This window comes from Psychrobacter sp. GW64-MNA-CIBAN-0177 (genome assembly GCF_040309585.1).
Classification (GTDB): Bacteria; Pseudomonadota; Gammaproteobacteria; order Pseudomonadales; family Moraxellaceae; genus Psychrobacter; species Psychrobacter okhotskensis.
In genome coordinates this window covers 1-230686 of the sequence record NZ_JBEOOY010000002.1, presented here as the reverse complement: position 1 = coordinate 230686, position 230686 = coordinate 1, and the positions used below count along the sequence as shown (strand labels likewise).

At 43.8% G+C, this 230686-nt stretch carries 184 protein-coding genes, 2 tRNA genes and 3 pseudogenes; 68 read left to right on the top strand and 121 right to left on the bottom strand.

Going from position 1 to position 230686, the window contains the following annotated elements; all coding sequences use genetic code 11:
• Positions 1 to 67 precede the first annotated feature (67 nt).
• The 5 genes from AAEY79_RS02545 (at position 68) to AAEY79_RS02525 (ending at position 10158) form a co-directional block, all read left to right on the top strand.
• The gene (locus AAEY79_RS02545) at positions 68 to 934 is read left to right on the top strand and encodes a 16S rRNA (uracil(1498)-N(3))-methyltransferase (protein WP_201577523.1); all 867 of its coding nucleotides are present in this window, start codon (positions 68 to 70) and stop codon (positions 932 to 934) included.
• Positions 935 to 1125: 191 nt separating this feature from the next.
• Entirely contained in the window at positions 1126 to 2838 is a 1713-nt protein-coding gene (locus tag AAEY79_RS02540; RefSeq protein WP_244952014.1) for a bifunctional diguanylate cyclase/phosphodiesterase, read from the top strand.
• A gap of 563 nt (positions 2839 to 3401) precedes the next feature.
• A complete protein-coding gene (locus tag AAEY79_RS02535) occupies positions 3402 to 5195 on the top strand; it encodes an acyl-CoA dehydrogenase C-terminal domain-containing protein (RefSeq protein ID WP_025651196.1) in 1794 nt (597 codons plus the stop codon).
• Between the two features lie 289 nt (positions 5196 to 5484).
• Positions 5485 to 7269, top strand: a complete 1785-nt coding sequence (locus tag AAEY79_RS02530) for an acyl-CoA dehydrogenase C-terminal domain-containing protein (RefSeq protein ID WP_201566434.1) — start codon at positions 5485 to 5487, stop codon at positions 7267 to 7269.
• A gap of 399 nt (positions 7270 to 7668) precedes the next feature.
• A complete protein-coding gene (locus AAEY79_RS02525) occupies positions 7669 to 10158 on the top strand; it encodes a site-specific recombinase (protein ID WP_101212627.1) in 2490 nt (829 codons plus the stop codon).
• 114 nt (positions 10159 to 10272) lie between these two features.
• Here AAEY79_RS02525 and AAEY79_RS02520 read toward each other — a convergent pair whose 3' ends face one another.
• The 4 genes from AAEY79_RS02520 to pdxA all read right to left on the bottom strand — a co-directional run bounded on the left by AAEY79_RS02520 (position 10273) and on the right by pdxA (position 13983).
• Positions 10273 to 11109, bottom strand: coding sequence for a symmetrical bis(5'-nucleosyl)-tetraphosphatase (locus AAEY79_RS02520; RefSeq protein WP_101212628.1), 837 nt, complete (start codon positions 11107 to 11109; stop codon positions 10273 to 10275).
• 63 nt (positions 11110 to 11172) lie between these two features.
• Positions 11173 to 12036, bottom strand: coding sequence for a 16S rRNA (adenine(1518)-N(6)/adenine(1519)-N(6))-dimethyltransferase RsmA (rsmA, locus tag AAEY79_RS02515; protein ID WP_101212630.1), 864 nt, complete (start codon positions 12034 to 12036; stop codon positions 11173 to 11175).
• A gap of 323 nt (positions 12037 to 12359) precedes the next feature.
• Entirely contained in the window at positions 12360 to 12743 is a 384-nt protein-coding gene (locus AAEY79_RS02510) for a hypothetical protein (RefSeq protein ID WP_101212631.1), read from the bottom strand.
• A 145-nt stretch (positions 12744 to 12888) separates the two neighbouring features.
• Entirely contained in the window at positions 12889 to 13983 is a 1095-nt protein-coding gene (pdxA, locus tag AAEY79_RS02505; protein WP_101212632.1) for a 4-hydroxythreonine-4-phosphate dehydrogenase PdxA, read from the bottom strand.
• A gap of 337 nt (positions 13984 to 14320) precedes the next feature.
• Here pdxA and dnaB point away from each other — a divergent pair, with 337 nt between their 5' ends.
• The 3 genes from dnaB (at position 14321) to argF (ending at position 18033) form a co-directional block, all read left to right on the top strand.
• Positions 14321 to 15724, top strand: coding sequence for a replicative DNA helicase (dnaB, locus tag AAEY79_RS02500; protein ID WP_025651208.1), 1404 nt, complete (start codon positions 14321 to 14323; stop codon positions 15722 to 15724).
• A 98-nt stretch (positions 15725 to 15822) separates the two neighbouring features.
• Complete coding sequence (gene alr, locus AAEY79_RS02495) at positions 15823 to 16929, top strand: alanine racemase (protein WP_101212633.1); 1107 nt, start codon at positions 15823 to 15825, stop codon at positions 16927 to 16929.
• Positions 16930 to 17115: 186 nt separating this feature from the next.
• The gene (argF, locus tag AAEY79_RS02490; RefSeq protein ID WP_101212634.1) at positions 17116 to 18033 is read left to right on the top strand and encodes an ornithine carbamoyltransferase; all 918 of its coding nucleotides are present in this window, start codon (positions 17116 to 17118) and stop codon (positions 18031 to 18033) included.
• 256 nt (positions 18034 to 18289) lie between these two features.
• Here argF and rpiA read toward each other — a convergent pair whose 3' ends face one another.
• The 5 genes from rpiA to AAEY79_RS02465 form a co-directional block, all read right to left on the bottom strand.
• Complete coding sequence (rpiA, locus tag AAEY79_RS02485) at positions 18290 to 18949, bottom strand: ribose-5-phosphate isomerase RpiA (RefSeq protein ID WP_101212635.1); 660 nt, start codon at positions 18947 to 18949, stop codon at positions 18290 to 18292.
• 124 nt (positions 18950 to 19073) lie between these two features.
• Positions 19074 to 20384: an arsenic transporter gene (locus tag AAEY79_RS02480; RefSeq protein WP_101212637.1), complete on the bottom strand. Its 1311-nt coding sequence runs from the start codon at positions 20382 to 20384 to the stop codon at positions 19074 to 19076.
• Positions 20385 to 20614: 230 nt separating this feature from the next.
• The gene (gene arsH, locus AAEY79_RS02475) at positions 20615 to 21391 is read right to left on the bottom strand and encodes an arsenical resistance protein ArsH (RefSeq protein ID WP_101212638.1); all 777 of its coding nucleotides are present in this window, start codon (positions 21389 to 21391) and stop codon (positions 20615 to 20617) included.
• The gene (gene arsC / locus AAEY79_RS02470) at positions 21378 to 21785 is read right to left on the bottom strand and encodes an arsenate reductase (glutaredoxin) (RefSeq protein ID WP_101212639.1); all 408 of its coding nucleotides are present in this window, start codon (positions 21783 to 21785) and stop codon (positions 21378 to 21380) included. Before arsC ends, arsH begins: the two co-directional genes overlap by 14 nt.
• A 137-nt stretch (positions 21786 to 21922) precedes the next feature.
• Complete coding sequence (locus AAEY79_RS02465) at positions 21923 to 22285, bottom strand: helix-turn-helix transcriptional regulator (protein ID WP_101212640.1); 363 nt, start codon at positions 22283 to 22285, stop codon at positions 21923 to 21925.
• A 194-nt stretch (positions 22286 to 22479) separates the two neighbouring features.
• On the opposite strand from AAEY79_RS02465, the gene ilvA reads away from it, so the two are divergent.
• From ilvA to AAEY79_RS02425, 8 genes are all read left to right on the top strand, one after another.
• Positions 22480 to 24033, top strand: a complete 1554-nt coding sequence (gene ilvA / locus AAEY79_RS02460; protein WP_201566430.1) for a threonine ammonia-lyase, biosynthetic — start codon at positions 22480 to 22482, stop codon at positions 24031 to 24033.
• 92 nt (positions 24034 to 24125) lie between these two features.
• Entirely contained in the window at positions 24126 to 24776 is a 651-nt protein-coding gene (locus tag AAEY79_RS02455) for an FMN-binding negative transcriptional regulator (protein ID WP_101212642.1), read from the top strand.
• Positions 24777 to 24895: 119 nt separating this feature from the next.
• Positions 24896 to 25336, top strand: a complete 441-nt coding sequence (locus AAEY79_RS02450) for an RNA-binding S4 domain-containing protein (RefSeq protein WP_101212644.1) — start codon at positions 24896 to 24898, stop codon at positions 25334 to 25336.
• A gap of 208 nt (positions 25337 to 25544) precedes the next feature.
• Positions 25545 to 26042, top strand: a complete 498-nt coding sequence (locus AAEY79_RS02445; protein WP_101212645.1) for a low molecular weight protein-tyrosine-phosphatase — start codon at positions 25545 to 25547, stop codon at positions 26040 to 26042.
• A 256-nt stretch (positions 26043 to 26298) separates the two neighbouring features.
• Complete coding sequence (gene murB, locus AAEY79_RS02440) at positions 26299 to 27447, top strand: UDP-N-acetylmuramate dehydrogenase (protein WP_101212646.1); 1149 nt, start codon at positions 26299 to 26301, stop codon at positions 27445 to 27447.
• Positions 27413 to 28210, top strand: a complete 798-nt coding sequence (locus AAEY79_RS02435; protein ID WP_227523281.1) for a YdcF family protein — start codon at positions 27413 to 27415, stop codon at positions 28208 to 28210. The genes murB and AAEY79_RS02435 overlap by 35 nt, the downstream gene beginning before the upstream one ends.
• Positions 28211 to 28357: 147 nt before the next feature.
• On the top strand, positions 28358 to 28648 hold the full coding sequence (ccoS, locus tag AAEY79_RS02430) for a cbb3-type cytochrome oxidase assembly protein CcoS (RefSeq protein WP_101212647.1): 291 nt from the start codon (positions 28358 to 28360) through the stop codon (positions 28646 to 28648).
• Between the two features lie 133 nt (positions 28649 to 28781).
• Positions 28782 to 29729 (top strand): sulfite exporter TauE/SafE family protein, encoded by a 948-nt coding sequence (locus AAEY79_RS02425; protein ID WP_201576230.1) that lies wholly within the window; start codon positions 28782 to 28784, stop codon positions 29727 to 29729.
• Between the two features lie 105 nt (positions 29730 to 29834).
• Here AAEY79_RS02425 and AAEY79_RS02420 read toward each other — a convergent pair whose 3' ends face one another.
• Both AAEY79_RS02420 and AAEY79_RS02415 read right to left on the bottom strand, forming a co-directional pair.
• Positions 29835 to 30989, bottom strand: a complete 1155-nt coding sequence (locus AAEY79_RS02420) for a DEAD/DEAH box helicase (protein ID WP_201616112.1) — start codon at positions 30987 to 30989, stop codon at positions 29835 to 29837.
• 269 nt (positions 30990 to 31258) lie between these two features.
• On the bottom strand, positions 31259 to 31474 hold the full coding sequence (locus AAEY79_RS02415) for a cold-shock protein (RefSeq protein ID WP_011513806.1): 216 nt from the start codon (positions 31472 to 31474) through the stop codon (positions 31259 to 31261).
• 501 nt (positions 31475 to 31975) lie between these two features.
• Between AAEY79_RS02415 and aroQ the strand changes: the two genes are divergently transcribed.
• Entirely contained in the window at positions 31976 to 32512 is a 537-nt protein-coding gene (gene aroQ, locus AAEY79_RS02410) for a type II 3-dehydroquinate dehydratase (RefSeq protein ID WP_025651226.1), read from the top strand.
• A 288-nt stretch (positions 32513 to 32800) separates the two neighbouring features.
• Positions 32801 to 34102, top strand: a complete 1302-nt coding sequence (locus AAEY79_RS02405; RefSeq protein WP_025651227.1) for an AarF/ABC1/UbiB kinase family protein — start codon at positions 32801 to 32803, stop codon at positions 34100 to 34102.
• A gap of 209 nt (positions 34103 to 34311) precedes the next feature.
• Here the strand turns inward: AAEY79_RS02405 and AAEY79_RS02400 are convergent, their stop codons facing one another.
• Positions 34312 to 35142, bottom strand: a complete 831-nt coding sequence (locus tag AAEY79_RS02400) for an ion transporter (protein ID WP_025651228.1) — start codon at positions 35140 to 35142, stop codon at positions 34312 to 34314.
• A gap of 359 nt (positions 35143 to 35501) precedes the next feature.
• Here AAEY79_RS02400 and AAEY79_RS02395 point away from each other — a divergent pair, with 359 nt between their 5' ends.
• Positions 35502 to 36251, top strand: coding sequence for a YebC/PmpR family DNA-binding transcriptional regulator (locus AAEY79_RS02395; RefSeq protein WP_025651229.1), 750 nt, complete (start codon positions 35502 to 35504; stop codon positions 36249 to 36251).
• 88 nt (positions 36252 to 36339) lie between these two features.
• Here the strand turns inward: AAEY79_RS02395 and AAEY79_RS02390 are convergent, their stop codons facing one another.
• Positions 36340 to 36912, bottom strand: coding sequence for a methylated-DNA--[protein]-cysteine S-methyltransferase (locus AAEY79_RS02390; RefSeq protein WP_201567181.1), 573 nt, complete (start codon positions 36910 to 36912; stop codon positions 36340 to 36342).
• Between the two features lie 73 nt (positions 36913 to 36985).
• Complete coding sequence (gene ftsY / locus AAEY79_RS02385; protein ID WP_217271537.1) at positions 36986 to 37897, bottom strand: signal recognition particle-docking protein FtsY; 912 nt, start codon at positions 37895 to 37897, stop codon at positions 36986 to 36988.
• Between the two features lie 884 nt (positions 37898 to 38781).
• Here ftsY and AAEY79_RS02380 point away from each other — a divergent pair.
• The 3 genes from AAEY79_RS02380 (at position 38782) to AAEY79_RS02370 (ending at position 42166) form a co-directional block, all read left to right on the top strand.
• Entirely contained in the window at positions 38782 to 38934 is a 153-nt protein-coding gene (locus AAEY79_RS02380; protein WP_156915594.1) for a hypothetical protein, read from the top strand.
• A gap of 71 nt (positions 38935 to 39005) precedes the next feature.
• Positions 39006 to 40520, top strand: coding sequence for a pitrilysin family protein (locus AAEY79_RS02375; protein ID WP_350587846.1), 1515 nt, complete (start codon positions 39006 to 39008; stop codon positions 40518 to 40520).
• 68 nt (positions 40521 to 40588) lie between these two features.
• Positions 40589 to 42166 (top strand): pitrilysin family protein, encoded by a 1578-nt coding sequence (locus tag AAEY79_RS02370; RefSeq protein WP_201632858.1) that lies wholly within the window; start codon positions 40589 to 40591, stop codon positions 42164 to 42166.
• A gap of 189 nt (positions 42167 to 42355) precedes the next feature.
• On the opposite strand, the gene AAEY79_RS02365 is transcribed toward AAEY79_RS02370, so the two are convergent.
• On the bottom strand, positions 42356 to 42904 hold the full coding sequence (locus tag AAEY79_RS02365; protein ID WP_101212654.1) for a hypothetical protein: 549 nt from the start codon (positions 42902 to 42904) through the stop codon (positions 42356 to 42358).
• 135 nt (positions 42905 to 43039) lie between these two features.
• Positions 43040 to 44014, bottom strand: a complete 975-nt coding sequence (locus AAEY79_RS02360) for a D-Ala-D-Ala carboxypeptidase family metallohydrolase (protein WP_201578287.1) — start codon at positions 44012 to 44014, stop codon at positions 43040 to 43042.
• A 262-nt stretch (positions 44015 to 44276) separates the two neighbouring features.
• Between AAEY79_RS02360 and rodA the strand changes: the two genes are divergently transcribed.
• Positions 44277 to 45419, top strand: coding sequence for a rod shape-determining protein RodA (gene rodA, locus AAEY79_RS02355; RefSeq protein ID WP_025651236.1), 1143 nt, complete (start codon positions 44277 to 44279; stop codon positions 45417 to 45419).
• Between the two features lie 1265 nt (positions 45420 to 46684).
• Positions 46685 to 47026: pseudogene (locus AAEY79_RS16700) on the top strand (septal ring lytic transglycosylase RlpA family protein); the annotation flags it as partial.
• A gap of 126 nt (positions 47027 to 47152) precedes the next feature.
• On the opposite strand, the gene radA reads toward AAEY79_RS16700, so the two are convergent.
• The 11 genes from radA to AAEY79_RS02295 form a co-directional block, all read right to left on the bottom strand.
• Entirely contained in the window at positions 47153 to 48589 is a 1437-nt protein-coding gene (gene radA, locus AAEY79_RS02345; protein WP_025651238.1) for a DNA repair protein RadA, read from the bottom strand.
• A gap of 224 nt (positions 48590 to 48813) precedes the next feature.
• Positions 48814 to 49593, bottom strand: coding sequence for an LPS export ABC transporter ATP-binding protein (gene lptB, locus AAEY79_RS02340; protein ID WP_025651239.1), 780 nt, complete (start codon positions 49591 to 49593; stop codon positions 48814 to 48816).
• A gap of 56 nt (positions 49594 to 49649) precedes the next feature.
• On the bottom strand, positions 49650 to 50135 hold the full coding sequence (gene lptA, locus AAEY79_RS02335; protein ID WP_173239370.1) for a lipopolysaccharide transport periplasmic protein LptA: 486 nt from the start codon (positions 50133 to 50135) through the stop codon (positions 49650 to 49652).
• A 302-nt stretch (positions 50136 to 50437) separates the two neighbouring features.
• Positions 50438 to 51025 (bottom strand): LPS export ABC transporter periplasmic protein LptC, encoded by a 588-nt coding sequence (lptC, locus tag AAEY79_RS02330; protein ID WP_025651241.1) that lies wholly within the window; start codon positions 51023 to 51025, stop codon positions 50438 to 50440.
• Entirely contained in the window at positions 51022 to 51588 is a 567-nt protein-coding gene (locus AAEY79_RS02325) for an HAD family hydrolase (RefSeq protein WP_025651242.1), read from the bottom strand. The genes lptC and AAEY79_RS02325 overlap by 4 nt, the downstream gene beginning before the upstream one ends.
• A 68-nt stretch (positions 51589 to 51656) precedes the next feature.
• A complete protein-coding gene (locus AAEY79_RS02320) occupies positions 51657 to 52649 on the bottom strand; it encodes an SIS domain-containing protein (protein ID WP_025651243.1) in 993 nt (330 codons plus the stop codon).
• Positions 52650 to 52891: 242 nt separating this feature from the next.
• Complete coding sequence (hfq, locus tag AAEY79_RS02315) at positions 52892 to 53419, bottom strand: RNA chaperone Hfq (protein ID WP_101212658.1); 528 nt, start codon at positions 53417 to 53419, stop codon at positions 52892 to 52894.
• A 434-nt stretch (positions 53420 to 53853) separates the two neighbouring features.
• Entirely contained in the window at positions 53854 to 55044 is a 1191-nt protein-coding gene (gene miaA, locus AAEY79_RS02310) for a tRNA (adenosine(37)-N6)-dimethylallyltransferase MiaA (RefSeq protein WP_201584169.1), read from the bottom strand.
• A 44-nt stretch (positions 55045 to 55088) separates the two neighbouring features.
• A complete protein-coding gene (mutL, locus tag AAEY79_RS02305) occupies positions 55089 to 56897 on the bottom strand; it encodes a DNA mismatch repair endonuclease MutL (RefSeq protein WP_350587845.1) in 1809 nt (602 codons plus the stop codon).
• Positions 56898 to 56948: 51 nt separating this feature from the next.
• The gene (gene tsaE, locus AAEY79_RS02300) at positions 56949 to 57473 is read right to left on the bottom strand and encodes a tRNA (adenosine(37)-N6)-threonylcarbamoyltransferase complex ATPase subunit type 1 TsaE (protein ID WP_101212661.1); all 525 of its coding nucleotides are present in this window, start codon (positions 57471 to 57473) and stop codon (positions 56949 to 56951) included.
• Entirely contained in the window at positions 57466 to 58089 is a 624-nt protein-coding gene (locus tag AAEY79_RS02295) for a 6-carboxytetrahydropterin synthase (RefSeq protein ID WP_173239306.1), read from the bottom strand. Before AAEY79_RS02295 ends, tsaE begins: the two co-directional genes overlap by 8 nt.
• A 379-nt stretch (positions 58090 to 58468) precedes the next feature.
• Between AAEY79_RS02295 and AAEY79_RS02290 the strand changes: the two genes are divergently transcribed.
• On the top strand, positions 58469 to 58591 hold the full coding sequence (locus tag AAEY79_RS02290; protein WP_264673009.1) for a hypothetical protein: 123 nt from the start codon (positions 58469 to 58471) through the stop codon (positions 58589 to 58591).
• Between the two features lie 314 nt (positions 58592 to 58905).
• On the opposite strand, the gene AAEY79_RS02285 is transcribed toward AAEY79_RS02290, so the two are convergent.
• Complete coding sequence (locus AAEY79_RS02285) at positions 58906 to 59238, bottom strand: YnfA family protein (protein WP_025651249.1); 333 nt, start codon at positions 59236 to 59238, stop codon at positions 58906 to 58908.
• Positions 59239 to 59455: 217 nt separating this feature from the next.
• Between AAEY79_RS02285 and htpX the strand changes: the two genes are divergently transcribed.
• Positions 59456 to 60370, top strand: coding sequence for a protease HtpX (gene htpX, locus AAEY79_RS02280; protein WP_201578280.1), 915 nt, complete (start codon positions 59456 to 59458; stop codon positions 60368 to 60370).
• Between the two features lie 76 nt (positions 60371 to 60446).
• On the opposite strand, the gene AAEY79_RS02275 is transcribed toward htpX, so the two are convergent.
• The 6 genes from AAEY79_RS02275 to AAEY79_RS02250 all read right to left on the bottom strand — a co-directional run bounded on the left by AAEY79_RS02275 (position 60447) and on the right by AAEY79_RS02250 (position 65984).
• Complete coding sequence (locus AAEY79_RS02275; RefSeq protein ID WP_201576275.1) at positions 60447 to 61061, bottom strand: hypothetical protein; 615 nt, start codon at positions 61059 to 61061, stop codon at positions 60447 to 60449.
• Positions 61055 to 61798 (bottom strand): hypothetical protein, encoded by a 744-nt coding sequence (locus AAEY79_RS02270; RefSeq protein ID WP_201576278.1) that lies wholly within the window; start codon positions 61796 to 61798, stop codon positions 61055 to 61057. Before AAEY79_RS02270 ends, AAEY79_RS02275 begins: the two co-directional genes overlap by 7 nt.
• Before the next feature lie 31 nt (positions 61799 to 61829).
• Positions 61830 to 62207 (bottom strand): hypothetical protein, encoded by a 378-nt coding sequence (locus tag AAEY79_RS02265; RefSeq protein WP_201576281.1) that lies wholly within the window; start codon positions 62205 to 62207, stop codon positions 61830 to 61832.
• A 3-nt stretch (positions 62208 to 62210) separates the two neighbouring features.
• The gene (locus tag AAEY79_RS02260; protein ID WP_201576283.1) at positions 62211 to 62906 is read right to left on the bottom strand and encodes a hypothetical protein; all 696 of its coding nucleotides are present in this window, start codon (positions 62904 to 62906) and stop codon (positions 62211 to 62213) included.
• A 317-nt stretch (positions 62907 to 63223) separates the two neighbouring features.
• A complete protein-coding gene (locus AAEY79_RS02255) occupies positions 63224 to 64498 on the bottom strand; it encodes a saccharopine dehydrogenase family protein (protein ID WP_350587844.1) in 1275 nt (424 codons plus the stop codon).
• 271 nt (positions 64499 to 64769) lie between these two features.
• Positions 64770 to 65984, bottom strand: coding sequence for a carboxynorspermidine decarboxylase (locus tag AAEY79_RS02250; protein ID WP_025650626.1), 1215 nt, complete (start codon positions 65982 to 65984; stop codon positions 64770 to 64772).
• Between the two features lie 90 nt (positions 65985 to 66074).
• On the opposite strand from AAEY79_RS02250, the gene AAEY79_RS02245 reads away from it, so the two are divergent.
• Positions 66075 to 66740 carry a DUF924 family protein gene (locus AAEY79_RS02245; RefSeq protein WP_025650627.1) on the top strand — a complete coding sequence of 222 codons (666 nt, stop codon included), beginning with the start codon at positions 66075 to 66077 and terminating at the stop codon, positions 66738 to 66740.
• 99 nt (positions 66741 to 66839) lie between these two features.
• Here AAEY79_RS02245 and AAEY79_RS02240 read toward each other — a convergent pair whose 3' ends face one another.
• From AAEY79_RS02240 to lpxB, 3 genes are all read right to left on the bottom strand, one after another.
• Complete coding sequence (locus tag AAEY79_RS02240; protein WP_025650629.1) at positions 66840 to 68027, bottom strand: CAP domain-containing protein; 1188 nt, start codon at positions 68025 to 68027, stop codon at positions 66840 to 66842.
• 218 nt (positions 68028 to 68245) lie between these two features.
• A complete protein-coding gene (locus AAEY79_RS02235) occupies positions 68246 to 69127 on the bottom strand; it encodes a ribonuclease HII (protein WP_201567367.1) in 882 nt (293 codons plus the stop codon).
• 57 nt (positions 69128 to 69184) lie between these two features.
• Positions 69185 to 70426, bottom strand: coding sequence for a lipid-A-disaccharide synthase (gene lpxB / locus AAEY79_RS02230; protein WP_201567380.1), 1242 nt, complete (start codon positions 70424 to 70426; stop codon positions 69185 to 69187).
• Between the two features lie 495 nt (positions 70427 to 70921).
• Here lpxB and AAEY79_RS02225 point away from each other — a divergent pair, with 495 nt between their 5' ends.
• Positions 70922 to 72004, top strand: coding sequence for a 3-deoxy-7-phosphoheptulonate synthase (locus AAEY79_RS02225; protein ID WP_025650632.1), 1083 nt, complete (start codon positions 70922 to 70924; stop codon positions 72002 to 72004).
• Positions 72005 to 72132: 128 nt separating this feature from the next.
• Here AAEY79_RS02225 and pepN read toward each other — a convergent pair whose 3' ends face one another.
• A complete protein-coding gene (gene pepN / locus AAEY79_RS02220) occupies positions 72133 to 74742 on the bottom strand; it encodes an aminopeptidase N (protein WP_352287175.1) in 2610 nt (869 codons plus the stop codon).
• 304 nt (positions 74743 to 75046) lie between these two features.
• Here pepN and AAEY79_RS02215 point away from each other — a divergent pair, with 304 nt between their 5' ends.
• From AAEY79_RS02215 to AAEY79_RS02205, 3 genes are all read left to right on the top strand, one after another.
• Positions 75047 to 75664 carry a DUF6231 family protein gene (locus AAEY79_RS02215; protein WP_201576291.1) on the top strand — a complete coding sequence of 206 codons (618 nt, stop codon included), beginning with the start codon at positions 75047 to 75049 and terminating at the stop codon, positions 75662 to 75664.
• A gap of 170 nt (positions 75665 to 75834) precedes the next feature.
• On the top strand, positions 75835 to 76353 hold the full coding sequence (gene pal / locus AAEY79_RS02210; protein ID WP_025650635.1) for a peptidoglycan-associated lipoprotein Pal: 519 nt from the start codon (positions 75835 to 75837) through the stop codon (positions 76351 to 76353).
• Positions 76354 to 76485: 132 nt separating this feature from the next.
• Complete coding sequence (locus AAEY79_RS02205; RefSeq protein WP_352287073.1) at positions 76486 to 77295, top strand: 4'-phosphopantetheinyl transferase superfamily protein; 810 nt, start codon at positions 76486 to 76488, stop codon at positions 77293 to 77295.
• 127 nt (positions 77296 to 77422) lie between these two features.
• On the opposite strand, the gene AAEY79_RS02200 is transcribed toward AAEY79_RS02205, so the two are convergent.
• Positions 77423 to 78337, bottom strand: a complete 915-nt coding sequence (locus AAEY79_RS02200) for a hypothetical protein (RefSeq protein ID WP_025650649.1) — start codon at positions 78335 to 78337, stop codon at positions 77423 to 77425.
• 720 nt (positions 78338 to 79057) lie between these two features.
• Between AAEY79_RS02200 and AAEY79_RS02195 the strand changes: the two genes are divergently transcribed.
• On the top strand, positions 79058 to 79816 hold the full coding sequence (locus AAEY79_RS02195) for an IclR family transcriptional regulator (protein WP_025650650.1): 759 nt from the start codon (positions 79058 to 79060) through the stop codon (positions 79814 to 79816).
• 268 nt (positions 79817 to 80084) lie between these two features.
• Here the strand turns inward: AAEY79_RS02195 and mmsB are convergent, their stop codons facing one another.
• From mmsB to AAEY79_RS02155, 8 genes are all read right to left on the bottom strand, one after another.
• Positions 80085 to 81038, bottom strand: coding sequence for a 3-hydroxyisobutyrate dehydrogenase (gene mmsB / locus AAEY79_RS02190; RefSeq protein WP_350587842.1), 954 nt, complete (start codon positions 81036 to 81038; stop codon positions 80085 to 80087).
• Between the two features lie 96 nt (positions 81039 to 81134).
• Positions 81135 to 82403, bottom strand: a complete 1269-nt coding sequence (locus AAEY79_RS02185) for an enoyl-CoA hydratase/isomerase family protein (RefSeq protein ID WP_227692077.1) — start codon at positions 82401 to 82403, stop codon at positions 81135 to 81137.
• Between the two features lie 58 nt (positions 82404 to 82461).
• Positions 82462 to 83244: an enoyl-CoA hydratase gene (locus AAEY79_RS02180; protein ID WP_201567343.1), complete on the bottom strand. Its 783-nt coding sequence runs from the start codon at positions 83242 to 83244 to the stop codon at positions 82462 to 82464.
• Between the two features lie 132 nt (positions 83245 to 83376).
• Positions 83377 to 84537 carry an acyl-CoA dehydrogenase family protein gene (locus AAEY79_RS02175; RefSeq protein WP_201567341.1) on the bottom strand — a complete coding sequence of 387 codons (1161 nt, stop codon included), beginning with the start codon at positions 84535 to 84537 and terminating at the stop codon, positions 83377 to 83379.
• A 176-nt stretch (positions 84538 to 84713) separates the two neighbouring features.
• Entirely contained in the window at positions 84714 to 86198 is a 1485-nt protein-coding gene (locus AAEY79_RS02170; protein WP_201567332.1) for a CoA-acylating methylmalonate-semialdehyde dehydrogenase, read from the bottom strand.
• 272 nt (positions 86199 to 86470) lie between these two features.
• On the bottom strand, positions 86471 to 88516 hold the full coding sequence (locus tag AAEY79_RS02165) for a propionate--CoA ligase (RefSeq protein WP_201584119.1): 2046 nt from the start codon (positions 88514 to 88516) through the stop codon (positions 86471 to 86473).
• A 245-nt stretch (positions 88517 to 88761) separates the two neighbouring features.
• Positions 88762 to 90432 carry a fatty acid--CoA ligase gene (locus tag AAEY79_RS02160; protein WP_201567320.1) on the bottom strand — a complete coding sequence of 557 codons (1671 nt, stop codon included), beginning with the start codon at positions 90430 to 90432 and terminating at the stop codon, positions 88762 to 88764.
• 209 nt (positions 90433 to 90641) lie between these two features.
• Entirely contained in the window at positions 90642 to 91775 is a 1134-nt protein-coding gene (locus tag AAEY79_RS02155; protein WP_352287172.1) for an MFS transporter, read from the bottom strand.
• Positions 91776 to 92549: 774 nt separating this feature from the next.
• On the opposite strand from AAEY79_RS02155, the gene AAEY79_RS02150 reads away from it, so the two are divergent.
• The 4 genes from AAEY79_RS02150 (at position 92550) to AAEY79_RS02135 (ending at position 96147) form a co-directional block, all read left to right on the top strand.
• Positions 92550 to 93473 (top strand): hypothetical protein, encoded by a 924-nt coding sequence (locus AAEY79_RS02150; protein WP_350587840.1) that lies wholly within the window; start codon positions 92550 to 92552, stop codon positions 93471 to 93473.
• Between the two features lie 119 nt (positions 93474 to 93592).
• Complete coding sequence (locus AAEY79_RS02145; RefSeq protein ID WP_025650660.1) at positions 93593 to 94339, top strand: hypothetical protein; 747 nt, start codon at positions 93593 to 93595, stop codon at positions 94337 to 94339.
• Between the two features lie 255 nt (positions 94340 to 94594).
• Positions 94595 to 95332 (top strand): hypothetical protein, encoded by a 738-nt coding sequence (locus tag AAEY79_RS02140; RefSeq protein ID WP_352287065.1) that lies wholly within the window; start codon positions 94595 to 94597, stop codon positions 95330 to 95332.
• A gap of 71 nt (positions 95333 to 95403) precedes the next feature.
• Positions 95404 to 96147 (top strand): hypothetical protein, encoded by a 744-nt coding sequence (locus AAEY79_RS02135; protein WP_352287062.1) that lies wholly within the window; start codon positions 95404 to 95406, stop codon positions 96145 to 96147.
• Positions 96148 to 96318: 171 nt separating this feature from the next.
• On the opposite strand, the gene AAEY79_RS02130 is transcribed toward AAEY79_RS02135, so the two are convergent.
• From AAEY79_RS02130 to AAEY79_RS02115, 4 genes are all read right to left on the bottom strand, one after another.
• Positions 96319 to 96828: an Rrf2 family transcriptional regulator gene (locus tag AAEY79_RS02130; protein WP_352287059.1), complete on the bottom strand. Its 510-nt coding sequence runs from the start codon at positions 96826 to 96828 to the stop codon at positions 96319 to 96321.
• An 85-nt stretch (positions 96829 to 96913) separates the two neighbouring features.
• Complete coding sequence (locus AAEY79_RS02125; protein WP_025650664.1) at positions 96914 to 98155, bottom strand: NnrS family protein; 1242 nt, start codon at positions 98153 to 98155, stop codon at positions 96914 to 96916.
• A gap of 192 nt (positions 98156 to 98347) precedes the next feature.
• On the bottom strand, positions 98348 to 98785 hold the full coding sequence (locus tag AAEY79_RS02120) for a DUF3429 domain-containing protein (RefSeq protein ID WP_025650665.1): 438 nt from the start codon (positions 98783 to 98785) through the stop codon (positions 98348 to 98350).
• A gap of 66 nt (positions 98786 to 98851) precedes the next feature.
• Complete coding sequence (locus AAEY79_RS02115) at positions 98852 to 100195, bottom strand: DASH family cryptochrome (RefSeq protein WP_352287056.1); 1344 nt, start codon at positions 100193 to 100195, stop codon at positions 98852 to 98854.
• 167 nt (positions 100196 to 100362) lie between these two features.
• On the opposite strand from AAEY79_RS02115, the gene AAEY79_RS02110 reads away from it, so the two are divergent.
• Positions 100363 to 100593, top strand: coding sequence for a hypothetical protein (locus tag AAEY79_RS02110; protein ID WP_025650667.1), 231 nt, complete (start codon positions 100363 to 100365; stop codon positions 100591 to 100593).
• A 126-nt stretch (positions 100594 to 100719) separates the two neighbouring features.
• Here the strand turns inward: AAEY79_RS02110 and AAEY79_RS02105 are convergent, their stop codons facing one another.
• Positions 100720 to 102204 carry an aldehyde dehydrogenase family protein gene (locus tag AAEY79_RS02105; RefSeq protein ID WP_201632811.1) on the bottom strand — a complete coding sequence of 495 codons (1485 nt, stop codon included), beginning with the start codon at positions 102202 to 102204 and terminating at the stop codon, positions 100720 to 100722.
• Between the two features lie 469 nt (positions 102205 to 102673).
• Here AAEY79_RS02105 and AAEY79_RS02100 point away from each other — a divergent pair, with 469 nt between their 5' ends.
• The 7 genes from AAEY79_RS02100 to AAEY79_RS02070 all read left to right on the top strand — a co-directional run bounded on the left by AAEY79_RS02100 (position 102674) and on the right by AAEY79_RS02070 (position 111069).
• A complete protein-coding gene (locus AAEY79_RS02100) occupies positions 102674 to 103276 on the top strand; it encodes a TetR/AcrR family transcriptional regulator (protein ID WP_350587839.1) in 603 nt (200 codons plus the stop codon).
• Positions 103277 to 103601: 325 nt separating this feature from the next.
• A complete protein-coding gene (locus AAEY79_RS02095; RefSeq protein WP_201577780.1) occupies positions 103602 to 104813 on the top strand; it encodes an iron-containing alcohol dehydrogenase in 1212 nt (403 codons plus the stop codon).
• 314 nt (positions 104814 to 105127) lie between these two features.
• Positions 105128 to 106189, top strand: coding sequence for an NADP-dependent oxidoreductase (locus AAEY79_RS02090; protein WP_350587838.1), 1062 nt, complete (start codon positions 105128 to 105130; stop codon positions 106187 to 106189).
• 221 nt (positions 106190 to 106410) lie between these two features.
• A complete protein-coding gene (locus AAEY79_RS02085; RefSeq protein WP_350587837.1) occupies positions 106411 to 107088 on the top strand; it encodes a type 1 glutamine amidotransferase domain-containing protein in 678 nt (225 codons plus the stop codon).
• Between the two features lie 31 nt (positions 107089 to 107119).
• A complete protein-coding gene (locus AAEY79_RS02080; RefSeq protein WP_350587836.1) occupies positions 107120 to 107755 on the top strand; it encodes a glutathione S-transferase family protein in 636 nt (211 codons plus the stop codon).
• A 202-nt stretch (positions 107756 to 107957) separates the two neighbouring features.
• A complete protein-coding gene (locus AAEY79_RS02075; RefSeq protein WP_101212698.1) occupies positions 107958 to 109646 on the top strand; it encodes an MFS transporter in 1689 nt (562 codons plus the stop codon).
• A gap of 97 nt (positions 109647 to 109743) precedes the next feature.
• On the top strand, positions 109744 to 111069 hold the full coding sequence (locus tag AAEY79_RS02070; RefSeq protein WP_352287050.1) for an HlyD family secretion protein: 1326 nt from the start codon (positions 109744 to 109746) through the stop codon (positions 111067 to 111069).
• Positions 111070 to 111152: 83 nt separating this feature from the next.
• Here AAEY79_RS02070 and AAEY79_RS02065 read toward each other — a convergent pair whose 3' ends face one another.
• From AAEY79_RS02065 to cysS, 6 genes are all read right to left on the bottom strand, one after another.
• Positions 111153 to 112079 carry an IS30 family transposase gene (locus AAEY79_RS02065; protein ID WP_352287047.1) on the bottom strand — a complete coding sequence of 309 codons (927 nt, stop codon included), beginning with the start codon at positions 112077 to 112079 and terminating at the stop codon, positions 111153 to 111155.
• A 152-nt stretch (positions 112080 to 112231) separates the two neighbouring features.
• Positions 112232 to 112885, bottom strand: coding sequence for a pyridoxamine 5'-phosphate oxidase (pdxH, locus tag AAEY79_RS02060; protein WP_352287169.1), 654 nt, complete (start codon positions 112883 to 112885; stop codon positions 112232 to 112234).
• 239 nt (positions 112886 to 113124) lie between these two features.
• Positions 113125 to 114492, bottom strand: a complete 1368-nt coding sequence (gene glmM / locus AAEY79_RS02055) for a phosphoglucosamine mutase (protein ID WP_352287044.1) — start codon at positions 114490 to 114492, stop codon at positions 113125 to 113127.
• A gap of 196 nt (positions 114493 to 114688) precedes the next feature.
• The gene (gene guaB / locus AAEY79_RS02050; RefSeq protein ID WP_101212703.1) at positions 114689 to 116161 is read right to left on the bottom strand and encodes an IMP dehydrogenase; all 1473 of its coding nucleotides are present in this window, start codon (positions 116159 to 116161) and stop codon (positions 114689 to 114691) included.
• A gap of 403 nt (positions 116162 to 116564) precedes the next feature.
• Entirely contained in the window at positions 116565 to 118571 is a 2007-nt protein-coding gene (locus AAEY79_RS02045) for a mechanosensitive ion channel family protein (protein ID WP_352287040.1), read from the bottom strand.
• A gap of 144 nt (positions 118572 to 118715) precedes the next feature.
• Positions 118716 to 120176 carry a cysteine--tRNA ligase gene (gene cysS, locus AAEY79_RS02040; protein ID WP_352287037.1) on the bottom strand — a complete coding sequence of 487 codons (1461 nt, stop codon included), beginning with the start codon at positions 120174 to 120176 and terminating at the stop codon, positions 118716 to 118718.
• A gap of 232 nt (positions 120177 to 120408) precedes the next feature.
• Between cysS and AAEY79_RS02035 the strand changes: the two genes are divergently transcribed.
• Entirely contained in the window at positions 120409 to 121047 is a 639-nt protein-coding gene (locus tag AAEY79_RS02035; RefSeq protein WP_025650684.1) for a cob(I)yrinic acid a,c-diamide adenosyltransferase, read from the top strand.
• Positions 121048 to 121195: 148 nt separating this feature from the next.
• Here AAEY79_RS02035 and AAEY79_RS02030 read toward each other — a convergent pair whose 3' ends face one another.
• Positions 121196 to 122176 carry a hypothetical protein gene (locus AAEY79_RS02030; protein WP_350642932.1) on the bottom strand — a complete coding sequence of 327 codons (981 nt, stop codon included), beginning with the start codon at positions 122174 to 122176 and terminating at the stop codon, positions 121196 to 121198.
• Between the two features lie 427 nt (positions 122177 to 122603).
• On the opposite strand from AAEY79_RS02030, the gene AAEY79_RS02025 reads away from it, so the two are divergent.
• The 7 genes from AAEY79_RS02025 (at position 122604) to AAEY79_RS01995 (ending at position 131854) form a co-directional block, all read left to right on the top strand.
• On the top strand, positions 122604 to 123332 hold the full coding sequence (locus tag AAEY79_RS02025; protein ID WP_025650686.1) for a glycerophosphodiester phosphodiesterase: 729 nt from the start codon (positions 122604 to 122606) through the stop codon (positions 123330 to 123332).
• Between the two features lie 302 nt (positions 123333 to 123634).
• Positions 123635 to 125032 carry a fatty acid desaturase gene (locus AAEY79_RS02020; protein WP_352287034.1) on the top strand — a complete coding sequence of 466 codons (1398 nt, stop codon included), beginning with the start codon at positions 123635 to 123637 and terminating at the stop codon, positions 125030 to 125032.
• A 289-nt stretch (positions 125033 to 125321) separates the two neighbouring features.
• Positions 125322 to 126788, top strand: coding sequence for a protein adenylyltransferase SelO family protein (locus AAEY79_RS02015; RefSeq protein WP_352287031.1), 1467 nt, complete (start codon positions 125322 to 125324; stop codon positions 126786 to 126788).
• A gap of 354 nt (positions 126789 to 127142) precedes the next feature.
• Entirely contained in the window at positions 127143 to 129485 is a 2343-nt protein-coding gene (locus AAEY79_RS02010; protein WP_173239345.1) for an NADP-dependent malic enzyme, read from the top strand.
• A gap of 166 nt (positions 129486 to 129651) precedes the next feature.
• Complete coding sequence (locus tag AAEY79_RS02005; RefSeq protein ID WP_350587830.1) at positions 129652 to 130854, top strand: tRNA nucleotidyltransferase; 1203 nt, start codon at positions 129652 to 129654, stop codon at positions 130852 to 130854.
• A 33-nt stretch (positions 130855 to 130887) separates the two neighbouring features.
• Entirely contained in the window at positions 130888 to 131694 is an 807-nt protein-coding gene (locus AAEY79_RS02000) for a pteridine reductase (protein WP_350587829.1), read from the top strand.
• An 83-nt stretch (positions 131695 to 131777) separates the two neighbouring features.
• Positions 131778 to 131854: transfer RNA gene (locus tag AAEY79_RS01995), tRNA-Ile, on the top strand.
• Positions 131855 to 131908: 54 nt separating this feature from the next.
• Here the strand turns inward: AAEY79_RS01995 and AAEY79_RS01990 are convergent.
• From AAEY79_RS01990 to AAEY79_RS01970, 5 genes and pseudogenes are all read right to left on the bottom strand, one after another.
• Complete coding sequence (locus tag AAEY79_RS01990; protein ID WP_265088546.1) at positions 131909 to 132748, bottom strand: IS3 family transposase; 840 nt, start codon at positions 132746 to 132748, stop codon at positions 131909 to 131911.
• Positions 132736 to 133251 (bottom strand): helix-turn-helix domain-containing protein, encoded by a 516-nt coding sequence (locus AAEY79_RS01985; protein WP_201577444.1) that lies wholly within the window; start codon positions 133249 to 133251, stop codon positions 132736 to 132738. Before AAEY79_RS01985 ends, AAEY79_RS01990 begins: the two co-directional genes overlap by 13 nt.
• A gap of 214 nt (positions 133252 to 133465) precedes the next feature.
• Positions 133466 to 134425: pseudogene (locus AAEY79_RS01980) on the bottom strand (NAD(P)H-dependent flavin oxidoreductase).
• 63 nt (positions 134426 to 134488) lie between these two features.
• Complete coding sequence (locus AAEY79_RS01975; protein WP_201566079.1) at positions 134489 to 136129, bottom strand: long-chain-fatty-acid--CoA ligase; 1641 nt, start codon at positions 136127 to 136129, stop codon at positions 134489 to 134491.
• A gap of 97 nt (positions 136130 to 136226) precedes the next feature.
• Positions 136227 to 137378: an acyl-CoA dehydrogenase family protein gene (locus AAEY79_RS01970; protein ID WP_201566071.1), complete on the bottom strand. Its 1152-nt coding sequence runs from the start codon at positions 137376 to 137378 to the stop codon at positions 136227 to 136229.
• Between the two features lie 265 nt (positions 137379 to 137643).
• Between AAEY79_RS01970 and AAEY79_RS01965 the strand changes: the two genes are divergently transcribed.
• On the top strand, positions 137644 to 138381 hold the full coding sequence (locus AAEY79_RS01965; protein WP_201566070.1) for a TetR/AcrR family transcriptional regulator: 738 nt from the start codon (positions 137644 to 137646) through the stop codon (positions 138379 to 138381).
• 306 nt (positions 138382 to 138687) lie between these two features.
• Here AAEY79_RS01965 and AAEY79_RS01960 read toward each other — a convergent pair whose 3' ends face one another.
• A complete protein-coding gene (locus AAEY79_RS01960) occupies positions 138688 to 140370 on the bottom strand; it encodes an NAD-dependent malic enzyme (protein WP_025650720.1) in 1683 nt (560 codons plus the stop codon).
• A gap of 36 nt (positions 140371 to 140406) precedes the next feature.
• Between AAEY79_RS01960 and AAEY79_RS01955 the strand changes: the two genes are divergently transcribed.
• Entirely contained in the window at positions 140407 to 140619 is a 213-nt protein-coding gene (locus AAEY79_RS01955; protein WP_201566069.1) for a hypothetical protein, read from the top strand.
• A 270-nt stretch (positions 140620 to 140889) separates the two neighbouring features.
• Here AAEY79_RS01955 and AAEY79_RS01950 read toward each other — a convergent pair whose 3' ends face one another.
• The 15 genes from AAEY79_RS01950 to AAEY79_RS01880 all read right to left on the bottom strand — a co-directional run bounded on the left by AAEY79_RS01950 (position 140890) and on the right by AAEY79_RS01880 (position 163914).
• A complete protein-coding gene (locus AAEY79_RS01950) occupies positions 140890 to 142023 on the bottom strand; it encodes a carboxypeptidase family protein (RefSeq protein ID WP_173239890.1) in 1134 nt (377 codons plus the stop codon).
• 399 nt (positions 142024 to 142422) lie between these two features.
• Complete coding sequence (locus AAEY79_RS01945; protein WP_025650724.1) at positions 142423 to 143349, bottom strand: bestrophin family protein; 927 nt, start codon at positions 143347 to 143349, stop codon at positions 142423 to 142425.
• Between the two features lie 332 nt (positions 143350 to 143681).
• Positions 143682 to 146069 (bottom strand): TonB-dependent receptor, encoded by a 2388-nt coding sequence (locus AAEY79_RS01940; protein ID WP_201566068.1) that lies wholly within the window; start codon positions 146067 to 146069, stop codon positions 143682 to 143684.
• 184 nt (positions 146070 to 146253) lie between these two features.
• Positions 146254 to 146892, bottom strand: coding sequence for an RraA family protein (locus tag AAEY79_RS01935; protein ID WP_201566067.1), 639 nt, complete (start codon positions 146890 to 146892; stop codon positions 146254 to 146256).
• Positions 146893 to 146946: 54 nt separating this feature from the next.
• Positions 146947 to 149052 (bottom strand): IucA/IucC family protein, encoded by a 2106-nt coding sequence (locus AAEY79_RS01930; protein ID WP_201575752.1) that lies wholly within the window; start codon positions 149050 to 149052, stop codon positions 146947 to 146949.
• Between the two features lie 4 nt (positions 149053 to 149056).
• Complete coding sequence (locus tag AAEY79_RS01925) at positions 149057 to 150979, bottom strand: IucA/IucC family siderophore biosynthesis protein (RefSeq protein ID WP_201566065.1); 1923 nt, start codon at positions 150977 to 150979, stop codon at positions 149057 to 149059.
• 120 nt (positions 150980 to 151099) lie between these two features.
• Positions 151100 to 152608 (bottom strand): MFS transporter, encoded by a 1509-nt coding sequence (locus tag AAEY79_RS01920; RefSeq protein ID WP_201575750.1) that lies wholly within the window; start codon positions 152606 to 152608, stop codon positions 151100 to 151102.
• Positions 152608 to 153210 carry a GNAT family N-acetyltransferase gene (locus tag AAEY79_RS01915; RefSeq protein ID WP_201575748.1) on the bottom strand — a complete coding sequence of 201 codons (603 nt, stop codon included), beginning with the start codon at positions 153208 to 153210 and terminating at the stop codon, positions 152608 to 152610. The genes AAEY79_RS01920 and AAEY79_RS01915 overlap by 1 nt, the downstream gene beginning before the upstream one ends.
• A gap of 80 nt (positions 153211 to 153290) precedes the next feature.
• Positions 153291 to 154670: a lysine N(6)-hydroxylase/L-ornithine N(5)-oxygenase family protein gene (locus AAEY79_RS01910; RefSeq protein WP_201575747.1), complete on the bottom strand. Its 1380-nt coding sequence runs from the start codon at positions 154668 to 154670 to the stop codon at positions 153291 to 153293.
• 83 nt (positions 154671 to 154753) lie between these two features.
• Positions 154754 to 156547: an IucA/IucC family siderophore biosynthesis protein gene (locus tag AAEY79_RS01905; protein WP_201575746.1), complete on the bottom strand. Its 1794-nt coding sequence runs from the start codon at positions 156545 to 156547 to the stop codon at positions 154754 to 154756.
• Entirely contained in the window at positions 156534 to 158066 is a 1533-nt protein-coding gene (locus AAEY79_RS01900; protein WP_201575745.1) for an aspartate aminotransferase family protein, read from the bottom strand. The genes AAEY79_RS01905 and AAEY79_RS01900 overlap by 14 nt, the downstream gene beginning before the upstream one ends.
• Before the next feature lie 117 nt (positions 158067 to 158183).
• Positions 158184 to 159533 carry a diaminobutyrate--2-oxoglutarate transaminase family protein gene (locus AAEY79_RS01895; protein ID WP_201575744.1) on the bottom strand — a complete coding sequence of 450 codons (1350 nt, stop codon included), beginning with the start codon at positions 159531 to 159533 and terminating at the stop codon, positions 158184 to 158186.
• Positions 159534 to 159903: 370 nt separating this feature from the next.
• Positions 159904 to 162054 carry a Fe(3+)-hydroxamate ABC transporter permease FhuB gene (gene fhuB, locus AAEY79_RS01890; protein WP_227687548.1) on the bottom strand — a complete coding sequence of 717 codons (2151 nt, stop codon included), beginning with the start codon at positions 162052 to 162054 and terminating at the stop codon, positions 159904 to 159906.
• Complete coding sequence (locus tag AAEY79_RS01885) at positions 162054 to 163082, bottom strand: ABC transporter substrate-binding protein (protein ID WP_201575743.1); 1029 nt, start codon at positions 163080 to 163082, stop codon at positions 162054 to 162056. The genes fhuB and AAEY79_RS01885 overlap by 1 nt, the downstream gene beginning before the upstream one ends.
• A 67-nt stretch (positions 163083 to 163149) precedes the next feature.
• On the bottom strand, positions 163150 to 163914 hold the full coding sequence (locus AAEY79_RS01880; protein WP_201567902.1) for an ABC transporter ATP-binding protein: 765 nt from the start codon (positions 163912 to 163914) through the stop codon (positions 163150 to 163152).
• 165 nt (positions 163915 to 164079) lie between these two features.
• Here AAEY79_RS01880 and AAEY79_RS01875 point away from each other — a divergent pair, with 165 nt between their 5' ends.
• Positions 164080 to 165300, top strand: a complete 1221-nt coding sequence (locus tag AAEY79_RS01875) for a siderophore-interacting protein (protein WP_201575742.1) — start codon at positions 164080 to 164082, stop codon at positions 165298 to 165300.
• Positions 165301 to 165649: 349 nt separating this feature from the next.
• Here AAEY79_RS01875 and AAEY79_RS01870 read toward each other — a convergent pair whose 3' ends face one another.
• The 6 genes from AAEY79_RS01870 to AAEY79_RS01845 all read right to left on the bottom strand — a co-directional run bounded on the left by AAEY79_RS01870 (position 165650) and on the right by AAEY79_RS01845 (position 172995).
• Positions 165650 to 166681 carry a porin gene (locus AAEY79_RS01870; RefSeq protein ID WP_201575741.1) on the bottom strand — a complete coding sequence of 344 codons (1032 nt, stop codon included), beginning with the start codon at positions 166679 to 166681 and terminating at the stop codon, positions 165650 to 165652.
• A 123-nt stretch (positions 166682 to 166804) separates the two neighbouring features.
• Positions 166805 to 167275 (bottom strand): thioesterase family protein, encoded by a 471-nt coding sequence (locus tag AAEY79_RS01865; RefSeq protein ID WP_201575739.1) that lies wholly within the window; start codon positions 167273 to 167275, stop codon positions 166805 to 166807.
• A 129-nt stretch (positions 167276 to 167404) separates the two neighbouring features.
• On the bottom strand, positions 167405 to 169114 hold the full coding sequence (locus AAEY79_RS01860) for a fatty acid--CoA ligase (protein WP_352287017.1): 1710 nt from the start codon (positions 169112 to 169114) through the stop codon (positions 167405 to 167407).
• A gap of 119 nt (positions 169115 to 169233) precedes the next feature.
• Complete coding sequence (locus tag AAEY79_RS01855) at positions 169234 to 170436, bottom strand: 3-oxoadipyl-CoA thiolase (protein WP_201575735.1); 1203 nt, start codon at positions 170434 to 170436, stop codon at positions 169234 to 169236.
• A 61-nt stretch (positions 170437 to 170497) separates the two neighbouring features.
• Entirely contained in the window at positions 170498 to 172081 is a 1584-nt protein-coding gene (locus AAEY79_RS01850; protein WP_201575767.1) for a 3-hydroxyacyl-CoA dehydrogenase, read from the bottom strand.
• 137 nt (positions 172082 to 172218) lie between these two features.
• Entirely contained in the window at positions 172219 to 172995 is a 777-nt protein-coding gene (locus AAEY79_RS01845; RefSeq protein WP_201566057.1) for an enoyl-CoA hydratase, read from the bottom strand.
• Positions 172996 to 173310: 315 nt separating this feature from the next.
• Between AAEY79_RS01845 and AAEY79_RS01840 the strand changes: the two genes are divergently transcribed.
• The 3 genes from AAEY79_RS01840 (at position 173311) to AAEY79_RS01830 (ending at position 177094) form a co-directional block, all read left to right on the top strand.
• The gene (locus AAEY79_RS01840; RefSeq protein ID WP_173239897.1) at positions 173311 to 174465 is read left to right on the top strand and encodes an acyl-CoA dehydrogenase family protein; all 1155 of its coding nucleotides are present in this window, start codon (positions 173311 to 173313) and stop codon (positions 174463 to 174465) included.
• Positions 174466 to 174612: 147 nt separating this feature from the next.
• Positions 174613 to 175878, top strand: a complete 1266-nt coding sequence (locus tag AAEY79_RS01835; RefSeq protein WP_101212060.1) for an MFS transporter — start codon at positions 174613 to 174615, stop codon at positions 175876 to 175878.
• A 370-nt stretch (positions 175879 to 176248) separates the two neighbouring features.
• Positions 176249 to 177094: an IclR family transcriptional regulator gene (locus AAEY79_RS01830; protein ID WP_025650885.1), complete on the top strand. Its 846-nt coding sequence runs from the start codon at positions 176249 to 176251 to the stop codon at positions 177092 to 177094.
• 62 nt (positions 177095 to 177156) lie between these two features.
• Here the strand turns inward: AAEY79_RS01830 and AAEY79_RS01825 are convergent, their stop codons facing one another.
• The 10 genes from AAEY79_RS01825 to speB form a co-directional block, all read right to left on the bottom strand.
• Complete coding sequence (locus AAEY79_RS01825; RefSeq protein ID WP_352287012.1) at positions 177157 to 177606, bottom strand: biotin/lipoyl-containing protein; 450 nt, start codon at positions 177604 to 177606, stop codon at positions 177157 to 177159.
• Positions 177607 to 177613: 7 nt separating this feature from the next.
• A complete protein-coding gene (locus AAEY79_RS01820; RefSeq protein ID WP_201608539.1) occupies positions 177614 to 178801 on the bottom strand; it encodes an NRAMP family divalent metal transporter in 1188 nt (395 codons plus the stop codon).
• Positions 178802 to 178854: 53 nt separating this feature from the next.
• Complete coding sequence (gene pxpA / locus AAEY79_RS01815) at positions 178855 to 179589, bottom strand: 5-oxoprolinase subunit PxpA (RefSeq protein WP_025650882.1); 735 nt, start codon at positions 179587 to 179589, stop codon at positions 178855 to 178857.
• Positions 179579 to 180499, bottom strand: a complete 921-nt coding sequence (locus AAEY79_RS01810) for a biotin-dependent carboxyltransferase family protein (RefSeq protein WP_025650881.1) — start codon at positions 180497 to 180499, stop codon at positions 179579 to 179581. Before AAEY79_RS01810 ends, pxpA begins: the two co-directional genes overlap by 11 nt.
• A gap of 49 nt (positions 180500 to 180548) precedes the next feature.
• Positions 180549 to 181202 (bottom strand): 5-oxoprolinase subunit PxpB, encoded by a 654-nt coding sequence (gene pxpB, locus AAEY79_RS01805; protein ID WP_201566056.1) that lies wholly within the window; start codon positions 181200 to 181202, stop codon positions 180549 to 180551.
• Positions 181203 to 181271: 69 nt separating this feature from the next.
• Positions 181272 to 182618, bottom strand: a complete 1347-nt coding sequence (gene accC, locus AAEY79_RS01800; RefSeq protein ID WP_201566055.1) for an acetyl-CoA carboxylase biotin carboxylase subunit — start codon at positions 182616 to 182618, stop codon at positions 181272 to 181274.
• Between the two features lie 60 nt (positions 182619 to 182678).
• The gene (accB, locus tag AAEY79_RS01795) at positions 182679 to 183200 is read right to left on the bottom strand and encodes an acetyl-CoA carboxylase biotin carboxyl carrier protein (RefSeq protein ID WP_025650878.1); all 522 of its coding nucleotides are present in this window, start codon (positions 183198 to 183200) and stop codon (positions 182679 to 182681) included.
• Positions 183201 to 183587: 387 nt separating this feature from the next.
• The gene (locus tag AAEY79_RS01790) at positions 183588 to 184994 is read right to left on the bottom strand and encodes a YjiH family protein (RefSeq protein ID WP_201575721.1); all 1407 of its coding nucleotides are present in this window, start codon (positions 184992 to 184994) and stop codon (positions 183588 to 183590) included.
• A 279-nt stretch (positions 184995 to 185273) separates the two neighbouring features.
• Positions 185274 to 186995: a 5-guanidino-2-oxopentanoate decarboxylase gene (locus AAEY79_RS01785; protein ID WP_350587827.1), complete on the bottom strand. Its 1722-nt coding sequence runs from the start codon at positions 186993 to 186995 to the stop codon at positions 185274 to 185276.
• Positions 186996 to 187112: 117 nt separating this feature from the next.
• Complete coding sequence (gene speB / locus AAEY79_RS01780; RefSeq protein ID WP_201584031.1) at positions 187113 to 188081, bottom strand: agmatinase; 969 nt, start codon at positions 188079 to 188081, stop codon at positions 187113 to 187115.
• Positions 188082 to 188294: 213 nt separating this feature from the next.
• Here speB and AAEY79_RS01775 point away from each other — a divergent pair, with 213 nt between their 5' ends.
• Entirely contained in the window at positions 188295 to 189215 is a 921-nt protein-coding gene (locus tag AAEY79_RS01775; protein WP_201566051.1) for a LysR family transcriptional regulator, read from the top strand.
• Between the two features lie 155 nt (positions 189216 to 189370).
• Here the strand turns inward: AAEY79_RS01775 and AAEY79_RS01770 are convergent, their stop codons facing one another.
• From AAEY79_RS01770 to AAEY79_RS01760, 3 genes are all read right to left on the bottom strand, one after another.
• A complete protein-coding gene (locus AAEY79_RS01770) occupies positions 189371 to 191161 on the bottom strand; it encodes a potassium/proton antiporter (RefSeq protein WP_201566050.1) in 1791 nt (596 codons plus the stop codon).
• Positions 191162 to 191469: 308 nt separating this feature from the next.
• The gene (locus tag AAEY79_RS01765) at positions 191470 to 191859 is read right to left on the bottom strand and encodes a GlpM family protein (RefSeq protein WP_227687547.1); all 390 of its coding nucleotides are present in this window, start codon (positions 191857 to 191859) and stop codon (positions 191470 to 191472) included.
• Between the two features lie 143 nt (positions 191860 to 192002).
• Positions 192003 to 193673, bottom strand: a complete 1671-nt coding sequence (locus AAEY79_RS01760; RefSeq protein WP_025650871.1) for an alpha-keto acid decarboxylase family protein — start codon at positions 193671 to 193673, stop codon at positions 192003 to 192005.
• A 258-nt stretch (positions 193674 to 193931) separates the two neighbouring features.
• Here AAEY79_RS01760 and AAEY79_RS01755 point away from each other — a divergent pair.
• Positions 193932 to 194006, top strand: a tRNA-Gly gene (locus AAEY79_RS01755).
• 425 nt (positions 194007 to 194431) lie between these two features.
• Here the strand turns inward: AAEY79_RS01755 and ppiC are convergent.
• The gene (ppiC, locus tag AAEY79_RS01750; RefSeq protein WP_201566049.1) at positions 194432 to 194710 is read right to left on the bottom strand and encodes a peptidylprolyl isomerase PpiC; all 279 of its coding nucleotides are present in this window, start codon (positions 194708 to 194710) and stop codon (positions 194432 to 194434) included.
• Positions 194711 to 195015: 305 nt separating this feature from the next.
• Here ppiC and AAEY79_RS01745 point away from each other — a divergent pair, with 305 nt between their 5' ends.
• Positions 195016 to 195327, top strand: a complete 312-nt coding sequence (locus AAEY79_RS01745) for a DUF1244 domain-containing protein (RefSeq protein WP_025650869.1) — start codon at positions 195016 to 195018, stop codon at positions 195325 to 195327.
• Between the two features lie 116 nt (positions 195328 to 195443).
• Here AAEY79_RS01745 and AAEY79_RS01740 read toward each other — a convergent pair whose 3' ends face one another.
• From AAEY79_RS01740 to AAEY79_RS01715, 6 genes are all read right to left on the bottom strand, one after another.
• Entirely contained in the window at positions 195444 to 195881 is a 438-nt protein-coding gene (locus tag AAEY79_RS01740) for an SRPBCC family protein (RefSeq protein WP_101212045.1), read from the bottom strand.
• Positions 195882 to 196040: 159 nt separating this feature from the next.
• Positions 196041 to 197021, bottom strand: coding sequence for a 23S rRNA pseudouridine(2604) synthase RluF (gene rluF, locus AAEY79_RS01735; protein ID WP_201566048.1), 981 nt, complete (start codon positions 197019 to 197021; stop codon positions 196041 to 196043).
• Positions 197022 to 197192: 171 nt separating this feature from the next.
• Positions 197193 to 197906: a DUF6977 family protein gene (locus tag AAEY79_RS01730; RefSeq protein ID WP_201575760.1), complete on the bottom strand. Its 714-nt coding sequence runs from the start codon at positions 197904 to 197906 to the stop codon at positions 197193 to 197195.
• 158 nt (positions 197907 to 198064) lie between these two features.
• Positions 198065 to 198799, bottom strand: a complete 735-nt coding sequence (locus AAEY79_RS01725) for a hypothetical protein (RefSeq protein ID WP_350587826.1) — start codon at positions 198797 to 198799, stop codon at positions 198065 to 198067.
• A 365-nt stretch (positions 198800 to 199164) separates the two neighbouring features.
• Positions 199165 to 199812 (bottom strand): glutathione S-transferase, encoded by a 648-nt coding sequence (locus AAEY79_RS01720; RefSeq protein WP_201616571.1) that lies wholly within the window; start codon positions 199810 to 199812, stop codon positions 199165 to 199167.
• Positions 199813 to 199903: 91 nt separating this feature from the next.
• A complete protein-coding gene (locus AAEY79_RS01715; RefSeq protein ID WP_352287000.1) occupies positions 199904 to 201223 on the bottom strand; it encodes a short-chain fatty acid transporter in 1320 nt (439 codons plus the stop codon).
• A 710-nt stretch (positions 201224 to 201933) separates the two neighbouring features.
• On the opposite strand from AAEY79_RS01715, the pseudogene AAEY79_RS01710 reads away from it, so the two are divergent.
• Both AAEY79_RS01710 and AAEY79_RS01705 read left to right on the top strand, forming a co-directional pair.
• Positions 201934 to 202662: pseudogene (locus AAEY79_RS01710) on the top strand (class II aldolase/adducin family protein); the annotation flags it as partial.
• A 7-nt stretch (positions 202663 to 202669) separates the two neighbouring features.
• A complete protein-coding gene (locus AAEY79_RS01705) occupies positions 202670 to 203551 on the top strand; it encodes an alpha/beta fold hydrolase (RefSeq protein WP_201566043.1) in 882 nt (293 codons plus the stop codon).
• 153 nt (positions 203552 to 203704) lie between these two features.
• On the opposite strand, the gene AAEY79_RS01700 is transcribed toward AAEY79_RS01705, so the two are convergent.
• From AAEY79_RS01700 to AAEY79_RS01670, 7 genes are all read right to left on the bottom strand, one after another.
• Positions 203705 to 204340: a hypothetical protein gene (locus tag AAEY79_RS01700; protein WP_101212040.1), complete on the bottom strand. Its 636-nt coding sequence runs from the start codon at positions 204338 to 204340 to the stop codon at positions 203705 to 203707.
• Positions 204341 to 204728: 388 nt separating this feature from the next.
• On the bottom strand, positions 204729 to 206015 hold the full coding sequence (locus AAEY79_RS01695) for an FAD-binding oxidoreductase (RefSeq protein WP_201616565.1): 1287 nt from the start codon (positions 206013 to 206015) through the stop codon (positions 204729 to 204731).
• 16 nt (positions 206016 to 206031) lie between these two features.
• A complete protein-coding gene (gene nhaC / locus AAEY79_RS01690) occupies positions 206032 to 207495 on the bottom strand; it encodes a Na+/H+ antiporter NhaC (RefSeq protein ID WP_352286997.1) in 1464 nt (487 codons plus the stop codon).
• Between the two features lie 290 nt (positions 207496 to 207785).
• Positions 207786 to 209276: an aldehyde dehydrogenase family protein gene (locus tag AAEY79_RS01685; protein WP_101212038.1), complete on the bottom strand. Its 1491-nt coding sequence runs from the start codon at positions 209274 to 209276 to the stop codon at positions 207786 to 207788.
• Positions 209277 to 209446: 170 nt separating this feature from the next.
• Positions 209447 to 210847 (bottom strand): VOC family protein, encoded by a 1401-nt coding sequence (locus AAEY79_RS01680; RefSeq protein ID WP_374190020.1) that lies wholly within the window; start codon positions 210845 to 210847, stop codon positions 209447 to 209449.
• Positions 210848 to 211056: 209 nt separating this feature from the next.
• Positions 211057 to 212328, bottom strand: a complete 1272-nt coding sequence (locus AAEY79_RS01675) for an aspartate aminotransferase family protein (protein ID WP_201575704.1) — start codon at positions 212326 to 212328, stop codon at positions 211057 to 211059.
• Positions 212329 to 212595: 267 nt separating this feature from the next.
• On the bottom strand, positions 212596 to 213543 hold the full coding sequence (locus tag AAEY79_RS01670) for a LysR substrate-binding domain-containing protein (protein ID WP_201575696.1): 948 nt from the start codon (positions 213541 to 213543) through the stop codon (positions 212596 to 212598).
• A gap of 588 nt (positions 213544 to 214131) precedes the next feature.
• On the opposite strand from AAEY79_RS01670, the gene AAEY79_RS01665 reads away from it, so the two are divergent.
• Positions 214132 to 215331 carry a sugar transporter gene (locus tag AAEY79_RS01665; RefSeq protein WP_201576310.1) on the top strand — a complete coding sequence of 400 codons (1200 nt, stop codon included), beginning with the start codon at positions 214132 to 214134 and terminating at the stop codon, positions 215329 to 215331.
• Between the two features lie 97 nt (positions 215332 to 215428).
• Here the strand turns inward: AAEY79_RS01665 and arfB are convergent, their stop codons facing one another.
• The gene (arfB, locus tag AAEY79_RS01660; RefSeq protein ID WP_352286992.1) at positions 215429 to 215842 is read right to left on the bottom strand and encodes an alternative ribosome rescue aminoacyl-tRNA hydrolase ArfB; all 414 of its coding nucleotides are present in this window, start codon (positions 215840 to 215842) and stop codon (positions 215429 to 215431) included.
• 330 nt (positions 215843 to 216172) lie between these two features.
• On the opposite strand from arfB, the gene uvrA reads away from it, so the two are divergent.
• Positions 216173 to 218770, top strand: a complete 2598-nt coding sequence (gene uvrA, locus AAEY79_RS01655; protein ID WP_352286989.1) for an excinuclease ABC subunit UvrA — start codon at positions 216173 to 216175, stop codon at positions 218768 to 218770.
• A gap of 30 nt (positions 218771 to 218800) precedes the next feature.
• Here the strand turns inward: uvrA and AAEY79_RS01650 are convergent, their stop codons facing one another.
• Both AAEY79_RS01650 and AAEY79_RS01645 read right to left on the bottom strand, forming a co-directional pair.
• Entirely contained in the window at positions 218801 to 219679 is an 879-nt protein-coding gene (locus tag AAEY79_RS01650) for a CoA ester lyase (RefSeq protein ID WP_350587819.1), read from the bottom strand.
• 82 nt (positions 219680 to 219761) lie between these two features.
• The gene (locus tag AAEY79_RS01645; RefSeq protein WP_350587818.1) at positions 219762 to 220898 is read right to left on the bottom strand and encodes an AraC family transcriptional regulator; all 1137 of its coding nucleotides are present in this window, start codon (positions 220896 to 220898) and stop codon (positions 219762 to 219764) included.
• 388 nt (positions 220899 to 221286) lie between these two features.
• Between AAEY79_RS01645 and AAEY79_RS01640 the strand changes: the two genes are divergently transcribed.
• Positions 221287 to 222546: an alkane 1-monooxygenase gene (locus AAEY79_RS01640; protein WP_350587817.1), complete on the top strand. Its 1260-nt coding sequence runs from the start codon at positions 221287 to 221289 to the stop codon at positions 222544 to 222546.
• A gap of 119 nt (positions 222547 to 222665) precedes the next feature.
• Here AAEY79_RS01640 and AAEY79_RS01635 read toward each other — a convergent pair whose 3' ends face one another.
• The 4 genes from AAEY79_RS01635 to AAEY79_RS01620 form a co-directional block, all read right to left on the bottom strand.
• Positions 222666 to 223427, bottom strand: coding sequence for an SDR family oxidoreductase (locus tag AAEY79_RS01635; RefSeq protein ID WP_352286985.1), 762 nt, complete (start codon positions 223425 to 223427; stop codon positions 222666 to 222668).
• A 172-nt stretch (positions 223428 to 223599) separates the two neighbouring features.
• Entirely contained in the window at positions 223600 to 224394 is a 795-nt protein-coding gene (locus AAEY79_RS01630; RefSeq protein WP_201584000.1) for an SDR family NAD(P)-dependent oxidoreductase, read from the bottom strand.
• A gap of 3 nt (positions 224395 to 224397) precedes the next feature.
• Positions 224398 to 225405: an NADP-dependent oxidoreductase gene (locus AAEY79_RS01625; protein WP_010198539.1), complete on the bottom strand. Its 1008-nt coding sequence runs from the start codon at positions 225403 to 225405 to the stop codon at positions 224398 to 224400.
• A 221-nt stretch (positions 225406 to 225626) separates the two neighbouring features.
• A complete protein-coding gene (locus tag AAEY79_RS01620; protein WP_201583996.1) occupies positions 225627 to 227432 on the bottom strand; it encodes an acyl-CoA dehydrogenase in 1806 nt (601 codons plus the stop codon).
• Between the two features lie 199 nt (positions 227433 to 227631).
• Here AAEY79_RS01620 and AAEY79_RS01615 point away from each other — a divergent pair, with 199 nt between their 5' ends.
• A complete protein-coding gene (locus AAEY79_RS01615) occupies positions 227632 to 228642 on the top strand; it encodes a GlxA family transcriptional regulator (protein ID WP_201583994.1) in 1011 nt (336 codons plus the stop codon).
• Between the two features lie 207 nt (positions 228643 to 228849).
• Here AAEY79_RS01615 and AAEY79_RS01610 read toward each other — a convergent pair whose 3' ends face one another.
• Positions 228850 to 230106: an LD-carboxypeptidase gene (locus AAEY79_RS01610; protein ID WP_201566034.1), complete on the bottom strand. Its 1257-nt coding sequence runs from the start codon at positions 230104 to 230106 to the stop codon at positions 228850 to 228852.
• A 271-nt stretch (positions 230107 to 230377) separates the two neighbouring features.
• On the opposite strand from AAEY79_RS01610, the gene AAEY79_RS01605 reads away from it, so the two are divergent.
• Positions 230378 to 230662 carry a hypothetical protein gene (locus tag AAEY79_RS01605; protein WP_352286981.1) on the top strand — a complete coding sequence of 95 codons (285 nt, stop codon included), beginning with the start codon at positions 230378 to 230380 and terminating at the stop codon, positions 230660 to 230662.
• The last annotated feature ends 24 nt before the right edge of the window (positions 230663 to 230686 follow it).

Genomic DNA, 230686 nt, shown 5'->3' with positions numbered 1-230686 from the left:
TCTTCTCAGCTCATATTCTGCTAATATATTGGGATGGATTATTGTTCAATTAAAGGATTAAGCGACTGTGCGACGTTTTTTTTATGCCTCCAGTAACGATACGAACACCCCCTTCCCCAAACTTAGCACCTTGCCTATGGGTGCTAGTGTCGAATTAACAGACAGTATTGTCCATCATTGGTGCCGGGTACTACGCGCAAATATCGGTGACCAAGGCATTTTGTTCGATGGCTTTGGCGGCGAATATCAGGTACAGCTACAAGCAATTAGTAAAAAAAATGCCACAGCGACTTTACTGACTCGTTCAGAGGATGACCGCAGCGCCTCTGTATTAACTAAAATCGCTCTGGTGATGAGTCGCGGTGAACGGATGGATTATGCCATTCAAAAATCTACCGAGCTTGGCGTTACTGCAATCCAACTCCTCAGCAGTCATCATGGCGAGGTCAACCTCAAACCCGCACAAGTTGAAAAAAAGTTGGCGCATTGGCAACAAGTCGCTATCGCCGCCTGTGAGCAATGCGGCCTCAATCGCCCACCACTTATTCTTGCGCCATTATCGATTGATGACTGGCTATTAAATATAGCCGCTAGCGAAAAATTAAACGAAAAAGAAATGGTGGTCAGCCCTATAGTAGCTGAGCTGAGCCAAGATTCTTATTATCAAGTATTACAGCAACCGGCAGATTTACGTTTGCAACTGAGCGTGCCAGCAGCAGGACAACCTTTGCGGCCAGAGACGCTATCAATTGCACTAAAAAGAGATAAACCCTACGTAGAGTTGCTCATCGGCCCCGAGGGTGGTCTGAGTAATGATGAGCGCGCACAAGCACAAGCAAGGGGCTTTGCGCCTTGGCAAATTGGCCATCGCGTATTGCGCACTGAGACTGCGCCGGTCGTTGCCTTGGCGACATTGCACGCGCTTCGTTGTTAACGACAAAATGTTATTGCCAATATCATGCTGATAGCTAGGGTAAACGAAGCGTGCTGATACGACCCTTTTCATTGCCTTGCACGCTGGGGGTATAACTTGTACCGCTAAGCTTACGATATTATTTACCAAGGTTATGTCTAGCAAAGACTGGCTAACTTTTTTGGCTTGATGTTGATTTAATGAGTCCAACTATGACTACTTTTACCACGCTTCCACTCTCGGACAAGCAGCAACTGTTGACCCAGTTATGCGAGCAATCTGAAGACGCCATCTTTATCCTAGATGCAGACTTTCGTTATCTATCAGTCAATGCCATTTATGAGATTATGATTGGTTACAGCGAATCTTTTTTGCTGGGCCGACCGCTTGGTATATATGCGGCTGAATTCTTATCAAAAGAAGAGCAAGCAATTTTACATGATCTCACCAAAGCCTTAGACAGCGAAGGATTTCATGAAATCGATTTTTCGATGGCGAATCGCTATGGACAAGTCCTAAACTGTCACATTACTTATCGCAGAATCTATGTGGGGCAAACGGCTTATTATGTCGGGGTGGTTCGTGATATGTCGTCTGTTGTCGAGGACAGAAAACAAGTGGCTCATCTGCTTAATTACGATCAACTGACCGGCTTGCCCAATCGCAAGGTGTTTTTGAGTCAGACCAGTGAGCTGTTGTTAGAGAGTTATCAAGAGGTGGTGATTGTACGTCTTAATATTGATCGTTATCGCAATCTTGCCAGCCTACTCGGCCCTGACGGTATCAATACACTCATAGAGAACTTTGTACTGCGGGTCAAAACCTTAAAGCTTGACAACTTACGCTGTTTTTCTCATTTTGGTGGTGATGATTTTGCTTTATTGTTCGAATGTAATGACGCCAATACCGTACGTAATCAGCTAGATAGCTTGATGCAAATGTGTGAGCATCCGTTCTCTATCAATGATGAGCCAGCCGAAGATGCGGACATTTATTGTCATATCTCCGTTGGCGTCAGTTACTTCCCTGAAAATGATCACGAAATGGCGGGGCTATTGACCAAAGCCGAGAAGGCCTTACATTATGTGAAGCAACAAGGTGGCGACGACATCTGTTGGTACAATAAAGCAATCAGCGAAGCGACTGCCAATAGTTTACAGCTAGAGGCCGAGCTTAGAGCAGCCAGCAATGAAGTTCAGTTTATACCCTACTATCAACCCAAGTTTGCCTTAGATACCGGAGCCATCACTGGCTTTGAGGCGCTGGTACGTTGGCAGCACCCCACTCGCGGACTGCTAAAACCTGTCCACTTTATGAACGCCATCATTACTCACAAACTGTCGTTTGAGCTATTCTCACAAATGGCAGTCCAAATTGCACAACAGCTATCAATTTGGCAAAAACTTGGCTTCGATCAGCATATCTGTATCAATGCGGATGCTGCTGAATTTAGCCATCCTGATTTTTATGAAATGGTCAGCAACTTGTTTTTACAGTACGACATCAGCGCTCAACAATTGCATATTGAAGTAACAGAATCCTCATTGATACAACGCCATGCCAATGTCAAGAAACAGCTCGATTTACTAAAAGAGTTGGGGATTTGTTTGGCGCTAGATGACTTCGGCACAGGTTATGCATCTTTAAGCTATTTACAAGAATACCCTTTTGACTTTATCAAAATCGATAAAAGTTTTATATCAAAGATTGAAACCAACCGTACTCAATACGCCATCGTCAAGGCAATTTTAGATTTGGCAGTGGCACTTGACATGCAAGTTATCGCTGAAGGTATCGAAACCGAGCAGCAGCGTGATTTACTATTAGACATGGGTTGCCAGTACGGGCAAGGCTATTGGTTCGGCAAACCAGTGACTGCTGATATCGCAACCGAACTGCTAAGGCAGCAGTACTCATCCAAATAAGACATCTTAAGATATATATTGACTTTGGTAATGATAGTAAAGGGCAAGAGAAATATCAGCAAACTAAAGTCAGTAAGACAGTTAACATAATGATATTAACAACTTATTTAATACCATTTTTCGTCGATTTTGCCCTTTCTAGCTTATTAATCCCTTTTTTGTCCAGATTGAAGACAAATTCAAATCTTTTTGTAAAAATGACTCGCTAGTTTTTTAGTCGATTATTATCATTCATTTTTTTCGCCTAACGTTGATTGCATAACGGATGCAAGGTAGGTTCATGACTTATCAGTGCTGTCACTAAACTTGTATAATCGCCTATGAAAGCCTATCTTTTATGGTGCATTTGTTAGAGCCAATTGAACATTAAACTGACTTTAACAATCACCATTCGTTTCAATACTATTTTATACAATCGACACCTTAGATGAGCCGTATCCGTCTCTACCATTCCAGTAGACACTTCGGATACAGTCAGTTCTGTCTCATGCGCGAAACTTTAGCGCATGAGACAGGATAACCAGCTATTGGTCTCGATTGCATTCCAAAAAGGACAGGAAGTTATGCAATACAAAGCGCCCTTACGTGACATTCAATTCGTGATGCATGAGTTACTCGACAGCGAAAGTCACTACAAAACTTTGCCTGCGTTCCAAGAAGCAGATCGCGAGTTGATGGACAGCCTGTTTGAGATGGCAGCGAGCTTTGCTGAAAATGAGCTATCACCACTGAATCAAAGCGGTGATGCTGAAGGTTGTCAGTTTAACAATGGCGCTGTTACCACGCCAAAAGGTTTTAAAGAAGCATACAAAGCGTATTGTGAGCTTGGCTTCCCAGCGTTGTCTGCTGAAGAAGCATTCGGTGGTCAAAACATGCCGTTTTCATTATCGACGGTCATTAATGAGATGGTTGGTACAGCTAACTGGTCATTCTCTATGTACCCTGGCCTATCACACGGTGCCATCCAGACCATTGAACATCATGGTACTGATGCACAAAAACAAACTTACTTAGAAAAAATGGTCACTGGCGAATGGTCAGGTACTATGTGCTTGACTGAAGCGCATGCAGGTTCTGACTTGGGTATCATTCGTACCAAAGCTGAGCCAAAAGAAGATGGTAGCTATAGCATCACTGGTCAAAAAATCTTTATCTCAGCTGGTGAGCATGACTTAACCGATAACATTATTCACATCGTTTTGGCTCGTCTACCAGGCGCTCCTGCTGGCACCAAAGGCATCTCGTTGTTTATCGTTCCTAAAGTCATGGTCAACGAAGACAGCAGCTTGGGTGAAAATAATAAAGTCGTTTGTGGTTCTATCGAGCACAAAATGGGTATCAAAGCCTCAGCGACTTGTGTCATGAACTTTGATGGCGCAACTGGTTACTTGATTGGCCCTGAGAACCGTGGTTTACAGTGCATGTTTACCTTTATGAACGTCGCTCGTATCGGTACGGCAGTTCAAGGTTTAACGGCAGCAGAGTATGCGTTCCAAGGCTCACTGACTTATGCCAAAGACCGCTTAGCGATGCGTTCACTATCAGGTGCTAAAGCGCCAGAAAAAGTGGCCGACCCTATCATCGTCCATCCAGCGGTTCGTAACATGTTGTTGACCGAAAAAGCCTTTGCAGAAGGCGGTCGTGCCCTAGTTTATTACCTCTCGCATTTTGCGGATACCGTTGCCAAAGGCGAAGGCGACAACCTGAAATTTGCTGACCAAATGCTGTCATTATTGACACCAATTGCTAAAGCATTCTTGACTGAGACTGGTCTAGAAGCGGCTAACCATGGCGTACAAGTCTATGGCGGTCATGGTTTTATCAGCGAATGGGGCATGGAACAAAACGTCCGTGATACACGTATTGCTTGTCTTTATGAAGGTACTACTGAAATACAAGCGCTTGACCTCTTAGGTCGTAAAGTGTTGGGTTCACAAGGTAAACTGCTTGCTAACTTCGTACAAATCATCCAAACGTTCTGTGAAGAAAACAGTGACAATGATGAGATGGGTCAGTTTATCCGTCCACTTGCCAAGCATCTAAAAGAATGGGGCGATTTGACGTCACGTATCGGTATGCAAGCGACTGAAAACGCAGATGCAGTCGGCGGCGCGGCAGTTGATTACTTATACTTCAGTGGTTACGTCACTCTAGCCTACTTATGGGCTCGTATGGCATTGGTCGCGCAAACTGAAATCGCTAACGGTAGCAGCGAGCAAGCATTCTATGATGCCAAGATTAAAACCGCACAATTCTACTTTGCAAAACTATTACCACGTACCACTACTCACGTACAGCGTATCGCTACTGGCGTTGAACCGTACATGACGATGGATGTTGATCAATTTGCTTTTTAATAAGCCCTAAGTAGATCCAATATTTGCTTAATGAACATCACTATTGTAATTAAAATCGGCAACATACCAAGGTGTGTTGCCGATTTGCTTATTGCGATATAGTTGAGCTTATAAAAACGATTATTTGCCAAAAAAACATTTTTGGTGTACGCGCAATTCACGAAGAAATACACAAGCTAAGCCTCTAATTTGCTAAACTTTAGCTATTGACCATTAAGGTTAACTCAAAAAGAACAACCGATAACCTTAACGTATTTAATTTTTATTCAATTGAACCAAAGGAATGTTTATGGCTGTTTATAATGCCCCTCTTAATGACATGCGCTTCATCTTAAATGATGTTTTTAAAGCGAATGAATTTTGGCAAAACAACGACAATCTGGCTCATGTTGACATGGACACTGTCGATATGATTTTAGAAGAAATGGCAAAACTGACCAAAAACGTTCTGCTACCTATTAACCGTAGTGGCGATGAAGAAGGTGCTACTTTTCAGGGTGATGGCGTTGTCACTACGCCAACAGGTTTCAAAGACGCTTATAAACAATATGCCGAATCTGGCTGGGTTGGTTTAAGCGGTAACGCTGAATACGGTGGTCAAGGCTTCCCAAAAATGGTCACTATGCTGACCGAAGAGATGGTTTTCACTGCCAACCAATCGTTTGCCCTCTACCCTAACTTGACTGTTGGCGCCACATTGTGTCTTAATGCTGCCGGTTCAGAAGAACAGAAACAAACCTATCTAGAAAAAATGTATAACGGCGAATGGGCTGGTACCATGTGCCTAACAGAGCCACATGCCGGTACTGACTTAGGTATTATCAAGACCAAAGCGGTGCCAAATGATGATGGTAGCTATCAGATTTCTGGTACTAAGATTTTCATCACAGGTGGTGAACACGACCTAACTGATAATATTATTCACTTAGTATTGGCAAAAACGCCTAACGCCCCAGAAGGCTCAAAAGGCATTTCTTTATTCGTCGTACCAAAATTCTTGGTCAACGAAGATGGCAGCTTGGGCGAGCGTAATACCTTGGCTGTTGGTTCTATCGAACATAAGATGGGTATCAAAGCGTCGGCCACTTGCGTCATGAACTTTGACAATGCAAAAGGCTGGATGGTTGGTGCTGAAAACACGGGTCTGTCTTCTATGTTCATCATGATGAACTATGAGCGTGTCACCATGGGTCTGCAAGGACTTGGTGGTTCTGAGCTTGCTTACCAAAACGCGGCACTGTATGCCAATGACCGTGGTCAAGGCCGTAGCGACACCCAACTACAAAGCCCAGAAAAACCAGCTGACGCGATTATTCATCACGCCGATGTCCGCCGCATGCTGTTAAATGCTAAGACCAATACTGAAGCATCACGCTGTTTTGCAATGTATGTCGCCAAAAACCTTGATGAAGAAAAATTTAGTACCGATCCAGAAGCAGCTGCTGCTGCTGCCGCTCGCGTTGCCCTACTGACGCCAGTTGCCAAGGCATTTTTGACCGACAAAGCCTTAGAAGCCACGGTTGATTGTCAGCAAGTCTTCGGCGGTCATGGCTATATTCGCGAATGGGGTATGGAGCAGATCGTTCGTGATACGCGTATTGCCCAGATTTATGAAGGCACCAACGGTATTCAAGCACTTGACCTACTAGGTCGTAAAGTGGCAAAAAATAATGGCAAATACGTCACCCACTTCTTAGGTGAGATTCGTGATTTCGTCAATAATATGCAAGCGGATCATGCGATCAAACAAGCAACCCTAGAGGCTGCGGATACGATAGAAACTCTTACCCAAACGGTACTGGCTAATATTGGCGAGCGTAAAAACGAAATCAATGGCTGTGCTGTTGACTATATGCATGCCTTTGGCTATCTGTGCTATTCGTACATGTTTGCATTGATGGTGGAAGCCGCTAACGGTCAAGAGGGCGAGTTCTACACCAACAAGGCCAAACTGGCTGATTACTTTGTCGGTCGTGTCTTGCCACGTATCGATGCGCATGCGCAAATGGTAAAAGCAGGTAGCGATCCGATGATGAACTTTGATCTTGACTACTTTGATGTACCTGCTAGCTAAATAGCCGTCATCGCCATTCTATAAGATTTTAAATAAGGGGACAGTTACGCTACTGTCCCTTTTTTTGCCAAAAATATTTTCAGCATAACTGCTAACAAAATAACTCACTATCAATGCATGGTTCCGATTAGAATAACGCAAGACAAACTATAGTCAGAGCATTTCTAAACCGCTACGGTGTTACCCGCCCTAGATGTACTCAGTGTACTATCTGCGGTCGGTCGCCTTGCAGCGATTCTAAAATTCCTTGACTATAGCGTTCGAGTGACTTCATAAGATGACCAAGTTTTTAGCATAGCCTATACGGTATACCAAATAACACTGTTTGGAACCTAACAAAAAAAATATTCGAAACCTAACAATAAAAACGGCTAAAACCACCATGATAGAGGATGCGACGTGCCAGAATTAAAACGCATTTTACAGCAGATTACGGCGCTAAGTGATGTACCCGATCCTGCGGTACTAAAACGCTTAATAGATGAGCTACGGGTGAGCGATAAAGAGCCTGCGCTCGCCAATGAAAACATTCAGGATTTGATTGATATCTTACGCCATCATCCAGAATATGGAGACGGGCTGGCAAGCTTTGTACTAAAACTCATTATCCAATACCGGCAAATTGCGCTCTATACCGACACGGGCATCATGTCGGATCAAGGATTTTTTAACAGTTTGCGGCGTTTAGTCGGTCATCGCTTTTTGCCATTACTGCCGCAAGAGGACTCCGTTGTTGAGCTGGTTGGTTATTTATTTGATAAGCGCTCTGACGAGCGCTGGTTGGCCAATATCGACAAAGAAAAGTGGGATGAGCTGGTTGAATTAATCAGAGTCGAAGAAGCGCATTTAGATCTGGTCGCTACGGCGAAAAATAGTATTTTAAACGCGATTATCATTTTGTCTTATCGCATCAGTGGTATCGGTCTGCACCCTGATTTGATGGAATCTTACCCCCAAATATTAAACTACTCAGCGTCTTTTGTAGCACAAAATCAAGAAGCAGTACTGTTCGTCAATCAATATAGACAGGCGCATGAGCTTGATACCTTGACTGATATTACCCCCGAAAAAGCGGTCGATCCAGCGCCGTTGCTCGTCATGATTGAGCAGTGCGAAGACATCGTTGCCACGGTGCGTAAACGTATTTATAAGACGGGTATTTCTATTCGTCTGACCAATATGATGCTACGTCTAGACCAAAGCTTGCAGCGTATGCGTATCTTGACTGAGCTGGTGACTGATGATTATAACAAGCGTGATCTTGCCGTCATTGAACTCATCCAAACGCTGATTACCACCGCCAATCGTCGCTATAGTATCGGTTATTTGATCGATAATAATACCAAGTTACTCTCGCGAAAAGTGACAGAAAATGCAAGCCGCGTCGGTGAGCATTACATTAGTACTGATAAGGCCGGTTATCAGGAAATGTTCAAAAAAGCCTCAATTGGGGGCTTTATCATTGCTTTTATGGCGACCACCAAGATACTGGCTTATCATTTGGCCCTCGCACCGATGGGTCGGGCATTTATTAATAGTATGATTTATGGTTTGGGCTTTGTTTTTATTCATGTCATTCGCGGTACGGTCGCCACCAAGCAGCCTGCCATGACAGCGGCGGCTATTGCCTCCACCATATCAGACGGCTCTGGTAAAAAATCTCGACAGCTGACCAAGCTGTCAGAATTGGTCGTTGATATTTTGCGTACCCAATTTATCGCTATTATGGGTAATGTGATGGTGGCGATACCCGTTGCCCTTATCATCTCTTTTGCTTGGCTGCAATATACGGGCACACCGATGATTGATACCGAGAAGGCGGGCCATCTCCTCCATGATCTCGACCCTTTTCGCTCGCTCGCCCTGCCCCATGCTGCTATCGCTGGTGTGTATTTATTTTTATCGGGTTTGATCGCTGGCTATTACGATAATTTAGCGGTTTATAATCATGTTGGCGCCCGTATACAGCGCCATAAGTTGCTAAAGTTCCTGCTTCCCAAATCATGGTTACAGCGTTTAGGCGGCTTTGTAGAAGCCAATTTGGGTGCCATCATGGGCAACTTCTTATTCGGCGTATTTTTAGGTAGCACCGCCACTATTGGTTTTATCTTTGGCTTACCCATTGATATTCGCCATATTGCCTTTGCCTCAGCCAACTTGGCACATGGGTTATTCAACATGCCTGCCGATCAAATCAGCTGGAACGTCATCTTACTGTCCATTCTTGGTGTCGCCCTTATCGGTATCGTCAACTTAATGGTCAGCTTCTCCCTCGCCTTGTTCGTGGCGCTACGCTCAAAAGAAGTGCGCTTCTTTGAATGGGGTCGCCTGACCAAACTGGTGTTTGGTCACATTATCAGTCATCCATCTGACTTCTTTTGGCCACGTGATAAACCCATGAAATATGCGCGTATCGATAGCCAAGGTCGCATGATTTTTGACGATACCTCAGCGCAAAAAGGCGGCAAGCCCTTACCCAGTAATTATGTGGTACGACGTTTATCGGACGTAAAAATACTACCCAAATCAATGCAAGGCAATATGCAAAATGATCCAGCAGTGACCGACATACAATACGACAATCAGACAGCTGACAATAACTTTGATCCTACGACGGGTAATCGTGAAGCGCACAACACCGCGAATCAAACCATGGCCAAAAAAATAGTAGATCTCGATGATGGTCTGCTGGATGACGATCTCAATAGTGTGCCATACACCGATGATATTCAATATGATAAAACTACGAAAACCCTTGATAGCCTGGCGGCTAACAGCGATGAAGTGAGTAGTGATGAGACAGGGAATGCTGACTCTGATAGCAAAAACGCAGGCGATGCCAAAACCCCACTGCCAAAACCGAAAAAGCCACCTAAGTTGCCCAGTTAAATCGGCAGTTTTGGTGGCTTATATAATCGCTTCTTTTATTGTCTAGCAGATGATTTTTTTATAGAAACAGTTACAGCCAACTGTTTCTACAGCTATGGCTAGCAAATCCAGCCGTTATGGCGGATGACAATGGGCACTTGAGGTAATGACATCTTCATCGCCCAATCGATAAGCCAATAAGTAATTACCCCAGACGCAGCCACCGTCCAAGGCGCGGGCATGTGGTAAATCGACCTCACCTTTTAATGCCGCCCAATGACCAAATAATATCTTACGCGTGCGCGGTACTTGCCACTCAAACCATGGCAAAAAGTCTTTTGGCATCGAGTCATCTAAACTTGCTGTAAAGCTAAACTCGAGCAAACCATCCTGCTTGCACAAACGCATACGCGTAAAGTAATTTGCAATCGCCCGCATCTTGGTAAAGCCATCAATGTCTGAATGCCACTCATCAGCGGTCTTGCTATATAAGTTCGGCAACAATCGATCAAGCTGTTTTAAGCTGCCTCGCAGTTGCGCCTCTAACTGCTGGGCATAGTCTGCGGCTGCTTCAATAGTCCAATGCGGCGGTATACCAGCATGTACCAATACCGTCTGCTCATCAGGATAAGCCAATACTGGCTGATGGCGTAGCCAGTTTAACAACTCATCACAATCATCGGCGGCAAAAATAGGAGCTGTTTTGTCTTTTTTCTTGAGCTTTGCAGCGCCGCGCCAAACAGCGATCAAATTAATATCGTGATTACCTAGTACTGTCGCTGCTGCGCCTTGCTCACAAAGCGCCTTTACATGACGCAAGGTATTCAACGAGTCTTCGCCGCGTGCCACCAAGTCACCTGCAAACCACAACTTATCCTGCGCAGAGTCAAAATCTAATGTGTCGAGTAGATTAAGGTACGCCCCATAACAACCTTGCAGATCACCGATGACGTACTGGTGGCGAAAGCTCATAAACCCTCATATCTCTATCTAATGACTTTTTTTATTTCTAAATAAATATTTTTGAATGATGAATTAAACCTCTATTTTGCGCGCCTGATTGCTCAAATTGACAAAGTCTTTTACGCTCAAGGTCTCGGGACGCGCTTGTGGATCAATAGCGCAAGTAGCAAAGTCTTCTTCGCTCAATGTCGGCAACAAGGTAGACTTCTTAAAAATAGCACGTAGTGTCTTACGACGATGATTAAAGGTTTCGCGCACGACAACGGCGAAATACTCTTCGTCTTCTGCCACTATTGGCTTATTGATATGCGGGGTCAGGCGAAAGACTGCGCTGGTGACCTTTGGTGGTGGATTAAATGCGCCACGTGGCACAGTCAATAGATAGTCGGTATCACAGTGATATTGCATGATGACCGACAAGCGACCATAGGTTTTGCTGCCGACATCAGCGGTGATACGTTCGACCACTTCTTTTTGCAACATAAAGTGCATGTCTTGAATCACATCAGCATAACTGAGCAGATGAAAAAGTATCGGTGTAGAGATGTTATACGGTAAATTACCCACCACACGTAGTTTGCCACGCTCAGGGCTATAGAGCTCACGATAATCAACGTGCATGGCATTGTCTTTGATGATCGTAAAATTTGGATGGCTATTGGCACCGATACGGATACGAAGGCTATCGGCCAAATCACGATCCAGCTCTACCACGGTCATCGCATCGACTTCTGCCAATAATGGCTCAGTCAGCGCACCCATTCCTGGCCCAATCTCGATTAAATTATCATCACGCTCTAGACGAATGCTCTCAACAATCTCACGGATAACACTACGGTCATGTAAGAAGTTTTGACCAAAGCGTTTACGCGGTTGGTGTTTGGCAGCTTTTAAGCTGTTGGAAATAGTTTGAGCATCAAACGGAGTCTTGGACATAAAAAAGTCTTAATAGGTAAAAAAAAGGGTCGATAAGTCGATGCCAGTGATATATTGGCTTTATAATGACAAATTATAGCACAGCTCATAAATTTGCTGTATTTTTGAGAAATTTTATCGGTAAACTGCTCATACATTAGCGCAACCGACGCAGAGCCTTTTTTGTTCTTAAACCATTGATACTATTAGTCTACAGGATAAAGTTCAAGTCCTCACTAAACAACCGCCCTTATTCATATAAGAGTGATTATATTTGATGAGCGTATTAGTAAGCATTTAATCTAAATGGCTGTTACACAGAATATGGGATGATCTCATTAACCTTAGTCTGTCCAGCTCAAACATTTATCTCCGTTTCTAATGAGATAAGCTTTAATTTGAAAATTATAATATTTAGCGTATAAATCCGCTGAAGTATTGAATTGATGCTGCTTATAAGTTTCATATCCATGTGACGTTCCTCTTATTGGAACAATATTTTCATCGCTAACGCACCCTCGCTTTATTTCGGGAGTGTAGGGACCACCACTGTAAGTGGCATAAACGTGTAAATCACCCTTCGAAATAGCTTTCAGAGCATCAGCTGTAGGATCTGCACTGTATAGGTAATCCAAACTGAATGGTTGTTTTACTTCACTACTACAAGCTGATGCTAAGCAAAGAAACAAAAGTAGTATAAGTAATCTAATCACCAAAACTTTCTCCATGTTGTTTGCTTGGATGACGAGTAATAGAATTTTTGTATAATGGAACCACTTATATCAGGGTATGTTCAATGATTTATAAATAGTCATTATTTACGATAAAGCTAACCAATAAATACTGCGCGATAAATCTCGCTAAGGCACCGACTTATGCCAGAGGTCTATTAATAAGCGATTTGTCTGCCATTTCATTAGCCATATTCAACGCTTGATATAAGCTGGTCGCACTCGCACCGCCGCAGCCTGCTAAATCAAGCGCCGTACCATGATCGACAGAAGTACGGATATAAGGCAAACCCAAGGTTAGATTGACCGTATCGCCAAAGCCGTGCGATTTGAGCACCGGCAAACCTTGGTCATGATACATCGCAATCACCGCATCGCAATTTGCCAAATGTCTTGGTGTAAACAAGGTATCCGCTGGCATTGCCTCTGATATATCGACGCCCGCATCGATAAACTCATGCAATACGGGATTGATAATCTCAATCTCCTCGACGCCCAAATGCCCGCCCTCGCCTGCATGTGGGTTAAGACCGCAGACCAAAATACGCGGCTGCGTTAAGCCGAATTTCTCGCGCATATCATCAATGACAATTTGTACCGTTTGCCGCACATTCTCAGCGGTAATGGCGGCAGGAATATCCTTTAATGCTAAATGTGTGGTGACGAGCGCCACTTTCATCGCTTGATTAGCGAGCATCATCACGACTTTCTCACAGCCACTTTGCTGCATAAAAAATTCAGTATGACCACTAAACATCGTGCCATCGAGCAACTTTATACCAGCATCTATCAACGCTGATTTTTGCAATGGCCCTGTGACGATAGCAGCGACTGTTTGGTTGGTTGCCATCTGATGGGCAATTGCTAATTGCTTGGCAACCATCGCTGAATTGTTAATGTCGATTTTTCCACGAACGACTGGCGCAGCACAAGGCGTATTCAGCAGGATAAAAGCACTATCGCTATCCATAGTTTGCTGTGATAGTTGACTTAAAAAATCATCAGCTTCTATATTTACATCCAGTATTTGCCAAGCAGGACAGCTTTCGAGCACACCAGCCACCACAAGCTCGTTTGCCCGCGTTTGTATAGCGGTGCTATCTGCCGTGACCCATATTGGACGTTCAAAATCTTGCAACTTGCCCGCAGCCGCTAATAGCAGTACCACATCCATACCAATGCCTGCCGGTTCACCGGTTGTGATTAATAATGGCAGTTTTTTTTGTGTATCTTGCATAATAGCAACCCCTTTATATTCAAAATAAGTATTTGATTTAATTATTATTTTTATTGTTAGAAAAAATATTTATATTCACATTGTATAAACGATTTCTTTACGTATTACAACCCTGATTTAGGTTAGATAGTTGTTTATAGCGTCTGAAAAAAGTGCATTATGTGTTAAACTTTCGTTTCTCATTTTAACATTTTTAAGCAAACGCTGAGACCACCTTTTGGTACTACTGTCGTAGAAGTGCAGCGCGCTTGCTTTGCTGTATCATTGCTAAAATAAGCATTTATATTAAACACTTTTCACACCCTTTTTTATACGACTTTTGACATATTAGGCACTCATGGCAGATAAAGAAAAAACCGACGACTTACTCAATCAGACACCGCCGCACAATATTGATATTGAAAAGGCCTTGCTCGCGTCTTTGATGAGTATCGAAGAGGCGTATGACAAGATTGCAGATATCGTCACCAAAGACGATTTTTATGCGGGGCGGCACCAGTATATTTTTGATGCCATTGCTCATCTAGCGGCGGTCAACGAGCCTTACGATACGGTCATGGTTCATGATTGGCTAGAAGCACAGAAACTGCTAAAAAGTGCGGGCGGTGACAGTTATTTGGCCGACATCTTGAGCCAAAGCCCTGCCACCTTATTCAACCTGACCGCCTACGCCCAGCGCGTACGTGAGCTGTCTACCCTACGCCAATTGATCACGACTGGCAACGAGATGCTAACGCTGGCCTATAATCCCAAAGACCAAACCGTCAGTGATATTTTGGACAGCGTCGAGGGCAAGATATTCAGTATCAATGAGCAGCATAACAAACGCGCTGAGCAGCGTGGACCCGTCGGCATTACCGCGGTTTTGACCAACGTTATTGATAAAATTCAAGAGCTAAAGTCCAATCCAGACGGCATGATTGGTCTACAAACGCCATTTGCGGAGTTGAATAACAAAACGCAAGGCTTGCAAGCAGGTGACTTAATCATCGTAGCGGCGCGTCCTTCTATGGGTAAAACCACCTTTGCCATGAACTTGGCAGAAGGGATTTTATTTAATGAAGATTTGCCCGTGGTGGTATTTTCGATGGAAATGCCCGCAGAGTCTATCGTCATGCGTTTGCTGTCCTCATGGGGCGCGATTAATCAGACGCATCTCCGTTCTGGGCAAATGAATGAAGATGAATGGGCAAAAATGATGAATGCCATTCAACACTTGCAATCTAAGCACCTTTATATTGATGATAGTACTGCTTTGCCACCATCTGAGATGCGTTCACGCTGCCGCCGTATTGCAAAAAACCATGATGGCAAACTTGGCGCTATCGTCGTCGATTACTTACAGTTGATGAAAGTCCCTAATCTTGATGGCAACCGTGTTGGGGAAATCTCTGAGATTTCACGGAGTCTCAAGGCGCTAGCACGTGAGCTTGAATGCCCCGTCATCGCCTTATCACAGCTTAACCGCAGTCTAGAAAACCGCCCCAATAAGCGCCCTATCATGTCGGATTTGCGCGAATCGGGCGCGATTGAGCAGGATGCCGATTTGATTATGTTTATCTATCGCGATGAGGTTTATAATGAAAACTCAGATCACAAAGGCGTGGCTGAAATCATCATTGGTAAACAGCGTAACGGCCCTATCGGTACCCTACGTTTGGGCTTTGAAGGGCAATTTACCCGCTTTATTAACCTGACGCCAGAATACTATCAAAACGCGAGTTTCGAAAATGATGAATAAGTATCCATCAATAAATAACGATTAATAAAAAGGCCAGTGATTCATCAGTTGATCGATGTTTCACTGGCTTTATAACTTTGCTGATAAAGAAGCCGATTATGCGCACCATTACTATTAAACCAAAAGCCATCACTCATAATCTTAACCAAGTTAAAAAACTGGCACCCCAGTCTAAAGTCCTCGCTATGGTCAAGTCCAATGCTTATGGGCACGGAATCGCAGCGGTACTGCCCGCATTATCACAAGCTGATGGTATCGGCGTTGCAACCTTAACTGAGGCGCTGGAAGCCAGACAATTGGGCTGGGATAAAACCATTGGTTTAATCGAAGGTGCCTTTACCGCTGATGAGTGGCAACAAGCGATTGAGCATGATATTAGCTGCGTGATTCATCATAACCAGCAGTTGCAGTGGGCGTTGGACAATATGCCAGCCGCTGATAGCGCAACCAGAGTAGTTTGGATTAAATACAACACTGGTATGAACCGCTTGGGCTTCAATGCAGAAGGTGTGATTGCAGCGGCTATACAGTTACATAAAGCAGGTTATCAGCTTATTTTAACGACTCACTTTGCCAATGCCGATGACCGCACTCATCCATTAAACGTGCTACAGATTCAGCGGTTTTCGGAGGTGTTAAGTACGTTGCAAGCAACCATTAGCGCCGATATTAAAGGTTCCTTATGCAATTCAGCCGGTATCGTCAATTTCTCAGAGCACCATTACGACTGGGTACGTCCCGGCATCATCTTATATGGTAGTGCCCCCGTCATTGATAAAAATGCGCAAGAATTGGGTTTGCAGCCAGCGATGGAGTTTAGCGCCCAGATTATGGCACTGCAGACGGTCGATCTAGGAGATGCCATTGGTTATGGTAGCCGCTGGACCGCACAACAGGACACCAAAACGGCACTGGTCAGTATCGGCTACGGTGATGGCTATCCGCGTGTGGTCAGCGACGACGCTTACGTCTCTGTCATAGATAGCATAAATCATCAAAGCTACCGATGTGCGGTACTTGGAAGAGTAGCCATGGATATGATCGTCATTGATGTCAGTAGCGTACCAGAAGATACCGCGTTGAATAGTAAGGTCATACTCTGGGGCGATGCGCCACACGTTGACGAAGTCGCTGCCCACGCTGGCACCATTAGCTACGAGCTATTATGCCGTCTCAGCTTAAGGCCAAACCGTATACAAGCTTAATATCGCAAGGTAACCATAAACTTAACACTCGAATGATGGGTATATTAGGCGCAGAAAAATTGGACATTTACATTAAGACTAATTGCGCTATACTAAAAGTTTGTTGTCACCCCAGCATACGCACTGACGCAATGCTATTACAGACTGATGACGTTTCATTGACCGCGATCGACTGCTAGGATTACTATGAGTTTGCGCCATTTTTTGACCTTATCTGATTTAACCCAACAAGAACTAGAAAACCTAATCAAACGCGCCAGCGAGTTGCGCAAGATGCAACACGCCGGTGAGATATATCAACCGTTTGTGGGTCGTACGCTCGGCATGATCTTTGAGAAGTCGTCCACTCGTACGCGCATCTCATTTGAGACTGGTATGGGGCAATTTGGCGGTAGTGCTATCTTTTTGTCACCCAACGATACCCAGCTAGGACGCGGTGAGCCATTAGAAGATTCAGCTCGCGTTATCTCTAGTATGGTTGATATCATCATGATTCGTACCTTTGGTCATGAGAAAGTTGAAACCTTTGCTGAATACTCAAGCGTGCCTATTATCAATGCCCTTACCGATGACTTTCATCCTTGCCAGCTCTTGGCTGATATGCAGACCTATTATGAGCATCGCGGCAGTATCGAAAATAAAATCGTCACGTGGGTTGGTGACGGCAACAATATGTGTGCTTCTTACATGCAAGCGGCCAATCAATTTGGCTTTGAGTTACGTGTAGCGGCGCCTTATGGCTTCGAGCCTGACCCTGAACTGATGAAACGCTTCTCGCATTGCGTTAGTATTGTGGAAGACGTTCAAGAGGCAGCGAAAGACTCTCATTTGATTGTCACCGATGTCTGGGCCAGTATGGGGCAAGAGTCTGAACAAAACACTCGTGCACGCCGTTTTGCCTCTTATCAAGTGACACCTTCACTACTCGATAAAGCCGATCCTGACGTGGTATTTATGCACTGCTTGCCAGCGCACCGCGGTGAAGAGATTTCTCACGATATGCTTGATGACCCGCGTTCAGTAGTGTGGGACGAAGCAGAAAACCGCTTGCATGCCCAAAAAGCACTGATGGAATTTTTATTAAAAGATAAGATTAAACTATAGTCAAAATATCCTAAAATCGCTACGGTATTGCTGATATCAATTTTTTGTAGCCTCTGTCTGCGCAGGCACAGCAAGCAAAGAAAATTGATATCAGCAGTGCGTCATTTATTGATATTACTTTTCGCTAACTATACCTGCATAAAAAACCTCTGCCCGAAGTAATTATAAAATAAACCATATAAGAAAGGCAGATCACATCTATTGTGGTCTGCCTTTTTATTGTCGCCCAACAATTATTAGTCAGTTAACAAGCCCTTTAACGGGTAAAGGTCGTTACGCCAGTACTGCCCGCTTTTAATAATACATCGGCTTGGTTGGCAGCAAAGATACCATTACAGACGACCCCAACGATATTGTTCAACTCTTTCTCAAGCGCTATCGGATTACTAACATCCAAATCATAAGTATCTAAAATTACATTACCATAATCAGTCACAAAGTCTTCACGGTAAACAGGATCACCGCCTAGACGAGCCAATTGACGTGCCACATACGAGCGCGCTTGTGGTAGTACTTCTATCGGTACGGGGAACTCGCGACCCAATATCTCAACGCTCTTACTCTCATCAACCATACAGATGAACTTATTGGACGCTGCAGCGACGATTTTTTCACGAGTCAGTGCACCACCACCGCCTTTAATCAATTGTAAATGGGCATTAACTTCATCAGCACCATCAATATAGACATCTAGCGTGCCAGCAAAGTTCAAATCAACGATTTCAATACCAAAAGCACGAAGTTTGTCTTCCGTCACCTGCGAGCTTGCAACCGCGCCAGCAAGCTTGATGGTCGGCAACAATTCAATCAAACAGTTCACCGTACTGCCTGTGCCTACTCCAAGTATCATGTCGTCTTCGATATAGCTTAGAGCAGCTTTGGCTGCGGCTTGTTTCTGTACTTGCTGATCACTCATCATAAATCCTTGGCAGAATAAACGTATCATTGTAAAAAAGGTAAAATGCGCCGCTATTATAACCGATGACTTTGATATATGTCAGCGTAATAGCCACACTAATCGCAAGTCATTTACTCAACTTTTAAAATGAAGACAGATAAGGCAACCAAAACACCAAGGCCAACAGCGTGACTAGTAATACTGGCGGCGTAATAAGCAGACCGATTTTCATATACTGCCCCCAGCTTATTTTATAGTCTTTTTCTGCCAATACATGGAGCCACAATAAAGTCGCCAGACTACCGATAGGCGTAAATTTCGGTCCCAAATCATTACCAATCACATTAGCATAAATCATCAGCTCACGAGTGGCTGCGGGTACTTGCGCACTATCAATAGCCAGTGCGCCCACTAAGGTCGATGGCATATTATTCATGATAGAAGCCACGATAGCCGAAAGGAATCCAGTCCCTACTGTAGCGATAACATTGCCCTGCTGCCCTAACCAGTTAAGTATTTGAGCACCATAAGCCGTTAATCCTGCGTTACCCAAGCCATAAACGACTAAGTACATACCGATTGAAAACAACACGATTTGCCAAGGCGCTTTACGTACGACATCAGATACAGAAACAATAGCACCCCGACCACCTTGCCAACAGCGCCCTGCAATAGCTATTAGCAGCAGTGCAGCAGCGCCAGTGACGAGGGAAATAGGAATACCTAGTGATTCAGTCGCGAAATAAGTAACCATTAATAATGCTAATAGCGGAAAAGCTGCCCTAAACACCATCGGATCTTCAATAGCGGATGCAGGTGCACTAAGACTGGCAATAGAATAGTGTGTTGGAATTTGGCGGGCATATACCACCCATAGCACTGCTAATGTCGCGATGACAGAGACAATATTTACCGGCACCATGACTGCTGCATAACGTCCAAAGCCAATATCAAAATAATTGGCGCTAACAATATTAACCAGATTAGAAGTCACTAACGGCAGGCTGGCGGTATCAGCGATAAAGCCAGTGGCTATGATAAAAGCCAACGCAGATGGCGGTGAAAAATTAAGACGTAGCAATATAGCGATGACAATCGGTGTTAGTAGTAACGCGGCACCATCATTAGCAAAAAACGCGGAGATAAATGCGCCCAGTATCACAATCATGGGAAACAACAACCGTCCCTGCCCATTGCCAAGTCTGGCCACATGTAGCGCCGCCCAACCAAAAAATCCCGCTCTATCTAAGATAAGCGAGATGATAATTAGCGCCACAAAAGTAAAGGTTGCATCCCAGACGATGTCCCATACAATACCGACATCGGATAACTGCACCACGCCAAAAGCTAAGGCGATTAAAGCCCCACCCAGCGCGCTCCAACCAATGCCTAATCCTTTAGGCTGCCATATCACCAAAACCAAAGTCACGATAAAGATAATTAATGCGAGCATGGAGCAACCTTATTTGAGCTGGCTTTTTTAACCGTATTGGTTTAACCGATTTTGTTGAGCTATTTGGTTTAGCCGATTGAATCTATAATCAGTTCGAAATAAAATCGATACGCTGATGTTATCGTGCAGTTGGGATAAATTTTCCTTGCGTGCTGTTATCTTTCGATGCTGCACAAAATTCATCCCAACCGTACTGTATCGTTTTTAAAGTGGGTCAACTATATAAAAGACTAAATCGACTTTTGATTGACACGTTGCGACACTGCTTCAGCACTTTCCACCCGCTCAGAGTACCTATCTGTCAAATAGGCTGAACGTCCACGAGTGAGCCAAGTAAACTTTACCAGCTCTTCACAGACATCAACGAGACGCAGATATAAGGGCGACTTGTCCATGCGATTATCGTCATTAAACTCTAAAAAGGCCTTAGGGATAGACGATTGATTCGGGATAGTAATCATGCGCATCCAGCGCCCAAGAATACGCAGCTGATTGACGGTATTAAAGCTTTGGCTGCCACCGCTCACTTGCATCACCGCTAAGGTTTTGCCTTGGGTTGGACGTACGCCGCCCAGTGCGAGTGGTATCCAATCGATTTGTGCTTTCATAATGCTAGTCATACTACCGTGACGCTCTGGACTCGCCCACAGCATACCCTCTGACCACTGCGCCAGCTCGCGCAGCTCTTGTACCTTTGGATGATTGATATCAGCATCATCTGGCAGCGGTAGACCCGATGGATTAAACATCCGTACCTCGCAGCCATACCAACGTAATAGACGGCTTGCCTCTTCAGCCGCCAGCCGCGAAAACGAGCGCTCACGTAATGACCCGTATAGCACTAGTATTTTAGGCGGATGACGCGGATCATTTGGCGCAATCAATGACTCAATATCAATCGGTTGTAATTGACTGGCATCAATATTGGGCAAGTCATCTAGATTGAATAAGCCATCTAGATTGGATAAATCGTGTATGTCAGATTGCCCTGTATTAACCTTTACCATGATGTAGAACCTCTCCATCCTCTTTAGTAAAGCTGCTCACTGGGTTTTCTAACAATTCAAACACTCGCTCTGAAGGTCGGCATAACGCTGCGCCTTTATCCGTGACCACGATAGGACGGTTAATTAAGATAGGATGGGCCATCATCGCATCGATAATGTCGTCATCAGATAACTCAGGATTGTCTAAGCCCAGCTCATCATTGATGGCTTCTTTACTACGTAGCAACTCTCTTGGCGAGAGGTTCATTTTTGCCAATAGCTCAACCAAGTAATCACGGGTTGGCGGGTTTTTCAGATACTCCACTACTTTTGGCTGCTCGCCTGATGCCTTCATGATGGCTAACGTATTGCGAGAAGTACCGCAGTTAGGATTATGAAAAATTAATGGTTTCATAGCAATCTCACCTATTTTATGGGTATGGTTATTAATAATATATTTGTTCAGAAAACGTTTATTAAGAATCTATTAGTTCTACTACTTCTATTAGTTAAGAGATAGTTATTGAGTCAGCTATCGGCTTAGCGCTTACTTTACAGATTGTCTTTATTATTAAGTTTAGCAGTCTCACATCCACTCAAAATTTCCATGAGCGAGGCACACAGCTCTGGATGTCCCGCACAGCAGTCTTGCAATAAAAACTGCACGACCGCCTCCATATGCGACAACGAGGCGCGATAGATTATTTGCCGACTTTGGCGTTTTGACACTACCCACCCTGCTCGTGCCAGCACCGATAAATGCGCCGACATAGTGTTATGCGGCACAGACAGCTGACGGGCTATCTCACCCGCAGGCAAGCCCTCAGGCTCTTGACTGACAAGTAACCTAAAGGCTTTGAGACGAGTATCTTGAGACAGCGCAGCGAAGCTTGCGATAGCATTTGTTATTTCCATATGTCCAATAATACAGACATATGGAAATAATTCAATACTTTTGAATTCACTACCCTATAAGAAGGCTGTTTTTTTACTTAAAAACCATCAGTGCAGTAAAACTGCTATAAAAACTGCAATAGGGCCTTGCATGATAATCAAAATCAGCATAGGCTAATCTATTTCGTTTTTATATTCATTTTTTAGGGATCATTATGCTGTCACATTGGGTACGCGCCATCTTACAAGCCACTGTCTATGACGTTGCTATTCAAACGCCACTTGAAGCGGCACCCAAGCTGACCCAACGTTTTGCTAATGATATTCGATTTAAACGCGAAGACCTGCAACCAGTCAAATCCTTTAAATTGCGCGGTGCTTATAACCGCATCAGCCAATTGAGCGATGAACAAAAAGCGCGCGGCGTGATTTGTGCGTCGGCAGGTAACCATGCGCAAGGCGTGGCTTACTCGGCACGCAAGTTATCGCTTAATAATATCATCGTTATGCCAACCACTACCCCTGATATCAAGGTAGATGCCGTCAGAGCGCTTGGTGGCAACGTTGATCTGCATGGTGATAGCTTCGATCAAGCCAACCGCTATGCGATTGATCGTGCTGAGCGTGAAGGCTTAACCTTCATTCCTCCTTACGATGATGAATTGGTTATCGCTGGACAAGGCACTATTGGACTTGAGCTAACCCAGCAGTGGCGCAACATGGATTATGTTTTCGTTGCCGTTGGTGGTGGTGGTTTGGTCTCAGGTGTCGCAGCCTTCCTAGGTGAAGTTGCCCCGCACGTTAAAGTCATCGCTGTAGAAGCAGAACAATCGGCCTGCCTAAAAGCGGCGTTAGAGACTGGCGAACGCGTAAAACTTGAGCAAGTAGGACTGTTCGTCGATGGTGTGGCAGTCGCGCAAATTGGTGAATTGCCTTTTGATATCGTCCGTATGCAAAAAAGCGATAACTCAGGGCCTTTGGTCGAGCCTGACGTTGTCACTTGTACCAATGATGAAGTCTGTGCGGCGGTCAAAGACATCTTTGAAGAAAACCGTAGCATCGTTGAGCCTGCTGGCGCGTTACCCGTTGCGGGCATGAAAAAATATATCGAAGCTCATAATCTACAAGGCAAAAACTGCGTAAGCATCATCTGCGGTGCCAATATGAACTTTGACCGTCTGCGCTATATCGCTGAGCGTACTGAGATAGGGGAGAAAAAGGAAGCCATCTTTGGCGTGACCATCCCTGAGCAGACTGGGGCATTCTTAAACTTCTGCCGTAGCTTACATGGACGTAATATCACCGAGTTTAACTACCGTGCCGATAGCAAAAAATCACCAGACTCGATGGAGCCTGCAGCCATATTCGTCGGAATTGCCCTAAAAGAAGGTGATAAAGAGCGTCAAACTATCCGTACGCAATTGGCAGCAGATGGTTATACGGCGCATGACTTGACTGACGATGATATCGCTAAATCGCATATCCGTCATTTGATTGGTGGTCACGCCCACGTCACAAATGAGCAATTATTAAAAGTTACCTTTCCTGAGCGTCCGGGTGCGCTATTGACCTTCTTAGAAAAGCTGGGTGACGATTTTAATATTACCTTGTTCCATTATCGCAACCATGGCGCTGCTGAAGGACGCGTGTTAGTGGGTCTACAAGCCTCTGAAAGCAACTCACGTTTACTGCAAGATGCCTTACTTGATATTGGCTATGATTGTACTTCCATCACTGACAATGTCGGTTATCAATTATTTTTAAAGTAATCTCAAAAATGGTTTTTTAACCATAATGATGACAACATATTTTAAGCGGCCTACCCCACTAGGATTGGCCGCTTACTAATATTGAGAACGCGATGCATATCCCTACTGTTTTTGCCGAAGACAATTTTGACAATATTATTAAATTTATCGCCGTTAATCCGTTAGCAACTTTGATTGCCCAAACTAATGATGGTATGGAAGCCTGTCATATACCGTTATTTTGGTATAAAGATGATGCAAACATCAATTCTCAATACGGCTATCTTTACGGTCATTTTGGTCGCAAAAATCCTATTTACCAACAGGCTTTAGCAGACAGCTCATGGTTAATTATCTTTCAAGATTCTGGACACTACATTAGCCCTAACTGGTACCCTAGCAAAGCTAAAACTCATAAAGAAGTGCCGACATGGAACTATCAAAGCGTCCATATTCAATCTAAAATTGAGCTGCTTGAAGACACTGATACCCTTAAATGGATATTAGCTACCATGACGGCGCAGCAAGAAGTAATAAACAATAATCCTTGGTCGTTAGATGACGCACCAGCTACTTATATCGATGCCATGTGCCGCGGTATTATTGGCTTTAGATTGTCTATTGATTCGATACAAGCCCAATTTAAACTAAGCCAAAATAAAACTGTAGAAAACATCACAGGGGTGATAAATGGCTTAGAGCATTTACATAAAAATGACGCTAAAGAAATGGCTGTTAAAGTTACAAATCAAAATGAAGGCTAATTTTTTTTACTTATTCACCATAAAACCCCATTTTGAAAAACTTTAATCACTCATCACTCTTTTAATATCTAAAAAAAGCACCATTATTATCTTAGTTTATTGATATCTATGAGGTTTTGATGAGTAAACACAATAAAAACCACAATCAACCCAGCCATAGCCAGCCCGATGCTGTGCGTATGCGTCTCGATAAATGGTTATGGGCCGCGCGTTTTTATCGCACCCGTACCCTTGCCAAAGAAGCCATCGAAAGCGGACGGGTGCATTATGCTGGTAGCCGAGTCAAGACCAGCAAAGAGATTGCCGTCGGAGATGAATTGAGTATTCGCCAAGGCTCAGCCACTGCCATGACCGAAAAAACCATCGTCGTCGAAGCATTAACAGCACAACGTGGTAATGCGACTGCCGCGCAAGTGTTATATTCAGAGACCGAGGAAAGTGAAGAGCGCCGCGCTTATTATGCCGAGCAGCGCAAACTTGCCAACCTTGCCCGCCCTGATAACAAGCCCAATAAAAAAGAGCGCCGCGATTTACAACGCTTTAAAAGCAACCAAGACTAATGTTAACAAATCATTCTATATCTAAAAGCTGAGCAGCTGAGCAATAATCACTGGCGTGACCCTGTTGTTTAGCTTCTGCCCTTGCCATTCAAGGTATTAAGCGTTACGCTGATCCCTTATTAGTTTACTAGATAGCATGCTCATAAACCGCATTACCCATGCTGGTTTTTTATGGCATGTTTTTTTTGCTGTAAGAAAAGGTCATATTATGCTGATGAAAACTTGTACCCCATCGTCTGTATTATTGGTTTGTTTAGGAAATATTTGCCGTTCACCGACTGCCGAGGAAGTTTTTCGTCAGCAGGCGGCGATCGCAGGCTTGTCAATTAAAGTAGACTCAGCAGGCACTGGCGACTGGCATATTGGTCATGCCCCTGATGAGCGAGCGCAGCGCCATGCAAAAGCCCATGGTTATAAAATCAATAAACTGGTCGCTCGCCAAGTGAGTGCAGACGACTTTCGTAATTTTGACTTGATACTGGCGATGGACACGCAGAATTTAGCTGATCTACAAGCTATCAAGGATAGCTTAGCGGTTACAGATGACCATTTAGCGAAGTTGGCATTATTCAGTGAAGAAGATCCAACCTACGGCGGCGATGACGTGCCAGACCCTTATCAAGGCGATAGCGATGCTTTTGAAGAAGTGATTGAACGTATCGAGTCAAGTGCACAAGCTTGGATTGAAAGCTGGAAGACTTGCTAGCCAAACAATCTATATTTATGCTACTTTTGCACCCTGCATCCTTTATAATAGGGTCTGTTGAACATTCAAATGTGGAACTGGCAGTGGCTATTTTTTAGACAATACGCAGTGAAATTTTTGACGCCTAGTCATTCTAGGTTAGATAATTTCGCCATGTATTGGCAAAAAATAGCCCTGCCCTGAAAGGCTGATATTTGAATGTTCAATAGACCCTAAACATCGCATAATTTTTTATATTTGCCATATAGGCTATGTTATGACCTCAGCTGTTCGCCTTGATTCTAGCGCTCAACAGACTATGTCGACTGATTTACCGCTTAGCTTACTTAATGCTAAGTCGGTCGATTTGTCGCATGGTAATACCATGGCATTGGCATGTGTCGCTGACTCTGTCGTGACCCTAACAAATGAAGCTCAGCTAGACAGTTTTATGGCAAGCTATGCCAATAATCCTGAGCGTAAGCCATCATTGTTTGTACTGTCTGGCGGCAGCAATGTGTTGTTGCCAGCGCAGTTAGAGGCGACGGTATTACAGCCACAGATGCGTGGCATCACGATGACGGCGCAAACAGAGAATTATGTCGATATTGAAGTGATGGCGGGTGAGAACTGGCATGACTTAGTGGTTTATAGCGTTGACCAAGGCTGGTATGGACTAGAGAATCTAGCCTTGATACCGGGTCTGACCGGCGCCGCACCTGTACAAAACATCGGTGCTTACGGTGTCCAGTTAGAAGACTGTTTGCAATACGTTCGTGCTTATCATTTGCCAACTCAAACGTGGCATCGTCTATCGCTGGCAGACTGCCAGTTTGGCTATCGCGATAGTATTTTTAAGCGCGCACTCAATACATGGTTGATCAGCCGTGTGGGATTTAGATTGCATACCGATGCGAGTAAAATTCTTGCCAGTTACGGTGATGTACAGACAGTAGCGCAGCGCTATGCTGAGCAGAAAAATCGCCTACAGCCTACCCCTGCCGATGTCATGCAAGCAATTATCGATATTCGTCAGCAAAAACTCCCTGATCCTAAACAGCTACCGAATTGTGGCAGTTTTTTTCAAAACCCAATTATTCCGCAAGCACAATTCGCCACTCTTAAAGAAATCTATCCTACTATCGTTGGCTACCCAATGCCTGATGCAACGGTGAAAGTTGCCGCTGGTTGGTTGATTGAACAAGCTGGCTTAAAAGGGGGTGGTATTGCCCCTATTGTTACCCATCAGCAGCAGGCGCTGGTACTGACCAATCATAGCCCTTATCAAGCAACCCAAGATGACGTAGCAACTGCCCAATACTACATCGCTGCTCACGTCTATGAAAAATTTGCGATTCAACTATCGCGTGAGCCGGTTTGGATAAATGCAGATGGCTCTATTGGGTATGATGAGCATGTGGTCTAAGCGCCTATTATCCAAACGCTTATGGCGCTATTATTTGCAGTCAGCCGAACGTATGGTGAAGCTGTTTCGCATCATTAACATCACCTTTTTGCTCGGCTCAACGTCTGTTATTTTAGTGCTAATTAGCTTATTCACCCCGCTATTCTCGCAAGCGATCGTTTATATGTTTTCGCTTTTGCCATTACCTAACATGCCTCCGGCTGCCAAGAGTTCTCCGCCTACTGCTTATGTGGTGCTAGGTGGCGGCCTCACCAACGATCACAATAACCAAATCATCCTCAATAGCTACAGTCTTAATCGCGCCCGTACTGCTGCCACCGCTTATCACGATTTACCGTTGCCTATTGTCCTCAGCGGTGCCGAAGCGCCGTGGCTCGGTCAATGGCTCATCGAGCATGGCATTGATGGATTGATAAGCGAAAATGCTAGCATGAATACCTGCGAAAATGCCCGCTTTACCGCTAAGCGCATTCCGCTACATCACGTGTATCTTATTACCGACAGCTACCATATGGCACGGGCGCGTAGACAATTTGCTTTAAATGGTATCAATAGCACGCCTATTGATGCGCCATTGCCCGTCAGGCGTGATTGGATGAAACCAGCACAAAACTTGAGCCACTCACGGCGCGCCGTCTATGAAGTCGCCGCCTATTTGCGTGATGTGATACGTCCACAGATGGACTGTCGCAATGCCAATGATGTCACTTCACAGCAGCTATTGACCCCCAGAGGAAATGCAACAAAAACGCCTGTGCAATAACGTTGGTAATGAGTTTTCGCCACCATTAACCTCTGTACCTGCTCCTTTTCCAATCATCTACTATATTACTTTCAACTCTGCAAGTCGTCCATCACCCTGATGACAAGTGTATAATAACGTCAGAAACTGCTATAAAAGAGATTTGCCATGCTCAGTATATTTTTATTAATTCCATTAAGTCTCATGCTGTTTGTGGTTGCCATTTGGGCAGTACGTTATGCGGTTAAATCAAACCAATTTGAAGATTTAGACAACGCTTCACAGCGTATTATATTAGATGATCGTCAAGAACGTCGGCAAACCATGCAGGCTCACGAGCAATCAGCTGCAAGTACACAGATTAACCTTACCGTCGCGACGGATACTGCTAATAATGACAAATTAGCGAATGGGGAAAATCCCTTCGATAATGATATCGATGACAACCTCAAACCATAGCTTTAAATCATCTTACCTGTGCGCCCTACTGTTGATTTTTTTGTCAGTAATCAAACTATATTGCTGACCCGCTATATTAAAGACCAATTATAAAAGTAGGCGCGCCTTTTGCCATTTTTAGGAGAATTGCCCCATGACCACCGCCTTACTTGTTGCGGCATTACTAATGGGATTTTTTGGTTCACCACATTGCTTGGGTATGTGCGGGGGTCTGGTGACAGCGTTTGGTCTATCGATGAAAGACATTAGTCCCGCTAAACGCCGCGCCCTTGTGGTAACTTACCATTTAGGGCGTCTTAGCAGCTATGCGCTGTTGGGTTTAGTCGCAGGTTTGATTGGTACGACTGTTTTAGAACCCTTGATGCGAGGCAATAATATGCCGCGTATCTTATTAGGTTTGGTATTGGTGTTTGTTGGTGTGACCATGCTTGGTGCGCCATTTTTGAGCAAGCTTGAGCGCTATGGCATGCGTTTTTGGCAGTATCTCAGTCCCCTTCGTCAAAAAGTTTTTCCTTTAAACACTTTTCCACGAGCATTGTCAGCGGGTCTATTGTGGGGATTTTTGCCTTGTGGTTTGGTTTATGGCGCTCTACTGATTGCAGTGGTTGCCCACAACCCATTAAGCGGCGCGGCATTAATGTTCGTCTTTGGCCTGGGTACAGTGCCGATGCTGGTTGCCACGCACGAGACCGTTGGCTGGCTACGCGACAAAATTGGACGCTTTCGTCTGCGTCAGATGAATGGAGCACTGATGGTCGTGTCAGGTATGGCGATCATTGTCGTCCCATTAGTAATGGCAAATATGCATAGTGGGCATGATATGTCCACTATGCATAGCGATCATATGCAGATGAGTGATTCGCAAATGATGGATATGCCCATGGATGGATCGATGGATCATGGCAGCCACTCTGCGACGACTACTGATACCCATGGCCATCATGATATGAGTCAAATGAATCATGAGATGACACTTGCTACGACTGACACAATGGATCACAGTATGCATGATATGAGCAATACGAGTAGTGAAGCAAACATGGAAAACAATCAGGATACTATGATAGAAAATGCTGAATAAAAATTAAAGCGCTTGGCATTGTGATGCCCTAATCAAAAGAAGCCCTTAACATCAATCACGATGTTAAGGTCTTTTCTATACATCCGAAATTATTAAGCAGACCACTTATTCCTGCCATTGCTCAAGCGTAAACTTAGTATCTAAATGCTTCTCTAACGCAGGGATGTTAAAAGCATCATCTTCACTAACGAAGCTAATACTGATACCAGTCTGTCCAGCGCGTCCCGTACGACCAATGCGGTGTACATAATCATCTGGCTGATCAGGCAAGGTATAATTGACCACGTGGCTGATATCATCGACATGAATACCGCGCCCTGCGACATCGGTGGCAACCAAGATAGAAGCGTGACCATCTTTAAAACGCTGTAAGTATTTTTCGCGTTTTTGCTGAATGACATCGCCTGACAACATCACAATTTTATGTCCCTGACGAAGCTTATGATATAGACGCTTGACTTGATCTTTGCGATTGGCAAAGACAATCACTTTATCGACAGCGCTATCACTAATAATACGCTGCAATGCCGCTAGTTTTTGATCTTCTGTCAATAAATAAAAGTGCTGATCGACCAACTCACTGGTTTTATGCTCAGGCTCAATTTCAACAAATTGCGGCTCATGTAACCAACGATAGGCCAAGTTCATCACATCTTGGTTAAAAGTGGCTGAGAATAACAAGCTTTGGCGATCGGTGTTCGAAGGCATCCGACCAACCAAGCGCTTGATATCCGGAATAAAACCCATATCCAGCATGCGATCTGCTTCATCTAGTACCAGCACTTCTACTCGATCCAGATAGACCATGCCCCTATTGGCAAGATCAATCAGACGACCGGGCGTCGCTACTAAGATATCGACATATTGACGCTCAAGCTCATGCTGCTGGGTCTCATAATTGGTGCCACCCATAATACAAACGCTGTGCAGCGAAGTGTATTTGGTCAAAGCGATACAATCATCAAATATTTGCTGTGCAAGCTCGCGGGTTGGTGCCATGACCACGGCGCGCGGCTCACCTAGATAGCGCTCTTCGTCACTGGTAAAAGGACGCTTGAGTAATGCCTCCATAATGGTCAACAAAAACGTTGCCGTCTTGCCGGTGCCAGTTTGTGCCTGTCCGATAGCGTCTTGATTTGCCAAGGTATGCGGTAATATTTGTGCTTGGATAGGCGTCAGTTCAGTAAAACCTAAATCACTTACCGCACGCAAGGTCGGTGCAGAGAGTGGTAAATCAGTAAACGCTGTAAAATTACTCAAAAAATCATCCTTTTGTATGAATCGCTTGTATTTTTCAATTCAGTGATAGGCTTATGCCAAGACTCAGCCTAGCTGTATATCGCTACCAATATAAACACGCTTCTAAACGCTGTACATTGATAAGCATAAAAAAAGCCAAGCCTAACGCCTACCCTCACCAATAATGCTGAATGAAAATCAACATAGGTAAGATAAGACGGGCTTGACTCGGTAGTATATCAGTAGTTTATCCAGACATTATAACTAAACTGCGCTAATGGCTGTATCGACTATTCTTCTACTTTTCTGACTTCTTCAGCTTGAAGACCCTTATCGCCTTCGACCACGCTGAACTCAACCTTTTCGCCATCTTTTAGAGAGCGATAACCATCACCTTGGATCGCGCGGAAATGGACAAAAATATCTTCTCCGCTATCACGTTGAATGAAACCAAAGCCTTTTGAGTCATTAAACCACTTAACGATACCTTGCTCACGAGCTGACATAATATTACTTCCTAAAAAAGTCGCTTAGCCCCAAATTCCTTTGCAACATTGCATATAAACGGGGTCTAAGATTGAGAAATCAGAATTAAACGCTATGACGCAACATACATTCGTATAGACAGACAAGATGAATGCTTATCTTAACTATGTTGAATGTACTGTTTTGCTATACCTTTTACTCATACCAAAATAGCTTTTGTACTCATCATCGTTTATGTTAGATGCTTCATTATAAAAACTTATAATGGTAGTAGTAACAAATTCGCAATATAGATTGCTTAAAAAATATCATAGCACGGGTTTTTAGCAACATAAAGACTTTTAACACGGTTTTTAAAACTTAGCTTGATTTTTGATGTAATTTTTTTATAACCTTGCTGACAAGCTGTTATCATAATGCGATAAGAGGGGTTTTATGGCACAGCTTTTTCTGTATTAACCCTACTTATTTAGCAGTAACGCATCAATCATCCGTAGCCTTCAATAGCGATAGAGAGCATTATGACCACCCCTTCTCAATCAGCAGCGCCAGTAGCACACGTTGACCAATCAGTAAAAACAACCTTGACCCAAAGATTATTATTGATTAATGGCGTCAATCTCAATTTACTGGGCAAGCGTGAGCCGGAGATTTATGGCCATACGACGCTGGCAGATATTGAGCAGGGCCTCATTGAGCGCGCGGCAAACTACGGTGTTGAGCTGATTTGCATACAGTCAAACCATGAAGGCAAGCTGGTCGATGAGATTCAACACTATGGGCTTTTAGCAGAGTCAGCAGCGCAAGTAGATGCCATCATTATCAATCCTGCAGCGTTCACTCACACCTCGGTCGCAATCCGTGATGCGTTATCGGCCACGCAAAAGCCATTTATCGAGGTGCACTTGTCTAATGTACACGCTCGCGAAGCTTTCCGGCAGCATTCTTACTTTAGTGATATTGCAGTCGGTGTCATTTGTGGCTTAGGACATAGAGGTTATCAGATGGCTTTAGATTATTGGCTAGCTAATACCTATAAGATAAACCTAAATGATTAGGGCGTGTTGAACATTCGATCATGGCACTGACAGAGACTGTTTTTTAGGCGATTCAAAGATAAAAATAGTAAGTTTAGTCATTCTAAGCGTCTCTTTTTATCAAAGAATCAGCAAAAAATAGCCCTGTCCTTTTAGGCTGATGCTAAAATATATTGAGAAAGTCATACAGAAAGAAAAAACTCATTCGCGCAAGACAACCTTATCTTTAGCACACTAGTCAAACAGCAATTACTTGCTTAAAATAATAAAATTACGGTTTGGTAAATAAACCTCTACATGGTGATATGAATGGCAAAATCGTCCGGAAAACGCTTTATGAAACTGGCTGGCATGACAGCGAGTATTGCCGGCAAAGCCGCTAAAAACTCATTAAGGCACCTATCAAGTGACGAAGAAAAACGTCTGCAGGCACGCTCAGAATTGATGCAAGACGTGGGTATTCAAATAGCCGAAACGCTTGGTGAAATGAAGGGCGCGGTGATGAAAGTGGGACAAATTGCCTCACAATATAAGGACGTATTTCCACCTGAGGTTGCGACCGCTTTAGAAAAGTTGCAAAAAGATGCACCGCCCATGCCTTATGCGCAGATACGGGCACAAATAGAACGTGAGCTCAAAGCTCCTGTCGATCAACTGTTTACGATGTTTGAAGAAACACCCTTTGCCGCCGCTTCCATTGGACAAGTACACAGGGCTATTCTACCCTCTGGGCAAAAAGTCGTGGTCAAAGTACAGTACCCCGATGTCGATGAAAACTGTGATAGTGACCTCAAACAAGTGCGCATGGCGCTAAAAATCGCTGGCGTCTTGAATATGAGCAAACAATTGCAGGAGCAGCTCTTTAACGAGATTCGTCAAAGCCTGCATGATGAGTTGGACTATGTCAAAGAAGCTCACAACCTACAGGTATTCGGTGCTTTTCATACTGATGACCAAGGACTTATTATCCCCAAAGTCATTAACAGCCACTCTACCAGACGGGTTTTGACATTGACTGAGGAGATTGGAGAGACGCTGACCGTCGCCGCGACGTGGAATAATGAGATCAAACAGAAAATCGCCAAACGACTGTTTCACTTTACTGCAGGTCAACTGTTTGGCTTATACCGGATGCACTGTGACCCCCATCCCGGTAATTTTGCGTTTCGTCATGATGGCAGTGTCGTAGCCTATGATTTTGGCGGTATTCGCAGCTATAGTCATAGTGAGGTTCAATTGTTTCGCCGCTTCGCGCAGCATGCCGTCAAAGGTGATGTGACCGCACTAGAGCAAGACTTAATCGCTCTTGATATTCGCCGTGAGGATGATAAAAATGTGCCGGGTGAATTCTATGAAAAGTGGCTGGCTATTGGTATGAAGCCGCTATCCATTGCACCTTATCAAGAAGGGGCTTTTGATTTTGGCAGCAGTCAAGTTCATCATGAAGCCATCAGCCAAATGCGCACCTCATTAAAATACTTCGGGCAATTTCAACCTTCAGCCACGACGATGATGCTAGATCGTACCGTGTCAGGACAATATTGGAACCTAGTCAATTTGGGTGTTGAAATAGACCTGTCACCACTGGTCGCTGAGTATATAACCAACTAGGGCGTGTCCTCATTTTAAAAATGGTGATACAAATGAGGTAAATTGCCGTCAAACAAGGAAAATAGTGCAGATAATATCGATGTATTACCTAGCTATTTGACGATGTTTGGCAAGATTTAACCATTTTTAGCCCATTTAGATTGCTATCGGTTGAATTGAGGACACGCCCTAGCCTCTAGCCTACATAGAAAAATAAAGACTAGTGAACATTACACATGCAGTGCATGGCCGCAGCGGTCGCAAAAAACAGCACTCACGGCATGACCGAATTTTCCGCAGTTCGGACACGTAATGGGGTTAAGCTGTGGACGCATATTTCGAGCAAGCTCAGAAGTAAAAATACCCGTTGGTACCGCAATGATTGAATAACCCGTAATCATGACCATACTCGCAATCGCTTGACCCAACGGAGTTTTAGGTGACATATCGCCATACCCTACCGTAGTCATCGTAACAACCGCCCAATAGATAGACAGCGGAATACTCGTAAAGCCATTTTCAGGCCCCTCTACCACGTAGATAATCGAGCCGAAAATCGTAACCAATAATACCAGCGATAAGAAAAACACTGTGATTTTTTGCTGGCTGGTTTTGAGTGCCGAGGCCAAAAACCCTGCTTGTTGCATGTAAGCTTTGAGCTTGAGTACGCGAAAGATACGTAAAATACGCAAAACACGTATGACCAACAGATACTGCACGCCTACAAACAACAGGCTTAAATAGCTGGGCAATACAGATAATAAATCCACTACCCCAAAAAAGCTAAAGGCATAACGAAAGCGGTTGGGCGCTGAAAACCAGCGCAATGCATACTCAATGGTAAATAAAATCGTAAAAAACCATTCCGCATAAAAAAACAGCGTGCCATATTGCAAACGCATATATAGCACGCTGTCCAGCATTACCACCCCAACACTGGCCAAAATGGCTATCAACAATACAACATCGAAAAGCTTACCCATGCGGGTATCTGTGCCTTCGATAATAATATGAATGCGGTTACGCAGGTGAGTAATAGCTTCGTTAGTTGGTTGCTTCATAGAGTCAATAGAGTCACAAGATCAATGGTTTAAAAAAACCGAACGATTTAGGCTAGGATGGACAAGCTAAGATTGGTCAAAACGCGTAAAAGTGGTTTATAATATCCCACACCTTATGACTATCAATAGTTATTATCAAGGTTCGATAAGTGACGATATAGGCAGCCATAACGCAAAAAATAATAGTGTAGCAAAAAAGCACTGCTAACGACATACAAATCGTTAACTTGCAGGTAAGTCAATTACCTCAAAAAACAGCTCAATCATATAATAAAAACCGCTTATGAAGTATCAAATATTATCATTCATAGTCTTTTTATTCACACCATAAAAACCACGTAAAACTTTAAGGATGTCATATGGCAGGCCATTCAAAATGGGCAAATATTAAACACCGTAAAGCGCGTCAAGATGCGGTAAAAGGCAAAGTATTTACCAAGATTATTCGTGAAATTGTCTCAGCTGCCAAGCAAGGCGACCCTGACCCTGATAAAAACCCACGCTTACGTGCTGTTATCGAAAAAGCATTGTCAGTCAATATGACTAGGGACACTATCAATCGTGCAGTAGCTCGCGGTACGGGTGGCGATGACAATGACAATATGGATGAAGTGAGCTATGAAGGCTATGGCGTTGGCGGTGTGGCAGTATTAGTCGAAACCATGACTGATAACCTTAACCGAACCGTCAGCGAAGTACGCCATGCCTTTACTAAGAATGACGGTAATCTTGGCACCTCTGGCTCAGTGGCTTATCTCTTTACTAAGCGCGGTGAAATCACCTTCAATGACACAAGCTTAGAAGACGAAGTAATGTTGGTCGCTCTAGATGCTGGTGCGCTTGATATCGAAAATGATGGCGACAGCTTGCTGGTCATTACCGAATGGGAAACTTTCGGTCAAGTCAAAGATGCGCTTAATGCTGCAGGTCTGGTCTCTGACAACGCGGAAGTAACCATGTCGCCGTCAACTACTGCTGAGATAGACAATGTGGATGATGCCGAAAAAGTCATGAAGATGATTGATATGCTAGAAGACATCGATGACGTGCAAGAAGTTTATAGCAATGTGAACTTCTCAGATGAGGTAATGGCGCAACTTGAGCAATAGTTCGGGTTGAGAATATCAAATAAAAAGGCCAAACGTTTTTTAATGTTTGGCCTTTTTTTAGTGACGAGTGATAAGCACTTATTTTAGACTAAGCCTTGCAAGTGACCCCTTCAAGCGCTAACAAATATTCTTTCTTATCCAGCCCACCCGTATAACCACCAAGCTTACCATCGCTAGCAATGACGCGATGACAAGGAACGATGATGCTAAAAGGATTCCTACCATTGGCATTGGCCACCGCGCGAAAGCCTTTGGGATTATGCACATTTCGTGCCAGCGTTGCATAGCTGATAGTTGCGCCATGATCGATGTTTTGTAATGCCCGCCATACTCGTTGCTGAAATGGCGTGCCCAAAGACAGATCTAATGCTAAGTCAAACGCTTGACGCTCACCCTTAAAGTACTCATCCAACTGTTTTATAGTCTCTAATAGTAGCGCTTGAGCCGGTTCATTTTCGCTTAGCTTATCCTCATTGATAAACGTAAAGCTCTTATCAACAAGGCCATAGTGCTTTTTAAGTTTGGGAATGGATTTTGAGCTATGCCAAGCGTCACCCGTCTGCTGCCAGTTGACTTCAACCAGTTTAGGGCTGCTATGCTCATTGACGCTGGCAATTAACGTTAACTGGTTAGATCCAAAAGCTGCTTCGGTGACTATCATGGTTTTCCCCTGTTAAATCATTACGTTTTTAAGGCTCTATCATTGACCATCGACTCAAACAAACTATCGAGTACTACTCTTTATCGTCGGTTTCGAACAAGGCTGCGACAAACTGCTTTGGACTAAAAGCGCGCAAGTCATCAATTGACTCACCAACGCCAATATAACGAATCGGCACGTCTGTGGTTTCGGCAATATTAAAGACCACGCCACCTTTGGCCGTTCCATCTAACTTAGTAATCGTAATACCCGTTAATGGGACGACTTTGTTAAAGAGTTCTACTTGATTGATCGCATTTTGACCCGTGCCAGCATCGAGAACAATCATGCCTTCGTGCGGTGCGCTTGGATCAGCTTTACGCATGACGCGTACGACTTTTTCTAGCTCCGCCATGAGATGCGTTTTGTTTTGCAAGCGTCCAGCAGTATCGGCGATCAGTACATCGATATTTTTTGCTTTGGCAGATTGCATGGCATCAAAGATCACAGAGGCACTATCAGAGCCATGACCCTGCGCCACGACTGGAATATTATTGCGCTCACCCCAGATTTGTAGCTGCTCGGTTGCGGCAGCACGGAATGTATCACCAGCTGCGAGCATGACAGATTTGCCCTCGCCTTGTAAGCGCTTGGCAAGTTTACCAATCGTCGTCGTTTTACCGACCCCATTGACGCCCACTACTAAAATTACAAAGGGTTTTTTGCTGGTATCAATCACCAGTGGCGCGACTTTTGGCGTTAAGATATCAACCAGTTCCGTTTGCAACGCTTTATACAATGAATGGGCATAAATTAAGTCACCACGGTCTGTCTGCTCAGTGAGACTTTTGATGATACGGTTGGTCGCGTTGACACCGATATCGGCGACCAATAGCTGATCTTCGACTTCTTCTAACAGCTCATCATCGATCTCTTTGCCACCGATCAGGATACTGACCATCCCTTCGGCTAAGTTCTTCCGTGATTTACTCAGCCCCGTTTTCATACGGTTAAACCAGCTGCCTTTTTTCTTATTATCCTGCTGTTCTTGTGAGTCTTCTGGCAATGGCGACGGCTTTTCTGCTTGTTGTACTTTATTATTTTCTGGGCTTACGCTTGCTGTATCTCCCAATTGCTCTTGTAATGGCATGGTTGGAATGGTTGAAGCCGTATTAGTCTTGCTGTTAGCTTCTGTTTCCTTGGCACGCGAAAAACTTTCAGAGGAACTTTTAGGTACGTTATGCTCCTCTGTCGTGACAATCGGCGTGGCTAAAGCGATACTCTCAGCAGCATGGGCGCTTGAGACGTCTTTGTTTGTCGTCGTTTCTTGCTCTGTGGCCTTATCATTATTCACTGCATTGTCATTATTCACTGCATTGTCATTATTCACTGCATTGTCATTATTTGCCGCATTGTCATGATGCTTATCGGTCATCCCAGCATCATCTAACGGTTTGGTTGGTACGATATCCTCATCAACGATGGGCATAGATTGCACCGGTAGGCTGGGTAAGGTAATATCATCGTCATCTAAATCATCAAGACCACCTTCAAGGTTAATGACCACACGATTGCTATTGTTTGGGTTATTCATAAGCTTGCCCTAAAAGTTATCATTATTAGTAAGATGTTTATTTTAAAATCGGTCAGTATATCGTCCGTTTTCTATCATTCAAATGATAGATTATTTTTAGCCTAGTTTAGCATAATTCAAGTTGCTCTCAGCCTTTACCATCCTAGACCGAGGTTAAATGCTAGAATTCATTAGATGAGATGAATGGTTGAGAAAGTTTAGCTTAAGGTTTGGACACAAAAATCTGACCTTCAATATGCGTAACTTCGCCTACTCTTAGCGAGCTTTATTCAATAACTTCATATTAGGAATCACCTATGTCATCGCTATCAGATTATTATAAAAAAATTGCCAATATCAGTGCGGCTCTATTAATAACCACCATCGCGCTGTCAGCGACTGGCTGTAACACCACGCAAGAGTTTAAGCCGACGGCTAGCGTGATGGTTGGCGCGCATAAATCGCTGTAACGCCAGCACTGTCGATTACTATATTTAGCATGCATACATTCAGCCATCTTTTTATATAAGTAGAACCTACCATGTCCTCGACCTTACCCTTACCTGCTAGCTTCTTACGCCTTGCCTGCGCTTTGGCGATAGCAACTACCCTTGCCGCTTGTCAGACTAACAGCGTTGGCACTACTTCGTCAGCGGATGGAAACGCACTTGTCCAAAGCCCAGACAGCAAGGAATCCCAGCCATCGTCAGCGTTGTCTATGGATATGTCAGGTCGGCATGAGTATCAGTTAGCAAACGGTCTAAAGATCGTGGTAAAAGAAGACCACCGCGCACCCGTCGCCATGACCCAGATTTGGTATCGAGTAGGCTCGACAGATGAGCCGCTTGATAAAGGCGGCATCTCGCATTTGCTAGAGCATATGATGTTCAAAGGTACCTCTACTGTATCAAGTGACGACTATGAACGCCTAATCGCCAAATTTGGGGGCGTTAACAATGCCTTTACCAGTTATGACTATACGGGTTATTACGAGCTATTCCCAGCCAACCGTATGCCACTGGCGCTAGAGCTTGAAGCCGATCGAATGAAAAACTTAATCTTTGATGACAAAGAATTTACCAAAGAGCACCAAGTGGTCATGGAGGAGCGACGCCAACGTACTGATGACAACCCACTTGCTAAAGCTTATGAATCATTTCGATTGTTGGCGCTACCTGATAGCCCAAAAGGCGAATCTGTCATTGGCCCTATGAGTGAGCTTGAATCCATTACGCTCCCAGAGCTAAAAGCGTGGTACAAGACTTGGTACGCACCCAACAATGCAACCTTGGTGATAGTTGGCGATGTTGACCCAACAGAAGTGTTGGCGCAAGTCAAACGCTACTTCGGTGATCTCAAACCAAGCAATCTGCCCAAACGCCCTGCTGTCAGTCAAAAGGGCTTTCGTGGTTATCAGCAAGTTGAGTCTGAACAAGCGGTACAAGTACCGGTTTTGCTGATGGGTTATAACGTGCCCAGTCTCGTCACTGCCGGCACAGCCAATGAAAAACAAGCTTACGCGTTATCGTTGGCACAAGACGTATTGGATGGTGGTCTGTCTGCTCGCTTAGAGAGCCGACTGATACGCGAACAAGGCCTGCTCACCACAGTTGGCACCTCTTATGACTTGCTCGATCGCGGTGATGGACTGTTTTTAATTCAAGCGACGCCGCGTGAAGGTGTCAGCTTAGAACAAGCGCAGCAAGCCATAATTTCTGAAATAGAAAAGCTCAAAACCGATCCCATTGCCGATGATGAAATCAGTCGCGCCAAAACCAATACAGTAACTGGACTGGTCTATGCCCAAGATAGCATGGAGGGTCAGGCGCGCATGATTGGCTCGCTACAGTCTATCGGTCTCGATGACAGGCTGCTTGCCGAATTACCAGCCAAGCTCGATGGTGTCAAAATCTCTGATATTCAAGCGGCCAGTAAAAAGTACTTGGTCAAAGATAATTTGACCGTCATGCATGTGATACCGCCTACTGAGCAAGCGTCTAAAGAAAAAGCATCTACAAAGCAAATAAGTCAAAAAACGGTAAGCAAAAATCAATAATAACAACGTGCTGTCAATATTTTCACTGATAAGACAATGCTAAAGACCTTATTAATAAGAAGAAAGCCATGACTCAGACTACTTTTCTCATGAATATAAAAAGAAGCCCTTTAATGTCATTAGTAAAGCGCGAATTTAAACCTCATTTCGAACCTCGTTTCGAACCTGGGTTTAAGCAGCGTTCCTACTTGAGCCTAAGTATATTATTAGGTTTGACGATATTGACGACCACCGCTCAGGCAGATACCACTGGTAGCGAAGACTTTCGTACGCCATCATCTGCCGTTGATATAAATGCACCAATAGCCGCACTATCAACACTCACAAGTGTCGCTGATGCCAAGCCATTAAAAGTCACAGTGCCAACCATTCAACCGTTCAAAACCAAATCTGGCGTTCCTGTGCTTTTTGTACGCACCACCGCCCTGCCCATTGTTGATATTGATTTACGCTTTAATGCAGGTAGTGCCCGAGATGGCAGCATACGCAAAGCCGGTTTTGGCATTGCCAATATGACCGCTACGATGTTGGAACAAGGCTCTAAAAGCTTAGATGAAAATGAGTTCACCCGCGCTGTTGAAACCTTGGGAGTGAATTTGAGCAGTAGCGCCTATAAAGATATGTTTATCGTCTCGCTACGCAGCTTATCCGATGACAAACATCTACTGCCTGCCGTCGACTTGATGACTCAAATGCTGAATGAGCCAGCGTTTGATGCAGATATCCTAGCTCGTAACAAAGCGCGGTTATTGGTCGGTTTGCAGCAGCAAAAACAAGACCCCAATAGCCTTGCGAGTATTGCTTTTAATGAAGCTTTATATGGCGACCACCCTTACGCCCACCCTTCCGTTGGCACACTCGACAGTGTACCGACTATTGAAAGAAAAGAATTAATCGACTTCAAAAATCGCTATTTGGTTGCGGCAAATGCTTCTATCGCGATGACAGGCAATCTGACTTTAAGCCAAGCCAAAAAACTTGCTGACAATATCACTGCTGACTTGCCGGTCGGTCAAGCCGCGACAACGCTACCTGAGCCCAAACCACTGACAAAAGCGCAGCATATTCACATTCCTTTTCCCAGCACCCAAACGACCGTACTAATGGGACAACTGGGCGATAAACGCGCCACCGATGCTATCGCACAGCAGAAGCAAACTAACTTTGCCGTGGGTAACGAAGTGCTGGCAGGAAGTGACTTTAATGCGCGGCTGATGACTGAAATCAGACAAAACCTTGGCTATACCTATGGTATTTCAGGCTCAATGAGTCCGATGCTAGCGCGCGGCCCTTACCAGATTGGTTTTTCGACGCGCAATGATAAAGCGCGCGCTGCTATTGATGCCAGCTTAGACGTCATCAATGATACTTTGGATAATGGTATTACTAGCACTGAGATGCGCTTGACGACCGACAATTTAAAGAACAGTTTTCCGATGGGCTTTGCCAGCAACGCCGGTATCAATAGCTTATTGGGAATGATGAATTTTTATCAATTGCCCAATAATTATCTGACCAATTATGTGAGCCGTATTGAGCAAGTACGATTACCAGAGGTCAATGAAACCATGCGCGATACGCTCAAACCTGATAACTTTTTGATTGTCACTGTTGGACAAGAGGATCCTTGGAAGGCCGATAAATAGTGATTATTAATAATAATGAAGATCAAAAAAAGCACTTATAAAAGTGCTTTTAGACAAATTATTAAAGATAGCTATTGGCAGTAACTATTGAAAGTAACTATATGAAATACAAGAAGAATAGACAATAGAAAAATAAAGGATGACGTTACAAGTACTAACTATTATGTAAAGTCGTCAGCTTAGGTTACGTTAGCTAGTGATGGTGATGTTTACGTCATAGCTTAAGCGCGTGGGTTTGTGAGTTGCCCCGACATAATTTAAGCGAATCACATGTTTATCATAAGATTGAACTTGATAAGGACCATTGGCAAAGTTATGCATGGTTGGGACAATTAATAACGTCTCGATTTGATCGCTATTAATATTAATATCGATGCTTTGACCTGCTTCTGGGTATAAATAATAGTCACAATAATCTGATATCAAGACCTCAGCCGTACGGACGATAGTGTCATCATCGACGTTTTTTTGCAGCAGTTTTGGACATATATCAGGACGTTTAGCGGCGAGAAGCGCATAAGAATTTCTGATATTTTCTTCGATATCTTCTGCATCCGAAGCATTTGCATTGGGCAAGCTATTTTCAGAAGCAGGGTCTGGACTGCAAGCACTAACACACAGAAGAGACAGCAACACTGAGCAACATAGCCCTGTATACATTGAGGTTGAGCGCAAAGTGCTTTTTTTAGGTCTGTCTGATTGACTCAATCTTTCTACTGCTGAGTACCGCTTTTTCATAAATCCCGCTTACAGCAAACGATGGTGTATTATTTTTGACATAATACACCATCGTTTGTTGCAATAGAAAATGGTTTATATACGTATGAGTATAACTGGATAATTATATTCGTTTTTACGATAATATCGGCTTTATCAATAGCGACAGGAAGAGCTGCTGCTGGCATGATTAAAGCCCCATTTGCGGTATCCATCAGTATCCAAATGGATAGCGCCTGTGGAATACAACCCCAACCCAAAGTTATGAGACTGACCTTGATATTGCCAGAACTGACATAAACCATCTTGCATGGTGCTGAGCAGCCATAAATTATCCTCGTACTCAGGCACCCAAATATCTATAGCGCCTGCGGTCATATGTTTGCTGCTACTTGCCCCGCCAGCACAGTCATTGAGTCCAGGACTGCGATATACCGAGCGTATCTCAGTACTAGCGGGTAAAATACCTTGGTTTTTTAGCTCACTATACAGGCGCAATGTGGGCACGACATTGGCCCATAACTCTTGCGGCGGCAGCTGATAAGGCTCATAGCCACATTTATCCCAACTGCGTGCCGTCGTGAGTAATTGAGACAAGGGCGGTACATTACGAGCACCCACTCGCGCATTTAAATAGCGTTGATAGTCGGCAACTTGGCTCGCTCGGTAGCTATTGCTGTTTAGCCAGCCGTTAAAATCTATACTGGTAAAATTATTATAAGTATTATTACTGGTACTGTAAGTAGAGGGATAGGTAGTATTGTAGCTAGGCGCGTGTCTATTGATGTTGACGCGTTTGTTCTCTTCAATGGATACACTGGCATCAAAATTGAAATCGCGTTGTTTTTGCTGAATCAAGCCCTGCATGCTATCGCCAGTCACCACATTTGCGCCACTTAGCCTTGCTCCACTTAACATAGTAACACCAGAGTTATATGTCGCATTAGTAGAAGGCTTGATATAGGGATTACTGCTACTATTATCGCTACTATTGCCATGACGGACTTGAATGCGGCGCTCACTGCTGTCGCTCACGATAGCCGCATGAACGCTGATACTACTGGCACAAACCAATAAGGCAATAATAGGCTTGTGAATCTGCCCATAGACATGGTTTTTTTTATTGATCATTGCAAGAAACACCCGCTAAAAACGTTTTACCGATACTATCAAATTTTTAGCAAGCAGGCTAAACTATCGCATCTAATTCTTAGCGACCTATTCGTAATTAACACTTATCCTTATAATCTTCATAGTTACGTGACTTTATTACTAATGTGTTACTTTATTGGTTAGCATCTATTAGAATGAATACCTTATATTTATCGATTAATCATTTGTTTGTGTCAAATCAGACTTCTCTTTTACGCCAATTGCCAGCCACATTTTGCCTATGTCTTCTAATCCGCAATACCGTTTTTCCCGTCAGAGCCACCATTTAGGTCAGGGTCATGCACCGACGCTATGGCAACGTATTCATATTGACCCATGGTTGACTCTGCTTTTATTGACGGTTTGTTGTATTGGTTTAACGATTTTATATAGTGCTTCGACCCAAGATGGGAGCATGGTCATACGCCAGATGATTAGCTACGGGGTAGCGTTTGCCGTCATGTTTACCATGGCTCAGATACCGCCCAGCATTTATCGTAGCTTTACGCCTGTTTTTTACGTTCTAGGACTCGTACTATTAGTATTGGTAGATATTATTGGCGAGGTGCGCATGGGTGCACAGCGCTGGATTAACCTGCCAGGATTTGGCAGCGTGCAGCCTTCAGAATTTATGAAACTTGGCATGCCGATGATGTGCGCTTGGTTTTTGTCTAAGCGCGATCTACCTCCTTCAGCCTCAAGTATCGCCATTACATTAGCGTTGATTATCGTTCCGGTGCTATTGATTGCCAAAGAACCTGATTTGGGTACTTCGCTGCTGGTCGCGGCCAGCGGCATTTTTGTGCTTTTTTTAGCAGGTCTGTCATGGCGAATGATTTCAGGAGCGGCCATCTTAGCGATACCGCTTATCGCCATCGCTTGGAATTTTTTGTTACATGACTATCAGCGTACCCGAGTATTGACATTGCTCAACCCGGAAGCGGATGTGCAAGGTGCTGGCTGGAATATTATTCAGTCCAAAACCGCCATTGGCGCAGGGGGGCTGACGGGTAAAGGCTATTTGGAAGGCACACAGTCGCATCTACATTTCTTACCAGAAGGCCATACTGACTTTATTATTGCCGCGTTTTCTGAAGAATTCGGTCTGTTGGGCGTTATGTTATTGATGTTCGTGTATGCCTGTCTACTCACACGCGCCTTATATATTGCTTTTACCCATCCCGATGTTTATAGCAGACTATTGGCAGGCGCGGTCGCCATGTCGTTTTTTGTCTATGTGTTCGTCAACGTCGGTATGGTTGGCGGTATTTTACCTGTTGTTGGCGTTCCTCTACCTTTCGTTAGCTATGGCGGCACGGCAATCGTCACTTTGATGGCAGGCTTTGGGTTATTAATGTCCATTCATACCCATAAATCTAACTAGAGCATGGCTTTAATCTTAATATGAGATAATGAAAAAACACTATGTCGGTAACAGCTAAAAAGGCGCTATTTTATGGCGTCTTTTTTTAAAGCCTACATGAAATTTTGGACTTGGAATGTCTGTATAAACACGCCATACGTGACTCTTGAAAGTATCAAAAACGCAAACTATAGCGACTTATTAATTAAAAAATAGCAGCCTTAATATCCAAAAATTAGAATATTAAGATAGAATTTAAGCAGTTTTTAGGAGCTAATAATTCGTTTTATTTGTAATTAATGCTACATATTCTTTGATATCACCCATCATTTATCATAGCCAAATCCTACCTTAAACTACTGATATAGTTAGAAAAAATATATTTATACTACAGCTTTTTTCCTCTAAAACCCCCCCCTATTGTTACTCTACACTGATAGGTTTTAATCCTTGTTTTTTACAAATAATTGCGTTAACCTCGTTTTATTGTGTTTTGCTACATAACCCGTACAGAGCTACTAACAAACTTAGCATTTAATTATATTTTAGTTATAGCTCATCCGTATAGTTAGCAAATCCGAGATTTCAGACTTTCAAATCGACTACTTAGTTAACGCTTTAATAACAAAGTAATACGTAATACACTTTAAAACGTTTATTAATTTAGCAATACATGGAAGTTTGTTTATCGGATATGATAAATGTCGGTACTGACCATTGAAACTTTAGTTATTTAACTATGAGAGTCGGTACTTAATTAATGTTGTTAACTATCATTTGAGCACATCGTAAACGTTTCAGTCATTTACTACTGCAACGCATTTATGATAACAAAATGAAAATTATCATATGTTAGACCCTATAAAAGCCATCTTTTGCATCAATCCTGATTAGAATAACCGATTGATATATAGGCTTTAGAGCTTGCGACACGATTAGATTGGTCTAAGTCTGTCACACTCGATCTAAGATTTTTAGAGTTAGGTTTTAATGTATAAGTTATAGAGGTATTTATGAATAAGCGTTTATCTGGTTTACTTACAATGTCAGTATGTCTATTTGCTGGCTCTGCAGTCGCATCTAATGCCAATGCGGTAGAAGCAAAAACCACCCTTGCAATGATTTCGCAAGATAACGCCTCCCATATCGACCGTGTACTCGGTGAGCTTAGTCGTCAACATGATGGTGCTTCAAGCTTGGTTAAGTCTGCCCGTCAGCCTACCTCATTAGCACTTAGCAGCTCACTATTAGCGAGCGATACCGCTCAAGTAAGCAATGACGAAGACGTGCTAGAGCGTTTAACAGCAGTCGCGTCTAACTCAGTGAGCAAATTTAAGCAAACCGGTTTGGCATCTTGGTACGGCCGTAAATTTCATGGTCGCAAAACGGCCAGCGGTGATACATTTGATATGAATGCCCTGACAGCGGCTCATCGTTCACTACCATTAAATTGCTATGTCAAAGTCACCAATAAGACCAATGGCAAAAGCGTCGTGGTAAAAGTCAATGATCGCGGTCCATTCCACGGTAACCGGGTAATGGATTTGTCTTATGGTGCTGCTAAGCAATTAGGTATCACTAACAAAGGGGTTGGCAACGTCTCGATTGAGCGTGTTTCAGGACCCTAGTTCTAAACCTACAGTTTTATAACTAAAGTTATAGCTAAAACGAAAAAAGCGCCTAACCACGATGAGCTAGGCGCTTTTTTATGTCTGACATTTATCTTTTTTAATATAAAGCTATAAGCCTATCGCTTACAACTCAAACGCACTTTCGATAGCATCGTCGAGACGTTCAACGGCAATCACATTAATGCCTTTAAATTGAGGAGAATCCTTCGCAGGTGCGTTAGCTTTAGGAATAATAGCGTGCTTGAAACCATGCTTCATCGCTTCTTTCAATCGTTCTTGACCGTTAGGTACAGGGCGTATCTCTCCAGACAAGCCTACTTCACCGAACACGGCTAAGGATGAAGGCAAGGGCTTTTCTTTGATACTTGAAGCACAAGCCAATAATACAGCCAAATCAGACCCTGTCTCTATGACCTTGACGCCGCCAACCACGTTGACATACACGTCTTGTCCACTGGTATGAATACCGCCGTGACGATGCATGACGGCCAGCAGCATGGATAAGCGTTGAAAATCTAGCCCCAGCGCCATACGTCTAGGTTGACCTTGCGAATCATCAACCAACGCCTGTACCTCGACCAATAGCGGTCTCGTACCCTCACGACTGACCATAACGACCGATCCAGCCACGGGCTTATCATAACGGCTCAAAAATATCGCTGACGGATTGGCGACTTCTTTCAGTCCCATATCGGTCATACCAAAAATACCGAGCTCGTTAACCGCACCAAAACGATTTTTGACGGCGCGAATCATCCGAAAGCGGGAGTCTGACTGTCCCTCAAAATACAATACCGTATCAACCATATGCTCAAGCACGCGTGGCCCTGCGAGCGTACCTTCTTTGGTCACATGCCCCACTAAAAATAGCGCAGTGCCCGTCTGCTTGGCATACCGTGTCAAAATAGCCGCAGATTCTCGAATTTGACTGACGCCGCCCGGTGCAGAATTGATGGCATCTGTATAAATAGTCTGAATAGAGTCAATAATAGCAATGGCTGGCTGCTCTTGAGTTAAAGCCGCACAAATAGTCTCGACGTTGGTCTCGGCCAATACCCGAAGTCTGTCAGCAGGCAGATCCAAACGTTTGGCACGCATAGCAACCTGAGCCAGTGACTCCTCGCCGGTCACATAAAGCGCACTACCTGCCAGCGAATCAGCACGAGCCATATTGGTCGCTGTTTGCAATAAGATAGTCGACTTACCAATACCGGGGTCGCCGCCTATTAATACGACAGATCCGGCAACCAATCCACCGCCAAGTACACGATCAAACTCGCTAATGCCAGTGGGCAAGCGCGTATCTAGGCCGACGCTGACAGCATTAAGCGGCATGACCGCACTATGAGTGCCTGCATAGTTGCCAGCGGGTGCACCTGTACTACGAGACACCGCTCGACTAGCATTAGGCTTAGCAGTATTCTTATTATGATGCGGCATACTGACGTTTGGCGCTTCAACCAAGCTGTTCCATTCCCCGCAATCCGTGCACTGCCCTGCCCATTTGCCAAAATGCGCCCCGCAATGCTGACAGACATAACTGCTTTTATTTTTTGCCATAATGTATGAGCCTTATACAGACGATCAATAATAAAATATCAGAATACTTTTTTAAGTGTTTATATGAGAATAATTGTATGAAGAAGCCGTTAAGATGACAGGCTGTGTAGCAGGGATAATAACGAATAGGGTATGAATTATGGTCGTTGACACAAAAGATAGCTGAGACTTTATGCCAACTTATAAAAACAGAAACGAACGTGAATAGTGGTTAACTTACTGATTTATACCTGAAAATCTTTACCTAGGTACACAGATTTCACCAATTCATTATCTAAAACATCGCAAGCTGTACCTTCAGCAATAATGGCACCTTCTGAGACGATATAAGCTTTTTCGCAAATAGCGAGCGTGTCGCGGACATTATGATCCGTGATTAGTACGCCAATACCACGATTTTTTAGCGTTAATATCACATCTTTAATATCACCAACAGAGATAGGATCAACGCCCGCAAAAGGCTCATCGAGCAAGATAAACTTCGGATCAGCTGCTAGGGCACGGGCAATCTCGCAACGGCGACGCTCGCCGCCCGATACACTCATTCCCAAAGATTTGCGTACATGTCCTAGATTGAATTCACCGATTAGTTTTTCAAGCTCTTGGCGCTGCTCATTGGCCGTCAATTCTGTACGCGTTTGTAAAATAGCTAAGATATTGTCTTCAATAGACAGTTTGCGGAAGATAGAGGCTTCTTGCGGCAAATAGCCAATACCAGCACGAGCACGCTCATGCATGGCATATTTGGATAAATCCATGTTGCCTAAGCTGACGCTGCCTTTATCCATGTTAACCAGTCCGACGACCATATAAAAACTGGTGGTTTTACCGGCACCATTAGGGCCTAATAATCCAACCACTTGACCTTGATCAACAGAAAACGAGACATCTTTGACGACCCAACGTTTGCCATAGCGCTTACCTAAGTTCTTCATACACAAGCGCGCGACAGGCTCAGCGTTGATGGTTGGGGCTAAAGGGTCAAGATTTTGGTTATCACTCATAACTTACTCATAGTGTTATCGAAATTTAAGCGCTGCTACAGACTGGTTTGTACAACTTAGCGTACACCGCTCTGGCTATTACTGTTGCTGGGCGGGAAAACCAACTCCACGCGCTGATTGCCGCCAGCAGTCGCTTCTACATCACCCGCCTTTAAGCTATAACGAATGACATTACCTGCGAAACTGGCACCATTTTGTACAAGCTTTGCATTGCCAGTCAACGTGATAATACCAGTGATGGCATTATAATCAATTTTATTGGCCTGACCTTTCGCCACACCTTTTTCTTGGGTAACTACTTGTTGCATAGTGGCTGGACGACCGGTCGCTACTGCAGAGTTGATACTACGACCCTGTGATAAGTTGACCGTAATATTATCTGCGGTCATCTTAAACGTACCTTGAGTAATAACCACACCACCAGAATAACTCGTGACGCCGGTACGTTCACTATACGTGGCTTTATCTGCCAACAGCTTGATCTGCTGGTTGGCGTCTGATGGCAGCGCATGACTGTATAGTGGTAACGCTAGCAACATCATGACCGATAGCGTGCGCAGACGAGGAGAGACTTGAATCGAGCGGGTCGATAATAAGCGCAAAGTAGGCAAAAATTTAGATTTCATAAATATTACTCGTTTTATTATTAGTAGTAGGATTTGCAAACTTTATGCTAACGATAGTCAATTCTATATTAATCGGACACGGTCTCAGGTTATTAGAGTCACTCGGCGTACTATAGATAGCACTTTCGCTCATCTGTCCTGTCTCTCAATTATTCTGAACCAACTATATTGTTTTAATGCTTTTTGACGTAATCATTTACTGTAAAAGGCAACGGTGATTAAAACAAGGCTTTGTCTTGACGGTCAGCAGGAGAAAAATTCACAGCGACCTGACCGAACTCATATTCTCCAGTCTCAAGATTGGCTTTCATACTCGATGCTTCAAATCGATTCATCCCTTGTTCAATCTTGACCGCTTCATCACTATAAACTTGACCTGACTTGGTATTGCCTTTAAGAGTATTACCCGTCACTTTGATGGGTTCAATATCTGATGCGCCATCAGCTTTATCTTCACTAACTAAGGTAAAGCCACCAGACAAACTCAGCTCTCCAGTCTGTTGGCTAATAGCAGCACTACCCGCTTCGATACGATAGCGCTGCTCATCTGAGGGCTCCCAATTCATCGTAATACCGGACATCTCATCCTCATTAGTCACCGGATTGTGTGTCAACGATTCAGCGGTAAGCTCATATTCCGTTTCGCCTTGCTCATTGGTTTGCACCGCCTTGATGTCGGTCGCTTCATAATCAACATCCGTCGCTTCCATACTGACTGGCGGTGATATATCTCCTTGCTGCTGAAAAAACCAGCCAGCAATACCAGCAATAATCAACGCTAAAACTATTAAAACACGAGTATTCACGACAAGTTATCCTGAGTTTGTGCCTCATCAAGCGTATAGTGCGCGATAAAGTCTTGATAATGACCGTGACCTTTTAAGATAAGATCACATATTTCACGAACTGCCCCCGTACCGCCTGCGCGGGTGGTGACCATGTCGCTACGCTTAATCACTTCGGCATGAGCATTGGGCACCGTTGCCGCAAACCCCACGGTTTGCATTGCTTTAATATCTGGCAAATCATCGCCCATATAAGCACAATCAGCCGCCGTAATGTTGAGTGCCGGGTCAAGGGTAGATAACAATTCATTTAAGGCAATGAGCTTATCATCACGTCCTTGTACCACATAATTCACACCCATCTCGACAGCGCGCTTATCCACCATGGCGCTGCTACGACCCGTGATAATAGCAGTCAAAATGCCATACCGTGCTAACGACTTAACGCCGACACCATCGTGTACCGAAAAGGCCTTAGTCTCAATACCATTGGCGTCATAGATAATTTGACCATTGGATAAAATACCATCAACATCCAGTACCAATAGCTTCACTTGTCCGGCTTTTTTTATTAAGTCTTGCATGAGTCATCCCTTCTTAAAGACTTTTTGGCTCTTATTTATGTAGCATTATTTTTTTAAATGCATAATGCTTACTTAACACCCGCTTGTAGTAAGTCATGAACCGTAATAATCGCTTCCAAGCGATCTTCGTCATCGATAATCAATAGCTGGCTAATGCCGTTTTCGTTCATGACACTCAAAGCGTCTGATGCGCGCATGCTTTTACTGATGCGACGTGGGTCGTGTACCATCACATCGCGCATCGGGGTTTGTAGATCAATGCCTTTTTCTAAGCCACGGCGTAAGTCACCGTCTGTAAATACGCCGACAACTCTGTCATTATCATCAATGACCACTGTCATACCTAAACGCCCAGCAGACATGGTAAAAAGCGCCTCTTGCAATGGGGCTTGTTGATTGATAAGTGGCAAATCTTCTGACTTAGTATGCATCAAATCTTCGACGCGCGTGAGCAGTTGACGACCTAACGCCCCTGCTGGATGCGATAAAGCAAAATCCTCTGACGTAAAATTGCGCGCATGCACTAAAGCCACTGCCAAGGCATCGCCTAGCGCCAATGTAGCGGTGGTGCTAGAAGTGGGCGCAAGATTTAGCGGACAGGCCTCCTGCGATTTACCCAAAGTCAATACAATGTCAGCTGCGCGCGGTAACATGCCACGCTTATCACGGCTGATACTAATCAGTGGAATATTTAAATGCTTAACCACAGGCAGCAGCATTTTAATTTCGTCTGACTCGCCAGAGTTTGAGATGGCCAGCAACACATCGCCTTTCACCAGCATACCTAGGTCTCCATGCCCCGCTTCACCAGGATGCATAAAAAAAGCGGGTGTACCAGTAGAGGCAAAGGTCGCAGCGATTTTGCGCCCAATCAATCCTGACTTACCCATACCAGTCACCACTACCCGACCTTTACAGGCCAAGATAATATCGCAAGCCTGTGCAAATCTATCGTCTATCTGCTCTGTCAGTAGTGCTAACGCCGATATCTCGGTATTGATGGCTTCGATAGCGGTACTAATATATTGCTCATGGGTCAGATTGCTTTGGCTATTACTCATGCATCAGCTCTATGTTTATAATGAATCGATAAGATATTTTACTATACTCTGAGCAATATTAATAATGCCCCGCAAAACCCAATAGCAACGTCAAATCGATATCAATGTTTAGTAGTTATTATACGTCTATTTATACAAAAAAAACCCACTATAGCAGCAGGTTTTGATTAAGTATATCAAGTCGAGATAACGCATCTATAGGCAAAATACTTCCTGTCTATGATCGGTTATTTATTATCAACTTAGTTGTTATCATCAGACTCGTTATTTGGCTTACTTTCGAAGCTCGCACTGTCTGCTGGCGTCTCAAACCCACGGTCTTGACCAAAACCACCACGTTCAAAACCGCGATCTTGACCTTGTCCTAAACTACCACGCTCAAAGCCGCGATCTTGACCTTGGCTAAAGCCACCACGGTTGAAGCCACTACGATTAGCAGCAAAACCGCGCTCTTCAAAACCACTGCCGCTAGCAGGATTACTACCACGTTCAAAACCACTACCTTGATAACTGGTTGGCGCGGCACTCTGAGGCTGAGCGGTAGTGCCTGTCGCTGTGCTACTACGCGGGTTACGCGCTGGTACAACCGTCGAGATGGCATGCTTATAAACCATCTGGCTCACGGTATTTTTGAGCAACACGACATATTGGTCAAACGACTCAATCTGACCTTGCAATTTGATACCATTAACTAAAAAAATAGAGACAGGAATGCGATCTTTGCGCAGCGAGTTCAAGAACGGATCTTGTAAAGTTTGTCCTTTTGACATGAAATCTCTCCTAAATATTATATAATTATGTTTTAAGCGCCAATTATTTTAAGTGTTGATTCAATTATAATGGCTAAGAGTAGATACAATAATAAGTTTTATTTATAAAACGTATCTAAATAAACACTGGTCCTTCTTAAGCGATTCCACTTTATCGTGAATACATTATTATTGTAGATAATTAAGTAACTACTTGTTTCATAAACTGTTTTTATCAACAAACGTCAATTAATAATAGTTAATAAAGCAATGGCGATCGCGCAAAATACACCACTTTACTGAATTTAAATTATAACAGCTATTAACGTTGTATTTTGAAACTAATTGTCATTACTTTCTAGTGTGTTTATGAAGCGTTGCTGCTATGTTGTGTTTCTAATAAGATGGAGCAAAATCAAGACAGACTTTAAAGCAAATAACGCCTTTAAGAATGGCTAAAGCAGATAGTTTCTTGCCTCTGCCATTGTTGTGAATGCTTTAATCTCTAACGTATGGTTCATAGAGTCATTTGCATCATCAGCAGAGTTGGGATTTATTGCTACTGGTGTCGCAGTACTGGGCAGTTGCATTACTTTGCGAAGCCAAGTGTACTGGCGCTTTGCTAGCTGTCTTGTCGCATATAGTGCCTTATTTTGCATTTGCTGACAAGCAAGCACCTCGGTTTGGCTATCGGCCAAACTTGATTCAAGAAGAGGCTGAGACGCTTTATCTTGTTGTAATTTATTACTTAATGAACTGTCTAATTCGCCAAAAGCCTCGTAAAACAACGCCTTGTCTAAATGCGGCTGTTCAAATATTGGATGATTAGTATGCACGAGATATTCTAAGACTTGCCGATAGCCAACGCAGCGCATCGACGGCAAATTCGGTGTTAGTGGATACTGCTCAAGCAGCCTGATTACTTCAGCCACTAGACCCTCATTCCACATGATGTCTAGACGCTGCTCGATACGCTCATGTAACCATGGGCGATCAGGCATCACTGCCAATACATGCCAGTTCTGATTGGGATTATGGGCCAATGCTTGTTTGGGCTTTCGCTGCCAGTCACTAATTGGGATATCTGTTTGCAAATACACTTCAATAGCGCGGGTAATACGCTGAGTATCAGTGGCATTGAGGCGCTGGTGGCTCACCGCATCAACTTCACCTAGATAGTCATATAGCACACTTATACTTTCATCTTGTCGCCATTGCTCCACCCGCGCACGGACGCTATCATCGCTATCTGGTACTGGAGATAGCCCATCTAATAGCGCCATGTAATACATCATGGTGCCGCCAATGAGCAAGGGTATTTTGCCGTTTTCATGACAGCGATCAATCAGACGAGCAACATCATTAACGAATTCTGCAACGCTATAGCTCTGCGTCGGGTCAATAACATCAACTAAATGGTGCGGATAACGCGCCAGCTCCTCCGTCGTAGGCTTGGCTGTACCGATATTCATGTCGCGGTATATCAGCGCTGAATCTACTGAAATGAGCTCATAACGCCCTGTATCATACAGCTCATAAGCCAGTGCTGTCTTACCGCTCGCGGTTGGTGCCATCAAGCACACCACGCTATTATCTGCCAAATTGGGATTTAGGCGATAAGACGAGCTATCAGACGAATGTTGCATAAAGTTGCCTTTACCAATAATGTTTTGGGTAACAGAAATAGAATTTAGTTATTTTTTTTATTCACAGACGAGAGCATTAACGCGACTAACTGCTGACTGTCTATCGTTTTGAGTGCGTTATTAATAAGTAACGAGTCGATATCAGCTAAGAATACTATCAAATCTTGCGCTGACATTTGCGCGCTCACGGTAGCCAGTTGCTGATTAATATATGCTGCACTATCTATCGACTTGCCCTCTAATATTTCCCCTTCTTTGGAAAAATTATTGCTAAGCACTTGTGACTCAAATAATGAGCTTAACATCGACTGCCAATCTGCTGCACTGATGAGTAAACATTGCCCGTGATAGTAAAATAATAACCAAGGCAGTGATTTATTATCGATGTCTTTAGCATAAGAAGATTCGATTGCTAGGTTATTTAAGCTCGTAATGATGTCTAAGCAAACTGGTAAAGACTCGCTTGTTAGTAACGAGCTACTTAGAATATTAGCGTTATTGGTTGAAACTGGACTTAATAATTTAATACTCTTCGCTGAAGAGTCATCACTATAGAATTTTCCTGAAAGACGCTCTTCTAAATTTTGCGAAAAAGCTTTACTTACTGACAACTGATATGGCTGTCTGGGTGCTTGTACTTGCTGGCTTTTGGTTAAACGAATGGTAGATGATGTCTGTTCCCTTTCAGCAGCAAAGGCGTTATATATAGGTAGACGATTATCTAATACTTGACTATCATCATTAGCAGAATCAATGGTCTTTTTGCTAATAATCGTTTTAAGCTTTGTCCGAATATCATGACTTAGATGCGCCATGATATTGTTGAGCGGACTGATTTTGATGCGCTGTTTGGATGGATGTACATTGATATTGAGCCACTCGGTTGGCAAATCAAAATAAAGCGCGTAGCCAATACCTGCCAGCTGAGTACTTTGGGCAAGTTGGCGCAATTGATTGCTAACCAAGGCTTCTTTTACTAGCCTGCCATTTACATAGATTAGCTTTGGTAAAGTATCCTGCGAATGAGCGATAGGCCACAACCAACCATTAATGCTTGCTTGAGCGCCAAAGCTATTGCCAGCATACTCTGCAGGTGACTGCATCAAGCTGCTGAGATCTATCGCTATTTCTAACGCATTATCCATTAGTGATGACCCAGTCGCTTGTTCAAGACGCGATAATGGCAGACGATTTATATTACTATGATTGTTGTTATCGACAGACCTTGAAGACAGCGACAGCCGCTTTTTATTATCATGAAACAGCGTCAGTGCCACATCTGCTCGCGCCAGTGCGACTTCACGGACTATTGTCTCAATATGACCAAACTCGGTCGCGATAGACTTTAAATTACCGCGACGGGCTGGCACGTTAAAGTATAAATCCTTTACGGTAATGGTCGTACCACGATGATGCACAACGGGTATGAGCTTTGGCACATCGTCCAATACACCAGCAACTTGCAACTGACGACCGATGCCACTGTCATCGTGGCTACTGGTCAAGGTCAAACGAGAAACTGCTGCCGTCGCTGCCAAGGCTTCCCCGCGAAAGCCTAACGTTGTAATACCATGTAAGTTAGCGACATCCGCAACTTTACTGGTCGCATGACGGGTAATGGCCATGACCATATCATCGGGATGAATGCCCGTGCCATTGTCCATCACTTCAATCATTCCCATGCCGCCTTGGGTAATATGAATTTCAATATTACTCGCACTAGCGTCAATCGCATTTTCAAGCAGTTCTTTGACCACTGCGGCTGGACGCGTGACCACCTCACCTGCTGCTAATTGATTGATGAGCAACGGCGATAATTTTTTGATGCGGCTATTGGAGAGATTATCTGGCATTAATGGATGTCATACTTTTCTATAGTCTCAGCAGCATTAACGGGGTCTAACCTAAATTTTAAGAGAGGATAAATCTAAGCCTTGTGCTTGGCCCGCCTTCGATAGTCGCAGCTCAACTTGACGAGCCTCTTTATCTATATCAGCGCTGTTGGCTTGCGTCATATCGATAAACATAGTCGGCGGTGGTAAGTAGCTGTCCGCACGGCTGGCCCATTCGATAATGACCAGCGCATTTGGTTCATCGAGATACTCATCGAAACCGATAAAAGACAGCTCTTCTGGGTCTTGCAGACGATATAAATCAGCATGATAAACAGGCTTAATTGAGTCGTCATTTTGCTCGATGCTATAAGGTTCCACTAAGGTGTAAGTCGGGCTTTTAACGGCACCCGAATGTCCGAGCGCTTGCAACCAATAACGCGTCAGCGTGGTTTTACCTGCGCCCAAATCACCCGCTAGCCAGACACTACCGGATAGTGGTAATGCCGCCAATTGTGCCGCCAAACGCTGAGTATCGGCTTCAGAATACAGCGTCAACATTTTTACGTTTTTGTCTTCCATTGTACTATTAAGCATCAGGCTTACCTGTCTGTACTTGCGTATGTACCTGCATAGTCACGGATGGATTGACAAAGCGCTCACCGCGAATCAGCTTGGTATACAACTCGGTGTCATGCCATTCAGCACTCACTTGGTCGCTGAACTCAAATTCTTCTAAATTAAGCTCGCCCATTTGCGCGTTTGCCACATCATCAGCAAAGCACTGTGCGTAACCGGTTGCCGTCTCATGGGCAATCACCGAGTAAACGCTGACATCAGACTCACCGTTTTGCATTTGGGTTTGTTTTAGAATTTCTTGCGCCCAAAAGAATATCACGCGCGAGAACTGCTCTGCGGACGGCGAGACTGGCAAACTTATCCAGCGTGCGCTGAACTTTTTACAAGCCTCAATATACTCAGGATCGTCCTTATTCCAAAAGCAAATGGCATGATCAAAGCTGTCGATGATGTCTTTAATCGAAGACTTTAATAAGCCAAAATCATAGACCATTTGCCCGTGATCTAAACGCTTGGCTTCTAGAATCAGCTCAATCTGATAGCTATGACCATGGATAGAATGCTTGCAACGCTCAGAGCTACAGTTACGCACGATATGAGCATTTTCAAATTTAAAAAGTTTACGGATACGCATAATAATTTTGACCAAAACAGTAAGCACTATCGTGCTAAATATTAATAACTAAAGGTTTGCCACAGCGAATCATTGGCTTGTCGCTTATTATAGCAAATTGGCATGTATCCGTAAGTAAGCACTTATTAATAGCAATATTGGCTAAATAAATCTATTGCCTACAACGTCTATTTATAAAATACGAATTTAAGGCATAGCATCGACAAAGGCAGGGTTGGATCGAATCGTAGGTGAATTGTGCAGAGGCTATCTATTACCTACCCTTCAGCCTATACTCAATCCAGTACGCAGCGTTTGCGGCCATTGTAGCAATATCGCCTACTAGTCAGCTAATTTGGCTTAGAGGATGGTATAAGCTACCTAAAAAGGAAAAAAAATCATGAGTAAAGGTCAAGATAGTAAGAAGAATGTAAAAAAGAAGCCACTGTTAACGGCAAAAGAGAAAAAAGCGGCTAAACAATCAAAGAAAGAAGACAGTGGTAGTATTTTAGGTAAACATTAATATTCAATGCACCACTGTGCTAATTGAAACCCTATTAATTAAAGCTATGCCAATCGAACCTCAAGGTTTGATTGGCATTTCTTATATTTGATTGGCATTTCTTATATTAGATTGGCATTTCTTATATTAGATGATGCTTTGATACTAGGGTGTATCCTCATTTTAAAAATAGTCATAAAAATGAGATAAATCGCCGTCAAACGAGAAAATAGCGCAAATAATATCGGGATATTAGTCAGCTGTTTGACGGTGTTCGGCAAAATTTAGCCATTTTTAGACCATTTAGATACAATCGAGTGAATTGAAGATACGCCCTAAGTACTGCGCGGTGCAAACATAATAATCGCCATCCCTAACAGCGCGACCGCCGAACCCACTATATCCCACGTGGTTGGTCGAATACCATTCACCGTCCACAACCATAAAATCGCCATCACCACATATACCCCACCATAAGCTGCGTAGACTCTACCCACAGCCGTTGGATGTAATGTCAGCAACCAAACAAAAGCGGCTAAACTAAGCACGCTGGGAACAAGCAGCCAAATTGACTTACCTTCTCGCAGCCATAGATAAGGCAGGTAACAACCGACAATCTCAGCTAATGCTGTCAGCGCAAAAAGGCCAACCGTCTTTAATTCTGTCAAACTTACCTACTCCCCACCTACTACTCTTCTAATCTAACAAAACCAGTTAGGTATTGTACGGTATTTCCCAAAATAATCACTCTATCTCTATCACCTCTTATAAAAGACTATTTTGTCTGACATTACAGTCAAAATCACAGTAAAATCTATCATAGCAAACCTCTTAGATAACCGTCTATCGAGGTCATACCGATCTATTGAATAGGGATTTAACGTAATGATGCGTATTGGCTTGTTTTTATTGACCAACTTAGCCGTGATTGTGGTGTTTAGCATTGTATTTGGCATACTATCCAGATTTTTTGGGATTGGCGGTGTGCATAGTGCAGGTGGTCTTAACTATGTCAGTCTTGCTGTTATGTGTGGTATCTACGGTATGGTTGGCTCGATGGTGTCGCTATTTATATCAAAGTGGATGGCTAAAAGATCAACGGGTACGGTGGTGATAGAATCCCCTCGTAACTCGACTGAGCAATGGCTAGTCGATACAGTAGCCAAACAAGCGCGAGCAGTAAATATCGGTATGCCTGAAGTCGGTATCTTTAATAATTCGCAGCCAAATGCTTTTGCGACTGGTTGGAATAAGAATAAGGCGCTGGTAGCTGTATCGTCTGGTCTACTACAGAATATGACAGCCGATGAAGTTGAAGCGGTATTGGCACATGAGATTGGTCATGTAGCCAACGGTGATATGGTAACCCTTGCCCTTATTCAAGGCGTGGTCAATGCCTTTGTGATGTTCTTTGCACGCATTGTCGGTAGCTTCGTTGACCGTACTGTGTTCAAAAACACCAGTGATCGCCCAGGTATCGGTTACTTTATTACCAGTATTGTGATGGATATCTTACTTGGGTTTTTGGCGTCTGCTATCGTAATGTGGTTTTCACGCTTACGTGAATTCCGTGCGGATCAAATGGGGGTAAAACTTGCCAGCCGCGAAAAAATGATCAGTGCGCTTGATGCGCTTCGTCCTTCTGCACAGCGACCTGACCAGATGCCTGAGAGCATGAAAGCCTTTGCGATCTCGTCTGGGCAAACGCAAGGCTTTAGTATCGCGAATCTATTCCGCTCACACCCCACGCTTGATGACCGGATTGCGGCGTTGCGGAATTATAATCCTAGTGAGAGATAATAAGAAGATTGATGAATTAACTCCTAATTTGCTATCTCTTAGCAGATTAAGTGACATACTAAAACTTACCTATGATTTATATGTACTGCAGAGATTTTAGACATTTAGTGATTTCCTCTATTATCTCTTCATAACCATCTATTTTTTGTTCAACTTCGAGAAAATTTGTACCGGTATCTTTACAATAATTTCTTGCTGCGTTATAGATTGAATCTTGCATTTGATAGTTTTCAATCAAATTCACTGTTTCGTCGTATACACGATTTCTTTTTTTCTGTAATGTACTCCAATCATCTTCACTTACTTTTATAAATACTAATAAATCGGGAGCGGCTAATAGTTCTGCATCTAATTCAGCAGTTCTCTTAACAACTTCATAGTAGGCATTTTCTTTTGAAATCAACCAACTAAAAGACGGGTCGTTAATATAATATTTAATCAATACATCATAGAAACTGTCAACGAAGACTAACTCTTTCTCAGATATTAATGCAGCTTTCTTATACTCAGGAACTCTAGCAGATCTAAACCAATTCAAAGCACTAAACTGATCTAGGTTATCCTCTTTAATCCAACTTGGCCAAAAATCCTCCTCTGGCTCTAGAAAGTACTGGCTACTACAATTTTCAGCTATTTTTGCTGTTAACGTACTTTTGCCACAAGAAGGCAACCCACAAAAGACAACTAACATGAAGTATCCTTTTTATCGGCTATACGCCACATTTCTTCAAATTCAGATAGATACATATGAAATAGTCGACCAGGATTTTTAACTTCATAAGTAACAGTGGATGAACTTCTGGATTTTTTAATTATTGAATAATGTCCTGTAAATAATGTATCTCCTAGACGATATATCATGACTGGTAAACTTTGTTCAATAAACCTAATTTCAACATTTTCAATACCTTCAAAACTGGCTAATATATTCGTACATAATGTTTGGTAATAATCTTTAACGTGCCCTTCGTTAAGAGCTTGACTCTTTGATGCTTCAGTATCTGGATTAACTAGTAAAATTCTAACATTTATAGGATTTTTACCCTCATTTCTTCTTTTTATTATATCTAAAGCTTGATTTGAAAACCCTGATAGCGAATAACCTGTAACATCAATCTCATTAGACGTTTCTAATAATTTCTCATATATACTCACTAAGGCTCTCTGACTATGTATTTCCTTTAAGCCATAGCTCCTAATGTTAGACAAGAGTCTATCTTCAGATGTCTTAATAAACCTAACCCATAAGGTGCTAAAGCTTACAAGAGAGCTAGCTATTAATGAAGTTCCAATTGCACGTGGAATTTCATCAAAAAAAATTAATATTAACCCTAGTATCAGTATTGAAATATTTAAGACTAGTAGTGAAGTAGTAGAATTAAATAACTTACGAATTGTTTCATGTTCATCTAAGTTAAAACTAGCCATATTTAATCTTAATTTTTAATGGTTATTATAGTTAAACGTCGTGTATATTTATGATACTTTCAATTTTATCCGCACCCATAACTAAACACTTACGTATCACAAAATCTTCTAAGCCCAGATTATCAGACCATCTTTGAATATACCCTTCTCGCATTTCCTTAGGATACAAGAGTATATCGCTCGATTTATTATAAATAGTGGCTAGTAACCTTACTTTATTTTCTAAATCAAGCTCTATAAGTCCTGTCTGTTCATCGCTATCTTCTAAAATTTTTTCATCAATTTTTTCAACTATATGTTCTACTAAGCTTTTCTCTTTATCACTCATTTCATTTACGATATTAGTCATATCTGAAAATTTATCAATATAAGAGTGGGCTTCAACTAATTTGCTAACTAATATTTTCATGTACTATTCCTCTAGTATTTTTTTAATAAAAGGTATTATTTCTTTATAAATACTCTTTATAGACTTACGATTATTACCTTTATCATATGCATCAATAAACACTCTATTTTTTTTATTTTCAACATTGCTAAAGAAATTGTTCACCTTTACCTGTAGACCTTCATCTTTTTCATGAATATCTGAACTATCTAAAGAGTAACTTCTATCTTTCGAGCCATTTCTTTCTAAATGTATACCATCTATGTAATGAGAGTCTGGAGCAGTAATAATAACCTCCAAATCAGGTTTGGGAAGCTTATATATCTCATACTCTAACCACTGAATGAGTTCTACAAGCTTCTCACTTCTATCTATATCTATTAACTTAGAAGTTTGAAAAGCTATATTTGATAGTATGTAACGATCACAGAGAACAATAGCTCCACTCTCAAGACTTCCATTAATAGGATCTTTTGAGATATATCTATCAGCAGCAAAGGCTAAGCTCAAGAATTCAGGCTCAACCTGCCCATGTTTACCATTTAAGAAGTCACCTATCAAATCTGATAGTGGGTTACCTACTTTATGAGGAAAATCATAAGTTGATACTTCATAACCTTCTTTAATCAGCATGTCTTCTATGAGACTATACTGTGTACTTTTGCCTAGGCCATCCCCACCCTCTATTACAATTAATTTTCCTTTACCGCTATTATTCATATAACTACCTGTTTAAGTCTCTTGAGAAGTGATTATTTTGCATATATTTCGAACTCTGCCTTATAGAACTATATTTCTTGATACAAAAAACTTTAATTTGTTAGACGGCTGATGTTTCTATTATACAGATATTAAGATAAAAAAGACCTGAGTGATAATAGAAATAGACATAGACTATGTCAACTCTTCACTCATCTAAGTAGATAATAGATTATATCAGTACCTGATCTATTTCTTCTTCAAAGATTCCAAGTAGCTTCAACCATAAAAAAAAGCCTATCTATAAAAGATAGGCTTTTCTAAATCAAACTCGTTATTTAAACATCGAACTCTAATGCTCTGTCACCTTCGCTATCTTTGATACGCGTTGGCAAGCCAATTTTATTGAGCAGATTGATAAATGGCTTGGCATCTAGCTCTTCAACGTTGACCATCTTGCCAGCATCCCACTCGCCAGTCGCGACTAACATCGCAGCCGCGACAGGTGGTACGCCTGCGGTATAAGAGATACCTTGGCTGCCGACTTCATTATAAGCGTCTTTATGATTGGAGACGTTATAGATAAAGATTTCGCTATCAACGCCATTAATCTTACCTTTAACCTTGTCACCGATGCAAGTCTTGCCCGTATAGTTTGGTGCAAGCGAGCTTGGATCTGGTAGCACGGCTTTGACCACTTTTAGCGGAATAACCTCTTGCCCTTCCGCAGTCATCACTGGCTGCTCAGACAATAGACCTAAGTTCTGTAGCACGGTGAAGACATTGATGTAGTGCTCACCAAAGCCCATCCAAAAACGGATGTTTGGCACATCTAGGTTGGCTGACAATGAATGCACTTCATCATGACCACTCAGATAGCTGTTCTGCACACCCACAACTGGTAAATCGTCAGTACGCTTTACTTCAAACATTTTGTTAGACTGCCACTTGCTGTTCTGCCAAGAGTAGACCGTTCCGGTGAATTCGCGGAAATTAATCTCAGGGTCGAAGTTGGTGGCGAAGTATTTACCGTGGCTACCCGCATTGATATCAATAATATCAATATCAGTGACCGAGCCTGTATCCATCATGTCGTAGCCAAGGCGCGCATAGGCATTGACCATACCGGGATCAAAGCCTGCACCCAAAATCGCCGTGACATTGTTGTCCGCACAGCGCTGTTTACGCTGCCATTCATAGTTGTTATACCATGGCGGCGTCTCGCAAATCTTACGCGGATCTTCGTGGATAGCGGTATCAATATAAGCAACACCTGTCTCAATACAAGCTTCTAATACAGTCATATTGACAAATGCCGAACCGACATTGATAACAATTTGTATACCAGTATCTTGGATAAGCTGTGCCAACGCTTGGCTGTCCATGGCATCGACTTGGTGCGTGTGCAAGATAGCAGCTTGTTTAAAGCTCTCTTTGTCTTTGACACTTTGCGCGATGGCATCACATTTAGTCTTGGTACGTGAGGCAATATGAATCTCGCCGAGCACATCATTATGCATCGCACATTTATGCGCGACCACTTGAGCGACACCGCCGGCGCCGATGATGAGTACGTCTTTTTTATTGGGCTTAGCTTGTTGGTTGGTATTCAATGCAACAATCCTCCTTTGTGTCCCTGTCATCGCCTAAGAGGTGGCTATTCAAAACAGAAACGAGTGAATGATATGCGTGAATTAAAAAGGAAGACCGAGGAAAACCCACGCACCCGTCGGGCAAAATCAGCTGTTTTTGCCCGTGGCGATTATAACAATTTTTACTTACTATTCGGCAAAAATTACAACATAACTTAGAAAATCTGAGAGCAATACTCATTTCTGGATAGTTGTTTGGCAGTGTTATCGATTAATGCCAAGCATAATAGTGTTATGACAAACTCGCCTTATAATCTTGGTAATCAAACTCGCGCTGCACATCAATACTACCATCTAAACGACGAATCACAATCGCTGGCATATTGACACCATTGAACCAGTTCTTCTTTACCATGGTATAGCCTGCCGCATTACCAAACGCAATGGTATCGCCTACCTGTAATTGGTTAGGCAAGGCATACTCACCAAAAATATCGCCTGCCAAACAAGAACGACCATAAATAATAGTGTTGTCCACCACGTCAGCTGTTTTGGTCATATTAACGGGTGAAATACTCATCGCTTCTTTATTAATAGCCGCAATGGGTGCTGACTCGCGATAAATCAGTAAATCAAGCATATGCGCCTCGATAGACGCATCGACGACTGCTAGGTTTTTTTCATTATGCATAGTATCTAAAACGCTTGTAACTAGTGATCCAGCGCCATGAATGCTCGCTTCACCCGGCTCAAGGTAGACTTGTACGCCGTATTTTTCACTAAAGCCTTTCAACCGCTCAGCAAGTTTTTCTAGCGGATAATCAGGGGCGATAAAGTGAATGCCACCGCCCAAACTGACCCACTCAAGCTGCGCTAAAACGTCACCAAATCTAGCTTCGATATCAGCCAAGCTGTCGCTAAAAGCCTCAAAACTGTCATTTTCGCAATTGTTATGAATCATGACGCCAGTGATATCACTCAATACCGCCGCAATCTTATCTTTATCATGCTCACCTAAGCGGCTAAATGGACGCGCAGGATCAGCGATGATAAACGATGAATTACTGGTCTTTGGATTTAAGCGCAGACCAACTGGAATACCTTTTTCCGCGGCTTGCTCTTTAAATACATTGAGCTGCGAGATTGAGTTAAAGATAATCTTATCTGCGTAGCTTAATACTTCATCGATTTCATCCGTACTATAAGCGACGCTATAAGCATGCGTTTCTTTTTCATTATCACTGTCTTTACCTTTACCAAAAGTCTCGTAGCCAAGTCTGACTTCATTGAGTGACGACGAAGTGGTTCCGTGCAAATAGGGCTGCATCACATCAAACACGCCCCAAGTCGCAAAGCATTTGAGCGCCAATAAGGCTTTAGCGCCTGACAGCTCACACAGTCGCGCGATAATCTGCATATTGGCAACGATTGCCGCTTCGTCGAGTAGATAATAAGGCGTTGGTGGCAAGGATGATTTTGTGGTTTTCAGCGAAGTTTTTGCATTCATAAGAGGTTACCTAATAGCTGCTGTTGGTATCATGACAGATATAAATATTTGCGCTATAGTAGACTAAATCCACCGTAATTAGAATATCTTATGTCATTATCAACCGATTATTCCAGCTCTGCTAGCCAAGCCAATTTATCGCAACTCGATTCAAAGAATATTAATGTAGAGTATCTAGATGCTGAGGCGCGCGCAGTGTTGGATTTTTGGTTCGACCAAGATAATGAGCCATATTGGTTTGCCCAAAATGACAACTTTGATAAGCAAATAAAGGCTAAGTTTGGCAAAATCTGGCAAGCAGCAAAACACGGTGAATGTGCGCCGTGGCGATGGTCTGACAATCACAACGATGTGAATAGCTCAATCACTAATTTGGCAGGACGATTGGCAGAGATTATTGTCTTAGATCAGTTTTCTCGCAATCTATGTCGCGAGCAAGCATGCGCCTTTGCTCAAGACGGTATGGCGGTGGCATTAGCGCAAGAAGCCATTGCCCAGCCGCATTTTGAGACCCTACCGATGGAGTGGCGCAAGTTTACTATTATGCCGTTTATGCATTCTGAATCAGCTGTTATCCATAAACGCTATCTGCCGCTGTTTGAGCAACTAAATGACCCAACCACTTTAGACTTTGAACGCCGTCATAAAGACATTATTGATGAATTTGGACGCTATCCACACCGTAATGAAGCCTTGGGTCGTGAGTCGACTGCAGAAGAAGACGCATTTTTACAGCAGCCGAATTCTTCATTCTAAGCGTTGTTACTTATAATAACAAAAACAAGGGCTGAATCAGATAACTGGTTCAGCCCTTGTTTTGTTTTATGCTATTTATTCTAGGGTATACCCTATAGATTAGTAGTTCACTTTACCCGTGCTAAAGCTAAACGACTGCTGCTTTAGCGTTCGATTGTCCACTAACACATCAAAGCTTACACGATATTCACTCTCGCCATGCAAACCACAGTTTTGATCTTTTTTAGTGGTGATTTTGCAGCTTTTTAGATTATCCGTAATGGGTAAAATAAAAGCTTCGTTCGCTGGTAGCTCATAAACGGTATTCTTATGGGGATCTTGCCCATAATCAAGCAGTTCAGTGGGCACATCGATGTTACGCTGAACATCATGGAACTTGATATTACTGAGCTTAATGGTCTGGGCAGCTGGCATACTGACATAGATGGGCTGCCCGATAGGATCAGCTCGTAGGTCACGACCCGTTCCTTTGACAGGATTTGGCGTTTCGTTATACAGCGCAGTCACCGTACCACTGACCCCTTGGCAAGGATAAGTGAATATGCCTGCCACCGTATTGTCTTTGCTTGCCTTGGTCGCTGAGGCATGGTTGACTAAGATATAACCCTGATTGTTGGTCGTGTCTTTGCCATAAGGCTTATAAGTGACCATACCCGTACCCGTCAAACTCGAGCCTGGTAGCATCAAAGAACGCAGATGATAAGGCGCTGCCAATAATGACTTCGCCATTGCACCTGCCACTATATCAGAGCCTATAATATTGCCAGCCGAGCTATAATAGACCGACTGAGCAATATTCTCAGTCACACCATATTGGGCGTTGCCGTAGTTTGCCTGTAACAACCGATCTGTGAAGCTGACTCCGCTAAAGAATGGGTTATTATCACCCGTGACGTTGGCGATATCTGCAATCTTATTTTCATAGTGCGGACTAAAAGCAGTCGGCGTGCTATTAGCAAATACATGCTTGATGTATTTTGCATGTTGAATCGCAACATTATCCAGTGCAGTATCGGCAGACAAACCACTTAGACCACAGCTGGTGCGCGCTAGACTAAAGGTATTATTGGCAATTAATGCAGCTTTTGCCTCATTATCAGTCTGGTCATTAGGCTTATCAGTCGAGGTATCATCAGGACTAGCAACAGGCGGTGTTGGCTTGGGCGTAGTATTGTTAGTGCTGCCATCTGAGTCTCCGCCACTGCCGCCACTGCCGCCACAAGCCGTCAAAAACGCTGTTAAAAATATTACTGCCGCGAGGTTTTTTTCTCGTAATTTGAGAGTCATCTTTTATCCTGTAAGATAGTGGTGTGCCTATTATGAGCAATAAATCAGCTATGACGGATATTATCGAATAACGATTCAAATGTCATTTAATAAAACATGAAAACTTAATACGCATAATCTCAAAAAACCATTCATTTTTGACTAAGGGGTGTTTTTTTAAATTGATAAATAATTTATGCTTAGGCTATTTATATAAATAAGCAATTCTCCATCTGCCTTTAACTCTCCAACGCCTTTCGCACTGGTGCAAAGCTACGTCTATGCTCGGGCAGCACCCCATACTGTTGAATCGCTTCCATATGCGCTTTGGTTGGATAGCCTTTATGTTTGGCAATCCCATATTCAGGATGCTGAGCATCGAGTGTATACATAGTAGTATCACGGCTGACTTTTGCCAATATACTGGCTGCGGCGATACTGGTATGACGCGCATCCCCTTTTACCCATGCTTGGCAGTCAATCGCAGAGTGATCTATGCCTAATTCAGCGAGCTTGGTATTGTTTACTTGAGGACAGCGATTTCCGTCGAACAAAACCTCAAATGTCAGCATAGATGTGGCAAGATGCTCAGCGATAGCCTCTAACAATCCTTCAGTGCATAAGCGCATACCGAGCATCGTTGCTTGCAAAATATTGACCTGATCGATGACCGCTGCTGGTATTTCAGCGATGATAAAACCCACAGCATTTTGCTGCACCAATGGATAAAGAATATCGCGTTTTTTCTCACTCAACTGCTTAGAATCCGTCAGTATGGATAAAGGCGTGTCTTTTAAGGGTTGTTCTTCAATCAATCCTGACCACGTGGCAGGCAGTATCGCTGCGGCCACATTAACGCTACCTAAAAGTGGTCCGCGCCCTGCTTCATCAACACCTATTTGCAGCGTTGAGCTGTGCAGCGTTGAGCGTTCTACATGCTGTTGTGTATTTAAGTGTGGCTCTTCATTTATCCCATATTCAGTGAGCAGCTTAGTCACATTCACTTGCCCATATAAATGGATAGGTTCGGCTAAATCAATGCACTGGGATTTTATATCAATCTGTTGGATTTTTTTGTCAATCGGAATAATACTATCTGTAGGGTTGTTCTGAATGCTCATGATTTTTTGTGGTCTTATTGATTTGGGTGTTAAAGATAAATGATGCGCAATTATCCTTTAGGATTTATGCTGGTTTTGCATAAACCATTGATCAATCACGCTATTAGCAAGCTCATGATTGCTTTGCTGCTGCAATAGCTGCTTGGTAGCGACAAGCGCTTTTAATTGTTCTGCATAAGCACGCGGTTGCAACAGACGCATGACGGTGCGGCAAATATTATCACCACTCGCCTGCTCCTGTATCAGCTCAGGGACGATGGCGGTGTCGGCTAAAATATTGGGCAGTGCCACATAAGGGACTTTGACCAGACGCTTGGCAATCTGATAGGTCAGCTGATTTAATTGATACACCACCACCATTGGGCGCTCAAGCAGCATCGCCTCAAGGGTTGCCGTGCCAGATGCTAGCATCACCAGATCCGAGGCAGCCATAGCCTGCTGACTAAACGCTGGCTGGCTGTCGTCATAGACCACCACGATAGCGGCACGCAATTGCTCTGATCGTCGATCAATGACATCTTGGACGATATACTGATGGTTTTGATCGACCGTTGGAATGATAAAACACAGCTTCGGATCTAGTAATATTAACTTTTGAATACCATCCAGCATAAGAGGTAAAATAGCCGTTATCTCCCCGCGCCGAGAGCCTGGCATCACACAAATAAGCTGGCTGACATCATCGAACCGCTCGATAAAAAACTGCTGCAAACCATCGTTGTGCCAGACCAACTCACTGCGCCTCTGATTGATAGGCGTCTCTATCAAGGTCTGATCAATAGTACGTAACAAAGGATGACCCACACATATCGCTGGATGATTGTGGCGCTCATATACTGGCAGCTCAAACGGAAATAGACAGAGTACAAGGTCGGTCGCTGCTTTAATATTATGAATACGCGACTCGCGCCATGCCCAAATAGAGGGGCTAACGTACTGTACACAAAACACGCCTTTTGGCTTTAACTTTTTGGCGACTCGTAGATTAAAATCAGGCGCATCAATGCCGATAAACCAATTGATATCAGCGATTTTGAAGGCGCTCAATAACTCGCGGCGCGCTTTAAGTAAGTCAGGCAATTGCGCCATGATTTCCACCAAGCCCATCACTGCCAGACGTTCTAGTGGAAAAATACTTTGCAATCCTTGCGCTTGCATCTTAGTACCACCAACGCCTACCCAAACGATATCATCACGCAGGTTATTCATCTGCTGCATAAAATCTGCCCCCAAACTGTCACCTGACACCTCACCTGCGACAATACCAATAACCAGTGGTGCCGTCTTAAATTCAGGCATCTGCTGATTGGTATCTGTCTGATCAATAAAGTCAGTATGTTTATGGGAAGTAGCAGAATCGGTCATAACAAGCTCTCAATATGAAGAATGACAATGGGTACAATTATTATGAACAAAAATAGCATTATTATAAAATATAGCACACCGAGTGAGTAACACCGCGCTAATGGCTGCAAGCGCTTGCCTCACTACTATTGTAGCGTTATATCATTTATGTTGTCATCATACGTCACCATGGTACAAATAGCGAAATTAGCTTATAAAAGTCCAGCATAGTTGGCTGATAAACACCAAAAGAAGCTTTTATACGCAAAAAAATGCGCAGTAAGCTGATGTTTAAAAATCCCAGTTTAGGGCTGAGTGTTGTTAAGTATAACGAAGTTTTGGTTTGCACATTCCAGTTATCAGCCAATTAACTGCGCGACTGCCCTTGTCAACCAGCACTTTTGTCCTCATAATGATTATTCCTATAAATCAGCTAGACGATATATAATCATGACAACACCAGCTACCCATAATGCAGATATTGATGACGTGAATATTGAAAAATTCATTCCCTTGATCACCCCCGCTGAGCTAAAAACTGAGCTACCTTTATCAGACGAAGCCTATAAAACCGTCCTAAAAGGGCGTAATACGATCCAAGATATTTTGGATGGTAAAGATAAGCGTCTGTTTGTGGTCATCGGTCCTTGCTCTATCCACGATATCAAAGCCGCTCACGAATATGCCGATCGCTTAGCTGCATTGGCAAAAGAGATCGAAGACAGCATATTCGTTGTGATGCGCGTTTATTTTGAAAAACCGCGTACCACGGTCGGCTGGAAGGGTATGATCAACGACCCTGACATGAATGACAGCTTCGATATTGAAAAAGGTCTGCGTACCGCTCGTAAGCTATTGCTTGATTTGAATGAGAAAGGCTTACCTTGCGCGACTGAAGCGTTGGATCCAAATACCCCGCAGTACATGCAGGATTTAATCAGCTGGTCAGCAATCGGCGCACGTACCACTGAGAGCCAAACGCATCGCGAAATGAGCTCGGGCTTATCATGCCCAGTTGGTTTCAAAAACGGTACGGACGGCGGTATGACAGTCGCCGTTAACGCCATGCAAGCGGTTAAAGAAGGTCATAGCTTCTTAGGGTTATCATCAGATGGCAAAGTCTCTATCATCAAATCTAAAGGCAACCCTTACGCACACGTGGTACTACGCGGTGGTAATGGCAAGCCTAACTATGATGAAACTGCTGTTGCGCAAGTGGAAAATGAGCTAGCAAAAGGCAAAACCAACAGCAAGATTATGATTGACTCAAGCCATGCTAACTCAGGTAAAGACCCGTACTTGCAGCCGATGGTTATTAATAACGTCGCCGAGCAAATCCAAAACGGTAACAAATCCATCATCGGCATGATGGTTGAGAGTCATCTTAAAGGCGGCAGTCAAAAGCTAACTGCTGACTTGAGCCAGCTTGAGTATGGCAAGTCTATCACCGATGGTTGCTTAGATTGGGATAGCACAGTCACTGCGCTATACAATCTACGTGACATGGTAAAAGATGTATTGCCTAACCGTTAATAGCGATTGGTCATAATGAATCGTTATTAGGCCACTCAGCAAAAAGCCCGTTTGACATAATTAATGTCAAACGGGCTTTTTTTATACTTCAGCTTATAAATTTGAGGACAGGCCTTAAGCTAACCGTCCTACTCACTTGCTTCGCCTAGTACGCTCGTTAAGCTTTCGAGCACGTGTTTAGAAGACACGGCTTGCTGCAAATCTAACAGCTTATCATGCGCCATCTGACGACGTGGCTCAGCCAAGGTATTCCAGCGCGCCAGCACCTGCAACAAGCGCGATGCTAAGACAGGATTAGCATCATCCAACTTTTTAATCACAGCAATATAGATATCTAAACCCTCTGCCGTCCATAAGACGGTCGGCTGCGAGGTAAAAGTGCTAATCACTGAGCGCACACGATTGGGCGTATTCCAATCAAAATCAGTATGAGTGAGCAACGATTGGATAGCCTCAGTAGTGACCGTATCAGCTGATGCTTGCACACTAAACCATAAATCGATAACCAAGTCATTTGCTTGGAAACGTTGATAAAAGTCCGCCAAATAGGCATCCGCATCTGCCAATTGATGATTAACCATCACTTTTAATGCACCAAAACGTTCCGTCATACAGCTGGCATTGTCATACTGCTGCTGTGCCCATTCATTGGCACCATCAACGTTAGCCGTCAATGCCATGTCTAATATCACATTGCGCAAGGCACGAGTACCACGAGCGGCGGCGCTATCTTCATAAGACTGCATGGGCAGCTGCTTATAAAGTACTGCCCATTGGTCTTTTAGCATCTCTGCCACTTGCTGATATAAGCCTTCACGCTGCGCTTTGACCAACTCTGGATCATAATCTTCAGCAATAGCAGAAGCCAACTCTTGCGCTGATGGAATATCAAGCAAACGCGCCGCCAACATCGCATCGTCAGCTGCGAGCACGGGCAAGGTCTGCGCTAATGCTTGTAGGTACACTTCAGGGTTGCTCTTCTCGCCTTGGCCTTGCAGCAAGATGCGATTGACCAGCATTTGCGTCACTTGCCAGCGGTTAAAGCCGTTGGTTTCATGCTTGAGTAAGAATGCCAAATCTTCATCTTGATAGTCATAATTAAGCTGTACTGGCGCACTAAAGTCACGCAGCAATGATACTACTGGTTCGCTAGTCACATTTTCAAAGGTAAAGGTTTGCGCGGCTTGATCGAGTAGCAGCATACGCTCGGCGACGATAGCACCAGAATCTTGGTCAAATAGTGCGGTCGCTACGGGAATAGGTAAAGGTTTAGGCGCATCAAAACCACTAACATGACGGGTTTGCTGACTTAAAGTAATGGTTAACGTTTGCGTGGTGCTATCGTAATCTTGGTGACCAGACACCACTGGCGTACCAGGTTGACGATACCAATCAATAAAATCTTCAATTTTATCATCAGTAATACTAAGCGCAGACAAGAAGTCCTCAACGGTAACTGCTTGCCCATCGTAACGACGGAAATACTCATCCGTACCTTTACGGAAGTTATCTGCCCCCAAGGTATTCGCAATCATACGGACGATTTCAGCGCCTTTTTCATAGACGGTCGTCGTGTAAAAGTTATTAATCTCGACGAAACTTTCAGGGCGTACAGGATGTGCAAGCGGCCCTGCGTCCTCAGCAAACTGATGGGCACGCAAAGTCGCGACATCATCAATACGCTGTACGGCACTTGACTGTTGATCGGCTGAAAAAGATTGATCGCGGTAAACAGTAAAGCCTTCTTTTAAGCACAACTGGAACCAATCACGGCACGTGATGCGATTGCCTGTCCAGTTATGGAAGTACTCGTGCGCGATGATAGCTTTCACACTAAAGCTACGCGAGTCCGTTGTGGTCTCAGGGCTAGACAACACACAAGCGGTATTAAAGATATTCAGACCCTTGTTTTCCATTGCGCCCATATTAAACTGACTAACGGCGACAATCATATAGCGGTCTAAATCATAAGCGCGGCCATAATTAACCTCATCCCATTTCATCGAATCTTTTAGGGCTTGCATACCGACATCACACTTATCGATATCGGCAGACTTGGCGTATATTTCTAGTAAAACGTCTCGACCTTCGCTAGTGGTATAAGAATCCGTCAATACATCTAAGTCAGCGACGACACAGGCAAACAGATAGCTTGGCTTATTGGTCGGATCGTGCCAGATCGCATAGTGACGGTCTGGCGCATCTGCGACCTCGCCTGCTTCAACCAAATTACCATTGGCTAGTAACGTCGGATAGCGCTTATCGGCCTCAAGACGGGTGGTGAATATCGCGAGTACATCGGGGCGATCTGGATAAAAAGTAATCTTGCGAAAGCCTTCTGGCTCGCATTGAGTCACAAACATGGTATCGTCACCGCTACCTGCCATGTAAAGCCCTTCAAGGGCGGTATTGGTCTGCGGACAAATACGTACTTGAATCTCTAAAGTGATTTCCTCAAGCTCATCAGGTGTAGCAGTGATGGTAAGTTTACCGGCTTGTTGCTGATAATCTGCATCTGATAACTTACGACCATTCATGGTAATAGCCAGCAGTTCCAACTCTTCACCAAATAATACAATGTTCCCAGCGGTTTGGCGCACCATCTTCAGGGTACTGTCTACCTGAGCATATTCTTCAAATAGCTTAATATCTAAATCAACCGTTTCTACATCAAAGCTTGGTTTTTTATAATCTTTTAAGTTGATCTTACTCGGTGCATGCGGCGGCACATCTGGCATTTCAGGGTTGATAATTTGAGCATCAGTTTCAGCAGTAGACATAGGGATTCCTATTATTATTTATAGTAAAAATTTGGGTAAATCACATTAGGGCGGGACGTCAATTATGCACAATTTTTATGATCATTAGAATGATAGCGACATTTAGCTACATTGACCTAAACCAGCAGATTTCAAGAGCAACCCTCAAGATTATTACGCCTATCATCCGAGGCAAATATCAAAAGCGTCAATCATCCATTGGATAGTCGCCATGAAAATGATTTAATAGAGACACAGCTCACCAACAATCAATGGTTTATTAATGACAACACAATCTGCTAATCGCGCAACTATTACCCTACCACTCTTAATAGATTATATTGATGTGCTATTACCATCATTAGCAACACAAGTGAAGTCGCCAGACACGAATGAACAAACCACTGCTGATCAAATCAATGATAGCTCTGATTTGCTGTGGGTGGTGCAAGATAAAACTGAGCGTTTAGCCCTACAGCCAACACTGAAAAAATACGCTGATGAAAATGGAAAAATGCATTTATCAACGTTATCAGAACTTACGCAACAGCAATTATCAGAACGTTATGAGCTCGCCTGCTTTTGGCTACCCACTTTATCAGCAGAGCTATTACCACAATATATTCCATTGCTCATGCGCTATCGCGATCTTTATGCCGCGCATCTACTGATTGCACTTGATAGCTCCATAGACCTAAAAGCTTATGGCTTTACGCCATTTGATATTTTAGACGAACCGTCTGTGAAAGTAACTGGCAGCAGTGCTATAGATGACTCCCTACCAGACGCCTCATTACCAACATTATGGCAATTTAATTTGTACGATTATAAGCAATTACCAAACTGGCTCAATGCAGATTATTGGGCCAATCCTGAAAACTGGGGCAAACATCGTTGGTAAAAATTCGCGTGTTGTTTGAATAGTATGAAAGACCTTATGTAATTTGCAGATTATTTACAGTAATACTACTTACATAAAGTAACATTTAGTATATGATAGATAGTAATTGCCTAAGTTTTATCGTAAGCAGTTTAAAACAACAAATCTAATTAAAATTTTAGGAGCTCGTCATGTCAATCAGTTTCTCTAAGATCGCTGTCCTCGCTGTATTATCAAGCGCCGTTGCCATTACCACAGGTTGTGCAACCAAGCGTGCTACCTCTGAAGTCGTGGTTGCACCACTAGGTATCCCAGGTGGTCAAGCTGGCTACAATGGTGCTGTTATTGTAGACAATTCAAACGCCGTTATTACTGGTGCTGAAAACCTACAAGCGGTTGTTTACTTTGGCTTTGATAGCAGTGAAATCACCTCACAAGCAGCCAGTGTGTTGAACCAACACGCAGGCTTGTTAAGCTCAAACCCAGCCGCTGGTGTCGTGATCGCCGGTCATACTGATGAACGCGGTAGCCGTGAATACAATATCGCCCTTGGTGAGCGCCGTGCCCAAGCAGCACGTGACTATCTTGCTGCTCAAGGTGTTGCTGTAAATAACATTCGTGTCATCAGCTATGGCGAAGAGCGTCCTGCGGCAGCTGGCAATACTGAAGACGCCTATGCACAAAACCGCCGTGCTGAGTTGTCTTACTAAAATCAAGTAAACTGCCAATAATCCATAAAGCTTTATACGCTTTATCAAAGCCCAGTAATATCAATATTGCTGGGCTTTTTGCATTTCAGTCAGTTAAGATAGCGGATATCAAAAAGCACAAAATGAATAATAATGATGCAAAAATTGCAGTTAATAGACGTTAAATATACTCAGCTTGACCCGATGACATGGTGCGCTACCGCAGAGGTGAGCGAATCTCTTTCTTTATACCTTAGAGAAACAAAGCGTAAATCGGCATGTTTATCCGTTTTTAATATACCGGATATGAATTTTCATCAGCTACATGATGCTAACTGGCAGCATTATACCTCGCAAAGTCATTTGTCTGTGCGGGATATCGCTTACAATCAACGTCAGCAACAACGCAAAGGCGTTCGGCTACTGTTAAAAGCATTGCTCAATAAGTTAGCAATCACTGATACCTTAGATGAATCCGACTTCCCGTATCGACTGATGAACAGTAAATATTACGTATGTTTTAGCCATACGGGTGCAGGTTATAAAAACGATAGGCATACAGATAGTGATACAGACTTTCGGCATGCTAACCATAAATCTTCTAATAATAAAATTGCAGTGGCCATCAGTCGATGTCACGCTGTAGGTATCGATATAGAAACCAATGAGGTGGCACAGAACGTGGCACAGCGTTTTTATCATATTAATGAGATCGCTGCCTTACAGACCTTATCAGCAAGCGAGAACCGCACCATGACTAAGCTTTTTTGGCAAATAAAAGAAAGCTTTATCAAAATTCGTCAGTATAAATTGGCGCAAGGACTGGGAATGGATTACTCTTATTTACTGCCCAGCTTGGTTGACAAAATGAGTGAGAAATCATCTTTCGTTATCACTGGTGATGATAAGACTGACTATCACATTGCGGTTTTATCGTCGCAGCAAACTGTCGTTATTTTTTAGATAGCCCAGATTATTCACCTACTTGGATAATACTTTACTGATTACCGCTTTAATGCAAACAAAAAAAGACGACCCGAAGGCCGCCTTTTTTACTTACTCTAAATACAGTGCTTAGACTGCGATTAGATTAGAAACGGTAAGTTGCACCAAGTTTAACAATTGGGAACCACTCTAACCAATCTTTATCTTCAAGTTCTTGCTCAGCAAGATTTGCAACTTGGCCAGCATTTAAACCAGAAGGTACATTATTAACACCATTAGAAATGCCTACTAGTTTTTCTGGGTTTTTTGCATTAACAGTCGCATCAGTTTTACCCATGTATGCTGCACCGATTTCGCCGAATACACCCCAGTTGTTGCCGATGTTAGGACGGAAACCAATAGTAGCATAAGGAGCTAGCTTGTTACGGTGTTCCAACGTACCTTGTAGAGTACCTACATCATCTGCACTATACTTAACATCGTTAATTTGGTAATAGCTGTTTTCACCACCACCATTAGCATTAGCAGTTACATCGATATCGTTGTCAGGAACAATAACACCAGCACCCATAGTGAACCAGTTAGCTGCAGGACGGTATTGAACGCCAAGGTACGGGTTGCTGAAGTCTGAATCAACTTCATAATTAACATCATTTGCATCAAAATCACCGCCGAATAGGTCAGCTACATCACCGCCTGCCCAACCAGCTTGTAGTTCAGTTTTTTCGTTCATTGACCAAGCAATGTTCGCACCATAACCTAAAGTACCCACTTCAGCGCTAACAGCGGCTGGGTTAACAGCGGTTTGGAAGAAAGTTTTAGTACCACCAAAAACTGCGCCAGTCGTGTTACGAACTATGCCAGCGTCGGCATTGTATGCATAAGCAGGTTCAGCTTGATAAGCGACAGCAACAGGCTCAGCTTCATAGGCAACTGCAACAGGCTCAGCTTCGTATACAACAGCATCAGCTTCGTCAACAACGATAACAGGTTCAGCAGCTAAAGCCGCAGTTGACGCTAGAATAGCGGCAGAGATTGCAGATAGTTTAATAAATTTCATAATTACTCTCCTAAAGTGTGAAATAACTCGCCCATAAAAAATGATAATTCAGCTTTTTTTAAACCATCATTTTGTTGAGCAGATTAAAACAATTTTGGCTCAAAAAGTCACCCCTATAAACGCGCTTTTTATTTGCCATTATGTAAAGATTGCATAGAAATTGTAATAATTACTACACTAACCAGCAAAACTTCGGCTTCCAGTTACACAACGCTCTCAAAGTAACTTAAGAGCACAGACACGAATACTAAATGGCTTAATGTTCATGTAATGGTATTACAAAATATGTCATTATGATGGACGAGCCATGAAACTAATTCAATAGTAGTTATATGGCTTATTACTACAGTTTGTTGTGATTTGTGAGTTGACGTATCTTTTATTGCTTATCCTGCAGCTTTTGGCCTAAGACCATTTTGAGCAGGAATCATACGACAAGCCTATGTTTAAATAATAATTCAACTAATTATGGTTGATTCCATTTAAAAGAGAGTAAAGGCAACCGAGTGCAGAATTAGCAATCATACTTCAAGTTGGGTAAAGGCTGTCACTCTTTTATAGCGGATTGACTACATAGTGCGACTATTGCTTGTCTGAGACTGATATTATGCTAAATTAGAGAGTTATTCAGTCGTGTCTTAGCTTTACCAGTATTTGACTCATCGATTAAAACGTTTTGACGTTCTCTGCCTTATTATTTTTTATTATTGAGCCATTTTTATGCCTAAAGTATCGTCGATTACCCGTGTGTTAGAGATTATCGAAGCGGTGTCCTATGCCTCCAAACCTCTTTCTCCACTTGAACTGTCGCAAGAGCTAAATATCCCAAAACCCACCATCCATCGACTAATTCAGAACTTGGTTGATGAAGGGTTTGTGACCGTTGATATCGGTGGCGGTATTATACCCGGTAAGCGGGTCCGCAACCTAAGTGTCGAGCTCTGGCAACAGCGCCAGTTTTTTAATGAACGACAGCTGATCTTGCACAAGTTAGTTGATGAGATCAAAGAAACTTGTGGTATTGCTATTCCCTATCACATGGATATGCTCTATACCAACCGCGCTCAAACGTCGCTGCCATTACAGATTTATCTACCAGTGGGCGCAAAATCACCGATGTGGTGTACCGCTACAGGTAAGCTGTACCTGAGTCAATTGTCCACCACCAGTCGCAACAAAATCCTCCAAGGACTGCCGCTAGACAAATTCACCAAAAATACGATCACTGACGTTGATACTCTAAATGCCGAGCTTGATCGTATCGCTGAAACAGGTATTGGTATCGATAATGAAGAGTTTATTTCAGAGATGGTAGCGGTATCGGTGCCTGTGTTGGATAAAAAGTCACGCTATTTGGCTTCCTTATATATTCACGCCCCAACCATCCGCGTGTCATTAGATGAGCTAATGACACACGTGCCGCGTTTGCAGGCAGCGGCGAAGGATATTCAGACGCTGGTATACGAGCTACAAAATTGAAGGTAATAGATAGATGAACTTAGGGTCTGTTGAACATTCAAATATTAGGACTGCTGATTGCTAAAATCGTCCCAAACTAGGCGTAAACCGACGATAATGTCGAGACCTTAGCTAGGTTTACAACAACGTTTGGGGTGATTTTAGCATCAGCCTTTCAGGGCAGGGCTATTTTTATACTTTTCTTAGTCGCACTATCAAGAACAGTCTTTTAATACTTCATTAAACCACAGTATTCAAAACTGCTTAAGAGACTTAATCATTTAGAGCATTAAGATAGTACTGAGCTATCATGACGCGCCATAATACTAGAAAAGTCCTTATCGCCGTTTTCTAGCGCATGAGCTTCATAAAGCTCCGTCGCTTTGGCTCCCATTGGGGTTTCAACATCCGTATCCTTAGCCGTTTGCATCGCAAGGTTGAGATCTTTTTGCATGAGCTTACTCATAAAGCCGCCTTGATAACCATTGCTAGATGGCACGTTCTCCATTACTTGCGGATAAGGGTTATAGACCTCTAATGTCCAATTGCGACCTGAGCTTTGTAGCATAATATCTGATAGCACTTTAGGGTCAAGGCCGTTCTTAACCCCTAAGTTAATTGCTTCTGCCGTTCCCGCCATTAGAATGCCTAACAGCATGTTGTTACAGATTTTCGCGACTTGTCCAGCACCGTGCTCGCCTGCATGAAAGATGTTTTTGCCCATAACAGCTAGTATCGGCTCAGCTTTGGCAAACGCATCAGCGCTACCACCGACGATAAAGGTTAAACTACCAGCGATGGCGCCGCCCGTACCGCCGGAGACTGGCGCATCTAAAAAGTCGATACCAAGCTTACTTGCAGCCTCTGCTACCAATCTTGCATCAGCTGCCGCGATGGTACTGCTATCAATAACCAATGTACCTTTGGGCAATTCTGCTAGTAAGCCGTTATCTCCATCATTACCTAAATAGACAGAATGGACGTGCTTGCCCGCAGGCAACATGCTAATGACGACTTGTGCATTGCTCGCAGCATCTTTAGGGCTAGCAGCCACACTGGCACCTGCTTGTTGCAAGCGCTGGGTAGCGTCTTCAGACAAATCATAGACAGAGAGCATATAACCTGCCTTTAATAAGTTCTCTGCCATCGGTGCGCCCATATTGCCAAGCCCAATAAAGGCTATATTTGGCTTGGCAGTATTGTTTGACTCTTTATTGCTTAAATCTGAATCCTTTGTACCCATCTCATCGCTCCTTGATGATTGCTTATGCAGACAGTGCTACACATAGTTTTACGTTTTTTAGTTTATACCTGATTCTTATAATGAGCTTACAAGCTCTTAGCGCACAAGCTGGCTGCCTAAGGCTTCATCACCCAACCAATCGCCTAACGGATGCTCGCCTTTAGCATAAGGATTCACAAAGTGCTGATGTATATATTCCTGCCCTTCGGTGCTTAGGCAGTCTGCTAATGAACGCGACCATTGTGGATTGCGGTCTTTATCAATTAATAGCGCACGTACGCCTTCTTTAAAGTCAGGATTGGCCGCACAATGTACGGCTACGTTGGCCTCTAAATACAGAACTTGTTCTAGCGATAAGTCCGTGACTTTATGATACAGCGCATAGGTTAAAGCGGCGGTAACTGGGCAACCTTGACGATATGTGTCTGCTGCCCGCTGCGTCCAGCTGTCTGCTGCAAAGTCTGAGTTTAGCTTTGCTAGCGCTTCATCGCTCTGTAGAAGTGCATCGATATCGCCCAGTCCGCCGCTGTTCATCAACTGCTGGATAGGATGCCAATATGTCGCTAATTTGCTAGCAGGCAATTCGGCTACTGGTTGCGCTGCCAATGCACGGCTAACGATACTATGAGCGCTATTGTTGCGACATTTATCGGTGCTACCTGCTGCCACTTGCCAATCGCTCTGTTTTAAGCTTTGTATGATGGCATCATAATCACTACTGGCAACGGCATACTCTGCAAGATTAGATAATAGGGCATCATTGCCATTACACATCGCACCTGTTAGCCCTAAAAATAAACCCGTTTTTGCCGGCATACGCTGTAAAAACCAACTGCCAGAGGCGTCAGGGAACAGTCCAATAGTCACTTCTGGCATGGCAAAGCGGGTGCGCTCGGTGACCAAACGATGACTACAGCCAGCCATCAAACCCATGCCGCCACCCATAATAATACCGTCGCCCCAGAGGATTAAAGGCTTTGAATAAAAATGCATCTGCCGATAAAGACGATACTCATGACCAAAAAACTCTGTCGCATAAGGGTTCGGCAGTGGCGCACTGGTAGACATACTGTCATACAGCTTACGGATATCACCACCAGCACAAAACGCCTTGTCACCTGCCCCTTTTAATACCAATGCCACTATCTGATCGTCACTTTGCCACTGCTCTAGCTGCTGGGCTAACAACTGACACATCTCAACACTGAGCGCGTTGAGAGATTTGGGCGTATTTAGTGTCATTATCCCAATGAGGTGGCCACAATCTGTCGGCTCAGTATTGAACAATACCGGCGCTTCTTGTGTATTTTTTTCTACGGCTTTTTGATTATTAATATCGTCCGTCGCTGTCGTAGCTGCTGTCATAAAAGTAACCTAAAAATTAAAAGGAAAAATATTAGCGCTAAGTCTGATTTAATTTGGCCTATTTATTTTGCCAAGTGGGTTTACGCTTTTCTAAGAATGCTTGTACGCCTTCGCGCTGATCGTTGGTATCGAACAACTTAACAAATGCTTCGCGCTCATGGATAAGGTTTTGTGCGGGCGGAGTATTTCTTGCGGCTTGGATAAGCTGTTTAGAATAAGTGACGGCAACAGGAGATTGCTTAGCGACTTTTTGCGCTAATGCTTGCGCCGCTAGTAAACCGCCACCTTTTGCCGTGACTTCCTCGACTAAGCCAATGCGTAATGCAGTCTCGGCATCGACGCGCTCACCGCACAATATCATACGTTTCGCCCAGCCTTCACCAACCAGTAAAGGCAGATTCTGCGTACCGCCTGCACACGGCAATAAACCCACGCCGGTCTCTGGTAAGGCCATCTGTGCATGCGCTTCTGCGATACGTATATCACAGGCCAGCGCGCACTCAAGTCCACCGCCCATCGCATAGCCGTTGATAACCGCGATACTCACACCGCGATATGCTGATAGCGCTTCAAACGCTTCGCCAAAAGCGATGGCCATGCTGATTGCTTGGCCTTTATCACCGTCTGAGAAATTATTTAAGTCCGCACCTGCTGAAAAGAATTTCTCACCATCGCCATGGATAATTAAGGCGTAAACATCATCATTGGCATTGAGGTCAGTGACCAGCTGTTTGAGCGCTGGCAGACTGTCCATCGTCCACGTATGGGCTGGTGGGTTATTCAGTGTCACGGTAGCAGTATGACCGTCAATCGATAACTTGAGATTGGTATAATCCGTCATAAATAATCCTTTATTTTATCTGAATTTGGTACGATTTATTGGTGAGACGCTAGGTAAAAGAGCCATAGAAAACCATAGCGAACTTAAAATACCATGATAAAAATATTGCCATAAAATAGTTGCGTACTTCGATTAACGCAATTGACTCAATGCATCATCCTGCATAAGCTGACGCGAGACAATCACTCGCATAATCTCATTGGTGCCTTCCAAAATCTGATGGACACGCAAGTCTCGTACATGGCGCTCTAGCGGATACTCATTTAGATAACCATAGCCACCATGTAGCTGTAAGGCCTCATTGGCAACATCGAAACAAAGATCAGTGGAGAGACGCTTTGCCATCGCACAGTAGGTAGAAGCTTGCCCATCATTGTTATCGACTTTATTAGCCGCTAGATACAGCATTTGTCGCGCAGTAATGGTTTGGGTAAGCATGTCCGCAAGCTTAAACTGTACCGATTGTAAGCTGGCAATCGGGCTACCAAACTGGCTACGCTCTTGCACATAATTGGTCGCGGTCTCCAGCGCTGACTGCGCCGTACCTACCGCACAGATACCAATATTGATACGACCGCCATCTAAGCCTTTCATCGCAATGCGAAAACCTTGGCCTTCCTCGCCGATGAGATTTTCAGCGGGTACTTTGACGTCTTTAAAGCTAATAGCACGCGTCGGCTGCGCTTTCCAACCCATTTTATGCTCGTTTTTACCATACTCAATACCAGCGCTGTCAGCGTCTACCACAAATGCTGAAACCCCTTTTGGCCCTGCACCGCCTGTACGTGCCATGACCACTAAGACATCGGTCGAGCCTGCGCCCGAGATAAAAGTTTTTTCGCCATTGAGTACATAATGGTCGCCTTGCTTATCAGCTTTGGTGCGTAATGAGGCAGCATCAGAACCGGCGTTTGGCTCAGTTAAGCAATAGCTGCCAAGCCATTCACCACTGACCATATTGGGTAAATACTTTTTGCACAAGGCATCACTACCATACTCACCGATCATCCAGCCCGCCATGTTATGAATACTCATATACGCGGCGACTGCCGTATCACCCCATGCCAGCTCTTCAAACACCATGGCAGAGTCTAAGCGTGGTAGCCCTAAACCATCATATTCTGGGTTGGTATACAGCCCCAAAAAGCCAAGCTCGCCTGATTTCTTAATCACATCGACTGGGAAGTGTGAGGTACGATCCCATTCAGCCGCATTGGGCTTTAGCTCTTTTTGGGCAAACTGCCGAGCGGTTTGGCGAAAAGCAATTTGGTCTTCCGTTAATGAGAAATCCATAAGATCATCCTTGTGCTTGCAAAGCAAATATGGTGAAGAAAGTTTGGTAAGTCATCAGTTCAATATTGTTTATACAGTATAGCAGCGACATAACGACATTCTCAAAATTATGCTCTACTAGTAAAGCACATATTAAGTAAGATTGACGTTATATCGCAAACATAGTGAATGAACGATTACATTGAAATAGTGGTATTCACGCCGCGGCTTGCCTCATCATCGAACCAGCGGGCAGTGACCGTCTTAGTTTGAGTATAGAACTGTACTGCCTGCTTACCATAAGGACCGAGATCACCAAGCTTACTAGCACGTGAGCCTGAGAATGAGAACATCGGTAGTGGCACAGGAATTGGCAAGTTAATACCGATTTGCCCCACTTGTACATCTTGTTGGAATTTATGTGCAGCAGCGCCTGACTGAGTAAAGATAGCGGTACCATTACCATGTGGGTTGGCATTCAATAGCTCAATCGCTTCATCAAGGTCGGCTGCACGCATAATACATAGAACAGGGCCAAAGATTTCTTGCTGATAAATTTGCATATCAGCGGTGACGTTATCAAAGATAGTCGGTCCTACGAAGTTGCCTTTCTCATAGCCTTCGACAGTAATGCCACGACCATCAAGAATCAAGCTAGCCCCTTCTTCTACCCCTGTACCAATCAGATGCTCAACACGCGCTTTTGCTGCTGGTGAAATGAGCGGACCTAAATCCTTGTCGTTTTTACCTGCTGAGACCACTAAGCCTTCTGCTTTGGCTTTGATATCGTCAATCCATTCACCTGCTGCACCGACTAACACCACGACTGACAATGCCATACAACGTTGACCGGCGGCACCAAAGGCTGCACCCGCTAGCTGATTGAGTGTTTGCTCTTTATTGGCATCAGGTAGGATAACGCCATGGTTTTTGGCACCCATCATGCACTGGGCACGTTTGCCAGATTTACTAGCGCGCTCGTAGACATGCTTGCCGACGTTGGTAGAACCAACAAACGAAACCGCTTTGATGTCTGGATGATCACAAATGGCATCAACCGTCGCCTTGCCACCATGTACCACGTTGAGTACACCTTCAGGGACACCCGCTTCTACTGCCAGCTCAATCAAACGCATGGTGACCATTGGGTCTTGCTCAGAAGGTTTTAGAATGAATGTGTTACCCGTGGCAATCGCCATTGGGAACATCCATAGTGGAATCATCGCTGGGAAGTTAAACGGGGTGATACCAGCACAGACGCCAAGTGGCTGCCAAATGCTATAAGTGTCTACGCCTGAGGCGACGTTTTCAACGAAGTCGCCGATTTGCAGATTGGCAATACCTGCGGCATGTTCGACGACTTCTAGACCACGGAATACATCACCGCGAGCGTCAGCGATAGTCTTGCCCTGCTCTGCTGTCAGGATTTCTGCCAGCTCATCCATATGATCGCGTATGAGTGCTTGATACTTCAAGAAGATACGCGCACGAGTAGTAATTGGCGTTTTGCGCCACGTCTGAAAGGCTTTCTGAGCGGCAGCGACGGCTTGATTGATTTCATCATCAGTGGTTTGAGGGACTTTAGCGATAACTTCTTGCGTGGCGGGATCGGTGATATCAATCCATTCGCTGGTATTAGAATCAACAAATTGACCATTGATGAGCTGCTGAACGTGGTGCATAAGATATCCTTATCTTTTTTGCAAGATTACCGTTTGACGGTATCTTCATATCTATAAAGAGAATTAGAAACGATAAGTTTCTACGAATAAAGCTTTATTTTAAAGTGATTTATTTTGTATCATTATTGACTATAACAATAAATCAATTTTAGGGTCAAGTGTTTTATGTGTACTGCTTGTCTCTACATTTAGGCCAAAAAAAGCCCATGATTGTGCATGGGCTTTTTCGGTATCAAAGGTGGCTGGTTTTTTTCAATTGATACGCCATTAGATTAATAATCTTTCATAGACTGTTTAATGGCGTCAATGGCCGTTGGATTGTCAAGCGTTGACATATCTCCCGTTTCATTACCTTCCGCTAAAGCACGAATAGTACGACGTAAAATTTTGCCCGAGCGCGTTTTTGGTAGCGCCTGCGGGAAATAAATCGCTGCGGGTCTTGCGATACCACCAAGAGATTTTACCACTGCCCCAATCACTTGCTGCTCAAGACGGAAGCGGTTTTCGGTCGTCGCTACTTGGTCATGATCTTTTAGCACACAAAAAGCAATGGGCAACTCGCCTTTTAACTGATCCTGAATACCCACGACCGCACACTCAGCCATCTCTGGATGCATGCTAATTGCCTCCTCAATCTCTTGGGTGCCGATACGATGACCCGCGACATTTATCACATCATCGGTACGACCGAGAATATAAAAATAACCTTCTTCATCCGTTACCGCATAGTCTGAGGTGGAATACTGTTGACCATCAAACAGACCGAAATAACTGCTGACAAAGCGCTCATCATTACGCCATACCGTAGTAAGACAACCGGGTGGTAATGGCGCTTTAATCGCTAGCAAACCCTTTTCACCAGCCGCGCAAGGCTCGCCGGTCTCTTCATTGATGACGTGGGCATCATAACCATACATGGGATAACCGGGCGAGCCTTGTTTGTGCGGTTTATGATTAAATTTGGGCGTATTGCTTAAAATCGGCCAGCCAGACTCTGTTTGCCAATAGTGATCTAAAATCGGTACCCCTAAATGCTTGGTCAGCCAATTGGCCGTTGACTCATCAAGTGGCTCGCCTGCTAAAAAGAATGACTTGAGGCTAGAGACATCATAGCGTGTCATCCACGTCTCATCTTGCTTTTTCAGCATACGCACACCCGTCGGTGCGGTAAATAGGATATTAACCTTGTTGGCTTCAACAATCCGCCACCAGATACCAGGGTTTGGACGATGCGGCAAGCCTTCATACATCACACTGGTCATGCCAGCGAGCAATGGCGCATAAATGGTATAAGAGTGCCCCACTGCCCAACCGATATCGGATATTGCCCAAAAGGTCTCGCCGGCTTTGCCATCGTAGATATAATCTATCGACGTTGTTAGCGCCACTGCATGACCGCCGGTATCACGCTGCACGCCTTTTGGTGTACCCGTAGTACCAGAAGTATAGAGCAAATACGATGGCGTATTGGATTCTAACCACACTGGCTCGACAATCGCATTGGCTTCACAACTGATACGGCGTTGGGTTGCATAATCGACATCGATAGCTTTTGGCTCATAAGGCAAGATACCTCGATTGACGACCAGCACATGCTCAGGCTTCACAGTGGCTTGTTCAACACCTTGATCGACGAGGTTTTTATAGTTGATAACCTTGCCACCGCGCAATCCTGAATCTACCGTAATGACCATTTTTGCCTCAGCATCGTCCATACGAATCGCTAGGTTGTGCGCGGCAAAGCCACCGAAGACTACAGAATGAACTGCGCCAATACGAGCACATGCTAGCATCGCATAAGCGGCCTCCAAAATCATTGGCATATAGATAATGACACGATCGCCCTTCTCGATACCATGACGCTGTAGCACATCGGCGAAGTAATTCACTTCTTTATACAAATCGTTATAAGTCAGGCGGCGCTTGGTATAGTCGGTATAAAACTCGACGTTATTGCCTAAATCGCTAAAGGCATCGACGACTGCTGGGAATGTTGCTACTAACTCTTGGTTAATCTCAGAGGATAGCCAAATAAAGGCATCTTGCTCTGCACGCTCTGCCAGATGGCGATCGACACAGTTATAGCAAAGGTTGGTCTCACCGCCGACGTACCATTTGGCAAAAGGCAAATTGCTGTCATCGAGGATTTGCTCAGGCTCTTTATGCCAGTAGATACGCTTGGCTTGCTCTGCCCAAAACTGCTCACGGTCGTTAATAGAATCGTGATAAATATCAGCAAAGCTTGGAGTCTGAGTGACTTGAGTTTGGCCATTTTGAGAAGGTTGGGTTGTGGCTTGGTTTTTGATTGAGTCGCTCATAATAGCTGTCCTTAGCGTAAACAAGATATGATGCAATATAATTGTAAATATAGCGGTGATAAATAATATCGTAATAAGGTACTGGTCATCCGTGCCAGAACTGAAAAACCGATACATTATGTATCGGTTTAAAATGTAGCAGAGCTAACAATAAAGGTCAACTATTAAGCGTCTAATCTGTTTGATTATCATCAGCATTCAAATACCTTAACAGCCTATAGCTTTAAAAAAGTGGGCCAGTAACGTTATACCTCGGTCTGATCGGCATACATCTCACGCATGACTTTTTTGTCATGTTTGCCTACAGAAGTTTTGGGCAACTCATCAACGAACTTAAACTGACTGGGCACACCATATTTAGGAATGATACCGCGCTCTACCGCTTTCTCAGCGATGGCTTTGATGTCCTCCACCTTGGTATCTTGGCAATCAGGCTTGAGTACCACCAAGGCCAATGGACGCTCGCCCCACTGCTTATCGCGAACGCCAATAACTGACACATCAGCCACTGCTGGATGCAGAGATAAAATCGTCTCAATCTCAAGCGATGATATCCACTCGCCACCTGATTTGATCACATCTTTTAGACGATCGGTGATTCTAATGTAGCCATCAGGACGGACATAGGCGATATCTTGAGTATGCATGTAGCCGTTTTCCCACAGCTCTTTGCCTGCATCGTCATTTTTCAGATAGCTCTGGGTCAACCACGGTGCGCGCAGTACCAGCTCACCTGTATTTTCTTCACCCGTACCCACCGATTGATTGTTTTCGCCCCATACCTGTGCATCGACCATGACCACTGGCTTGCCCGTCATACAACGGCGAGCAATATCCTCTTCTTCCGTCATTTCTGGTTCGTTGAGGCTAAACTCTGTCAAGCTAATAAGCGGCGCCGTCTCTGACATACCATAGCCCGTATAGACTTCGATATCTTGCGCCAATGCAGACTTTGCTAAACCTTCGGTCAACCTTGAACCACCGATGATCATTTTTAGACCATTAAAACTGGCCCCACGATCTTGTGCTTCTTTGAGTACCATTTGCAAAATCGTCGGCACACAATGGGTGATACTGACTTTTTCGTTAATGATCAAATCCAGCAAGGTATCAGGCGCATAGCGTCCCGGATAGACCTGCTTGAGACCAACCATGGTCGCGGTAAACGGGAAACCCCATGCATGCACATGAAACATCGGCGTCATCGGCATATAAACATCGCCGTTACTCACGCCTTGTTTGTTCGGCAACATACCTAGGGTGGCGGCTTCTGCCATACTATGTAGCACTAGCTGACGATGGCTAAAAAACACGCCTTTTGGGTCGCCTGTGGTGCCCGAAGTATAAAAAGTCGTCGCAATGGTATTTTCATCAAAGTCTTGGAAGTCAAAAGTATCATCAGCGGCTTCGAGCAATGCCTCATACTCACCCGTTACGCGACTTTGGTTGTCACCAAAGACCCCTTCTACTGTCATGCCATTGTCATCTAGCCAGATGATATGCTCGATACTAGAGTTCTCAAACTGATAATCCTTCACCAGTGCGGCAAACTCAGAGTTCAGCATCAGCACTTTTGGTTTCGCATGATTAATGGTGTACAGCACTTTTTCTGGTGATAAGCGGATATTGACGGTCTGCAAAATATACTGCGACATCGGCACTGCAAAGTAGGATTCTAAATAGCGATGGCTGTCCCAATCCATGACGGCGACCACATCACCAGTAGCGAGATTCAAGTCGGCTAAAACGTTCGCTAAGCGATTGATACGATTAAACAGATCTTTATAAGTAAAGCGTTTTTTATCCGCATAAACGATTTCTTGATCTTGTGAGACGGTTTTGGCACGGTTTAACAATTGCTTGATCAGAAGTGGAAACTCATAAGCAGCTGGTGCGCTGTGGTAAATATTTGACATAAATCTGACGTCCTTGTTGAGTATTTTTGATAATTTTAATAGCTATTAAAGGGTTTGAGGCAAACTAAAATTATTGTTTTAATAAAAGATATGTTCGATAAGCCTGATACTGATAGTAAGAAAAAACCGCTTATATGTAAAGGCTGCTTGCGTAAGTATTGACATAGTAGCCGTAATTTTTCTATAGCTTTTACTGGGTTATATATCGTTTAAGTGGCTCGGTATTTTGTCTTAACCATCCCAAAGCTAGCGACCAATAACGCTAAGACTTGCACGAATAATAACAACCCTACCGTAAGCGACCATTGACCGCGCGCATAGGCTATCCCGCATAGCCAAGCACCTAAAGTACCACCTGCATAATAGGCCATATAGTATAAGCCAGAAGCCAGTGAGCGCCCTTTTTTCACATTGACCGCGATATAGCTGATGGTCGCAGCCTGCGTGACAAACACGCCCGAGGACATAATCGCCAGTCCTACGACAATACCCCAAAGTGGTGCCACAAGCGTCAATAATACTCCAAGCATTGAAACAACCACGGCCACCCGAACCGTACGTGCTGAACCAAATCGACGCAGTAAATTGGTTGATAACGGCGTAATGACTACCCCAATTAAATACACTGCAAAAATATTGGCCAGTGCGCCCGTACTAAGCTCATATGGCGTGCCTGCTAGGTGCAAATTGATAAAGGTAAAACAACCAACTAGGGAGAACAGAACGCAGGCACCAAGCAAGCAAGCAGTGACCACATAACGATTGGTCAGATGCTCGCCGAGCGTCTGTATCGCTGAGCGAAAGTTTGGATTGGCCTCAAAGTGACGCGACGAGGGCAGCATTTTACCAACCCAGAGCGCACCAATCAGCGTCATCGCTGCCATCACATAGTAGCCTGCGCGCCAGCCGATGAGCTCGTGTAAATGTCCAAGTAAGAACCGTCCCATAAAGCCGCCAAAGACCGAGCCTGAGACATAAAAAGACATCAGCTCAGTGACCGCGCGTCCCTCAAACTCCTCTCCGATGTAGGCAATCGTCACCACAGTAATACCGGGTACGGATAAGCCTTGTATAAAGCGCCATATGCCCATCCAGCCGATGCTAGGGCTTTGTGCAATCAACGCGGTCGGTATCGCTAAAAACAATAAGGCCGCCACAATAAATGACTTGCGCCCCACGGCATCAGAGAGCATACCCAAAAACGGTGACATGATAGCAATCGCTAACACAGTTGCTCCAACGATCATACCCGCTTGGACTTCAGTCGCCGCAAAATCTAGCATCAGGACGGGTAGCACCGCTTGAATAGAATACACTTGTAAAAAAGCAAACATGCCAATCAAGCCAAAGGTGAGTTTTAAAACCCATGACGTAGAATCATTTGGCGAAGTGGAAGGCGGTGGGGCGGTATATTGGGTCTGATCAGTAGAATGATTCACAAGGAGGCTGACTATATTGGTTATGCCATGACAGTGATAAATACCTGTTATTGACTTGGATGAAAGATGGTTGATACAGCTATAGTCAAAATATCCTAAAAACGCGACGGTATTGCTTGCTGATATCAATTTTTTGTAGCCTCTGTCTGCACAGGCACAGCAAGCAAGGAAAATGGATATCAGTAGTGCGTGATGGTTCGATATTACTTTTCACTGACTATAGATACTAAAAGCGTTATATGATAAATCTATAGGATAAAATGGTATTTTTAAATACTAAACACCTCTTAAATGATAAATATTTATCCTAAAGACAAGCGAGTTATGTTACCACATCAGACCTCATACTCAGTTTTAGATGTGTTATTGGCGCTACATTAGCCTTGTTATTTGACTAAAAAATATTGCCATTTTTCTTTATATCATAGCGCCGCCACTTATAGAAATACCTTTGCTTAAAATTAGCCGCGCTACTTAACATTAGCCACGCTTTACCTTCAAATTGGCATTGTAGCCTAGTCCCATTCGATACCGTGCAGGCGGTTTATGGCTTTGACAATTAAAAGATTAATGTCTACTATTATTTTGCCTTATCAGGTATAGCGTCAAAAATAGAATAAAAAACCAATAGCTAAGCCAATCAAAATTATACAACCCTCACATACAAGAATGTTTATCATGATAAAAAATGCTGGGCTTGCAAAAGCTATTATTGTCACGGGCGCGTTGTTTTTTTCTATGCCGACTGTGGCTGAACTCAGCCTATCTGAGACTACAGTTCATACAGTAAATGAAGCATTACCAGCGATGCCATCAGACTGTATTGCAGATAGCGCAATCACGGCAGATGCTCTGTCAGATACTCGTAATAATGGTCCCTTCTCTGTCCGCACCAAACGCGTTTCGCGACAGTCAGCAAAGGGTTTCGGTGGTGGTACGATTCACTACCCGACCAATGCTAGCGGCTGCGGTCTGTTAGGCGCTATCGCTGTGGTTCCGGGTTATGTGTCTTACGAGGCTGCTATTAAATGGTGGGGGCCGCGTCTGGCATCTTGGGGCTTCGTCGTTATCACTATCAATACCCACTCTATCTATGACGATCCAGATAGCAGAGCGGCTCAATTGAACGCCGCGCTCGACCACATGATCGCTGATGACACCGTCGGCAGCATGATAGATCCTACGCGGTTGGGTGCTATTGGCTGGTCGATGGGCGGCGGCGGTGCGCTTAGACTGGCAACGGAGCGCAGCACAGTACGAGCCATCATGCCACTAGCACCCTACCATAACAAAAGCTATGGCGCGGTAAAAACGCCAACCTTAGTCATTACCTGCGAGCATGATCGGATTGCGTCTAACAATAAATATAGCAACGCTTTCTATAAAAATGCCACCGGCCCCAAAATGATAGTTGAAGTAAACAATGGTAGCCACTTTTGTCCAAGTTACCGCTTTAACGAGATATTGCTGAGTAAGCCTGGCATCGCGTGGATGCAGCGCCATATTAATAATGACACACGCTTCGATAAGTTTTTATGTGCCAACGAAAACTATAGCAAAAGCCCGCGCATTTCTGCTTACAATTATAAAGACTGTCCGTAAAGCGGTGTATAGGAATGGTGACATTTGCTTTAAGTCTCCCTTTATTTGCGTATATTAGGTCTAAGAACATTCGAATTTAGCTATCGAATTCAGCTATGATTTAAAGAGGATTATCTACAATGGAAGACCAGATACATGATTTGGGTGCAGGTTTTTGGAACATTCGCGGCTCGTTCGTGAGACAAGGCATGATCGATATAGGCAATCAATCAGCCTTAGTAAAGTTACACTCTGGAAAGTTTGTGCTGCTAGATAGCTATACGCTCACGGGTGACGTCCGCGCGCAAGTGATGGCGCTGACCAACAATGGGCAGGACATAGAAGCCGTACTCAACGTACATCCTTTTCATACGGTGCACTGTGCGCGAGTGGCAAAAGACTTTCCACATGCTCTATTTTACGGGAGTGCACGTCATCATAAAGAAGTGCCAGAAGTAACCTGGAGTGAGGATTACGTTGAAAGTGCAGCGGTCGCCGAGCGTTATCCTGAGCTTGAATTTTCACTACCGCAAGGCATTCATTATATTGCCCCTGACGATACGGTACATGCAAGCTCGCTCTTGGTATTCCATCCTGCCAGCCAAAGCTTATATGTCGACGATACCATCGAGACGCCACCGTCAAAACGCTTCAATGCGGTACAAGCGGGTATAAACTTACATGCCACGACGATAAAAGCACTAAGAGATGAACCAGATGCGGGCAAAAATTATTGCGATTGGGCCATCAATTTGGCACATGACTGGCGCGATGTGCGTCACTTTTGCGGCGCGCACTCAGGTTTAGTAGTGTTTGAAGAAGGTGAATTTGAAGCAGCATTATTGTCTACTATCCACAGCGCCCGTTCTGAGCTTGAGAAGGCTTAAATGAGTTAACTTGAATGGTCTAAACAATCACAAGAAATAGCACAAATAATAAGCGTAAATTATAAGCATTAAAACCCATCAGCAGTGAAAAAAGCCAAGCGAATGCGCGTTTATTAATGACAATTTCTCTTGAATTCACTGCGCTGATGGAATATCGCCACACATAACATCTTTTTTATAACAGACTTTAAGCGTCTCCTAAGTCATTATCCATGGTGAGACTGTTTATCATTGATCAATTAAGGAGAAATAATTATGACAGACAAAATTATAGATTTAGGCTCAGGATTCTGGAACATACGCGGAACTTTTCGTATAGGCGGCGTCCTAAATATCGGTACCCAATGCTCACTGATCAAGCTGGCATCGGGACGCTTTATATTTTTGGACAGCTATGCATTGGCCGGTGATATTCGTGCCAAGGTTATGGCATTGACCAATGACGGTCAAGATGTCGAAGCGGTGCTTAATTTGCACCCCTTTCACACGATTCACTGCGCACAGATGGCAAAGGATTTCCCGCAAGCCACTATGTATGGCAGTAGCCGCCATCATAAAAAAATACCTGAGGTCCAATGGTCAGATGACTTGGTGGAGAGCGAAGCGGTGGCACAGCGCTATCCTGAACTAGAGTTTTCTTTATCCCAAGGTGTGCATTATATCTCGCCTAACGAGATGATTCACGCAGGCTCATTATTGGTATTTCATCCTGCCAGTAAAAGCTTACACGTCGATGATACTTTTATGAATCCACCATCAAAGTTACTGCGCGCGGTGCTACCCGAGATAATGTTGCACCCAACGACCAAAAAAGCGCTAAAAAGCGAGCCTGATGCTGGTAAACAGTATTGCGACTGGGCAACGAGCTTGGCTCATGAGTGGCGTGATGTGCGTCACTTTTGCGCAGCGCACTCAGAGTTAACAACCTTTGCAGAAGGTGAATTTGAAAAGGCGTTAGTCAAGGCAGTAAGCAAAGCGCGTCCTAAGCTTTAGCAGGCGTAACGTCGTAGAACCGTTATGATTAGTACCGTTATGATAAATAAAAATGAAAAGGAATAATAACTATGTCAGACGAGATTCATGATTTGGGCTCAGGCTTTTGGAACATACGCGGCTCGTTTAAAATAGGCGGTGTCGTTAATATAGGCGCGCAATGCTCTTTGGTACGCTTACAGTCAGGAAAGTTTGTATTCTTGGACAGCTATACGTTGACCGATGAGGTTCGTGCTCAGGTCATGGCATTGACCAATGACGGTCAAGATGTCGAGGCGGTGCTCAATGTCCACCCCTTCCATACGGTACACTGTGCGCAAATGGCCAAGGACTTTCCAAAGGCTATATTTTACGGTAGTAGCCGTCATGCCGAACAAGTGCCAGAGGTAGCATGGGCAGATGATTTGGTTGAAAGCGAAGCAGTAGCTCAGCGCTATCCTGAGCTGGCTTTCTCTTTACCCAAGGGCATTTATTATATTGCGCCTGATGAAAAGATTCATGCTGGTTCGCTATTGGTTTATCATCCTGCCAGCCGCAGCTTGCACGTCGATGATACCTTTGTGACGCCACCTTTAAAGCTACTAGATGCCGTATTGCCTGACGTACTGCTGCAACCTGATACCGAAAAAGCGCTAAAGAATGAGACTAATGCGGGCAAACAGTATTGTGAATGGGCAACGAGCTTGGCTCATGATTGGGATGTCCGTCACTTCTGCGCGGCACATACTCATATGATTAAGTTTGAAGCAGGCGAATTCACCGCAGCATTGTTAAAGACCATTGATAAAGCGCGTCCTAAACTAGAAAGCGCTTAAGTTTTATCAGTATCTAAAGTTTTCAATGCAAAAAGGCCGCTATTATCAGCGGCTTTTTTATGAATGTATTATTACAATAGTTGTATCTTCAAAACCTTGAACAGAATGATTTCGTAAAAAAACTATCAAAGAGAAAACTGTCGAAAACAAAGATTTTGATGATAAAGCAATTTAAGACAATAATGCGGCCAACTCCGCTTCATTATTCATCACATCAGCCAATGTATAGCGCTCAAGCACCGCAATAAAGGCAGTCAGCGCTTCAAAAAACACCCCTTTTAATTGACAAACTGGACTAATCACACAGCCTACCTTAGAGATAGGTGCGGACTCATCTATTAGCGTAATGGGTAATCCTTTTGCATGCGCTTGGCGCTCGCCATTGGGCAAATGCGTCGCAAAACATTCTACTAACGCAAAATCTGGTTCGATCTGCTTAATCAATACACCCAAGTTGATGTCTTTTGGCGCGCATGCCAGCCGAATACCGCCGTTTTTGCCACGGACGCTATCGATATAGCCAAGCTGACCGAGCTGATGAATAATCTTGGTCAAATGACTTTTAGAGATATTATAGCTGTTGGCGATATCACTGATGTTGGCCAGTGAGTACTGATCTGGTTTCACTGCTAAATAAATCAATGAGCGCAGTGCGTAGTCACTATAATTGGTTAGTCGCATTGATTCGCGCTCCTGTCTAGTTTGAGATTATTAAAAGTTAATGCTTTCATATTATACGTTTTCGAAATTTTTGCTCTAATGCATATTATCCAAATAAGCCGTCTGGTCTTGGTCGTGCTAGCATCGGTAAATAACTGATGCAGAACAGTACAAAGCAAGCAATCCACGCGCTTTGTGCCACCATAATCCATAACAAATAATGATTCATATCAACCAGCGGTAATAACACTCGGCTGACAAATACCAGTATCATCAGAATGTATACGACATTCACGCTCTTTGGTGGCTGATGAATACTGCGGCCCGTGTGTCCAAGCGATACCCGCGTCATCATCGCCACCGTCATCATCCCAACCCCTGCAATGGCCAATCCGTGCAGCGCAATACTATGCGCGTAGCCCAGCCAAGGCTGCAAAGCGTAGAGCAGGAAACTCAGACACATTCCCAAAAAGGCAATATATAATGACCACAGCAGTGGCTTTTGCCAAATACCGCGATTATACCATCCCAACAAACGAATGATATTGACCACGGCTACGCCAAGTGCCGTGATCGTCAGCAAATACTTATTAGGATAAAACAAATCGGCCAAAAAGAAAGCGAAGAAAAAAGCCAAGCTGGCAATATCCTGAATTTTACTATTTCGTAGCGTTATAGTGCCAGTGCCAGCCCCACTTAATCCGCGCTCAATAAAGAAAGGGACTACTCGCCGCCCAATAGTTAGCACTAAGCCAATGATTAAGTAAAAGCCCAAGTAGATACCTACTCTGGTCGTACTCATGTCTGCGCTTATAATACCCCAGTAGCACAGACCGTTACCCAGTGTTAGTAGCGCCAGCTTGGCCAAAATTCCCATTTGTTTGTATTGTTTGACTTGTAGCACTGCGCGAAATATAACGAAAGCCATCGAGCCGACAAACAACAAATCAAATAATGCCGCTGCATATAATAACCATGCACTACTTCCTGCAATGGTGACGCCAAGCCCAAAAGCCAACCATCCTAAACGCGCCAGCAACCAACAAGCAAAGATTGCCAGTAGCGAATAACCATGCGGCATCATCACTCCTGTCCATGTCTTTACTGCCGTCAGTAAAAAACCCGCCACCACAGCGAGTGCATAACCATAAATCATCTCGTGACCGTGCCAGTACAGCGGGTTTAAAACCTGAGCATCGATGTCGGTATGTCCGGTAAACACAAACGACCACAACACCATCATGATAATCGCAAATACTGCCGCAGCACTAAAAAATAGGCGAAAGCTGAGGTTAAGAATAGGATGTGGAGAGTATGGTGCTTTACTCGGTAGCTTGATAGAGTGCATAGCAGTCTTCTTAGAATTGATTTAAATCGCTTACTTAAAAGTTCATATTAAATGAATGTTATAAATTATACAATATGCGCAATGCACTTGATAGCTTATAAAATGATGAATGCATACAACAAAGGCGACTAGAGTGATAGCCTTTTTTAATGTCTATTTGATAAAGTAATACAGATGCTAAGCAAGCAGCCTTTAAATTTGTATAGCGGCTACAAACAAAGAAAAAACCACGATTAGGGTCACGTACTTTCTAACTTTAAAATACTTATTATCAATAATATCAGCGCGACGTAAACCATAATCAATGAGCAGCAGACAAATGAAGCCAATTATAAGCAACCAGATAAAACCCGTCGTTGATAGGCTTAAAAAGCCAAGCCATAGCAGCAGCGCAATAATATTGCTGAGTATAGGTAGCTTGACAGCCCACGGATGGTTATCAGCCAACCCCAGATGATTGCCCCAATGCGCGCCTGCCATAAATGAGGCAATGACTAACCCATAGACTGAAAGAATCTGCGTGGTTGCGCCCAGTACCCGTATAGCGTCAATGCCCATAGTGATAAAGATGGCGCAGGCAACGAACGGAATGACACCGGCAAACGTTAAATAGGGACTGGGTTTTTTCATAAGGTAAATCAATCTTTTATTAAGGTTTTGTATTTGGACATTAACTAAATTTCTATGATTATAAGATTATGTCCATTTATCGATAAACTCATTTTTAGGATCATGCTGTTGGGTTTGTTTCTTCAGATTAAACTGTCTACAGCCTCTAGGATCTGCCCCGACTCCTGCTAAGTATTGCCAGTTGCCCCAATTACTGCAGACGTCATAATCAATCAACTGCTGCTCAAAATAAGTCGCACCGTAGCGCCAATCAAGTCCCAATTCGTGAATAAAGGCGCTTGCAACCAGTTGTCGACCGCGATTTGACATATAGCCCGTACGTCTTAACTGATTCATGCAGGCATTGACGATAGGATACGGCGTCGTGCCGTTTTGCCATTGTGTCAGACGCTTATTATTAAAAGTTGTCGTTGGCGTTTGATCGCTAATTCCTTGAAACAAAAATAGTTTATGCTCATGCGTAACCGCATACCAATAAAAATACTCACGCCAGAGTAACTCAAACCAAATCCAGTACGTCGAGTCATTAGCGATCACTTCCTGCTCGTACTGACGCAAACGGTTTAATAAGACTTTGACCGATAGTGAACCGTTAGCCAGCCACGGCGAGAACTTTGTTGAGTCAGTCCAAGTATCGAGCGCATTACGAGTGGTCTTATAGCGACTTGGCGCATCCGACTTGAAATAATTGTTTAGATGTACAAGTGCCTGCCCTTCTCCGCCTTTGAAGTTTGGCTCTAACTGTACAGATTTATCAAATGTTTTGGATTCAAAAATATAATGGCTACTATCTAGCGTTTTAGGCATAGGTGGTAACTTAGTGGGGGTTTGACAAATGGCAAGATCGTCTTGAGCGCTCAATAGATTATGCTCATACTCTACTTTTTTACGAAACTGAGTAAAGCTTTTGGGTAGCTCTTGAGTTGGCATTGAGGCAAAAAGCGTTGCGGTCGATTGATAGTGCCAAATGATTTGTGGATACTTATTTCGTAGCGCTTTATAAGCCAAATTCTGAGCGTAGTCGGCGGTGTTACTAACGCAGATATCACTAACATTTTGTGATTCAATAAGCTGACACAGATGGGTAAACGCATCTTCGTCTGCTTTTTTATCTTGATTTAAGTGCAACAACCTATTGCCTAAACGCTGTATCGATGACTTCAAATCTGCCAAACTTTCCATTAAGAATTGCTGGCGCGCCAATCCCCTCTCATCAAAGTGATAAGCTTGCCCCCAGTTTGGCGTTTGACTATCGGTCAACTCCGACGCATAAACCATTATTAAAGACCCACTATCAGCCAACGCTGCAGCGTGACTCAAAGTCGCATTGTCATGCACGCGCAGATCATTATGAAACAGCATTAATACTGTTTTTTCACCTGACTCATTAGCTACTAACTGATTGCTCATGCTTATCCTTTAGAATTTAAAAGCCCCTACGCTATGACTATAATATTTTAAAAAAAGCGATACAGTATAGGACGTGTTAAATACCTGCCTTTTTGCAGCTACTGTAATCGCTAGCATTGACTCTACTTGAGTGGGCTGATTAAATGGTGGACACTTAGGAGAATACTATGACTGAAGAAAATGCACCTGCTGAAAAGCGTAAAATCGTTAATAAGTTTTTGATGACGCTGACCAAAGAACAGCCGCAAATGTATTATGCAACGACATCTGAGATCTCCCGTAGCATCCATACGATGATAAAAGAACATACCAATCGCCTATCAGTAGAAGAGCAAGCGCTCGTTAGAAAGATAACTATTGAAGAGATTGAAGCTTTGCTAGGTTTTCATTCTCGATAGCCTGTTTTTAGATAAAGCGATTCACAATGACAGCTGACACTCACAAAAAAAAGACCGCTATAAAAGCGGTCTTTTTCATTATTAACAATTCTAACTCGACTAGAACATACTATTAAAACAGCTAAATTAGAATGGATATTGACGCGGTTCGTTTTGCATTGATATCCAATGCGTTCTGGTAAACTCTTCCAGTATCCACTCACCATTGAAGCGACCAATACCTGAGTTTTTTTCGCCGCCAAATGGCATGTTGCTCTCATCATTGACTGAGATATCATTAATATGGGTCATGCCCGCTCTGATACCGCGAGCAAAGCGCAGACCTTTTTGCATATCTGCTGTAAATACCGCACTAGATAAACCATACATGGAGTCATTGGCTATCGATAACGCATCCTCCTCATCTTTGGCACGAATAATACCAACCAATGGTCCGAACACCTCATTACGTGACAAATCCATCTCGCGAGTCACTTCAGTAAAGATATGCGGCGGTACGACTTGACCTTTAATCTCACCACTCAAAATCATTTTGGCACCTTCTTCCTGTGCTTTAGCGATTTTTTCTTTCAGCGATTTGACTTGTTTTTCATTAATAATTGGACCGACTGCCGTATCTTGCTTGCTTGGATCACCAACGTTTAAGGTTTTAACGTGCGCTAAGAAGCGCTCTACAAAGTCATCATAAATCTCGTCTTCAACGATAATACGGTTGATAGCGAGACAGATTTGACCTTGATGCAGGAACTTACCAAAGGCGGCGGCTTTTACCGCTTGCTCAATATCAGCATCCTTTAATACCACAAATGGGCTATTACCACCGAGCTCAAGCGCGACTTGTTTGATGTAATCACCACCATTGGCCAGCTCGCCAATATGTTTGCCAACTGAGGTTGAACCGGTAAATGAGACAAAGCTTGGAATATCATGAGTGACGATGGCGTCCCCTATCTCACTACCAGCACCGACGACGACGTTAAGCAGTCCTTTTGGCAGACCCGCTTCTTCGAATACTTTTGCTAACAATAAACCACCCGTAATAGGTGTATCACTTGCAGGCTTGAGTACGACCGCATTACCGAGTGCTAATGCAGGCGCGATAGAGCGTTGGGTAAGATGTAGTGGAAAGTTCCATGGGCTAATGACGGCCACGACACCGATTGGCTCACGGTAGACGAAGTTTTCTTTGCCAGGTGTATTCGATGCACGAATCTCACCATGGACACGGTTAGGAAAGCTTGCGGCCTCAAGTGTAATCGCCCGCGCACTACCGAACTCTACCATTGCTTTGATACGCGTACTGCCCGATTCTTTAATGAGCCAATCGACAATCTCGTCTTGACGCTGATCTAAGACATTGACGACGTTATACATTAAACTGGCACGCTCAGCTGGCGTCTTTTGCGCCCATTCTTTTTGTGCCGCATTTGCCGCCTTATAAGCTTCATCGAGCTGATCTTTGGTCGCCTGTTTAATCTCGACCAGCGTGTCGCCATTGAAGGGATTGGTGTTGGTATTGACGCTATCGTCTTTACCCTGTTGCCATGAGCCTGCGATATATTGCAGATGAAAATCATTATAAACGCCAGTTTTATTAGTATCGGTTGACATAATTATCCTTATTTATTTTATGGTTGTGAAATAAAGTGGTTGAGCTAGCAAGTATCTAGATGACTAATGATGCAATTAATTGATGCAATTAATGAACGCTGCTACTAGGGCACGTCTTCAATTCCCTCGATAGTCATCTAGATGGGCTAAAAAAATTTCGTCAGCATCTCAAAAATGAGTGCCTACTAAAACCTCAGTTATAAGCCGTTATAAAACGCAACTTGCTAGACGACTGGTCTAATGCTACCATAGGCATCATGAAAACGAGAATAATTTATCATTAAAGATTGTTGAATAAACGTAACGCCAAATAAAATACGTTGAAAGAGAGCGTTAAAAGTAATGATCTATATCTCGCCCAAACCTACCAATGAAGCACTTTATAATCGAATATGCTATTTGCACAACTTATTTTGCACAAACTATTCCATCCCAATTATCAAAAAAATCTCAGGAGGACATTATCTTTATGTCTACTATTACAACGACCACTTCATCAGATACTAAAGCCCACCTATTAGCCACAGGCTACCAGCTTATTGCCAAAAAAGGCTTCACAGCCGTTGGTATCAAACAAATACTGGATACCGCAGGGGTGCCCAAAGGCTCCTTTTATCATTACTTTGAATCAAAAGAAGCTTTCGGTGAGGCAATCATCGGTGATTATTTTTTTAATTATAAAAATCGTTTAGAAACGATCGGCGAACAAGATGTAAGTGCCCAGCAAAAACTGTATAACTACTTTCAAAACTGGTACGACACTCAGCAAAATGGCTGTGACCATGGGAAGTGCTTGGTCGTCAAGCTTAGCGCAGAGGTGGCAGATATGTCAGAGACAATGCGTGAGGCCTTAAACGCTGGCTATCAGCAAACCGTCACTTGGCTTGCCACACAAATAAAGACTGGTTGGGCTGATGGCTCTGTACCACAACTCGACAATATCGCTGCTGAGAGTATGGCAAAGCGCTGGTACTTTGCGTGGCTTGGTGCCAGCTTAATCGCTAAAACCAGCCAAACCAATACCCCACTTGCAGAAGTCTGGCAAATGACGACGTCGCAACTGGGTCGCTAACTGTCAGCACGCACCATCATCACACACTGTCACTCACGGTGCTTTTTCAACGAAGCCGCCTGTTTTTCATGAAGCTGTACGTCTCTAATTAGGTCTATGCTTCTGATAAATTAGATTATACATTTTTGATAAAAACGCACCGTGGTTATAGATAGTCATTCGTTAGATTCATACCATCTGCTTTACGATAGTTTTGTAACCATTCACGGTCAAGCTATAGACGACCGGTCTAATTCATGTACAATGCGTGCAGATGTTTAGAACACGCATCACGAATTTTAGTTTTAAAACGTAAGACATACACTCTATAACCTTTAGGAAAATTATGAACAACTTCCAATATTACAACCCAGTACGTATCGTTTTTGGTGAAGGCCAAATCAAACAACTATCAGAGCTAGTGCCTAGTGATGCAAAAGTACTTATCACTTATGGTGGTGGCTCGGCTGAACGCACAGGTACTTTAGACGAAGTCAGAAAAGCGTTATCGGCGAGCGGAAATCGTGAAATTTTTGAGTTTGGTGGTATCGAGCCCAATCCAGAATTTGTGACTTTATTGAAAGCAGCTGACATGGTCAATGAACATAACATTGACTTCTTATTAGCAGTCGGTGGCGGTTCAGTCATTGATGGCAGTAAGTTTGTCGCGCTTGTGTCTTCATTAACTGAAGAAGATGGGTCTGTCTCACGTGAGCAAGCATGGGATGCATTGACCAGCTATTGCAGAAATATCGACTCTGCCGTTGATTTAGGTGCTGTATTGACCATTCCAGCAACGGGCTCAGAGATGAACTCAGGCGGTGTCGTCAACTATAGCGAACGTCAGGCAAAACTGCCCTTTGGTAACCCATTGGCCTTCCCTAAATTCTCAATCTTAGATCCAACGAAAACCTTAACATTGCCTGAACGTCAAGTAATGAACGGTGTTGCAGATGCCTTTGTCCATGTTATGGAGCAGTATTTGACTTACCCAGTCAATGCAAAAGTGCAAGATGCTTTCGCTGAGAGCTTACTAAAAATCTTGATTGAAGAAGGCCCTGCCGTCAAAAAAGATCCAGAAAACATGGAAACGCGTAAAAACATCATGTGGACCGCGACCATGGCATTGAACGGTCTGATTGGTACTGGTGTGCCACAAGATTGGACGACGCATATGATTGGTCACGAACTAACTTCATTGCACGCCATTGATCATGCACGTACGCTCACCATCGTCTTACCCTCAGTGCTACGTGAGCTAAAAGACAGCAAAAAAGACAAACTGCTCCAGTATGCACGCAATGTCTGGAACCTTACTGATAGCACTCAAGACGATGACACCATCATTGAGACAGCGATTGTCAATACTGAGAACTTCTTCCGCGAGCTTGGTTTACCAGTCAGTTTAGAAGATGCTGAATTAGACCAGTCAGCAATTGACCCTATTATTAAGCAGCTCGAATCTCATAAAATGGTCAAACTGGGTGAGCACGGCACGAATGATCTTGACGTATCACGTCGCATCTTAGATCGTGCAGTGACCAGCAAAGCTTCGTAACCAATCAACACAGTAAACGAATGCTGCCTGAGATTGAATGGTATTTGGCTGAAACAACAACGCTCAAAATATTGATAGCCAAAATACCACTTTTTAGAATACCAGTATCTTTAATGACTGCAGTAACAGTAGCTATTCAAATATGAGTAGTTACTGCCCTTTTAATCCGCCATTAGCTTTCAACAAGCAAAGAGTCAATAACTATTAAAAAACGACTATGCAATATCTAACCGTTAAACCGTTCACTTTCTAAATATTAGTAGTCAACTGACAATCAATATCTAACACTCTATAAATAAAAAAGGAGCTTTACTATGAGCTTTGACAATAATTTTAATGAGCAACAAAACCAAGCAACAAACCGTCAAATTAAACTGGCCAGTCGTCCTCATGGCGCGCCAAAAGCTCACAACTTCGATATGGCTACCAGCGATATCCCAACGCCCAATGATAATGAGATGCTACTGCGTACGGTCTATCTGTCATTAGACCCCTATATGCGTGGGCGTATGAGCGATGCAAAAAGCTATACCGATCCATTGCAAGTTGGTGACGTCATGACTGGCGGCGTAGTGGCGCAAGTGGTCGAATCTAATGTTGATAACTTTGCAGTAGGTGACTTAGTCGTCGCCAATTCTGGCTGGCAGGATTACAGCGTCAGTGATGGCGAAGGCATTCTCAAGTTAGACAAAGACATGCCCAACCCTTCTTATGGTTTAGGCGTACTTGGTATGCCGGGCTTTACTGGCTATATGGGTTTAACTGATATCGGCAAACCAAAAAAAGGGGAAACGCTAGTCGTCGCAGCCGCAACTGGACCAGTCGGAGCCACAGTCGGTCAAGTCGGTAAGCAATATGGGACGCGCACTGTTGGTGTGGCTGGTGGTCAAGAAAAATGTGACTTCGCTGTTAATGAACTAGGCTTTGATGTCTGTATTGATCATTATGCCGATGACTTCGCTGAGCAATTACAAGCCGCCTGCCCTGATGGCATCGATATCTACTATGAAAACGTTGGCGGCAAAGTTTTTGATGCAGTAATGCCATTATTAAATGCACATGCCCGTATCCCAGTATGTGGTTTGGTCTCACAATACAATGCCACTGAACTCCCTGAGGGTCAAGATCGCTTAAGTGTATTGACAGGCCTTGTTTTAAGCCAGCGCTTAACTATTAAAGGTTTTATTATCTTTGAAGAGTATGGCGACCACTACCCTGAGTTCTTAAAAACCATGAGTAAATGGGTAGAGTCTGGCGACGTGAAAACTAAAGAATATATGGCTGAAGGCTTAGACGATGCACCAAATGCCTTTGTTCGTATGTTAAATGGCGATAACTTTGGCAAAACTGTCGTAAAAGTAGCTGACGTCGAATAACTGGCATTAACTAAATCATTAGATAACGACTTCACAACATAATTCGTTAGGATAACTACTGAAAGTGACACACTAACCATGAATACTGTTAACAGTCATTGCTAACGATAATATTAATAATGCCAATATTCATTAAGTGTCATGAGTTAATAATACTTAATGAAAAATGACTGCTAACAATCAATAATTTAAAACGATATCAACAATAAATAAGGACAATTATGAATATTTTAATGGTACTAACTTCACATGATCAACTAGGCGATACTGGTAAGAAAACTGGCTTTTGGCTAGAAGAATTTGCCGCGCCTTACTATGCGTTTTTGGATGCTGGCGCAAATGTTACGCTCGCCTCTCCTGCTGGTGGTCAACCACCACTTGATCCTGGTAGCGATACTGAAGATACGCAAACAAAAGATACCACACGTTTTAAAGCGGATACTGATGCGCAAAAGCATCTTGCCAATACTAAGAAACTCGCTGATATGAAAGCGGAAGACTTTGATTCAGTATTTTATCCTGGTGGTCACGGCCCATTATGGGATTTGGCAGTGGATAAAAACTCTATTAATTTGATTGAGACGTTTGTGAAGCAAGATAAGCCGGTTGCTTTTGTTTGTCACTCTCCTGCTGCCCTCAAAAATGTCAAAATCGATGGCGAATATTTAGTGAAAGGAAAAACAGTCACTGGCTTTACCAATTCAGAAGAAGAGGCGGTTGGCCTTACAGATGTGGTACCTTTCTTAGTAGAAGATGCACTGATAGCCAATGGCGGTAATTATGAAAAAGCAGCTGATTGGGAATCGTTTGTGGTAGAAGACGGCTTGTTAATCACAGGTCAAAACCCAGCATCGTCAGAAGAAGCCGCTAAGCGTTTGATCGCAAAGCTTAACGGTTAATCCAATTGACAAAGTAAAGAAGAGTACTATTATGATTCGACTGCATCATCTAAACCAATCACGCTCGCTACGCATTTTGTGGCTGCTAGAAGAGCTAGGCGAGCCGTACGAAATTATTAGTCATCAGCGTGATGCTAAAACGCATCTGGCACCTAATAGCTTAAAAGCCGTACATCCCCTTGGTAAGTCACCGGTCATCGAAATGGATGGTGAAATATACTCGGAGTCAGGGGCCATTACTGAGCTATTGATCGAACGCTTTGCGCCAGAGCGTTTGCGCCCCGCTACTGATAGTGTGGATTATGGGCATTATCTACAGTGGATTGATTTTGCTGAAAGCTCGCTCATGCTGCCATTGATGCTTGAGTTGTTTTCTAAAAAAGCAGGTATCAATGACAACGAGTTTTTGAACGGTTATATAGAGACAGAAAAAACCAGACTGTTCAAGTATTTAGATGCAGCGGTCGAGGGTAAGTCTTATATCGTCGGCAACCAGCTTAGCGGTGCTGACTTTATGTTGTCATTTGACTTAATTATTTTGGCCAGTCGTCAGAAATTAGACAACTATCCAAATATTAAGCAGTATGCATTACACTTGGCCAGTCTTGATAGTCATCAACGTGCTATACGCTTAGAAGCCAAATATGACGAGACCGTTACTGATTAGACAATGTTACCAAAATGCAATGTTGCTAACAGGCAAAACGGTAAGCAACCATAAAATTTATGATAAAATAGCCCAAACTCAGCTTGGGCTATTTTTCTCATTTTATCACTCTGATGATAGCGCTGCCCATTATGGGTAGCAATACCCCAGTCTTGTTTTGTCCAGTCTTGTTCTATCCAACCACGCCGATCATCTTACGCCCATGAATACTGAATACAAATTTAAGCCGCATGAACAGCCAATGATGGTTGGTTCTCCTGCCAACCCTGATCATCCTACACGCCGTAAACTATGTTATTTAATGATCGGAATTTTTATTGGGATAACCGCCAGCTTTCAAAATGGGCTATTGGTGGCAAACCTGTCCCAAATTCAGGGCGAAATGGGCTTAACACCAGTCGAAGGTGGTTGGATATCTGTCAGCTATAATATGACCAATGCTTGTATTACGGTGCTACTGTACAAAATTCGCCAGCAATTTGGCATGTCACTCTTTAGTAAAATTACCTTGTTTTTTTTATTGGCGGCCACGAGTTTGCAGTGGTTGGTCAGTAGCCATCTATTGAACGCTACCAGTATCCAAATTGATCCTTATTACTTAGAAATCATTGCTAGAGGACTCAGTGGTATGGTTGCTAGTGGCATGACCATATTAGGCTTATTCTATTGCTTGCAAGGTATGCCAACCGTCAAACGTACTAGTGGCTTGATATTAGGCTTTGGCTTGGTACAGTTTGGAATTCCCTTATCACGGATTATCTCACCCTATCTCGCTGTCGATGGTCAGCTTGAAAGCTTGTTTTTATTTCAATTTGGTTTGGCTTTGATTTGTTTTGGACTCATTAATATATTAGAGCTACCACCGGGCAATACTGAAAAAGTATTCGAAAAACTGGATTTTTTAAGCTTTGCTTTTTTTGCCAGTGGTCTTGCAGCATTGGCGGTGTTTTTAGTACAAGGCCGTATACAGTGGTGGACAACACCTTGGCTGAGCTACCCGCTCATCATTGCAAGCGTCAATATTAGCATTGCACTATGGATTGAGACTCACCGAAAAAACCCAATGCTACAGGTGCGCTGGATGCGTAGTCGCAACATTATTGCTTTTATGACAACGGGTGCGGTCATGCGTATCTTGCTATCCGAGCAAAGTGTTGGCGCTGCCGGACTACTGGCCAATCTTGGCTATGGTAATGATCAGCTGGTCACTTTTTATGCTGTGATATTAGCAGCCAGTATCTTGGCATTGGTCATTAGTATTTTTAGTACCAATCCAATAGATTTGCGTCGACCTGTTATTTTTGCAGTGGCGCTAATCGCTCTAGGTTCTTGGCTGGATACGGGTGTATCGATTAACTCGGCGCCGACGATGTTTTATTTTAGCCAATTCCTCATTGCTTTTGCCGCAGTGTATTTTATGGGTCCTCTGGTTTTTGAAGGGTTTTTACGAGCCATTGCCAGTGGCCCTGCGTATATTATTAGTTTTTCAGTGATTTTTGGTATTTCGCAGACGGTGGGCGGGCTTGCAGGAGCGGCGGCTATTCAAGCTTTTACCACTATTCGCACGCAAGTGCACTATGCCGATATGGTCAGCTCACTCAACTTAGGGGATCCTGAGTTAGTAGCACAAGTTGCAGGCGCAGGTAGGGCTTTATCAGGTCAAATAACAGATTCTACCCAAGCCAACGTTGCTGCCATGGGACAAGTTCTGCAAGGCATCCAGCGGCAAGCTACCGTCGCAGCTTACGATGACTTGTTTTTTCTTATGGCCAGTATTGCGACTTTGTCGGCTGTTATTTTATTGATAAATTATCTCTATAACCGTTATCACAAACGTAATCCCCTTGCTAACGAGCTGGCTGTCATTGCCAAAATGCGTGAAGGAAAATAGCGGCTTTAAATGCCTTAATTTTTGCTCGCCATCTTGCATAACATCATCGAAATATCGAACATAATTGTTATATTTATTCAAACTTTAGGAGCGCGTCATGAGCAAAGAAAACCCCAGTGAGCTTAACCAAAAATCTCAGACGCCAACTGACGCGCTGCTTAATACGACCCTTAATACAGCTAAAGTAAAAGTAACTGCCTCTCCAAAAAATAATAACGAATCAGTAGAGCCTGAAATTGCCGCTACCGACTCGAATAAAAAAGCGGATATCAATACAAATAAAAATACAGATAAATCGGCTGTCGATAGCCAAAATACCAGTGATAAACCACCAATGCCGCCCAAAGAGCCGATTGTGGCAGCCACTGGCTGGTCACCTATGAAAAAATCCTACCTAAATCTAGGTTTATTGATTGCCTTAATACTCATTGGCGTGGCATTGATTTTATATGCATGGAAGCTACCGCCTTTTACCCCGACTTTGCAGCAAACGAACAATGCCTTTGTGAAAGGGCAAACAACCATTATTAGTCCGCAAGTATCTGGCTATGTCACCGAAGTAGCCGTACAGGATTTTGCCCAAGTAAAAGCGGGTGATTTGCTGGTTAAAATAGATGATCGTACTTTTCGCCAGCAGCTAGAACAAGCACAGGCTAATATAGAAGTGGCCGTCACCAATCGCTCTAGTAATGCCCAAGATACCCAATCTAGCCAAGCACAGATTGAAGCACGCGAAGCGGATTTATATAGCGCCAAAGTCAGCGTCGACAGTGCTCGTGAAGATGTCAATCGCTATCAAGGTTTGGATGCCATTGGCGCGGTGTCAAAAGCAGAAGTGGCTCATACCAAAGCACAACTTGCCCAAGCACAGGCAGGGGTTCAGCAAGCCGAGGCCAATCTGCAAGCGGCGCGTGAATCCAGCAAAAAAACCAGCGGTAGTCGCTCTTCTTTAGATGCCAATATAAAAAATGCCGAAGCCGCTGCCAAGCAAGCACAAATTAATCTGGATAATACGATTATCACCGCACCTGAATCTGGACAATTGAGTCAAGTCAGCGTTAAAGAAGGACAGTACGTCAGTGCTGGTACTCAGTTGTTGTATGTCGTACCTAAAGGCATCTGGGTCATCGCCAATTTTAAGGAAACTCAAATCACTAACATGACAATCGGTGAACCAGCGACTATTCATGTTGATGCGCTGGGCGGCGCTGAATTTACTGGTCATGTCAGTAATATCTCGCCAGCGACAGGAAGTGAATTTAGTGCTGGTGCTGCCAACCCTGCCACTGGCAACTACATCAAAATTGCTCAACGTATTCCTGTCAGGATTGACTTAGATCAAGGTCAGACTGGGCTGGCTCAGTTGCGTCCCGGTATGTCCGTTTCAGCTGAAATCGATACCAGTGCTAAAACAAAAAATTGATATAAAAAAGCCACCTTATATCTGTTTGTATAGATATAAGGTGGCTTTTTATTAAAACCTAGATTAACACACCAAGTGCAACGCTAAGTAATGGAATAAAACACCTGGTTTGGCGTTTTAAACCCTAATCGTTTTCTTGGTCTGTTGTTTAACCTGTCTTCAATGTTTTGAACCTCATCATCAGATACTTGTCTAAAGTCACATCCTTTAGGCAAGTACTCTCTAATCAAGCCATTGGTATTTTCGTTTGTTCCTCGTTGCCATGAGGCATAAGCATCAGCAAAGTAGAACCCACTATAGAGTCTTTGCTTAATGGCTTTATGATCCGCAAATTCCTTGCCATTATCGGACGTAATCGTCTTAACGTGTAGTTTCACTGGAGTTAGCATTACCACCATCGCATCCGCGACCAGATGAGCACTCTTTTTAGTCACTCGCTTCATCTTAACCAAACCTGTCTTTCGCTCTACCACTGTCACGATAGCTTGTTTATGGTTTTGACCAATGATGGTATCCGCCTCCCAGTCGCCAATCCGCGTGCGCGCATCAACGATGGAGGGGCGCTCATGGATAGAGACTCTGTCATTAATACGACCACGAGTCTCAGCAGTTAAACGCTGCCGATAAGGCTTGGCTTTACGTCTGAGACACTGCCATAACCTGCCGCCCTTACGCTTGTTTGTCCATATATAGCGATAAATGCTCATATGACTGAGTCCACCATGAACACCTGCTATTTGCTGGGGACTCCAGTTCTCTTTAAGCTTGTCTGTGACCCAGTCCCATACGTCAGCGATGATGCTGAGCGCATTGTTTGATCGTCTTGCACAAGCTTTCTTATGAGCGTTATTGACTTGGTAACCGCGCAGGCTTTTATTGCGTCTGATTTCTCTTAATATGGTACTGGGACTTCTGTTTAACGCCCGCGCTATAAAATTAATACTATGTTCTGCCCCTATAAGGGCATAAATCTGGTATCGTTCCCCTAGGCTTAGATGCGTATAGTTCATGGTTGCAATCTCACTTTGGTCGGTGGATAAAGACTTTGATGCTAGCGCATCTAGGTCTTTTTTTCACCTCATATTTGGTATTGCACTTCATGTGTTAATCTAAGCATTAAAACAAGCTGAAATATATCAGTCTTACACTTATTCATTTAACTTTATGGTAGTAAACGTTTAGTTGTCCAACTGGCATTACTCTGTTTGCTATCTTGGGTATACACAATGCGGTCATGCATACGATTGGCACGGCCTTGCCAAAACTCAACTTGCTCAATGGTAATCTCATAACCACCCCAAAATGCTGGCACTGGCACTTGGCTATTGTCTGGATAGTCAGCTTGTAGCTGATCAAAGGTCTGTTCCATGACGTCACGGCTAGCTACTTCACCGCTCTGTGGTTGGCTGACCCAAGCCCCTACTTGGCTATCGTGTGGACGCTTTTGAAAATAAGCAGCGGATTTTGCAGTATCAATCTTAGCAATAGAACCACTGATACGAACTTGACGTTCAAGCTCATGCCAAAAAAACAGCACTTCTGCATTGGGATTTTCAGCGATATCTTGACCTTTAGCACTTTCATAATTGGTATAAAAAACAATACCAGTCTCAGTAATCTCACGCAGTAATACGATACGTACACTGGGCTTATTGTCCGCGCCGCATGTTGCCAAACTCATGGCATATGGCTCTTGCACTTTTTGTGCTAGTGCCTCATTCATCCACGCTTTCAATAGCTCAAATGGTGAGGTGGGTATTGACTGTTGATCAAGCGCGCCCTTCTCATAGGAGAGACGTTGATCGGTAAAGTCCATGCTCATAACTATTCCTTGATTGCGTTATATTATTAAGCCCTTTTTCACGACCTATTTATCGAGATTATTAAGGCATGTCTTCATTTCAAAAATGGTGATAAAAATGAGATAAATTGCTGTCAAACAAGAAAAATAGCTCAGATAATATCGAGATATTAACCAGCTATTTGACGATGTTTGGCAAGATTTAGCCATTTTTAGCCCATTTAGATGACTATCGAATGAATTGAAGACACGCCCTAGCCCAATACCTTCTTAATCTGCTCAGCTAAGTCATTGGCCATCACATCACACTCTATCTCATCGTCTGACTCAACCATCACTCGAATCATTGGCTCGGTACCCGATTGACGAATCAATAGACGACCACGACCTTCTAGAGTGGCACGGGCTTTATCAAAAGCGGCGACCAGCTCTTCATGCTCAAAAGGATCTTGCATGGTAGACAAGCGCACATTGACCAGTTTTTGTGGCAAAATTTCAAAGCCTTCCATGAGGTCACTCAAGGCTTTATTCTGTGCTTGCATAACGGCCAATACTTGCAAGCTTGCGATAATCGCATCACCGGTACGACTTTTGTCTAAGCACAATATATGCCCAGATGGTTCACCGCCTAGTATCCAGTCATGAGCGGCAAGCTCTTGCATGACATAACGGTCACCTACCTTAGCCCGAGTAAAGGCAATACCGGCCTCTTTTAGTGCCAACTCCAGCCCCATGTTAGTCATGAGCGTACCAACCACTCCCACTGCAGGCGTCTTTCCCTGAGTGGCAAGCACGTATAAAATGCCATCGCCATCAACTAAATTACCTGCCTCATCAACCATCACGATACGATCGCCGTCACCATCTAAGGCGATACCAACATCTGCTTCGTGCTCAAGCACTGCTTTTTGCAAACTCTCTGGATGGGTCGAGCCGCAGTCGGCATTGATATTGAGACCATCCGGCGTATTATTGATTGCAATCACGTTAGCGCCCAGCTCACGCATGACTCTTGGGGCGACGCTGTAGCCTGCACCATTGGCACAGTCGACCACGATGGTCAGATGATCTAAGTCATACTGATAAGGGAAACTGCCTTTACAAAACTCAATATAGCGACCCTTGGCATCGTTGATACGGTTATTTTTACCTAATTGTGCTGGATCAAGAATAGGCATGAGCACATCGCCACTATTAGAGTCACTCATGATAGCTTTTAACTTATCATTAATCGCTGCTTGCATCTCATCGGTGAGTTTTTTGCCGTCAGCTGAAAAAAACTTGATGCCGTTGTCATAGTATGGATTGTGCGATGCTGAGATTACGACGCCTGCATCCGCATGGAAACTACGGGTTAGATGCGCGATAGCAGGTGTTGGCAATGGGCCAAGCATATGCACGTCGACTCCAGCTGCGTTAAAGCCGGCCTGTAGTGCTCCCTCGATGACGTAGCCTGATAGACGAGTGTCTTTGCCAATCACCACGCTCGGTTTACGGCTAGGATTGTCATTTTTTTCTATGAGCACCAGTCCAGTCACATAACCTAACTTCAAAATAAAATCAGGGGTAATCGGCAACTCACCAAATTTTCCGCGAATACCATCAGTGCCAAAGTAGCTCATTATAAATGTTCCTCAAGTCTAAAAATGAAACGCCAGACGTGCGCGTAGGCAAGGCAATAACCAGTATATTCTATTTGTGTATTTTACAAAAAAAACAGCCAACAATGACGGGGCATTGTTGGCTGTTTGTATCTTGATGTCACTATCCTACTGTCTGTCAGCAATTATCAACGTCAGTAGGACTACAGAATATGAATTAATCTACTCGATAGTTCGGGGCTTCTTTGGTGATTTGCACATCGTGAACATGCGACTCTTTCATCCCCGCAGACGTCACCTTAATGAACTGTGGTTTGGTACGCATATCTTCGATAGTCGCACAGCCAGTATAGCCCATTGATGAGCGTAAACCACCAACCAACTGATTGACGATGCCTGCCACTGGTCCTTTATAAGGAACGCGACCTTCGATACCTTCTGGAACCAGCTTTTCTACCCCATCTTTGGCATCTTGGAAATAGCGATCTGATGAGCCGTTTTGACCTGACATCGCACCTAAGCTACCCATACCGCGATACGCTTTATAATAACGACCTTGGAATAGCTCAACTTCGCCTGGCGCTTCTTCGGTACCAGCCATTAGTGAGCCGACCATGATACATGAAGCACCGGCCGCGATAGCTTTTGCCATATCACCTGAGAAGCGAATACCACCATCAGCAATCAATGGAATACTGTCTTTCAGGGCGCTGGCTACATTATCAATGGCCGAGATTTGTGGCACACCAATACCCGCGATAATACGGGTGGTACAGATAGAACCAGGGCCAATACCGACTTTTACTGCATCAGCGCCCGCATCACGTAATGCTAGAGCGGCATCACCGGTTGCGATGTTGCCACCGATGACTTGTACGTGAGGGAAGTTTTTCTTGATCCAAGAGACTTTTTCAATCACGCCTTTTGAATGTCCATGGGCGGTATCGACCACGATAACATCGACGTCAGCGGCGATTAAGGCTTCAACGCGCGCTTGCGTATCTGCGCCAGTGCCGACAGCAGCTCCAACCCGTAGGCGACCTTGCTCATCTTTACACGCATTTGGATTATTCTCAGCTTTGGCAAAGTCATTGACCGTAATCAAACCGCGCAGACGAAAGTCTTCATCAATCACGATCACTTTTTCGATACGGTGCTCATGCAGCAATTTTTTGATATTTTCATTGCTTTCACCTTCTTGCACGGTGACTAGCTGCTCTTTTGGCGTCATGATATGGCTAACTGGTAACGACAAATTGGTCTCAAAACGCCAGTCACGATGGGTCACGATACCAACGACTTTATCAGTACCCTTCTCTACCACTGGTACACCTGAAATATTATTGTCTTGAGTCAATCTTAATAATTCACCAATCGTCATTTCAGGGTGAACGGTAATAGGATCAACCACGGTTCCTGCTTCGAATTTTTTGACGCGGCGTACTTGCGTGGCCTGCTTATCGATATCCATGCTTTTATGCAAGATACCCAAACCACCTAGCTGTGCCATGGTAATGGCCATTTCAGATTCCGTGACCGTGTCCATAGCAGCCGAGATTAATGGCAAATTCAGTGTGATACTTTTGGTCAGACGCGTGGACAGATCAGCAGATTTTGGCAGGATTTCAGAGTAGGCTGGTAACAATAAAACGTCATCAAAGGTAAAGGCTTCATCGACAATTCGTAACATACAGACCCCTAGTGGTGGTTATTTTGATGGGTGGGATTTTCGCATTAAGACAATCAATCAAGATCACCATTATGACTTTACGACGTTCAACCCTTATTTATGAAAGGCTTTGAATCATAGAGCTTTAGATAATAAGCAATGTACCAGTTGTTATTTGTCATTAGATATTTTTTATCAGTAAACAAAGACACTGGAAAACAGCTATTGATTTATCAGTGGTAAGAAGACACAAATACTGCAACCTCTTATCTTTAATCGCTCAGTTATCCCTTAAAAATAACGCCATATTATAACAAATAAACAAGCAAATCGCATGCTTATTTGTTAGCTTATTTTAACATCAATAGTTTGTCTGTTTTTGCCACTTTGCTTGCTGTCCACTATACCTATTGACCGTTCCAACTTATACGCTAGTGTCTTTAAATATCAAGCGCTCAGCGGGGAGATAAGCTTGCTGTTCAGCATATAAATAACTTAACATCTGCTCGCGTACTTGACACTCCAACCGCCAAGCGTTGATAGGACTATCAGACGCTTGGCTACAGCGTAATTTTATGGTGTTTTCGGACACGGATACTGTATACATTTCAGGCTCAGTTTCACCGTCCCATAAGTCGTTCGCTTTGACCAGCTTGATATATTGTTGCCTGATTGCTTCGATATCAGCGCCATAGTCGACGTAGAGATAAATCACACAGGTTTGATGCGAGTCTGTATGCGACCAATTCTCTACGATTTCGGTGACGAAGTGGCGCATTGGAATAATCAACCGACGCTCATCCCAAGTCTGCAGAACCGCATAGGTATAGCCCAAATCCTCTATCGTCGTCCACTCACCTTCCATCATGACCGTATCACCAATACGCACTGGCTGAGTGATGGCAACCTGCATACCAGCAATGACATTACCCAATATCGGCTGAGCGGCGATACCGATAACGGCACCAGCAATACCTGCGGAAGTCAGCAAGGTCTTACCCAATCCTTGAATATTGGTGAACTCACTGAGGCCAATCCAAATACTACCAAGGATCATGACGAAGATAAAAATGCGGCGAAATATAGAAACGTAAGTACGGCGACGACGACCTTTATCAAACTGCTCGTCGCCTAGATTTTCAATCTGCAAATCTTTGTAGCGATTGGCAAAAAAATTAATCGCTCGAATACCCAGCCACAACGCGCTAAAGACCAATCCCACCCAAATGATCGGACGTGTCGATGAAGCGACCGCATCCAAGTAAGGAAAACCGCCCGATACCAAGGTAAATACCGAGGAAAAACTGATGGTAAAGGTCAAGGGTACCGTCAGCTTATTGACCAAATCTTCCACGCTATTATGGTGAACCGTACCCAGCCGATTGCCTTCTTTATCTCTAACATACCAATTAAGGAGCTTGCCTGCGCCTTTACTCAATAACCAGCCAACCCCCATGGTAAATGAGAAGAAGATAAGTAATGCTAAAAACTCCCAGATGGCGATACTAAATAACTGTAATTTTGTCCACGCCGGTAAATAACGCTCAAACTTTGCAGGATGATATTGCTCATAGAGGTTATCGATATTACCAACCGTTTGGGCAGAAAATATCCAAAAAGGCGCACTATCATCAATGCGCACACGCTCCAAATGTATCGGTACGCGACGTTCACGATAATCGATATAACCAAGCTGAATGGAGCGTCTAGGAATCCCTTGAATACTGTTGGTGCTGCCAAGCGGTGGCTCAATCAAACCATCAGGACGGTCTGGCAATTTATCAAAAACATAGAGTTTTTTTTCAACCAACAAAAAATCAAGCTGTTTGGCCAGCTCAATCGCCCGATTACGCTGCAACTTGTCATCAATGAGGTTCATATTGAGTGCATAAGCGGCCAAGTCATACTGCTGCTTCATGACGGCTGACTGAAAAAACTCTAATGTGGCAAGCGGCGTAGATAAATTCGGTGGTTCAGCTAACGGCGGCAATCCTGCATTTAGCTTGTTTAAGGAATAATAGCTTTCGTTATAATCACCAGTGAGACCAGTACCTCCTTGCAGTATGCCTGCCTGCTGCACGGCATCCTTGTCTAAAGGATTGAAGGTTTCTTCTGCAATATCTGAGACACTAATGCCGTCTTGTTTGAATTGATCAATTTTCTGCGCTGTATAATCTATCAGGTTTTCTGGCTTTGCCATCTCAGTATTTTTTGTAGTGTCTTGCCTATCAACTGTTGTATCGCTACCGGTTGCTGCAGTTGCTGGAATATAAAACACACTGCACAACATGACGAGCATACTGAGTAAAAATGTCAGTCCACTATGATGACGCACAACATTGTCATCGCTAGCAGAACCCTCAATAACATTAGCGTTATGATTGACGTTTTTAACGTGGGTCGTATTTAGAGAATTAAGGGAGTTTTGCATACGAAAAATCTTGGCCTCGGTGTGTTTCTAACCTAATGCAGTCTACAAAAAAAAGCCAGCGCAATGCTGACTTAATTTATTAGTTGACGTACTTTATTGTTGATAGCTTCTATATTCAGCAAAGCACTATTAAACACAGCACTATTAAGCACGGCGCCAAGTCGTACCAGCTCGGCTGTCTTCAAGCTCAATGCCCGCCGCTTTTAATTGTTCACGCACCTCATCGGCACGCGCAAAGTCTTTGTTGGCTTTAGCCTCTGCACGCTCAATGATTAGACCATCAATAGCCGCATCGCTTAAACCATTATCCGCTTGATCGCCAATGACAGCTTGCAAAAACTGTGATACTGGTTGCTGCAGAATATTTAATACCTGTGCCAAGGCTTTGAGCTGCTGCGCCAACTGCCATGCAGTATCTACCTCTTCAGCTTTGATCGCTTTATTGATATCACGGGCCAACCCGAACAAGACACTAATCGCCGTTGAACTATTAAAATCATCATTCATGGCTTTGATAAAATCTTGTCCAGCAGGGCTGCTGTAAGCGTCATTTATTAAAGAATCATTAATCGTCAATTCCTCACCTTTTTGCTGTTCAGCAACTTTGAGCGCTTGGTATAGTCTGCTTAGGCTATTATGAGCCTCATCTAACGCACTATCCGAGAAGTTCACTTGGCTACGGTAATGGCTGGATAATAAAAAGAAGCGCAGCGTTTCAGGATGAAAATGTGCAATAACATCACGAATTGTGGAAAAATTACCCAATGACTTAGACATTTTTTCGCCATCGACATTGATAAAGCCCACGTGCATCCAATTGCGGGCATATTCGCAGCCGGTTGCCGCTTCTGACTGGGCGATCTCATTTTCATGGTGTGGAAATTGTAAATCATGACCACCGCCATGGATATCAAAGGTATTGCCCAGGCACTTGGTCGACATCGCCGAGCATTCAATATGCCAACCTGGACGTCCTTGACCCCACGGTGATGCCCATTGCGGCTCATGAGGTTTAGCCGCTTTCCATAGGACAAAATCAAACGGGTTGCGTTTGTCGTTTTCGACATCAACGCGCGAGCCTGCCTGCATATCATCGAGATTACGTTTTGATAACTTACCATAATCTGCAAAGCTATCTACAGCATAATAGACATCGCCGTTATCGCCAGCATACGCATAATCGCCGGTAACTAACGTCTCAATCATTTGTTGCATCTCATCGATATGGTCAGTCGCACGCGGCTCGGTATTAGGCGTCAAGCAGCCAAGGGCTGAGAAGTCCTCATGCATTGCTTTAATAAAGCGCTCAGTCAATGCACTGATAGCCTCGCCGTTTTCATTCGCGCGCGCGATGATTTTGTCATCAATATCAGTGATATTGCGCACATAATTAACGTCATAACCTATTTGTGTTAGCCAACGTACTGCCATATCAAAGCCAATCATCATCCGCGCATGACCAATATGACAATAATCATAAACGGTCATGCCGCACACATACATACCTACTTGCCCGGCTTTAAGTGGTACAAACTGACGTTTACCGCCCGTCAGTGAATCATAAATGGCAAGCTGAGACATCGCATCGGCAAGAGGTGTGGTCATGGTATAAAAGCCTTTTAATTAGAACAAGATAGATAAATTGAGATGACGATAAAATATGAGTATCGTACTATTAGCCACTAACCGCGACTAATAAGATTATAAACTTGAAAGTTACCGCTTTATAAACGCTTTATAAAACTTAACCCATTATCTTAGCGAAATCGGCTGGAAAATACTACAATGAGCGCGCAACTAACCCTATTCAATGATAAAAACCGTTAAGGATGTAGAAATGGCCAATCGCTTAAGCAAAATATATACGCGCACCGGAGATGATGGTAGCACCGGTATGGCAGATGGCAGTCGCGTAAGTAAAGCCGACAATTTATTTAGCGTAATGGGCGATATCGATGAGCTCAACTCACACATCGGCTTGGTACGGGCACACTTAACACAAGCTACTGATAATGAAAACGCAAACCAACAACATCTGCCTGAACGCTTACAACAGCAAAAAGAGTTAGACTTTGCTCAAGCCTTGGTCATAATTCAGCATTTATTATTTAATATCGGCGGTGAGCTCGCCATGCCAGAATATGAAGGCGTTAATGCCAGCCATATTGAATGGCTAGAACAACAAATTGATGCGATGAACACAACTCTGCCACCGCTCAAGGACTTTATCTTGCCGACAGGCTCACTATTGGTCAGTCAACTACACGTCGCGCGTACGGTTTGCCGCCGCGCTGAGCGCCAAGCGGTACTATTGCAGCAAGAGCGTCCAGCAGCGATTCGCAGTACTGCCGTTAGCTTTATCAATCGCTTGTCTGATTGGTTGTTCGTTGCCGCGCGTTTTTGTACCGACCCTGCCCAAGTCTCTGAGGTGCTGTGGGACAATCAAGTCTTGCAAGATTTTGCTAATGATAAATAGTCACCCATAGCATAAAGGCAAATGATGTAGTTTTACTATAGCAATCCCACCTTATCCAAAAAGGTTAGTTCTATAAAAAAGCCCACTACGTTAATGTAGCGGGCTTTTTTATAGTTGTGTCACGTAGCAACTGCTGCGTTTTTATGACTTAATAAGTAGCACTGTCATCTTCAATGATGACCATATCAATGCTCTCATCATTAGGTACTAATTTTGGCGAGGTTTGGGTTGCCGGTTTTTTGGTGTCAGTGCTTGGCGCTGCTTGATTATTTTCTGTAGCACTGCTCTGACTGTTATTTTGGCTATTACTTGGATTGTTAATGGTCGGTGGCGTAGCAGGCTCAGCTGGACGAGCAGGGGCCGTCGGCGTCACAGTTCTTGGCTGACGGGTTGGCGCTGATTGATTGTTGTTATTATTGTTCTGTGCAGTGTCACGGCGACGCTCAGCCTGTTGAGCGGCACGCTGGGAACGTTGCTCATCAACTGCTGACTTAAATGCAGATCCTGCCATCACATCTGCCACCACAGTCAATAATGCCGGTTGTCCAGCAATACGGGTACGAACTTGACCACCTTGAGTACCGACGACATAAGTAAAGGCGTCGTCAACGAGCATATTATTATTGATACGAATATTGTTTTGCGCTAAGCGAGACTGCAAGCTTGGCTGGTTACCGGCCGCTTGTACTTGACTGGCCTGATACAAATCTTCGCTTGGCAGAGTCATGCTAACGCTTGCCTGACAAGTGGTCATGCCGTTGTTATTTGCTTCTTGTAAGATCGCTGCATTTTGTACGTCAATGACAATACCATTGATTTTGTCAGTGACAACACCACTATTTAGACTGATTTCTGCCTCATTGGCATAATTGGCAGCCAACGTTTGAGCCTGCTGATTGAGCGTGTTTTTTAGCGCGGATTTCAAGCGGTCTTGTACCATCGGATCATCACAACTGACGGCAGGCGTGATGACATTATCGTCAACTGCTGGCTGTTCTACTGTTGCCTCTGTCGTCTCAGCGTTATCGTCTTTATCTGAGCGATCACAACCTGTCACGGCCAAACCACATATCAGACTAATACCGGCGACGTGCTGCCATTTGATCCACTTGCTTTTTGTTGCGCTCATACTCAATTTGCTCCCAATTTACTAATTCTTACCGTCAGCGATGGACAGTATTTGACATTCAGATCGCAACACTTGCCGCGATAGATTTGAAAATCACATTATTATACGGTGTTTAAATGAGATGGTCATTAGTGTGACCCCTTGCTGTACAAATAATGTCTTACATTGTGCCCAAAACCTATGTTTGGTTGCAAAAACATAACAAATACATACTTATATCATCGCTAAGAATATTTAAACAAGGGCTTAATTCTAGCGGAAACTTGCAACAAACTATTCCTGAAACAACTTTCAAATATTAGCTTACTTTTCAATATCACAACCCTCTAAGACGGTATTTAATCCAAAACTATTTTGCAAATTTCGTTAGATTCTGTCGGTTGGACGCTATATCATTACTCGTAAAAATAGCCGACAGTTCCTCATTATGATAAATCTTAACAATACACTTTTACTCGGTCATCGCGGTGCGCGTGGTGAAGCAGTCGAGAATACCTTAGCAGGTTTTGAACACGCTCAACGTCTCAATCCTCAAGGTTTAGCAGGGGTTGAGTTTGATGTACAGTTGAGTGCGGATGAGCAATTAATCGTATTCCATGACGACAATCTACAACGCATGTGTGGTCAGCAATCGCGCATCGATCAATTAACGCTCGCTGAGATTCAGCGCTATCGTCAGGATAAACACCCACTTATTACTTTAGACCGCGCATATCAAGCATTGACCAATTTTAGCTATATAGAGCTTGAGATAAAGACTCATGAGCGTACCAATTACACGCAGTTGGTACATGCATTGACACGTAATCTCCTTGACACCCCGATTGCTAGCTTACCTATTGTCCTGACTAGCTTTGATGTCGAATTACACGCGCGGCTGCAACGCAATAAAACCTTACAACATATTCTGCGTGGCTTACTGATTCGCACCCCTAAAACTTTGCTAAGCGCACCACAAACTGCCCTGCAACTTGGCTGCGTCCAGCTAGGTATTCACTATCCATTGCTGACTCAAGCAGTCATTAAGCACTGTCATCGTTATCACCTGCCAGTCAGCGCGTGGACTGTCAATGATAGCGAGACGATTAAACAGCTTATTACGTGGCAAGTCGACGTCATCATTACCGATTATCCAACCTATTTTCTCACGCGCTAAGTAAGTGAACTTCTTACCTATCTTTTTGTCATATTTCAAAAAACTTGCTTGAAAATGGCTTAAAAAAGCCAGCTAATTAATTGGCTCGATAGTCATTTGTACGTTTTTATCGCACACATATTTATCTTTTTACTTACACTTTCACTTAATTGCTGATAAGTAAGGGATTGTTTGGGTTAATCACTACCATAACTCCTACAAGTTATTGTTATTTAGCAATATTTTTCTAGTGTATGACTGTTCACTTTACTAGTCTTTTAGGGTAATATGGAGGCTGAAATTAATATCATTAGGAATATTACATGATTGCTAAAAAAGTAATAGGCTTACCACTTAAGGGCTTGCGTTTTGCCATGAAGTCGGGTGATACGCTTATACAGCATGCTGGCACTCAGGCGCTGCGCGTGAAGACGTGGCTTGATACTGGCAAAAGCAAAACTGATGAGGCTGCCGATACGCAGTTTGCGACGACGAGCGGTTATAAAGATGCCAATGCAGTCGCTAACTATGAAGGTATCGATCCGCTTGAGCTTGAATTTCAAAAGTCGCCCATCAATCTGGTTCCAGCGATTTTTCTGATTACAACGCCTATTGCTGCTGCCGTCATTACGCCATGGTACTTGATGACCCATCAAGTTAGTGCGCCGGTTTGGGGCGTGTTTGGTGCCTTTATGGTGTGGACCGGTATTAGTATCACTGCAGGCTATCACCGCCTATTGTCGCATCGCGCTTATAAAGCCCATCCCTTGGTAAAAAACTTCCTATTACTTGGCTCAACCCTTGCGGTTCAAGGCTCTGCTTTTGACTGGGTATCGGGCCACCGTACGCATCATCGTCATGTTGATGACCGCATGGAAGATCCTTATTCAGCAAGACGTGGTTTTTGGTTCAGTCATATCGGTTGGATGTTACGCAATTATCCTAGCGGTCGCTTTGATTATAAAAACATTCCTGATTTGACCAAAGATAAAGTGCTACAGATTCAGCATAAATACTATGGTTTATGGGTACTGGCTACCAACGTTGCGATGGTTGCGGCAGTTGGTTGGTTAATCGGTGACGTTTGGGGCACGCTCGTATTGGCAGGTCTACTGCGCTTGGTATTGACCCACCACTTTACTTTCTTTATCAACTCGTTATGCCACATGTTTGGTACGCGTCCTTATACGGATACCAATAGTGCGCGCGATAACTTTTTCCTTGCTATCTTTACGTGGGGTGAGGGTTATCATAACTATCATCACTTCTTCCAATACGACTATCGTAATGGCGTGAAATGGTGGCAATATGATCCAACTAAATGGCTTATCTTGGGCTTATCTAAACTTGGGTTAACCAGTGAATTACGTACGGTTGACGACACCACCATTAAGCATGCTGAAGTACAAATGCAGTTCAAAAAGGCTCAACAGCAGATTGATAGTGCCACTGCGAACGGACTTGATATTCCGCATGCGATGAAGAGTTTCCAAGATCGTATCAAGTTTGAATTTGATGCATTCACCCAGACGGTAGAAGAATGGCAAGCGCTAAAAGCCAAAACTATTGAACTGAAAAAGACTGAGCTTGCTGACCGTTTGCATGAAGCTGAAGATACATTGAAAAATGATTATGCTAAGATTGAGCAAAAAATCCTTGAGCATAACAGTAATTTAAAGACAGCATTTCGCTCTATTGGTCAAAGTCCAAAAGCGGCATAAGCGTTTATAGATTTATTATCTTAGTTTTTATTGTACGTTTCTCCTGCCCTCTATCTGTAAAGATAGGGGGCTTTTTTCGGCCATGAGTTGTGCGCTACTCGTTTACGCACTTATTATTTTTGCTCGCTCACTGTTTATACATCAATTACAAGAGATGGACAGAGTGAAACGCGGCATTATTAAGGCTATGCTATAGTAAGTTTATTACTCTCTTTACACGCTTTCATTACTCGCTTTTAACCTTAAGTTTTTATATTAAAAACCTATACCTTTATATCGGAACGCACCTATGCGCTATCAAAATACTTACGTCACGTTAGATACTCGCCTTTATCATGAGCAGCAGCCGACACCGCTTGACAATCCGCGCGCTGGTCACTTTAACACCGAAGTTGCCAAGCAATTAGGCTGGCTCGATGACGATGAGCTGATGGCGCGTTGGGTTAAGATATTGGGTGGTCAATACGTGCCAGCTGAGTTTCGACCGCTGTCGATGGCCTATGCCGGTCACCAGTTCGGACAGTGGGCGGGGCAATTGGGTGATGGGCGCGGTTTACTGATGGCGCAAGTGCTGGATAATAATGATAAATTGCAAGATTTGCATTTAAAGGGCATTGGTCTGACCCCCTACTCTCGCATGGGCGATGGGCGCGCGGTGTTACGTAGTACCATTCGCGAGTATTTATGCGGCCATGCCCTCACTCAGCTGGGTATCCCGTCTTCCAATGCCTTGGGGTTTGTGGTCTCAGATACTCGGGTACGCCGCGAGCGTATGGAAACGGGCGCGGCATTGATGCGGGTGGCTGACAGTCATATTCGCTTGGGTCACGTTGAGTGGATTGCCAGCTTCGCCCCTGATTTACTCAATGAATTTACCGATTATATGATTGATACGTACTATCCAGAGTGCCGCCAAAGCGAGACACCCGTGTTGGCATTTTTGACCGCCGTGGTTGAGCGTACCGCACGGATGATTGCGGACTGGCAGCTAATCGGCTTTGCTCATGGCGTGATGAATACCGATAACTTATCCATTACAGGAAGCACTTTAGACTTTGGGCCGTTTGGCTTTATGGAGCGCTTCGATCCGGCGTGGATCAATAACCACTCTGACCATACTGGGCGTTACGCTTATCAGAATCAGCCCGCTATTGGACATTGGAATCTCAATACTTGGCTACCGCATTTTATGCGCCTAGAGGGAGTTACCCGCGACACGTTGGCTGACTGCTTAGCGCCTTACGAGGCGACCTTTATGCAGCACTACCAACAGGGACTGTGCCGTAAGCTCGGTCTGCCGCACGAAAAAGAAAGCTTAACCTTGGCCTTTGAGTGGCTTACCTTGCTCGAAGATAACTTACTCGATTATACCAATAGCTTCCGAGCATTATTGGCTCTCGTAGCGCCAGATGATTATTCTCATGAGCAGCAGCTACTGTCTACCCTGACGGCAGAGCTCACCGATGAAGCAAGTAAAGTTTGGCAAGATTGGTCGACGCGCTATCTGGCCCAGTTACAGTCAGTGTCTGTCAAACAAGCGCTTGATAGCATGCGAGAGAATAATCCCGTTTACGTGCTGCGTAATAGCATGGCTCAGCGTGCCATTACTGCCGCTGAACAAGGTCAATTTGAAGAAGTTAATCGGGTGTTCGAGCTACTTGCCAACCCTTATAATGTCCAAGATATCGCTATCGAACTGGATAGTAAGCCGCCTACGCCTCATGCACCGCAAATGCCGATTAGTTGTTCGTCTTAATAAGCCTGCTATACTGTAATATGATGAAACATAATAGGATTGGGGTTGATATTCAACCCCAATCTTTGGCATTATCAACGGGCTAAATGATGAATATCATTTAATTATATTATTCGCATAATTCACAGCTGTTGACTAGGCAGTGAAATGCCAATGATGCTAGAATGACTATTTTGCAGGATTGCTTTTTTTCGCTGCTATCTAAGCGCCGATACTTATCTTTTGCCGATACTTATTTTTTTAGTGTGACTTTACCCTCTTCTCATCATATTGCATGGTTTTTTGAGGGTTAGGCGTTAGTTTTTTTTATCACCATTTAATCTATTCCAATTTATTCCAACCATGGCAATTATTATGAATGACGATATCACTTTGAATACGGATAACCCTACTACGGAAAAAGAGCAGTTTGAACAAGCTGCCCTCCATTACCATGAGTTCCCAAGACCGGGTAAAATCTCAGTTACACCTATCAAGCAATTGGCCAACCAACGTGATTTGGCACTCGCCTATTCACCAGGTGTTGCCATACCCTGTCTTGAAATTCAAAGAGACCCAGCCTTAGCTGCCAAATATACCGCGCGTAGCAACTTGGTCGGCGTCATCACCAATGGTACTGCCGTACTGGGTCTAGGTAATATCGGGCCATTGGCGTCAAAACCAGTGATGGAAGGTAAAGGCGTTCTATTCAAAAAGTTTGCAGGTATCGATGTTTTTGATATTGAAATTGCCCAAAACGATCCAGATAAATTCATCGAAGCCGTCGCTTCTCTTGAGCCAACATTTGGTGGTATTAACTTAGAAGACATCAAAGCACCAGAATGCTTCAAAATCGAACGTGAATTGCGTAAACGCATGAACATTCCTGTATTCCATGACGATCAACATGGTACTTCAATCATTGTTGCCGCTGCCATGCTCAATGCGTTGATTATCACTGACAAAAAAATTGAAGATATCAAAGTCGTCTGTTCAGGTGCTGGCGCAGCAGCAATCTCTTGCTTAGATATTATTTGCGCACTTGGCGTCAATAAAGACAATATCATTGTCTCAGATTCGCGCGGTATCATTAGCACCAGCCGTGAAAACCTTGATGAAACGAAGCAACGCTACGCTCGTGACACGACCGCCACTACTATCGATGAAGTGATGGATGATGTCGATATGTTCCTTGGGCTATCCATGCCAGGAATTTTATCAGAAGATATGGTTCGTCGCATGGCAAAAGACCCTATTGTCTTTGCCCTTGCCAACCCGACACCAGAAATTATGCCAGAGTTGGCACATGCTGTGCGTCCAGACGTCATTATGGCAACTGGTCGCTCGGATTATCCAAACCAAGTCAACAATGCCTTATGTTTCCCCTACATCTTCCGTGGAGCATTAGACGTCGGTGCCACAACTGTCAATGAAGAGATGAAAGTTGCCTGTGTACGTGCGATTGCTGCCATGGCGCACGTTGAAGCGACACCGACCACAAACGTTAGAAACATCGAATCGATGAAAAGTTTTGGTCGTGACTACTTAATCCCAGGTCCACTAGAGCCAAACTTAATCATTGAAATCGCTTCTGCGGTTGCCAAAGCGGCGATGGATTCCGGCGTTGCCACGCTCCCTATCACAGATCTTGCGGCGTATCGTCAACGTCTGTCTGAGTTTGTCTATAACTCAGCCTTTGTCATGAAGCCTATTTTTGCTCGTGCCAAAGCCGCACCAAAACGCATTGTTTATTGTGAAGGCGAAGACAATAACATCTTACTTGCGGTTCAGGTCGTCGTCGACGAAGAACTGGCGCAACCTATCTTGGTTGGTCGTCCTTCAGTTATCGAAGCCAATATCGAAAAACTGGGCTTGCGTCTAAAAGATGGCGTGAACATCACTATCGTCAATCAAGATGACGACCCACGCTATAAAGAGTACTGGCAGGGTTATTATGAGAAGAACAAGCGTAAAGGCGTTAGTATTGAACTTGCCCGCCGTGATGTTCGTCGCAAGACCACATTAATCGGCTCACTATTGGTCGAAAATGGCGATGCCGATGGTATGATATGTGGTACGTTTAGCCATTATCAATTGCATTTAGACTACGTACAAAGCGTCATTGGCAAAAAAGAAGGCGTCAAAGATTTTTATGCGATGAATGCCGTACTTATGCAAGATCGCAATATTTTTATCGCTGACACTTATATCCATGAAGATCCAACAGCTGAACAACTGGCTGAAATGACCGTTCTGGGCGTTAATCAATTACGCCGCTTTGGGATCACGCCACGTGTTGCGCTCGTATCACATTCTAACTTTGGTACCTCAAACCGTGCCAGCGCGGTCAAAATGCGTAAAGTGTATCAATTACTAACCGATATGAATGTTGATTTTGATTTTGAAGGCGAGATGCAAGGTGATGCTGCTCTGAACGAAGCGATTCGTCTAGAAGATATGCCATCAAGCCCATTAAAAGGTGCCGCAAACTTGCTTATCTTGCCAACGCTTGATTCAGCAAACATCGCCTTTAACCTGCTCAAAACAGCAACTGGTAGCGCCTCTATTGGTCCTATTTTGCTCGGTGCGAATAAACCAGTCCATATCCTAACGCCATCAGTTACCGCTCGTCGTGTGGTCAACATGACTGCGCTTGCCGTGACGGAAGCTCAAGATCTAGAGAATGAAGCTCAGGATTTAAAGGACGAAGCTCAATGATAGTATGAGTGCACTATTGAGACTGTCGCTATAATTTATTTATCGCGACGGTCTGCTATACTAAAACCAGTCAACGCTTTTAATAAAGCATTGACTGGTTTTTTTTGCTCAGTACCACTTCTATTCATGCTATGAATGCCAATTGGGTCAATACCTAGGGAATATTATGCAAGTTTATCTCGTCGGCGGCGCAGTACGTGATCGACTGTTAGGTCGTCCTATCAAAGACAAAGACTTCGTCGTCGTTGGGGCGACAGTAGCTGAGATGATAGCTGCTGGGTTTCAACAAGTCGGCGCAGATTTTCCTGTGTTTTTGCACCCTACCAGTCATGAAGAGTATGCGCTAGCTCGTACCGAACGTAAGCAAGGTCAAGGCTATCAAGGCTTTAATGTTCATGCCAGTCCTGATATCAGCTTAAAAGACGATCTACAACGTCGCGACTTGACCGTCAATGCCATGGCAATCGAAGTTACTAGCCTCACTGACGCCACCCCTATCAGTGGCGAAGTGGTCGATTACTATGGTGGACTGGATGATATAAAAAGCAAAACCCTACGTCATGTCTCTAGTGCTTTTAGCGAAGACCCATTGCGTGTTCTGCGAGTCGCGCGCTTTTATGGACGGTATTATGACTTGGGCTTTATCATCGCTGGCGAAACACTGGAATTGATGCGTCAGTTGGTCAGCTCGGGCGAACTAACACATTTAAGTAGCGAGCGCATTTGGCAAGAATCGAGCCGTGCAATGATGCAGGTCTCTCCTCAGGTATACTGGCAGCAACTGTTCGAAATCGATGCTTTAACAGAATACTTTGCGCCCTTACATCAGACGTGGAGCATTAACGGTCACATAAGAGAGACGGTACAGACCGCACTATATTTCGCGGGTCAAATGCAATTGAACTTATCACAACGCTGGGCGTTATTACTGTCGAGCCTTAATCCGGCGTTATTCGGTTTAGTACCCAGTGAAACGATGTCTGCCACAAAAGCCATTACTGAAATAGGCAACACCGCCAAAATACCAAAAGCCCAAACTCAGTTTGCGACTTTATTCGTGCAACAAGGCGAAAAATTAAAGCGTATAAACGAGTTGAGCCCGAGCGAAAAAATAGACCTTATTCAAGCCTGTAGTGCTCATAAAGAGCCTGATAAGCTCTCGCAACTGCTAGTAACCAGTCACGTGTTACAGCTCGCCTCTCAGCACCGTGAGATGATGTTAGCTCTAGGCAGCTTCCATGCTATTGGCGTCAAAGATATCGAATCAGACCTCAAAGGTCCAGCGATTGGTGCTGCATTGCGACAAGCCAGAATTGAACACTTACAAGCGCACGATATGTCATCAATACCCTCTGAAAAGATGGCTTAGAAATCACTCTTCAATGTCTATTAAAACCTAACTATGAATCAAAAACTTAAGATATCTTTAGCAGAAAATACTGTTGCACCAGTGATGCTGGTGACTGGCAGCGCCAAGCGTATTGGTGCCGCTATTATTCGTGCCGCACACTATCAGGGCTATCGGGTGATTATCCATTGTCATCATAGTAAGAATGCAGCAAATACCCTAGCCAATGAGCTAAATGAAAATCGAGCCGATAGTGCCGTGGTAATCGTCGCTGATTTGGCAATCATTAATGACAGCTCGGCTCTTAGCCAGTTCATCCAAAATATCATAGGAAGTTTTGGTCAGCTCGATGTGCTGGTACATAATGCGTCACGGTTTTATCCGAGTCCGCTTGGTAGTATCGAAAACGCGCAATGGGACGAATTGTTTTTGACTAATGCAAAAGCGCCCTTACTATTAAGCCAAGCGTTATATCCCTATCTTAAAGCACGGCAAGGTTGCATCATTAGCCTACTCGATATCCATGCACACAATAAGCCATTCAGCACTTATACCATCTATAACATGGCGAAAGCCGCTCACCGAATGATGGTACAATCTCTCGCACTCGATATGGCACCTGATGTACGTGTCAATGGCGTTGCCCCTGGAGTCAATATTTTGCCTGAGACTGATAGCGATCAAGCGCTTGATGATGAGCAACAACAAAGCATCGTTAGCTCCATTCCCATGCAAAGAATAGGAATGCCTGATGAAATTGCACATTGCGTGCTATATTTGGCTAAAGCAAGTTATGTAACCGGCGAGATAGTCGCGGTAGATGGTGGACGTAGTTTGACGCTGGCCGGTGGCAGTTATTAACAAGCCGTCAAATACTCTACGCGATTTGCTAACTTTTACTTGAAAAATAAAAAAAATCAGGTATCATTGTGCGTCTACCGTTAGGGCCCATAGCTCAGTTGGTTAGAGCAGAGGACTCATAATCCTTTGGTCGTAGGTTCAAGTCCTACTGGGCCCACCAAATTTAAACCCTTACAGTCATTGTGAACTGACCCCCGAAACTTGGACGGTTTAATTAAAGATAGTACTGAGCTCTGTATTGTACAGGGCTCAGTCCTTTTAGTTTAAGCTGAATTCTCTCATGATTATAATAATGCATATACTCATGAATCTGTTTCTCTAAATCTTCAATGGTTTTCGGCTTCTTAATATAAATCGTCTCACACTTTAAAGACCCAAAGAAGCTTTCCATCAATGCATTATCTAAACAGTTCCCTTTTCGGCTCATACTTTGCTTAATGTTATTCTCTTTAAGCGTATTCGCAAACGCTTTCATCTGATAATGCCATCCTTGATCTGAATGCAGCGTGAGCTGCTCGGTGCGCTTTGTTGGTATGCCCTTAAGCGCACGATCAAGCATCTGTTTGACCAAGTCATATACCGGTCGTTTTGATAGCTGGTAGCTGACAATCTCATTATTAAAGCAGTCAAGTATCGGTGACAGGTACAGCTTGTCATCGCCGACTTTAAATTCAGTAATGTCTGTCAGCCATCTGCGATTGGGCGCACCCGCCCGAAACTTGCGCTTGACTCTATTCTTAGCAATGACGCCGCACGCTCCTTTATAGGATCGGTACCTTTGTCGTCTGATTCTCGCTGTCAGCTTAAGCTGTCCCATCAGCCGTGCAATCAGTTTGTGGTTATGAATGAGACCCTCATTCTTAAGGGTTTGGGTGATTCGACGGTAGCCATACCGACCTTTATGCTGATGATAGATGTCACTAATACGCTGTTTAAGATCGGCGTATTTATCTTGACTACTAAGACTCGCCCTACGGTAGTAGAAACTACTCCGCGCAAGCTTTGCTATGCTGAGTAAGTCAGATAACGTGTGCTTTAGTCTCAATCCTTCGATGAGCCTTGCTTTGTCGCGGCTTGTTCCCTTTCCCGAAGCAAGGCATCGAGCTTTTTTAGATAGGCATTCTCCGCTCGTAGATATGCGTTTTCACGTTTGAGCTCTGCTAGTGTCTTTTCATTATCGGGTTTGTCTGTGATAGGAGAGGTCATGGGATGACTACCTTTATATTTGGATGTGAGTCCAGACATACCATGGAGCCTGTAAGCTTTATGCCAGTGGCTAATAAGCGCAGGTGAGCTGATATTAAACCTAAGGGCAGTTTCAGATTGGCTTAATCCTTCTGCTAACATCACAGCGATCACTTTATACTTAAAGTCGCTACTGTATTTAGTTTTATTAGTCTTAGGTTTGATGGCGTCTATACCACTATGCTGATACTGCTGAACCCACTTAGATACCATTTTGTTATCAAGTCCAAACTTCTCACCTGTCGCACCGCTACTATGTCCTTGACGGTAGTATGCTATGACTTTGATCTTAAAGTCTATGTCGTATTTCATAAAATAACCCCCAGAAGTTGTGTCCAACTTATGGGGGTCAGTTCATTAGGCTTGAAGGGTTTTTTTGTTGTCTAAGTTTTCGGAAAATCCCTACATGCTATTACTTGCATAGCATGTAGGGATTAGGTATGAATTTTAACTTTCTCAGGTGATGTTGTTAATATCAGGGTTTACCATTATTCAAACAAATTAATATGGCTTAACTTTATAGATTTTACTTCATCCAGCTTGAAGCAACAGATAAGCGCTCACCACACTCAGCGACGATACGTTCAATGAGCTCGGCACAAGTAGGGATATCGTCGATAAGACCGACAACTTGACCTGCGGTGATAACCCCGTTATCCACCTCTCCTGAATTCAGTGCGGCTTGACCACGCGCACCAGCGACTAGCGGACGTATCTCAGCAAATTCAACGCCGCCTTCTTGATACTCCATTGAGACAACTTCATCTGAAATAGCGTTTTTGAGGACGCGGACCGTGTTATTTAGGCTTCTAAAAATAAGGCGAGTATCACGCTCTGAGGCGTTGACTAACGCTTGCTTAATATTATCATGCATGGGCGCCTCGACAGTGGCACAAAAGCGCGTGCCCATGTTGATGCCTTCTGCACCCAATACTAAAGCGGCGGCCCGATACCGCCAGAGGCGATGACAGGGATTGATAGCTGTTTGACGGCAGCTGGGATGAGCACCAAGCCACCGATATCTTCCTCTCCTGAGTGACCAGCACACTCGAACCCATCAATAGATATTATATCGACACCGTGGCGCTCAGCAGATAAAGCATGACGAACCGACACACATTTATGGATAGTAATTAAGTTGGCCGCTTTGGGTTTTGCCATAAAGTCTCTGGGATTATTGCCAGCGATTTCTAAAATCTTGACCCCACTTTCGATAATGGCGTCCATATACTCATCGTAAGGCGGCGGATTGATAGTAGGATAAATGGTTAAATTAACGCCAAAGGGCTTATCCGTCATCTCACGGCAACGGGCAATCTCTTTGGTCAGCGCTTCAGGCGTCGGCATCGTGAGGGCGGTAACCATGCCTAAACCGCCAGCATTTGATACAGCGAGCGGCCGCCATGTCCGCAGTGCCCACCCACATCATGCCGCCTTGGATAATAGGGTATTTAATATTGAGCATTTCGGTGATTCTGGTTTTCATAACAAGTCCATTTAGAGTTTATAAATATATATTGATACTAGGGAAACTAGCGCTTCACTTTAATTAATCGATCAAACCGCGCTCAATGAGATGATTTTCATACTGTTCACGCATATCCTTTTTGAGCATTTTTCCAGTGCCATTCAGCGGAACAGTGTCTACAAAGACTACGGCGTCCGGAAGCTGCCATTTTGCAAGCTTTCCCTCATAATGAGCGATTAAGGCCTCCTCTGTTAACTCCTCGCCAACTGCTAATTGAGCAATAATTATTGGACGCTCATCCCATTTTGGATGCTTAGCGCCGATGACCGCTGCCATAGCCACCGCCGGATGCGACATAGCAATATCCTCTAGCTCTACTGAGGATATCCACTCACCACCTGATTTTATTAAGTCTTTCGCACGGTCGCGAATGCTTAGATAACCGTCCTCATTGATGGTTGCAATGTCACCCGTATCAAACCAACCGTCAGCCTCAAGTGCCGACTCTGCACTATTGAAATAACTATCGACAATCCAATATCCTCGAATTTGTAGATTGCCTGAGGTTTTACCATCATTAGGCAGTAGCTTATTGTTCTGATCCTTATCAACAAGACGAATCTCCACTCCAAATGGCGGACGACCCTGCGACAGACGCGTCTTTAGCTTATCGTCTGCTGATAACTCGCTATGTTTGGCTTTGAGCTGATTGGCGGTCCCTAGTGGACTGGTCTCCGTCATACCCCACGCATGTAAGGTCTCGCAATCAAACTCATCACGAAAAGCTTTAATCATGGACGATGGACAAGCTGAACCACCAACGACGTTACGTTTAAGGCTAGGCAGCTTAGTCCCCGTCTCTTTGGCCGCTGCTAGTAAGGTTTGCCAAATAGTCGGTACGCCAACCGCCACATTGACCTTATACTCATCGATCATATTGGCCAAACTGTGTCCATCTAAATTTGGCCCTGGTAGCACCACTGAGGTCCCAATCATCGCCGCCGCATAAGGCAAACCCCATGCATTGGCATGAAACATCGGTACTACAGGCAACACGATATCTTGTGACGATAAATTCATTGAATCAGGTAAGCTGGCCGCGAAGCTATGTAGCACCGTACTACGATTGGTATATAACACGCCTTTAGGATTGCCCGTGGTACCTGAGGTGTAGCATAGCGAGCTTGGTGCATTTTCATCAAGCTCAGGCCATTTATAGTCATCTGACTCTTCATCTATCAGCTCATCATAGAATAGAACATTAGGGAGTTGCGCTCTGACCTCTTCGTCAGCCGCGGTCATACAAATGAAATGCTTAACCGTGTGCAGATGGTCTTTAACCCCTAATACCAGCGGTAAAAACGTCTTTTCGAAAAACAGCACTTGATCCTCAGCATCATTAACAACATAGATAATTTGCTGCGGAAATAAACGTGGATTGATGGTATGACATACCATGCCGGAGCCGGACACCCCATACCATATCTCAAGATGACGACGGTTATTCCATGCGATGGTCGCTAAGCGATCGCCCTGCTCTATGCCCAGCTTGGCTAAAGCGTTTGCGAGGCGCTTACTGTTATTATGTATCGTTTTCCAATCAGTATGAGTCGTACTACCATCAGTCTCACGCGAATAAATCGGTGTATCACCATGGTAATCGGCAGCGTGTTCAATCAAATGGCTAATCAACAATGGCCGTTGCATCATGTGTCCGAGCATACTTTTCATACTTTCTTCCTTGAAAGTTCGTTCTGAATAATAAATATAAAATAGAGGTATAAAAGGGGTATAAAGTACTGATATCAAAAAACCGCTTTTACATAAAACGTGAGGCCAGTTCCTTCATAATCTCATTGGTACCGCCATAGATTTTTTGTACTCGGGCATCGGCATAGAGTCGTGCAATTGGATATTCCATCATGTAGCCATAACCACCAAATAGTTGTACGCATTCATCCATGACGATGCATTGCTTTTCGGTCACCCAATACTTAATTAAAGCCGCATGTTGAACCGTTAGCTCTTTTTCCAGTAATGATTCAATAGCAGCATCGCATAGGGCACTTGAAGCGATATAATGACTGTTACACTCTGCTAACTTAAAGCGGGTATTTTGAAAGCTCCATACTGGCTTACCAAAAGCGGTGCGCTCTTTGGTGTAATCAATGGTGAGATCCAGTGCCAATTTCATGGCACCAACCCCCGCCAAGGCGACGATGAGACGCTCTTGCGGCAGCTCTTGCATCAGCTGCATAAACCCCATACCTTCAACCGTACCCAAGAGGTTCTTTTGTGGCACTCGCATATTACTAAAAAACAGCTCCGAGGTATCTTGAGACGCCATACCGAGCTTTTTTAGCTTCTTGCCACGCTCAAACCCGGGCGCATTGTCCGTCTCTACTACAATCAGCGAAACGCCTTTCGCCCCTTGCTCTCTATCCGTTTTGCAAGCCACGATTATTAAATTGCCCAATTGACCATTAGTAATAAAGGTTTTAGAGCCATTGATAATATAATCATCACCGTCTTTGACTGCGAAGGTTTTGATATTCTGTAAGTCAGAGCCTGTACCCGGCTCAGTCATCGCGATTGCACCAATCAGCTCACCGGTCGCCATCTTGGGTAGCCATTTCTGCTTTTGCTCTTCGGTACCATGATGCAAAATATAAGGGGCGACAATTCCTGAATGCAAAAAGCCGCCAAAACCTGCTTGATTGGCTTCTGACTGTGCATAAATCAGCGCCGCTTCATGACGAAAATCACCGCCTGCGCCGCCATATTCCTCTGGCATCGAGGCGCATAAAAAGCCCATCTCGCCAGCTTCTAGCCAAGCTGCGCGGTCAAGCATGCCGTTCTCACGCCATTTTTCATCATGCACTTCCCAACCTTTAAACACTTTTAGCGCACTCTCATGCAGCATCTCGATTTCTTCGTCCATCCACTTCGGTTTAAAACAGGCGATAGTCATAAAGTCTTCCTTGATATGGTATTAGTTTTAATGGATGTTAAACTTCTTACACGGATAATATAATAAAAAATTATAAAATAGTAATTAATATTACCTTTTATAAAGTTATAAAAATACATATTAATACTAGCCTAGTTGCTTTTATCTTATAAAATAAATCTTACATTTGCAACAGAGTTCATTATAATGGTAATTATAATTATCCTAAATATTAACTGCTGGTTTTAAAAATTGATAAGCTAGAATTATCAAGGAGATACTAAATATGAAAACCACTCGCTCAAAAGCGCAAGCAAGTAGCAAAACTGACATTGATAAAAAAAGCGCCAAAAATAAACGTGGCAAACATAAAAGCAACTCTGCTAATTTGATTGCTCAAACGGAGTCTTTAGCCTTAGCGCCATTGTCCGATATGCGCCCTGCTACTTTAGATAAAATAGAGAAAGCCGTACGCCAGCTTTTTGCTAGTAGTGATGCTAGCGATATTACGATGATACAAATTGCTAAGGCTGCAAACGTCTCGTTGCAAACACTCTATAAGTATTTTGGCGATAAACAAACGGTACTTTATACTATTATGGATATAGTGCTTGGTAGGCTAGCGACAAGGATGATGGATCATTTGCAAGGTATTGATAGCGTAGAAGATCGTCTGCGTAAGACGTTATGGGTGTGCTTAGATTTTGTCGACACTCATCCTGACGCCGTGATGGTGTTATCGAAGGTATCGATAGCGCGTTTTCATAACATCGCTATTTACAATAATAAAGAGCTTATCAATGCTTTTTTGAGCGTGCTTGAGGATGGTCAAAAGCGAGGGGTACTGGTGGAGACGGTTCCACTGCATATCTTATTTGACGTGTTTATGGGGTTTATCAGCCGTCTCGGTATTATGAAAACGATTCGTCAAGCAGATGCCCCGCTCAATGCAAATTTTGATGCCTTATTTGATATATTATGGCGTTCGATGTCAAAACCTGAGGCAATGCAAAACTCGTCTTAGTAGCGCTAGAAGAAGAGAGACACCACTTTAATAAAACCCTCTTATCAGCCGTCCTGAATTAGTTGACTACCACAATAATGAAAAAAGCCAAATGCTACTTTTAACGGTAACGTTTGGCCTTATTATATGTATAGTCAAAATATCCTAAAAACGCGACGGTATTGCTGATATCAATTTTTTGTCGCCTCTGTCTGCGCAGGCACAGCAAGCAAGAAAAATAGATATCAGCAGTGTGTGATGGTTCGATATTATTTTTCACTGACTATATTTTATTATGAGTGCTTTTTAGCAGCTACTTTTTGACTACTAAAAAGAAGTACGACGATAGTTGCGGTATTTTGGTAACCAAAAATTGGCTTGTAATTGACGTTCTAAATTCTCTGCCGTGACAGGTAGCGCCAATTTATCTTCAATTGCTTGTCGTGCAACTGCGTAGGCTATTTTTTCACTGATCTCTCTAATGACTCTAATTGGCGGTAATATTGCACCTGGTGCTTTTTCATATTCCATAGATATATCTGCCAGTGCTTGGCTTGCGGCCATTAACATATTATCGCTGATACCCGTCGCACGTGAGGCTAACACTCCTAGGCCAATACCAGGGAAAATATAGCTGTTATTACACTGCGACACTTCGAAAGTCTGACCTTCAAAAGTGGTGTGAGGAAAAGGGCTTCCGGTTGCAATAATTGCGCGACCTTTGCTCCAATTGGTCACTTCTTGCGGCGTTGCTTCGACACGAGACGTTGGGTTTGAAAGCGGTAAGACAATGGGATGTTCAGTATTAGCACATAACGTTTCGATCACCTCTTGGGTAAACAGACCTTTTTGGCCACTGACGCCAAATAATACCGTTATTTTTGCTTGTTTCACCACTTGGGCTAAACCAAGCTTCTTACTTTTATCCCAATTTGCAATGGCCGATTCTTTTTGTACCAACGGTTCTTGGAATTTTTGTAGCTCTGTCATGCTATCAGTAAGTAGGCCATAACGATCCACCATAAATACTTGGCTACGCGCCTGCGCCTCCGTTAACCCTTCACGCTGCATTTGGCGAATGATATGCTCGGCGATACCGCAACCTGCAGATCCTGCACCCAAAAACGCTATTTTTTGTTCGCTAAGCTTTTGACCCTTATTTAAACACGCTGCAATCAAGGTGCCGACTGAAACAGCAGCAGTACCCTGAATATCATCATTGAAGCAGCATAATTGGTCACGATATCTATTCAATAATGGCGTCGCGTTCTCTTGGGCAAAATCTTCAAATTGCAATAATGCCTCTGGCCAGCGACGTTTGACCGCTTGAATAAACAAGTCTACAAACTCATTATAGTCATCACCAGAGATGCGTGGATTTCTCCAGCCCATGTACATAGGGTCGTCAATTAGCTGTTGATTATTGGTGCCGACGTCTAACAAAATCGGTAAGCAGTAAGCTGGGCTAATACCACCACAAGCCGTATATAACGCTAACTTACCAATGGGGATTCCCATGCCGCCAATACCTTGGTCGCCTAGGCCTAATATACGCTCACCATCGGTGACAACGATCACTTTTACGTTTTGTTTGGTGGCATTTTGCAGCATGTCATCGATTTTATGGCGCTCAGGATAAGAGATAAACAAACCACGTTTGCGGCGATAAATTTGCGAGAATTTTTCACATGCTTGACCAACCGTTGGGGTATATATGAGCGGCATGACCTCTTCAATATGCTGTTCAATTAGATGATGAAATAAGGTTTCATTAGTGTCTTGTATATTACGCAGATAAATATGCTTATCCATATCACTAGTGAATGAGCGCAGTTGATGATAAGCGCGCAGAGATTGCTCTTCAATCGTCTCAATGTTATGAGGTAGCAAACCTGTCAGATTAAAGCTATCACGCTCTTCTGATGAAAAAGCGCTGCCTTTATTTAGTAAAGGGGTTTCTAATAATGCAGGACCTGCAAAGGGAATATATAGTGGACGTTTGGTTTGCATAATAAAGTCTTCTTATTAATTATTAAAGGCGTATGGATGAAAAATCAATGGGTCAAATATTTTACTGATTTATTAGAGCGTGTTGAAAAAATCGTAGTGGTGAACTTGGTAAAACAGCCACTCTATGATGAGTGTATCATGACCAAAAAATTGCAGAGCAATAATGCGGAATTCAAAGCAGAAGCGGTCAAAAGAAGGCATGCTTGTCGTCACAGCAACCTATTATACTGGAGTGCTGACCGTTCTTGAAGGAATCAAGCCACTTAAACGCCAATTAAAAATAGCGGAAGAGAAATGAGAGATATTAAATAAGGAAGGATTAAGCTTCAAACAATTAACCTGAATATTTAACTATAGTCGATGTACTCTAAAAAGAACATAGCGCTACTGGGATGCTGTCTTTAAATATGGGTTGCGCAGCCTATGGGAACGCAGCACGTAAGTAACATTTATACCAGTAGCGCGTTTAAATTTATATAATCGTTTTATTTTTAATGAACTATAATATCAAACTATTCACTAGCGTAAATCATCAACGACCGCCAACATAGCAACTAGCGACGCTTCACCCAGTTTAGCAGAACGCTCTGGTGACCAGCCTGTATCCTCAAAAGGTAAATTATTATTGTCTTTAAACGGCATCTCTAAAGTATTGGCAAGGCAATCAAAACGTTCCGCCACCCAGTGAGTTGCGATAGTCATATTGGCCGTACCTGGCGCATCAATGTCATAGCCAACTTCGGACTGAAAATCAGCACTGGCTATCTTTAACACCTCGGAGAATTTATCGCGTAAACGGGCAAGGCGGTCACTATAACTTGGTGTGCCTTGCGACCCTGCTAAGAAAACATAAGGTAAGGCTTCATCACCATGCACATCATAAAATAGGTCAACGCCTGTCGTCTCCATTTTATTAATGACATGAAAGACTTCAGGGCTTTTTTCTAAGCTTGGATTGGACCATTCACGGTTTAAGTTCGTCCCGACAGCATTGGTACGCAGATGTCCACGCACACTACCATCAGGGTTCATATTGGGTACAATATAGACGTTCGCTTTTTCTAATAATAATTTAGCAGTAGCGTTATCACTGTCTAAGAGGCTATATAATAGTCCCTCAACCAGCCACTCAGCCATGGTTTCGCCCGGATGCTGACGTGCCGTGATCCAAATGTTGCGTTTATTGACCTCATTATTGCCATCGCTAATGTTAACTAAGGTTAAATCGCGCTTATCCAGCGTTTCGCCTAAATGTTCTAAGGTTACCAAGGGATGCGTTTGTACAGCTGCCAATAAGTCTTGATGACGCTCATAACTGTACGGGGCAAAGTAGGCAATTTGAATGGTATCGCATTCAAGCTCTACCGTTATGGTCAACTTGCCATCTGTATAAGAGGTTGGCAAACGGAACCAATACTCTCGATCATAGGAGGCAACCGCTTGGTAATTCTCCCAGCCTGCAAGGTAGGATGCCTGCCCTGCATTCACAATATTCAGCACATACTGCTCGCCCACTTCGCCTGATAAACGAAAGTTAAACCACTGAAAAAACTCTTCGCCAACGTCAGGACGAATCGCCAACTGAATATTGTTTTTATTGTCCAAGTTAATAACGTCAATATTACCCGCATCGAAATTTGCCGTGATATGCATAACTTTTCCTTCCTTCATTATTATCATCGTTTTTGAGACTGCTTACCTTTAAGCTGAAACAATAACAGTCTGGTTAACTCATCTGACTCTGTGTCTTTATGAGCTTAAATATAACATTTTTTCTTTAGATGTCGCCTCTTCTTTGCTGCCTCAGCGTGCTTTTTCAAGCATCACTGCCAAACATCGCTCTCAAACGTTATCCGCAAAAGATTAATCATCATTATCTTCTCAACTTATCGAGGTTAAGCCCTTCTCTTTTATATGCTCAGTCTTAAATAAATTTAAAAGACAGAAATCATTTCTCAGCCTCAAAATATAAGAAAGCCTGTCACGCTGGATACTTTATAGCGTGACAGGCTTAACAAAGGCATGTGCTCAATCTAAGTGATAATAACTAATTTACTGTAAATAACCATCTTCAGACATTAATTCAGGGGGAAGCTCCGTCTCTCCCAATGCTTCGAGCAGATTGATTTCGATGGTGCGGGATATAGCAGTGAGGGGCAAGTGATTGGCAGCAACGCCAAAAGGATCGGTAATTTCTTCATTGAGCGCATCTAAACCAAAAAAAGTATAGGCAATGACACCGCAAACCAAAGGAGTGACCCAGCCCAAAGATGTTGCCAAGCCAAAAGGCAGCATAAAGCAATATAGATAGGTGGTACGATGCACGAGTAAGGTATAGGCAAATGGCAAAGGCGTATTATGAATGCGCTCGCAAGCTGCCAATACTATCGTCATCGAGGTCACACGCTCATCCATGTTCTGTATCATAAGATCTGATGATAGCTGCTGGCGTCGACTATATCCGAGCTTTTTACCCATTAGGCGCAGTAGATACTCGGGTAGATTGCCTGCTTGGCGCATACTAATGTGATGCTCCGGCTCTACAAATCGCTCGACATCCTCCCATGGAGACGTCTTGCGAAGCCTGTGCCGCAGTGCGTGCGTAAAAGCAATCGTCAGATGAATCATAGACTGCTGTGTGTGGCGTCCAGTCTCAGTTTCATCATCTATAAAAGAGAGGACTTGGCGGGTAAAGCTACGAGCATCATAGACCAGTTGCCCCCATAAACACCGACCTTCCCACCAGCGTTGGTAGCTTGCATTGTTACGAAAGCCTAAAAACAACGATAAGGCGATACCAAGCAAGGTAAATGGCGCAGCACCATAAGAGGAAAAAGAGCTTGGAAACCAATGCTGAACCGCTGAAATGATGGCACTTAGTAGGGTAATCAGCAAAACTTGGGGGTAAATATGGGGTATGACAGAGCCGCGCAAAGTAAAAAGTATTCTGAATGCATTCGGTTTTTGCCAAACGATCATGAGAGCTTCCTATTAATATAATATTGGTACGCGCGGTATCAAATACATGATTTGATCGATGATGCGATTAGCCCATTTACACAGGCACTAGCGGCTGGGGTAATAATGACTGGCGATTTTAGCATTAAATCTTTTACCGCTGTTGAGGCAGTTGTGTAATAAGTAGAATACAGTTATTAAAAAATGGAATATTTAGGGCGTACGCCATAAAATTACCCCCATCAGTTGCATCCAACTGATGGGGGTAGGCTTAAATTCTTATATCAAATCTTTAGATCAAATCCTTTTTAGATAACGTAAAGGATTTGTAGGGCATGTCATCGTACCCTTCTTTAATAATCTACAGTGTAGCTCAAGCCGTAAGTTGTGCCCGAGGCAGGTAGACGATTCAAGTCGCCATAGGTTGTTTGATGATAGACCGTTAGATAATCCTTATTGAGTAAGTTATAAACCCCATAGTCTACTCGGCCTACTGGCATTTTTACTTGTCCCAAAACGTCTAGTGTCATATAACCTGTCACTGGCAATGCGCTAGAATCAGGGTCTTTCTGTTGATCCTTAAAGGCTTTATCATCACCGCCAATTGCTAACGCTTGTAGACGTACATTACTGCCTTCATCAAAGTTGTATTGCGCAAATGCGGTGCCTTTAAGTGGCGTCAAGCGCACGGCATCGAGCTCCAACCAATCGCCATCTTTGTCGTACTGACCACGGGTATAGGCGACACTGCCACCCACTTGCCATTGCTCATTAATATCGTGACTGAATGAGCCTTCTACGCCGTAGACACGCTCATCGGTATCGACCACTTCTACCGTATAGTCATTGGTAAAGCGTACCGTTTTGTCTGATTCGTTATAAAAACCGCTCAAGCGTGCCGCTGTATCACCGTGTTTTCCTTGCCAACCAAACTCATAGTTATTGGTTGCAATCGGTTGAACATTGTCTGAATTAACCACGAAACCGGCACGCACATCACGCAGTGCTCGCTGTATATCTGCAGTATCAAGACCTTGTGAAAAATTGGCAAACAATTGATCTTTCGGTGTTATCTGATAGCTGGTACCAAGATTGAAAAGTACTTTGTCATGGTCGGTGTTGCCTTTTTCTACGTCGCCTGCTTGATAGTCAATGCCATAAGCTGCACTTGTCCCGCTAATAGCAGAACTATTAAAATACTCTTCAAGCAGCTGCTCATAGATGGGCGTAAAGGTATCAGTCTCAGATTTTAGCTTTTGATAACGTACGCCAGCACTAGTATGCCACTTGTCGGTCAAGTCAACATCTGCATTGACAAAAGCACCCAATTTATCGATGGTAGTATCTGGCCCACCATTGTAAGTAAGCCCATTGGTTTGGGCGGTCAAGCCATTACTAGCAAGAAATATATTTAAGTCTTGACCATAGTAGGTCTGCTCACTGTTTTCGCGTTCGACATCCACACCATAACTAAACAGTGTGTTTTTGCCTGCGATTTCGGTTTCAGTTTGCATGGCTGCACGTAGACCCATCACTTCGATATCAGCTTCTGACTGGGTCACAAATACTGCGGCACTGGTAAGCTTGTTCACTGTGTTTTCGTTAGTCAAACCATTGGCCTGCCATACTTCAGCTGCTTGGGTTGCTGCACTCTTGGCAGAAGGATAAAAACGGCCTTTTTCATCTCTATAGTAGCCCGTTACACTTAAGCTAGAACCTGAACCCGCAAAATCATCATCACTATAATTTAAATTCACGGAGCTTTTTTCGGTATAAGGCTGGTTTTCTACGTTGGCGCCATCAATGGCTACTAAAGATGGGCTGGCACCATATAACACGGCTAAACCATCACCGTAGTCTGGGCCGTAGTCAGTATCTTGCTTATCTTTATAATAAGTCACTGCGAGATCAAGACGTTGGGTGTCCGTTAGCTCTATACCTAAGCTACCATTCACACTTAGTGATTCGGTATCTTGTTGATCCGTTTGGTTGACATCTGGGCTAACTCGATCGCCCTTGCTATCGAACTTTCCACCTTTGGTCTCATAATCAACATCTAAGCGTCCATAAGCCCGCTCGCCGCCATATCCTAAGGTTTGCCCTACATTATAGCCAAATGAATCTGAGTCAAAGTCGCGGCTACTACTAACGCCCACTCTGGTTTGTCTAATAGGGCCATAACCCACCAGAGATTTAGTCACAAGGTTAATCAGGCCACCTGACGCGCCAGCACCATAGATACTAGTGGCACCCGAAAGCACCTCTACCCGCTCAAGCTGTGACGTATCAATACTGTTAAGCTCACGTGAAAGACTGCGTGAACCGCTTAATGGCACACCATTTAGCAAAAACTGTACTGGACGGCCATGCATGGTGGTGCCGTAGTTACTGGTCGAACCACTACTGGTACCCAAGCTCGGAATCAGCTGTGCCAAGATGTCACCAGTGGTACGGTTGCCCGTCGCCTGCATCTGAATCTCGCTTTCAGTAATTACTTGCGTGACGGCTGGCATCTCACTAATCTTCTGAGCCAGCGCCGTACCCGTTCTGGCTTTAGCAGTGACATTGATAGTGTCTAAAGTCACATTGGGAGTCTCATCAGACACAGTACTTGAAGCCAGTTCCGCTGAGGTCTGTGCATCTAATACGGCATCCGCTTCATTGACATTGTTTTGTGCATATAATTGCTGACTAATACAAAGGGTGAGAACAGATAGAGCAACTTGATGATGGCGTTTCATATTCACTTCACTTAGTTGGAGGGTCAAATAGTGGTAAAAGTTATATTTAGCTAATAATACTGTGTGTACTAAGTTTGTGAATGATATTGTAAATGATAATCATTTTTATTTCTACAATTATTTACAGTATTGTGAATGCCATCCTTGGCTAAAAGAGCTTGCTTAAGCGTTGTTTAAGTAATGACTACTTAAAGAGTTGATCTAACTGATTATGACGATAAGCATCAAAAAATAGCTGAAACTTTATCTCATCTGCTTTGTGCTTGTTTTGGCAATCTAATAATAACTTCTGCGCCACGTCAATAGGCAAGATAAACACGCCATCATTATCCATAATGACGATGTCTCCTGAACGAATCGTCGTAATCTGCTCACCAAAGCGATAGCAAATATCGGACGCTAGCGTGCCTGGTGCTTGGTTGCTCTTGAAAGTGGTTATGGAACTGATACCTTGTGCAAACACAGGAAAGCCCAGCTGCTTAATTTGTACCGAGTCAGTTGCCTGCCCAATGACAATGACGGCTGATAGCTTCTCATAGATAGCCGCGCAAGTTCGCAGTGCTCCCCAACATGCTTTAATGCCTAATACTTGAGCATCAATACATAGCACATCATTTGGCGCTGCTTGAATCAATGCCTGATTGATCACATCCGTGTTGTCAGAGGTTAGCTGTACCGTTAACACTCGGCCGACTATGGTAGCCGTACAAGGATTCAGCGCTTTGATATCTGGCAAATACCCTTCCCCAGTCAGATGACCAATAGTCGATGTACCGATTTTTTTATAAATATTTATGAGTTTATTAATATCAACTTCGCTCATTTTTTTCTCATCATAATACGTTTTAGTTGGATATTATTTTTATAGCGCTATGAGCTAGATGTTTCTATTGACGCGCATAAAGGGGTTTATCGTCCTACTTTCTCCAGCTGGCATACTGCCATGAGGGTCAGAGCCACGTGCTATCACAGGCAGTAGCAATGTCTTATGCGGGTAGTGTGAGTTGCTCAATAACTCGTCACGAATAATCTGACGTTGATCATCATCAAAATCGATAGTCATCAACGCCTCCTCAATACTTGTCATTGCTTCACGCCATAGGGCATCCTCATTAATTTCGTAGTGCTCGACCAAGGATTCGATAATGGCGCGAATATTGACCAACAACCCTAATGACTGTAGATAGAATACCAGCGCTTGCGGCGTCTCTCGGTATAGCCGATTTTTAAAATCTGGCGGGCTCAGATAGTCAGGATCTGCGATTTGGTGGCGTGCCAGCCATGGTAGATAGATACGTACTGAATCATGATCACGCAGTAACAGACTGGTAAAACGATTATCTTTTAGCACGATAACAATATTTTGCCCATGCATCTCAGGCGCAAACCCTAAGCGTAAGCAGCGCAGCATCGTCCCCAAAAACACCTCACACAGATTGCTAAAGCACTTGATAACCGCTATTTTTTTATTCTGCGGCGAGCCTTCTTGAACACTGCTTTGACTACTATTCTGAATACCTTCCTGAACAATATCGTCAAAAATATGGTGACTGACACCTTGCTGATATACCAACATACCCAAGCTTGCCATGGGTAACAGTTGAATTGTATCGTCGCATAGATCTGCTGGTAGTTGGCGTAGCATCGCGCCTAAGTGCGTGGGTTTTCCTTGATAAAAGTAAGGATTGATTGAGCTTTTATCGTGCACATGAGACGGCGACATATAGCCCCACCAAAGACGTTCATCCCATAATCGTAGCTGCGCTGATAGTGCAGGGTCTAACGTTCTTGCCTGCATCAGTATGGCTTGGTTTTTTTCGCCATTGATCAGCTTAAGTGCTGGTAGATAGCGCTTTGAGTTCAGTGCATACACCCCTATAGGCAGCTTAATGCTATTCGGCGTATCCGCGTCAATCAGCATACTACGCATGGATGAGCTGGCATAAGTGATGAGCGTATCAAACTTGAGAGTGACAACTGTGCCATTAGCAAGATCGTCGGCATACATCTCATCAATTACATGAGTTATTTGCCAAGGGTGTACGGGCATCGCAATGTGCGTATCCACAATGCCTTTTTCGTCTAGCTCTCGCATCAAACTCTGCTGCTGCATAGTATCCAAAAGATAAGTCGCTGGATTTTGTATTGTCATGTCTTGAACATGCTCTGCCACCATGACATGGCTTTTGGCAATGGCGACCCATACCAGCTTAATGGGTTGGTTAAAATCTGCCATATAACGTTGGTATTCTGTTGCCGTAAAGCCCAATTTACCTTTTGCCAATGGATGAAAAGGACGATCCATCAACGATGCCCATTGCTCCGCTGCAATCAAGGTTTGATGCCAGTGCGGATGTTGACAAACTGCCGTCGTGATATTTGCAGTTGTTGATTGTTGCTGAGCTATAAAAGAAGCCTCTAAGCTTTCTTTTAGCTTTAAAACACCGACATCAGACAACGTGGCACTATCCATCATTGATAAAAAGATATCTAACAATTGCTGTGCTGAGCTTACTGGCTCTAGCAAAGCGCTATCTTTGTGATGCTTGTTATTGAGGATGCTATTAAGATCGTTATTAAAGTTGTTATTACGACTGTCATTGACACTGTGTATGACAGGCAAACAGGATTTAGATAGTCGCCATGGTGACGTGTAAGCAGGCTCGACCAGTAGTAATAACTGTCTATTTTGGTCAACTTTCATAACCATTAACGAGTTATCTTGGTCAAAGAAGTCTTGATACTGCTGTGGTAGTGATTCTAAAAATTGACGGGTATCTTGAGTTTTAGAAGCTTCATGAATTGATAGATAATATGTCGTTGTTGTCACTTGAATAAGTTGCTCATCCACCCATTGCTCTAATAGAAAACACTCTACTAAATGACTCATCAGCGACCATTGAATGGCCTCGATATCTGGCTCAGGATTTACATCAAGATGGCTGTTTTGCGCAGAAGTTTGCACAGGAAATAATGTATGCATCATTTCACCCCCGACTTTTAAACAATGGGTTATTAATGTATTTAATCGGGAATGCTTTGTCTCCGAATAATCGGCGCTTAGCCAATGACTCAATGCGAGTTTGCTTGGCAAATATATCAAACAAGCCGAACCGTATTTGATGCTCTGGATGGGAGGTTTGATAGTCAGTCACGCAGTCAGTAACCTGTTGCCAAAACGCCACTTCAGCATAGTGATAATGCGTCTGCATAAAAATCGCAATGTCTGACAACGCCACAAAAAATAAGCAAGCAACCGTCATATCCCGAATGCCATCGGTATCTTCGGTCTCGATAAATGAGCCTCTATTTAAGGCAGCATGAGCAGGTGGCAAGCTATAGAAATCTGGACGCAAGTGTTGTTGGGTTAAGTGCTCAGGTGAATAGCGAACCCCGTCATGCAAATCTTTTAATAATATTTTTACGGGATAGCCATCTTCATGTACCAAGATGATGTTTTGCGCATGGCACTCTAATGCCACACCATAACCAAATAAGACATGTAATAAAGGGGTGACAGTGACCTTAATTAACTGCGCAATCCATGTCTCTACGCCATATTTATCAAGCCAAGGTGCTATCAGATGCGAGCCGTCAGCATTGACATAACTGACACCATTGAGCGGAAATGCTACTTGCTCTTTTGATAGATACTGGTTCACGTTTTCTCGCCAAATCGCAGCCAGCCCGCCATACATATTTGGATGCTGATAGCCGCGCGCGCGTAACGCCTCATGGTCTAAACTGACGCCAACCGTCTCACCCAAAAACGCAATGGGTAATGCTTGGGCGGTCTTGTCGTCTGCAATCAGTTGATTTAACCAAGTAGTGACAACAGCAGCGTTCATCACGGTATGCTTTGCTAGTATTCGCGTGCTTGAGGTATTAATCAGATGCATACTTAGTTTTAGGTAGGCTTTATCATTAATAGTGTCATTGTTACCATTGTCATCGCTATTACCAAGTATCGTCAGTGAGCGAATAGACTGCTGAGCGCGGTATTGATGACCCGCGCTACCCAAATAGATAATCTCTTGCGTGGCAAGTAATGGTTGTAATGCTTGAATCAAGGTGTTTTGCCATTGCCAAGGATGCGCAGGTATTAGGCAATAGTCATTAGCCGTCTCATTTGCGATTGTAAGTACTTCTGTCAGTTTGGCATTAAGTGCAGCAAATTCATCAGTACCCACATAATCTTTCACCCATTCATTTATATCGATGCCGGTGGTGGTATTGCTCACCAGTAGCTGTTTTTTGACCGCCAACCACACCACACCGATATTTTGATCAAACTCTGGGCCATAGTCATAGTTATCTTGCAAATCAAAACCAATACGAGACTTAAAACACGGATGATAAGGATGCCCTGCCGTCAAATAGCCTTCGAGTTGCTCATAAGTGAGCGTATCAATAGGCACAGGTATGCTAGAAGCCAGTATCTGAGCTTGTGTTTCATTTACTAAGGTATGACGCAGCTCTTTAATAAAGCTGTCTTTGAGTTCTGCACCCTCAATGTTGAGCAAGATATCACTGATTACATGCTCAAGAATAGCGTCTTCGGCAACACCGTTAACCACTCGCTGCACATTCAAGTCATTTAAACGAATGATGTCAAAACTATAATGAATATGACCTTGCGCGGTATAGTTGACATCATTACCTGCTTTGATAACAAAATTCAGCAGCGTTTCATTACCAGTACTTTCATGAGTGGTGTTCGCACTTTCAGATTCAAACTCAATGATATTTTCATATAGCAATGCTTGTAGCAATTGCTTAATCACTCGTTGCTCAGCGCGTGCTATAATTTTAGAATCGACAGGCGCTTGCCACGGTTTATTTGCATAAGTGATATCAGCACTATGATTGCTATTATTGTTTTTGGTAGAGTTTGCTAGATGATTGGACATAGATATAAGCTTCCTGTCTGAAAATTGAATCAAGTAAAAGTATGAATTTAGATGCGTGCAAAGCGAATGATAATTATTTACATTAATAAGTTAAAGTAAACCCCGATACGGGGTGTTTGTTTATGGGGATCGTGGTAATTTGCACGCTGAAGGAATCGTAAATATCAAAATTACAGCGATAATTACCAATACTTCTTGGATCGCGCTTGCCGTGCTTTCTCGACTGCCTGCCGCTAATAATTGAGCGCCTCGACCATCTATATAAATAGTAGCCAATGCTATGAACAATGTAGAAACGATACGGCGACTGATGTTATTAAGCGCCGCCCCTTCAGTGACCGAGTCTTTGGGTAAACTACTAAACCCAACGGTAGTGGTTGGTAGGTATGCTAGACCCACTCCGACACCGCGCACGCACATAATCAGCATCAGTAGCCAAAGCGTGGGCTGATACAAGCACCACGCCAGCATAAAGGTAGACAGCGCACTAATCACAATTCCAAAAATGCCAATGCTTCTTGCACCGCGCCTGTCTACAATCTTGCCAGCGTAATGCGTGGTGATACTGGCTACGAGGGTCGCGACCATCAAGACAACACCTGTCCATAAAGCACTCTCGCCCATCACGTCTTGTATCAACACGGGTAATAACAAGAGACACAGCATCAAACCGACTGTTTGGGTAATGCTGATAATGGTACTGTGCAAATAGGTTTGATTACTAAACAAGCGCACGTTCAGTAATGGGTGACGCTGACGACGTTCATATGCCCACCAAACCATCGCGGACAGTAAAAATCCGACAGACAACAAACCCAACGTGGCTATCTCTAATAAACCATCATTGCTTGACAGACCACTAGTAAAATCTATTTTCAGTGTACTCAGCCAAACCATCATCGCGAGCAGCCAAATTAGTAAGCTGACAAATCCGATGGTATCGAAAGGGCTTTTTTTGTCATGTGAGCGCATGTCAGGTATTAACCACCACACCATCGCCATGACCGCCATACTAAGTGGTAACGTAATGGCAAACAATGTCCACCACGCAAACTGCTCAACCAAGTAAGCCCCGACCAAAGGGCCAAACGCTAATGACATCATAATAACAATGCCCCATAGCGCCATTACTCTGCCGTGCTGCTTCTGCGGATAAATCTGATATAGAATGCCAATAGACAGCGGGATAATCAGACCGCCACTCAGCCCTTGTATGGCTCTGGCAATGATGACAAAGCCCATACTGGACGCCAACATGCCAATGACTGAGCCTAGCATAAACCCGAAAATCGCGGCTAAATAAACATACTTGAAAGGAAACTTTTTGTTTAAGTAGCCACTCAGCATCAGCCCCACACTCATGGCCAAGACATAAGCATTTAGCACCCAGCCGCCCATCACAATGTCGACATCAAACACCGACATAAAGACAGGAATTGCTGGATTGAGCGCGCTATTACTAAAGCTGACCACCGTGCCGCCGAGTAGTAGTGTCAGTAACACTCGTTGTACTTGCTTGTCGTTCAAGCCATCGCTCTCCTCAAGGGCACTATTTGAAGACAGCTGTGAAGAAGGTTGCTCTGTAGGCAATTCACCTATAGGCGCTTCATTGATAGAGGTGTTGCTCATTAAGCGGTGGCACCATAAAAGCTGAGATATCCTCTAGATTCTAAGAACTCATCACGATTGCAAAAATACAAGGAGGCGGTCTTTTCTGGCATATCAATCAGTCGTTGCACTCTATAAGCGAAGCTATCTGCAATCCATTGGTATACTTCAACTTTGCTATCCGGCTCAACCACGATTTTTTTGGCTTCAGTATGCTCAAATATAAACTTACTAATCATCATCCCAGTTGGTTTTAGATAGCCTTTGCCAACCACCGCTGGATCGCCAAGCAAGATATGCCAGCCCATATCCGTCTCTTTGGCTTTGTAATACTGAGACAACCGGTCACGAGCCGTTTCATAAATCTCTGTATAGCCAATCGGCTCATCATTACAAAGTATGAGGTAAAGACGCTGATGGTCATCGGCAAGCATTTTTTCAAAATGGGTTTTTAGCTGCGCCATTGGTAGATGCAGCTGCCACTGATCAACCACATGTTCGGCATGCATCCATTGATATAGTAATGGCATGTCTTCTGGATAGCTGACAGGTCTCAATGCAAATGTCTTTTGATACGCTTCAATACTAAAAGTATCTGGCAGGTTTTGGGTGATGGTCGGCATGACTTGCTCCTAATTATTATTTTGTTAGATGATTAATATTCTCTAATATCGTTTCTGTTAAATATGAGTCTGATAAAGCACTACGCGCCAAAATTTTGAAACACTGTTAAGGCGTCGGTGTCATAAGTCTGCTCACCCGTCAACTGATTAATGATGCAACCTGCTCGGTACGCACCCAGTCCCAAGTCTGGAGCGCCAACGCCATGGGTATGCACCTCTTGGTTTTGCACAAAAATCTTGCCGTCAGTCGCCATCTCTTTTTGATACGTCAGCACATATTTCAGCACATAGTTTCGATCAATGATTGGCTGCTCAAACTCATCGTGTGCGATGCTAGGTAGTATCGTGTTTAAACACTCAGGCAGACCATAACGATAGCCTGTACCAGCAATCACACAATCATACTCAGCAGTAAAATCTTGATTTTGTTCACGCTGTCTACCTACTAGTTTTATGGTGCCTGTCGGCTCTGGCTCTTCTAGCATTGTTGTCAGCGTTGCCTCAACCACTTCACAGTTAGACAGCAACGTTGAATACAAGTCTTGATTGGTGATACTGCGCTCATAGAGACGATAATAAATATCTCGTATGGTCTCAAAGCCCATGCCTTTATAGAGCAGGTCTTGCTTGGCAGTGATTTGGGGTTTGGTTACTGAGTCTAAATGATAAAAGTAATCGGTATATGCAGGGCTAAAATGCTCCAAGCCTAATGGGGAGTATTCCATGGGGAAAAATCCTGCCGAGCGCGTCATCCAATCTAGCTGAAACTTAGGGTTGTCATTAGTACTATCATCGCCATCAAACTGTTGATCGAATAAGGTTCGATATACCTCTGCTGAGGACTGACCAGATCCCAATACCAATATTTTGGGTAACCCCTCTTCTACCTTACCGCTATTTGGCTTTAGACTATCTAAGTCAAAACTGTCTGCAAAATGGGCGGTGTGCATACAACGGTTGGGTGCTTGCTTGGCAATGTCTTGCAACGATAGTGGTAGCGTGGCCTGTGTGCCCGTGCCTATGACTAAATTTTTAGCATGATAGGTGTTTTGTATACCTTGCTCACAGACCGTCACGACAAACCCATCGTTACTGTCGTCAAACGCCACATCTATGACTGTCGCATCAAAACTCAGACTATCCAGCTGCCCTGCTACCCATTGGCAATAGTGGTTATACTCTTTGCGATAAATTTTAAATTCTTCTAAAAAGTAAAACTTAAGCAATCGCTGCTGAGTATGCAAATAATTTAGAAAGGAATACGGGCTGGTTGGGTCTATTAATGTCACCAAGTCTGCCATAAACGGCACTTGCAGTGTAGTATTCGGTAAAATCATACCTTTATGCCAATTAAACTCGGCTTTTTGCTCAAAAAATTTGGCCGTTACCTCTGTTTTCGTCAGTAATGCCGCTAAACTGAGATTGAATGGCCCGACGCCAATACCGATAATATCTAACACTGTCACCCCTTAGTGATTACTTTTATTCTACTGCTAGTTTCTGTCGTACGCTTATTTGTGCTTTCGTTTCGTGATATAAAAGGCTACGTCATCATAGGGTTTGGAATATCGACATAAATAGACTGGGTCTCAACAGGTGCGGTTAACTCATCCAGCGCATAGAGTCTGGTGAGTAGATTGCCCTTAAACGGCAATGTAGGGCTACGCAACAACAAGTCAAATAACGAACGATGCGGGTATTGTTGCTCTAACGCCATTAGACAATTTCTAAACATCGCAATTAATGCATCCTCACTCACAAGCTGAGTACGAGCAATGGCGGTAATAAGGCCAAATATGCTATTACCAACTAAATAATAGGCAAATCTTGAGTCAGCAAAGTCCTCTGGAATGACGCACTCTCCTTCGCTAATAAGCTCTGGATAAGCATCAATGAGCCGCGTAGCGTACTCTGCGATATAACCAAACCCTTGATTGTCTCTGGCCCAAAACTTAGTAGGATAGCCGTCTGTTAGCTCGATCAGACTGTTTTGCTGATGTACCTCAAACCCAATACCATGCTGATAATACATATGAATGAGCGGTATAAAACCGACTTGCAAATAAGTATCAAACCACTGGACAGCAATTTTATCCAACGGCTCGTCGGTGCCTTTATGAATAGACTTAAACAACGTTTCTAACCGGTTGGTGAGACGAGTCGGATGGTCTTGGCTTAAGCTAGCAAGATTGGTGACTTGCGTATCCTCTGTAAAAGGGTTGTCACGTAAGATACAAATAGTCTCATCAATAATTTTACCGTCGACACGTAAGGCAATCCAAGCAGGATCATTCAATACCGCAATCGTAGGGTACTCGGTTTTGAGCTGGGTACCATAGTCGCTACGCCAGATTCGGCAGGCATGCATCCCGCGTTTGCATTCTTTAGGCAGGTTAATCCGCACCGAATTGGTAATTGCTACAGACAACGACAGTTTAAACATCCAAGGCGCATCAAAGGCCGCTAGCGTGCGTACTGATGTTGTTGGGTGCAAATACCAACCGAGCTCACCCAAGTCAAACAATTGGCCTTTTTCTAGCAGCTTTTGATACCACGGCTGCTGCTGCAAAAACCTTGCTTGCCAAGGGTGCAGTGGCAACAGCTTATAGTCAGGATGCTCATCGACCAGTTGCTGTTGATAATGACTCATGCCAGCTGTTAGCTTTAGTTTGAGCGCTGTGGTAATGCTCTCGCCATCTACGAATTCTTCTGCAATGCAGCTGGGGTGCACCAGCCAATAATGCAGCTGGGTTTTGCTGCTGGTCTCGGGCGCATACTTTGCCCACTCGTCAGCATAAAACCCTGCACGGCCTTTGGGTGTGGGATGCATGGCATGACCGTAAATAAGGTTTTGTTCGGTCTGAATAAAGTCTTGCTGATAGTCAATAATGTCATCAATCTCATCATTGCGATGCTCTAAGATAATCTGTAGCCCTTCATAACTCTCAATCCAACGCTTTAATACCCCATTGGCATCTAGCATCGCTTTGTCTTTATAACGATGGACAATGTCTTCAATAATCAAAGATGCTAAGCTCATAGCAGAAGACTTTATCCATTGTTTGTTTTGCAATGAGCTATCCGTTTGCTTGTTTAATATAAGCGGCGTACCTGCAAAACGGTGCTGACCCAATTGGCTTACTCTATCGACAGGTACGACCATTACTGTGTTTAAAGGCGCTAACGTTAGCACTAATAGAGGCTTATTCTGTGAGGCCTGCTTCTGTATATCATCCTGCTGCTCTACGGCAATAATGTCACCGCGCCCAGTCTCAAAACAGTAAGCGTTGATTAGATTTTGTAGCGTGAGACGATCAAGCGTTTTATGCTGCATCATGTTGTTTCTTCCCATCAACTTTCGATTTGTCAGAATTGAGTTGGTTAAAACCAGCAATAGCCATCTGCTCAATGATGCCTGCAATATCATTGATGTGAGTACTGGGATTTAAAATGGTGAATTTAAGGCAAAGGCGCTGTTCAAACTGAGTGGTGGCCACATTGGCAATATTATTGACCAATAATGCTTGCGCAATGTGACGATTGAGCTGTGCTAGTTGGTCGTTAGATAGTGCAGCCTCTTTAGGGGTAAAATAAAACAAAACACTGCTAATGATGGGCTCATGTACCAGTACAAAATTGTCGTTGGCACCAATCAGCTGTGCCGCCTGCTTAGCGGTATCCAAACAGTTATCAATCAAGGTTGCATAGCCATCCGTACCTAGTAAGTCCAGAGCCATCCACAGCTTCAAGGCATCGAATCGGCGTGTAGTCTGTAAAGAGTACGTCACCAAGTTTGGGATATTGTCTTGTTCATCATCAGTAGAGTTTAGATACTCGCTATGATGGCGAATGCTCTCGAAATTTTGATTGTCTCGTAAGAGAAAAGCACCGCAGCTAATCGGTAAGAAAAAATGCTTGTGAAAGTCCAAGGTGATAGAATCAGCTTGATTCAGACCATCAATCAAGTGTTGATAGCGCTGTGATAATAGTAATGCCCCGCCCCATGCCGCATCGACATGTAGCCATATCTGTGCATCACGGCAAATTTTGCCAATAGCCATGAGAGGGTCAATAGCACCCAAGTCAGTCGTGCCAGCGGTTGCGATGATAGCCATCACATTGTCAGCGCCTAGCTGATTTATCTGATGTTGTAAGTCAGACACCAGCATGGCACCCGATGCATCGGTCGCTATTTTAATAACAGATTGTTGACCTATACCCAATAGTGCTGCATTTTTTTCGATAGAAAAGTGCGCTTGGTCTGAGCATAGAATACTACTAATAGGCTGACCGATCAGGCCGTCCTTTTGCACATCAACGCCTTTAGACTCATAGAACCTATTGCGTGCCAGCAGTAAACCCATCAGATTACTTTGCGTACCGCCACTAGTAAAAACACCACCAGAGTCGCTATCAGCCTGACTATCAAAGCTGTTATCGAAACTGTTATCAAAACCACTGCCAAACTGACATAATTTGCACAGCCATTTGATTAAATCTTTTTCGATATAGGTTGCTGCTGGGCTTTGATTCCACGAGTCCATACTCTGATTGGTAGCCGCGATAATCATCTCAGCAATCTGACCGATGACCAAGGTTGGCGGATGCAAGTGTGCCAAACAATTCGCATTGGCCGTCGAGACACAACTGGGTAAAAACTTGCTTTGAATATCAGCGAGTATCGTGTCGATGTCTCGGCCCTGCTCACGGATGCTAAAAGTATTGGTCGCTTGCACTTGTTGCGGTGTGCCGCCCAAATATACGTTATTGTCGTCTAGCCACTGTTTGATAACAGCGCTGGTTTTTTGCATATGCGTGACATATTGCTCACTGGTTTGTTGATTTAATAAATGCAAAATGTCCTCACCCGTCCTATCCTACGATGTTATAAATCATAGATAAGTGACTTGTTATTAGAGTTGTTATCAGAGTTTTTTTATAGATATGTGAATCATCCTAAGGCGTTGGCAACGCTATTGATTTTCTTCTAGCGCCATATCAAGCCTTTGCAAGACTTGCTGTAGCTCATCTTTGGTCACGTTAAGCGGTGGTAATAATCGCAGTACTGTGCCACCGCGTCCGCCCTTTTCAATCACTAGACCATGTTTAAAACACGCTTGCTGAATTTTGGCAGCCACATCGCTGTCTGCTGGATAGCTACCATCATTTTGCTTAGACAAGCTAGGGTTGATAATTTCTATACCAATCATGAGGCCTCGCCCTCTGACTTGACCAATGCTCGGATAACGCTGTTGAAGTGTCTTTAACTGTGACATAAACCATGCGCCTATTTCTAAAACATAGTCAGCGACATTGTTGTCGTTCAAGTAATTGAGGGTGGCAAGGCCAGTCGCCATTGCCAATTGATTGCCTCTAAACGTGCCAGAATGATTGCCCGCTTGCCATACATCGTATTGTCTTTTGATACCCAATACCGCAAGTGGCAAACCGCCACCAATCGCTTTTGACATGACGATCATATCGGGATCGATATCCGCGTGTTGATAGGCAAACCAACGTCCTGTACGGCAAAACCCTGTTTGTACTTCGTCGATAATCAGCATAATGCCAAGCTCTTTTGTCACTCGGCGCACATGCTTTAACCACTCAATTGGGGCAGGATTGACACCGCCTTCACCTTGTATAACTTCCAAAATAACGGCTGCTGGTTTGACCACGCCGCTCTCTACATCTTTTAAGAAGTTTTCGAAATAGTTCATATGGGCATGAATGCTTTGCTCAAAAGGCAAACCAAATGCACAGCGATACATATTGGGATAAGGTAAAAACTGTACCGAACTCATCAGACCTTCAATACCTTCTTTCGGTGCCAGATTCCCTGTGACAGCCAGCGCGCCATGCGTCATGCCATGATAACCGCCACTAAAACTAACAAGCCCTGAACGCCCAGTGACTTGCTTCGCCAACTTGATAGCCGCTTCTACCGCATCGGCACCCGTTGGCCCGCAAAACTGCAAACAATACTCGTCGCTATTGGTGCCAAGTAGCTCATACATAAATTGGCTAAATTTGTCTTTTAACGGTGTGGTGATATCCAATGTATGCATTGGTAGATTACTGTCTAACAGCGCTTTGATGCTTTCTATGACCACAGGATGGTTGTGTCCAAGTGCTAATGTGCCAGCACCTGACAGGCAATCTATGTAATCATTGCCTTCAACATCGGTAATCCATGCCCCTTTTGCCGATTGAATCGCAAAGGGCAGCTTGCGTGGATAACTACGAACCTTGGATTCAAACTTTGCTTGGCGATGTAAATAGCAGTCGTTATCAAGTGGTTCGTCTAAAAGCAGCGTGTCCATAGCATCAACCTTGTTGTTAGTAATCTTGAATAAACAATCAAACATAAACCTTACGTCTGAAAAGTCATTTTTATTGAAACATTGAATAATAATGTAAATGATAATCATTATCTTTAATGGGGTGTAGTATTTACTATCAGCAATTTGCTGTCAACTCATTTTTTATGATTTTCTGCAATGTTAAAGTCAATCAACTCACATAGCGATTTTTGAGCTATGTCTTTATGAGGCATAGCTGACAAACGCAGCTGAGTTAAGAATTTATCCTAACCTGCGTTTGTCATTATGAAATATCTAGGGCGTGTTGAACATTCACAAGATGTCACTGCCACGGTCAAAAGATCAAACACGCCCCGATCAAAGCAGAAAACTATCGGCTCACTGCGACTGGCACTTTACGAATCAGCCATAAGAAATATCCACCACCGATAATGGCAGCAATGGTACCCGCAGGCAGCTCATAGGGGAAAATGACATAACGTCCAATCCAGTCTGCTATGACCATCACCCCTGCGCCTAACAAAGCCGCTAAAGGTAATTGGCGCTCCAGCCTCACAGCTCCGAGTGATGTCGCCAAGTGCGGCACCATTAGACCAATAAAACTTAATGGCCCGACCGCGAGTGTACTGGCCGTACTTAGCGCTGCTACCAATACCAATAGCGCGAGCGTCACTGGTGTCACTGCCACTCCCAAATTACGAGCGATTCCTGTACCCAAACCAAGTACGCGCAGCGGTTTGATAATCAGCAAACTGAGCGCAAATAAAATAAGAGCAATAGCAATAAGATACCAGACCGTACTCGGCTGGGCGCTATAAGTCGTCCCCGATAGCCAACTGAGCATCGCTTCTAGGCGCGGGTCACCAGATAACTTGACCATATGCATTACCCCATCCATCATCGCGGCAATACCGATACCCACCAATAATAGATAGCCTGAGCTTACCTTGCGTGCTAGCCAAATGATCAGCAATAGTACAGCCATAGCACCTGACAGTCCTGAAATCAGCAACGTCCCTGCCCCAGCGGACAACCCCAAGCTTGGTAACAGCAAAAATCCTAAGATGACCCCAAGCGCCGCCCCCGAGCTGACCCCTAAAACCTCGGGGCTTGCCATCGGATTGCGGGTGAGCGTTTGCAATAGTACGCCAGCGATAGCCAACATAAGACCTGTTGCCGCCGCGCTCAAACTGCGTGGCAATCGATACTGCTGGGTAATCACCCAATCAGTACTAAGCCCCCAACCGTTAACGTCTTGGACAAAAAGACAAGCCAACATGATAAGTGCGAGCACGCTGATGCCCCAGCGCCAAAATGCAATAGACGTATGCTTGCCGGTAAGCATTGGTGTCACGGTTTCTATACGCTCACGGCGCTGGCGTAAAATCAGCCAAATAATCAGTGGCGCACCAAGAATACCTGTCAGCGCTCCTGCTGGGATTTGCATATCGAGTATCGGCTCTAACAGTAGCGCGACATTACTGGTCAGCCATAACAGCAGCGCACCTAGGGCAAAAGCTGCTGCCAAGCGTTTGCTAATGGAGGAGATACCCAGCGCATTGACCAAACTGGCAGCACCCAGACCAATAAAACCAATCAGACCCACTTCACTGATGACCAAAGCCGTTACGATAGCCACAATGAGCACTACTAATGCACGTATACCATTAATAGGCACACCCAACCGCTTGGCTTGCAAATCATCCAAACTCATTAGGGTTAATGGTTTTAGCAGTGGCAGACAGACGAGCGCCATTACGACTGCCGTGATCGCCAGTATCGTACTGGTATGCCAGCTATTTTGTGCCAAAAAGCCAGCCGCCCATGACAACATACCATTACTACGCTCAGCGAAAAACAACACTAGTACATTAGCAACGGCAGCGAGCAAAATATTCACCACCAGACCCGCTAATATGAGAATCAAAGGATTAAAACGACTCGGTGCGGATAAAGCAAATACCAGCCCCATACTGATGAGTGCGCCGACGAAGGCCACATAAAGCCCACCATAAATCGCCAAGCTTGGCAGAAATAGCGTCACGATAAGCATGGCTAATTGCGCACCAACACCGACGCCCAATGTGGTGTCTGAGGCCAATGGGTTTTTGACCAATTGCTGCAGCAAAATACTGACAACGCCCAGCAGTCCCCCTGCCAATAGCGCCACTATACTGGTCGCTACTATATGCAGCTGCGTCGCAAGACTGGTAATATCCAATTGCGCGCTGGGTATCAATAAGTCGCTAACAGGCCGCGTCCACTCTTGATCTATTAATGCCCAGACGCTCCATAGTGATAAAATCGTGAGGCTAAAAAGCGCCGCCCATAATCGTCCTGAACTGGCAGTAGAGGAAGTGTTTTGCGGTCGAGGTGACTTTGGTGATGGGTTTGGTAACGGATTTGATGAGAGCTTAGATTGTGCTTTTTGCGAGTTTGAAGGCTGTTGTGATAGATCAGAAGACTGTGATGAAGAGAGCGAAGTCATAGCATTGCCGTGATGGGTCGTATTGATTGTCATTATGCCGCTCCACCTTTTAACACTACGGTTGATAAATTATCCGCCAAGCTGACCAATGACGACATACCACCATAAATCCATACGGGTGGTAGCTCACCCACACAGCGTGTATCGCCATAGCCTAAACGTTGCCAAACCAAACTATCCTCTATCTCAGCCCGTGTTATCGGACTCAGCGGTTCTATGATTAACAGGCAGGTATCCTCATCTAGTTGTGCCAAGTCACCCATTCGTATGGGCACAAAACCCCAGCTGTTTCCTTTACCTAAAACCACAAGCTCCTTATCCATTTTGTCAAAAGCAGGTTTGAACAAGCTATTGGCCACATACATGCGCATATTATTGGCATCGGCAAACTGCACAACGGCGAATTTCTTCACTTTAGGATAGCGCTTTTTAAACCGCTCACCGGCCAGATTGATGTCTTTCTGACTTTTTGCAATATAGTCTTCAGCTAATTTAGGATTGTCAATCAGCTCACCCAACTTGCGGGTCGGCTCAGTATAATCTGCCCAAGTCGCGGTATCGCCTTTGGCTGCGAACATGACAGACTCAGCGGGCACGTCCCCATAGAGACTGCGCGCATGCTCATAAAAAAAGTTATCCACGACCATATCAACAGGCAATTGGGCAATGAGTTCCGCATTGGGTTGATAGCGAATGCCCAAATCAATGATTGAGCTTGGCAGTGTAGGCTTACCCACCCACCTGTCCCAGACCCTAACATCGCCAGTAGCAATCGGCGGATAACCCATAGCGGTCAAGGTCGCCGCATTACCCCAGTCAGGGGATACGATATTAATGGTTTTGTTAGTATGATTGGTTTTGCCAGTATGGTTGTCTGCTTTTAGAGCATTCTTAGAATGTGGCTCATCAAGTTGGTCAGCGCTTTGTGCAGTCGTTGCATTATTACAAGCCGTTAAAGCTAAACATACTGAAACCGTTAGCCATTTTAGGGTTGCTAGCGGCACAACAGTTGATAGCTTGGATAGTTTGGACGATTTATACTTATAAAAAACAGGACGCATAGAAGCATATCTTTGTAGGCGAGTTAAGAAGAAAGAGCAAATTGAATAGCAAGTTAAGTACCGAGTGCTAAGCCACTGCGACGGGCTGACCAGTAACTGGATGACTGAGTAATTGCATATCGATATTGAATATATCGTGCAATATTTTGGGTTGCATAGTGCTGGACACATCACCGTTATGACAAACACGACCGTTCTTTAGCGCAATGATTCGATCTGCATACTGAGCGGCTAAATTAATATCATGCACAATGATGACCACACTCAAACCTTGCTCATCGACTAAACGACGAATAAGCTGGATGACCTCGATCTGATAGTGAATATCAAGGGCAGCCAGTGGCTCATCAAGTAACAAATATCTGGTATCTTGCGCCAGACACATCGCCAGCCAAGCTCGGGCGCGCTCACCTCCTGAAAGTGTGGCAGTAACACGGTCGGCGAACGCATCTGTTTGGGTCACTCTCATCGCCTGCGTGACTTTATTTTTATCGATTTGGGTTGGCTTTTGTAGCCATTTTTGATGCGGATAACGACCTAGCATGACCAGCTCACGTATGGTAAATCCAGCCGCTTCAGGCAACTGCTGCGGCAGATAAGCCATTTGCCGCGCCAACTCTTTACTGCCGTAATCTCTAATAGATCGCTCATCCAGAGTGATGCTACCGCTACTGCTGCTCATCTCGCCTGCCAAAGCTTTAATCAAAGTCGATTTGCCCGAGCCGTTATGCCCTACCAGTGCGACCAATTGATTGCTGGCAATCTCACAGCTCACGTTGTCTAGTAAAGTATTTCCTTGACGACTGATAGTTAGTTGGTTTGCACGTAGCATATAGGCACTCGTTGTTAATGAAATTAATGGTCAGTAAGATTGTTGTCTGTAAATTGATATAACAATAAAAACCGATTTTACTCGCAAACAATAATAAAAACAATTATCATTACCAAAAAATCACTGACTCTATATCCTAATTCACTGTTGCTTGTGAGTATTACTATGACAGCACCTCTTTTAACTACTAACAAAAGCGTACATAACCAAGTACGCCCCTATACCTTAATGAATGACCCTGAAATATCGAACATTATTGCCCATCTTAATGAAGAGCATCTTGATGAGCTACTTGGGTTTATTAGGGTGTTTACGCCGCTATCTTTAGATGAGTTAAATAACATAGACGTGCAGTTAACCGCTATCTACTCTGAGGGTGTGGCGTTACAAGTACAGCCCAAAAATCAAGAGCAACAGCCCACAGACTCTCAAGATAAAACCCTTTATGATCAGACTTTTTTTATTGCTTTTGCAACCCCCATTACAGAGCCTGATGAGTTACAAACTCAATATATTTTGCTCAAACAAAAAGCGGATAAAAAGCTGGGTAAGAAAAGCATCAAATTAACCAAGCAGACCTTTATAGTGCAGGACAGCTACAGAGTCAGCAAAAATATGCTGCGTCTTACACTGAACGTGCCAACATTAAACGTTCCCGCATCGAGTGAAAATGACCCATCAAACACCAACCCAACCTCGATACCCATTAATGAGGCCGGTTACGCGTATTTGTTTGATTTAGAACACAACGTCATTGTTAGTGATAGCATAAACAGTATAAAAGACAGCTCGCACCCCGCTCGTCAGCATTGCTATTACACCCTAAGAAAGGCATGGCAAAGCTCTGATGGTGTGCAAGCATGGGTCGATGTCTTTGTTCATGGCAATACCCCGGGCGGGGATTGGGCGACAGCCTTGCAGGCAGGTGATACGGTTATCACTAAAAGGGAGTTTCCAGAAAAGGTTGAGCATTTACTTGATGGTCAAGCGCTACTGATCGTTGACGAGACTTCAATGCCAACAGCTGCACGTTTGCTAGAGCTTTGGGACAACCCTAAACCGCCACTGGTTGTATGTGTCACGCAAGATGTAGCCGATCAAAGCTATTTTGATGACATCAAAATGAACGACGACGTTGAGGGCGGTACGGATCGAAACTTTACCGTACTACCTATCGTAACCAGCTCAATAAACTCAGAGCAGAGTTTAGCCACAGTGATCGATAGTAAGCTAAGCGATTACTTGACTCAACATCCATTGCAAATTGATAAGGTATGGGGCGCACTAGAGGCTAGCACGGTGAAAGCGCTCCGACCTATGTTAAGAGAGAGGTTCGAGCTCAGCCGTGCAGAAGTCGTTGTGAAAGTGTATTGGCGTCAAGACTGAGTCGACATAAATATAGTGTGGGTTGAATGAAATAAAGATTTTGAATGACAGGACTTTTGAGTGAGGCTAGCGAGACTGTAGATATAGTTGGCAAGCTAGAAAGGCGATTGAAAGTACGAAAAATATGAAACTTTCTCAAATTGAGGCTTTCCTAAAAACGGTGCCATTGCTTATAATCCTGTAACAGGAGAATAAGCAATGATTAGAGCCTGTGATCAATAAAAAATTAACTAGAGGGTATATTTAACATGATTTGAATACAAAGAAGGTGAGTGAAAATACGACAAATAGTAGACCAAGCGCGAACCTCATACCATATCTGATTTATATAGGACTCACTATATTCAACTTAAAATTCGTATTTGGCCATTACTTCAACTTCTTGACCTTTTTTTACCTGCGAAAGGGTTTTGTCGCTTCGATCTCTAAATTCAATACCGATATCTAGATCTGGCAAATATTCATAGATGAGGTTAATACTTTTTACATTCACAGAGGTATCTGCGGCATCATCTACTTTAATCTCGCCATAACGCGCATTACTCATCAGTTTTTTTGTGAACTTGTGCCTATACCCTACCGTGTAACCCGTTTGCGAGACAAGTTTGCCATCTTCTGCATCACAATCTAAATCACCGGTCATACTAGCGACCTTTCCAACACATACTGTGGAATAGACGCCCATACCTTTGCCGTTGTATACGCTTGCATGTAGCGAATCGTCGCCCAACTTTAGTTTGCCTGCCAGTGAGACACCTACACCTACATCCGAACCTTCTCCATTTTTAGCCTCACGAGCAGTAACAGCCACGTTATAGCCAAAATTAGATATATTATCCTTGTAGCTGACAACCATATCAGGCAGATTAGCTTCCTCGTCAACAGGTTCTTGAGCAGTAAAACGAAACCCCTTATGAACATAATGCACAGTTAAATCTGGGCGAATATAAGCACCGCCACCAGAGATGGTGCCCAAACCCGTGCCCCGAAAATCCATCTGTTCAGTTAAAAGTGGGTAGACAGCTAAGAACTGACCATTCCACGTCTTACCAACAGTTAAATCATCGACCTGAACATAAGCATGGCGGAGCCGCAATTCTGAACCACCATTTGCGGCGTTTCCATAAAAATCGCCTTCAATAAAACCCGTTATTTTTTTATCTTCTAGCATTTTAGTGGTTTTAACATTAATCCGAGATTGGCGTGCACTTCCTTTGAACTCAGACTCTCCTTCATCTGGAGAATAAAATATGCCTTCCGCTTTAACATAACCGCCAATACTTAATGTGGTATCTCCATTTGTGACAATATCTATTGCTTGTGCCTGTGCGCATACCGCAAAAGCGGCCAAACCAAAAGACAGCTTTTTTATATAAAGCATGATTGATACATTCCCTGTTTCATTTTAAAATCCCTTAAGTCCCTTTAAGTAAATCCCACTACTGTGCTTTTAATACCATAACTATCAGCGCCACCTTTTTGTGTAAAACCCATGCAGCCTATTTTAGTTAGAACGTTCAAAAGCAGTAATCGCGGCTTTTTTGGTGTCATCGATATTTTTCTTTTTTCCACTGGTTTTATCAAGATATACCAGCACGGACTCACTCTTAGCAACGATGGTATTTAACACCGTACTATAATAGGTATATTCATGAATCAAGCTGGCATTACCAATTTTCTTAACTCGAACCCCAATCCATAAGGTATCGGGGTGAGTCACGGGTTTGAAGTATTGACAGGATGATGCTGCCATGACGGAAAAAGTGTTTTCATTAAATAGATTTAATTGACTGTTGTAGTAAATTCGAGCGTTTTGGGCATAAGTGTAATAGACCACATTATTGACGTGACCAAAAGCATCCATATCGCCCCACGCTACTTGTTGAGAGTAGATAACCGCGAAGCCATGCATGGGATGGTTTTTGTCTTTGTCCAGCACCTCTTGGATTTCCGGTAATATAGCTAAAGCTTTCATAGTTTTTTCGTCTCGTCATGCCAGTGAACGTACATGTTATTGACACATACGTTAAAATTATTAGGGTCTGTTGAACATTCAAAAAAAAATTTGCAATTATCTTTTGCAGTCATCGATAGAATTTTTGGATTAAATGAGTTTTTCTGCGCACATTATCCGCATTCTTTTCTTATCGAGCTTACCCACACTGGTTCTTGGCATTTCTGCTAAGAACTTGATTTCGCTTGGCACGCCATACTTTGGTAAATGGCCTTTCTCTACCGCTTGATGACCTAAGGCTAAAATATCATCCGCTTTGGTATCGATATATTCAGGTTTTAAAACCACTAACGCTAAAGGGCATTCGCCCCATCTTTCATGTGGCACGCCAATGACAGCAACATCAGCGACGCTGGGATGGAAGGATAAAATCGTTTCGACCTCAAGCGAAGATACCCACTCACCACCAGACTTAATCACATCCTTAAGCCTATCCGTAATGCTTAGAGTACCGTCAGAGGAAATACAGGCAATATCTTGGGTATGCATCCAGCCACCGCGCCATAACTCATTGCCAGCATCTGGGTTTTTAAAATAACTCTGGGTCAGCCAAGGCGCTCGAATGACCAACTCCCCTGTCGATTCACCATCCATTGGTACCGGCTTGCCATTTTCATCCCAAATTTCCATTGAAACGAGCATAATGGGTGAGCCAGAAAGACACCGATAATTGAGCTGATCCTTCATCTCCATCGAGCCCGTTTTATCATCGAATACTGCTCTAGATAGCACAGGACAGGATTCTGACATGCCAAATCCAGACATAAACTCAATACCGCTTTCAATGGCTGCTTTGGCCAACCCTTCATTCAACTTTGAGCCACCGAGTAACAACTTCAGCCCATCAAACTTACGTCCTCGTGCTGCCATCTCTTTTAATAGCATCTGTAAAATCGCAGGAACACCATGTGAAAGCGTGACTTTGTGCTGCTCAATTAAATCCATCAACGTGGGGGCTAGATAGCGCCCCGGATACACTTGCTTAAGCCCTATCATGGTTGCCCCATACGGCCAGCACCAAGCATGCACATGGAATAATGGCGTCATTGGCATGTACACATCATTGTAGCGCGCGCCTTGACCTTCGGCATTTAGCGCAGATGCTAATGTACTTGCCAGCGTCTGCAATACGATCTGGCGATGGGTAAAAAAGACGCCCTTTGGATCGCCCGTCGTGCCACTGGTATAAAATGTGGTAGCGATGGTATTTTCATCGAAATCTGGAAAATCAAACGCATCACTAGCAGCTGCTAGCATGGCTTCATACTCACCCTCAACATAATCTGGCATTCTAACTTGCTCAGTTTTTATTTTATCTTTATCATATTGGTCTTCGATATACTGCGTGTCATCGAGCCAAACAATTTTCTCGATAGAAGGGGCTTCATGACGGTAATTTTTCGCCATTGGCTCAAATTCAGCATTTAGCAACAAAGCTTTGGGCTTAGCATGATTAATGGTATACAGCACTTTATCTTCGGCCAAGCGTACATTGACCGTTTGTAAAATCATGCCAGACATCGGCACGGCAAAATACGCTTCAAGGTAACGATGACTGTCCCAATCCATAACAGCAACCACATCGCCTGCTTGCAAACCCATGTTTTTCAGGACGTTTGCCAAGCGATTAACGCGCTTAAAAAATTCAGCATAGGTATAAGTAACCTTATCGGCATAACTAATGGTTTGATCCGTAGAGGCAATTTTTGCACGGTTAAGCAACTGTTTGATAATTAAAGGAAAACCATACGCTTCTTCAGCTTGTTGGTAGTCCTCATGTTGGTTAAGTATAGAAGTCATTATTGTCGTCCTTGATAATAAAATAGTATGGCGAGGGCATATAGTTGATTCAATTTAAAAGAAGGGCAAGGCAAGCGAGGTTAACGTTGTCACTCTTTTACAGTGGATTAACGAAAGAATTAAACTCGTTCTATTACCATGGCAAGCCCTTGCCCAATGCCAATGCACAAGCTGACCACTGCGTATTTTTCGCCCGTACGCTGTAGCTCGCGCGCTGTGCTCAATGCAAGTCTTGCCCCTGATGCACCCAGCGGATGTCCGACAGCGATCGCCCCACCATTGGGGTTGACACGCTTGTCATCAAAATCAATATCTAAACCTTTTAGACAGCCGAGTACTTGCGAGGCAAAGGCTTCATTAATCTCAATGATGGACATGTCATCAAGGGTCAAGTCAGCACGTTTTAGTGCCAATTTGATGGCCTCAACAGGTCCTACGCCCATAATATTAGGCTCAACACCCATAGCACCAGATGACAGAATCTTGGCAATAGGCTTAAAGCCTAATTTTTCTTCTGCCTGCTTTGAGCCAATAATTAAAGCCGCTGCGCCATCATTAATACCTGACGCATTACCTGCTGTGACGACACCTTCATTGTTTAAAGGTTTAAGTTTTTGTAGCGCTTCCACAGTAGATGTGGCGCGAGGATGCTCATCTTCTGTTATCGCCTTTTCTGGTAATTTTCTACCTTGCGACACCATGATTGGTGTTATTTCATCATCAAAGAACCCAGCTTGCTTTGCCGCTTGGTATTTAGCTTGTGAGGCTGCTGCGAATTTGTCTGCTTGCTCGCGAGTGATACCATATTTGCGGGCGACATTATCACCCGTTTGCGGCATGCTGTCGCTGCCAAACTCTTTAGTCAAAAGTGGATTGGGAAAGCGGCTGCCAATAGTTGTATCGAATACTTTAAATTCACGACTAAAAGGCTGCTCTGTCTTAGCAAACACAAAGGGTGCGCGGGTCATTGACTCAACGCCACCTGCTAAAAATATATCCCCCTCATTACAAGTAATTGCGCGAGCGGCATCAATGACAGTAGATAACCCTGAAGCACATAAACGGTTGACGGTTTGACCGGGGGTTTTGACATCTAGTCCTGCTAGCAATGCAGCATTACGAGCGATGTTGCGTGAGTCCTCACCGGCCTGATTGGTGTTACCGATCAGCACTTCATCAAAAATATCGTTAGGCAGTTGATGCTTTTCGATCAGAGTCTTCATCACTGTGGCGATTAAGTCATCAGGACGCACGGTTGCTAATGCTCCACCATGGCGACCAAAAGGGCTTCTTAATCCGTCATAAATATAGGCATCTAACATAACTGTTCCTTGTTGTGTTTTGAGAATTTGAATTATAGGGTTTATTAAATTGGTCTAGCTCTTAACGTTGACAATTGCTCTGTTGAGTAAACAATGAGACGCCTAACTTGGCACGGCGCTGTAACCATGGGCTTGGACGGTAACGCGGATCACCCGTTAACCCATAAATACGTTCTAAGATAAGTAAAATACGCTCGGCACCAAGCTCGTCCCCCCATGAGATAGGGCCATACGGATAACCCAATCCAAGCTTAACGGCATTGTCGATATCTTTTGGTGTGGCAATACCTTGCATCGCAATATCGCAACCTAAATTAATGACCATAGTAACGACTCGCTGCGCCACAAAACCAGTGCTTTCAGTAATCAGCGTGGCATCGACAGCCATATTTGAGCCCTCATCCGAGCTTTTACCAAACTTATTATTTCTAGAAAATAGAGCATAAGCTTGCGCCACAAAATTATCCTCTGTAACGATACTTGGCATGAGAGTACGATGCTGGGATAAGTCAGTCAGCATATCAATGGCGACCGCTTGCTTTGGATTAACTTGATAGCGAATAGCCGCATTGGTGGTATCTTCGCCATAAATTGCCAGTAATATTAAACTGTCAGGATTTGGCTGATCATTATCGTCGATAGTGATGTCATTAGCGTTTAGATGATCAATCAGCTGTTGTTTATCTTCTGCTAAATCTGCGCCAATCCAAACTGAGAGGTTGGAGGTATCGGAATCTGTCTTATAAGGTAATTGTTGATTTGTATTTGATGTCACTTTTTGACCGTCTTTGTACTGGTAGAAGCCTTCACCAACTTTACGACCAAGCTTGTTACCCGTTAGCATTTGACGGGTCAAAGGATGCGGACGATAGCGAGGCTCAAAGTAATATTGGTTATAAATCGACTCCATCACTGGATGCGAGACATCGATACCAGTGAGATCCAGTAGCTCAAACGGCCCCATTCGAAAGCCAGCGCCATCACGTAAAATACGATCTATATCCTCAAAACTAGCAACGCCCTCGCCTAATATTTTCAACGCTTCTGTGCCATAAGCTCTACCGCCATGATTGACAATAAACCCTGGAGTATCTTTTGCAACGACCCCTAAATGTCCCATGCGTTTGGCTAGAGTTGTAAGCGTTTCTACTACTGAAGATTTGGTAGAGAGTCCCGGAATCACTTCAACGATTTTCATTAAGGGTACTGGATTAAAGAAGTGAAATCCTGCCACGCGCTCTGGATGCTCACAATCGGAGGCTATCGCCGTCACCGCTAGCGATGAGGTATTGGTTGCCAAAATCGTCTCGGCAGGGACAATGCCTTCTAGCTGCTTAAACAGCTGTTTTTTTATGTCTAAATTTTCAATGATTGCTTCAATAACGACATCAACATCGGCAATTTTGGCTATATCTTCGATCACGGTTAGATTCGATAAAGTAGACTGTAGCTGCTCATCGGTGAATTTGCCTTTAGCCGCTAGCTTCTCTAACATAGCTTGAAGCGATTGACGTCCCTGCTCAGCAGCGCCTGCTTTGGCATCAAATAACAGCACTTGAATGTCTGCTTGGGCGGCGATTTGGGCAATACCCATACCCATAATACCGGTGCCAATAATGGCCAATGATTTAACAGTCATAATAATCCTTTATATGGTCTTGTTAATTTATATGCTCTTATTGAATAGTCTCGTTTTCAAAGTATATGTGCTGTTTCTTTCTATGCTTTGAGAAATTTACGCTTTGAGAAATCTATGTCTCGGAAAGTCTATGCTTTGACAAGCTACTGACCTTTATAATTCGCGTCACGCTTTTCTAAAAAGGCTTTCGCGCCTTCCTTTTGATCTTCGGTATCAAATAAAATCTGAAAGGCTTTACGCTCCAAAGCTAAGGCAGCTTGTAGCGGCATATCTACCCCGAGATTGGCGACTTCTTTAATTTGGGTTAGAGCAATCGGTGAATACCCTGCGAGTTGTTCAGCGATTTCAATAGCACGATTAATAGTCGCCTCATCTTCGACCACTTCAGAGACCAGCCCCATTTGATCCGCTGCATCAGCGCTTATCATGTCGCCTGTTAGTATCAGCTTCATGGCTTTATGTTTGCCAATCACGCGAAACAAACGCTGCGTACCTCCTGCACCGGGCATCAGTCCGATTTTGATTTCTGGTTGTCCAAACTTAGCAGACTTGCCAGCGACGATGATGTCGGCATGCATAGCAAGCTCACAGCCACCGCCAAGGGCATAGCCATTTACCGCCGCGATAATCGGCTTACGACAATTGGTGATAGCATCCCAATAACGCTCGCTATGACGGAGATACACATCAACCGTTTTGGCGGTTAAGAAATCATTGATGTCAGCACCAGCCGCAAACACCTTATCACCACCCGTCAGCACGATAGCTTTGGTCTTTGGGTCATCGTTTAATTTGATGAAAATCTCTGCCATTTTTTCGCGTAGTTCAGTGTTTAAAGCATTGCGAACCTTGGGACGATTCAGTCTTATCACACTAACGCCACTATCTAACGTTTCACAAATAATGATTTGCTCTTCCATGATGCTGTCCTTTAAGTAATGTCCTTAGGTAAACTGCCCACCCTTAAAACACCCTAACAATTATGATTATTAATATCGCATAGCGATATTCAGTACCAATATATACTGTTTATTTTCTTTTGTGAAGAGTAAAATCCAGTTAAATTGATAAATAATCAGTTCATTAATACCTTACTTCATTTATAAATACCGCATTGCGGTTTTTTAAACCAAAAGTATTGTAATTTAATAAACTATCGATTATGCTGTTTGTTCGAATTAACCATAAAGTCCCTATTAGCAATATTAGATATCATTTCAACAAGGAAGAACTACATGATTAGAGATAAGGAAGTACTCGACCATATTGTCCAAACCATTCGTCAATTTGTGAATAACCAACTCATACCGAAAGAAGATTGGGTGGCAGAAAATGACCGCCTACCAGAAGAGATTATTAGTCAAATGCGTGAGTTGGGTCTATTTGGACTGACCATTCCCGAAGAGTACGGCGGGCTTGGCGTTACAATGGAAGAAGAGGTCACACTGGCATTTGAGTTAGGGCGCACCTCACCGGCTTTTCGCTCATTAATAGGCACTAATAATGGTATTGGTTCTTCTGGCCTTGTCATCGATGGTACTGAAGCACAAAAACAAAAATATCTACCAAGGCTCGCCAGTGGTGAAATTATTGGCTCTTTTTGCTTGACCGAACCTGAGTCAGGCTCCGATGCCGCATCGCTGCGAACCACTGCAATTAAAGACGGCGATACTTACGTACTCAACGGCACCAAGCGTTATATCACCAATGCCCCTCAAGCCGGTATATTTACTGTGATGGCACGCACTGACCCCGAAAACAAAAGATCGGGCGGTATTTCAGCATTCATCGTTGAGAGCGACACCCCTGGTATTACACTTGGTAAAATCGACAAAAAAATGGGGCAAAAAGGCGCACATACTTGTGATGTCATTTTTGATAACTGCGTCGTACCTGTTGATGCGTTGATCGGCGGTGTAGAAGGCGTAGGTTTTAAAACCGCCATGAAGGTTCTGGATAAAGGCCGCTTACATATCGCTGCAGCGAGTACAGGCGCAGCCACTCGCATGTTAGATGACGCGCTACGCTATGCCGTCGAGCGTAAACAGTTTGGTCAACCCATTGCCAATTTTCAGCTGATTCAAGCGATGCTTGCTGACTCAAAAGCAGAGATTTATGCGGCCAAATCGATGGTATTAGATGCTTCACGCTTGCGCGATGATGGCAAAGATGTCGTTACCGAGTCGTCATGTGCCAAGATGTTTGCCACCGAAATGTGTGGCCGTGTTGCTGATAGAGCCGTGCAAATTCATGGCGGTGCTGGTTATATTGCCGATTATGGCATTGAACGTTTTTATCGTGATGTGCGCTTATATCGTTTGTATGAAGGCACGACCCAAATCCAGCAGATCATTATTGCCCGCAATATGATTAAAGAAGTTAGCGAGTAGTTGTCATTTATTTGAATGCTATTTATTTGATTATTAAAAGGTATTTACATTATCAAAGCATATCGAGGTATTTGCTAGGACGCAGATATCTGGTTTATGTCGCTGTTACCATAAAATTTCTTTCTCACAACAATAAGGATATACATTGTGAAAAGTGCTGCTATAACGTCAACTCCAAGCTCAAGCTCTATCCAAAAGCAACCTTGGAAATTGGCCTTCTTTTTTTGTTTTCTAGTGCTGTTATGTGATGGGGCTGATATTGGGATTCTCGCCTTTACCCTGTCAAGTCTCAAGCTAGAGTTTGGATTGACCAATATACAAGCGGGTGCTTTGGGCAGTTGGTCGTTATTTGGCATGGCCATCGGTGGATTTTTCGGTGGCTGGGCCTGTGATCGTTTTGGCCGGGTACGTGTTATCGTGATTGCGACAGCGATGTTCTCTGTGTTATCTGGTTTTAGTGGCTTTGTACAGAGCTACGAGCAGTTTGTAGCATTGCGATTCACCGCTTGCTTGGGTCTTGGCAGTTTATATATTGCCACTAACACCCTGATGTCTGAAATGGTACCTACCAAACATCGAACGACGGTACTTGCAGCACTGATGACAGGTTTTACGTTAGGGTCTTTAGTGATCACAAGCATTTCGGCTTGGATTATTCCTACCTATGGTTGGCGTACCTTATATCTCTTAACATTCTTACCTATCATTCTCTCGATATCGATGTATTTCCTTATCCCTGAACCAAATTCTTGGAAAGAGGCTCGTGCTCTCAAACTTAGTGGTACGAAAAACTCACTCACAAAACCTGAAAACCCTTATAAAGCCATCTTTGAAAATCCAAAACATCGCATCATGTTCATTTTATGGTCCATGAGTTCAGGGCTATTACTATTTGGTTATTTCGGTGTAAGTAACTGGCTACCGTCTTATCTAGAAACTGAACTGGGTATCAAGTTTAAGGAGATGGCACTATATATGGCGGGTACTTACTTGACGATGATGTTTGCTAAAGTCGTGGCAGGTTTAGTGGCTGATAGAATTGGTCGCAAAATAGTATTTGCCTTCGGCACTATGGGCACAGCGCTATTTATTCCAGTGTTAGTCTATATGCATACTCCAGAGAACATCGGTTGGTTAATGATAACCTTTGGTTTCTTATACGGCATCCCTTATGCGATCAATGCCACTTACTTGACGGAAAGCTTTCCTACCGCTATTCGAGGTACGGCCATTGGCGGTGCGTTCAATATCGGACGACTGGGCTCAGTTATTGCACCAGTTGCCATTGGTTATATGGCTATGCAAAACTCTATCGGCGCAGGTCTGTTACTTATGGCAGGCGCGTATTTCTTATGTGGTCTTATTCCAACGTTGTTCATCAAAGAACAGCAATATGATCCACAAAAGGCGTGATACTTTTAAGTCCATATATACCGCATAGCGAAATACTTTATATTTATAATAGCTATGTTAATAATTTCAATGTACATTAATAGAGTGTTATCAGAAGCGGTATACTACTATTAGCGTACAACTATTGGCTTGCAAAGTACTAGGGCGTGTCTTCATTTCAAAAATGGTGATAAAAATGAGATAAATTGCCGTCAAACAAGAAAAATAGTGCAGATAATATCGGGATATTAACCAGCTATTTGACGATGTTTGGCAAAATTTAGCCATTTTTAGCCCATTTAGATGACTATCGAGTGAATTGAAGACACGCCCTAAAAGTAGTGGATTCTATGCTATTTAAATCAATTTAACTAAGAGCAACAAATCGTATATGACAACTAATATCCTTGCTGATGAAGACTCTAATAAATCAACACATATTGAGCTGTTAGAGCCGATTAGTGACATGAGAGATAAAAACGATAGGCAGTTCATTACCGCTTTGGCACGCGGGCTAGAGCTGCTGCGTTGTTTTACCCCGCAGCGCCCTTATCTGGGTAATCAAGACTTAAGCCAATTAACTGGGCTGCCTAAAGGGACAATTACGCGTCTGACTTATACTCTTGTGAAGTTAGGATATCTAAAGCAATCGACCAACAGTAGTAAATATCAGCTTTCTGCCGGTGTCTTAGGGTTTGGCTATACGATGATGGCGAATATCTCTATCAACAATTTAGTCACCCCCTATATGGAAGAACTGGCAGATTATGCCAATAGTGCGGTCGCTATGGCAACCCGTGATCGCCTGAGGATGGTATATCTCAATGTCGTACAAGGGTCTGGGACGACTACCATGAGACGTAATGTCGGCTCATACCTACCCATTCATTTAAGCTCAATGGGACGTGCGTGTTTAGCCAGTATGCCCGCTGCTGAGCAAGAATTTATCCTTGATGCCATCCGTAGTAAGTATAAAGATGATTGGCTGAAAATTAGACGCGGACTGGATAAAGCCTTTAGAGATTATGACGACTATGGTTATTGCTTTTCGATTAGTGAATGGCAAAAAGACGTCAATGCTGTCGCCACTGCCATCATGCATCCAACTGAGGGCTTACTGACTTTTAATTGCGGCGCACCTAGTTTTGTTCTTAGTCGTACTAAACTAGAAGAAGACATTGCCCCGCGTCTACTGCATATGAAGAATAATATTGAGAGTAATATGTATATTAGCTAAAGCATGTAAGCCATACTTCACATGCTAAGCTCGCCTAATCATCGATGATCCTAACGATCATTTTAATATAATTCCAAAGCTAAAATAGACTGCCCGTATTCAACACCTTGCCCATCCTCAACCAATATATCGCTCACAACCCCTTCTTTGTCACTGACCACAGGTAGCAGTCGAGTCAACTCTTCAATAAAGCAAATCGTTTGACCTTTTTCAATATGATCGCCCTTGCTCACTAAAGGATCAATTGCCCCATCTTCACTTAAATAAACCCGTCCAACATGCGTCGCGCGCACCTTCGGTAGATTATTTTTAATGGCGCTACCATTTTGATCTGCACTGTTTTTATCCGTACTATCTTGAACAGCCTTTGTTTTTACGGGGCTGGCAGTCTTCTGCTGGTTTATGTTATTAACTACGGTAATTGACTGCCCGTTATCTTCAATCGTTACTTTATACAATCGGCTGCTTTCAACGAGTTTAACCACCCGCGCCACTTGTTCTATATCCATCATAAACTCCTTAACTGATACCAAGATATTGAGCGATAGTCATCACGCTTAGAATACTCATCGCAATAGCAATCAACCAACCAAAGACAGCAATCCAAATAGGGTGTTTATAATTGCCGACGATATTTTTTCTATAGGCCGCAATAAGTATAATCACCATAGCGATAGGTAGTACTAAGCCATTTAACGTCCCGACTAATACAAGTACTTGAGCTGGCTTGCCGATAGTGGCAAAGACGAATGTCGAGATGACAATAAAACCAATAATAAAATAGCGCTTATGGGTCTCGATAAAGGGATGAAAATTGGTCATAAAAGATACGGAAGTATACGCAGCGCCAATAACAGAGGTCACTGAGGCCGCCCAAATCACCATACCAAAAACAACTTTACCAGTATTGCCTAGGATATACTGAAAAGGCGACATTGCTGGATTTGAGGGGTCTAACGCGATACCTTTGGAGACCACGCCCAAGACAGCAAGGAATAAGAAGACGCGAATAACAGAGGCAATCAAAATGCCAGAGACCGAGCTTCTGGTCACAGAGTCTAGGTTTTCTTCTCCGCTGACGCCTGCTTCTAACAAGCGATGAGCACCAGAGAAAGTAATATAACCACCAACCGTACCGCCTACTAAGGTTACGATCGCTACCGCATCTATCTTATCAGGCATAATGGTTTTGGTAACTGCTTCAGCTAATGGTGGATCAGACTTAAACATTACATAGATAATTAACACAATTAAAATAAAGCCCATTAGCTGAGTGAACTTATCCATGATAGGGCCGGTTTCGCGGCCTAGAAATATAGCAACAGCGATTACCCCACTGATCAGTGCGCCAGTAATGGGTGAGATATTGAACATCGACTGCATACCAAGACCAGCGCCGCCAATATTACCGATATTAAATGCTAAGCCTCCAGCAATAATCAGGAAAGCGAGCAAATAACCCACTCCAGGAAATACCAAGTTAGCAATTTCCTGCGCGCGCTTTTTGGATACGGCTACTACTCGCCAAACGTTAAGCTGGACGCCAATATCCATGACAATAGAGATTAAAATAACAAAACCAAAGCTTGCCATCAAGCTTTCGGTAAAAGTAGCAGTTTGTGTCAAAAATCCTGGCCCTACTGCTGAGGTTGCCATCAAAAAAGCGGCACCTAAAATAGCTGTATTGTGTTTTTTTAAGGTACTCATAAACATCCTTGTTTTATACAGAGTAGGTCGTTCAAGTTATTATTAATCTAATATTAAGCTGATATCTCAATACCTTTTAGCTCAAGCTGCTTTTTTATTTCTTGAGCAAAAAGAATGGCGTGTTCGCCGTCGCCATGTAAGCAGACGCTTTGGGCATCTACCGGCACTTTTTCACCGCATACACTGGTTACAAACCCTTCAGTAATCATTTGTAGCACATGATTGGTCGCTTCATCCGTGTCCGTTATTAGGGCATTGTCTTTGCTACGCGAGACTAGCGAGCCATCCTTCTCATAGTTCCTATCAGCGAATACTTCAGATATCACCTCTAGACCATGATTTTTTGCTGACTTGACCAGATAGCCACCCGACAAACCCATCACTTTTAAATTGGAATCGAAATTCTTAATTTCACTGACCAGAATATCTGCTAATGATTCATTGGCAGCGGCTTGGTTATATAAAGCGCCATGCGGTTTAACATACTCTAACGGCACACCAACCAAGTCGCAAAGCGCTTTGGTTGCTCCCAACTGATACCGCATTAAGGCACGATAGCCTTCTTCGTCTAAAACTTGATCGGTACGACCAAAGTTCTCTCTATCGTCTAGACTGGGATGGGCCCCTACCCTGACGTTATTTTCTTTTGCCAACTGTAAGGTGATTAGCATCTCGGCATAAGAACCGGCATGTAATCCACAGCACACGTTAGCCGAACTTACTATGGTCATCAGCTTCTCATCTTGTCCGCAGCCTTCGGCAACGTCGGCATTTAAATCAACTTTCATGGGCGTACTCCTTAATTTGCTCGATATAGTATTGTCTTTTTTGCTGCTCACGCAATGCTTGCTCTACCTCTATGATGACAAATTGACAAGTTTTACCAAACCGAATTTGCGCCATGAGCCCTATATCAGCGTTAATTACCGTCGCAATTTTAGGATAGCCACCCGTCGTTTGGGCATCAGCCATCAGAACAATCGGCTGCCCTTGCGGCGGTACTTGAATCATGCCAATATCGACACCGTGCGAGCTCATTTGCGTAGCTTCATTAAACTCAAGTGCGGTACCATCCAAGCGATAGCCCATACGGTTGCTACTGCTTTGTAGTTGCCATTGCTGTGATTCAAACGCGGCTTTTGAGGCAGAGGTAAAGTACTCATACTCACTGTTTTTTATTACTCTAATCCTATTGGTTGGCTCAAGGCGAGCCACTCCTATAACCCGTAAGCTTGAGGATGTTCTCACTTTTAGAACATCATCTGCTTTAAGGTATCTACCTTTAAAACCGCCAAAACTGGCTTTTAGATTGGTGCTGGACGATTGTAGGACTGGCTCGATATCAAAGCCGCCATGTACACACAGATAGGTATACATACCTTGTAATGGACGCAGCAGTTTAAGCGTTTGCCCTGCCTGCGCATTAATACGCCAATAGCAAGGAATACGCTTATCATCTATATATGCCTCGTAGAGCGCACCCGTTAAACAAAAACTGACGTCCTCTTCAAACTGTATCGTGAGACTACCGACCGCTATTTCGATAGCAGGCTCGTTAAGGTCGTTCTTTAACAACGCATTTCCCGCTTGCAAAGCCCAGCTATCCATTACCCCACTTCTATCCACGCCCATGCTTCGATAGCCAAATCGTCCCGAGTCTTGGATGCTAGCAAGCGCACTAGTGGTTAAAATCTTCATTGATAGCCCCTATTTATTGGTATGAGCAGATACCTGATTTAAAGGTGTTTTATTCATAAATATCAATAGCGGTAAATTTCAAGGTATCGCCTGCGTTAAGCAAAGTAGGAGACGCTTTTGTTAAATCAAATAAAGGTATATCAGTTTGGCCTAACAGCTGCCAACCACCTGGGGATTCAAAAGGATAGACACCGGTTTGTTCACCACCGATGCCGACCGAACCTGCAGGCACTTTCGTTCTTGGGGTCGCATGTCTTGGAAAATATAAGGATTCAGATAAGCCGCCAAGATAAGGAAATCCGGGCTGAAAACCAATGAAATAAATCGTATAAGTCGCCTCGGTGTGTAAATTAACAACCGCTTCAACGGAGAGACCCAGTTCAGTGGCCAGTGTTTTTAAATCAGGGCCATATTTGCCGCCATAATGTACGGGAATATCCACATGCTTACCGTTTATGGTTTTTGAAGGAATGTCATCAAGTAGAGCTGATAGTTTATCTTTAAACGCTTCAAGCTCCACCCATGTTAAGGAGACGGTGAAGACACTTAGTGTATTCATGCCGATGACGACTTCTAAGACTTCTGGCATTTGCTGTATGCTGTCGGCGAGCGCCCAGCACTGTTGCTGCTTCTCTAACGTTATAGGTTTAGGGAAAAACAAAGTTAGATTGGTCTCACTGCATAGCTGCCATTGTAATTCCATTAGCACACGCTCCGTTATCTTTGTCTTTCATGTCGGCTTCAGATCTATTTTTAGATATTAAAACTTAACTTAGATATTCTCTTTTATCCATTCGGTTAGATAATGAATACTCACTTGACCCTGACGAAACGCTTCATCTTTAAACAGTCGCTCGTGCAGGCTGATATTGGTATCAATGCCTGTAATTTGCGCTTCTGATAAGGCTGCTTGCATCTTCTTAATCGCCGCTTCCCTTGAATGGTCATACACGCATATTTTCGCGATTAAACTGTCATAAGAGGGCGGAACGGTATAGTTCGACTCGATATGGCTATCAACTCGAATACCGAGCCCTGCTGGCATATGACAGTAATCTATACGGCCAGCATTAGGCAAAAACGTATTCGGATTTTCAGCGTTAATACGGCACTCAAAAGCGTGTCCAGTGATAACGATATCACTTTGTTTATGTGATAGCTCTAACCCTGCGGCCACTCGTATTTGTTCTTGAACGATGTCGACCCCAGTAACCATCTCGGTAATAGGATGCTCAACCTGAACACGAGTGTTCATCTCGATAAAAAAGAACTCGTCGTTTTCGTATAAAAACTCAAACGTACCCGCCCCTCTATATTTCATTTGCTGACAGGCAGTCGCGCAAGCTTGACCTATCTGTTGTCTTTGTTCGTCAGTAATACCTGGCGCTGGCGCTTCCTCTATTACTTTTTGGTGGCGGCGCTGCATAGAGCAGTCGCGCTCACCTAGATAGATAGCATTGCCATGGGCATCAGACAATACTTGGATTTCGATATGGCGCGGCGCTTGTAGGTATTTTTCGAGATAAACAATAGCACTACCAAAATTGGCTTTGGCTTCTGTCTGCGTCATAGAAATAGCGGATAATAAATCGGCCTCTTGTTCCACGACTCGCATACCGCGGCCACCACCGCCGCTTGCTGCTTTAATAATGACGGGATAGCCAACATCACTTGCAATCTTGATTATCTGATCGCTATCTGCGGGCAAAGCACCTTCGGAGCCAGGTACACAAGGCACACTCGCGGCAATCATTTGCTTTTTAGCAGCGACCTTGTCTCCCATCTGTCTAATATTATCTGCGGTCGGCCCGATAAAAACGAGACCCGACTTTTCAATCAAATCCGCAAATTCAGCATTTTCGGACAAAAACCCATAGCCTGGGTGGATGGCGTCGGCATTGGTCATTTTTGCCGCAGAGACAATCGCTCTTTGATTTAAGTAGCTGTGTGTCGCATTAGCAGGCCCAATACATATGCTCTCATCGGCTAAACGTACGGGTAACGAGTCTCTATCCGACTCCGAATGGGCTATGACTGATCCGATACCCAACTGTTTGCAAGCTCGCACAATGCGTAAGGCAATCTCGCCACGGTTAGCAATTAAGATTTTTGAGAACATGTCGGTCTTCCTAAGCTGATATTCCTAAAAAGTATAGTACGTAAGCAATGTACACTAATCTTAGCTGGCTGGTTCAATGACAAACAAGGCCTGTCCATATTCTACGACATCACCTTCATCAACTAATGCCTCTTTAATAGTGCATGGAAACTCAGCTTTGACCTCGTGCATCATTTTCATAGCCTCAATAATACATAGCGTCTGTCCTTTGTCTACCGTACCCCCTACTTTAACAAACTCGTCAGCTGTAGGCTCTGAGCGTCGATAAAAAGTGCCTAGCATGGGTGCTGTTACTTGTTTTTGGGCGTCTTCATTTGCCTCTTTTTTATTGAGAACTGCGTCATCATTACCAACATCGTTTTGATTGCTCTCAGCGCTTATATTCGCTCGCTGTTTTGAGCCGGAAGTGCTAGCAAGATTGCGCTTATTGTTATTGTTGTTGTCACCACTGATACTCTCGTTGCCATCAGATCGGCATATTATAGAGATACGCGCGTCACCATCCGTTACTTCTAAGGAATTTATGTTAGAGCGTTCAGCTATCTTTATCAGCTTTTCGAGGTCAGGGAAGTTAATATTCATATTATTATCTAGTCCATTAGAGTGAAAAGAACACCATTATTTTATTTGACTATATTGCACTGCTTTATTTAATCGTAGCATATATTTTTTGTCAGATTTAGCTAAATAACCACAATCATCTTGCTATCAAACCTATTTAAAAACAGTCAATTCACTATAAAAAAATTACACTATTAAGCGTGCTTGAGTTATTACATATACATCGGCACTCAGTCACTTTTTATCTTTTTTAAATTGTATAAACTATAGCTTAACACCAGTCAAAAGTTATTATTTACAACCACTAAAAATTGGTTAAGCCTATGTAGAAGTAGAATTAATCGCGTCAAACTTAGCCAAAATCATCAGTTATATCTGATAATTTTGACTAAGTATCAATATATCTAACTAGTATAAAAGATGGGCTACTGAGGTGATAATAACTAAGCTAATTAAAGTACGGAGAATGAAGATCATAAACAGCTCTAACACATTGAGCTTGATATTTGATTTCAAAATTAACGCCCCGACCTCAGACATATAAATAATCTGGGTAATAGAGGCCGCTCCAACGATAAATCGTGTCATCTCACTTTCAATGCTTTTACCAACCAACGCTGGTAGATACATATCAGCAAAGCCCATAATCATGGCAGGCGCAGCTTCTGCCGCTTCTGGAATCTTTAACAATTCAAGCACTGGCACGAGGGGCGCGGATATCCAATTAAATACCGGCGTGTACTCTGCTAGCCCCAGACCAATGGTGCCGATAGCGAAAATAACAGGGATTAAGCCGAAATAAATATCAAATAGATTCTTTACGCTATGCTTAAATACGCTCGCCAGACTGGGCATAGAGTGCGCACGCGTCACGGCACGATTGAGCGCCCACTGCGGCATACTATACTGCGCAGGAATCTCTTCATCTAGCATACATTTGCCAGAATGGTAAGTGTTGGCCTTTAATGACAATGGCGGGATACGTGGCATGATAATGGCCGCGACAAAACCGGTCAACGCGATGGTGAGATAAAAGAAGACAAAGTTATTGTCAACGCCAATAGTCTTGGCAACGACATACGTAAAGGCAATTGAGGTCACCGAAAAAGTCGTGGCAATAATCGCCGCTTCACGCTGGCTATAGTAGCTTTTGTCATACTCTTGCATGGTCACGAGCAAACCAATAGACGCCGCGCCAAACCAAGAAGACATCGCATCGACCGCTGAGCGTCCGGGCAGTTTAAACAGCTTGATAAATACCTTGCTCGATAGCGTCCCTAAAAATTCCATCAAGCCAAAATCGGTCAAAAACGGTAACGATAAGATGGCGAAAAAGAAGAGAGGAATCAAAATCGGAATCAAATCTTCAAAAATAACGCCGCCAGTATTACGATTAATAATAAACTCGGGGCCTACTTGTAAAAAGATCATCCAGATAAATACTGCGCCTAAAAAACGGGCGGCGAGCCATAACCATTCAACATCGAAGAGCTTCTTTAGCATCGAGTCTTGCTGCAAAGTAGGTCGTAGCAGCTTAATAGCAAGTGCACCGATAAAGGAGGTAGTAACAATCGCTAGGGCCACGTAAACCACATAGTCGCCTATCCAGCCTTGCAGCGCATCGGTCAATACCCCTAATAAAATAGTAACCTTGCCATCCCACTGGAATGGAATGATAAATAAGGCGATACCAAGGGCGGAAAATAACAGGAATTTCCACAATGCTGCTCGCCATTGTGTGCCCTCTGGTGTTTTTGGATCGACAGCATTGTTACCTAAAACTGGCTGCTGTGACTTACTAATATGACTCGTCATTTTATTCCTCCATGATAGGCGACGACCGCCAATGTTTCTTTCGCTTTTTGACCGATCCTTGGGTTGAGCGAATGAGTCGATTCAGTTTCTTATGGGTAAATTTCTGATGGTTCGGTTTTTCAATCTCTCAAATAAATAAATAGCGATACCGTATCATCGATACCGTATTTAACAATGAGTTTTTTATCTGCCTCTTTATGTCCTTCATTCAGCACACTTTAATATAGCCAGCCTCACTATTGTTAGTGTTCTTACTATTAATGTCACTGCCTTTAACCTTTAACTAAAACAACTAAAACTCTTACCCATTTCGGTTAGAAATGCATCAGATTCATCAACTTCATAAATAATAGGTTGCTTGCCTTTAATATCTTCTTTCAATGCATCTAGCAGTTGCTGTTTGGCTGTAATTCTACGATAACCAACACCAAAGCCTGCGGCTAATGGCTCAAAATTCGGCGTCTTAATATTAACCCCGATCAGTGGCAACCCGCCCTCCTCCATATAACGACGAATCTCGCCATAGCCTTGGTTATTCCACAGCAGGACAATTAACGGCAGCTCAAGCTCAGCGGCGCAGATGAGCTCGGCAATCGTAAACTGAATACCACCGTCGCCAATCAAGCTAACCACCGGACTGTTTGAGCCAATCATAGCCCCAATTGCAGCAGGCAAACCATAGCCTAACGTGCCAAATCCAGTCGATGAGTTAAACCATCGACGCGTTGCCAACGCTTCAAAGCCAAGGTTGCCGCTATAGACAGGCTGGGTCGAATCACCAACAAAGATAACGTCTTCTACCTCATCCCGAATCAGCTGCAGCAGCGCATTTTGACCCGCAAAATCTGGTGTCATGTTTTCTATAAGTGACTGTTTTGCATCAGCTACTCGCGCTACTGCTTGATGGTTTAACGCCTGATCCTCTAAACGGCTACACAGCCCACTGATAGCCACTTGCGCATCGGATAATACGGCGATATCGGCTCTAAAAGGACGCTGCAATTGCTGAGCATCGCAGTCAATGCGAATCAGCGTGCCATTGATTTTAAACTCACCATTAAAGAACACGTCATAATCAGTCTCACCCAGCTCAGTGCCAATGGCTAATACTAAATCAGCCTCGCTAATAACAGCACGGCCGGTATCTAATGACTGATTGCTACCCAAACTCAACGGATGATTAGGTGGTAGCAACCCTTTAGCATTGATGGTCAAAAAAGTCGGTGCATCGATAAGCTCTGCCAGTTTTTGTGCATCATGGTCGACATCAACACAGCCACCACCATAAAGAATCACGGGATTCTTTGCGGCTTTCAAAGTTTCAACAATCAAATCTAATTGCGCAGGATTGGGCAGCGGTCGCATCACTTGCGGAAAGGTCAAGCCATTCGTATTATCTTGACCTTTTGCAATATGACTCAAGCTAGGAGGCTTGGCGACATGACTGGCATCGGCGGTAATCACATCAATAGGTAGCTGGATATGCACGGGGCCCGGACGCGCGCCATTAAACAAAGCAAAAGCTTCAGCGATGACTTTCGGTAATGCTTCAGGCTGCCAGATGGTTTTGCTGGTGAGCGCTACCTTACTAACCATGCCTTGTTGGTCATGCAATTCATGCAAGTGCCCTTCACCGCTACCCGTATCTTTTACCTTATTGACACTAGAGATTACCAGCATTGGGATAGAGTCAGCCAAGGCTTGCGCCATAGCAGTCATGATGTTGGTCATACCGGGGCCAGTAATGATAAAGCAGACGCCAACTTTGCCAGACGCACGGTAATAGCCATCAGCCATAAACCCAGCACCTTGCTCGTGACGCGGTGTCACGTGGCGAATACTGGTACTCGGTAGACCTCGATATAGCTCGACCGTATGGACACCCGGAATACCAAATACGGTCTCTACCCCATAATACTCTAGCCATTGCACGAGCAGCTCACCGCAGGTTAGAGACGGCGTGGCTGGTGCTGAAGCAGGCGTTTGCATCGTTTGCGTCATGAGTTAATCATCCTAAAATATTTAATTATTATTTAAAGAAATCGTTAAATCTAATATAAAAACCAATACCACCCTATTAACAAAGGATGAATTTGGCGAAAAGATAACGAATGATGATTAATAGATCGCTTTGACTTTATCGTCGTAGCGGACGCCCGGCAAGATACACAGCATCTCAAACAATAAGTTCGCGGCTAATACAGAGGTGTTACCAAATGGGTCGTACGGTGGTGACACTTCTACTAAATCACCTCCGACGACATCAAGGCCACGCATACCGCGAATAATCTCGATACCTTGCGTCGAGGTTAAGCCACCGATTTCAGCCGTGCCCGTACCCGGTGCAAATGCAGGATCAATACCATCGATATCGAAACTTAGATAAACAGGACCATCGCCTAACTTTTCACGCACTTCTGCCATCAATGGCGTCAGTGACTTATACCAACATTCCTCAGCAGGTACCACGCGAAAGCCTTGCTGGGTTGACCAATCAAACTCTTCAGCACTATATCCAGTGCCACGCAGACCGATCTGCACCACACGATTGCCATCGATGAGGTTCTCTTCGACAGCACGGCGAAATGGCGTACCATGAGCGATTTTTTCACCGAACATCTCATCATTGATATCTGCATGCGCATCAATATGTACCATACCGACAGGGCCATGTTTTTTGGCGAGTGCACGCAGAATAGGCAAAGCAATGGTATGATCGCCGCCCAATGTCAATGGGATAGCACCATGATTCACGACTTTTTCTGTATAGAACTTTTCGATGATATCGATACTTTTTAAGAGATTGAAGGTATTGATAGGTACGTCGCCGATATCAGCGACTTGTAAAGACTCAAAGGGTGCCGCGCGAGTGGCAACGTTATAAGGGCGAATCATGCGTGATTCATCGCGAATCTGGCGAGGGCCCAATCTGGCACCGCTACGGTTTGACGCCCCAATATCCATAGGTACACCAACGAAAGCCACGTCTAATCCTGCTGCATCAGCCTGAGTTGGCAGGCGCATCATAGAAGCAAAACCGCCAAATCTTGGCATGTCGTTGCCGCTCAATGGTTGATTGAATTTCATAATTCACATCCTTGTTTTATGTCGTCGAAATAGACAATTTGTTATATATCAATTTTTATATGACTCTGACAATACCTAAATATCGGTAGGCAGACCATGGTAAAATTCAGAAGTAAACTTCTATTTTTTCGTAGTAAGTTAGATTTAATCGTTATTATTAGAAGTTTTATAAAAGTTTTGGTCAAGACAATAGATACGGGAACATAACTTTCGATGTTAGATGAATTGATAAAAATAGACATCAAAACCTTGCGTAGCTTTATGGCAATCGTGGAGTGTCAAGGCGTGACCGCCGCTCAGTCGCGCTTAAATGTGACGCCCTCTGTTATTAGTGGACATTTAACCCATTTAGAAGATCGCTTGGGTATGACGCTTTGTCATCGTGGCCGCGCGGGTTTTAAGCTGACAGAAGATGGCGCTGCGGTTTACGAGGCTTGCTTGAGTTTTACTGAAGCGGTGGCCAGCTTTCAGCATCAACTGCACTATATTCGCCAATTAGATTCGGTGCGTGGCGGTCATATCCGACTGTGTCTCATTGACCAGATGCCGACGTTTTTTTATGACGCCTTGCGCCAATGCTTGGCTGCTAGCTATCGTGACAATCCACTCATTCATTTTTCTATCGATGTGCAAAGCCCTGAAAGCATGCTGGAGAAGCTGCTGAGTAACGAGAGTGATATTGGCGTGGGTTATTTTGGTAGTTTTCCACCATTACTCACTTTTCAGCCAGCATTTATTGAAAGACAGGTCGTCTGCTGCGGACGCGAGCATAAACTGTTTTATGACTCAGAAAACTTAAGCTTTGAGGACTTGGAACAAAACCATCCATGGATAAAACGAGGGTATATTACTGATATGAGCATCAATCATGTCCGCCCCAAGACGTTAAGCGCTACCACTTATCATATGGAGGCAACCGCGCAGCTGATTTTGGCAGGTCATCATGTTGGCTATTTGCCACGCGATCTAGCAATGCGCTATGAAGAGATGGGGCTGATGAAAATACTACTGCCTGATGAGGCAAGCTATGAAGTGAAGCATCACTGGGCATACCGAGAAAACCTACACAAACATGTGGCAGATTTTTTGAATAAAATGATAAATTTGTTGTCAGAGAATTATTCTAAAGCGTAATTTATCAGCAGATTTTGCTACTCGGATTCTCAGTGTTTCTTAATCACAGTGTCCTAATAGCTGGTGCATTGTCTTGTATTGAAAGTAATGCCTTTAAAGACAAGGCTTTATCTTACTGTTTTGATCATCAGCTGTTAACAATTTGCGACAAAATTTTAGGCGGTCGCTGCTTGGTCTTGGTACTTTAGACCAATGGTTCTTAGCTTCCCTTTGTCATCGACTTCCTTAATAACCAATGACCATTCATCGCTTATCACAACAGTATCGCCTGACACTGGCGCAGTACCTAAGTGTGATTTCACGTACTCGGCCACCGTCTGCTCCCACATGTTTTTTGCGCTGTCTTCATCGGACGTTTTAAGTGTTTTTACCAATGTCTCAGACGCCATAATTCCTGTAAAAAACGGCAAGTCTCCAAGCTTGACACTCGGTGATAGCAACCAATCGCCATAGAAGTCATCGATAGCTTTGCGATCCAATGTCGTGTCATTAAAAATCTTAGCGATTTTGCTCGCGTGATTACCTCTCATGGCATACCAGACACTATCGCCGAATTTTAGCTTTGTGTTGTCATTGACTACTACGATTTGCTGATTACGGACTAGCGCAAAGACACTGATTTCATCTGGATTGATGCCTTTAGAGATACCCATAGGATGACGCCCAATGGCAAATGCACCTGACTTTGCCTCAAACTCATATAGCGTGATACTGGCCTTATCGGATACCCAGACCTCGTGCTCCTCTTTTGGGTCTTTATTGGTTGGAATACGTACTTTAAATAGATTGGCCATCGTCGGGATAGTTGTGCCTTGCAAAATCAATGATAAGACCACGACACCAAAGGCAATATCAAACAGCATAAAGGCATTATCTATACCAGCCATAACAGGTAAAATTGCCAAAGTAATAGGCACTGCACCGCGTAAACCAACCCAAGAGATAAACCCGATCTCTCTGTCTTTAAATTTGAAAGGTTTGACACTGGTATAGACGGCAATAGGACGCGCGACAAAGATCATAAAGAGCGCGATTGCAACCGAATAATGCCAGACATTGAGGACGTTTGACGGAGTGACCAGCAGTCCTAATACCACAAACAGCACCGCCTGAGACAGCCAAGCAAAGCTGTCCATCACTCGCATGACATGCTCAGTCGAGCGCACTTTATGGTTACCGATTAACACACCAGTGAGGTATACCGCCAAAAATCCACTGCCGCCAATGAGATTGGTCGCGGCGAACACAGCCAAGCCAGCGGAGAGGATTAAAATGGCGTACATGCCTTCTGCCAAATGTACCTTGGGCAATAATCGGGATAAGAAATAACCGAATAACAAGCCCATCCCTAGCCCAAAGCTCAGCTGCTGTAGCAATAAAACTAAAAAGCCAGACACTGTCTGACCAGCAGGATCAACATTTAGGGCAATCAAACCAGTGACTAATAAAATAGCCAAAGGATCGTTGGCACCAGACTCAAGTTCAAGCGTGGCTTGTACACGGTCGTTAAGCTTGACACCGCCATTACGTAATAGAGAAAATACTGCTGCCGCATCGGTTGAGCCGACAATCGCTGCCATCAGCAAACCAAAGCGCCAATCGACATCGAGCAGCCAAGTGACAAATACACCTAGCACCATGACCGTGACCAACACGCCCCACGTGGCCAGCGTAATCGCAGGCTTTAGACCCACTCGGAACGATTTAAAGGAAGTGCGTAAACCACCATCTAGCAAGATACAGGCTAAGGCTGCCTGCCCAACGAAATTGGCTAGCGCATATTGAGAGAACTCAATACCCAAGATACCCTGCTCGCCTGCCAACATACCCACTATCAAAAACAGCAACAATAATGGTACGCCTAAGCGCGCCGATAATGTACTCGCCATGATACTGGCGAAAATTAATATCGCGCCTACCAAGTAGAGGATATTTAAGGTATCCATTTTTTAAGCCCTATTTTGTCGTTGTCGTGATTGTATTTGTGGTTATATTTATGATGAGTGGGATATTACTTGATTCAAAAAAAACTTACGTTGTCGCACTGTCAGTAGATATCACACCAGATAAGCGCCTATCAGCGATGGTCAATCGACCACTGCCAAGCGTAACATCTACTATCAAATTTTATAAAAGATATTTTAGCCAAATCATATCCGTTTATAGATGAAAGCTGTCTGTACTACCTCATGTAAACGTCAACTTTTATTCAACGATAATTGTCATCTGTATCAGCTAATCTAAGCCTGAATGCTTAAGCTTGAATGTATTGCCATGTCAGTACTAAGATAGCCGCGGCTATCATCCAAGCGACGACGCCCAATAGTAAAGCCTTATATAAGCTCATATAGCCAATACTGAAAAACACCACAAAAGTATAAATAAGATGCGGGATGACACCAAGCATACTAAATATCAATGCCACTCTTAGATCCGCGGCACTACGCTCAGTACCAACGATGAAATGACTGATCAGGGTAAATGTAGGGAATAGCGGTGCCAATGCCGCCAGATAGAAGAATTTGGTCTGCGCAAATAATTGAATGAGCAAAACCATCAAAGCGCCAATAAGCATTTTTAGCCAAATCACGACGGGGTCATCTCCTATGGAATGATAAGGGCTGGAAATAACCCAATCTACCATGATACTAAAGTCTGCAAACCGACATAAGAGCAATAACTGATTAATTAATCTATAGGATAAAAAAGTGCAAGAAGCCCCATTTAGCAACATTGCTAGATGGGGCTTCTTGCACTTTTTTATGAAGCGAGTTTTTTATTAATTACTCAATCATTTTTTGGCTTCAGCGCGGCACTGATGTCGGCCAGTAGTGGCGGGATATCATGCTTACCAGCGATGACTTCCAACATAACCAGCTTGTCTTTGGCGGCAGCTGCTTGCTTGAGAGCTGCTTTTAACTCACCCGCTGTCTCTGCTTTTAGTAGCAGACTATTATCATCAGTAGCACCAAACGCTTTTGGCATCAGCTGCCAGTCACATTTAGGGATGTCGTTATAATACTGATTTTCACCATGAATCGCCCGCTCAACGGTATAGCCGTCATTATTAATCAGTACAATCACAGGATTGACCCGCTCTTGAATCATGACCGCAATCTCTTGAATGGTTAATAATGCCGAGCCATCACCAATCAGCAAAATACTACGCTTATGCGGCGATGCAATGGCCGCGCCTAAACTCGCCGGCAAAGTATAACCGATAGAACCCCACATAGGCTGTCCATAAGACGTCACGCCTTCTGGCAGACGCACATCACTGATACCAAAATAGGCAGTACCTTGTTCAGAAAACACCAAGTTTTTATCATCAAGCGCATCAGCGATGATATGCCATAAGTCATCTTGACGGATAGCCTCATCATCCTTGCCATGTTGCTCATGCGGCTTTACCTCTTCACAGAACTGCTTTGGCACAATGTTAATATCTGAAGTCATCACCTCATGCAATGTTTTTAGAGCATCTTTTAGGGCAATGGGTGCAAAGTTTCTGCCTGCGATACTTGCACGCTCATAATGCAGGTCAACCACCACATTTTCATCAATATTTTGGCTAAAACCCGCTGTCGTCGTATCCGTATACTGCACGCCAATCTTAATCAAACATTCACAGTTTTCGACCATATCCTTAACGACGGGACGCGATGCCACGCCTGCATAAGTCCCTGCCCAACGATCACTGTTTTCGTCAAGCAAAGTTTTGCCCCACGATAGCGTCGTATAAGGAATATTGGTATCGGCAAGCAACGCTTTTAACTGCTTTTGCAGCCCTAAACGATGCACCATCAAGTCTGCCATAAGCGTGGTGGTTTTGTTTGGCAGAAATTCTATTAGCGCTTGCTTAAAATCATCTAACGCCGCTTGACTGGTGATATCTTCTTCACTATCGACAAGTTTGGTCGTTGGCGGATAAATTGGCGTTTTTGCAACATCTGGTGATAACAGTAAATAACCGGGACGATGCTTTTTAAGAATCAGACGAATAACCCGATCAATCTCAGAAGCAGCATTTTCAGGTGTAATGTGCGCGCGCGCCACAGTCACCGGCTCGACCATTTTAATAAAATGGTTAAATACCCCGTCACCCAAAGTATGGTGAATCCGGCGTTTGGAATCTTGCAATGCTGTGCTTGGTGCGCCGACCACATGCAATACCGGTGCATACTCTGCAAACGAGCCTGCCGTTGCATTAATCGCTGACAGCTCACCGACGCCAAAAGTCGTTACCATAGCGGCAAAACCACGCTCACGTGCATAGCCGTCAGCTGCGTAGCCTGCATTCAACTCATTGGTGTTACCCACCCAGCGCAATTTATCAGAAGCGATAACATTGTCTAAAAATGTTAAATTAAAATCACCGGGCACACCAAATATTTCAGTGGCACCCGCTTCAGCGATTCGATCAAACAAATAATCAGCGATGGTATATTGTTGACTCATTTCTTATCCTTTGACTTATCATTCTAAGTATTGTTGGTTTTTAATTTGATTATGACTAACTATAAAGTACATCCCAGCTTATTTATTTAATGCAAAGCTTTTGGAATGCATATTATAAGAAACTGTTATAACATACATTTATGGCCAGATAACATACCTGTCTTACTAACTTTTACTTTTTTCGTCATAGGTATTGACACTCTTAAAAAACTGCGTATAATACGCCTTCATCAACTAACGACAGTTAATTGATAATCAGCGGGAATAGCTCAGTGGTAGAGCATAACCTTGCCAAGGTTGGGGTCGAGAGTTCGAATCTCTTTTCCCGCTCCAAATTAGCTTGAATAAAGCGCAAAAGCCTCACATCTCTTAATGGGAGATGTGAGGCTTTTTTTTGTCTATTTTTAGGGGATTACGCAGAGCACCTATGATATTCAAATATGGGCGGACTACTGGGCATACAATAATAAAGGCGGCTTTATTAAGCACGTAAAGACGCTTTGCGGGAATTATGAGCTTAGCGCATAAATACAATTTGAGATGATTTCTCAACGCTATGCTCACTTAGATGATGTTGTATGTAAATACTATGGTTATAACTATCCGATTGAAGTACACATATACGTCAGCATGATTTTTAGCAGACAGATAAGTACCAAGAATTAAAAAAGCCAGACAACTAAGCTGTCTGGCTTTTCTTGTGTGCATCATCTATTAAAAACAGTTTAAGGCTTCTATGCCACTACAGTCTCTAACGCTTACGTCCTGTAAAGCACTTTAACCACATGCCAGCCAAATTTGGTTTTCACTAAATGTGGGGTAAAGAGTTCGCCGCTGAAGCAGACTTTATCAAATGCTGGTACCATGTCACCTTTTTCAAACTCACCTAAGCTGCCGCCTTTTTTGCCTGATGGGCAGGTGGAGTGTTTCTTAGCCAGTACATCAAACTGCGCGCCTTTTTTGAGTTTGGCAATAATGTCGTCAGCCAATGCTTTATCTTTGACTAAAATGTGTAATGCGCTAGCGGTGCGAGCCATAACGTAAACCTTCATAAAATATTGATTATCAGGGCATTATATCACTACTTACTTTGGTTTCTCACCTAACTTGACTGCGCTATTTTATCAAAAGCCATTATCTACACAGGCGATTTTATAAAGCGCTGAGTTCTTTTATCCAATTTTTCAGGTTTGGAGGGAATTTCAATGTTAGCTCATGTAAATAAATTTTTAATAAATGGACAACCATTAAATGAACAGAAAACAGGTTATCATTACTCTTAAAATGCCCTGTATAACAATGCATAAATACCCATTAACAATTAACCATTAGGAAGAATCTTATGGCAAAATTAGAATCCAACATCGAATTAGAGGCCGCAGCATTCCGTCGTTTATTGGCTCACTTGGACGAGCGTAAAGATGTACAAAATATTGATTTAATGAACCTTGCTGACTTTTGTCGCAACTGTTTATCCAAATGGTATAAAGCAGCTGGTGAAGAGCGTGGGATTGACATCGACTACGAAGACGCGCGTGAGCTTGTTTATGGCATGCCCTATTCTGAGTGGAAAGAGAAGCATCAACAACCAGCAACACCAGAGCAATTGGCACGCTTTAACGACATTGAAGCCGCCAAGAACGAGTCCAATTAAGAGTAATTGTAGTTGCTCTCAATCAATGAATCAATATTGATTGAGAACAACTATAAAAACGCTAAGCAATACTTGGAATACAATCAAGCGAGGCCGCTAGTTTAGCGGCTTTTAGTTTATCTGCTCTCTAAAGACTTGAGCATACTATTAAATACTTTTGTACCTTGTTTTTGCATTTTACGATCCAACGCCCATCCAATTAATGGCACAACTATTCGACCTTCAGACAGCCAAGTCACGTGTGTGGTTCCGTCTCCTAAATCTTTTAGATCAATCATGCCTTTGTTATGTTGCATTCTTATAGGTTTAGATTTTTCGATTTTGTATTGCATATGGGTGGGACGCTCAAACGCCGTAATGCGCTCCCATACTTTAAAGGTGCCCGTTTGTACTGATCGTAAAGCGCCAACGCCATTGCGTTCCTCGTCACCTTCAGTCAACAATTTAGCAGTACCTACAGCTTTAAATAATCCATAGCTAGCGTGGTCACTTAGTGCTTCAAAAACCTCATTAATCGGTTTTTTGACAATGCGTTCTACTTTTATCTTGAACATAATATTATCTCATTAAGGTTAAGATTATTTAGCTTATTGCCATTTCATAAATGAATAAAGCAATCAAACTTTAAGTTATCTGGATTTTGATACAGTATCTTTTGTAAAACGCTCTAAACCAGTCAACCACTACTTACCAATCTATGACTTTGAAGACTGTTACCGCTTAGAGCCTCGACCTTTTGAAGGCCGATTGCCACGTGCAGTAGGTTTGCCATTGCCACGAGATTTATTGCTATCACCAAAAGGACGCTTATCTTTAGAACCTTTCGGCTTTCTAGCACCATCCTTTGAGTGTTTGGTACTTCCCTTTGCGGCGCCCGTTGGTTTTGAAGATGATTTTGGCTTTGATGAGCTATCAGTGCGAGCTTTTTTTCGAGGCGCATTCTGAGACTTCTTGCCCGATTTATTGTCCTCTGAAGAAGACGCTCCTATAGACTTCAGTAAAACAGACAGCTCTTTTTCGGTCAAATCTCGCCAGTCTCCAACGGGAATTCCCTTAAGACTGACATTCATAATCCGTGTACGTTCAAGCTTCACCACTTCATAGCCAAAATGCTCACACATACGGCGAATTTGGCGGTTCAAACCCTGAACTAGCGTGATGTTAAACACGGTGGGTGCGACCTTAGTAACCGGGCATTTCTTTGTCATCTGCCCCAAAATAGGCACACCACCGGCCAAACCCTCGATGAAACTATCGGTGATCGGTTTATTGACCGTGACCAAATATTCTTTTTCGTGATTATTGCCAGCACGTAATACCTTATTCACCAGATCGCCATTGTTGGTCAAAAAGATTAAACCTTGGGAGTCCTTATCCAAACGACCGATGGGGAAAATACGTAAACTATGTCTCACAAAATCGACGATGTTGTTTTTCTCAGAGCTCTCGGTGGTGCTGACAATACCTACTGGCTTATTCAACACAATAAAAACAAAATCATCAGGCTCTCGTGGCTCAATAAGCTGGCCGTTAACTTTTACCGCATCTCCAGCGACTACTTGCGCGCCTACTTGAGCACGCTTGCCATTGACGTACACATTACCTTGTTCAATAAAGCGGTCAGCGTCGCGTCTGGAGCAAATACCGCTTTCGCTGATGTATTTATTTAAACGAGTCGAGGAAGCGTTAAACATAAAGCACCGTTTTACTTAATAAAAGGCTTTTCCTGCTAAGAAAAAAACCTAAATTGAATGAATAATTAATAACTGGATGGCTCGTATTATATAGGAAACTCAGTGCTCATTTGTATCGTCGCTTTTAGAAAACCAATTGACTTCTTATATCAAATTGAAAGCACAGAGCAATCAAACCCACCCTTCTTCCAAAAGCTGCTCGGTGTTACTTATTTTGAATTCATGATATAAATTGAAGAATACCGCAGGGTCTTCAATGTTATCGAGCAACTCGCGTTTATTAAGCGCCACAAACATCGCCAGCGCATAAGCGGCACAATGGATAGTTTTTTTGGGATTAAAATCACGATCAGTAAAGGCCTGATATTGCATGACTTCCTCATGCAGATGCGGGTTTTGCTTTAGGGCATTGATATACAGCCAGTCATAAAATGTCGTCAACGGCTCTACGCTCCATTCCATGCCAAAATAATTATAGCCAATCAGCTCACCTGAAGTTATTAAGCGCTCGTCCTTTTTGGCTTGTCTTGGCGGCACACTTAGCAAGTCGATATAAGGGCCATCATCCTCAAAAACCATACTGCTTTGAAAGGCGTTTTCGACACTATATTGCTGCCCATCTTGCTCATTCGTGAGCTTTAAGCTCAATGGACTGAGCGGAAAACTCAATTTATTGCCCGATTTACTCGATAGCTCTAGGACATGACTAAAGCCATACTTTTTACGAATGACTTGATGCATATCATTAATGGATTTTTTCTTTTGGCGACTCGCAAACCCCACATGCCGCTCAAACCGAACCATGTCCGTTTTGACCAGATTATCACTGTTGGTTCTCGGCATGAATACGGGTTTATGTTCTACAGCATCTTGTCTTTGATCCACAGGGTTCTGTGTTTGTTGCATAGCAATGTGCCTTATATCAATAATCTTGTATAAATGTTCTTTTGTAACGGCTTTTTTATAACAGCTTTGGCATAAACAGTATTTTAAAATAACTGTCATGCGAATTTAGGACATACCCTACTCTTAGCGCTTGCTACCTACTCAGCAGCATCTAATAAGGTGTTAAGCTCGTCCACCATGGCATCGTCTATGATGTTGTCCTCAACATAGCTCACTGTCTCATCTATAGTGTTCAGATCCATTTCTCGAATACCTAAGCTGGCTAGCTGCTTATTGATCGAGTCTAAACTGTCATTCTCTTCGGTATCGTCCAATAGATTTTCTTCGAATCTGCCTCTAACGAACCAGTACATTTTTTCTAATACGGTTTCTTTTTTGGTCAAAGTAGAATAACCGTCACCATAAATGAACAAGTTAAAATGATAAGGTATCTCTACATCGTTAATGAAAAAGGTGCGCTTGCACTCTAGTGTATAAGCTTGAATCTCCTTGTCCTCAGCGGCTAGGTCCTCAGCGTCTAGGTCTTCAATACCTTCATCATTTTTATTGTCTTCATCATATTCAATCACTTCTTTTACCAACTCGCCTAGGATTTCATAGCGCCCTGCTTTGACCTTATGATTATAAATGATAGAGGACTCCGCGATTGCGTCAAAAATAATCGCACTGACGTCTAACGTATGATTGTCAATATCATAAAAACTCTTTAGCGCGGGTAAAAACTCGGTCAGCTTTTCTTCAGGTACTTGAATGAGAAACTGCTGCTCGTATATTTTAATCATGTCTTCAGGCGCATAAGTGTTGGCAGTATCAGTCTCGTTTCTACCAGTCGGCTGCAAAGGTAAAAAATTATACGGGTTATTATTGCTCATTCAGGACGGCCTTTTTATTTGGAGGTACTTTGTTAAATTTTTATTGCTGCTAATTGCTATTAGATAATGAGTGATACATAAAATACCGCTCACACTCTGGCAGCTCATACTCAATGCTATCAATAATCTCATTACGCTGTTTAGTGATAAGTCGATAACCACTAATTACCAATGACTAATCACGCAATTATACGGCAGGTTACCATTATACGTCTTATAGTGCTTGTCGATACATTTTTACCCGTACAGTTTCGCCTTAGGAGGCCAAATACTGCTTTTAACCATGAAGCGTGGTTATATCCACTAAGCATCTCGTTAATAACGCACGTTCATCTTAATGAACCCTTATCGTTAAGCACTTAGGATTAAGAAGGAAATAGCACCACATCATCCTCTTCTTGCCAAGGCTGGTACTTTTTCATTGCCTGCAGGAATGATGGATGCGCCAGCCAATCTTGCAACCAGCGCTGTAGATTTGGGTAAGGTAGATCATAAAAAACATCGCGATCCACATGCGCAAACTGACGGACAAAAGGCATGATGCCAATATCGGCAATCGTTATGCTATCGCCTAGCAAATAAGGGTTTTTAGTCAGCAGTTCTTCTAGCACCTGTAAAAAGACTTCGCCCCGTTGTCGATACTCTTCCTGAGTCATCTCAGGATGACGGTCGGCGTACTTATAACGATCTAGCCAATGTTTAAATTCGTTATCGTTTTTATCGATCAGAGCGTTGGCCTGTTGCAAAACCTCTGAATCCAGCAACCTTTGCGGATCTTGCTGCTCAAGCACCCACTCCATTATCTCTCTACTCTCTTCAATCACCCTACCATCAGCCAGTTGCAAAACAGGCACTGTAGCTTTGGGACTTATCGCTAGCATCTGCATCGGTTTATTTTTGAGCGTTATCTCCCGCAGCTCCACTTGTAACTCAGCGAATAAGATGCCAAGCCTAGCACGCATGGCATAAGGACAACGACGAAAAGAATACAGGCGATGCAGTGGAACAGTCATAATATCTCTCACAGGTAACTCAAAATCAGGAAAGAAGAATAAAAAAGACCTCGCCCCTAACTCAAAGCAAGGTCATTACTTTAGCATTTATTTATAAGAACAATAATCCCAGACCAATCACAACGCCACTGACAATCAACACGATGACACAAAAGCCCATGATATCTTTGGCTTTTAGTCCAGCGATTGCTAAGGCGGGCAATGCCCAAAATGGCTGGATCATATTTGTCCAAGCATCGCCCCATGCCACCGCCATGGCAACTTTTGCAGGGTCACTACCAAGCATTTCTGCCGCTTCCAACATAATCGGCGCTTGCACTGCCCACTGTCCACCCCCTGACGGGACAAAGAAGTTGACGAGTCCTGCACTTAAGAAGGCAAAAAGTGGCAACGTGTCTGCTGACGAAACGCTGACGAACGCTTCTGACATAACAGCTGCCAAGCCAGACGCCGTCATCATACCCATAATGCCTGCATAAAACGGAAATTGGACAATAATTGCGCCTGCGCCTTTGACCGCTTCTTGCACGGCAATCAAATACTTGCGCGGTGTTCCGTGAAATATGATGCCAAGGAACAAGAACATAAAGTTGACCAAGTCGAGCGTCAATGCAAAGCCGTTTTGCACAAAATAATAAACGATAAAGGCGATGCCTAAAGCGCCAATAACCATCGATAGTATCCAGCTGTTTTCCAAACGCTCTGCTGGTGTCATGGCTGATTTTTCTGGCAGTTCATCAATGATGGGATCAGCCAACACTTTTGGATCGACCGTCACCGTATCTTCTTTTTTTGGCATCATCAGACGGTTTAATAACGGCACAATAATAACCAAGGCTGCAACGATAATTAAATTATAACTCGCAAAGATAGTCGCACTCGTCGGAATAATACCAATTTTATCAACGAACGGATGGCCTTCTGTGGCAATCGATAGAGGAATCGATCCCGAGAATCCGGCATGCCAAATAATAAAACCAGAATAAGCACTGGCAATCAATAAGCGGTAATCGACATGTTCAACACGCTTCGCTAATTCTTTGGCGAATAACGCACCGATGACCAAGCCAAATCCCCAGTTGATCCAACTCGCTGCAAGCGAGACTAAGGTTACCAAAATAATCGCACTACCGGGCGACTTGGCAAAGCCGGCAAGTTTGCCCAATCCTTTTTTAAATATTGGGCTGCTTGCCAATACAAAGCCAGTGACGAGTACCAGTACCATCTGCATTGAGAACGCGAGTAATGCCCAGAAGCCCTCACCCCAATATGCCACCATCTGTACCGGTGAAGAATCGGTTAGACCTAAGCCCATACCAAAAATCACGACGGTTAAGATGATGACAAATAAAAATGGATCCGGTAAGTATTTTTCCATCAAACTATTCGAAAAACGCGTGATTCCCTTCATTGTAAAACTCCCTTTTTATTGAAAATCGTCCCTTACTTCTAACGCTAATGTTACCTCATTCTTCCTTTATATTCTTACTCATTCAGCAAGAATTAGCTCTTATTACGCTGTATTAGCTTCTAAAATCTTCTGTCTCATTAGTTAACAGAAAAAGTCTTTGCAGAGCGATATCGCTCTGCAAAGACTTCTAATGATCAACAACAGTTATCAAAATTTTTTATAAGCTCTCATAGTCTTTGATAATCTGTCAGATGCAATCAATAAATAGATAATATTTAAACTTTTATCTTTTTCACGATAAACAGCAGCAACATCTTTCACTCGCTTATGATAACAATGCGAACACTGACCCTCAATAATAATTTTCACTCTTAGAGGATATGGTACTCATAGGCTCCTTTAGGTGTATGACAATGGTGAGATCATAAGAAATAAAATTGGAGGATACAAACGTTTAATCTAATTATCAAAATAGAAATTAAATGAAATCTATTGATTTCAAACATCTATCTTAAACGTGTCATAAGCGAGTAACAGTTATCTTTATAAAGAATTCAATTGCTTTTACTTATCGTAGGATATAGATTTGAGGGAGCCGTGCGGACAAAATGATGGATTCATCGCCTTTCAAAAATAGCTAAGAAATTCAAGGATGACATAATGAAAAGCAATTCAACACTCAATGTAAATGAAACGTAAAAGACAATGTAACTGAACAAGAATGGCAGATGCGAGTCAACCTTGCCGCTTGTTATCGATTGATTGCCTTGTATGGCTGGGATGATTTGGTCTTTACTCATATTTCGGCACGTGTGCCAAATACTGAGGATGAATTTTTGATTAACCCTTATGGTTTACTATTTGAAGAGATTACCGCCTCTAGTCTGGTCAAAGTCAATCAAGCTGGTGAAAAAGTGTCGTCATCAGAATTCGATATCAATCCTGCAGGGTTTACCATTCATAGTGCCGTCTACGAAGCTCGTAGTGATGCCCATTGCGTTATCCACCTCCATACCAGCGACGGTGTGGCTGTATCTACCCAACAGCAAGGATTATTGCCTATCTCGCAACAATCCTTATTTCCATCATCTAACTTGACTTATCATGACTATGAAGGTGTTGCTTTGAACCCTGAAGAAAAAGTGCGCTTAGTGTCTGATCTTGGAGAAGCCAATTTCATGATTTTACGCAATCATGGTTTGCTCACTTGTGCAAGCACTGTGGCCGATGCCTTTTTAAACATGTACATCTTGCAAAAAGCGTGCGAGGTCCAAATCAAAGCGCAGAGCGGCGGCAGTGAATTAACCTTGATATCACCGCAAATATTGGCTGGCATTCAAGCGGCATCGAAGCAAGTAACTAAAGAAGCCAATGGTGATATTGCGTGGCCGGCCTTATTAAGAAAGCTGCACCGAACTGATCCGTCTTTTGAGGAGTGAGCCAATAATGATAACGCTGAATGAATGGCAACAACAGGGACAATTCGTATTTATTGACGGTCAGAAAATTTTTACCCGTCAGGGTGGAGATAAAAATGCGCCAGTATTACTGTTAATTCATGGTTTCCCCAGTGCCAGTTGGGATTGGGAAGGTATGTGGGAGAAGCTCACTGAGCATTATTACGTTGTCACTCTCGATATGTTGGGGTTTGGCTTGTCTGACAAACCCAAAGACGCGCGCTACTTAATTAGTGAGCAGGCTGATATTTTTGAGACTTTTTTGCAAAATCTTGGCATCCATGACTATCATATTTTGGTACACGATTATGGTGACACAGTCGCACAAGAGTTATTAGCTAGGCAAGTTAGTGGCAGTAGTGACAATAGTAAAAGGCGCATTGACAGTGTTTGTTTTCTAAATGGTGGCCTGTTTCCTGAGACTCACAAACCAATCTTGATTCAAAAATTATTATTGTCGCCCTTAGGTCCTTTGGTATCCAAATTCATTAATAAGCAGAAGTTTGCGGATAATTTACAACAAATATTTGGGCCAGCAACGCCGCCAACCCCTGAGGTCATCGAAACGTTATGGCAGCTGTTAACTCATAATAATGGTCTAGCAGTGATGCATAAACTGATTAACTATATACCACAACGTCAACAATATCGTGAACGCTGGGTAGACGCGATTATCAATAGCAGCATACCAATTAAACTGGTTGCAGGTGCCAAAGATCCCATCTCGGGTAAACATATGATTCAGCGTTACCGTGAATTGATCCCGAATGCCAATGTTGCTGAGATGTCAGCGTTGGGACATTATCCACAAATTGAAGATGCCGATGCTATCACCGCCGAATACCTAAGCTTTAGAAGTAATGTGAATTAAAGAATATCTGCACCAAAATGAGCAAGGAAAGGTATGTGAAAAAGCGTCGTTAAGTGACTAGTCAAATCTCGCACTCGTCACCACTGTCAGCGGTCTGACATTACCGTCAGGCTTTGCTTCGACCTTCGACCTTTGGCATTTAACATTTAAAACTTAACACGCTTTAGATTCTGGTAGAGCATATTTGACGCTATCAACCACTTCATTACGCTGTTCAGTGATTAATTGATAACCTTTAACCATACCATTATAAGGTAGGTTGCCCTCGTGCTGCCGATAATGCTTGTAGATACTTTTTTTCACTATCGACGCTCGCTCAGACTCATCTAGTTTGGCAAATCCCTCTGGCAATCTTATATGAGCCAAGCGCGAAGCAGCACCACGAGCCATCCAGTTCACGTCCGCAGTAAACTCAAAGTTTACCTCTGCTCGCAAACTATATTTTGGCAACCGGCTAGGATAATGTGTTAAGTCATCTTTAATTTGGGCAATATCTTCTGCAAAAGGTGCATGAGGTATCTCAAGCACTGTAAATAATGCTATTAAAAACTCATCAGCAGTAAAATATTTATCAAGATAGCTGCTATCAAGCCCGAGATATTTGTTCGACAATACATGACGCAGTCGCTCACAAGCAGGAATGGTATGCTTGATAGGATAACCCATGGCTTTGACAATATCTTGCGGACGCAGCTCAAGTGTTGCTATCTGATTGATCGCATACTGTGCAAGAAGATGACGTGGATGATAATGACGGGTATATTTGGATTGGTTGGCAATGTGGCTCATGATATTGAACACCTTAGACTCCTGTAACTCCGACGAAAAAGGTTGAATTAGGCCTAAATAGGCAAATAAAATCAGGCACAAATGAGGATGTCGGAGTACAGGCTCATGCGCTTTACCAGAATTTTTTTATATCGTGCTGGAAGTTGCAAGGTTTGTACGCTGCCATTAATTAAAATAACGGATGACGATACAAAACTGTTAAACCCACGATAGTGACTCAAGGATAATAGCATATCAGATACTAGAAAATAAATATGGATATTAATACGCTTTAGTAATCAAACAAGTATTAATGTCTTCCTATCATCGTAAAACTCTAAATATCTTTATATTTAAAAGAACTTTAGCAAAATCAGACGATAACTCAATAAAGTTATCCAATATAAAGTTATCCAATGATTCTTAGGCATTGACCTGCATGATATAAAGTCAGTCCCAGCTCAGTAAAGCCAGACTTAATGCCTCCAAAAGATATTTTTGCCTCTTCTAAAGTCTTAAATGGCAAGGGAATACTGTCCCTATTACCTGTCATTATATAATCTGCAAAGCACTTACCCATCAGCGTGCCTGTGGTAATACCGCGACCGTTATAAGCCGTTGCTGTCAGTAAACCTTCAGCGGGTTCCATGACTCGAAAGATATGATCTTGCGTAAAGCCGAAGCTACCAGTCCACTCATACTGCCACTTAAATGCTGGTAAATCTGGATAATAGCTTTGTTGCACAGCATTGGCCCATGATTGATAAAAGGATTTTGGTTTAAGCTGCGTACCACCAACTGTTCCCAATAATAGACGATCATCGTCATCACGGCGAAAGCTAGACAAGGCCAAGCGTGTATCCCATGCCCCTGTTTTGTATGGCAAAATACGATCTGCCGCCTCTCCGCTGAGCGGCTCAGACGCAATCTGATAGTAATACACTAGATAAAACGTCTTTTTGATTTCTGTCCACTCGCCTTCGGTATAAGCGTTGGTTGCAATAATAACGCGCTCAGATTTCACGCGCGCTTTAGAAGTCCTTGCATACCAATAGCCATCCACCTTTTCTAAAGTTTCAACAGCGGAATGCTCATAGATAGTGACGCCAAGATCTTTTGCTACTTTGGCCAGCCCTCTCACATAAGCCAGCGGATTTATGGTACCCGCACGGTGATCGAGTAACGCTTTATTGATATTTTTGGTGCCACAATATTCGTGGCATTTACTGCCGGTTAATACTTCAACATTCGCACCGCGACGGCTTAGCTGCTCGTATCTAATATCGACATCGACTTCACCTTTGGCGTTATGTGCCATATGAATATTACCAGCTTGAGTGGCTTGTGCATCGATATTATAACGCTTGATTAAGTCGAATACTAAGCTTGGTGCTTGTCCAAGGGCTTCAGTTAAGCGCTCACCCGCCGCTTCACCTAACGCAATATTCAAATCATCAGGGCGCGCCCACGTTCCTGCATTGACCAGCCCTACACTTTTCCCTGAGCCGCCACTACCGATCGTTTGGCTCTCGAGCAAGATAACCTTGACGCCTTTTTCAGCCAAATGAATCGCCGCTGATAGCCCTGTATAACCGCCCCCAATGATACAGATAGTCGCTTGAGTATCATTAGTCATTTGACTGTGGGACTCAATATTGGGTGCAGTCATGTTCCATAAACAGTGCTCTTGTAACATCTCATGCTCCCTTGTATCACACGTCACTAATTGACGTTGAAGTAGTCGTGTCAAGCTTTTCTACGGATGGCTCTTCACGTGGTATAAATTTACCCAAGAATGCCCATAACAAGCCAAACAAAGGCGATAACCAGCAAGCAAATGCAAAAGGCGCATAAGTAAGGGTCGCAATACCAAGGGTCGCAGCGACAAAGCTACCGCCCATGTTCCAAGGGATAAGTGGCGACAACAGCGTACCACTGTCTTCAATAGAGCGCGTGAGTGTCGTGCGCTTATATCCCATCTCTTTATACTTGTCTTTTAGTAAACGACCTGGCAACACTAGTGTGGTATAGACGTCACCAATCAAAGTACCGACACCGATCGTGCTGGCATAAGTGGTTATCACTAAACCAAATCTCGATTTCACCATCTTATTAATTTTTGCCATGATGGCTTTGAGCGTACCGTAATGCTCAATGGCGCCGACGTACGCTAAGGCAAAGATGGTCAAGGTCACGACCCATGTCATTGACATTACACCGCCTTTAGACAGTAATTGGTCGACGACAGCAAAGCCTGTCTCACTGACAAAGCCATTTTGTAGGACGTTAAAGATATCGTGAACACCCACGCCTTGCATAAAGAACGCGACTAAGCCTGCAACTACTACACCTGATAATACCGTTGGAATAGCGGGCATTTTCATTACCGCCGCAATGACAACGACTACAGCAGGTAATAAAGTAATCACGCTCAAGTTATAGTTGGCCGCTAGTGAGGTTTGAATTTCTTTGATCGAAGATAAATCGACATTTTCTGCACCGTAACCCATCCCAATCCAAGCATAGATAATTAATGCAGTCACCATGGCAGGTACAGTCGTTGGCAACATGCCGCGAATATGATCCCAAAGCTCAACACCAGCCGCTGCTGGCGTTAAGTTGGTGGTGTCTGATAGAGGAGACATCTTGTCGCCAAAAAAAGCACCAGAAACGATAGCGCCGCCCGTTAGTGACGGCAGGATTCCCAAGCCTAGCCCAATACCCATCATAGCAAGACCGACTGTACCAACCGTGCCCCAAGAGGTACCGGTTGCGACAGAAATAATGGCGCAGATAAGACAAACGGAGACTAGAAATGATGAAGGGGAAAAAATGCTAAAACCGTAGTATAAAATCGTAGGGACGGTACCAGCGATAATCCAAGCCCCGATGAGCATACCAACGCCCATCAAGATAATCATGGCCGGTAGACCAATTTTAACAACCTTTAAAAAGCGTTGTTCCATGCCGTCCCAATCACGGCCACGCAGCTTCATAAACAAGCCGGTGATTAGAAGACCGCAAGCTAAGGGAATGTGAGGGGTAAAATCTTTGAATACAAAAAACTGCACCATCAGAATAATGGCAGTCAACACCAGAGGTGCAATATCTAATAAAAAACTAGAAGACGGACCGTAGCCATCTTTAGCTTCGTCATAAGGTTTATCATCCATCATAAGACACCTACCTTCCTTAGTAGTGGTTACTGTTGTCATAGATATAACAGTAGTGGGAACAACCAATCCATGGCTGCTGATAATGCTAAAAAAACGCTGAAAAGAGTACTAAAAAGGGAGTAAAAAAACCTGTTTTTGAAATCATGAATAGTTATTCATCACTTGCGCAGGCTTTCATACCAAAACAATAAATACTTAATAATTGGCTACCAAAACAATTGATACTTGGCTTGTTAAATAGGCGCTGAGCCTACTTAACAAGCGTCACATCACATCACATCACATTCTTACTAGCCAAAGTTGATGCCTTGCGCCAGTGGCAGCTCGGTTGAATAGTTGACCGTATTGGTCTGACGACGCATATAAGCTTTCCATGCATCAGAACCTGATTCACGACCACCGCCGGTTTCTTTTTCGCCGCCAAATGCGCCGCCAATCTCAGCACCGCTGGTGCCGATATTGACGTTGGCGATACCGCAATCACTACCGCGATCGCTGAGGAACGTTTCAGCTTCACGCAAGTCATTGGTAAAGATACAAGATGACAACCCTTGTGGGACATCGTTTTGCATCGCTAGCGCATCGTCAAATTCTTTATAAGGCATGACATATAAAATCGGTGCAAACGTCTCACTACGTGCCACGTCATTTTGCTCATCAAGCTCAACAATCGCCGGGGTCACATAATAAGCATCGGGGAATTTATCCATCAGCACCCGCTCGCCGCCCGTGACTTTACCGCCAGTATTGCGAGCCTTTTCTAACGCCGCTTGCATATTATTAAAGCTGTCTTCATCAATCAGTGGACCGACCAAATTGCCTTCAAGCGGATGGCCGATGCTCACCGTCTCGTATGCAGACTTAACGCGCGGTAAGATATCGTCTTTGACCGACTCATGAACGAACAGACGGCGTAAGGTGGTGCAGCGCTGCCCTGCCGTTCCTACTGCTGAGAATAGAATGCCACGTAGTGCCAAATCTAAATCGGCAGTGGGTGCCAAAATCATGGCGTTATTACCGCCAAGCTCAAGCAAGCATTTACCAAAACGCTCAGCGACTTTTGGCCCCACTTCTCGGCCCATGCGCGTACTACCGGTGGCACTGACTAAAGCGATGTCTTTGTTTTCAACCAACGCATTACCGATATCGGTTTTGCCCAATATAATTTGCGATAAATGTGCTGGTGCTTCACCAAATTTTGCCAAGGCTTTTTCAAATAACGCTTGGCAAGCTAAGGCGACAAGTGGGGTTTTTTCTGAAGGTTTCCAGATGACAGGGTTGCCACAGACGATGGCCAGTGCCGTATTCCAAGACCAAACGGCGACTGGGAAGTTAAAGGCAGAGATGACGCCGATGACGCCCAGTGGATGCCATGTCTCACGCATGTGGTGACCTGGGCGTTCTGAGGCGATGGTTAGACCATAAAGCTGACGCGATACGCCCACGGCAAAGTCACAAATATCAATCATTTCTTGTACTTCGCCAAGGCCTTCTTCTTTGATTTTTCCGGCTTCTAGCGATACTAAGATACCTAAGTCTTCTTTGTGTTCACGCAGGACTTCACCCAACAGACGAATCAGCTCACCACGTTTAGGGGCAGGAACGACACGCCATTCTTGAAAGGCTTGTTTGGCATTTTGGATTTTATTATTAACATCATCAACGCTATCTAGAGTTATCTTGCCAATAACCGTACCGTCTATAGGCGTATTGACTTCAAAATCGCCATGTTGATATTGTTCTTCTTTGACACCCATGGCAGACATGTATTGCTTAATCATAATCAATCCTTTGCTTATTGGTATAATGGTTTACTACGTCCTTGACTGACTTATAAAATTACCCTGCTACCTACTAAGTTGCAAAATAATAAATTTCTTGCAGTCATTCCTTTTTGGAATGACGTAGTAATAAGTCGGCTATACGCTGGCTATTTTTAGCCTAAATTTTACTAAATATTGACACTAGACAGGCACTGCTCAAGGCTTTGCGCCTGCATCGCTTCATACAATGCCATCTCATCGTAAATGACTGCCCCCAAATCACGTTCAAACTCTTGTTGGCTTGAGTAACCATCATATTGGCTTGGCTGCGCCTGTTGCAGATTCGATTGAAAGATACCGGCGGCACTGACAGGCAAAAAGTCCTCATAAACGATGGGTTCAATGCGAAGCACTTCATCATTAATCAGAGCAGTCAGCTTAGCATTAGGCAGTTTATTCAAATCATCATTGCTTAAGGTGGCGGCCAACAATGCTTGACCATCTTCAGAATCAAGGCTGCTATCCGTCAACTGGTAATAAAAATACGCCAGCCCCTCATCGTGTAGAGTTTGATAATCATCAGGAAAAGCGGTAAATACCTCAGTTAAAATTTGATTATACTGAGCCGCATTGTCCTCATTTGGGGTAGCACCAAGCTGGCGGTGAGCTGCGGCCAATAATTCATCATAAAGCGCGCGGCCCTTTTGTGTTAACGCCACACCGCGTTGCTCAATCTCTCCAAAGCGCGCGGTATGATGCCCTTGCTCGTACTCTTCATGGCTAGCGTCTGAGTTATTAGCAACTTTAAAGCCAACCGCTTCTTGTAGCGCTTTAAAACTGGTTTGCCTTAATAAGATAGGACACGCTCTACGCGGTGGCCCTTCGATAATGGCTTTTGAGGGTATGCCTCTTGCTTGCATGCCTTGTTGTACGGCATCAATATCCAAGGTTCGAGGCGTTAAATGATTGATATGTGGACCCTTAAAGCCGACCACATCAGCGACGAGCGGATGCTGATTTAATAGACGCTGATAGAGCGCTTTTGCCACCGGCGTTTTATCATGCCAACGAAATGTCTCTAACGCTTCTTGGACAAATTGCTCTGCTTGCTCAGTAGTCAAACCACCTTGCGCCTCAAAGACTTCAATAAGCTCAATAACGCCAGCAGTGAATATCTGACGCTGCGCCAGTGTGGCCGTGGCTTCTTGTTGTAAATTTTCATCGACAATCAAATCTAAACGCAATAACGAGGTAAAAACGCGAAAGGGGCTTTTATGCAATGAATGCGAGTCAAGCGCGCGAAAAGCTGTTGAATGCACCGGCACGCCAGCAGGCGCTAAATCGTAGTAGCCGACAGGGTGCATACCCATCACGGCAAAAAGACGGCGCATCATGCTCAGCTCTGCTGCGCTACCCAGCCGAATCGCCCCGTGGCGCTCCATGCTTAGGCGCTCAATCTCGCCCGTATGCAGCAGTTGTGATTTGATATCAGGATGTGAGGTTAATACTTCGGTATTGACCTCACTGACCAAATCAACCAAGTCGCCGTATAGCGGCACCTCGTTCTGATACATGGCTGACATGGCCATAGAAAAATGATGGCGGATATCATCGCTGCAGATAAAATCCTTATCTGGACTGACGCTACTATTTTTCACAAATAAACATCCTTGTAATAGAGTTAATAAATCTTTAGCTTAATAATAAGTATTTTGTTTCGAGCATTTGGTTATGACGATGCGCTATCTATCCTCAGCACGCCTAAGCACTCCTAAACATGCCTAAGCACTCCTAAACATTAAGCGGCAGGCAATCCATCAGGAAGCGCGATGAGTACCTCTTTTAGAATATCCAACCCTTCTTTTAGGGTGTCAGAATCTATGGTAAGTGGCGGTAATAAGCGAATGATATGGCGATATTGCCCACTTGGCATCAGCAATAGACCACGCTCGCGGGCTTTGGTTAATACTTGCGCCATCACACTTGGATGCACATCATGCTCAGGATGGCGCAGCTCGATACCGCGCATCGCACCGATACCAGTAAGACCAAATAACCAAGGTGAGATACCTTCTTGCTGCCATTGGCTGATGGTCGTCTCAATCGTCTGGGCATAATGCTTGGCTGACTGCCAAACGTCATTAGCTTGCATGATATCAAGCGTGGCATTGGCAGCGGCGCAAGCAACTGGATTGCCAGAATAAGTACCGCCCAAACTGCCTTTAGGAAGACCATTGACCACACTAGCCTTGCCTATGACCGCACCTAAAGGCAAGCCGCCTGCTATACTTTTGCCAAGTAAAATAAGGTCAGGCTCAATCCCTAAATGGGTAAAAGCAAACGGCGTACCCGTACGACCATAGCCGGATTGAATTTCGTCCATGATGAGTAACATGCCGTGCTCATCACAAAACTTACGTAGATATTGCGCAAAGGTGGGCGACATCAATTGAAAACCGCCTTCCCCTTGTACAGGTTCGACGATGATGGCACCGATATTATCGATATCGGTTTCTACCATAAATAAACGCTGGAGCGCATCAATCGCTTGCTCGTCGCTGATATTGTTATCGGGGCTGGGAAAAGGAATATGATAAACGCCGCTCCCTAATGCACCAAGCCCGCGCTTATAAGGCGCGACCTTACCATTGAGATTGACCGCAGCCAGTGTGCGCCCATGAAAGCCACCATCAAACGCAATGACGCCTGTGCGACCCGTTTTCATGCATGCTATCTTTATAGCGTTTTCGGTTGCTTCTGCACCGCAGTTGGTGAGCATCCCTGCCAGCTCGCCGCTAATAGGCACAAGCTCACACAATCGCGGCATAAAGCTTTGATACGGCTGATGCGCTGCCGCATTGTAGGCATAGTGAATCAGCGCCTGGGCTTGCTGAATGATGGCGTCAACGATGTAAGGATGGCAATGACCAAAGTTTAAAACGCCGATACCGCCGACAAAATCGATATAGCTGCGGTCATTGTCGTCCCAAACTCTGGCATTTTTGCCTTTGACGAGCGTGAGCGGATGCACCATCGTAAAGGCATCGGTCACGTTATAAAGCTTGTCCATGATGAATCTCTATCTCTTCCTTGAGTTAGACTCATTTCAACAAAACATCATTCCGGCAGCAAACGAATAATAGTTGTGGTGGCATTCCTTTTTGTCATTGCCAGTAAATTAGCTCCCTAAACGAATCCTTTAAAAACAAAAAAAACTGCGTATTAAGGCAGTTTTTTTAGCTTGTTAAATTTTCACAGCAAATAACTTTGTAGGATAAAAAAAACAAGACCAGTGCTATAAAAAACACTTTAGATTATCGAAAAAAACAGCAGGACATTATAAAACCAACCCTAACGCCTTTTCACGCTCATCTGAGATTGCTAAATAAGCCGTAATCCATTCTAAAACCGCTTTGACCTTATGCGATTGCCCTGAAGAGACAGGATAAGTCACATAATAGCTGCCGCGACCCTTTGCCGCATAATCCCACGCCAGCACTAAAGCGCCTGATTGTAGCTCGGGCTCAACCAAACGTAACGGCACTAAGGCTATACCATAGCCCAGTAAGGCGGCAGAAATGCAAGCATGGAAAGTCTCAAAACGTGGACCTACAAAAGTGCCATCGACGCTGATATCTTGTTGCTTAAAGTACTCATACCACGCACTTAAGCGCGAGCTTATTTGCAATAACACATAGTCATTTATACACTCAGTACTCAGTGTTTTATCTCGCAAATACTGCGGCTGACAGACCGCAACGCAGTATTCATCGAACAGTTTTATGGCCTCCATATTGCTCCACATGCCATCACCATATAAAAAAGCAATATCGACATTTTGGTCTTCAGAAAAAAATGGCCCCGCCAGCTCTTTAATATCCAAGTTAATAAGCGGGTATTCTTGACTAAAGCCACTGAGTGCTGGAATCAACCAACGGGCACAAAATGTCGGATGTGAGACGATTTTTAGCAGCTCGGTATTACTGCTATGCGACATCAAATTGGTGGTCGCCACCTCGATATGTTTTAAAATCTCTAACACTTCAAGATAATATGACTTGCCAGCAGGGGTCAGTGAAATCCGGTGCGGCGTCCGATAAAACAAAGACAGGTTTAGCATCTCCTCCAACTGCGCCACTTGCTTACTGATGGCGCTTTGGGTCATGTGCATCTCTTGCGCGGCATTGGTAAAACTCAAATGACGAGCAGCGGTCTCAAAACATTGCAGCGCCGTCGTTGAAGGATATCGTCTAAAGGCTAATGGTTTATTGGTGTCGGTTTTCATAGATTGCTTTTCTTTTATCCCATCTTAGGGCGTGTTTTCAATTCACTCGATAGTCATCTAAATGGGCTAAAAATGGCTAAATCTTGCCAAACATCGTCAAATAGCTTGTTAATATCCCGATATTATCTACGCTATTTTTCTTGTTTGACAGCAATTTATCTCATTTTTATCGCCATTTTTGAAATGAAGACACGCCCTAGTAAAATATCAATGATTATTTAAAATCACGTTATCAGGCATTCCTAGCCTATGGCGTCATCATACCTATATTCAAGCGTAAATAGCGATACCTCACTATAAACACTATGTAACTGACACTGATGCCATCATCAGATTTACTTAGCCATTCAACCAATTATTTGGTCGCTAATTTTAAAGACTCTCCTACAAAAAAACGGTCGATTCCTGATAAAATAGTAGGGTCTGATGATAGGCTCTGACATACCGCAACTGATTTGCTATCTTGCCCTCCTCTTTTTCATCATTACGACCTATGCCGCCATGTATTTCCGACATCACGCTTAAACTCATGAATTATTTTTCAGCTAATTTGCACTATTAGCGCCTTCTTTATTTGTATTGGATCATATGAAACATAACCTTGAGGTGAGCGCAAATGCTCGCCGAACTCAGTATTTCCAAGTATTTTTGATGGGCGTCAGCGCCTTTATTATGAATACTACCGAATTTGTCCCCGTTGCCCTATTAAGTGACATCGCCCAAGATTTTTCCATCACTACAGCAGAAACTGGCTGGATGTTGACGCTGTATGCGTGGATTGTCGCGGCCATGTCATTGCCATTGATGCTGCTCACCAGCCGATTTGAGCGTAAAAGCTTACTTTTGGGCTTGTTTGTGGTTTTTATTGCCAGCCATGTGTTATCAGTATTTGCTTGGAGCTTTGATATATTGCTGATTAGCCGTGTTGGTATTGCACTTTCGCACGCGATATTTTGGTCAATCACCGCAGCGATTGCGATACGCGTAGCACCAGAAGGCAAAAAAGCACTGGCACTTAGCGTACTTGCGACCGGTACTTCATTGGCGATGGTGCTCGGCGTGCCACTAGGGCGCTTAGTCGGTCAATGGTTTGGTTGGCGGGCAACCTTTGGCGGTATTGGCGTGATTGCTTTTATCGTGTTTATCTTGCAAGCCAGGCTATTGCCAACGCTACCAAGTATGTTTGAAGGCTCGTTTAGAAAAATCCCAGAATTGCTCAAAAATCCCTTATTGGTCTGTTTGTATCTACTCATTTTACTGGTCTTTACCGCGCACTATACCGCTTACTCTTATATCGAACCCTTTATGCGACAGGTTGGCGCTATTAGTGAAAACGCCGCGACGGTTGTCTTGCTATTATTTGGGGTGGCAGGGATTGCCGGCAGTGTGATATTCAGTCGCTGGGGTGATCGTTTTAATACCAGATTGATGCTGATATCGATCATATTAATGCTGATATCTATGCTGGTGCTATTGTTTGCCGTGACCTCCATCTGGGCGCTGAGTTTCATTGCGTTACTGTGGGGCGCGGCGCTGATGCTGCTGATTATCTCCATGCAAGCCAAAGTCATCATGGTCGATGTCACGGCGCAAGACATGCTGATGTCGATGTTCTCAGGGATTATTAATTTAGGCATTGGCGCCGGTGCACTGTTTGGTGGTTATGCCGTAACGCATATTTCTATATCAAGTGTCGGCTATGTTGGCGCGGCTATCGCCAGTGTGTCGCTGCTCTTGATGTTATTTATGATAAAGCGCTTTCCTGAATTAAGTAGAAGACTTGGTTAGCTAAAAATCTGATAGTAAATAAGCCTATAAAAAATGCCAGCTATTTAAATGGGCTGGCATTTTGCTGTTTGCTTTATTAAAAAAGTAAGCCGCTTATTTAAAAATCCACCTTACCGCGTAAAGCTTTGGTCTTACCGCGCTGGGTTTTTTGATCGACGCGTTTACGTTTGGCATTTCTGCTAGGTTTGGTCGCTTTACGGGTTTTATTGACATGAGTGGCTTTTATAATAAAGCTTTGCAGCCGCTCAAGCGCATCAATTCGATTACGTTCTTGGGTACGAAACTGCTGCGCTTTAATAATAAGTACACCTTCTTTGGTGATTCGACTGTCTTTACTGTCCAATAAGCGCTGCTTAATGACATCGCTTAAGCTTGAGGCATGAATATCAAAACGCAGATGAATCGCAGAAGAGACTTTATTGACGTTTTGCCCGCCTGCCCCTTGCGCACGTATAGCGCTAATGTCTACTTCGCTGTCATTCAGGCTAATGGTATTGCTGATAAAAATCATAAAACACTTTTATAAATGATTGATAGATAAGGTTAATGATAAAGCATTCGCAGTTAACGCGCCACTTGCCCGCTTAATAGCGGTCAAAACGTCATATTTCTTAACCTCTATAATCTGCAATTTATCGGGTAAACCTTATCAATGTTATTGTTTGACGTTGCTGTGTCTATCCTCTGTCTATAAAGCGTAAGCCTGCGCAGTGATTTGATTTTAAGGTGGTAGGATGACTTTGAGCAGAGTCGATATTAAACAAACACCTTATCAAACAGACACGGTATTGTTGAACCAAAGCGTTGACGAGCCGATTTTAGGCAAAGGAATAAGCGTTGTATGACGACCAATAATAAGAAATCTAATCATAAAAAATCTAACACTTCTCTCAAAAATCACAACCTTGCCGCTGATGAAAGCATTCAAGTCAGGGGCGCACGGGTGCATAATCTCAAAAATGTCAATGTAGATTTACCGCGTAATGCGTTGGTTGTTTTTACTGGCATATCAGGCTCAGGTAAATCGTCGCTGGCATTTGGCACTCTGTTTGCTGAGTCGCAACGCCGCTACCTTGATTCGGTATCGCCTTATGCACGGCGCTTGATTGACCAAGTTGGCGAGCCTGATGTCGATTCGATAGAAGGCTTGCCGCCCGCCGTCGCCCTGCAACAGCAGCGCGGTACGCCGTCGGTACGTTCATCAGTTGGTAGCGTGACGACGATTTCAAATGGTCTGCGTATGCTGTACTCGCGAGCGGGTGAATATCCTGCTGGGCAAGACATGCTATATGCCGATGCCTTTTCGCCAAATACGCCAGAAGGTGCTTGCCCTACTTGCTCAGGTATTGGCCGCGTGTTTGAGGTCACAGAAGATTTGCTCGTGCCTGACAAGACGAAAACCATTCGAGAACGCGCCATTGCTGCTTGGCCACCAGCATGGCAAGGGCAGAATCTGAGCCGGATATTGACCACACTGGGCTACGATATCGACAAACCTTGGAACACCTTACCCAAGGAAACCCGCGATTGGATTTTATTTACCGATGAAACCCCAGAAGTGCCAGTTTACCCAGAATACAATCTCGAGCAAGTACGCGAAGCAATCAAAAAAGGTGAAAAACCTAATTATAAAGGCACTTTTACCAGTGCAAAAAATTTCGTCTTACATTCTTTTGCCACCACTCAAAGTCCACGTACCAAAAAACGTGTGGCGCAGTTTATGCAAATTTCAGAATGCCCAAGCTGCCATGGCAAAAAGTTAAAACAAGAATCGCTGGCGGTTAAATTTGCAGGGCTTGATATTGGCGAGTTGTCACAATTAACCTTGACTGAACTGGCGCTTAAACTTCACAACGCTGCCAATAAAAAACTCAGCGATGATATGCCCGATCGTGAAAAAGCCATCGTTGCCAAGCGTATTGCCAGCGACATTTTATCGCGTGTAGAAGCGTTAACCAGACTTGGGCTAGGTTACTTATCACTTGAACGCACCACACCTACCTTATCGCCCGGCGAGCTACAGCGCCTAAGACTTGCCACTCAAATTCGCTCTAGACTATTTGGCGTGGTTTATGTACTCGATGAACCGTCCGCTGGCCTGCATCCTGCCGATACTCAGGCGCTATTAGGCGCTCTAGATGAACTGGTAGCCGCGGGTAATTCATTATTCATTGTCGAGCATGATGTCAGCGTCATTCGCCACGCCGATTGGATAGTCGATGTCGGACCAAAAGCGGGCAGTCACGGCGGTGAAATCATCTATAGCGGCCCTGTCGCAGGCTTGCAAGATATCTCTGATTCCTATACTGGACAATATCTTTTTAATGGGGATTCCAAAAATAAAAAATTAAAAACCCAGCAACCAAAAGCCCATCAATTAACAAGCCAGCAGCCAAGACAACCTAATCATTGGCTAAAACTTGCCAATATCGAGCGTAATAATCTACAAGGGTTAGATGCGGCATTTCCTTTAGGGGTGTTAACCACAGTGACGGGCGTTTCAGGTTCGGGGAAATCGAGTTTGGTCAGTCAAGCGTTGGTTGAACTGGTCTACAATGCGCTAGGGCAAAAAACTGTGATTGAAGCGCCCACCGATGAAGCGGCCTTACTGGAGCAAGAACAAGAAACGCCAATAGGCGGAGAGATAGTCAGTGGTATGGAGCATATCAAACGCTTAGTCACTGTAGACCAAAAAGCCATCGGGCGCACACCGCGCTCAAATCTGGCCACTTATACTGGACTGTTTGACCATGTGCGCAAGTTATTTGCTGCCACCAAAGTAGCAAAAGCAAGGCACTATGATGCTGGACGTTTTTCATTTAACGTTAAAAAAGGACGTTGCCCAAATTGCGAAGGTGTCGGTTTTGTCAGCGTTGAGCTGCTATTTCTGCCGAGTGTTTACTCGCCTTGCCAAGTGTGCCACGGTCAGCGCTACAATGACGAAACCTTAGAAATTACTTATCAAGGTAAAAATATCGCTGAAGTACTTGATTTAACGGTCGAAGCGGCTTCTGAATTTTTCGTTGATGATGCCCCAATAATGCGCGCCTTAGATGCCTTGCTAAAAGTTGGGCTTGGCTACCTAAGACTTGGGCAACCAGCGACCGAGTTGTCTGGTGGCGAAGCACAGCGCATCAAGCTTGCTACCGAACTGCAGCGTACCCAGCGCGGCGATACACTGTATGTGCTCGATGAACCAACGACTGGCTTACATCCTTCTGATGTCGCGATGCTGATGGCACAGTTAAATGGGCTGGTCGCAACCGGTAATACGGTGATTATGGTTGAGCACGATATGCAAGTTGCTAGCAACAGCGATTGGATTATCGATATGGGTCCGGGTGCTGGTGATGAGGGCGGTCTTATTGTGGTAGAAGGCACGCCAGCAGAAGTCGCAAAGTCAAAAACCAGCCGTACTGCGCCTTTTTTACTTTTTTAGCCTATTTCGGCGCACTCTATTAACAACCTTTTATCCACTCAGCAACTGACGGCAGCGCTCGATTACGGGCGCATCGACCATCTGACCTGCTATTTTAAACACCGCTTGTCCGCTTCTGTCGTACTCTTCTAGCACTTGTTTGGCAAATGACAATTCGCTCTCTGTTGGTTGTAAAGATGCTTGCACGGTGGCGACTTGCTTGGGATGAATACACAGCATCCCTGACATGCCCATCTGTGACCAAAGCTGTACTGTAGCACTTAAACCTTCGTCGTCCTTAAAGTCAGGATAAACCGTATCAATAGGCGCTAATAATTGATGTACTGTTGCCGTTAAGATTAATTGATAGCGAATCTGATTGGCGATGATGTCTGCTGCTGGCGTTCCAACAGTGACACCCAAGTCATTACACAAATCTAAAAAACCATAGCTGAATGTCAACAGCCCGGACGCTTTTGCCATCGCCTCTACCTGATGCAAACCAAGCGCACTTTCTATTAAAGCAATTACCGATAAGCCAGTGGCTTGGTAAATTGCTTCAATATCTGATGCTTGTTCGGCTTTTGCCAATACGATACCCGCCAGATTAGGCAACTGCTGGCACAATGCTAAATCTTTTTTACACTCATCACTACTCGCTTTATTGATACGTAGCCAAATCGGCTGCAGGTTTTGTAAATTATCCTGCTCATTATAATAGTTTTTTATAGATTCGCGAGCTTGCGCTTTGTCCTCGTAGGCAACCGCATCTTCTAGATCGACAATCACCGCATCTGCGCCACTAGCAAAGGCTTTTGCTACTCTATCGATTCGAGTCGCTGGGACAAATAGCCACGTCTTCGTATTTATATAACTGTTTACTACTGCGTTATGATGAGGCTGCTTTTTATCTTTAATAGGATTTTTCATTGTTGTTTCTATTGTTGCTTTCATAGTTACCCTCACGATTAATCGCCCGTAGTCATCAGTCTATTTGGGGTGAGCATTTATGTTATGGCTTTGATTTTTTGCTATGAGCTTTGCGGTAATGACTGGGTGATTGCCCATAACGCCGCTTGAATGCACCACTAAACGAGTGATCCGACGCATAGCCTACCAGTTCGCTAATCTTGCTAATTGAATATTGTTCTTGCCGCAAAAACCTTGCCGCCAGTCGCAAGCGATAGTGACTCAGATATGCCAGCGGCGTGATACCAACTGACTGCTTAAAGCGCTCATTAAGTCCTGAGCGCGACAGACCTGATGCTTTCGCTAAACCCTGTAGTGTCCAAGCATCTTCTGGGTAACGATGTATCAAATATAGGGTATCTGATAGACAAGGATCTTTTAGGGCGGCCAGCCAATTGCCATTTTCATCTCCGTTACTAGTAATGTTATTTTCAACACTGTTGTCGGTATCATTGTCTATCTGCCATGGATGATCAATCCACGATGGCGTACTGTTTAAGGCATTATCTGTAGTGTGATTTATGTTGTCATTAAATCCTGATGCCATTTCTAGCTGTTCGACATACTCGCGTATACACTCAATCATCAGCATGCCAGCCAAGCGCTCAAGCATCGTAGTCTTGCCGGGACGCTGCAAGCTCACTTCTAATAAGAAAAACTGCAATCCAATATGCACTACATCATTATAAGCCGAGTGCTTTTGGGTCACTGGCGGTAAACTGGCAGGCAACGCGGATAGCAAAGGTCTTGCCATATCGGTGTCAAACTGACTGCGTACCACAATAAATTGTGCCTCGTTATCTTGCACATGGTTAGTTTGAACATGATTACCTTGGGCAATAACTTTATGACCGCTATCTGTATTATTAATCTCTAAGCTAATTTGACCTTCAGTGTGTGCGGGCATGAGCGTTTTGACTGTGATATTGGATACTATTGGCGCTGATTGACACGTATAACTGTCCTGTGTGGTCAACATTACCATGTTGTTGGCTGTGATGATTTTCCTGTCATGATTACCACTGCCATAGCATAGATGTACCTCGCCACTGACGATCACAATGAAGGTCAGATAGTCCTGTCTATTCTGTACCAGTTGCCAAGTGCCGCGTGCATTAACAGTGATATATTGCACCTTTTGCAAATGCATCTCATCAAACAGTCGACTTAAAATATCCATGTCTCAACCCAATCCCAACTACTCGCTTTAAAAAGCGTTATTAGCGCTAATTACTATATATATACGCTATGTATAAGCCCTAACATAACGAAGTCTGACGATTAAATCTGCATATACTTTCATTTTTGGACGCAAAGTGAGATTTTTTTGTCAATCAACGCCGTTTTCAAGACTATCAAAGGTCATAATAAATTATCAGAATGTTGATTGATAATACATAAACTAAATCGTTTCTGACACCGTATCCGTTTTATATAGGACTCACTATATAGTCATTTCAATATAATTTGGATACAAGGAAAACGAGTGAAAGTCTTATAAATAGCAGACTAAGCGAGACTGATACCGTATCTAATTTATAGAGAATTGACTATACAAGGACTGTATAATGACTAAGACATTAAGCGCTAAAAAACATGCCATCATTCAAGATGCGATGGATGGGTCACTATGGCGCGACCCAAAAAGGAGGTTTTGGCTGTGTAGTCCATCACTGCCTCTATTAGGCTGCTTGTTCGCTTTAGGATTACGAGATCAAAAGGGCTTCGAGCTTAAAAATACAGCGCTGGCTTGGGGAGGCACTATCTTGATCCACGGTATCATCCCGTTGGCAGATGTGTTGGTCGGTCGTGATGATAGCAACCCGCCTGATAGCGCTATGCAAGCGCTTGCCCAAGACCCCTATTATAAGTGGATTGCTCATGCTTTTATACCGTTACAATATATGGCTTTTGGTCTGCTGGCTTATCAGTATAGTCAGCGAAAGTTGCCTTGGTATAATCGCTTAGGAGTGGCATTGACGGCAGGAATCGGCAGTGGTATTGCGATTAATACCGCCCATGAGCTTGGTCATAAGTCTGACCACCTAAACCGTACTTTGGCACGTATCAGTCTTGCGCCAGCGGCTTATGGACATTTCGCCATAGAGCATAATTTCGGTCATCACCGCTGGGTGGCGACCCCAAAAGATCCAGCCAGTAGCAAGTACAACGAGAGCTTTTGGCAGTTTTTACCGCGCACAGTGTTCGGTGGCCTACGTTCCGCTGTAAGCATTGAAAATGAGCGGCTCGCCCGTCGACATAAAGGCTTTTGGAACAAAGACAACGAGCTGTTGCAAGGTTGGGCGATGTCGGCGGTACTTTATGCCACTCTTTATAAGGCTTTTGGCAAAAAAATCCTACTCTTTATAGGGTTGCAAGCAGTATATGGCTTTAGCCTGTTAGAAGTGGTGAATTATCTAGAGCACTACGGTCTGCTCAGAGAACAAGACGACAACGGCCGCTTTGAGCGCACACAGCCCGAGCACAGCTGGAACAGCAATCACACCGTGACCAATTTGTTTTTGTATCAATTGCAGCGCCATTCTGACCACCACGCACATCCAAGCCGCGCCTATCAGTTGCTCAGACATTTTGAGGAAGCCCCGCAACTGCCGATAGGCTATGCCACGATGATTATGCCCGCCTATATCCCGCCACTGTGGTTTGCCATTATGAATAAGCGTGTCAGAACACATTATAATAATGATATGAGTAAGGTTAATATGCATTCCAAACCATTAAGCCCATTAATGCAGCGCACGACGAATACGTTTGAGAAAGGCTTACAGCTATTAGATCGCGTCATGGCAAAACGTGCGAGTAGATAAATTTAAAATAGTGAGTCAAAAGTAGTGAACTAAAATTAATAAACATTGAGACATAAAAAAAACACGTTATTAAGTAACGTGTTTTTTATTATAAAAATATAGCGATAGTTATAACTAGATTAAGCCAACATACCGCCATCAACCACCACCGTTGCGCCCGTAGTATAACTTGAAGCGTCAGATACGAGATACAATACTGTACCAGCCATCTCATCAGGATGGGCAACACGTCCTAACGGAATTGCATGGAGCGCCATCTTTAAGACTTTATCATTAGTTGTTAAAGCAGAGGCAAACTTAGTATCAGTTAAGCCTGGCAATAACGCATTGACGCGAATATTTAACGGCCCACATTCTTTGGCGAAAGCTTTGGTCATGCTAATGACAGCAGCTTTGGTGATTGAGTAGATACCTTGCTTATCACCAGCGACTAAGCCATTGACCGAGGCAGTATTTAAAATTACGCCGCCGCCCTGCTCGCGCATCATCTTACCAGCAGCTGTCGACATAAAGAAGTAACCGCGGATATTGACTTCGACAGTTTTATCAAAAGCGGCTAAGTCGGTATCTAAGATATGGCCGTAATAAGGGTTTGCCGCGGCGTTATTAACTAAAATATCGATTTGACCAAATTCGCTTTTGATATGCTCAAAAATCGCCTCAATCTGATCCATATCACCCACATGACAAGCAAAGGCGCTGGCTTTATGACCGTCGGCGACGATGCTATCAGCGACCGCTTGGCAAGCATCAATCTTACGGCTAGAGACAATCACATGCGCGCCTCTTGACGCCAATAAGCGGGCGATAGATTCGCCAATACCGCGGCTCGCACCCGTCACTAAAGCAATCTTACCCGTTAAATCAAATAAATCTTTCATCGTTATTCCTTATATTTTGAATTAGCTATTCAGTTTTCAATTTTTTATCGTAACCACTTAATAAATTATAGTCGAAAAACTGCAAATCTATTACAAGGCAGCTGAGTGTAGATAGTACGCATGGTACATCGAGCGAGGCTAACAGCGTAATGATTTAGCAGTTATTTGACTATTAAGCCAACATACCGCCATCAAGGGTAAACGCATGACCATTCATAAAGCTGCTTTCATCACTCGCTAGCCACGCAATCGCGCCAGACACTTCATCGACTTTACCTAAACGGCGTAATGGACTGGCATTAATAGTGGCTTTTTGCGCGCGCTCGCCCATCTTCGCCATGGTATTTTGCACCATTGGCGTATCAATAAAGCTTGGACATACGGCGTTAAAACGAATATTGACGCGCGCATATTCATGAGCAGCAGACTTCGTCAGTCCCATCACGCCATGTTTGGCAGCGCTGTAAGCTGACAGTAATGGCGCAGAACGCAAACCTGCGATAGACGCCACATTGATCACATGTCCACCGCCATTAGGTGCCATGCATGCAACAGCCGCACGCATACAATGCCAAACACCTTTTAAATTAACGGCGATATTGCGGTCAAAATCCTCATCGCTTAGCTCATGCATCGGTGCAGGCTGATGGTCGATGCCCGCATTATTTACTACGACATCAAGACCACCCAACGTTTCCATGGCAAAGGCGAATAAGGTGCGTACTTCATCACCACTGGTAACATCGACTTTTTTAAAGACGATACTATTGCCCGCATCTTGACCTTGCTTAGCAACGGCTGCGCCCATCTCTTCTGCCATATCACCGATCACGACTTTTGCGCCGCGACTGGCTAGCAATAACGCACTTGCCGCACCAATGCCAGACGCACCGCCTGTGATTAAAATACGTTTACCAGAAACGTTACTGGCTACGTCTGATGCAATTCCATTTGTATTCAGTGTCATGATTTATCCCTCTACCTTAAGTACCAGTTTGCCGAAGTTTTCACCTTTAAAGAGCATCATCAAGGTATCAGGGAAAGTCTCGATACCTTCAACGATATGATCTTTTACTTTCATATCACCTGACTGAATCCAGCCAGCAATCTCTTTCATCGCGATTGGATATTCTTTGATATTATCAAAGACAACGATGCCTTCCATACGGGCACGATTGACCAATAATGACAGATAGTTTGACGGCCCTTTTACCGCTGTGGTGTTGTTATATTGGCTAATCGCACCGCAAATCACGATACGCGCGCGCAGATTAATTTGGGTAAGGACGTCATTTAAGATATCGCCGCCTACGTTGTCAAAGAAGACATCGACACCGTTTGGACAGGCTTGCTTTAAGCCTTTTTTGACATCCTCATTTTTATAATCTACCGCAGCATCGAAGCCTAGCTCATCGACTAAGAATTTACATTTCTCAGCACCGCCTGCGATACCAACGACACGGCAGCCTTTTAGTTTTGCAATCTGTCCAACCAAGCCACCGACCGCACCCGCAGCACCAGAGACGACCACTGTCTCGCCAGCTTTTGGCTCACCTGTTTTTAATAAGCCAAAGTAACCGGTCATACCCGGCATACCGAGCACGCCTAAGTAATAAGATAAGGGTGCAAGGTTTGGATCGACTTTGTATAAACCAGTACCATCACTAACTGCATACGACTGCACGCCATTGTGACCACAGACATAATCGCCGACGGCAAACTTCTCATGCTTACTTTCAATCACTTCGCCCACGGTACCTGCACGCATGACATCACCAATTTGTACCGGCTCGATATAAGATTTGGCATCGTTTAACCAGCCACGCATCGCTGGATCCATCGAGATATATTCAATTTTTATCAGTAACTGACCGTCTGTGATAGTCGGTAGTTCTGACTCAGTATAATCCCAAGTCTCCGCACTCGGTGCGCCAACAGGTCTTTCTTTTAAACGCCACTGCTTATTCATTGTTGTCATTATTTATTCCTTTAAATTTTTATAAAAAGCCATTGGTATCGTTTGCTTAAAAAGAGTTTATTCAAAATAAGCCAAATATATTAAAAAGCGTTCTTCTGGGATAAATTTTTCTCGCTTGCTGTGCGCTTTGCACTCCAGAGGCTTCGAAAAATTCATCCCAGCATCACATTGGTCGTATTATTCAGGCATGTTCTTATGTTGAAAACATTCCAAACAATCACTTAAAACCATTCTGCTTGCATATTGGTACATACCGCATTGTCGTTATTTAACAGCTCGATATCGCGATTGATTAACGGCAACTCCCAATCGATAAAGTATTTTGCTGCTTGGATTTTACCTTGATAGAAGTTTTGCTTTTCAATATCTGTTGTCTCGCTTAGCAATTGCTCAGCTTTACTCGCTTGGCGAATCCAAATCCAGCTGACCACGATAGAGGCAAAGATATTCATTAGTGCTTGTGCGTTACCCGTTAATGTAAGTGCTTTTTCCGTTTGCAGGATTTTGCTTAGATGCACCAATACTTCATGCAGATGACCCATATAAGGCATCAATTTACCGGCAAGTTTGGCGGTTTCTGGTGTGCTGATACTTTCTAAGTCTTGGGTAATTTCACGTTTTAGAATTTGAATACCAAGACCCTTGTTTTGCCATAACTTACGGAATGACAAATCTAACGCTTGCACGCCATTTGTGCCTTCATGAATGGGATTGAGACGATTGTCACGCCAAAACTGCTCGGCTTGATATTCACGCGTATAACCTGCGCCGCCCAATACTTGAATGCCTAAATCATTGGCTTTTGGACCATATTCAGATGGCCATGCTTTTAACACTGGCGTGAGCAAGTCCAATAACTCTGATAGCTCAGCTTTTAGTGTTGCATCTTCACAAGTATTGATACGGTCGATCAGGTTTGAGCCGTATAAACACAGCGAGATACCGCCCTCGCTATAGGCTTTTTGCGCCAACAACATACGCTTCACATCGCCATGCTGGATAATCGCCGTTGCTGCATCTTCAGGCTTATTATTGGGCGCGATTCTGCCCTGTGTTCTGTCTTTGGCATAATCGAGCGAGTATTGATAACCACGATAGCCAATCATCGCTGCGCCAAAGCCAACCGCGATGCGCGCTTCATTCATCATCTTAAACATATAACGCAGACCAAAATGCTCTTCGCCGATAAGATAGCCATAGCACTCGCCTGCATCACCAAAGCTTAATGCCGTGGAAGTCGCGCCTCGATAGCCAAGCTTATGAATGAGTCCGGTTAAATGTACATCATTGCGCTCGCCGACCGATGCATCGTCATTTAAACGATACTTCGGCACGGCAAATAAAGAAATACCTTTGACGCCACCAGGACCGCCGGGCACTTTAGCTAAGACCAAATGCACGATATTGTCAGACAATTCGTGATCGCCTGCTGAGATATAAATCTTGCTGCCTTTTACGCGATAGCTGCCGTCGTCTTGTTTAACAGCGGTAGTTTTGATATCGGCAAGCGATGAGCCAGCATGCGGCTCGGTTAACGCCATGGTGCCGGTAAATTCACCCGTTAGCATACGCGGCATAAAGGCATTTTTAATCTCATCACTGGCGAAATGTGAGATAACATTAATCGCCGCCGTGGTCAAAAACGGATAAGCCGTCGTTGATGGGTTGGCCGCCATAAAATAGCCTGCCACTGCGGTCATAACCGTTTCGGGTAATTGCATGCCACCATCGTCAAAGCTATAACGACCAGCGATGAAACCCGACTCGCGGAACGCATCAAAGGCGACTTTTACGTCACTTATCATGCTGACTTTTTTGCCATCGAACTGTGGCTCGTTTTTATCTGCCACATGGTTATGGGGCAAGAATAAATTGGTCGCGATTTTATTGGCGGTGCCTAATACCGCATCGAAGGTTTCGCGGCTGTGTTCTGCAAACTTCGGATGCTCGGTTAAATGTTCAGTGCCCAATACATCATATAGTTGGAACGGTAACTCAAAGTCATTGATAAGCGTATCTGCTGCCATAGTATTCTCGTTAACTCATTAAATTTGATGATTCATTGATATTAATCTAATTTAACGCCTTGCCGTATTGTCATTTATGACATAATTATGGTCAAATAAGACATCTTCTCTAACCTATAGTGAGTGAATTTCAAATTACGTATCGTGCGGCTGGTGAATATCAGCTATAAATTTGCATACACTTAAAGGAAGCCAAATTTTGCCCTACTTCAAACCGTTTAAAGTGATTATCGTTGGCTTCGATGGCGTGCTCGGTAGTGTGCTTGCTGGGGCGCTAGATTTATTTTCGTTTACTGGCGTCAGCTGGCAGCGATTCTTGGATGAGGCAGTAGAACCAAGGTTTGACGTGCAGATTGCAAGCTTAGGTGGCGCGGATATCAGATGCAGCAACCGTTTGATTATGCGAGCGCATTGCGATATTCAGGAAGTCACAGAGTGCGACTTACTATTAATTCCAACCATTGGCGATTCAATTGATAAAGTATTGAGCCAAAATAGCGATTTAATTTCACACATCAAGCGACTGGCGAATACCAAGGCGGATATCGCTAGTAATTGTAGCGGGGCTTTCTTTTTGGCAAAAGCAGGCTTGCTCGATGGCAAAGTAGCCACCACCCATTGGGGTTATGCCCGTAAGTTTAAGACCGATTTTCCATTGGTTGATTTGCAGGAAAACCAGTTTGTCACTCAATCAAAGAATCAATCTGGCAATATATTCTGTGCGGCAGGCGGTAGCGCCTTTTATGACTTGGGACTATTATTAATCGAGCGGTATTGCGGACGTGAGATTTCTACCCAAGTGGCAAAAACTCAAATTATTGATAGTAAACGCGGCAATCAAAACAGCTATACCAATGTAACCTTGCATAAACCACATGCTGACCAGTTGGTTAAGCAGGTACAAGAATTTATCGAGGAAAACTTCAAACAACCTATGCAGGTGAGCAATTTGGCTGCTATGGTGAATATCACCCCGCGCACCTTAAACAGGCGTTTTCAGTCATGCGTTACTATGCGCCCAATTGAGTATATTCAAGCAGTACGAATTGAGCAGGCCAAGCGCTTACTGGAATTGGGCGATGTGACGATAAAATCGCTAGCTGAGCAAGTCGGCTATGATGATATCTCGTCATTTACGCGGCTGTTTAAACGCGCTACTGAGCTAACCCCGAAAGAATATCAGGATAAATTTTCACGACTGGCGATTTAACTTGATAGTAGACTTTTTAGAAGTAATACGTGGCTGCAATAAATTTATCACAGCAACAATTTTTATATAATTCATTCGATATAAAAACGATACAGCGAGATGAAACGTTGTTTTTTGTAGCCTCTGTCGGCGTAGGCACAGCACGCAAGAAAAACAACGTTTCATTGAGCGACCTGATAACTACGTATCTGATTTATTTGGATTTGACTATAGGCTTAAACTTTTTTGCCACAAGCCTTCGACATGAATGGCATCGGCTTTAATCGTTGGATAATCGCTAAATGCCAATTGATAGCCACCAACTGTATTTGGACTAATCTGACACATCGCGCCAAGTGGAAAGCTGTGCTTTTGCCCAATATGACCAAAGCGCATGCCGCTATAAATCGGCAATCCTGTCAGCTGATGCAATTGACGAATGACGGTGGCGACATCATAACGCTTATCATAACTGTCCTCACCGCTACCCGATAACGCACCGAATACAATCGCTTGCTGACCTTTAAACACCCCTGCCAAATACAAATCATAGAGCATGCGCTCGATGCGGTAAGCTTGCTCGCCGACGTCTTCTAAAAATACGATACCGCCAGCAATACGTGGCAAATACTCACTACCTGCCAGCGCCGATACCACGCTTAGATTGCCACCCCACATAGTGCCGGTTAGATTTTTTGGCTCAGAATTTGTCAGAATACTGGGTAAATTTACACTGGTTAACGACGCATCTGCTATATTGATAGTCAGATTGGGATTGGTTAATGCTTCTACAAATTGGCGACAGCTGACTTGGTCGGGTTTGGTTTTGCCAAACTCGCTATAGAGCATCGGCGCGGCAAGTGAGCTCATACCGCCTTTTGCCAGTAGCGCACACTGAATCGCGGTCACATCGCTAAAGCCCGCCAGTATCGTGCCGCGCTCCTTCATAATACGACCTAAAGTTGACCAATCAACCATCGGCAATAAACGCATCGCACCATAGCCGCCGCGTACACCAAGTAGCAGTTTAGGCGCTTTAATCGCACCCGTAGCAATGTTTTGCAAATCACTAGCGCGCTGCGAATCCGTACCCGCAAAGCGTAAATACTGCCGTTTGGTAATCGCAGGATTATCCACCTTAAAGCCCGCACAAGCCATGCGATCTAACGCCAACTCATTACGCTCGTCACTACCGCCGACATTGGAGCTGGCAAAAAGCCGCGTCTCAATATTTGGCGTGATACAACTCGTTTGCACCTGCAATGTTTCGGGCGCTGCTTGTTGTGCTTGTCCTGATGGCAGGCTCTCATCCATCAACGCCGTTGGCAGATCATCTTTGGTAAATTGCGTGCTGTTATCTTGCCCAGTAGTATTAGCAGCCAGTGCTTGAGTAATGCTTTGGGTCGCTAACAGCCCTGCCCCTGCGCTGATTCCGACTTGACATAAAAACTGGCGACGATTCAGCTCAGAAAATTTCTTAGTCATTATTCTACCTTTTTTGCCATGCAGCTAGGGTCTGTTGGACAGACGTCTTTAGCACACGTTAAATATTTGTTTTATAAGATCTCATAAACTGGATTATAACGCAGGTTTGGACAATATCGCGTCTTAGGATGGTTTAGCTCAGCTCAATCTATCGCTGCTATAGTCAACAAAACGATACAGAATCACTCACAGTCTTATTTGGCTGAAGTCGCTACTCTTGTTATAGTAAAGGGCGTTCAATAGTCTTTAACAAAAAATAAGGAATATGAGTATGGCTGACAAAGAGAAAGAGAAAGAGAAAGAGAAAGAGAAAGAGAAAGAGAAAGATAATAAAAGCCTGATAGACAGTATTAAGGTCATTTTAGGTAAAGAAGATAAGCTCAATGACCAGCTCGAAAACGGTCGCGGCCTTGAGCGTTATGCTAAGGATTTGCTACTGCTGATGAGTTTAGTCAAAGATTATTATCAAGGCAACTATCGCAATATTCCCTACAAAACTATTTGGGAGTTTCCTAAAAACTGTGTAACTGCTTATAATCCACTAACTGGAGAATAAGCAATGACTACTCAATCTGACATT

Coding starts and splice junctions, on each gene's coding strand:
- AAEY79_RS02540 (WP_244952014.1), top strand. CDS start 1,126: ATGACTACTTTTACCACGCTTCCACTCTCGGACAAGCAGCAACTGTTG.
- AAEY79_RS02535 (WP_025651196.1), top strand. CDS start 3,402: ATGCAATACAAAGCGCCCTTACGTGACATTCAATTCGTGATGCATGAG.
- AAEY79_RS02530 (WP_201566434.1), top strand. CDS start 5,485: ATGGCTGTTTATAATGCCCCTCTTAATGACATGCGCTTCATCTTAAAT.
- AAEY79_RS02520 (WP_101212628.1), bottom strand. CDS start 11,109: ATGAGCTTTCGCCACCAGTACGTCATCGGTGATCTGCAAGGTTGTTAT.
- rsmA (WP_101212630.1), bottom strand. CDS start 12,036: ATGTCCAAGACTCCGTTTGATGCTCAAACTATTTCCAACAGCTTAAAA.
- AAEY79_RS02510 (WP_101212631.1), bottom strand. CDS start 12,743: ATGGAGAAAGTTTTGGTGATTAGATTACTTATACTACTTTTGTTTCTT.
- pdxA (WP_101212632.1), bottom strand. CDS start 13,983: ATGCAAGATACACAAAAAAAACTGCCATTATTAATCACAACCGGTGAA.
- dnaB (WP_025651208.1), top strand. CDS start 14,321: ATGGCAGATAAAGAAAAAACCGACGACTTACTCAATCAGACACCGCCG.
- alr (WP_101212633.1), top strand. CDS start 15,823: ATGCGCACCATTACTATTAAACCAAAAGCCATCACTCATAATCTTAAC.
- argF (WP_101212634.1), top strand. CDS start 17,116: ATGAGTTTGCGCCATTTTTTGACCTTATCTGATTTAACCCAACAAGAA.
- rpiA (WP_101212635.1), bottom strand. CDS start 18,949: ATGAGTGATCAGCAAGTACAGAAACAAGCCGCAGCCAAAGCTGCTCTA.
- AAEY79_RS02480 (WP_101212637.1), bottom strand. CDS start 20,384: ATGCTCGCATTAATTATCTTTATCGTGACTTTGGTTTTGGTGATATGG.
- arsH (WP_101212638.1), bottom strand. CDS start 21,391: ATGGTAAAGGTTAATACAGGGCAATCTGACATACACGATTTATCCAAT.
- arsC (WP_101212639.1), bottom strand. CDS start 21,785: ATGAAACCATTAATTTTTCATAATCCTAACTGCGGTACTTCTCGCAAT.
- AAEY79_RS02465 (WP_101212640.1), bottom strand. CDS start 22,285: ATGGAAATAACAAATGCTATCGCAAGCTTCGCTGCGCTGTCTCAAGAT.
- ilvA (WP_201566430.1), top strand. CDS start 22,480: ATGCTGTCACATTGGGTACGCGCCATCTTACAAGCCACTGTCTATGAC.
- AAEY79_RS02455 (WP_101212642.1), top strand. CDS start 24,126: ATGCATATCCCTACTGTTTTTGCCGAAGACAATTTTGACAATATTATT.
- AAEY79_RS02450 (WP_101212644.1), top strand. CDS start 24,896: ATGAGTAAACACAATAAAAACCACAATCAACCCAGCCATAGCCAGCCC.
- AAEY79_RS02445 (WP_101212645.1), top strand. CDS start 25,545: ATGCTGATGAAAACTTGTACCCCATCGTCTGTATTATTGGTTTGTTTA.
- murB (WP_101212646.1), top strand. CDS start 26,299: ATGACCTCAGCTGTTCGCCTTGATTCTAGCGCTCAACAGACTATGTCG.
- AAEY79_RS02435 (WP_227523281.1), top strand. CDS start 27,413: ATGGCTCTATTGGGTATGATGAGCATGTGGTCTAAGCGCCTATTATCC.
- ccoS (WP_101212647.1), top strand. CDS start 28,358: ATGCTCAGTATATTTTTATTAATTCCATTAAGTCTCATGCTGTTTGTG.
- AAEY79_RS02425 (WP_201576230.1), top strand. CDS start 28,782: ATGACCACCGCCTTACTTGTTGCGGCATTACTAATGGGATTTTTTGGT.
- AAEY79_RS02415 (WP_011513806.1), bottom strand. CDS start 31,474: ATGTCAGCTCGTGAGCAAGGTATCGTTAAGTGGTTTAATGACTCAAAA.
- aroQ (WP_025651226.1), top strand. CDS start 31,976: ATGACCACCCCTTCTCAATCAGCAGCGCCAGTAGCACACGTTGACCAA.
- AAEY79_RS02405 (WP_025651227.1), top strand. CDS start 32,801: ATGGCAAAATCGTCCGGAAAACGCTTTATGAAACTGGCTGGCATGACA.
- AAEY79_RS02400 (WP_025651228.1), bottom strand. CDS start 35,142: ATGAAGCAACCAACTAACGAAGCTATTACTCACCTGCGTAACCGCATT.
- AAEY79_RS02395 (WP_025651229.1), top strand. CDS start 35,502: ATGGCAGGCCATTCAAAATGGGCAAATATTAAACACCGTAAAGCGCGT.
- AAEY79_RS02390 (WP_201567181.1), bottom strand. CDS start 36,912: ATGATAGTCACCGAAGCAGCTTTTGGATCTAACCAGTTAACGTTAATT.
- ftsY (WP_217271537.1), bottom strand. CDS start 37,897: ATGAAAACGGGGCTGAGTAAATCACGGAAGAACTTAGCCGAAGGGATG.
- AAEY79_RS02380 (WP_156915594.1), top strand. CDS start 38,782: ATGTCATCGCTATCAGATTATTATAAAAAAATTGCCAATATCAGTGCG.
- AAEY79_RS02375 (WP_350587846.1), top strand. CDS start 39,006: ATGTCCTCGACCTTACCCTTACCTGCTAGCTTCTTACGCCTTGCCTGC.
- AAEY79_RS02370 (WP_201632858.1), top strand. CDS start 40,589: ATGACTCAGACTACTTTTCTCATGAATATAAAAAGAAGCCCTTTAATG.
- AAEY79_RS02365 (WP_101212654.1), bottom strand. CDS start 42,904: ATGAAAAAGCGGTACTCAGCAGTAGAAAGATTGAGTCAATCAGACAGA.
- AAEY79_RS02360 (WP_201578287.1), bottom strand. CDS start 44,014: ATGATCAATAAAAAAAACCATGTCTATGGGCAGATTCACAAGCCTATT.
- rodA (WP_025651236.1), top strand. CDS start 44,277: ATGTCTTCTAATCCGCAATACCGTTTTTCCCGTCAGAGCCACCATTTA.
- radA (WP_025651238.1), bottom strand. CDS start 48,589: ATGGCAAAAAATAAAAGCAGTTATGTCTGTCAGCATTGCGGGGCGCAT.
- lptB (WP_025651239.1), bottom strand. CDS start 49,593: ATGAGTGATAACCAAAATCTTGACCCTTTAGCCCCAACCATCAACGCT.
- lptA (WP_173239370.1), bottom strand. CDS start 50,135: ATGATGTTGCTAGCGTTACCACTATACAGTCATGCGCTGCCATCAGAC.
- AAEY79_RS02325 (WP_025651242.1), bottom strand. CDS start 51,588: ATGCAAGACTTAATAAAAAAAGCCGGACAAGTGAAGCTATTGGTACTG.
- AAEY79_RS02320 (WP_025651243.1), bottom strand. CDS start 52,649: ATGAGTAATAGCCAAAGCAATCTGACCCATGAGCAATATATTAGTACC.
- hfq (WP_101212658.1), bottom strand. CDS start 53,419: ATGTCAAAAGGACAAACTTTACAAGATCCGTTCTTGAACTCGCTGCGC.
- miaA (WP_201584169.1), bottom strand. CDS start 55,044: ATGCAACATTCGTCTGATAGCTCGTCTTATCGCCTAAATCCCAATTTG.
- mutL (WP_350587845.1), bottom strand. CDS start 56,897: ATGCCAGATAATCTCTCCAATAGCCGCATCAAAAAATTATCGCCGTTG.
- tsaE (WP_101212661.1), bottom strand. CDS start 57,473: ATGCTTAATAGTACAATGGAAGACAAAAACGTAAAAATGTTGACGCTG.
- AAEY79_RS02295 (WP_173239306.1), bottom strand. CDS start 58,089: ATGCGTATCCGTAAACTTTTTAAATTTGAAAATGCTCATATCGTGCGT.
- AAEY79_RS02290 (WP_264673009.1), top strand. CDS start 58,469: ATGAGTAAAGGTCAAGATAGTAAGAAGAATGTAAAAAAGAAGCCACTG.
- htpX (WP_201578280.1), top strand. CDS start 59,456: ATGATGCGTATTGGCTTGTTTTTATTGACCAACTTAGCCGTGATTGTG.
- AAEY79_RS02275 (WP_201576275.1), bottom strand. CDS start 61,061: ATGTTAGTTGTCTTTTGTGGGTTGCCTTCTTGTGGCAAAAGTACGTTA.
- AAEY79_RS02270 (WP_201576278.1), bottom strand. CDS start 61,798: ATGGCTAGTTTTAACTTAGATGAACATGAAACAATTCGTAAGTTATTT.
- AAEY79_RS02265 (WP_201576281.1), bottom strand. CDS start 62,207: ATGAAAATATTAGTTAGCAAATTAGTTGAAGCCCACTCTTATATTGAT.
- AAEY79_RS02260 (WP_201576283.1), bottom strand. CDS start 62,906: ATGAATAATAGCGGTAAAGGAAAATTAATTGTAATAGAGGGTGGGGAT.
- AAEY79_RS02250 (WP_025650626.1), bottom strand. CDS start 65,984: ATGAATGCAAAAACTTCGCTGAAAACCACAAAATCATCCTTGCCACCA.
- AAEY79_RS02245 (WP_025650627.1), top strand. CDS start 66,075: ATGTCATTATCAACCGATTATTCCAGCTCTGCTAGCCAAGCCAATTTA.
- AAEY79_RS02240 (WP_025650629.1), bottom strand. CDS start 68,027: ATGACTCTCAAATTACGAGAAAAAAACCTCGCGGCAGTAATATTTTTA.
- AAEY79_RS02235 (WP_201567367.1), bottom strand. CDS start 69,127: ATGAGCATTCAGAACAACCCTACAGATAGTATTATTCCGATTGACAAA.
- lpxB (WP_201567380.1), bottom strand. CDS start 70,426: ATGCCTGAATTTAAGACGGCACCACTGGTTATTGGTATTGTCGCAGGT.
- AAEY79_RS02225 (WP_025650632.1), top strand. CDS start 70,922: ATGACAACACCAGCTACCCATAATGCAGATATTGATGACGTGAATATT.
- pepN (WP_352287175.1), bottom strand. CDS start 74,742: ATGCCAGATGTGCCGCCGCATGCACCGAGTAAGATCAACTTAAAAGAT.
- AAEY79_RS02215 (WP_201576291.1), top strand. CDS start 75,047: ATGACAACACAATCTGCTAATCGCGCAACTATTACCCTACCACTCTTA.
- pal (WP_025650635.1), top strand. CDS start 75,835: ATGTCAATCAGTTTCTCTAAGATCGCTGTCCTCGCTGTATTATCAAGC.
- AAEY79_RS02205 (WP_352287073.1), top strand. CDS start 76,486: ATGATGCAAAAATTGCAGTTAATAGACGTTAAATATACTCAGCTTGAC.
- AAEY79_RS02200 (WP_025650649.1), bottom strand. CDS start 78,337: ATGAAATTTATTAAACTATCTGCAATCTCTGCCGCTATTCTAGCGTCA.
- AAEY79_RS02195 (WP_025650650.1), top strand. CDS start 79,058: ATGCCTAAAGTATCGTCGATTACCCGTGTGTTAGAGATTATCGAAGCG.
- mmsB (WP_350587842.1), bottom strand. CDS start 81,038: ATGGGTACAAAGGATTCAGATTTAAGCAATAAAGAGTCAAACAATACT.
- AAEY79_RS02185 (WP_227692077.1), bottom strand. CDS start 82,403: ATGACAGCAGCTACGACAGCGACGGACGATATTAATAATCAAAAAGCC.
- AAEY79_RS02180 (WP_201567343.1), bottom strand. CDS start 83,244: ATGACGGATTATACCAATCTCAAGTTATCGATTGACGGTCATACTGCT.
- AAEY79_RS02175 (WP_201567341.1), bottom strand. CDS start 84,537: ATGGATTTCTCATTAACGGAAGACCAAATTGCTTTTCGCCAAACCGCT.
- AAEY79_RS02170 (WP_201567332.1), bottom strand. CDS start 86,198: ATGCACCACGTTCAGCAGCTCATCAATGGTCAATTTGTTGATTCTAAT.
- AAEY79_RS02165 (WP_201584119.1), bottom strand. CDS start 88,516: ATGAGCGACTCAATCAAAAACCAAGCCACAACCCAACCTTCTCAAAAT.
- AAEY79_RS02160 (WP_201567320.1), bottom strand. CDS start 90,432: ATGTCAAATATTTACCACAGCGCACCAGCTGCTTATGAGTTTCCACTT.
- AAEY79_RS02150 (WP_350587840.1), top strand. CDS start 92,550: ATGATAAAAAATGCTGGGCTTGCAAAAGCTATTATTGTCACGGGCGCG.
- AAEY79_RS02145 (WP_025650660.1), top strand. CDS start 93,593: ATGGAAGACCAGATACATGATTTGGGTGCAGGTTTTTGGAACATTCGC.
- AAEY79_RS02140 (WP_352287065.1), top strand. CDS start 94,595: ATGACAGACAAAATTATAGATTTAGGCTCAGGATTCTGGAACATACGC.
- AAEY79_RS02135 (WP_352287062.1), top strand. CDS start 95,404: ATGTCAGACGAGATTCATGATTTGGGCTCAGGCTTTTGGAACATACGC.
- AAEY79_RS02130 (WP_352287059.1), bottom strand. CDS start 96,828: ATGCGACTAACCAATTATAGTGACTACGCACTGCGCTCATTGATTTAT.
- AAEY79_RS02125 (WP_025650664.1), bottom strand. CDS start 98,155: ATGCACTCTATCAAGCTACCGAGTAAAGCACCATACTCTCCACATCCT.
- AAEY79_RS02120 (WP_025650665.1), bottom strand. CDS start 98,785: ATGAAAAAACCCAGTCCCTATTTAACGTTTGCCGGTGTCATTCCGTTC.
- AAEY79_RS02115 (WP_352287056.1), bottom strand. CDS start 100,195: ATGAGCAATCAGTTAGTAGCTAATGAGTCAGGTGAAAAAACAGTATTA.
- AAEY79_RS02110 (WP_025650667.1), top strand. CDS start 100,363: ATGACTGAAGAAAATGCACCTGCTGAAAAGCGTAAAATCGTTAATAAG.
- AAEY79_RS02105 (WP_201632811.1), bottom strand. CDS start 102,204: ATGTCAACCGATACTAATAAAACTGGCGTTTATAATGATTTTCATCTG.
- AAEY79_RS02100 (WP_350587839.1), top strand. CDS start 102,674: ATGTCTACTATTACAACGACCACTTCATCAGATACTAAAGCCCACCTA.
- AAEY79_RS02095 (WP_201577780.1), top strand. CDS start 103,602: ATGAACAACTTCCAATATTACAACCCAGTACGTATCGTTTTTGGTGAA.
- AAEY79_RS02090 (WP_350587838.1), top strand. CDS start 105,128: ATGAGCTTTGACAATAATTTTAATGAGCAACAAAACCAAGCAACAAAC.
- AAEY79_RS02085 (WP_350587837.1), top strand. CDS start 106,411: ATGAATATTTTAATGGTACTAACTTCACATGATCAACTAGGCGATACT.
- AAEY79_RS02080 (WP_350587836.1), top strand. CDS start 107,120: ATGATTCGACTGCATCATCTAAACCAATCACGCTCGCTACGCATTTTG.
- AAEY79_RS02075 (WP_101212698.1), top strand. CDS start 107,958: ATGAATACTGAATACAAATTTAAGCCGCATGAACAGCCAATGATGGTT.
- AAEY79_RS02070 (WP_352287050.1), top strand. CDS start 109,744: ATGAGCAAAGAAAACCCCAGTGAGCTTAACCAAAAATCTCAGACGCCA.
- AAEY79_RS02065 (WP_352287047.1), bottom strand. CDS start 112,079: ATGAACTATACGCATCTAAGCCTAGGGGAACGATACCAGATTTATGCC.
- pdxH (WP_352287169.1), bottom strand. CDS start 112,885: ATGGACTTTACCGATCAACGTCTCTCCTATGAGAAGGGCGCGCTTGAT.
- glmM (WP_352287044.1), bottom strand. CDS start 114,492: ATGAGCTACTTTGGCACTGATGGTATTCGCGGAAAATTTGGTGAGTTG.
- guaB (WP_101212703.1), bottom strand. CDS start 116,161: ATGTTACGAATTGTCGATGAAGCCTTTACCTTTGATGACGTTTTATTG.
- AAEY79_RS02045 (WP_352287040.1), bottom strand. CDS start 118,571: ATGCAAAACTCCCTTAATTCTCTAAATACGACCCACGTTAAAAACGTC.
- cysS (WP_352287037.1), bottom strand. CDS start 120,176: ATGACCACACCTCTTGCCGATGCGATGTCTCAGCTTGCCATTTATGAT.
- AAEY79_RS02035 (WP_025650684.1), top strand. CDS start 120,409: ATGGCCAATCGCTTAAGCAAAATATATACGCGCACCGGAGATGATGGT.
- AAEY79_RS02030 (WP_350642932.1), bottom strand. CDS start 122,176: ATGAGCGCAACAAAAAGCAAGTGGATCAAATGGCAGCACGTCGCCGGT.
- AAEY79_RS02025 (WP_025650686.1), top strand. CDS start 122,604: ATGATAAATCTTAACAATACACTTTTACTCGGTCATCGCGGTGCGCGT.
- AAEY79_RS02020 (WP_352287034.1), top strand. CDS start 123,635: ATGATTGCTAAAAAAGTAATAGGCTTACCACTTAAGGGCTTGCGTTTT.
- AAEY79_RS02015 (WP_352287031.1), top strand. CDS start 125,322: ATGCGCTATCAAAATACTTACGTCACGTTAGATACTCGCCTTTATCAT.
- AAEY79_RS02010 (WP_173239345.1), top strand. CDS start 127,143: ATGAATGACGATATCACTTTGAATACGGATAACCCTACTACGGAAAAA.
- AAEY79_RS02005 (WP_350587830.1), top strand. CDS start 129,652: ATGCAAGTTTATCTCGTCGGCGGCGCAGTACGTGATCGACTGTTAGGT.
- AAEY79_RS02000 (WP_350587829.1), top strand. CDS start 130,888: ATGAATCAAAAACTTAAGATATCTTTAGCAGAAAATACTGTTGCACCA.
- AAEY79_RS01985 (WP_201577444.1), bottom strand. CDS start 133,251: ATGAAATACGACATAGACTTTAAGATCAAAGTCATAGCATACTACCGT.
- AAEY79_RS01975 (WP_201566079.1), bottom strand. CDS start 136,129: ATGCTCGGACACATGATGCAACGGCCATTGTTGATTAGCCATTTGATT.
- AAEY79_RS01970 (WP_201566071.1), bottom strand. CDS start 137,378: ATGACTATCGCCTGTTTTAAACCGAAGTGGATGGACGAAGAAATCGAG.
- AAEY79_RS01965 (WP_201566070.1), top strand. CDS start 137,644: ATGAAAACCACTCGCTCAAAAGCGCAAGCAAGTAGCAAAACTGACATT.
- AAEY79_RS01960 (WP_025650720.1), bottom strand. CDS start 140,370: ATGCAAACCAAACGTCCACTATATATTCCCTTTGCAGGTCCTGCATTA.
- AAEY79_RS01955 (WP_201566069.1), top strand. CDS start 140,407: ATGAAAAATCAATGGGTCAAATATTTTACTGATTTATTAGAGCGTGTT.
- AAEY79_RS01950 (WP_173239890.1), bottom strand. CDS start 142,023: ATGCATATCACGGCAAATTTCGATGCGGGTAATATTGACGTTATTAAC.
- AAEY79_RS01945 (WP_025650724.1), bottom strand. CDS start 143,349: ATGATCGTTTGGCAAAAACCGAATGCATTCAGAATACTTTTTACTTTG.
- AAEY79_RS01940 (WP_201566068.1), bottom strand. CDS start 146,069: ATGAAACGCCATCATCAAGTTGCTCTATCTGTTCTCACCCTTTGTATT.
- AAEY79_RS01935 (WP_201566067.1), bottom strand. CDS start 146,892: ATGAGCGAAGTTGATATTAATAAACTCATAAATATTTATAAAAAAATC.
- AAEY79_RS01930 (WP_201575752.1), bottom strand. CDS start 149,052: ATGCATACATTATTTCCTGTGCAAACTTCTGCGCAAAACAGCCATCTT.
- AAEY79_RS01925 (WP_201566065.1), bottom strand. CDS start 150,979: ATGTCCAATCATCTAGCAAACTCTACCAAAAACAATAATAGCAATCAT.
- AAEY79_RS01920 (WP_201575750.1), bottom strand. CDS start 152,608: ATGAGCAACACCTCTATCAATGAAGCGCCTATAGGTGAATTGCCTACA.
- AAEY79_RS01915 (WP_201575748.1), bottom strand. CDS start 153,210: ATGCCGACCATCACCCAAAACCTGCCAGATACTTTTAGTATTGAAGCG.
- AAEY79_RS01905 (WP_201575746.1), bottom strand. CDS start 156,547: ATGATGCAGCATAAAACGCTTGATCGTCTCACGCTACAAAATCTAATC.
- AAEY79_RS01895 (WP_201575744.1), bottom strand. CDS start 159,533: ATGGACACGCTGCTTTTAGACGAACCACTTGATAACGACTGCTATTTA.
- fhuB (WP_227687548.1), bottom strand. CDS start 162,054: ATGACAATCAATACGACCCATCACGGCAATGCTATGACTTCGCTCTCT.
- AAEY79_RS01885 (WP_201575743.1), bottom strand. CDS start 163,082: ATGCGTCCTGTTTTTTATAAGTATAAATCGTCCAAACTATCCAAGCTA.
- AAEY79_RS01880 (WP_201567902.1), bottom strand. CDS start 163,914: ATGCTACGTGCAAACCAACTAACTATCAGTCGTCAAGGAAATACTTTA.
- AAEY79_RS01875 (WP_201575742.1), top strand. CDS start 164,080: ATGACAGCACCTCTTTTAACTACTAACAAAAGCGTACATAACCAAGTA.
- AAEY79_RS01870 (WP_201575741.1), bottom strand. CDS start 166,681: ATGCTTTATATAAAAAAGCTGTCTTTTGGTTTGGCCGCTTTTGCGGTA.
- AAEY79_RS01865 (WP_201575739.1), bottom strand. CDS start 167,275: ATGAAAGCTTTAGCTATATTACCGGAAATCCAAGAGGTGCTGGACAAA.
- AAEY79_RS01860 (WP_352287017.1), bottom strand. CDS start 169,114: ATGACTTCTATACTTAACCAACATGAGGACTACCAACAAGCTGAAGAA.
- AAEY79_RS01855 (WP_201575735.1), bottom strand. CDS start 170,436: ATGTTAGATGCCTATATTTATGACGGATTAAGAAGCCCTTTTGGTCGC.
- AAEY79_RS01845 (WP_201566057.1), bottom strand. CDS start 172,995: ATGGAAGAGCAAATCATTATTTGTGAAACGTTAGATAGTGGCGTTAGT.
- AAEY79_RS01840 (WP_173239897.1), top strand. CDS start 173,311: ATGATTAGAGATAAGGAAGTACTCGACCATATTGTCCAAACCATTCGT.
- AAEY79_RS01830 (WP_025650885.1), top strand. CDS start 176,249: ATGACAACTAATATCCTTGCTGATGAAGACTCTAATAAATCAACACAT.
- AAEY79_RS01825 (WP_352287012.1), bottom strand. CDS start 177,606: ATGATGGATATAGAACAAGTGGCGCGGGTGGTTAAACTCGTTGAAAGC.
- AAEY79_RS01820 (WP_201608539.1), bottom strand. CDS start 178,801: ATGAGTACCTTAAAAAAACACAATACAGCTATTTTAGGTGCCGCTTTT.
- pxpA (WP_025650882.1), bottom strand. CDS start 179,589: ATGAAAGTTGATTTAAATGCCGACGTTGCCGAAGGCTGCGGACAAGAT.
- AAEY79_RS01810 (WP_025650881.1), bottom strand. CDS start 180,499: ATGAAGATTTTAACCACTAGTGCGCTTGCTAGCATCCAAGACTCGGGA.
- pxpB (WP_201566056.1), bottom strand. CDS start 181,202: ATGGAATTACAATGGCAGCTATGCAGTGAGACCAATCTAACTTTGTTT.
- accC (WP_201566055.1), bottom strand. CDS start 182,618: ATGTTCTCAAAAATCTTAATTGCTAACCGTGGCGAGATTGCCTTACGC.
- accB (WP_025650878.1), bottom strand. CDS start 183,200: ATGAATATTAACTTCCCTGACCTCGAAAAGCTGATAAAGATAGCTGAA.
- AAEY79_RS01790 (WP_201575721.1), bottom strand. CDS start 184,994: ATGACGAGTCATATTAGTAAGTCACAGCAGCCAGTTTTAGGTAACAAT.
- AAEY79_RS01785 (WP_350587827.1), bottom strand. CDS start 186,995: ATGACGCAAACGATGCAAACGCCTGCTTCAGCACCAGCCACGCCGTCT.
- speB (WP_201584031.1), bottom strand. CDS start 188,081: ATGAAATTCAATCAACCATTGAGCGGCAACGACATGCCAAGATTTGGC.
- AAEY79_RS01775 (WP_201566051.1), top strand. CDS start 188,295: ATGTTAGATGAATTGATAAAAATAGACATCAAAACCTTGCGTAGCTTT.
- AAEY79_RS01770 (WP_201566050.1), bottom strand. CDS start 191,161: ATGGATACCTTAAATATCCTCTACTTGGTAGGCGCGATATTAATTTTC.
- AAEY79_RS01765 (WP_227687547.1), bottom strand. CDS start 191,859: ATGGTAGATTGGGTTATTTCCAGCCCTTATCATTCCATAGGAGATGAC.
- AAEY79_RS01760 (WP_025650871.1), bottom strand. CDS start 193,673: ATGAGTCAACAATATACCATCGCTGATTATTTGTTTGATCGAATCGCT.
- ppiC (WP_201566049.1), bottom strand. CDS start 194,710: ATGGCTCGCACCGCTAGCGCATTACACATTTTAGTCAAAGATAAAGCA.
- AAEY79_RS01745 (WP_025650869.1), top strand. CDS start 195,016: ATGGCAAAATTAGAATCCAACATCGAATTAGAGGCCGCAGCATTCCGT.
- AAEY79_RS01740 (WP_101212045.1), bottom strand. CDS start 195,881: ATGTTCAAGATAAAAGTAGAACGCATTGTCAAAAAACCGATTAATGAG.
- rluF (WP_201566048.1), bottom strand. CDS start 197,021: ATGTTTAACGCTTCCTCGACTCGTTTAAATAAATACATCAGCGAAAGC.
- AAEY79_RS01725 (WP_350587826.1), bottom strand. CDS start 198,799: ATGAGCAATAATAACCCGTATAATTTTTTACCTTTGCAGCCGACTGGT.
- AAEY79_RS01720 (WP_201616571.1), bottom strand. CDS start 199,812: ATGACTGTTCCACTGCATCGCCTGTATTCTTTTCGTCGTTGTCCTTAT.
- AAEY79_RS01715 (WP_352287000.1), bottom strand. CDS start 201,223: ATGAAGGGAATCACGCGTTTTTCGAATAGTTTGATGGAAAAATACTTA.
- AAEY79_RS01705 (WP_201566043.1), top strand. CDS start 202,670: ATGATAACGCTGAATGAATGGCAACAACAGGGACAATTCGTATTTATT.
- AAEY79_RS01700 (WP_101212040.1), bottom strand. CDS start 204,340: ATGAGCCACATTGCCAACCAATCCAAATATACCCGTCATTATCATCCA.
- AAEY79_RS01695 (WP_201616565.1), bottom strand. CDS start 206,015: ATGTTACAAGAGCACTGTTTATGGAACATGACTGCACCCAATATTGAG.
- nhaC (WP_352286997.1), bottom strand. CDS start 207,495: ATGATGGATGATAAACCTTATGACGAAGCTAAAGATGGCTACGGTCCG.
- AAEY79_RS01685 (WP_101212038.1), bottom strand. CDS start 209,276: ATGATTAAGCAATACATGTCTGCCATGGGTGTCAAAGAAGAACAATAT.
- AAEY79_RS01680 (WP_374190020.1), bottom strand. CDS start 210,847: ATGGCCATGTCAGCCATGTATCAGAACGAGGTGCCGCTATACGGCGAC.
- AAEY79_RS01675 (WP_201575704.1), bottom strand. CDS start 212,328: ATGGACAAGCTTTATAACGTGACCGATGCCTTTACGATGGTGCATCCG.
- AAEY79_RS01670 (WP_201575696.1), bottom strand. CDS start 213,543: ATGAAAACCGACACCAATAAACCATTAGCCTTTAGACGATATCCTTCA.
- AAEY79_RS01665 (WP_201576310.1), top strand. CDS start 214,132: ATGAAACATAACCTTGAGGTGAGCGCAAATGCTCGCCGAACTCAGTAT.
- arfB (WP_352286992.1), bottom strand. CDS start 215,842: ATGATTTTTATCAGCAATACCATTAGCCTGAATGACAGCGAAGTAGAC.
- uvrA (WP_352286989.1), top strand. CDS start 216,173: ATGACGACCAATAATAAGAAATCTAATCATAAAAAATCTAACACTTCT.
- AAEY79_RS01650 (WP_350587819.1), bottom strand. CDS start 219,679: ATGAAAAATCCTATTAAAGATAAAAAGCAGCCTCATCATAACGCAGTA.
- AAEY79_RS01645 (WP_350587818.1), bottom strand. CDS start 220,898: ATGGATATTTTAAGTCGACTGTTTGATGAGATGCATTTGCAAAAGGTG.
- AAEY79_RS01640 (WP_350587817.1), top strand. CDS start 221,287: ATGACTAAGACATTAAGCGCTAAAAAACATGCCATCATTCAAGATGCG.
- AAEY79_RS01635 (WP_352286985.1), bottom strand. CDS start 223,427: ATGAAAGATTTATTTGATTTAACGGGTAAGATTGCTTTAGTGACGGGT.
- AAEY79_RS01630 (WP_201584000.1), bottom strand. CDS start 224,394: ATGACACTGAATACAAATGGAATTGCATCAGACGTAGCCAGTAACGTT.
- AAEY79_RS01625 (WP_010198539.1), bottom strand. CDS start 225,405: ATGACAACAATGAATAAGCAGTGGCGTTTAAAAGAAAGACCTGTTGGC.
- AAEY79_RS01620 (WP_201583996.1), bottom strand. CDS start 227,432: ATGGCAGCAGATACGCTTATCAATGACTTTGAGTTACCGTTCCAACTA.
- AAEY79_RS01610 (WP_201566034.1), bottom strand. CDS start 230,106: ATGACTAAGAAATTTTCTGAGCTGAATCGTCGCCAGTTTTTATGTCAA.
- AAEY79_RS01605 (WP_352286981.1), top strand. CDS start 230,378: ATGGCTGACAAAGAGAAAGAGAAAGAGAAAGAGAAAGAGAAAGAGAAA.